The sequence below is a fragment of the Seonamhaeicola marinus genome (assembly GCF_008085455.1).
In genome coordinates this window covers 1,217,359-1,406,676 of record NZ_VSDQ01000679.1, presented here as the reverse complement: position 1 = coordinate 1,406,676, position 189,318 = coordinate 1,217,359, and the positions used below count along the sequence as shown (strand labels likewise).

Below are 189,318 nucleotides of genomic sequence, written 5' to 3'. Positions count from 1 at the left end.
TAAGATGCAATCCTTTAGAATAGCTACGCATTATATAGATTACCATGAATCTCAACACCAAAAAACACTTTTAAAAAGATTGAGTAGTGAAAGCCCGACCCGAAAGTATGAAGGGAAACGCCGAAATTTTATTTTTTACTACCTAACCAAGTTAGTTTATGCCAAATTTTCTCAAAAGGCCCTTGATTGAATTTACGTATCCAGATATTACAGAACACTATAAATAGGGTAACGAGTATTATACCAATTATTAGACTGAACGTTATACTTATCTTATTTGCAAGGTAAAATCCGAAAGGATAAAATAATATACTGCCTATTATAGATTGTAACAAATAGTTGCTTAAGCTCATCCTTCCATAAAATTGCAAGGGCTTGGTTATTTTCTTGAACTTTTCGCCATTGTACAATAAAAGAAATATTGATACTAGTAAAAATGTCTGGATTAAATTTTTAATTGGGCTTATATAAGCTAGAAAACTTTCTGCAAAATAAAAAGACTCATTAGTAACGTTTAACACTATTACCTGAACTATTACAAAAAGTATCACTGAAGCGAAAAGTATCTTTTTCCAGAATTTCTTTGAGGTTTCAGACTCTTCGAACAATGCTTTTTTACCTAAGTAATATCCTAAAGAAAATAGACCTATGGTCTGCGCAATTCTTCCAGCATCTAAAGACCACTTAAATGTTGGAATTATAGATTTATAGGAGTTTTTTACCATTTCTAAAAAAGATCCCGTATTTAAATAGTTGTTTATATGGTACCACCTGTCTAAACCTTTTAAATCTAATACTGGCAATTCCGCTTGAAAGGCTTGAGCTATCATTAAAAACAGTAACCATGGTTGTAAAAGCATTATGATTGAGAAGATGAGAATGCTTTTATCATTCCAGTTTCGAATTAAATAAAGAGAAGGTGCTAAAACTGCATACATTAGTAATATTTCTCCTGGAAAAAAAATACTATTTATCCAGCCAAAAGCAAACAAAAGAACCATTCGCCATAGAAATCGATTTCCAAAATCCACTCCTTTAGATTGCTGTCTTGAAAACTGAACAAAAAAAGTAAAACCAAAAAGTAAAGCAAATATGCTATATGTTTTTCCGGAAAAAAGAAAAAACACGGTATCCCAAACATTTCTGTCTAAAGTTACATAAAACGGATCTCTTCCTTCTGCATTTGGAAAAACATAAAAATTGAACCTTTCTATACAATGAATTAATAGTATTCCTGCGATTGCATAACCTCTAAGAACATCTACTGAATGAATTCTGAATTTGGACTGCATTACTTAGCTTAGTTTAATTGGTGCAGAAAGATAAAAAAAGTAGCTAAGAATGCTCTATTAATTAACTTAATAACAACTAAACATCGTCTATTTTTTTACACAAAAGATTTTAAAGGTGTTTTAAATTATAAACTCCGTATTTTATGAGGAGCAACAAAGCTGCGTCCTATAGTCTTTTACATAAAGAAATTCCAAGCTAAACCGAATCTAATGGTAAAGTCTCTATATGGATTGGCGGGAGCCGAAAAAAACGTATTTTCTCCGAACGAAGAATTAAAATGTTCTGCCTTAAGAAAAATTCGTGTCTGTCGAATCTTTGCATTTATAAAAAAATCTAATCGCGGAAAATCACCTATTTCTTCTGAATTTTGAACATAAAATTCTGCCAACAATGGATTATAAGAATTCATGTAATACTTAGTAAAGTAATTTAGAGTAACACCTGTTTGCAAAAACATTGCTTTTTTAAATAGTTGACTTGAAAAATACAATGTATTACGTGTTGTTATCTCCGGCACATTTAAGGAATTTGCATCGTCTTGCACGTTTTGATATAACACTGTATTGTTTAATGCAAACTTACCAACCTTTATTTCGTTTTCTAATTTAGCTCTTAAATAGGTAATTGTTCCACCATTTTGGTATGGACGAATAGCCTGAGTTATATCTGACACCGTTTCATCTTGCTTCCAATACACGTAATCTGTTATCGTATTCAAATCTACGGTAATATTTGCTAGCTGCTTATACCTTAAATTAAATGCTAGTTGCTGCGTTTCTGTATTATTAAAACTATTATTCCAATTATAGTTTTTATAATCACTTTGATACAATAATGTATTGTAGTTTGGTGCTTTGGAACTATGGTTTAACGTGGCTGATGCTGCGATATCGTCATTTAACTTAAAAGTAGCAGTTGCTTTTATAAAGTTACCACTAAAATCTCCCGAAATATTAAGACCAAATTCACCGTCTAGCTGAAACCCCTTATATTGCTTTTTATATCCTCCTCCTGCAGCAAATATATTCCCTTTTAGCCTATTAGTTATGGTATTTCCTCCTTCTAAAACAACAACCTTATCGTATCCATAGTTGTAGTTGTTATTACTTATGTTAAAGTGCAAATCTCCTAATATATCATTACTATAATTAACATACACTTTATTGTAGAAGTTTTCTAAAGTGGCTCTATCTTTGATATCTGATGCAACAAAGGACTCCCCAAAAAAGCTTGATACCGAAGAAGACTGCTCAAACTGAAAATACTTGTCTTCAAAAGAAATGATATGCCCTATTTTAATTTCATTCTTTGAAAGCGAATCTTTTTGAATTAGTTTGTAATCATGTTCTAAATGAAAACGTTTACCGAGTAGAATGTTTTCGGCATTTTCAAAATTAACTTCCAAAATAGACCTATCGTCAAACTCTTCATCTCCTCCAATAAAATTCTGAACACTTTCTGGATCCAACCCTCCATTTTCCTGATTCATCAAATCTTGAGTTAAAATATGACCTCTTGCATTATACCTTTTGTTTTTAGTTTGGTAATTGGAGGTAAAACTAAAATTACCGGTACTGGTTAATGCATTCTGATATTTACCAAGAGACCTTAAACCTTTATAACCAATAGAGAAATTAAATTGAGGCGAGGTATTAATAGTAATAAATGAATCCGCTAACTGTCCTTGCTCAAAAGCCGACCTATAAAATAGTTCGGTTAAGGGCGTAGGCACTCTATAATAGTATACATCTTCAATTTCCTTATAATTAAAATGCCTTGCTCTAGCACCAAAACTTGGCATTAAACCTGTTGTTTGAAAATCATAAGTAAGACTATTATAAGTTTGACCCAGGTTAGCAAATGGAATTAAGCCGAAGTTGTCTTTTCGTAGATAATTAAATTTATAGTCTTTTCTAATTGTTAATGTAGTATCTACATGAGTTGTATCATTTTTAACTGAAATAATTAGATAATCTTTAATATTGGCTTTTTCATCTTTTCCATCTGTTTTGCCACCCCTTCTTTCATTAAGCCTATTGTTCTTTACCGAATCATTTTCTCTAACTGGCAACGTACCACCAATACCTTTTAATCTGTTTTGACCATTAATTTGAATTACTAGGCAAACAAACACTGATACCAAAACTGATTTAAGGGTTAGTTGATTTTTTTTAATCTGAAATGTTTTAGACATGCTGCCTTATTAAATTAAACTAAAATAGGTTAAGATGATATTTTACTTTTTTTCAAGAAGCAAAAGTAATTATTTGAACGGAAAGTGTCTCTAATTATTTTAAATAAAGAAAGCCAGCTACAATTGCTGGCTTTCTTTTAAATATTAAACAAGAATATTTATTTTGAGTTAGTCAGGTGCAAACATCATAATATTATGTTGAAAAACCAAAAAAAAGGACAAAAAACATACATAAAACTGCCATAAACCATATTTAAGCTTTATAGATTTAACAAAAAAACATGATTATATTTAATTAACTTTAAATTTTAAAGCCAATATTTTAAACATATTCTAAAGCGAATCATAAAATTCCTAAAAACAAGCATAAATCTATTATGTATGCATAATAATACGGTAGTAAAATTATAGATTTGGCAAAACTTGATTATTAATGTTATTAAAAAGTCATTCTAAGGTTAATTTTGAATGTGGTACAGACGAAGCTGGTAGGGGCTGTCTTGCGGGTCCTGTTACAGCAGCTGCGGTTATTTTACCTAAAAGTTTTAAGAACGCTATTCTCAATGATTCAAAACAACTAAGTGAGAAAAAAAGAGAGTTACTAAAACCAGTCATTGAACTGGATGCTCTAACCTTTGGTGTGGCACATGTTTATCAAGAAGAAATTGACCAAATAAATATTTTAAATGCTTCTATTTTGGCCATGCATAGGAGTATTGACAAACTTAACCCTATCCCTGAATACATTATAGTTGATGGGAACAAATTTAAACCTTATAACAACATTCCGTTTGAAACCATAATAAAAGGCGATGGTAAATATTTAAGTATTGCTGCAGCTTCTGTTTTGGCTAAAACATATAGAGATGAATACATGAACCAAATTCATGAAGAATTCCCAATGTATAATTGGAAAAAAAATAAAGGTTACCCTACTAAGGAGCATCGAGAAGCTATAAAAAAGTATGGTATTACAAAATACCATCGTAAGTCCTTTAGATTATTACCCGAACAATTGAAATTAGACTTATAAGTATTTATCTTTACGCAAAATTAATCTGTTCATGAGAGCCCTATTCTTTTTCCTCTTTTTTTCTCTTTTAATTTTCAACTGCTCTAACCTAAATAGAAAACAAAAAGAACTTGCAGATTTTGTGCCTCAAAAAGCACATACTGTTATTAGAACAACAAACTTTGAAAGTCTTAAGAATAGCATTTCTAACAATGATTTTTTGCAAAAATTATCAAAGAGTAGCTCTTATAAAAATCTCGAAAGCCTACTAAAGAACAGCTCCTTAATTAAACCTGAGAACACAGTCTTTATTTGCTTTTCAAATGATGAAAATGACAGCTTACATTATTCTATTATTACCAAATATGATGAAGAATTGTTTAAAACAGATTCTTTAAAGAACTATACAGAAGAGGTTTTAACTTATAAAAACAAGCAAATAATAAAATCTACACTTAACAATCAGTCTTTATACAGTGCAGTTCAAGACAGTACCTTTTTTATGTCTTCGTTTAAACCTAATGTAGATTCTATTTTTGTTAAACGCCCTCCAAATCTAGAATTAAAGAAGATAATGAGCACTTTGAACCATGAGAAAACGTGCTCTGTTGTAATGAAAGAAGGTGCAGCCTTATTAAATTGGTTTACTTTTGGAAAAAAACCACAACTGCAAACTTATGGTGATTATTTGGCGTTCGATATTGAGGCTAGCCAAAATGAGATTTTCCTAAACGGCATTACCAAAGCCAAAGATTCATTAAATAGTACTATTAACATTTTTAAAAACACCATTCCGCAAGAAAACCTTACTCCCAAAATAGCTCCATCTAACTGTGATGGCTTTATAAGTTTTACTTTTAATGATTATAAGGAGATTGAAAAAAACTTAGTAGCTTATCGTAAAACAGATTCAGCGCGTATTAATACTAGCTTGTTTAATGAAGTTGTTGAAGTTGGTGTAATTTTTCAAGGACAGGAACAAGCTATTGTCTTAAACTCTATTGATAATATTGCCACCAAAGACGCACTATTAAACAATAAGACTTCAATAGATACCTACAGGCAAATTGACATTTTTGAGTTTAACAATCCTCATCTTTTTTCTGACGCCTTTTCCCCTTTTATTTCATTTAATAAAGCTTCCAAATATTGTGTAATAGAGAACTTTTTTGTTTTCGCAAACTCTAAGGAACTATTACAAAATGTAATTGCTAATTATCAAAATAAAACGACGTTTCATGAGAGGTTCTATTATAAAAACTTAAAAGAGCATTTAAGTGATGAATCTTCAATTCTAACTGTGTTATCGCCTACTTCTGTAAACGATTTTATCAATGATTACTTTGAAGAAGTTATTGACTATAAGCTTAAAGATTATCGTTCCTCGGCATTACAGTTAATTTACGACAATAATTTTGCGCATTTAAATGGTGTCATAAAAAAGAGTAAGACGAATACGATCTTAAATTCGGTTAGTGAAGAACTGAATATTAAGTTTGAATCTGACCTTCTTACCAATCCTCAGTTTGTTAAAAATCATGTTACCCATCAAAAAGAAATTGTTGTTCAAGACATAAAAAACAATCTATATTTGATTTCCAACAAAGGTAAAATTCTCTGGAAAAAACAACTTCGTGGTCCTATTCTTGGCGATGTTAGTCAAATTGATATTTACAAAAACGGAAGGCTTCAACTCTGTTTTGCCACACCTCATAGAGTATATGTTATTGATAGAAAAGGTAGAGATGTTGGCCCTTTCCCTTTAAAATTCAATGACAATATTACCCAACCGTTATCTGTTTTTGACTATGATAAAAAGAAAAATTATAGATTACTAGTTACTCAGGGTAAAAACGTATTGATGTACGATGTAAACGGAAGGATTGTAAACGGATTTACATTTAAATCTGCAAACAGCTCCATTATTTCGCAACCCAAACACTTTAGAATTGGAAGCAAAGACTATATTGTATTCAAAACAAAAAACATACTTTACATTCTCGATAGAACTGGAAAAACACGGGTAAAACCTAAGGCGAATTATAATTACTCTAACCAACCCATATTTTTATATAACAATCAATTTACAACGACTACAAAAGATGGTACGCTTGTATCCGTAAGAACTAACGGAAATGTATCTGCAACAAATTTAAGTTTAGACGAAACCCATTATTTAACTACCACAAGTAAAACTCTTGTAGCTTTAAACGACAATAAACTTACCATTAAAAGTAAAACCTCCGAGCTAGATTTTGGTAATTATTCAGAGCCAAAAATCTTTTATATAAATGACAAGATTTACGTGGCCATAACAGATTTACAATCTCATAAAATATATCTATTTGATAGTCTCTCTAAGCTAATAGCAAATTTTCCTGTTTATGGAAACTCGGCAATTTCATTAGATAATATTGATAAGGACAAAAATTTAGAGTTTGTAACAAAAGGAGATGATAATTCTATAATTCTATACCAAATTAATTAAACTGATTATTAAAGCATTACAGTTCAAAGTGTGTGAATTTTTTGCTGTTAAAAAAGTAATCTCTATCTTTATGGCAGCTATTAACCATTTTTACACCAATGAAATCACCTAATACTACTTTTAGGAGTTATCCTGTTATTCCCATACATTTTTATAAACCGAACAAAAGATTAGAATATTAATTAAAATATAAAAGCAAGGGCACGATTTGGTACATTTTGCCCAAAGTCCTCAAATCTTGAGCGCCAAAGTTTAATACTTTGGCGTTCTTTTTTTATATAATATTGCAAAACCAAAAAGCATAATATGATTTCCAGAAAAAACGCCTCAATTTCAAAATTTATCATTCATAAAGTAGGTAATAAGTTTAACGATACTAAAAACGCCTTTTCCGAAAAAACTGTGGAATTTGACGAAGCCAGTTATGACCTCATGCTACCTTTTCTTTTAAGACCTTTTGGCACCGCAGTACAGAGTTATAGATTTAATCACCACGCCAATGTTAACCTAAATGAGATAAATAGTTACAGTTCGCAGGTGTTTAATGATGAGGAAGCTTTTATCGAAGTTTCTAAACATATAGTTATGCATTTATACGAACAATCTACAAATGCTAATATTAAAACTGGCGATGTCTTAGTAGCGCTTTTTGAAGGCATTGAATACAATGAAATTACCACCAACGCTCTTGGTATTTTTAAAATTGAAAACAAAACTAATTTCTTTCAAACGTACTTAGAAAACAACAATTACGATGTTTTAGTTCAGAAGGGCATTAACTCGAAAAAAGTGGATAAAGGCTGCTTAATTTTAAACCAAACCGATACCGAAGGCAACATTATATTTAGTGCAGACAACAATAATTACGATGCGCAATACTGGATAAATCATTTCTTGAATATTAAATATGCCGATGATTCTAATAGCCATACACAACAATATATTGAGTTATGCAAAGATTTCTCTGAAGACATTATAAAAACAAGTTATGGCGCTCATGAGCAAAATACCTTTTTAGCTAAAACCATAGACTTCTTTAAAGAGAATGAAGTTGTTAATGTTGAACGTTTTAAAGACGAACTTTTTGAAGAGGACAAACATAAAACTCAATTTGACGATTATAAAAAGAGCTTTCAAGACGAGCAGAACCTTGTCATAAGAAATCAATTTGATGTTGCAGAACGTGTTGTAACCAAAGAAAAAAAGAAAATAAAAACAGATATTAAGCTAGATACAAACATTCAAATAAAGCTGGATATTGATGCTCCTGATGCTTCTACAGAATATCTTGAACGAGGCTACGATGATGAAAAAAAAATGCACTATTATAAAGTGTTTTTTAACGCAGAAAATTAGGCTATGAATAAAGTAACAATAAAATACTGCCCTAAATGCCGTTGGCTATTGCGCTCTACATGGATGGCACAAGAATTACTAATAACTTTTGAAGCTGAAATACAAGAACTTTCTCTTAAACCTTCAGGTGTTGGTGTTTTTGAAGTCATAGCAAATGACTCGTTAGTATGGTCTAGAAAAGAACAACAACGCTTCCCGGAAATGAAAGAATTAAAACAATTAATAAGAGACGTCATTGCCCCGGATAAAAGCTTAGGTCATTCAGATAAAAAAAACTAGCTATTTCGAGTTCCTTTTATGTTATCAATAGCATCTAGTTTTTCTTTTCTTTCTAATCTCAGTTTATTTCTGTACAAAAATCTGATATCAAGAAAAAGCCATACACTCACAAGAACAGGTACTAAAATCACAATAAAAAAACCTAATAACATGTCTTCTTCCATATTATAGGGTTGCCCTGCATACATTGTTGAAAATTGATAGATAAAAAATATAGCAAGAAGAACCAAAGTAATGATAAATGCTAAGTTTAGCCCCCAAAATACTTTGTGGTTATCAAAATTTAAATTCTGCAAACTTTGGGTTTTATAAAACCTTATAGTCTTTAAGTGAAATACAAAGCTCACTGAGCCAAAAACTGCTAATAGAATAGGGAAGATATTATTAAAATTCACCCCTCTACTCTCCTCTATAAACAAGAAGTAGCAGGCAAACAAAAATAGACCAGCTATCCCTAAGGTAATTATTGATAGTATTATTTTTTGAACAAAACCAAACATTATTTAAAAGAAGCCTCAAAAAGGTCAGAAAAATGCTTTAGTAGTTTTTCTTTTACTTCATTTGTATCGACCTCTTTTTTTCCTAATTCTACATTTAAACTTGTAACGGCCTTACCTCTAATACCACAGGGAATAATATTATCAAAATAGCCTAAATCTGCATTTACATTAAGAGCAAAACCATGCATTGTAACCCATCTAGATGCTCTTACGCCCAAAGCGCAAATTTTACGTGCAAAAGGAGTGCCTACATCTAACCAAACACCTGTTTCACCATCACTTCTTTCTGCTTTTAAGCCATATTCCGCTAGTGTTAGAATTATCATTTCTTCTAGCAGCCTAAGGTATTTGTGTATATCAGTAAAGAAATTCTCTAGATCCAAAATAGGATAACCTACTATTTGTCCAGGACCGTGATAGGTAATATCTCCACCTCTGTTTATCTTATAAAAGGAAGCACCTTTTTCAGTTAACTGTTCTTCATTAAGCAATAAATTCGAAAAGTCACCGCTTTTACCTAAAGTATACACATGAGGATGTTCAACAAACAAAAAATAGTTATTTGTTGTTAGATTAGCATCTTCACGTCTATTTTTAACCTTGGTTTCTACAATCCCCTTAAAGAGTTGTTCTTGGTAGTCCCAAGTTTCTTTGTAATCTTTATTGCCTAAGTCTTCTAACTTAATAGTTTTATTCATTAGCAAATGTTAAATTAACATCGAGTACTTTTGGATTTTTCACAAAGTCTAGCCAACTTACCTTATAGGTAATGGTTTTATCGCCATTTGATAATTCGGCATTATCAATAGAATAAGATTTTATCTTTTTTGGAAATGTATATTCTACAATATAAGAGGCGTTTTCAAAATACTCCATGAATTCCTTATCCTTATCCGACTCGCTATTTTCGTCTAGATCAAATTTACTAGAATCCCAGTCTGCTGGTAAGGTAGTTGTTCTAGAAAAACTTGTTTCTGAGTAATCATAACTAAAACCATTGTTCTCAGGGCTCATAAATTTTCCAAGAGGAGACCCCTTCATAGCATCAACTTGATCCTTTTGAGCATTCAAACTTTGAACTTTCTTAATTTTTTCTCCCATATCTTTTAAATCCGCAATAGACTTAAAATTCATACCAATTCCAAAATCAAAAACACCTGCTGCTTCATTCATATTCATCTTCATATACATATCCTTCACAGCTTCCATAGCCAAACGTTTTTCTTCTGGTAAAGCAGCTACGCTATCTTTAAACTTTTCCATAATATCTTTAAAGACAATTGTAGTATCCATAACTTTATCTCCCGATGAAGAACTTCCGCCTCCCATTTCGGACTTCATTTTACTCATAAACTCGGTCATATCATAATTTAGCAGGTAACTTCCACTACCATCTTCACTAAAAACAATACTTTCTTTAATTGTACAATTTGTAAAACAAACGGTTAATAAAATTAAGGTTAGGGCTTTGATAAATTTCATAGTATTAAAGGGTTTAAATTCAATATCAAATATACGCTTTTATCTGTTAGGATTATTAAGAATTACCAAAGCTGCAATAACGCCAGGAACCCAACCACAAAGCCACAATAAGAAGACAATAATAATAGATCCGCACCCTTTATCTAACACTGCCAATGGCGGACAAATAATTGACAGTAAAACTCTCCAAAAACTCATTTATAATTTGATTTAATATGCCAACAAAAATTGGCATTTGATTGATGTACATTATTTGACGTTAAGGTTTCATTTTTGTTACAGTTTTATTTTGTAAGTTATTCCCTGTTGGCAACGTAAACAAGGGGATATGTTTATCCTAAATTTACTTTGATGTAACAATCAAAAAAAATGGCAAACTGTAAACCAAATGATTATCTTTGTGCACTTAAATTTACACACAGTTTAAAATTATGTCGCAATTATCAGAGCAAGAGCTTGTTAGAAGAGAAAAATTAGGAAAATTAAGAGAATTAGGCATTAACCCGTATCCAGCAGATTTATATCCTGTAAACCATACTTCGAAACAAATAAAGGACAACTTTGAAGAAGGTAAGGACGTGATTATTGCAGGTAGATTAATGATGGTTAAAGTTCAAGGAAAAGCTAGTTTTGCTCAATTACAAGATGCTGAAGGAAAAATTCAAATATATTTTAACAGAGATGAAATTTGCCCTGATGAAGACAAAACTAAATACAATGAGTTGTTTAAAAAACTTCTAGATTTTGGTGATTTTATAGGTGTTGAAGGGGATCTTTTCACCACAAAAGTTGGAGAAAAAAGTGTGCGTGTTAAAGACTTTAAATTACTTAGTAAAGCCCTTAAACCTCTGCCTTTACCAAAAGAAAAAGACGGTGTAGTTTATGATGCATTTACCGATCCTGAACAACGCTACAGACAGCGTTATGCCGATTTGGTAGTAAATCCTAATGTAAAAGAGGTATTCGTTAAGCGCACAAAATTGTTTAACGCAATGCGTCAGTTTTTTAATGATGCTGGCTATTTTGAAGTTGAAACTCCTGTTTTGCAACCAATTCCTGGTGGTGCCGCGGCAAGGCCATTTATTACACATCACAATTCTTTAGATATTCCTTTATACATGAGAATTGCTAATGAGTTATACTTAAAGCGACTTATTGTTGGTGGTTTTGATGGTGTTTATGAGTTCTCTAAGAACTTTAGAAACGAGGGTATGGATCGCACGCACAATCCTGAGTTTACTGCTATGGAAATTTATGTTTCTTATAAGGATTATAACTGGATGATGGATTTCTGTGAACGTCTTTTAGAGCATTGTGCCATGGCAGTTAATGGAACTACTAAAGCTACTTTTGGGGAACATGAAGTAGATTTTAAAGCACCTTATGCACGTGTAACTATGGCGGATTCTATAAAGCATTTTACTGGTTTTGATATTACTGGTAAAACTGAAGATGAGATAAGAAAAGCTGCTGTAGATATGGGTATTGAGGTTGATGCCACTATGGGTAAAGGTAAACTGATTGATGAGATTTTTGGTGAAAAATGCGAAGGCAACTATATACAACCTACCTTTATTACAGACTATCCTAAAGAAATGAGTCCGCTATGTAAAGAACACAGAGATAACCCAGAATTAACAGAACGCTTTGAGTTAATGGTTTGTGGTAAGGAAATTGCGAATGCTTATTCTGAGTTAAATGACCCAATTGACCAACGTGAACGTTTTGAGCATCAATTAAAACTAGCTGAAAAAGGAGATGATGAGGCTACAGAGTTTATTGATTTTGACTTTTTACGCGCTTTAGAATACGGTATGCCGCCAACATCTGGAATGGGCATTGGTATGGATAGACTCATTATGTTCTTAACCAATAACCAGAGTATACAAGAGGTTTTATTCTTCCCTCAAATGAGACCAGAAAAGAAACAAGTGGCTCTAACTGATGAAGCTAAAAGTGTCTTTGAAATTTTGAAGAAATCGAAACAATTAGAATTGGCCGATTTAAAAACACAATCGGGCTTATCCAATAAAAAATGGGATAAATCTATTAAGGAACTAACCAAAAACAATCTTGCTAAAGTTGAAAAGACTGAAGCAGGCCTGTTTGTAGAAATGGTATAGCTTTAATAGCTCAACTTTAAAAAAAGGGAATTACCTAAAAGTAATTCCCTTTTTGTTTTCAAAATACTTTGATATAGAAAAAGTATAATTACAGCTGCCTTTATTCGGCACTATTTTTGAGGCATTTACATTCAATTTATCATTACCTTTAGTAACTTAAAAAATAATCAACCATTCAATCAAAAATGCACAAAAAAATTGCACTTGGCTTAGTTGTAAGTTTATGTTTATCATTTACAATCACCAATAGTTTTAGAGATACAATTCAAGAGAAATTATCTAATTATTTAGATAACTATCCAGAAAAAGTATATGTCCAAACAGACAAACCCTACTATACTTTAGGTGATGATGTTTGGTTTAGCACGTATTTAGTTAATGGTGTAAATCATAAAAAAAGCAACAAGAGTAAGGTAGTATATGTAGAGCTTATAAATGAAAAAGACAGCATTGTTTCTAAAAAACAGTTTTATGTCTTTAATACCAATGTAGCAGGAGATTTCAAAATTGATAAAAATTGGAAAGCTGGCAATTATGTTCTAAGAGCCTACACTAATTACATGAGAAATCAAAAAGCGGACTACTTTTTTCAAAAGCAAATTCCAATTTGGAATGTTGCAGAAACAGACAGTATTACTCATGTAACACCTCAACCTAACTCTGAAAACCTTACTGAAGTAAAAGAAATTGAACTAAAAGAAAAACCTGAGATAAAATTTTATCCAGAAGGAGGCTATTTAATAAACGGATTAGCTTCTAAAGTCGGAATAAAAATTAAAGATAAACTCAATAGAGATATTACTCTTAATGGTGTTATTAAAGATTCGGATGGAAATACAATAACTTCATTCAAAAGTTTTCAATATGGTCTTGGAATTATTACGCTTATTCCAAACGAAGGTCAAAGCTACCATGCTTCAGTAATGATTAACGATGTTGAATATACTTATCCTCTTCCAAAAGCACTCCCTAGTGGGTATAATCTTAACGTAGTTAACAACGGCAACCACTTAATTGTAAAAGTAACAACAAATGCTGCTACGGGTTTAAAAAATTCTTATCTCTTAGCGCACCAAAGAGGCGCAATGGTATATGAAAAATCAGAAACAGAAAACACAAATTCTTATCTAATTAAGCTAAACACTAACACTTTAAGTGATGGTGTTACGCATTTCACCTTGTTTAATAATGAAGGAAAGCCTGTTTGTGAGCGCTTAGTGTATATTGACAATCCTCAAGATGATATTGCTGTAAATCTAAATTTGAGCAAGTCTGCTCCTGGAGTTAGAGACCATGTAAGCTTAAAATTAGGTTTAGCAGATAAAGATGGTAACCCTGTTACCGGAAACTTGTCTATGTCTATAACCGATGTTGATGCTATTGGACAAAGCACAAAGTCTGGAAATATTAAAACGTATATGCTTTTAAATTCCGATTTAAGAGGCCAAATTAACAATCCAGGATACTTCTTTGAAAAAGATGGAGATCCCAAACGCAGATATCTCTTAGATCTCGTTATGCTTACTCATGGCTGGAGACGCTTTACATGGAGTGAAATTCTTAATACATCTCAAGAAACACCAAAATTTAAGCCAGAAATTGGTTTATATATAACAGGCCACACTACTTCAAAAAGAAAAAAATCCAATATATCTGCTTCCACGAGACTTACTTTTATGGGTACATTTCCATATCAAGAAAAAAAGCGCTCAGATTCAAATGGTGTTTTTAAATACGGTCCTTTTGTTTTTATGGATACTATGCCTACTATTTTGGAAGCTCGAATTAATGAATTCGAAAAAGAAGAGTATAAGAGCAACAGAATGGTGGACATTCACCTCCTTAAGAACTATAGTCCAAGTCCTAAACTAGACCGTAAACTAAGTTATGTGTCTAATTTTGATGACGGTGCTAAAATCTCCAATTTCCTAAAAAAGTCTAAAGACATATTTGAAATAAATGAAACATTTTTAGAAGAGGCTAGATTATTGGATGAAGTTGTTATTACAGCTACCAAAAAATCTTTGGAAGAACAACGTACCCAAGAACTTAATGAAAAGGCAGTTTATGGCTTTCCTACCAACCGTATTGACATGAAAGAATATGAAAGCATGGAAAACCTAACGTTCTTGGAATTGGTTAGCATGGTGCCAGGAGTAAATGTAGCTAACGACTCTATAAGTATTAGAGGTGGAGGAACACCTAGCTTATACATGAACAACGTACCAGTTCAGATTGATGATGTTATAACCATGACGGGTGCAGATATTGACTTTATTGATGTTTTAAAAGGTGTAGACGCGGTATACTTTCCTAATAGTGGTAATGGTGTAATTGTTATACACCAAAGAGAAGGTGCAGACTTTTTTGCGAAGAACGTAAAACGCAAACCTGGAATTATTGATTTTACATCAACAGGTTTTTATACAGCCAGAGAGTTCTATGCGCCTAATCATATAGATCCTTTTGGATCAACTAATAAACAAGATATTAGAACTACACTACACTGGGAACCTAAAATATCTTTAAATACTAAATCTATTAGTTCAAATATATCATTCTACACCAGTGATATTAGAAGTAACTACGCCATAAAAATTGAGGGTATCACAGACTCTGGAATTCCAGTATTCCACTTAGAAACTTTCTCGGTAGAATAGGTTACGTTAACTTTCAAAAAAATAAAACCCGGTAATGAGAATTACCGGGTTTTAAAAACTAACTAACAACTTAACTAAATATAATACTAAAATTTATTCTATTATATGAAAACTCTTTTGTGGTACAAATTTTCAACAAATATCTCATACTACAATGCTTGTTTAGAAAGGTTTAACAGCCTTGTTAAAAATTTATATTTATTTTAAGAAAAGGGATTTTTAGTGTTAAAATTTTAAGGGTTTTAGCAGCCTATTTTTCATGTTTTTCCACAAAATCTTTAATTGGTAATTCGTTAATAATAACATCTTTTAAAACCGACGCACCTTCTTTTACATAAACCAAAGCATAAACATTTTGTAATTGAGAATCGCTTTGATTTTCCCTTACAGCTACTTCAGCATCATATGCTTTTGTTTCTTCCATATAATACCTGTCAAAAGGAAATTCAATATTCAACTCTTTTGAATAGTTTGCATACCAGTCTACCTTAGCTTCAACATAATCTTGAGTTACGTCTGGTAATATTTCTCTACTTACCTTATTAACCTTTGCAAAGCCTAAACTGTCAACATCCAAATAGACATAAATCTTTTCATCTCTTTGCCACATCGTATCGTTAGTTTTATGTCTATCAATTTCAAAATTAAGCGTTATGTACTTTCCTCTGAAAGGATCGGCAGGATCAATAGGCACAGTTTTAAATTTATATAGTGTTCCCGAGGATAGGACTTCTTCCCTATTCAAAATCATTTTAGTGGGTACAAATATTTGCGCTAGGCATACTATTACAAATAGTACTAATACATGTATGGTCTTCATAATATTATTTTTTTAATTCAATTTTATTCTTTTTCTGCTTCTTTAATATCACATAATTGGTCAGGAAAAATCCTAAACCAATGCACACAAATAGAATACCTCTTACTACAAAAGACATATTAGTATCAAAGAACCTACAAGTGATAAGCAATGCTATTATTAACAGACCATAATTTAAAATTCCAAAGTGAAACTTATCAGCACCAATTTTTATATTTACTATAGCAATACACAATACCAATAGGTTAATTAACACCGATGGAATAACTTCACTACTCAAGCCTATAAAAAACACAGCACTAAAAATTGCAAATACATAATGTATGATATTAAATTTGAGAACTGTTCTCTTTATCACAAGATACCCAAAGAGCGCTGATGCCACTAAAAATAGCATTAAAGAGATATAAAACTCTTGAGTGTTATAAACCAATTTATCTCTTAAAAGCTCATCCCACATCCACTCGAAACTAGTTAACATAAGCATGTATACCGTACCTAAAGATGCCAGAACCAGAAAACCGTTTCTCCTTAATTTCTGATTACTAAAGACACCCAACTTTCCAATATTATATAAAACACCAAATAACAGCACATACATAAGCACCCCCAAAGTACCTACTCCCTGTACAAAAGCACCCAATACGATAATTAAACTTAAGGGAAGTAACCAGTTAAAAATTGATGCTATATTGCTGTTACTTTCACTTTTTATCAACTTTATATAATATGGTAACACCAAAACCAGAAGTAGAACGTAAAACCAGGGTGTATCTGCTCGTGATATAAAGTTATAACCATACTCAACAGCGTAATACGTCATAAATACTATGTGTAGGATGGCTAGCATATTGGATCGTAATAAGTACATTAAAGGCGCGCAAAGTAAAGTCCATGTTAATAGAAAACTACTTAAATTTCCTGGGATATTGTATATCTGACTCACCAAAGAGATACTGGAACCAACCGCAAAAAACAAAAAGGTTCCTGAGGCTTCTTTCCATGTTTTACTTTTATTTTTTAATATTGAATATCCCGAAATTATTTGCCCAATGACCAAGGGTAAAAAGGCTAGAATGGTCTTAGTAGTCTTTGAAAAATCATCCCAATTATGAGCTAGAATTAATATAATTCCTAACCCTACTAATACAGATCCCAACACCCCAAATACGGTAAATAGCCGATTAGGAGAATTTTCTTTTTTAGATTAATAATAGGCTTCAATCTTTAAAGCCGTCTCAGTTGATATGACTTGCGCTTCTACAAGCTTTTGTATATCATTTTGAATTTTAGAATTCATTGTAATTTAATTTATAATATTTAAAAAGATCTCTTGAAAAGGATCTTTGTTCACCACAGTATAATAGAATACAGCTCCCAACCAACCGTGAAATAATCCCATTGCAAAAACATTCTTTTCTTTTAGATACAAAATCCCATAAAAAAGAGCTAAAACAAATGTTCCTATCATTAACCAAACAGAGGGATAATGCACTACTGAAAACAAAACCGCAGTTATACATACTATTACAACTTTACTTAATTTTTTGCTTCTTAAATCTCTTAAATTCCCAGCAATTAAACTTATGGTTAAAAACTGTTGTACAGTGCCCCAAATAGGATAGGTTATTAAAAGCGGAAGGATATGCCATGTTAAATTAATAGTGTTTTGATAGCTTCCTATTAGTAAAAAAGATAAAATAGATACTATACCAAAAGGTAACATAATTTTACATACCCTTGTAAAATTATCTATTCTAAATCCCCAATGTTTTAAAATACCTTTTTCTTTTTTACTTCGATTATAAATGTAAAGTGACCACACTAAAATGGCGAACACAACATATGGCAATCTAAAGTTAAGAAAATCCATGAATACAAATTTTCCCAACGCGGTAATAACTACAGCAAGTATTTCACAGATGCGTCGTTTATCTGAAATGAGTTTTTCTTTGGAAAAAGTGGTTAAACCAGAGGTTAGTTTTTTTGGATTATTATCCATATGGATACAATATTAAATTCAAAAAAATCATTACACACATAAACGATAAATAAATTTTATTACCGTTCCTATTGTCCCGCTTAAAGTAAAAAACAACAGATAAAATAATGGACAAAATAACCAATAATGGAATTGTAAAGATCAAAACCATGGCTTCTCCAGCGCCTTTTACGGGAATTACTTCAGTTAAGGGAATTGTCATAAAACCAGATAAAAAAATCGAAAATGATTTAAATATAGCCTTCATAAATCCATTTTTTTAAAACCCCGTAACATCCAGCTACGGGGTTCCGTTAGCTAACCAATCATCAAAACAGACCTAGGGTGTTTTGTGTTGATCTAAATACATGATTTATTTTTCGACCTCTGTAGAGTGTCTTTCTATATACTTGGTATCTCTTGTATTCTTTTGAACAGCAATAGCAGCAAACAAGCTTAATAAAAATGCCATTCCGTAGAAACCTTTTTCACTTAAAAGTAAATCGGCATTCCATAGTCCTACAATTAATAATAAAATAGACGTGATTGTGGTAAACCAGCTTATACTATAATAAATTTCTGTTACTGGAATATTTTCCAACTTATCTCTAACTGCTTTTTGTACCGATATAACAGAAAATAATCCGAAAAGAAGGACCGTAAAATAATAGCCCTTTTCATTTAATAACATATCAGAATTCCATAATCCAATGCAATAAGATACCATCCCAACAAATAGTGCAAACCAAGAGGCACCTATAAAAGCTGATGTTGGTTTTTGATCGAAAACTTTAGTGTCTTTCTTTTTTTTTGACGCTTCAGATTTCTCTTTTACTGAAATTGATGTTTGATAATTCATAATTTTTGTTTTAATGATTACATGGCAAAATTGAAAAACAAATGGAACAAGTGAAAAATGAATTTCAATTAAAACTGACGATATATTTTGTAGTATATTAACAAAATATATTAATTTTAATAAGTTATATACAAAATTAATGACGACTAAATGAATGATTTAAATACCATTATATCCACATTTTCAATAGAAGACAAGCAACGTTTTTTAGGATATCTTGAAAAAAACAATAAACGTCATGATGTAAAAAACGTAAAGCTTTTTAAGCTGCTTTCTAGCAACAAACTAAGCTCTAAAGAAATTTGCCACACCTTGTATGGTAGCGCTAACAAGGATGCCTATCATGCCCTTCGCAAACGCTTGTATCAATCTATTCTTAATTTTACAGCTAATAGTAGTTTAGAAGAAGAAAGCTCTATAGAAAACCAAATCATAAAATATATTTTGGCATCGCGGTTTTTTCTTCAGCAAAAACAATATAATCCGGCATTTAAGATTCTATACAAAGCCGAAAATATTGCAAAAGAACATCACCTTTTTGTTCTATTAAATGAGATTTATAATTTACAAATTCAATATGCTAACCATAACAACGCCATAAACCTAGACGAACTCATAATTAAGTTTGAAACCAACAAGAAAAAACATGTAATTGAAGAAAAGTTTAACATTATTTATGCCAGGATAAAGGCAACTCTCAATGACATTACCTACGGCAAAAAGATAGTTGATATAGAACATTTACTGAACACTTTGTTTAAGGAGTATAATGTTGATATTAATGAAAGTATGTCTTTCAAATCCCTATATCAATTAATGAGTATGGTTAGCTTATCTGCACTTGCCACAAAAGATTACTTTACTATTGAGCCATTTTTGGTTAAGTCGTATAACTCCATTATCACCTATAAAAACAAAGAACGCCAGCCTTTTTACCACATACAAATATTGTACATTATTGCAAACACCTACTTTAGAAATAAAAAGTTTGGAGCTTCTTTGGAATACCTACATCTTATGCATTCCGAAATGCTTAAACAACAAAAAAAATATTACAATACTTTCCTTTTAAAGTATCATTTACTTTTATCGCTAAACTTAAACTTCTCTAACAAACAGGAAGAAGCTATTGAACTTTTAAAACCTTTACTCTCTAAAAAACATACCGATATAGAATCGCTTTTAGATATTCATCTTAGTCTTATAATGTTTTATTTTCAAAATAATGAGCTTAAAAAAGCGCTCAATATTTTCGCAAAATTTTATCACACAGATAAATGGTATGTTGAAAAAGTGGGAATTGATTGGGTTCTTAAAAAGAACCTAGCCGAGATTCTATTACATATAGAACTTGGAAATATTGATTTGGTAGAATCCAGATTATTAAGTTTCCAAAGAAATCACTACGTCTATTTAAAAGACACACAACAAGACCGTGCAATAACCTTTATTGAACTTGTGAAACGCATTTATAAAAAACCTGAGATAGCAACGTCCAACGCATTCAAAGAAACCATTATGAATTCATTTGAATGGGTAGATTCTACGAAGGAAGATATTTTCGTAATGAGCTTTTACGCCTGGTTAAAAAGCAAAGTTGAAAGAGAGCATATCTATAAGACAACAATGAGCATTATTAATGATTCTAAGCAATAATGCGATTTTATTCTATATTTGCACATGTTTAAAAAAAGAATGCTATTCTTAATTTTAACAATCCCCCTCTCAATTCTTGCTCAAGAAAGGGATAGTTTGTTTATAAAAAATGGTATTGACAACCCTTCTCTTTTAAGCACACATCACTTTGGTATATTTAGCTCTAGAATTAATACCAACTTTAAACATAGCCCCACTAATAAAAAAAAATTATCATTTAATTATACCAGCGGCAACACCTTTCATCCGTTCTTAGAAGTTTACTATCCTGAAAACTTAGAAATAAGAAATCAGTTTAGTCAGACTATCTGGTATGCTAGAAACTTTAACTTTGTAAACCAAGAAACTACACCTGCGGAGTACTTAAACATGGTTTTTGATGCTGTAATCAAGGAGTTTAGAGTTAATTTCAGCTTACCTCTTAACCAACAGCAAGAATTAACTTTTAGAATGAGATCCTACTTAATAACCAATGGAAAACATCCATTTTCTATTTTTACAAGTGATGAAACTATAGAATGGTTTCATAGCAATATTGCCGGAGGTGAAGATCCATTTGGAAGACGTTACTACGGCTTAAACGAGGTAAACTTTGAGTATTTAGATAGAAATGGCAACACCTTAAAATTAACTAATAATGATTTCTTTATCGGCGGCATTGAAGTTTCTCATCATTTCTATCCGAAACTAAAAATTAACGAGAACAGAAATGTGTTTTTAAATTTCGGAAGTCATTTAGGATTAAACACCTCAACATTTAACCCGTCTTTAGATTTTGGTGTTTCCGCTAATTTTATTAAAAACTACACCTTTAAAAATCAAAATCAATTAGATATTGGCATTGGTGCTAACGTACTACGAAAAAACCTTCTTACATTTAAAGATGATGCTATAGACCTAGGGAACAACTTGTTTCTGGCCACATTTGAAGGCAACATTGAGTACACTAAAGTTACAGCAAAAGGTAATTTCCATGCCTTAGGTATTAATTACCAAACACAAACACGATACAATAAAATTGCAGAAGCAGACTATTACCATCTACGCGGAAAATGGCAAGAAATAAATGGCGGGTGGCATAATAGCATAACCACACTATATAGCTCATTAAGCACTTGGTCTTTAATTTACTCCTATGGAAGACCAAATTATAAACTATCTCTTTTTGCCAAACAAGACTTTAAAGTAAATAATGCCCCTGATTTTCAAACAGGTATCAATCTAAAATTACCAATTCTCAACTAGGTCATTCTGTTAATATCTAGTTAAAATTCACTTTCTTTTTAAACCTTTTTGAAGTGTTTTGGTCAAAAGGACAAATAAACATTAAACATTAAGTAACATGAGAAAGTTAATAGTAATAGCCTTAGCCTTAATAACTGTTCAGGCTTTTGCACAACCAAACCAAGGACAAAATAAAAAACAACGCATGCACAAAAAGCATGATTTTACGCCTGAGCAAGCAGCTACTTTGCATGCTAAGAAAATGACTTTACATTTAGATTTAAACGAAAAGCAACAAGCCCAAGTTAAAGAAATCTTTTTAAAGAATGCCGAAGCTAGAAAAGCTAAAATGGAAGAATTTAAAGCTAAAAAAGAAAGTGGGGAGTTACAAAAGCCAACACAAGAGCAACGCTTTAAAATGGCTAATGCAAAGTTAGATCACCAAATAGCTATGAAGGCCAAAATGAAAAAGATTTTAAATGAAGAGCAATTTGCTAAATGGGAAAAAATTCAAGCAAAAATGGCGCATAGAGGAAAGCAAAAAAAGGAACAAGGTAAAGACAAAATGCGTCAAAGAAAAATGATGCAAAAAAGAACAGAATAAAATTTTAGTTTGTTGATTGATTATAGTTTGTTAATTAAAAGGGCAATTCAAGATATTAGAATTGCCCTTTTATATGTTATAATGTTTTCGCTACCTTATCAATGGCTGCAATAGTAAAGTCTAAATCTTCATATGTTAAGGCATCTGTAATGAACCAAGTTTCAAAAGCACTTGGCGCTATATATACACCTTCACCTAACAAACCGTGGAAAAACGTTTTAAAAGTTTCATTATTTCCGTTGGCTGCAGTATCAAAATCGGTTACTGCACCCTCATCAAAATGTACAGAAATCATAGATCCAACTCTATTTATAGTATGAACCACATTATTTTCAGCTAAAACTTTAGCAATACCTTCATGCAAATATTTTGTTTTTGCTTCTAATCTTGTAAATATTTCAGAATCGTTGTTAAGTTCACTTATCATAGCTAAACCAGCAGCCATGGCTAATGGGTTCCCACTTAAAGTCCCAGCTTGATAGACTGGACCAAGTGGCGCTAAGTGATTCATAATTTCGTTTCTTGCTGCAAAAGCGCCAACAGGTAAACCACCACCAATAACTTTTCCAAAGCAAACAATATCTGCTTTAATATTGAACAACTCTTGAGCACCGCCTTTTGACAATCTAAAACCAGTCATTACCTCATCAAAGATTAACAAAATATCATTTTCGCTACACAGGTCTCTAAGTGATTGTAGAAAACCATCTTTTGGAGGAATACACCCCATATTACCAGCTACAGGTTCTATAATAACACAGGCAATTTCATCTTTGTTAGCTTGAATAAGCGCCCTTACATTATCAATATCATTGTATTTTGCCAATAAAGTATCTTTAGCCGTTCCTTGGGTAACTCCAGGGCTATTTGGCGTACCAAATGTACTTGCACCACTACCAGCTTGGATTAAAAACGAATCACTGTGTCCATGATAGCACCCAGCAAATTTGATAAATTTATCTTTTCCTGTAAAACCTCTTGCCAATCTTACAGCACTCATACAGGCTTCTGTTCCTGAGTTTACAAATCTAATTTTATCAATATTTGGCACCATTGAAACCGCCAATTCAGCAATCTTAGTTTCAATTTCTGTAGGCATCCCAAAAGAGGTGCCTTTCTGAGCTTTTTCAACAACTGCATCTACTACTGGTTTATGCGCATGCCCTAAAATCATAGGTCCCCAAGAGTTAATATAATCTATTAACCTATTACCATCTTCATCATACAAATAGGCGCCTTTGGCCTCTTTAACAAAAATTGGTGTTCCTCCTACACCTTTAAACGCTCTAACTGGTGAATTTACACCTCCTGGAATTACTTTTTCCGCCTCAGCAAATAAAGCACTGCTTCTTTTATAAATCATAAATTAATCTAGGTTTACTTGAAGTTTCTGACCTATGTGTATTGTGTTATCTTTTAAATTGTTTAAGCGTTTTAAATCTTCAACACTTATATCATGCATTTTAGAAATGTAATATAACGTATCCCCTTTAACCACTAAATGAATTTTTTTCTTAGGCAACACCTTAACGTTTACCAATCTTTTTTCTTGAAGAATTTCATCATCATACTTATACAACTCATAACGTTCTATAAGACTAATTAACTTTTGAGGATATTTAGGATCGGTAGCATATCCTGCCGCTTTTAAACCTTTAGCCCATGCTTTATAATTGCCAGGTTTAATATTGAATAGTTTAGAATAACGATCTCTTTGACTTAGAAACAATGAATGATCTCTAAACGATGTCTTAGCCTCTTTATACTTTCTAAAGCACTCTCCTTTTTTATCATCATCATGAAAAATTCTTCTACCTGTCCATTCATGACATTTAATTCCAAAGTGATTATTACCCTCTACAGACAATCTTCCTTTACCCGAACCGGACTCTAAAATACCTTGAGCTAAAGTAATACTAGCGGGTATATTATAAAGTTTCATTTCGTTTTGGGCAATGGCTTTATAGGTATCTATATATCTTTCTGTATCACTAGCATAAACCTTTTCTACTTTTGGTTTTACAACTACCTGTTCTGTTTTTGTATTAACGGGTTTAGCAACCCCTTTTCTTGTTTTACAGCTAAAAACAAAGCTGCCTAAACATATAATAATTAGTATTTTTTTCATTTACTCAATAATGGGTAATTGTTTCTTTCTTAAAACCGAATTCATACCTTCTATTCCTTGCAGACCTCCAGTATGAATTGCTAATATTTTTGTTCCTTTTTTAAAAAAGCCTTTTTTTATTAAATCGAAAATCCCAAACATCATTTTACCAGTATAAACCGGATCTAATGGAATGTTATTTTCAGTATTAAATTCGTTTATAAAGGTTACCAATTCTTCATTGATTTTTGCATAACCCCCAAAGTGATAATCTGTTATTAAATCCCAATTAGAATTCTTTACAAATTTACTAATATCTTCTTTTAAAAAATCTCCTTTTAATGCTGGAAATCCTAAAACTTGTTGACTAGGTTTTGAACAATTTATTAGCCCAGATATTGTACCTCCAGTACCCACCGCTGAACAAACGTAATCAAAGTTTTTATCGTCTTCAGTTAAAATTTCCTCACATCCTTTTACCGCTAAATCATTGGTTCCTCCTTCCGGCACCAAATAAAAATCACCGAAAAATTCTTTTAATCGCTTTAGGAAGGATGTTTCATTTTTTTGACGGTACATTTCTCTCGAAACAAATTCAAACCGCATACCGTTAGATTTCGCAAAACTTAAGGTCTCATTTTCTTCCACTTTTGTTTTTAACTCCTCACCTCTAATTATACCAATAGTATTAAAACCGTACATCTTTCCTGCATAGGCAACAGCAGCTATATGATTAGAAAAGGCGCCTCCAAACGTTACAAGTGTTTGTTCACCTAAAGATTTTGCCTTTAGTAAATTGTATTTTAGTTTTCGGTATTTGTTCCCAGAAACAAAAGGATGGATTTCATCTTCCCTCTTAACAAACAGCTTTACCCCATATTCTTCTGGTAAAACTATAGGCTCATTTATACTTTTCTCTACCTCAAAATTCATTATGGCTAAGATACTTTAAAAATGCCCAAAACGGGCGACTATTTAGATATTCTAAATCAAATTCCTTAGAGTATGCCTCTCTTTCAAAAGAAATATTTCTGTAGGCTTTACTCCAGTTTCGATATTGCAGCAGTCGCACTAAAAATTCTAAAACATAAACCAAATAAAATGGAATAATTAAGAGTTCCAATTGCTGCCTTAAATGTATATTTTCATGATTTATTAAAACCCAGTTAGTCTTTAAACTGGCCGTTTTAACAAATACAAAAGGAAATACAGTCATACCTGTATAGCCTTTTGGCACTAAATACTTAGAAACTATAATCATTGTTTTTTATTCCTCAAAAACCAATCCAAATTACTTTATATTTGTCAGAATGAAAAAAATAATTCCTATAGAAGAGGGAGATTATTATTTAACTCCCGAAGGTTATCGTTGCTTTACGGAACAATACCATTTAAAAAGAGGGTATTGTTGCGAAAGTGGTTGCAGACATTGCCCCTATGGCTACGATAAAAAGACGAATTCTCAAAAAAAATAAGGCAACCCTTTAAAAATCATACTCTTGGTATGATTATTGATGCATTTTTATTACCGAAAAGGCATTTTTAGTTAAAAATGTTCAACGACTAACAAAGTTGATAATTGTTTATTAAATTTACTATAATCGTTTAAAAATTTGCACTATGAAAAAACTAATTAAACTGTTGCCACTTTTGGCTATTTTAGTAGTGGTGTCTTCTTGCTCTTCTGTGAGAGTAGCTGCAGACTACGACAAAAACGCACGCTTTCCCGAATATAAATCGTTTGCTTTCTTTAAGACAGGTATAGATAAAGCCGAAATAAGTGATTTAGATAAACGTAGAATTTTAAGAGCTATTGAAGCTGAACTTTTAGCAAAAGGTTACACTAAATCTAAAAACCCAGACTTATTAATTAGTCTATTCACAAAATCTCAACAACGTGTTGATGTTTACAACAACGCCTGGGGCATGGGAGCTTGGGGCTGGGGAGGCTGGGGACCTGGTTGGGGTGCCGGTTGGGGTCCTGGATGGGGCTGGGGCTGGAATCAGCCTAATGTTTCAACTAGCACACAAGGTACGTTATATATTGATTTAATTGATGCAAAGAAAAAGGAATTAGTTTGGCAAGGCATGGGTACAGGTTACTTAAGTAAAAACATGGAGAAAAAAGAAGAACGGATTAAGGAGTTTGTAGTCAAAATAATGGAAAAATATCCTCCGGGAGTTTTACAATAAAAATTATAAAAGCGACTGTTAAAGTCGCTTTTTTTTTACATCACAATATCATTTACCCAGTTATAGGGTTCTGGAATATCATAATCGTTTATAAGCTGACGTATATCTATTTCTATACCTCTACTCAAATCTGTAATAGGAACATCGTTTGGCCCACCTTCAAAGGGGTTTTCTGTATTTTCACCAATAGCTTCCATTGTATGAAATACCCAAGATAACATGGCGCTAAATGGTATAGAAAACCAAACAAAATGATTGGCTACAAATTCTTGGATTTTATGTCCTAAAAATGTGTTGGAAGCATGTGATCCCAAATCTTCGACTATACGATTACCTATAGCCTCAAATCCTTCCATAATCCCAAACGGTAACATTAAGATAAACATCCAAACAAATAAATAATTTAAAGTAGCAAATTGTCTCGGATAAGGGAAGTTTTTAATACGTTCGCTCTTTCCTTGAAGCGTATAAAACTCTACAAGCATCTTAGCCATTTCCATATGTCTAAAATCTTCTATCAACCCTTGAGATTTTAATTCTTTTAAACGTTCAGATTGAATTCCCAATATTTGAGAAGCTTGATTTCCTTTTGCAAATAATACTTTATATTCTTTATCTGAAATATAAGGCTTAATGGCCTCCTCTATAGGAACTTCTTCTTCATAAACCCGATATTGAGATGCTCTAAATTCTTTATTAGACTTTCTTGTTTTTAGGTGTGTTTCCCAAGGTTTATCTTTTCTAAGCTGATACCGAAGAGCCGTTAACCATGCCACATGCCTATGAACCAGCTCTCTCTTTAGCACCTGAAGATCTTTTTCACTTTTTGATTCTAAAGCATGATCATTAGTGATAAAATCTTTTACCATTATAGTCCAAGAACGTGATGAGTTTACTATGCCTCCCCAAATTTTTCTGGCTTCCCATAACCTGTCATAAGACGCATTGTTTTTAAAGCTAACCACAAAAGCCACTGCTGTACCTAAAACTCCTAAAGGCAACCATGGCACGTGTAACCATTTTAATCCGAAAATATCATATAATACCACCGGAACTAAAGCTAAAAAAATAAAAAGCAAAATCTGTCGGCGTGTCCACTTAACAATACCAACAACTGGAAATATTCTTCTTGTATACATGTTTATAAATATATAAAACTGCTAGAATCAAGTGACGCTTCAATATTTACATATTCATAGTTTTATTGATATATTTTGAAAAATAATCATTGTTTTTGTAATTTTATAATAAAATCCACAATTGCAATCAAAGAATGCATACACTTATTGAGTCTAACCCAATTTTAAATCGTTTACCCAAACATTTAAAACAATTTATGAAACCTCAGAACTATGAGGACTACTCTGCCATAGATCATGCGGTTTGGAGATATGTAATGCGGAAGAATGTTAGCTTTCTTAGCAAAGTAGCTCATAAGTCTTATTTAGAGGGTTTAAAACAGACGGGAATTTCCATTGATAATATACCTAACATGTATGGTATGAACAGAATCTTAAAAGACATTGGGTGGGCAGCTGTAGCCGTAGATGGGTTTATTCCTCCAAATGCTTTTATGGAATTTCAAGCCTATAACGTCCTAGTTATAGCCAGTGATATTAGACAGTTAGAGAATATTGAATATACACCTGCACCAGACATTATTCACGAAGGTGCTGGGCATGCACCAATAATTGCAAATCCAGAGTATTCCGAATATCTAAGACGTTTTGGTGAAATAGGCTCTAAGGCCATCTCTTCGGCAAAAGATTATGAACTGTACGAAGCGGTTAGACATTTATCAATAATAAAAGAAGCGCCAAATACGAAACAAAAAGACATAGATATAGCCGAAAAAAAGGTAGAAGAATTACAATTAAATATGGGGGAACCTAGTGAAATGGCTCTTATTAGAAATTTGCACTGGTGGACTGTTGAATATGGTTTAATAGGTTCAGTTGATGCTCCTAGAATATATGGCGCTGGGTTGCTATCTTCTATAGGTGAAAGTGCCTGGTGTATGACCAATGAAGTTGAAAAACTACCGTATACAATAGAGGCTACTTTTAAAAATTTTGATATCACAAAACCTCAACCTCAGCTCTTTGTAACTCCAAATTTTGCTCATTTAAGCTTAATTTTAGAGGAATTTGCCAATACCATGGCTGTTAGAAAAGGTGGATTATCAGGCATCACTAAGCTAATACAATCTAAAGCTTTAGGAACAATAGAACTAAGTACTGGTATTCAAATATCTGGGATATTTAGTAGTGTAATTGAAAGTGATGGCAAACCCATATACTTTCAGTCTTCAGGACATACTGCGCTTTCATATAGAGAAAAGGAATTGGTTGGACATGGTATTGAAACACACCTTAAAGGATTTGGGTCTCCAATTGGAAAATTAAAAGGCATTAACATTGCCATTGAAGATATGAGTCCGCGCGACCTCGCTGCTTACAATATTTTTGAAGAGCAAACCATTACTTTGGAATTTGAAGGAGGCATTAAAGTTTCTGGCGATATAATTACTGGTAAGCGTAACTTACAAGGCAAAATTATTTTAATAAGTTTTAAAAATTGCACGGTTTCCTATAATGAAAAGGTTCTTTTTAAACCAGAATGGGGTATTTATGATATGGCAGTTGGCAAAGAAATTGTTTCGGCTTTTTCTGGCCCTGCGGATTTAAACAGTTTTGACCTCATTACTCATGTACCTTCTGAAAAAACCATTCAGGTAAAAAAGACCAAGAAACGTTTAAAACTAGAAGCGCTATACCAACAAGTTAGAGATTATAGAGATGGTAAAAACAAAACAATATCCAGAACTAAAGTTTTGGAAGAACTAATTGAAAATCATGCAGAGGACTGGTTACTACCTGTAGAACTGTATGAGTTAGCATTTATTAGTAACGAGAAAGTCTTATGTAATAGCATAATAAACCACTTAGAAAGTATTAAACAAAATAAGCCAGACGTAGGTAAGTTAATTGATGATGGACTAAAGATGATAACTAAAGAAAAGGACTTAACTACAAACTAATTGCTCTTAATTACTTAGCTATAAAATAATAATGTGACCATTTAAGAATAGCAGTGTCTTAAAGTTGTTGAAAAAAACTTGGTTGCATTAGCTAATTACGATTAAAGCCCAATTTTAGAACAATTAGTAGCAACATTGGTTATGCTCAAGTAAAAGCTCTTGCTTTTCTTGAGCATTTTTTTTGTTACCTAAAGCGTTTTAAAGTTTTTTTTGTGAATTCACTTAATACGAGTTTACCACTAATAGCTGCTCTTTCCTGCAATAATGTTTCCCAATGGTCTGTACCTTCCCAAAATACTTTTTTCATTTCTTTCAAAGCTTCAGGGTTATAACTACTTAGTTTTTCAGCCAAATGATATACGGCCTCATCAAGTTCTTCTGCAGTTTCAAAAACCTCTGCGTACAAACCGTTATCCTTTACCCATTCGGCAGAATAAAATGTTTCAGCATCTATAGTCATTTGAGACATTGCCATTTTACCTATTTTTCTAGAAACAGCAGGCTCTATAACAAAAGGACCGATACCTATACTTAATTCACTCAATTTAACCGAGGCATACTGTGTTGCTAAGCAATAATCTGTAGCCGCGGCAAGTCCAACACCTCCTCCAACTGTTTTTCCTTGTACTCTACCAATAATTAACTTTGGGCATTTTCTCATGGCATTTATGACGTTGGCAAAACCAGAAAAGAAATTTTTACCGGTTTCAGCATCATCAATAGCTATTAATTCGTTAAAACTGGCACCAGCACAAAATGTCCTATCACCACCACTTTTTAGAACAATTACCTTAACATCTTCGTCCTTAGCCATTACATGTATTGCCTGTTCCAATTCTAGCAATACTTCACTGGGCATGGAATTTCTGTTGGGGTGAAAAAACTCTACAATTCCAACCCTTTCTTCTACTGTTAACTTAACATATGGTTTAATCATGAGCGCAATTTACTATATAATCTAATTAGATTTTTAATTAAAAAGGTAAATTACTAACATCTACATTACCACCCGAAATAATTACCCCAATCTTTTTGTTTTCAATAGTGTCTTTACTTTTTAAAAGTGCCGCAAACGCTACTGCACTAGAAGGCTCTATAACTATTTTCATACGTTCCCAAATAAGTTTCATAGCTTCAATAATTTCTTCTTCTTCAACCAAAACTATTTTTTCTATGTACTCCTTTATAATTGGAAAATTTCTGTCGCCTAAATGCATTCTTAAGCCATCTGCAATTGTATTTGTTTTAGAGTTAAATTCTATCTTTCCTGATTTTAAAGACCTAAAAGCATCATCAGTATGCTTAGGTTCTCCTCCAATAACCTTACATTTTTTTGCAAAAGCGTTTACAGCTAATAGAGATCCTGCAATTAAACCTCCTCCTCCAACTGGTATAAAAAGAAAATCCAAATCCGGATGTTCTTCTATAAGTTCCATAGCTGCTGTTCCTTGGCCATGAATAACATCATCATTATTTGAAGGGTGTAAGTAAACCGCTCCTGTTTCTTCTTGAATTTTTTGAGCAGCAGCTTCTCTTTCAGTAGCAGTAACACCACATTCGGTTATAATACCGCCGTATCCAGAAACAGCATCTTTTTTTACTTGGGGCGCATTTTCAGGCATTGCTATATAAGCTTTAACCCCAACACTTTTTGCGGCTAAAGCCAAGGCTTGGGCAAAATTACCTGAAGAATGTGTAACAACTCCTTTTTCCTTTTCTTCTTTAGATAAGTTAAGTATGGCATTAGTTGCTCCTCTCATTTTAAAAGCTCCCATCTTCTGAAAGTTTTCACATTTAAAGAACAAATCTGCATTGCACATCTTATTAATTAATTGCGATGTTAAAACAGGTGTATTATGAACATAAGGCTTTATTTGCTCATGTACTTTTAACAAATCTTCTTTAGTCATTACTTAAAATAAATTTAGTTGAAGATATTAAATTTTTACCGTAACCAATGTTACACTCTTTTATAAATTATCTTAGACATTTGTTTAAAATTAAAAGCATGAGCATCCTAGGATTTTTATTTAAAAAGAAGAAAAAATTAACTGAAGAATTTCTAAGAAGAAACGCCATAATAATTGATGTTAGAACGGCAGAAGAGTATGTTAATGGCGCTATTATAGGGTCCAGAAACTTTCCTCTGCAATCTTTAGGTAATTACATTAATGAGATAAAAGCCTTTAACAAACCAATTATTACCTGTTGCGCCAGCGGAGTACGTTCTGGAATTGCCAGTAAACTTCTAAGAAGACATAACATTGAAGTTATTAATGGCGGAAGCTGGCATAATTTAAATGCTAAATTATAACTGCAAATTTTGCAGCTGCTCTATAGATTGCATTGGCGTTTCATTATACGTTAACGTCCAGCCAAAGGAACTTGTTAAAATATAGAATTTAGACAATTCACTTAACAACCTATTTTTAGCATTACTTTTTAGTTCTGATGCTCCAATTTTTTGTGCCAACGATTTATTTACAACATCCTTGATTTCGTTATAATCTTTTGCTTCAAAAGGGTTCAAAAAATCTGCTTGAATATCATAATATTCTAAATCGGGTGAAATTTTAATTTCTTCTTCTGGAATACTTAAAATACGTAATGTCTTATTAGCTTCATCTACCTCAAATTCAATCTTACTTAAATCGTACTGAATAGAAACACTTGCATTAACTACAACGAGTGCCTTTTTTTCTGAAGTAAAATACGCTCCTAGAATTTCCTTTGAACTTGCGTAATTAAACACTTCACTAAAATGTCCTTCCGTAACAACTAATTTACCTACGTTATTTATTTGCTTTTGAATAAGTGCCGAACTTTCTTGTAACACCAGTTTGTCTTCCTGTTTTTCATTACAGTATTTAAAAGAGAAGAGAACAATTAAAGTGATTACAACACCAAATAGAATTTTTCGCATGTACTAATTTAGAAATAATTTAAAACCTGAGACCTTTGAACATTGAAAAATAAAAGTTAAACCACTAAAGATAAGATCTGGTTGTTCCTAAGGATTCGTTTAACTTACAATTTTGAATAAGCTTTTAATTAGGCTTCCCAAATTGAGTTTCGTCAAAAAAAAACATCAGTTTCCTTCGACGTATGAAGTCTAACTAATGTAATTTGGCAATGTAAATTAACATTACAAATATAAATTAGGTTTCCTGTTTTAGGATTACCAATAGGTTAAAGAAAAATTAAATTAAGTTATTTTTTTTTGCCTTTTGAACAGCTTCTAATTTATTATGTACTTGTAATTTTTTATAGATATTCTCAATATGTTTTCTAATGGTTCCAGCAGATACAATTAAGTTATCGGCTATTGCATTATAACTTAAACCTTTGCTTAAGTGTTCTAAAACCTCAACTTCACGTTTGGTAAGAATTATGTCTTGTTTCTCTTCTTCTTTATTTATTTCAATGGGATTACGAAGTAATTTAAGGGTTTTCATAGCTATTGAAGGTGTCATTGCTGCTCCTCCTTTTAACGTTTCCTTAATACCAATTTCTAAATCCTTGGGGTTTACCTCTTTTAACAAATAACCATCTGCCCCAGCCTTAATAGCTTTGAAGATGTTTTCATCATCGTCAAAAACTGTAAGCATTATTATTTTAATATGAGGGTATTTTTGTTTTACAATCTCGGTAGCTTCAATGCCATTTTTATTAGGCATTTCTATATCCATTAAAATGATATCTAAATTGTGATTAATTTGAAGTTTTTCTAATAAATCACTACCATCAAAAGCGGTAAAACTTACTTTAAAGTCTTCAAAAAAGGACAGTTTATCTTTAACCACCTTTATTAAAAAACTATTATCATCTGCAATGGCAATCTTTATTATCACGTATTTAGACTTAGACTAACAATGGTTCCTTCTCCAATAGTGCTAATATAAGATATATCTGCATTTATATCTGTAGCGCGTTTCGTCATATTATTTAGTCCGTTACCTTCTTCAACAGACTCTATATTAAAGCCTTTACCGTTGTCTGTTATGGTGAAATGTATTGTACTTTCTTTCTTTTTTATTACAACTTCAATACTGGAAGCTTCTGCATATTTTATGGCATTATTTACTGCTTCTTGAATTATTCTATAGATATTCATTCCCATTAATGATGAAAACACCGTAGCTCCTTTTGCATTATCGTTAATATCTATTTTAAAACGCATATTGCTAGAAGAAGCATTTGCTTTTTCTATAAAATTTGAAATTCTAGCTTTTAGGTCTTCTAAAGTTATTTCATCTTTATTCATAGCCCAAATGGTATCGCGGAGCTCATAAATAGTCTCTTTGGTGAAAGCGCTTATGCCCGTTAGCTTATCTTTTAGCTTAGCATTAGTTAATTTAAAACCATATTGGAGGTTTTCTATAGACGAAATAATAAATGTAAGTTGCGCGCCAATATTATCATGCAAATCTCTAGATATTCTTAGGCGTTGTTCCTGTAATTTATTGTGGGTTTCTATTTCTGCTAGTGCTTCCTTTAATTCATTTTCTTTTTGAAGTTGTCTGTTTTTTAATTTTTGTTGGTTGTATAGCAAATACCCCAAAATAGAAAGTGCTACAGCTAGGGTTATTAACCCTATTATCTGATTCCTATTTCTATCTAATTTCAACTCTTTTTCGGCAATTTCAGCTCGTTGTGATAGAATTTCTTTCTCTTTTTTCGCCGTTTGATACTTCGTTTCTAATTCAAAGATTGTTTTGGTTTTAGATTCCTCAAATAAACTATCCTTCCTAATTGTGTGTAATTCTAAATAGGCTGAATAGGCATGGTAATTCTTTCTTAGTTTTTCAACATCTGCTAAAATCCTATATGCCTTAACCTCCCATTCTTTAAACCCTTCGGACTTTGCAATTTCCAAAGCTTCTTTTCCATGGTTTAAGGCGGTAATAAACTTTTGTTGTTTTTTTAAGTTATTGGCCAACCCTATTTTGGTATGTACTAATTCATAGAGGTTTTTATCCTCGGTAAATAACTTAATGGCCTCTTCAAAATCTTCCTGAGACTGCTTATGTATTTTCAAACTGTCTTTTGCAAAAGCCATATTGCTCAACATGTATGGCACATATCTTTTATACCCGAGTTTCTCATAAAGATCTTTAGCCTCGGCACAAAACTTTATTGATTCTTTAAACTTTTTTAGATTTATTAAGACAGAACCGATGTTTCCTTTGGTAATAACAATACCGAAATCATAATTGTTATCGGTATATATTTTTAGAGCTTTATTATAATACTCTAAAACCTTTTCATATTCCTTTTGCTTTTTATAGACTATACCTATGTTGGTAAGAACCATTGGAACTTTATAAAAAGGTACCTTTTCATTTTCATATATGTTCAATGCATTAAAATAGTGCTCTAAAGACAAATCAAAATCGCCTTTTAGATCATATACAATTCCAAGATTATTATAGGAATCTGCAGCCCCTACTTTGTGCGCTATTTCTAGTTTTAAATCGAGACTTTTTTTATGGTATACCAGAGCACTGTCTAATTGCCCCATTCCATCAAAACTATTAGCCAAACTATTGTAAGACGCGGCAATAGCTTTCTTATTGTTTAATTCTAAAGCAACCTCAAGAGATTTCTTAGAATAGTACATTGAGCTATCTATGTCTACGTTTTTGTATTCCCAAGACAGTTCATTAAAAGCTTTTACTAAAACCGTATCATTTGATATTCTAGTTAATTGCAGTAAACTATCAATTACAGGTTTATTTGATTGAGAATGACTAATAAAAACAAAGGAAAAACAGATAACTAAGAAAAGCCTCATACCAATTTAGGGATTGTAATTATTTACTTTTATGTATTGAAATAAGCCAATCTAGTATGCTGAAAGACTTAGAGAATAATGACTGACTAAGGTCTTTAGACAGTAACTCTTTATTATATAATACCTTTTTACGTTTTTCTGCTGAGCTCAACTTTATTTTATAATTAGCATAGTTAGACTTAGCGCGTTTTTTTATGGATAATGTTTTTTTGAATATTAAAACAATAAAGAAAAGTGATATAACAATGAGTAAACCTAACACTATTTCAAAAGCAAATCTAGTAATCATAACCATATTTTTTTGCTTTGAAAACATATGGAATTAAGCGTAAAAAAAACACCAATTGCTTCTTTCTAAAAAAAGTTTTGGGCAATTGATGTTTTTGATACGAACTGATTAATAGCATTTTAAATCTACAATTTAAGTTAAATAAAAGGGCAAAATATCGACGAACAGTTATTAAAAAAGATTAAGCGCAATAATAAATTACCACGCCTAATCAAACAAATCTCAACAACAAGATTTATTTTACAAGATTGTAAGCAAACACGGTAGTACCATTAGCTAAGTAATACAAATACCCTCCAAAATCATCTACTTCGTAAACAGGTTTTTTATCTTTTAGTAAAATAGTCTTACCAACTTCGCCACTGTCTTTGTTTACTTTAACAAGACTTACACCATCATCTAATTTGGTTAAAATAAACTGATCGTTCTCTGTTGCTGAAGTTGCTTTAAATCGTTTTGCCATTTCATTAAATGAAGCTGTTCCTATTGCAGAGAACATATCTGCTGTACGCTTCATTTGTGCTCCGTATTGATTATACTGCCCTATATAATTTCTATTGGCTCCTGCTCTAAAACTGGCATCAGCAGCCATAGCTGTTGAGGCGACAGCTAAAGCTCCCAATGCTATTTTAGCAAACGTACTTTGTCCCGGTGATTTAAAATACTCATGAAACACTTCTTTTCCTTCAAAATCTAGCATCATTAAATTTTGACTAGAAGATAGAAGTAATCCGTTTTCTCTCACTTGAAACGCTGTAGGGTTCTCTTTTTCGTTGAATTTATAACTAGCCAAAGTGCTGATGTCCCCATTATTCTCATTTATAGCAATCAGCTCTTCTCCTGTACTTATTAGGTATCTTGCATGGCCTTCATCATACGTACTTGTAACAGATTTAGCCTTTTTATACTTAATTGGTTTGTTCCAAATAGATTCTCCTGTATCCAAGTTTACAATATTGGCATCTGTGTCTGTGATGTATATCATACCTTGTTTTGTAAGAGCCATGGTATGAATATTTGCACCAGTCTTTAATGGTTTTTTAAATAAAGGGGTTCCTTCATATGAGATTTTGTTAATACCTCCTTCTCCTATTCCAAACAAAATACCGTCTTCCATAATATAAAAGTGTTGTACATATCCCTTTGTTTTAGGTGCTTTCTCCCATAAGTCTTCACCTGTTGAATCTGATAAGAAAGAGATATTACTTTGTGCTTTAGCTGAAGCTAACTTTGCCAACCCAGATTTTCCGTTGTTAGCCACATTACTAACAATAGCCAATCCTTTATCGGTTACTTCAAAATTGGAAACTACACCTTTAAGCTTTTTTCCATCGCTCCATAATTGTTGCCCACTCCCACTTAATTTATGAATAACATGATTGCTACCCTTTCCTTGTACTGCGAACATAGATTCTCCATCTTTATCTGGAATTACGTATGCTACATTTTTTAAGTTTACTACCCAACTTTCAGCGCCAGTATTCATATCTATCCTATAAATCCCTTTAAATGTTGGCAGAATAACACCATTATTAATTATACTAGGTCTTCCCGTTAGAGAGTTAGAGCCTTTTAATTTAAAAAGCTTAATTTCATTTCCGTTAGCCATATCATAAATACCAACGGCTTGCGTATACTTTTCTTTAGCAGTTCTTTGCCCGGAAACTATAAGTCTATTTTCTGGCATTATTAGAGTTGGTCTACCAGCAGCCTTCCATCCATTAGCTTTTGTATCAAATAGTCTTTTTCCTGTAACAACATCTATTACACTTTGTTTCGCAGAAATTCCGCCAAATCCAGCTTGTCCAACCATAACATATGGTGTATTCGGCACAATAAACACTTCTTCTTCTTTAACTTTTCCGTAATCGTCAAAATTAAAAACTACGCCTTCTTGCCCTGGTTTTATTCCTGCTAGACCTTTGCCATGCATGATTAGCATTACCCCAGAACTTGTTAGCGTCATCTTTTCTACTTTTCCTCCTAAATCATATTTAAAATCTGGAGCTTCAGCTTTTTGCGCGTTAATCATTAGCGAACTAGCTAATAGAAAAACGAAAATTTTTAAATTCCTCATTGTTGAAATTGTTTAATGGTTAATAGCATTACAAAATTGTAATTTCAACAAGGGAATATCAATACGATGAATTACGTATATTCAAATATAGAAGTCTAGTAACATACTAATAAACGGCGCTAATACCCTCTTAACGCCTTAAGTTTAGCTTTCGTTTCTTTATATTTTTCTAAATCGTTAACAGAGAGATATAATTGTAATAGACCAGAGAGTATAGCTTTATCTTCACTTTTAATTTCTAAAGCCTTTTCTAGCGACTTTATGGCTTTAGCATTTAGGTTTTTTTCCTCCTTTTCAAAGGCATCATATTTGGAGTCGTTAAAATTTAATTCATTCATTTTCTTCTTTAACTCCACTGCTCTATTAACATAAATAGTGCCTTCTCCATAGAATGCCATAAAGCTTTTTTGATTTAATTTTTGGGCCTGTTTATAATTATGTAGCGCCTTTTCATAATCGTGTAAATCCGTATATAAATTACCTAAGTATGTATACAGTAAATCATTGTTAGGTTCAAGTTTCAACGCTTTTTCCACATAAACAAGCACATTGTTGTAATCGCGTTTTTTGGCATATAAATCTATGGCATATTTTAAGAATGTAGCATTATTAGGAAACTTTTTATGTGCGGTATTAACATATTTAATCCCATTATTTATACTATCTGTAATCATGTAAGTGGAGATTAGAAACTCATAATTTACCTCCTCTTTATATTTCTTGTTAATTAATTCTTTAAATACAGGAATTGCATAGTCATATGCTTTTCCATTTAACGAATCTAGTGCTTGCGTTAAACGTTGTAAGTTTTCATTTTGCCCATTTAGCAAGGTAACCGCCCCCAATAGTGCGCAACTTATAATTATATTTTTCATTTCATTTAGGTTTAAAACGATCTATCTAATTACAAATCAATTAAAAATTATATGGTGAAAAAATACGCAGATTTTCGTATTTGAGGAATATTAAAAATCGTAGTCAGCCTTAAAACTACCATTCTTTATTACCATAATTTGTTTGGTACCATGATAGTTGTAAACATGCAGGGTACTAAATTTTCCTTCGATTACTTTACCATCGTCATAAGTAATCTCAATACTTCCAGGTGTTATTCCAATTGAAGAAGAGGTTTTGTTTAAACTCCATAACGTTAGCAACACACCAGTATCATCCGATAATGCATAATTAACAATATTCTCATTTTCCGAACTATCACCAATTGCATAACTTCCAACGCCTTGGTAATTTTTTAAGTTAAAATTTATAGCGCTATTGTTTTCCGAATTTTCACTACTTACTTGGATACTTTCTCCTAAATGAACGGCTCTAATTTCACTAGCTTTATACGCGGTATTTTCAATGATAGCCTTAAAAAACTCCTTTTCGGTCTGATTATTATCACCTGAGCAAGAGATTAAAGCAAATACTATGGCAACATATATGTAATTGAATTTACGGTTCATTATCCCGACAGAATTTACAACCAAAATACTAAAAAATTTCTAAAATTTTATGGTCGGAAATCTGTTTTCCAAATCTTTCTTCCTGTTATACAGGTTTTTAACAAATTTTTGATGTGCTTCTGAATTGGGATTAAAGGGTCTATGAAGAAGTCCCTTTTGAATGATATCCACCTCTTCCATAACTTTTTGAGCTTCTTTAAAAACCCATACCTCCTTAAACTTTTCCCAAATATAATTTACGGCGGTTTGACTCGGATGAATCATGTCTTCTGCGTAAAATCGATAATCACGTAACTCATCCATCATTATTTCATAAGATGGGAAATAACTTAAATCAGTATCTTCTTTTGATTTATAGCTTTCAACTACCTGATGCATTGCTGCTAGTAAATGCGCCTTACTTCTCATATTTTCTATAAATCCATCCTTAAGATGCCTTATAGGCGAAACAGTAAATATAATTTGAACGTCTGCGTTAACTCTTTTTACTAAAGCAACTATTTTTTGAAGTGATTCTAAAATATCTGTTACCGACAATAACTTTTTACTAAACTGTCTTTGAGGCACTTTATGACAATTAGCAACAGACTTTTGTGTTTCTAAGTTGTGATACACCCAGGCAGTTCCTAATGTAATAACGATATGTGTTGCTTTTTTAAGTTGATGGTAGCTTGCGTCAATATGATTATTTAAGTCTTTAAGTAAATTATCTTTTGATGGATTACTTAACTTAGAGTGTACATCAAAACAGTGCCATTGTTCATTATGAAAAAAGACCTCTTTTTCAGAATAATATTCTAAGTTAAGCGATCTTTCAATTAGTTTTTCAATGGCTTTTGGGTGAAATAATACCCCAAATGGGTTAACCAAATTTTTAAACTTAAAATACCCCAACTTCTCACCAATATTTTCTACAAAACAAGAACCCAATAATAGAATGTTAGACTGGTAGTCTATAAGATTATTAGAGTGTTTAGATAGTGGTATGTTGGTTTGAAGATTCATTTTTTATCGCAATTAAAACACCACCAGTAAATATCCTCTGAGTCTTTTAATTCTATTTTCTTATTACCGTTAAGTTCTTTGGATTCATCTTCTGTTGCTTCATAATTACAATTGAAACAACGTCAAATTGTTCGTTCCGATATCTTTTCATCTATAATCCAAGAAAAAGAATCGTTACTACACTTTGGACATAACTGGGTTGCCATTTTAATTTAAGTAAGCCTTAGCTTCTCTTAAAGCCTCTTCAATACCTTCTGGCTTTTTACCTCCAGCCGTTGCAAAGAAAGGTTGACCTCCGCCACCTCCTTGGATGAATTTACCAAGCTCTCGAACTACTTGACCTGCATTTAAATCTTTATCGGTCACTAATGCTTTAGAAATATAACAGGATAATAATGCTTTTCCTTTTTGTTCGGCACCAAGTAATAAGAATAAGTTATCAAACTGGCTACCTAACTCAAAAGCAACATCTTTTATACCTGCTGCATCTAAATCTACTTTCTTAGCCAAAAACTGAACGCCGTTTACATCTATTAATTCTCCTTTTAACTCTCCCTTTATATGCTTTGCCTTATCTTTTAGTAGCGCCTCTATTTGTTTTCTTAAACTAGCATTTTCATCTTGCAAGCTTTGCAGTGCTTTTACAGGTTCTTTTGCATTATTAAGTAAGTCTTTCATTTCAAAATACGCACGGTTATTTTCATGATAGAAATCCTTAACAGCATCATTAGTAATGGCTTCAATTCTTCTTATACCAGCAGCTACAGCGCCTTCAGAAACAATTTTAAAGTGCCAAATATCTGAGGTATTTTTAACGTGGGTACCACCGCATAATTCTATAGACTGTCCAAAGCGAATAGCTCTTACCGTATCACCATATTTTTCTCCAAAAAGCGCCATTGCACCTTCAGCAACGGCCTCTTCCATAGGTATATTGCGTTTTTCTTCTAGAGGTAACTTTCCATCTATTCTAGCATTTACAAAGTTTTCCACATCACGCAATTCATCAACGGTTAACTTAGAAAAATGCGAAAAATCGAAACGTAAATATTTAGAGTGTACTGCACTCCCTTTTTGCTCAACATGAGTCCCTAAAATTTCGCGTAATGCCTGATGCAATAAGTGGGTTGCTGTATGATTACATTCTGTTCTGTAGCGTTGTTTAACATCAACTGCCGCTTTAAACGTCTGATTTAAATCTTTAGGTAAGTTTTTAGTGAAATGAATGATTACATTATTCTCTTTTTTAGTATCAAGAATGTAAACAACATCTCCTCTTGAGTTTTCTAAATACCCTTTGTCTCCTACTTGCCCACCTCCTTCAGCATAAAAAGGGGTTAAATTAAATACTAATTGATACATATCACCTTCTTTTTTAGAGGTAACTTTTCTGTATCTTGTTATTTTAACATTTGCCTCTAGAGCGTCATATCCTATGAACTCTTGTTCTGCATCATCCTCTAACACCGTCCAATCATCAGTGCTCATTTCACTTGCAGCTCTAGATCTATCTTTTTGTTTTTGAAGTTCTTTATTGAAACCTTCTTCATCAAGTTTAAGTCCTTTTTCTCCAAGAATTAAGGAGGTTAAATCTATAGGAAAACCGTAGGTATCATATAACTCAAAGGCCTTTTCACCAGAAACAGTATCACCCTTGGCCTCTTCTACAATTCTGTTTAAAAGAATTAAACCTTGCTCTAACGTTCTTAAAAATGATTGTTCTTCTTCCTTAATAACGTTTTCAATAAGTTGCTTTTGAGACTTTAATTCTGGAAACGCTTTTCCCATTTTTTTACTCAAAACATCAACTAATCTGTAAATAAAAGGTTCTTTTTTATCTAAGAAAGTAAAGCCATAACGTACAGCTCTTCTTAAAATTCTTCTAATGACATAACCTGCACCAGTATTGCTTGGTAGCTGCCCGTCTGCAATTGAAAAAGCTACTGCTCTTACGTGATCTGAAATAACACGAATAGCAATATCTACTTTTTCATTTTTATCATAATCCTTACCAGTTATAGTTTCAATCTCTCTGATTAGAGGTGTAAACACATCGGTATCATAGTTAGATTGTACACCTTGTAACACCATACACAAGCGTTCAAAGCCCATACCAGTATCAATATGTTTGTTAGGTAACGTTTCTAAAGAACCATTTGCTTTACGGTTGTATTGCATAAAAACAAGGTTCCATATCTCAACTACCTGAGGATGATCCATATTTACTAAATCTTTCCCATCTATTTTGGACTTTTCTTCAGCAGAGCGAATATCTACATGAATCTCACTACAAGGTCCACAAGGTCCTTGATCTCCCATTTCCCAGAAATTATCTTTCTTATTTCCTTTTAGAATACGGTCTTCCGAAATATGCTTTTTCCAATAATCATAAGCTTCTGTATCCATTTCAGTTCCATCACCTTCATCACCTTCAAAAACAGTAACGTATAGAATATCTTTATCTATACCGTAAACTTCCGTTAATAACTCCCAAGCCCAAGCAATTGCTTCTTCTTTGAAATAATCACCAAAACTCCAGTTTCCTAACATTTCAAAAAGCGTGTGATGATAAGTATCATAACCAACTTCTTCTAAGTCGTTATGTTTACCAGATACACGTAAACACTTTTGAGTATCTGCAATTCTATTACTCTTAGGTTCTGCATTCCCTAAAAAATACTCTTTAAAAGGCGCCATACCAGAATTTACAAACATTAACGTTGGGTCATCTTTTAACACCATTGGTGCAGATGGAACTATGGTATGTTTCTTACCCTCAAAAAAACTTAAAAACTTAGATCTTACCTCTTGTGATTTCATTCTTACAGATATCCTGTTGTTATTAAATTATATAAAATTGCAAAACAATTTATATATTTGGTCGTTAGCATAAAAACTCAAGTTATTCGCTTGAATTTATTCCATGCAAAAATAGTATAAATAACGTAATGAGTAAGGTAAAATATTACTACGATTCAGAATCACTTTCGTACCGTAAAATAGAGCGAAAAAAAAGAACAACTTTTAAGTACATTATGTTGTTCCTATTAACCTCTTTTATATGTGCTTTTGGAATAGTAACAATTGCTGGTAAGTTCATAGAATCTCCTAAAGAAAAAGCTCTGAAAAGAGAACTTCAAAACATGGAATTTCAATATCAGCTTTTAGACATTAAAATGTCTGAAGCAGAAGCTGTTTTAGCTAATGTTGCTGAAAGAGATAACAATTTATACCGTGTATATTTTGAAGCTAACCCAATACCAGATGCCCAACGTAAAGCAGGTTTTGGTGGTATTAACAGATATAAGCAATTTGAAGGGTACGATAATTCTAAACTAATTATTGAAAGTAATAAGCGTTTAGATGTCCTTCAAAAACAAATTGTGGTGCAGTCTAAATCCTTAGATGAAATTGCACTTCTTGCTGAAGAAAAAGAAAAACTATTAGCTTCTATTCCTGCTATTCAACCTGTAAGTAATGAAGATTTAACACGAATGGCCTCTGGTTACGGTATGCGCTCAGACCCTTTTACCAAAGTAAGAAAAATGCATAAGGGAATGGACTTTACAGCTCCTAGAGGCACTCCAGTTTATGCCAGTGGTGATGGCGTAGTTATTAGAGCCGATTCTCGTGCAAGTGGTTATGGTAAGCATATTAGAATTAACCACGGATTTGGCTATGTTAGTCTTTATGCACACTTATACAAATATAATGTTAGAAAGAACCAAAAAGTAAAACGTGGTGATATCATTGGTTTTGTTGGAAGTACTGGGCGTTCGCAAGCCCCACATTTACATTACGAAATAAAAAAAGACGGCGTACATATTAACCCTATAAACTTTTACTACGGAAGTTTAACAGCCGAGGAGTTTAGTAAACTTCTAGAACATGCGTCTATGGAAAACCAATCGTTAGACTAATGCATATAGATTTACCAGAGAGACGTTATTATTCTATTGGTGAAGTTGCCAAAGCCTTTGGAGTAAATACATCTTTAATTCGATTTTGGGAAAAAGAATTTGATATTCTAAAGCCTAAAAAAAATGCTAAAGGTAACCGTAAGTTTACTCCAGAAGACATAAAAAACCTTAAGTTTATTTACCATTTAGTAAAAGAACGAGGCTTTACTTTAGAAGGGGCTAAGATTCATTTAAAAGAAGAAAAAAAGGAAGCTTTAAGTAATTTTGAAATAGTTAGTAAATTGGAAGATATTAAAGAACAGCTATTAAAAATAAAAGAACACCTTTGAAAACGTATTATAAACCATTCCTATTCACCCTCATACTTTCCCTATGCTTGGGGTGCACACAATCCACTGAAGAGTGGCAAAATTTAGTAGACAAAGACCTTTCTCAATGGGATATCTTTTTAGGGATACCTCATAAATCCTCAGGTATTGAAGGCTATGAAACTGTTGAAGATGTTAGAGGAGGACACCCTCCCCTAGGATTAGGAAACAAGAAAAATGTCTTCTCAGTAATAGAAGAAAATGGCGAAGAGGTTATTAAGATTACCGGTGAAATTTTTGGTGCTTTGGTTACTAAAAAAGAATTTGAGAACTACCATTTAACATTTCAGGTAAAATGGGGCGAAAAGAAATGGCCTCCAAGACTAGAAGCCACTAGAAATAACGGTTTACTTTATCATAGCATTGGTGATTTTGGAGCAGGTTTATGGAATACATGGATGACTAGCTTAGAATTTGAAGTTGAAGAAACTAATTTTGGGGATTTTATTACCATTAATGATAAAAATGTAAGAGCTAAATGTCCTGCAACAAAAAGACCCTCAGGAAAACATCATTATGATGAGACGGCTCCACTACACCTTTTCAGTTGGGCTGAAGGTACTGGAAGATGTTTTAAAAGTGATGATTACGAAAAGCCCTTTGGTGAATGGAATACCGTAGAATTAATCGCTTATAAAAACACTAACATCCACATTGTAAATGGCAAAGTCGTTAATGTTGTTTACAACCCCGAGTTTTTTAATGGTGAAAAATGGATACCTATGACAAAGGGGAAACTACAATTTCAATCTGAAGCAGCCGAGACTTTTTATAAAAATGTAAAGCTTAAATCTATTAGTGATTTAAGTGACGGTTATAAAAAGTACTTGAAATAAGTAACATTTTTATAAAATTTGTGTCTCACAAATAAACATTAACATAATTAACTTAAACTAATATTATCATGAAAAAGTTCTTACCATTGATTATTATTGTAATAATTGGACTTTTATTATTCACAAAAGGAAAAGGTTTTTATAATACAGCTATTGAGCATGAAGCTAATGCTAAAACTGCTTGGTCTAATGTTGAAAGTGCCTACCAACGTAGAGCTGATTTAATCCCTAACCTTGTTAATACTGTAAAAGGCTATGCCGCTCATGAAAAAGAAACTTTAGAAGGAGTTATTAAAGCTCGTTCTGAAGCTACAAAAACTACAATTGATGCTAATAACTTAACCCCAGAAACTATGGCACAGTTTCAACAAGCGCAACAAGGTTTAAGTGGAGCTTTATCAAGATTATTATTAACTGTAGAACGTTACCCTGACCTTAAAGCAGACAAAAGCTTTTTAGAATTACAATCTCAATTAGAAGGTACGGAAAACAGAATTAACGTTGAACGAAATAGATATAACGAAAAGGTAAACACTTACGATATTCATATTAAAAAATTCCCTGGTAATTTATTCGCTGGGATGTTTGGACTTGAAGAAATGCCAAGATATAAAAGTGACCCTGGCAGTGAAAAAGCACCTAAAGTAGAGTTTTAATGTCTAAAATTGAGGACTTCTTAACTTCTGCAGAAGAACAAGAGATAGTGAAGGCTATTCAAGAAGCTGAACTTAACACTTCTGGAGAAATACGTGTACATATTGAAAAAACTTCTAATGGAAATGCCGAAAAGCGAGCATTAGAGGTTTTTTATCAACTCAAAATGGAAAACACCAAAGCGCAAAACGGTGTACTTATTTATGTAGCTGTAGAAGACCAAACCTTTGCCATTTACGGAGACAAAGGCATAAATGACTTAGTAGCAACGGACTTCTGGGACACCACCAAAGATGCCATTCAATTACATTTTAAGAAAGGAAATTTTAAGCAAGGATTAGTTGAAGGGGTTCTAAAAGCAGGTCAGGAATTAAAACACCACTTCCCTTATTCAAATGATGATATAGACGAACTTTCTAACGAAATTTCAAAAGGATAAATTCAATATGCAGTTTTCAATAGCAGTTTTCAACAGACGACATTTTAAAATAGAGACGTTAAGGCTCACTCTATTTTTAACTGTATTTTCCGTTTTTAGTTCGTTCGCGCAATTTGACATTCCGGAAAAACCGAAATTACAAACAAGTGTTTACGATTATATTTCTCTTTTACAACCTTCTCAAAAAAGCAATTTAGAGCGTAAACTTGTTCAATATTCAGACACCACTTCAACACAAATAGTAGTTGCAATAATTAGTTCTACTAAGGGGGAGAATATTAATTTTTTAGGTGCACAATGGGGAGAGAAATGGGGCATTGGTCAGGATGGAAAAGATAATGGTATTTTAATTTTGCTGGCCAAAGATGATAGGAAAATTGCTATTAATACAGGTTATGGTGTTGAGCACCTCTTAACGGATGCTATGTCTAAAAGAATTATTGAGCGAGATATAATTCCTTTTTTCAGACAAAACAATTACTACGGCGGGTTAAACAGAGGAGCAGACGCTATTTTTGAAGTTTTAAACGGTGAATACAAAGGCACCAGAAAACAGAAAAATGAATTTCCTATTGGTCTGGTAATTATGCTACTATTTATCTTTTTTATTATTCTAATCTCTATTTCCAAGAATAAACGCGGAGGAGGAGGAAGTGGTGGCAGACGTTCTAATGCTACAGATATACTAGATGCCATTATTTTAAGTAATATGGGACGCAGTAGTTCTTCAAGAAGCGGCTGGGGCAGCTCTGGTGGAGGATGGTCTTCAGGTGGAGGATTCGGAGGCGGCGGCTTCGGTGGTGGTTTTGGAGGTGGAAGCTTTGGAGGTGGTGGAGCCTCGGGAGGCTGGTAACATCTACTCTATGTTATGAATTGCATATAAAATACCTTCTTCTACAACTACTAAATCTGCTTGTATTTGTGTTAACTTAGTTAAAGATGCAACTAAAGGAAACCCCTTAAAATGATAGGATAGCCAATCATCTTGGTCTTGATTTCTATAAAACATATTGTTAAGGCTACCGTCTATATTATCAAAGTCTTTACTGAATAAGTGTTTAACCGTTGTTTCATAAGTTTCTATCTTAGTTATGAATTCTTGTCCAGTAGGTGTATAACCTGTTTCCTTAAAAAATAAACTATCCAAGGTATTGGCATCATCCATTGTTTCATAATCCTGGGGATCTGAAATACTTTCAACCAAAATGAGTTTTAAGGATTCTATGTAATTATCTAATTCAAAAGAAAGAACTCTTAAGCTATCTGTTTTAGACCCAAATTTAGTTTGCGAAGCTGCTATGTACAGAGAATCTAATTCATTATAAGATTGTGCATTGGCCATCTCCAGCCTTTCATTTATAACACTAAAAGTAGTAGTAACTTCATTATTTAAACGCTGCATTAAAGACCAAATGAAGTACGCTCCAACAAAAAATAAAACTACAATTAATATATAAATGTTCTTTTTAGACATCTTATTTTTTTCGCATGTATACGCTTATAGGCACCCCTGTAAAACCGAAATTATCTCTTAACTTATTCTCTAAAAATCGTTTATACGGATCCTTAATATATTGGGGTAAATTACAGAAAAATGCAAACTGAGGTTGTGGTGTTGGCAGTTGCATTATATACTTAATCTTTACAAACTTACCTTTATAAGCAGGTGGTGGATAATGCTCAATTATTGGCAATAACACCTCATTAAGCTCACTTGTTTTAATGCGCTTGCTTCGGTTTTTATACACCTCAACAGCTGTTTCAATGGCCTTATATATACGCTGTTTAGTTAATGCAGAAATAAATATAATTGGCACATCAGTAAACGGTTCTATTTGCTTTCTTATAGCTTTTTCATATTCCTTAACAGATTTGTGGTCTTTCTCAACTAAATCCCATTTATTTACAAGAATTACAATACCCTTTCTATTTCGTTCTGCCAACCAGAAAATATTTTGTACTTGCCCATCAAAACCTCTGTTAGCGTCTAAAACTAATAAACACACATCGGCATGTTCTATTGCTCTAACGCTTCTCATTACTGAATAAAACTCTAAGTCTTCTTTAACTTTAGATTTACGTCTTATTCCAGCCGTATCCACTAAATTAAACTCAAAACCAAATCTGTTATATTTAGTATCTATGGCATCTCGTGTAGTACCAGCAATATCGGTAACAATATATCTGTCTTCACCAATTAATGCATTTATAAAGGAAGATTTACCTGCATTAGGACGACCAACTACAGCAAAACGCGGTAACTCTTCTTCTATAACTTCTTCTTTTTCTGGTAATGCTTCAACTAAGGCATCTAAAAGTTCACCTGTACCACTACCATTTATACTTGCAATAGTGTAATACTCTCCTAAACCTAAGGCATAAAACTCTACAGCATCTTCGGCTCTTTTACCGTTATCTACTTTATTTACGACCAAAAACACCGGTTTGTTTACTTTTCGAAGTAGGTTAGCAACATCTTCATCCATTCCCGTTACACCCGTTTCAACATCTACCATAAAGATTATAGCATCGGCCTCATCAATAGCTAATTCTACTTGCTTATCTATTTCTGCTTCAAAAATATCATCGCTACCTACTACATAACCACCAGTGTCTATAAGAGAAAACTCCCTTCCATTCCAATCACTTTTACCATAATGACGGTCTCTGGTTACACCACTAACAGAATCAACAATAGCCTCTCGTCTTTGAATTAAGCGATTAAAAAAAGTTGATTTACCTACATTTGGTCTTCCTACTATTGCTACAATATTGCTCATAAACTTCTAAAGTGTTTTTAGTTCAAAATGAAACTATTACCGTCCATATTTTGAAACATTTTGCAAAAGTATAAAATTATACTGCTATTAGCTTATGTTTTGCGAACTATTAAAGTTCTAAATAAAAATAGTAATTTAAGGACGGATAAACACCAACTAAATGCCAAAGACCAACGATATAGTTTTAAGACCTCGCTTTAAAAAAGAACTAAATACAAATAATGAAACGCTTTTAAAGGCTTTTGAAAATGCTAAAAATGAGCAATCTGAGTTTATTGTAACGAGAATAGATAATCATGTGTTTATCAAATTCCCAAAAAAGGAGCAACAATTCTGGACTCCTCAATTGCATTTAGAAATTGACGAAATTGAAAAAGACAAGACCTTACTCTACGGTTTGTTTGGCCCTAACCCAACTGTCTGGACCATGTTTATGTTCCTTCACTTTATAGTCGTTTGTTTATTTATAGCTTTTGGTGCTTGGGCTTATTCTAATTGGAAATTGGACACAGACTATATTTTACAAATAAGTTTAATGATTTTAATGATTCTAATTTGGTTTGTATTGTATTTTGCCGGAAGCATTGGCAAAGCTTCTAATAAAAAAGAAATGCATAAGCTTAATGATTTTATGCAGAAAGTATTGAAAGAAAATGTAGGAGACCTTGATATTCATAAGGGTTAGTTCATCTTTTAGTTTTAAGTGCGTCTTGTAGGCTCCTCAAAACTTAGTATCATTAAAAAGAAAAAGTCTTAATTTAGGGCACAATTAAGACTTTCTATAACTAAACTAACTAACTCAAAAGTTTGACAAACTTTGAATGGTACAAATGTATTTTAGTTTTGTAAAGTAATAGTTATCTAAAAAATAAGATAGCGTTAGGTCTTACTTTTGATTGTAACCAAATCGTCTTAATTGATTTTGATTGCTACGCCAGTTCTTATTAACTTTTACATAAAGTTCTAAATGTATTTGCTTTCCAAAGAATTTTTCTAAATCTTTTCTAGCCTCTACACCTACTCGCTTTAAAGCACTTCCTTTGTGGCCTATTATTATGCCTTTCTGAGTATCTCGTTCTACCATAATTACTGAACGAATTCTTATAATCTTTTCATCTTCTAAAAACTCTTCAGTCTCAACCTCAACCGCATATGGAATCTCTTTTTTGTAATGAAGCAATATTTTTTCTCTAATACTTTCGTTTATGAAGAATCGTTCTGGCTTATCTGTTAACTGATCTTTTGGATAAAAGGGAGGTGAGTCTGGAAGTAACTCAACTATTCTGTTAAATACTTCTTTAACGTTGAAACCTTCTAAGGCCGAAATCGGATAAATCTCGGCATTGGGCACTTGTTCTGCCCATAATTGCACTTGTTCTTCTAATTGCTGCTGATCTGATGTATCAATCTTGTTAAGTAGCAATAATACAGGAATTTTAGAATTGGTTATTTTATTGAAAAAAGCTTCGTCCTTAAGGGCTTTTTCTCCTATTTCAACCATATAAACTAAGACATCTGCATCTTCAAATGCGGACTTTACAAAATCCATCATAGATTCTTGTAGTTCGTAAGCAGGCTTTATAATTCCAGGTGTATCACTAAATAATACCTGAAAATCATCGCCATTTACTATTCCTAAAATTCTATGTCTTGTGGTTTGTGCTTTGGAAGTAATAATTGATAGTTTCTCACCAACAAAGGCATTCATTAATGTAGATTTACCAACATTAGGATTCCCTATAATATTTACAAAGCCTGCTCTGTGCGCCATATTCTATACCAATTCAATTTTCAGCAAAGTTACAACCTTTGCGTGGTATTAAAGTCTATATATTAAGAAAACAAAAAAAGCAGGAAGAAAACTTCCTGCTTTTAAATATCGTTTTAAGAAACTCTGATTATTTCTTATCAGCTATCTCTAATAATTCTACTTCAAAAACAAGTGGTGTAAAAGGTTTAATTTTAGCACCAGAACCTCTATGACCATAAGCTAATTCTTGAGGAATAAAGAACTTGTATTTTGATCCTACAGGCATTAATTGTAATCCTTCAGTCCAACCTGGAATAACACCAGCTAAAGAAAAGCTAATTGGCTCACCTCTATCAACAGAGCTATCAAAAACAGTTCCATCGAATAACGTTCCGTGGTAATGCACCTTTACATTATCAGTAGCAGATGGTTTTGCTCCATCACCTTCTTTAAGTACAATATATTGTAAACCACTTTCTGTTGACTGTACACCTTCTTTAGAAATATTTTCAGCCATTAATTTTTCACCCGCAGCTTTATGATCAGCAAACTGTTCTTCAGCTTTTTTCTTAGCCTCCTCTTGTTGCTTTTCCATCATTGCTTGCTGTTGCTTTTGCATATAATTTCTAATGATACCCTGAACTAAAGCTTGGTCTATCTTTATATCTGCTGAATCGATTACATTTTTATAACCTTGGTAAAAAAGATCGTGATCAAATTCTTCTTTAAAAGAACCTTTTACGTTTTGAGCAACTGACATTCCAATTGCATAACTTAAAGAATCAACTTCTGTATTTAAAGGTTTGTTTTGCGCCCCATTTTTGTTACAAGACACTACTAATAAAGCAATTGCAAAAACGCTTAATATCTTTCCTATTTTCATGTTATTTAATTATTTATTTTTCTGTTTTGCGAATTAACGAATTTCTAATCAGAATAAAAAGAAAAGAGCCCCATTATATTGGAGCTCTTTTCTTGAATATTTCTAGATGTTTTATCTAACAGATTTTACTATGGCTAAAGCGTTTTTAACATCCTGCTCTAACTTGACATAATCTTTATTGGCAATAATTTCTTTTGAAATTAATTTAGATCCCATTCCTACACAAGTAACACCAGCATCAAACCATCCTTTAAGATTCTCTTCTGTTGGAGCAACCCCACCAGTTGGCATAATACTTGTCCAAGGTTGAGGACCTTTAATACCTTTTACGAATTGAGGTCCGTAAATGTCACCAGGGAAAAGCTTTACGATTTCACAACCTAGTTCTTCTGCTCTTGTTATTTCAGTTAAAGTTCCACAACCAGGAGACCATAATACCTTCTTACGGTTACAAGCTATTGCTATATCTTCTCTTAATACTGGAGTTACAACAAAGTTAGCTCCTAAAGACATATATAAAGACGCTTGTCCTGCATCTGTTACAGAACCAACACCCATTATCATACCTGGTAACTCTGCTACAGCGTATTTAGTTAACTCACCAAAAACTTCGTGAGCAAAATCACCACGGGCAGTAAACTCCATTAAACGAGCGCCACCATCGTAACATGCTTTTAATACTTTTTTACTTAATTCTATATCGTTGTTAAAAAACAAAGGAATCATCCCTGTTTCTTTCATTGCCTGAGCAACTTCTAATCTTGAAAATTGTGCCATTTTTTTAATGTTTATTCGTTTATTTGTTTAACCCTTGAATTGATTACACAAATCAACGATTAAACGTTTAAACATTTTATAATTATCTAGCAACACGCCCTGAAGCGTCTCCTCCCATTAATTTTTCAACTTCAGAAACAGTAACCAAGTTTGCATCACCTTTAATTGTGTGTTTTAAACAAGATGCAGCAACTGCAAAGTCTAATGCATTTTGGTCATCTTCTGGGTATTTTAATAATCCGTAGATTAAACCTCCCATGAATGAATCTCCTCCACCTACTCTATCAACGATATCAGTTATTTGGTATTGACGTGTTTCATACATTTTAGATCCATCGTATAATACTCCTGCCCAAGTATTGTGAGAAGCAGAAATAGAACCTCTTAATGTAGTAATTACTTTTTTAGCTCTTGGGAACTTTTCCATCATTTGCTTACAAACAGATAAGAAAGCCTCAGCTTTTACATCATGACCATGTTTGTGAACGTCTAATCCCTCTGGGTGAATTCCAAAATGCTTTTCTGCATCTTCTTCATTTCCAAGAACGATATCACAGTAAGACGTTAACTCAGTCATTACTTTTTCTCTATGAGCGTCATCACAATACTTCCAAAGTTTAGCTCTATAGTTTAAGTCTGTAGAAATAGTAACACCTTTAGCACTTGCAGCCTTAACAGCTTCTAAACAAACGTCTGCAGCACCTTGAGAAATTGCAGGCGTAATACCTGTCCAGTGGAACCACTCAACACCTTCAAAAACAGCATCCCAATCAATCATTCCAGATTCAATTTCGGCAATTGCAGAATGTGCTCTGTCATAAACAACTTTACTTCCTCTAGAAACAGCACCAGTTTCTAAAAAGTAAATACCTAAACGGTCTCCACCCCAAACAATCTTATCTACACCAACACCTCTTTTACGCATCTCCATCATAGCACATTCACCGATATCATTTTTTGGTAAACGCGTTACAAAATCAACATCTACTCCGTAGTTAGCTAATGAAACCGCTACGTTAGACTCTCCACCACCATAAATAACATCAAAATTATTTGCCTGTGAAAATCTTAAAAATCCTTGTGGAGCTAATCTTAACATGATTTCTCCAAACGTTACTACTTTACTCATTTTAAATTCTTATTTAAATATTTTTATAGTTTGCTTAAACGTTTAAGCAGTATTCTAAAAATAAATCAAAACCCATTTAAAAGAATTCTGCGCTTTGATTTCTTACACTAAAGCAATATATTTGCTTAAACGTTTAAGCAAATATATAATAAAATTGAGTAAATCAAAAAAAGCCACCATAAAAGATATTGCAAACGTCTTAAACATTTCTCCTGCAGCAGTTTCTAAAGCGCTTCACAACGACTCCAGAATTAGCGAAAAAACTAAAAAAGCGGTTAGGCAAGTTGCTAAAAATCTTAACTACCAACCCAATCATTTAGCCAGTGCTTTACGTATTGGTAAAAGCCATTTGGTTGGATTAATTGTTCCAAGAACAAATAGTAACTTTTTCTCCTCAGTTATTCAAAATATTGAAGAGGTACTAAATAAAGAGGGCTACAATATTATAATTACGCAATCTAATGAATCCTATAAAAAGGAATGTGACAATATAGATACACTTTTATTTACTCAAGTTGATGGTATTATAGCTTCTATGGCTAATGAAACTGTAGATTTAGATTATTACGAAAAAATTAAATCTAAAGGTATTCCATTAATATTATTTGATCGTGGTGAAAATGATTTGAACGTAGACTACATTGGTATTAATGACTACGATAGCAGTCATATGATTGTGGAACATCTTGTAAATCAAGGATGCAAACGTATTGCCCACATTGGCGGTTTTAAGCATACCCGTATTTATAACAACCGCATAAGAGGTTATATTGATGCTTTAAAAAAACACAATCTTCCTTTAGACGATGAACTACTTTTAGAAAGTAATTTAACGACTTTAGACGGTAGAGCAAAAATGCACCAATTACTTCATCTAGAAAATAGACCAGATGCTGTTTATGTTGCAGGTGATTATGCAGCTCTTGGAGCTCTGCAAGTTTTAAATGAACAGCAAATTAAAATGCCTGAGGATATAGCTTTGGTTGGTTTTGGAGATGAACCTTTTACTTCAATGGTTACGCCTTCAATTACCAGTATAAATCAACATAGTGCTGAAATTGGTAAACGTGCTGCTCTAACCTTTTTAGAGCACGCTAAAAAGGACACTATTACGCAAACTTTAAATAAGCAAATTTTAGATGCCGAATTGGTTGTTCGTGAATCTTCGGCGAGAAAAAAGTAAGTTCTTATTACTTTCTACCTAATTTATACCCCCAATAGGCATAGTAAAAAATTATCAAGTAACACGGCAATAAAATCCAATAACCATTATTTGCTGATTCAATCGCAGCAGTGGTTTCTTGAACTCCTGTTGCAATTAATTGCTCTTTTCTAACATCAACAATATTTCCATATAAATAAGGTAAGATAGCGCCTCCCGATATTGCCATTATTAATAATGCCGAAGCTGTCTTGGTAAACTTGCCCAGTCCATCTAAAGCTAAAGGCCAGACTGCTGGCCAAACCAAAGCATTGGCAAACCCTAAGGCAGCTACAAATAATACTGAAGTAAACCCACTAGTAAACACGATACATAAAGACAGTACTATTCCCAACACGGCACTAGCTTTTAAAGCAAATGCTTGCGAAATATATTTAGGAATTAAAAACACCCCTAAGGCATATGTTGCCACCATAGCCATTAATGTAAACAAGGTGAAAAATTTTGCTTTTTCGGCAGGAATGTCCAAGGCTATTCCATAGGCTATAATACTATCTCCTGCTATTACTTCTACACCAACATAAACGAACAGTGCCAAAACTCCTAACCATAAATGTGGAAACTGAAAAATACTCGTTTTAGTTGTTTTACCTTCTTCATTTTCTTTTACCGGAGATTCTTCAACAGCAGGTAACGGAGCCTTTAAAATTAAAGCTCCTAAAAGAAATAAGACAATAGCCATAACAACATAAGGTGTTATTACACTATCTGCCATTGTATTTAGTAGACTTTCTTTTTCAGTAGTACCTACTGTATTTAGTTTTTCTTTTATATCATCTATTCCGGACAATAAAATTGCTCCAAAAATAACAGATCCTAAAGCACCTGCAACTTTATTAGCAATACCCATAATAGCTATACGCTTTGCTCCACTTTCTATAGGCCCCAAAATAGTGATGTAAGGATTTGAAGCAGTTTGTAATAACGTCATACCAGCACCTTGAATAAAAATACCGGATAAAAACATCCAGTAGGTTCTTGCATTTGCCGCTGGAATAAACACCAAAGCCCCAAGCCCCATTATTATTAAACCTAAAGACATACTTTTTCTGTACCCTAATTTACCAATAATGTGAGATGCCGGTAAGGCCATAACTACAAATGAGATGTAAGACGCCGAAGCTACTAAATAGGATTGCGCATCAGTTAACTCATTAATAGTTTTCATAAAAGGTATTAACGCACCGTTTATCCAAGTTACAAACCCGAAAATAAAAAATAAACCTGCTATTATGATAATAGGAACTGTATAATTTGTTTTGGCAGACTCTGTACTTACATTACTCATATTTACACCGAAGCTTTTTGTGGTAGTGCTAAAAATACAGTTTTAGATTGACTATTGAAAAACCAAACCAATTAAAACAAAAAACTCCCACATATTTTTAGTTGGAGTTTCTTTTTAGTAGCGGGAAAAATCGAATTATCGAACTCAAAAACCTTTATAACGGACTTCTTAAAAATTATCGAATTTGCAAAATAGACCTTTAGTTAAATTATCTTTTGTGGTACTATTCAATTCGTGCTACAATAAATCATCTCAGTTAGTTTTCAATTTAATCGCCCCCTATTTAATTGATACCAGTTGCTTGTGATAGGCTTCCATTCTTGCGTGAGCAGTTCCATCAACTAATAAAATAACTATTAGCATGGCAATTGTTGTAATACTAATTGCTCTCCAGGTTGGTATATTAACAAACAAGATCAATAATGTTGCTATTATAATTAAAATTGGAATTACTCTAAATACAACTGAATATTCCTTTAAAGTGCTTTCTGAACGTTCTATTTCAGATTGGTAAAAAGCAGATGCATTATTATTAAAGTCCTTTTCAAATTGTTTAACTCTTTGAATATTTGTGTAGTTAAGGCCGCTACCAATTATTAAAAGCAATATACCCACCACTAACGTTGGAATGATATAAGCTTTTGCTAAATCCGTTTTTCCCAATTGCCAAAATCCAGCACTGGCAACTAAAAATAAAATTGCGAATAGAATAAAGAAACGTGTTGAGAAAACTTCAGCTTTTGCCCATTCTGTGGCTAATTTTAATAGTTCCATTTTAGTTTAGTTTATATTTTTTCTGTATTCAGTTGGACTTATTCCTTCTTTCCTTTTGAATAATCTTGAAAAATAGGGTGGATATTCGAACCCTAATTCATAAGCCACTTCTGAAACACTTTTATTTGGTTGTAATAGTATATTTTTTGCTTCATCTATAAGATGTAAGTGTATATGTTCGGTTGTTGTTTTTCCTGTCTCTTTTTTAAGCGTATCGCTTAAATAACGTTGTGAAACAGACAATTCGTTTGCTACCTGCTCTATCTTCGGAATGCCATTTTCTTGTAGTTTTCCAGATTCAAAATATTCTGTTAAATGCATATTAAACTGCTCTAACAAATCACTAGATATTTCTTTTCTATTTAAAAATTGCCTTTCATAGAAACGATTAGCATATTTTAGTAAAGTGTCCAATTGCGAAATGATTATTTCTTTGCTAAAAGCATCTTGGTTGTTTTGATACTCGATTTCAATATTTTCAACAATGGATTCTATCTGTTTTTCTTCTTTTGGTGAAAGGTGTAATGCTTCGTTGATAGAGTATGAAAAGTAACCGTATTTTTTTATTTGTTGAGACAATTCAGTTCCTTTCAAAAAATCTTCGTGGAAGTTTATTGAAAATCCTTTTTGTTCAAATACTATGCTTTTATCCCATTGTAATACCTGTCTTGGGGAAATAAAGATTAAAGCTCCATTAGTAAAATCGTATTTTGTCCGACCATAGTTTAAGTTACCCGCTATATATTTTTTAAAACTAATGGAATAGCAATCATTTGTAATTGGTGGCGAACTTTCTCTTGGACAAGGTAAATGTCCTTCACCTTTTGAGTTGAATACACTCAACATAGGATGCTCTGGTCTAGGCAACTCCAAATAATCTAAATATGACGATAATGTTTTAAAATGTTGCATATTACAAATTTAGATATTCCATTTTATACCTGTCTCTCTTTCCGAAAGCTCCCACAATCGTTTTGCAACTGCACTATCTTTAGCGTGTGGTTTTATTTCGTGTGCCCCAACTGGACCTACCCAATTGCTTCTTCCTGTTGGTCCGTAAAAACCACTTTGTTCTAAATTTGGTTCTGTTGCACACATTAATTGCGGATAAGCACCTTTTTCAGCTGACTGTGTTAATGGTGATAATTTCATTAGGTTAAAGATGAATTTCATCATAAAACTACCACTTGTGTTTATTAAATTGGTTCTTGAAGAACCAGGATGACACACATAGGCTTTAATATCTATTTTTCCTGCTTCTTTCAATTTATTTTGTAATTCGTACATAGACATTATCTGCGCGAGTTTACTTTGACTGTAAGCATTATTAGGCGTGTAGTCTTTGTCCCAATTCAGATCATCAAATTTTATGGTTTTGATGCCCATATCATACCCCATACTTCCTACTGTTACAATTCGTCCTTTGGATTTTTCAATAAGTGGAAACAATAAAGCTTGTAAAGTCCAATTTCCAAAGTAATTAGTTCCCATTTGACTTTCCCAACCGTCTATAGTTAGTGTTTGTTTAGTTACTTGGGCGATTACCGCATTACAAATAAGCGCATCGATGTGAGGAACTGTTTTTAATATTTCTTGAGCCGCTTTTTTAACTGATGTTTGCTTAGATAAGTCCATTTGAATGTTTGTAACATAAATATTGTTATCCAATTCTTGTTTCAGTTTATCAATGGTGTCTCCTGCTTTTTTAGGGTTTCTATTGAGCATTACCACCTTAGCCCCTTTTGAAAGTAAAATTTTTGTAGCTTCAAATCCTGTTCCGCTTGTAGTTCCAGTTACAACGAATACTTGATCATTCAGATTATCAATTCTATCAGGTGTCCAACCTTTTTTACCAAATTGATTCGCTTCCATTTTCGTCTATTTTTTTATTGAAAATTATAGGACAAAGGTCGGATAGAAGAGTGCTTGTTTCCTTATACGGATTTTCGAATATCGAATACTTTTTGGTAGATTACATATACCGTTTGGCATAAGCTAAAAAAAAAAGCTCCTTGATTTCTCAAGGAGCTTCTCTAGTAGCGGGAACTGGACTCGAACCAGTGACCTTCGGGTTATGAGCCTCACCATGTATGGTGAAAAATGGTTCAATATGAATAAATTTAATTGATTATCAGTATTTTAACCTTCGTAGTGATTTGAAATTATTCATAGTTATTCACTAAAACCTGTACCTATATCGTACCCATTGTCATTATTTTTCCGTATCTTTATGCCAGTAAATATAAGGGATTATGGCGACTATAAAGATTGTACTTCGGAAAAATAAGCAACGAAAAGACGGAAGAATACCGATTGCTTTACGCATTATTCAGGGTAATTCCACACGATATAAGTTTCTAGGGCAGTATATTTTAGAGAAAGATTGGGATGCGGATGCGCGAAAAGCTAAGAAATCTCACCCCAATTCAGGGCGTTTAAATAGCTTACTTCTCAAGGAACTCAAAGAGGCTAATGATGTGATTCTCGATGCAGAAACCACCAATAGAACCATGTCTACGGCACAAATAAAAAACAAGGTGAAGCGTAGCAATAAGCAAGTCTCATTCTTCCAGTTTGGAGCAGAACGACTCAAGCAAAAATATCTTTCCGAAGTTTACTCTGTAGCAAAAGCTGAAAAATCTATCCTGTATAATATTTGGGAGTTTGTGCATCTGGATGAATCACAACCTAAAGAAACCATTATCGAGGCAATTAAAAAACGTCGCAAGGAACGTGTCAGGAATGCCAGAAAATCGGGTCATTCTTTCATGGAGGAAATCAAGCTATTCAGCAAAGACAATAATCTCTATTTTGAAGATATTAATGACCGCTTCATCAATCGGTTTAAAACATTCTGCCGCGCTTATCTTGGTCAGGAGAAAACCCGCACCATCACCAATCAACTGATTTTTGTTCGTACCCTATTCAATAACGCCATGAAAGAAGGGATTGTTGATAGCAAATATTATCCCTTCGCAGGAGACAAAGAAAAAATACGCCTCAGCTCAGGTAATAAAATCGGCTTGGATAAAGAAGAGGTCGAAGCCATTGAAAACCTCAAACTCAGCAAAGGCAAATCGATATGGCACGCAAAAAATGTATGGCTCTTTGCTTATTATTTTGCAGGGATTCGGATATCCGATGTGTTAGAGATGAAATGGAGTGATTTTGTCGGAGATCGTCTATTCTATGAAATGAATAAAAATGAAAAGCCCGTCAGTCTTAAAATCCCTGACAAAGCAAAGAAGATTTTAGCCATGTATAAAAAGAACAAAACCACTGCTTCGGATTTTGTGTTTCCGTTTCTCAAAGATGCAGACACGAATAATCCGTATGATGTCTTTGTTAAAACACGCAATGGCACAAGCCTCCTTAATACGCAACTCAAAAAGATTGCTGAAAAATGCGACATTGAAAAGAACCTGTCGAACCATATTGCACGTCACACATTTGGTAACATTGCAGGGGATAAAATATCACCTATCATGCTGCAAAAGCTCTATCGACACTCAGATTTGAAAACCACGATTAACTATCAGACAAACTTTATCCATAAAGATGCGGATGATGCACTTGATGCAGTGTTAAACTCGTAAATATTAGGTAGCTATTCTATGCCTTTAAAAAATTCCTCTAGGGTTAACCCGTGAATTTCGGCAAGATGAGAGAGTGTTTCTAATTTGTAATTTCTGCCATTTTCCCAACGCCACACACTCTTACTTTCCAAATTATGCTCAATAGCAAATTTGGCATAGCTAGAGTAACCCGCATTAATACGGAGTTGCTTAATGCGTTGTCCAATCGCTTTTTTACGTTTTTCAAAGAGTGTTTCACTCATGAAAACAAAATTGACAGTTACGCATGAAAAAACATACGTCCTGTGCGACCTAAATTTGTAGGATTTTGTATATTGCGAATATTCTTATGAAAAAAAAGGATATAGATAAAAAATGTAGGATGAGTTTTATATTTTTGTTTAGCATAACAACATAAAGAACCCTTAAAAAACAAATTGTTATCGCATAAAATATGAGTTAGTCACCATGAATTGAGGGATTATTACGTGAATGAGATAAGGAACATCTCCCTTTCCTTTCTCTTTCTTGAAGCGATTGACTGAGAATTATTAATAGCTATTTGAAACAAATTAGTGGATTGAGCTAGTCTCTCACAGATATGTATTACTATCTGAACTGTTCAATTCACTACTTGTTTTGCCTATTATGTTTATTATTAAATCGGCACGAAACCTTACCAAAAGTACGGTTTTACCGTACTTTTATATCAGAAAATATCTTTAAATTGATGCCTGTATGAAAATACGTTTTTTCAATAAAACTATGCTTCTCGGATTCTTGTTTATCTGCTCAACAAGTAGTGCACAAACCATTGGGCATATAACACCGAATACCCCAAAACCATTCAAATTTAAGGTAGTGAGTACCAGGGCAAATCCTGTTGTGAATCAGAACTATCAAACCCCCACCTCTCCTTCCATTGCGACACTTAATGGCTCAAATAGACAGCAACAACAACTGAACCAATTTGAAAGGGATCGAAGACTGGTGGCATTACGAGAACAACAGTTAAAGGAGGTTTATAAAGAATTGAGGAGCAGCAATAGAGGTGTGCGATACACCTTCCCTTCCTATGACTCGGATAAGCGCACCACCCATTACTATCAAGCATTCAAACAACTTAATGCCATGAATCCTGATGATTTCTCTATCAAGGATGCCACTTTCATCATTGAAAATGCATTCTATGAAAATCAGAGCGACAAAGACGAATTTGATAAAACCATTTCTAGCATTGCCGGCTTCATAGAAGCCGCAATGAAAGAGCAACAGCTTGACCCCAAAAGCAATCTTTCCAAAAACCTGAGTATATACCAATATATAGCCGATACGCTAACTGTAGGCGATGTGACTCACAAGCCCTACAATTATGATTTCAACGATTATATGGGTAAAGAAAATTGGGATAATATGTTTGTTTCCAAACTGCTTTATCAAGGAAGTGGTCAATGTAATTCCATGCCACGACTCTACATGATATTAGCTGAAGAGATTGGGGCCGAAAGCCATTTGGCTTTTGCGCCCAATCATTCTTTTATCCGTTTCAAAGATCAGATTGGAGAATGGCATAATGCCGAGCTGACAAGCGGCGCAATTATGAGTGACTTTTTAATGTTAAGCTCTGGTTTTATGAAAGCCGAAACCGTACAGAATGGCAACTACATGACAGGGCTTTCCAAACGACAGATAATGGCACAACTACTCAATGATTTAGCATCAGGTTATATCAGCAAATTTGGGCGTGATGAATTTGTGCAAGAGGTCATTGATAAATCATTAGAGTTACATCCAGACGGTATCAACCCAAATATACATCAATTTAATATGAAGCTGGCGCGAATGAGTTTTGTAGCGCAGCAATTGCAAGCAAAGAACCCAGAGCAATTAAAGCCCTACCCTCAAGCAATGCAGCTACTTCAAGAACTGATTGAACAAGATAGAAAACTAAAGAATCTAGGATTTGAGGAAATGCCAAAAGAACGTTATGAGGCATGGCTCAATTCCTTAAAACAGGAAAAAGAAAAGCAGGACAATGAGAAATTCAGTGGACTGAAACGGCAAATAATCAAAGATTAATGAGGAAATATATACATATCGCCATTATCGCATTGGTGCTAATAAGCACTAAAACACATGCTCAGGATTTTCTTTATGATGAAGCCTATAAGAGCATTGATGCGATGCTTAAAGGTGAAAAGCCCTATAGCTTCAAAAATGCAGTATTTGAAGTAGAAAATGCCTATAAACAAGGATTGCTAGACACGACGTATTATTCCTTAGCAATAAAAACTATTGCTCACCTAACAAAATCAGTCATGCAATCTAGAACCTTGAAGGACTACGATTACTCTGACCGTAAAGAAGTAGAAAAATATGCGGCACTCTATACGGTTATGAAGGATAGTATCACCATAAATTTTAAGGATGGACAAAGTAAATGGACAGCTTTTACTTATGATTTTAATGATATTTGGGGTGATGATGACTGGTCGAATATGTTTGTCTCCAAACTGCTCGACACCCATAAAGGCAACTGTCATTCACTACCTTACCTATACAAGATTCTAGCTGAAGAAATTGGAGCAGAAGCACATTTGGCACTTGCACCCAATCATGTTTATATCAAGCATCGTAATCAAAAAGATGGCTGGTATAACACGGAACTAACAAGCGGTTACTTCCCTATTGATGCTTGGATCATGGCAAGTGGTTATGTGCATCTAGACGGTATCAGAAACGGGTTATATATGAAGGCTTTAAACAACAAAGAAAGCCTTGCACTATTACTAGTGGATCTCGCCCAAGGATTTGATAAACGTTTTCCTGAAAATGATGGTTCATTTACTCTGCGATGTGTTGATAAGGCACTCGAATATTACCCCAACTATATCAATGCGCTGTTGCTCCGACTGGAAACGAAAAAGAAACAGTTACAGGAATATGCCAAGAGCAAAGACAAAGAGATTAACGAAATCATGGATGACCAAGACGGAAAAGTGGCTTGGATAGATTTAAACCATCAAGTGAGAAATATCCATGAACTCGGCTACCGTCAAATGCCAAAAGAAATGTATCTAGATTGGCTGGTAACACTCAAAGAAGAACAAGAAAAATATACCAATAAAAAAATAACCACGTTTAATAAACAGAATTAATACCATGAAGCATCTATTAACCATCTTGTTTGTGTTTGCGATGATAGGAGTGCAAGCGCAAAATGACCAAAAGACTGAAACTAAAGAAGAAAGAAAGCAACGTTACATTGACGAAGTAAACCCCTTTAAAAAGTTAGGATATAAGCCTAAAATAGCGACGTTAAGTAAAGGAAAATATCGTGAGGCTTTCCCTGATACTATCGTAAAAATCGGTAGTTTCACATATAACGTGCTATCCAAGCAAGTGACAGGTGTTCAGGTATTTGAAAATCTAGGATTATCAGAAGCAGATTTAAAACCTGAAATCGTGAGTCGTTGGATGTCACCAGACCCGCTAAGTGATGAATTTCCTGATGTTTCACCCTATAATTTTGTAAACAACAACCCTATAAGATTTATAGACCCTCTTGGTTTAGCACCAGAAGATATTATAGGAAAGACAAAAAAGGATGCTGAAAAAGCTCATAATGATCTTAATACAATATTTGCAGGCAACCAATTTACAGACCTGAGAGGTTTACTTACTAGAGGAAAAAATAACAATAAAAAACAATTTGATAAAATTGATGCAAAAGCACTTGAAGGGGCATTATCAGGATTAAAGGGGGATGATTTAGCTCTCGCTGAGGCAGTTACCGACGCTATAAATTCAAACGATCAGCATATAGTCGAGTTTGTAAATGTATCTGATAATGTATCGAAAGAAGGTACAGCTGCATTCAAAAAGCATATTGATAGAACTCTAGGTGCTGGTAAAGGAGATAAATTTGTGCCAGCAGGTACTCAGATGAAAGGGACGTTATTAAATTCAATGTCTGGCGGTGGATTAAACATTCCAGAAAATGGTGGATCACATACGCTTATCGCCGAAGGCAAAGGTGTCTCTCATTCAGGTGGCAGAGCAGTAACAACAGGGCATGAAATTATAGGTCATGGTGTAGCAGGAGCAAATAATATTTTAAAAGTTCCAAACAATACAAGAGCCATTCGCGTTGATAATCTTATACGCCGTGTAATGGGTATTAAGACATTTAGAACGCAACACGGCGGAGCAACCATAGTTAAACCGCACCAGTTACCAAGAAGAATAAAATAAACACATATGAAAAGATATATTTTATTAATTATATTTTCTATCTCGCTTTATGGATGTGGGCAGTCTCAAAACTTGACTGATCTAGATAAGATGGCGAGAAAGAAAGCAGAAATTATCCTTAACGACACTAAAGTTTCAAAACAAATAGAAGGTAAGCCTTATATGCTATTTTCGATTAAAAATCACTGGTATATGATTGTTATTCAAAATGGTGAATTGATAAAAGAGCTTTACGTAACCTTAAAACCTTCAGATGAAGTTGTTTTAGCCATGAGTAAAGATTTAAAGAAACCAACAAAAGAGCTAATTGGAGGATTTGATAAAAATAAGTATCATAAAGATTTCATCACTCTGAACTCAGATTTCTATAAAGACGGATATGAGATTTCCAATGGCAATCCTACATATTTCTTTTTTGCTGACAAAGAGGGCAATAAATACGGTGAATCTAAATTAACGGCATTAATAAAGCCAAATCCTATTGATTCTGAACTATACACTTACCTATTAACCAGCACTTTAAAAAACATTAGTGATTAGCAATTTATAACGTTTTAGATAGACAAGTAGCCAATGGAGGTTTGAAAAAAAAACCTAGCAAAGCATTTTGTTGAAGTTCAAAATAAGATGAGATATAGAATTTTAACCATAGCGTTTCTTAGCCTTATCGTTTTTGGATGTAAATCAAAAGACGAAGAAAAAGGCAAGGTTGCTGACCACCCTAAAATCATCGTTGAGCAAGAAAAACCACCTCAAAAAACAATTGCTTTAGGCGATGGTTTAGAGGCAAAATTGCAAGCGTTGATTTTAGAATATGCAAAGGAATATCCTATCAAGAAAATAAGCGATAACGAAAAAGCCGTTCATCAATCCTACTATGTGAGTTTCTTCACAGTAAATGGCGAGTCTATGCTTGCCATTTGTAGGCAGTCATTTGTGTTTGAGCTATTTCCAGACTTCGCATTTTCAAATGAAAATATGCCAAACAAAAAGCCAACTCCAAAAGGTATTTTGAAAGGTTCAGACTTGCCCGTTATCATTTTTGATACGGATGAGAATATTGGTAGTCCGTTTTATGATGTCGCTCATTTAAACTCAGAAATACCAAACAAATATTACGCAGAAGAAGAGGTTTCACATGACAACTCAATACCGCCCATTTTCACCTATAAAATTGACGATAGCGAGTTTCAACTGGCGGGCAGATCCAAAAGTCAGCGCATAGATTAATAAAAGTAAACGGGCTATGATGATTTGGTGAGTTCCCCCAAATCTTACCAAACTAACCTTGCGCGTGGATTCTGTGGTATTTTTATAGCGTTCGGGAAGATAAGCGTTAAGTAAAAATACCATAGGGCGCATCTTATCTATGGTTAAATGGTGAACGGAGGTTAAAACTATCACTTTCACTGACTGAAGATCAGAACTACCACCCACACCATTCTATGATTACCGCAAATATCGAAACCCCTATCAAACTTCACAGAAAAATATCTTAGCAAAAAAGTCGTTTTTAAGGGGCACTGAGAGGCATAAATAATAATCATGTACCTTGGCATACATTTTACTTTTCACCTCACTCAGCAACTAGCTCTGTAAAGAATAGAAGCATTCCAAACTTCGCCACACTTTTGATCTATTCTTGCTAAGCCTTTGCGATGTTTCCGCAGATTCAATGATAGTAAATGATACTGGATAAAACCACAAACTATATTTAATATCTTGTGAGCGATAAGCGAACGCATTTTAGGCATTGCGAAGTATGAGCAATGGGCGTAGGTCGGTTAGTCGTGTGCGAAGTCACACCAGTTAATATCTTATGGCTATGCAAAGCATAGTCATTCCTTATTTACTTACCCGATGAATAAGAATTCACTCCAATGTATGAAAGTCTCCGTTCTTACTTTTCCACAGAGTAGATAATACACATACGGTTAAAGAAGGATAAACATAGGATAAAAGGATAGAGAAGGTATAATAGGTGTTAAGTTAAGATTGTGTGCGGTATGTAGCTTTTTGAACTGCGAGATTTAATCACCACTTTAAGTGTAAGTGCGGAGCTGAATCACCAACTTATTTCAAATCCGCGAAGCTAAATCACCATTTATTTGTTAAAACGCGGAGCTGAATCACCATTAGCGCGAAGCTGAATTACCACCTTATCTGTGGATAAACTGTTAAGTGCGAGGCTAAATCACCAACTTATTTCAAATCCGCGAAGCTAAATCACCATTTCCCGCGAGCTTTAGTCACCATTTTAGACTATAAACCGCGAAGCTAAATCACCATCTCATTTGAAATATCCGCTTTTAGCAGCTCGCTCAGTAATGATCGCTTTTCGTTTATTGGCCGCCTTCATTTCGCTTATAAAATCCGTTGACGGATGGAGATCATATTTTGCATCTATGATTCTATTTGTCCGTTCGGGGTCATACATGATTTTTGCATCATAATCACGGATTGAATTCTTTTTCCTTAGTTCTTTTAGAGCCGTTTCAATAGCTGATAGCGAATCCCTGAATCGCCCTTCTGTACTCACAAGACCACTGTCGCGTATGATTGTAGTGGCTTTAATATTATAAGAATTTGTCCAGTCGGCGTTAGTGTAGTAATGAGACAGTTTTTTATGTAACCACCTTGCTAATAAGCCTTTCAGTTTCATGTGCGTATCGTAATCAAACTGACGGTGAGTAATACGGTCAACACTTTGTGTTACTAAAGGGTGGAATTGAACATAACAATAGGCATCTGTAGGATTATCGAGCCAATCTTTTCTACTAGAAATAAGTAGTACAGGAAATACATTTGACTTTACTATAGCTTCACCATCCGATGTTTTTACCTCCATATTTACCTCATTGCATATGTTTAAGGCTTCTATAAGGCTGTCATGGTGAATATCATGCCCCCTACTTTTTAGCTCCGCTCGAAGTTGTCTAAGTGTAAAGCGCACACCAGCACGATCATCTAGATATATTCCTTGATTATCTGCCGCAATTTTCCTGAGAGCTTCTTCCACGAACTCTTCTCGCTCAGTAAGATAATAATCAATTTCAGTTCCATCTTTGCTCTCTATACGAGCTGGTTTCATAGTTGCAATGTATTCTTGTACTTTGTTAGTCTGCGGGGTCTTATAATGGAATTTACGTTTCAGAGAAGGTAAATAGCCATTTTTTGTTTTTTCATCCACAGTGCGCATTTTATTTACGCTTCTGGATGCCATATATTTCGGAATAGAATCATACAATTCTATCGTGTTAGAGTATTTACCACTATCTGGCAGGAAGGTTTGAAACAATGACATCTGGAAGTTTTCAGCTTTTTCCAGCTCCCTATTTTGTCCCTTAATATCCTTTCCTTTAACTTTCTCTCTTTTGGTTTTTACAATTGTACCCATAATCATTAACCATAGTATTATTCATATAAATTGCAATTATCCTCTGCAAAAAAGTCACAGGAATTTAGAAACCGCGAAGCTGAATCACCACATTTACGTTCAATTTAACACTTTCATTCCATATTTTTCCAAAAGCAATTCAATAGCTTCTTCATATAAATGTGTAGATCTTACTCCGTTCTTCTTTTGCTTACTAACTAATTCTTGAAGAGTAAACCAATGCTTATCCTGAATAGAAATTGGTCTTTGCTGTCTTGGAGGCTCTCTATATACTTTTACCATTACTGGAGCTTTACCATTTGGAACAACCCCTTCCTTGTTTAAATCATCAGCCTTATTTTCTTCTTCATTCATCCAATCTACTTCAGACATTTTCAAGCTCCTCTCTTTCTTTTTTTACTTCTTGTTGAATATTAGACTTTCCTTTTAAAACCAGCTTTAAAAGCTCACTCATTTCTTGCCTTCTATCATTTACCTTATAAGCAGTATCAAGTTTAGAGTCATAAATTGTTCTCAATTCTTCTGATGCCCTACTAAATACCCCGCTAGAATTTATTATAAATGCTCCTTTAGACCGCATACGTTCTGCTATTCTTCTCTCACTTGGGCGATTCCCCACCACATTTGTTACAATTGAAATCACTTCTTTACCTTGCTCTTTTGCCTTTTTATATGCTGTAATGTAAGCCATATACTGGTCTCTTTTGGGCTGAACAGGCATGACTATCAATTTCGACTTAGGGACTTCCCAATCACTTGCTTGATGGTCAACAAAAACTATTGTTTCTTCTGGTTTTTGCATTGGAGGTTGTTCAAAGACTTTAAAATTTAAGTTGCCCCCTCTATAGTAACTAATTGATGTTCCTTGTGGGTCTTGATCGATAACTATCGATTTCTTTCCATCTTCAATACATGCTGCTGCTAAATTAAGAGCGAGAAGTGATTTCCCCTGTCCTCCTTTTGGACACCATATACTTACTAATTTTGATTCTGACATTTAATACATCCTTATATCAATAATAACTGAGTTAATTTTATTCCTATTATTATTGATTATCCAGCAACATTATAATTATCACATACATATATGGCAAATAACTAAGTTGCAGTTACTTATTTGTTACTTGTTCATATAGCATATACCTATGTACCATATACTTAGCTAACATTTATTAATTTAACATATATCTAATTAGTAATTACCAACTACATATATCTCATATACACACTTGTTAATTACTTAATTAGCATCTTCTTATTTATAATTTATCTATTTCCTATATAAACATCTAGCATGTATTTATATTAAATATACTATATGAATACATACCATCTTATTCCTAATATTTAACAACATAAAAAAACCTCTCACTGTGAGGTGAGAGGCTGACTCTAGCGAGAGTAGGGAGTTTACATATCGAACTCCAAGATTTGCTTTTCAATCTCGTTCTTGCGGGTTGTCAGTTGTTCTTTTAATACATCTGTTACCAACTTAATGAGATTGTTGTTTGTCGTCTTGAACTCTTTACCGTTTTCATCCTTCAACTGAAAAATACAGCTATCAGAGTTTTGATACTTGAAGATGTTTAATTCATTGAGCGTGTCAGCTAATCTGGTTCGTTGTGATGCTAGACCTTTCATGCGCTCAAAATTACTCAATCTTTCTTCCAGAGACTTTGGTTTCTCTACTGGTGGTGCTGGCTGTTGTACTGTTGTAGCTACTTCTTTTTTCACTGGTACAGTTTCTTTTGCCTCCACCTTTTCTTTAAGGGCTTTACTGTTTGCAGTTGCTGTTCTTTTTGCTACTCCGTTTTTGTTTGCTTTTTCTTTTGTTACCATGATTTTAAAATTTAAAGATTAATATTTGTTTTAAGCGATCGGTCATCATCTGGTAGGGTGATTTCCGAACGGTGAAGGAATTGCCGAAGCTGTACGCAAGGACAAATTCGCAGCGGTTATTTTTTGGCACAAAAAATGTTCGGGCGGATTTGGCTCAAGGGCAAAGGCATGAGGCTACCTTTGCAACGGGCGGAAATTATCTTACCAGTTCGATTGCAGCTTAATTACTATTGATCTGTTGAATATCATGGGTATCAACACAAAACGGGGCCGAAAAGAACATGCATAAAAAAATCCCCTCAAGCCTAAAAAGGTGAGGGGACTCATTTGGTGAATGACAATCACTACATATCACAACCATCTGCCATTGAGTAGTAAGATTCACTGGTAAGTATCAGGTGATCTAGCAGGGCTATTCCAAGTAGCTTACCACCGTCCTTAATGTTCTTAGTCAGCTTTCTATCAGCTTCGCTCGGTTTAAGACTTCCACTCGGATGATTGTGAGCTAAAATGATCGAACTAGCACTTGCCAGTATTGCTGCACTAAATATACGTGCCGGATCTGCCAATGCTGCGGTTAATCCTCCTGTAGATATGGTGACAACTCCAATCACACGGTTAGCACGATTCAGGTAGATGCATTTAAAGGTTTCAACAAGTTCAATAGTGTCAACATCCCACGACTCTCTTAGGATTTCTTCTGCATCGTAAGAGCTTTTAACAGTAGGTAATTCACTGGCTTTTATCTTACGACTATAAGTGATTTTGAGTTCTGCGACATTCGATAACTGGTTTATCTGCGATGGATTCATAATGTATTGGGTTTTACGTTAAACATTTTTGAACCGCAGAGGGAAGGGGGCGAATTAAGCTTTTTCAGCGTTTTCGCGCACTTGCCTAATTTTGCAAAATGTCTGACGTGAAATACTCTATGAAACAGATCCACGCATAAAAAAAGGGAATCGCATATAAATATGGACTCCCTGTAGGTTACTGAATAGAATTAGCTCTATAACAACAGAATTTCGTTGGCTTCAACTTCTGTCACATAGCGTTCGTTTCCATCATCCGTTGTATAGCTTCGGGTCTTTAATTTTCCTTCCAAGGCAATTTCTTTACCCTTTTTTACAAATTTCTCAACAATGTCAGCCGTTTTACCCCAAGCAACAATGGTATGCCAGTTAGTATCCGTCTGTTTTTCGCCTTCTTTATCTTTATAATTCTCATTAGTGGCTAATGAAAATCTGGCTAGTTTTTTTCCACTATCAAGAGTTTTAATGGTTGGTTCTTTTCCGACATTTCCGATTAACTGTACATGGTTTTTAATAGTTCCCATAATGGTTTAATTTTTAATGATTATACATTCAATAATGTAATACTTGTAAGCTCCTAGGGGGAAGCTGCTATCATCCATTTTACACACATATAGTGCGTATAAAACAGGTTCTAAATGGGGAGTCATATCTGATATGACTATAGCAACATTCTACCACTGTAGAGCGAGTGCAAGTTTACAGGGGTCTATCTATCGGGGAAATGAAATAAAAGCAATAAGGAAAATGATAATACATAAAAAAGCCCCTAAGATTTTCATCTTAAGAGCTATGTGAGAGACTAATTCAAAGGGCTATTTCTTTATAAACTTCATGCGTAACTTATCTTTGAGTACCACCAAACCTGATGTGGTAATCTCTGAATCAAACAGGTTGGCTCTTGGCGCGAAATCGTCTTTTATGACTCCATTGATACTAATAACCGTTTCCGCCCAATTGCCATTAGCGTTATCATCAATGACGATAGGCTCTGCCTGATCACTGAAGGTGAGGGAGGTCGTGTGACGCTGGCGTAACGCATCGGGTGTATTCTCAGAAAGTGGTGGAGACATGGTAACTATCTTCAGTAGCTTAAAACCAAAAATATCATCATTAGCTACGATCGTCATAGATTCTATTTCTTCATCAAGTAGCACACGCTGCTCTGCCGTTTCAAAATCAATATGGGTAATATCCCCATTATCAAATAGAGCTTTTAAGACTTCAAGTGTGGTCAAATCACCTGTTTCATTACCTCCATCTCCATCATCGGAATTACTACTACAAGCAGTAAAAATGGAGCTGGTAATACAAAGGACAAAACATAAGCGAATAGCAATAGGTCGTTTCATACGTTTAAGAGTTTTAAGGATTAACAATATGATCCAAAGGTAAAATTCTTTTTCAAAAAACCACTATTTAGATGCCTATATTTCACATGCCCCATTTGTAGATGTTGTCTGAACGGATGCCCATGTCGTACTTTTGAGCTATGGCAAAGAGGAAAGAATATAGCGATGAACAGATTGCCGCTGCAATTGGTCAGGCACTAAAATCACTGCGTAAAGAAAAGGGATTATCGCAGAGTGATGTGTACTTGGCTGCTGGATTAGAAAGAAACACTCTACAAAAATATGATTCAGGTAGAGTGGCTAGACCGATGTTTTCTAACATCATTAAAATTGCAGAGGTAATGGAAATCACACCAGGAATCATTTTCGATAGAGCCTACGAAATTCTCAAAGAAAATAATGGATAAACTTCTCTCACTCTCCATTCTGGCGTGATGTTTGTGTTTACTATGGTAACAAATAGTAAACCGCATTGTCATGGCTTTAGAAAAACGTAAATCAGAACAAGAAGAAATCTCCAAAGAGAACAGGCTTAAACAAATTCAGAAAATGCGTGAGCGATTAGATAATCGTGTCGCCAATGAAAACCGTGACATACGCACCAAAAATATTTCTAATAATACCCACAAGCTTATACAAGAAAAGCGGGCTGAATTGCCCGCTCCAAGTAGAGAACCCGATAAAGGAAAATCGATGGAACGATAACCCTTAAGATGCGATTTTGCGCTGTTCAAACGCTACACGCATATAGGTCTCTCCATCATCAAATGTAGTACCAGCACAGATTAATATACATTCTACAATATATCCGTTTTTCTCACCTCCTGTTGCCAGTAATCGAAACTCTTTCTCTGGTATAATATCCCGATAATCTTCATGTGCATTGGAACTATTATTACCTGCACTCAGACTAGCGTTAAAGCCAACTCTGAACTCGTAATCTCGCCCCACGACACTTTTATAGAAGTCGATAGTGGAAGGATCTGTTGCACATAGCATAAATTTAAACCCCATATTAGACATCCACTGAGACACCAGAACCTTGCCATTCATACGGTTTAAACGCGCTTCTATACTGGCGAGAGATTGGGTCGCATATACCACGATACAGTTCTGGCTACGACAAATAGACGAGAAGTGAATCATGTAGTCATTTACGATTAATTGACATTCATCCACCACGCTAAAGACACATCGATTAGACACATTTAAATCCCTAGACATAACGTCTTTCATCCATAAATAGTAGAACATACCTAAGACTCTATTACCCTCGCTGTAATAGACGCTAGGCGGAAAATTGAGTACAATGATTTTGCCCTCAAAGGTCATACTGGTACTAAAGTTCGTTTCCACATCATCCAATATATTCGCAAATAACCCAATCGTAGCAGGAAATAATGCTGCGTGAATGGTTGCTATGATATTACTGAGTGTGCGCGATTCTATGCGTATTATGGTCTGTAGGAAATAGGTAAGGCTGATATCCAGATTCTCAGTGGTTTCAATGACATTCTGCTCGGTTTTATTGATAAGTTGGATGCAATAGGATTTCGCCAGAAAATCAGCATTATCCAAATCGGCATCACTATGGGGCATCGTATTTAAAATACGCAGCATATTCTTGAATGATACTTTTTCTCCTGCGCAAATGAGCAGAATGGAAGCAGCAATGATAAATTTTTCGATATTTGACTCCCAGAACGGGTCTTGATTCGCACTATTACCTCCATTGTTTAACTGCATAAATGTTTTTACGGCTTCTAAAATGCTCACCGCCTGACTCGACCCAACAGGTGTTAATTGCCGTGCCATTTCTAATGATGCTATCCGCTTATCTCCTGTAGCATCCACATAGATGACATCATCTTCTCTGCCCGCATATACAATGCGTTCTTTTATTTTATCGATGTCGTCCTGCTTGGCACATGTGATGACACCGCCCATACGAGGTTGCGCCATAAATAATCCAAGTGTAATGCTATCTAGGGGTCCGGAACTCTTTCCAGACCCCGTACTTCCTATAATCATGCTGCCATTACAAAATGTACGAGCATCAAATGTGGTATTGCCATATTGTTGAATCACCGCTTCCAGAGGCAGCTCAACTTTCTGTTTTCTATCCTTTACTGTATATGGTTTCATATGTGTATGATTTAAAAAGCCCTGCCTATGCAGGGCTTGAATGAGACTTTGTGTTTCAAGAACGGTGGTTCTTGTTGTTTTGTGGACGTACCACATGAGAGCGGCTTGTTTTACTCACAGAATGTTTCTTTCCAGACACTTTGGTATCTTTCATATTATGCTGTGTGACTTGACCCAGAACGATGGTATCGTTCTGATCCCACCTCAAATCGTCATGCTTCTGGATAACAAAGACTCCAATAACCATCATGGCTATCGAGACAATCTTTAAAAATAACCCCAGATTAGGAGCAAGGAATCGACCAATAATATCTGCGATTACAAATACGACTACTGGCTCCGCAAATGCATTTATCCTTAAGGAACTCTGCTTAAAGAAAGGCATGTCTAACTTGCTTATCACATCATACACAAATCCATCACCTAAATGTCTAGTATATAGGTGTGGGATAGCCCTAGCATTTAAGTAAGCCCTGATTGCATGATAAATAGCAAGGAATAGATAAATCCATGCAAATAACTTAAAACTGGCAAAATCCAGTGTGCCTAAAAATGGTAATCGGGTGATTAAATTTGCCAGACCTGCAATGAGCAACATGGCACTCCATGAGAATATAATATTCTCTAATTTTAAGGCTCTGGCTCCAAAATTCCTGCGCGTGAAAACATGTCCCACCTGCGCCAGCATGAACAATATTCCGATAAATCTATTATCGCTGAAATTAAGCGCAGTATCTGAAATATGTGTTTTTGTATCTGTTTTATGTGCTTCCATGATGTTTAGATGTTAAGATGAATGTTATAACTGAATATGACCGAGCCGACTTTCAGCCCGCCTTTGTTTTTCTCTCCATCGGGAATTATCGGCACGCCCGTAGTCTCAACAAGTAACTGCTTGTTACTGCGTATCTGTACCTTTCGGATAACTCCATTGCCCCTTGGAAAAAATACGCGCTCTTTGGAATCGGTAGCGGGGTTCAGAATCCATATATGACCAAATGCTTTGCGCTCCTGAAGCACAAGTAACTGGTCTGAATGACCGACCAGACGAAATGCCATTGAAACATCGTCATTACACATCTCGTCGCATAAGCTGTATTTCCTCCACGCTATCTCATCTATGGGTGATATATAGATATTATTATCGTAGTTAATCACCATATGATGGGTTAACAAGGCAAAGCCGGTTATGGGTAGCCTCGTAGTTTTAAAGGGCAAAGGAATACGTTTAAATCCAGCAGGAACCGACACAAATAACCCCTCTGTGGTTGCTACCCATAACCTGCTGTTATTATCGACATGTAGCTTGATAATCTCACCTTCTTCATTCGTAAATCTATGTTGTGTTGCATGATTATGCTTCCAGTCAGATTTCCATACCGTCCATCTATAGTGTGAATACGAAATTTCTAGCGAATCATCATAAGTACTTCCCAAAGGCTGCTGCATCTTGGTCTGGGTATTCTGCCACGATTTACCTTTATCGACGCTCTGCATCAATGTGTAGCCCGTAAATCGATCATCCCTTAGATTCTGAATCTGGGCATTTTTGAGATACCAATGACCACGATTCCCAATGGTAAATACTGTACTTACTATGCGCCTTTCAGACAGCTTTTTGCCTGTATCTACATTCCACATAAACTGGTCTTTCCTGCCATAGACAGAATCTCCATCCACTAATGGAGCGATGTACTTCGTGCCTGAGAATATTTCTGGCTTCTGATTGCCAGCAAGCAATCGACAGGCAGGTACAGCATGAAGTGATAGTTTGAGCAAGGGGGCTTTAAAATGTCGATCTCGCCCTGCCATATTACTCATCAACAGTTCAGTAGGGGGTTGTGCCGCTACATAGATCATATCATCATGTATGGTAAATGCTCCGTAAGCATAATATGTTGGTAAGTGGACCTGGACAAATGTTCCATTTTCCAAGTCCATGACGAAATAGTCACTATTCATTTTCACCATTAAACGAGATTTATTAAGGGTAAGAATCTGTCGCAGTGCCCATTGCCCTTTAGATGATGTAAATGGCTTCTGATTACTCAGTGTTTCCCAACTTTCGCCACCATCCCTCGATAAATATAGCTGGTAACCATCTACCTCAACCAGCATATAGGTATCATTAACATACAGTCTGTATGTATGACCATTAGCTTCCGGCACACCTAGCTTGTCATTAAGTGGAATAAAAGACTTACCAAAGTCTTTACTCAGATAGAGTTCTTTATGCGTACCAATCAGTAAATGGCTTGAGCTACTTTGCACTGCTATATCACAGATACGTTCCAGTCGTTTATCATCGTGCAGTTTCAGAGGTATATGTTCCACCGCAGAAAATAACGCCGACCTGTACCGAATATCTTTCGTTGCACGATACATAATCTTGTTCTGTTTATCGTAAGCAATTAATGGACGAATATGCGGTTTATAGCATGGCTCCCATGTGAGTCCGTCACGAGTCCTATACACCCACACATCCGCACGAAATTTACTTTTACTCTTATTGACAATCGCCCATGCATAACCACCCGATTCAAAGAGTTTTATGACCGAATGTGGAATCTGAAGCATTGGCTTCCATTCACCATTTTTTTGCTGAGTAAATACACCGTCCTTGCCACCAATTATCAGCTTGTCCGCAAATGATAATAAATTCGTCACAGGACTAAAACCAATCGGCAGATCCTTTACTAAAAGATAATCTGAAATCGAATCCTTCATGGGAGGGGAGGGAACTGAAGCCTGAGCTTCAGTTATCCCCATACTAATAAGCATCATGCTTAATATGATTACCTTTTTCATGGTGAAGTGGTGTTAGAGTGAGTAGGTGATGCACCCAATTTGCTTAAGACATTGCGGTAAAGTCTATTGGAAGCGGTGGGTGCGCATAAAGCAATGCTCCTTTCGTAAAATGTTTTACGAGATAATGGTTTATCAGGAGCCTTACCCACATGTCGCTTATCACGTGGTCTTACGATAGACTCATCTCCAGAAATTTTAGACCATACTGTGCGCCATGAGTAGGTTTCTTCTACCGTACTAGAGTAGATATTTTTTTGAGTTCTTTTCTCTACGACAGATATGTGAACTACCGATCTTGCGTCAAAACCAGAAGAAAATGTGATCACCGTAGCGGTCTTGGTAATCTCCTTACCATCATCTCCCTTGACCTTTTTTGTGTACTCCTGCTTATCACTACTTTTTCCAATAGCGGTAAGTTCCAAACCACTTGCTTTTAATACTATATGGTAATCGGCATTTTTACTTTCTGTGATTTCCACAAAACGTAATCGGCTTAACCCTAATTTATGCAAATCGGTTTTTATATCGTCCTTGAGTGTTCTAGCAAAACTGCTGCCACTATATGCATAATGACTGGAAATATACACCGTAGACGTTGCTAACTTCTTGGCGGCTTCATATTGCTGTTTAGCATCTTTAAAGTCTTTGACATATTGGTCAGCTATCAGAAATGACATAGCCGATTTTTTATAGTCTGATTTATCCCCTGACTTATTTCCAAGTGCTAAAAAATACTCACCCCCAGCATAATATTCTTCAGCCGCTCGCATTCTAAAGCTAGATAGCTTGGTTGCCAGTTTCCCTACCATATCAGCATCAAGCAATTTTACATCGAGCTTTACTTTGGGATGATCCAGTTGCTTAAGCATACTCATGACATAATTATACTTCTGGATCTGCCACATGCGATTGTAGAGATTCTTGGCACTACGGTAGTTAGCATAAGCACTATCAGGATATTTTTTGACTTCTTGCTCATACTCTTTCTGAGCAGCAATCACATGGTTCTGCTTTAACATTTCGAGAGCCTTCTTCTCCAATCTACGACTTGGATCATGTTGAAAAACTTCGGCTGCCATAGCAAGAGCATCCATGTATCTTTTATCTTTTAAGGCAGATTTGGACTTTCTAGCACACTCTCCAGCCTTTCGGCATGAAACGGCGTACATTCTTTGCCAACGGCTTGGATAATTAGTAAAACTTAATTCTGGGGCTACCTCTATGGGTTTAGGAGCAATGCTCGACTGAGCTTGGATATTTGTGTGGAATGGCATTATTACCAATGCCATGAACCACATGATAATTACAGTTCTCATGGATTAATGTTTAAGGGTTTCTGAAATAGTTTTGTGCAGCTCTTTGATCCGTTCAAGTGATGTACGCACCGATTCAATCACTCCAAGTTCAGGCGGATAAAGTGCCTCCTGAATGCTCTCTAAATGCAGCTGTAGTTTGACAGTGCTTTTACGGGCTTCACTGTCCTTGCTAGAGTTTTGTAATTCAATGCTAAGTCCTCTCCATTCTTCAGCACTGTGCTTAACGAATGTTTCTAATTTTCTCGACAAACGTTTCTGGATTTTTCCCTTCTTCTTCGGCTTGGCTGCAACTAAACGTTTAAGATCTGATTTCATGCTCTGAATGGCATTAACAAAATGATAGGCTTCTGAACAATAGGTGCAATTACTTGGTTTCTTGAACACGTCCTTGAGGTCTTTGAAACTCACTTTCATGGTTTCTTGGGAGCTTACTCCCATTGACAGTAACATCATTATAATGACTGCCATTTTAGGTGCTAAATACTTCATAGTTATTAAGGATTTAATTAAACATTGGACAAATGGATGTCCCGAATTTGCAAGTAAGCACCAAAGTGAAGTTCAAAGCGACACAGCTAACTTTTATCAAATGTTCAGCACATAAAATCACCCCAAACACCTATAAACACTAGATTTGTAGAACTAAAATAAAAACACTATCGTTTCGAGTTATGACTTAACTGTTCAAAAAAAGACGGTTAATTGTTCAGAAAAAGCTTATCTTTTAGGCTTAATTGTTCCATTTGAAACCCTCAAACGCGTGAATCAAGAAAGTGATCCCAAAAGACCGAGAAATAGAGGCACACAAAAACCCCCTAAATTGGCTTCAGATTTTAAAACAGAACTTGGTAGATATGCCAATGAGAAATCTAAAACAAAACAAGCCAAATTAATAAGCAAAATCGTCAATCAACGACTCAATTCTGGTGAAAAGAAATACTTGCTATATCGAGATGCTATACCAAGAAAAGAAGAAGTTCATATAATCAATGGAATAAAAACGTATGAAACATCCTTTTCACATACTTCTATGATACGACTTGAAAAAGATGACCATGAGCCAGACTATCGTACCTTATTGAAAATGGCTTGCTTTTGCGGTTATGATTACCAATATGCAGATGATCTTATTTATGGTCGTATTTCAAAAGAAATTAACTGGACTGAGCATCTAGAAGGTGCGTGGCATGTTTACTATCATGACGCAAAACAAAAATCGGTTAGGCGAACTGTACTTTGGATGGATAAGGACGGTCAAAAGCTTAAAACTTTCCTAAGAACACCTTTTAATGATAAAACGGAGAAAGTTGGTACAGCTGTTATATCTAAAAACAAAGTACTAACGATTAAAATGGACAGCGAACTCCCAGAAATATGTATCTCGGCTGAATTACCCAAAAAGAGTAATGAAAAATATGGAGAAAGATGGATTCTAAATGCTGTAGGTTTGGTTTACGGAGACACAGCACCCATTACTGTTAGTATGGTGCTACTAAAACACCTCAAAATACACTCTCATGAAATACTATTCTCCAAAGCCAACAAATCGGTCGTATATCAACATCTGAATGAAAGCGAAAACTCAACAACAAGTTTTCAGAGTCTAGTTAACGAGATTGTAATATATCTCACTCGACACCGAGATCGTATAATAAAACCATTCCTGGAAACCAGTAAAAACTCTATCCACGATAGAAACGCCGCTTATCTGGAAAAAAGACACCGAACACATTTTAAAGAGCTAAAGCAACAGTTTGAGAAAAATAATGCTCAGAATAAATCATGGTATTCCTTTTCTAGAATACGACCAGAACGAAATAAAATAGCCTTTTTTCGCTGGAATTTCACATATAATGGATCTAGACACGAAATTTTGGCATCTAGAAAAAGACATGGCAAAAGCAATTATGAAGGAGAGGTAACCTATCGACAAAATCACCTTCACATTAGCATGACCTCAGCCATTAAAGGAGATAATAAGAGTAAAAATTTCAAGGCTATATATTCTTTGCAAAAAGATAACTTTATCATTCAAGGTATTAGCTCAACAATAAATCCCGACACAGACTTTGATGAATCACCCCATATGGCAGTGAGGGAAATTCTTTTTTATGCAGATGACTCTTTATTTTCAGAATCAGAATTAAAAAAAGGCATTATTAGCTATGATAGATTTCTTGATTTCAAAGGAATAAGCGATCACAGCAAACTCTATCTCAGCATACGTGACTTCTCCACACTATCCTATCCACATCCAAAATCGGAACAAAAACATTTCTACAGAATGAGCAAAGCTCGCCAATATGCTGGAGAATATTTTGTTCTTCTCCGTTATTTATACCCAACGAAAGGGGGTATTATACCTGAATGGTTATTCTTGATTAGTCTCTCGATCGATAAACTCGCATATGCAACGTTAAAAGTAAAATACCCTAATAAAGATAAAATCACTTCCTATTATGGATCTGCTGAATATTACTCTAAGAATATCCATATACATTTGGAAAGTAACCTTGACGACGACGATGGCTATAAAATAGCAAATCTCGTCCTTAACGATATAGATATTAACGTAAGTGAGAAACCCGACTTTTTTACTGGGGTAGCCTTGAACACAAATAGAGAATATAAAGCCACTGGTTTCCCCTTTGTCATGATACCCAAACACCAATTTAAACAGTTTCCGTTTAAAATGGGCACTCTCAAAACATTACCTGAAGAATTAGAAACGTTAATCCAGAAAAATCTTGGTAAAACCTCGAATGAATACTTTTTCAGCTAGTCTTAATCTTCTTAGCCGCAACCATTAACCATTCGTTAATCTTTCTGGTTTAGAATGTAGGTTCAATTTTATTAACCTATCAGGTGAAATTTCTTCATAATTCACCTGTAAGGGGAATTATAGAATTTCACTCGATGTAAAATTCTTTACTATGAGTAATTATAAAAAGTTCCTTGAGGCATTCTCTAGTTGGCTAGATTCAGGAAGTATGATTCGTTTTTTTCTTTCTAACTCAAAAAAGTCAGGTAAGATTAACCGTAAAAGCATCGCATATTTAAGTGCTTATGATTGTCGAGAAAAAACAGTAATCGATGATGAACATATCCACTATTATATAACCTATGATGATGATAAAGATGATATTGCTGTTGAGTTTCATGTATATCTAGGGTTCGATGGCAATGTAGTTATTACTGGTTCATACGAAAACAAGGTAAAAAAAGCGGATCGTTTTACATTCCAATTAATAGTCCGTACAATGGATTTTGGTATGATCTGCGGCAGAGCCGAAGTCAAAGGTAGATCGGTTTTGTGCCATATGTCTTTGGATTAAAATTTCTATGAGGAGAAACCACTTAGGTTCCTCCTCTTTTTTTATGTTTGTAGGGAAGGGGGGTGTTAACCCCGCATCCCTACATTTTTAGTTCTACAGCACAAAATCGCTACTGGTGAAGTCGATACCGCCTGATTGAACGAAATTAATCTCCATATCTGTTACGCTATCACCATCCACATCAACAAACAACTTGCTTGAATTACCTAGATTACGGTAAGCAATTTCATTCCCTACACCTGTAAAGTCCAGATTGGCATTACCATTACTTAGGAAAGTAAATGTTCCTTCTGCCATACTAGAGAAGTCAATCTGGTCTCCATCAGCCTGACTAAATTGTTGAATCACGTCATGCTCATTGTTTGAATTTAGCCCTGAATCTGCGGCGGAAGTATATACAAATGTATCAGCCCCTTCTTCACCACGCATCAAGTCTTTGCCAGTACCCCCAATGATTCGATCATCCCCATAATCACCAATAATCGTATCATTACCGTTACCTCCCATGAGCGTGTCATTAGCATCTACTTGTAGCTCACCGAGGTCATCATTTCCCCATAGCCAATCATCACCTTCACCACCATCAATGAAGTCGGTTCCACCTTGTCCGAGCAAACGGTCATCACCTCCGCCACCCAGAATAACGTCACTGCCTTCATCTCCACGCAATGTATCTACACCATCATTGCCTATAATTGTGTCGTCGCCTTCACCGCCAAAGCTTCGATCGTCGCCATCGCCTCCAATAATACTGTCATCACCTCCGTGACCATAAAATACATCATCACCAGCATCACCAATCAGAATATCCGCATCTACCGTGCCGTCTATTTCATTATCTGTAACTTGGAAGTTCCAATTATCCTCATTGAGGAAATAATCATTAATAGTGATGCTGTTAGAAGGCGTTATGACTACACCTAAAGCATCTATCTCTGTCAATTTCAAATGATCTGTACCCGCCACTTGCTCAGACGCAAATAATCGACCATTTGCCTCTAGGACATCTGTTAAAGAACTGGAAAGCACTAACGTTTCATCATCAACAAGTACGATTCCGCCATCATCATTAATCGTATCCTCACCAAACGAGCCGTTAAGAACAAAAACATTGTCACCACTAACACCGAACAAAACATCATCACCATCACCGCCATCCAATGTATCGTTGCCCTCACCAGCAACAATAATATCCGCATCCTTACCACCATCGAGGAAATCATTGCCACTTCCTCCAAATAGCGTATCGTTACCATCACCTGCTTCAATAGTATCATTGCCTGCTTCTGCGCTTAATGAATTGCCATTGTGATTACCAATAATATAATGATCACCCGTACCTCCTAAAGCACTTCTATCAATATTGATTAATGTGGTCTGATCTCCATTAGCAATATCTCTATTTTCTGCAATACCTTGCTCTAAATCAACCAAGAGCGAAATGCCTATGCCATCAGCAGGGGTATAGTTAAATGAGTCAAAGCCCACCCCACCATCTACCGTATCATTACCACTACTATAAAAGATGATGTCATTCCCGCTTCCACCATTAATCCAGTCGTCTCCGTCCGCTCCATCGAGGAAATCAAAGAACCCATTTCCAAATATGGTATCGTTACCTGCTGTTCCAACAATATTGTCCAAAGACTCAGTGCCACTGAAAAATTGTCCCGCTATGGTTGTTGGAGCACTTGGATCAATCCATGAACTACCATCCCATATGAGTGTCTGGTCTGCAAACTCAATAATCTCGACATTAGATAGCTCATCTATACCATCTGAACCAACATTATCCGTAACTGTAATATCTTGAGAGGCAAGATTGCTAAACTGGTAATTTGCAGAAGTAGACGCATAAATCACCTTATCCTCAGAGCCTTCGCCCGCATCTACCGTATCATTACCACTACTGAGTTTAGTTATATCATTCCCGCCATAGGTCGTGATGTTGTCATCAAACGCACCATCACTAAACTCATTCACCTTATTATCACCTGTCAGAGTCAGTGACGTGTTCCCAAGACCAATAAAGTCAAAGCTGGTAAATGCAATATTACCAGCAAACAGAATCTCAAACCCAGAAGCGGCATGACCTAAAGTTGTTTGATCCGATTGACTATTATACGCATATTCCAAATCTTTTTCACCACCTACGCCTGCCGTAGCAATTCCAGAGAATCCAAGCGATGTTACATCGATTTTATCCTGCCCCGCAGTAAAGCCGCTAATAATATCTGTATTTACTAACGATAGATCAGCCTGACTGTCCTCAACAGAATAGTACACAAATGTGTCAATGCTACTAGCACCTGATTCAAAAAAATCTCCGTCACCACCGCCATATATTTTATTAGTACCCGTCGCATAAGTGAGGGTAACCGTATCAAGACCATCAGCTCCTTTTATGAACAAATTACTATCTGCGGATAGTACCGTTTCACCGTTATGCATCTCTACATTGAAAAACACGCCATAAAATGCACCAAACGGATGGTTTGGTTCTAACGACCAGAAAGAAGAAAGATACTCATTGGTAACTTTTATCGTGGCATCTGCCTGACCATCAATATGGAAGTTCCAATTCGCCTTGTTAGTGAAATAATCTTTGATGATTACCTGATCGCGTGTCAGAGTTCCTGCATCCACTTGATCATCTTTGAGAATGAGATCATTGGCTTCTTCACCTTCTCCAAAATGATTCACACGCTCCCACGTAAATTTACGCTCCACACCATCTTTTATGATACTGGCATATCCTTTATCCACACTCTCAACAAGCACTTCACCATCAATCAACAACACACCACCATCATCAATGATAATGTCATTCCCAAAATCCCCATTCAGGTGGTAGGTGTCTTCATCTGCACCGCCTTCCATATGGTCATCACCTTGACCTCCATCGATAGTATCTTCCCCTACTAAACCTTCCAACTTATTATCAGCATCATTCCCATATATTTCATCGGCTCCGCCAGCCCCAATGGCATTTTCAATTGTGCCAACACCATTAGGTAATGCATTAACGATTATTCTATCACCAACTGCTGAGTTATATGTACCAATTTCCCTATATGGATCATTTATATATTCTTCTTCTGAGGAAGTAGGAGAAGGTCTTTCTCCAAATCTTAAATCAATCCGAGAATCAACAGTTACGTTACTAGCTATTTTATACGTATCACTTCCGCCACCGTCCCAGATAGTTAAGATGTCTCCCGAAAGCACTGAATTTCCATCTTTACTATCTGATATACTAATACTGCTGGCTGAAATATTTTCTACACCTGCGTTTATTGTATAAACAGTATCACCATCATTATGATCAGTATTTATTCCATATAAAAACTGTAAAGCAGCTATATCATAAACCATGGGTGTACTTGATTGTACGTATGTGTCATTAATTATTCCATTGGCATTTATTGCTAGCTGGTCACGTCCAGACATAAGAGTTGTGAAAGTATTATAGGATGGATTATTTGGAAAAGAGTCTGGGTGAGAAAGCCCTAAGCTATGTAGCACTTCATGAATTAAAGTATAATATTCATGTTCATCTGGATCAAAGTCATTTCCATTATGTGAAGTATATACATTAACCTTATTAATGGTACTTCCAGAGACTTCTGGAGATATAATACCAGCAGCTATTCCAGACGATAAATTTGCATCCGCAAAAACCATTTTGTAATTAGATGTACTATGCTCAAATTTAATGTCTGCAACAGCGGATATCCTATCAAGGATAGGTTGAATTTCTGTATTTGTAAGCCCAATCGATGATGTAATACTTGGATTAAGAAGTAAAGGAAACTGTTTAGTATGATCAACAGTATAATTTATTGTATAAGAATCTCCTGCATTTCCAGTCCATGAGAACGGCTCATTAATGCCTGCTGGTGAGCTTGCGTCCCAATCAGTTAAGTCTTTAATGTATTTCGGTTGACCACTTGTATTAATCGCCATTACTTCTTTTCTCCTTCAATCATATCATTAAATTCATGTAATTTGTTTTCGATGTTTATAAAATCAAAATCAGAGCAAGTAACACCGTATCTTGTGATACTTTTGCGCTCTTTAGGATTTCCAATACGCTCAATATATTCAGAACCGACTAAGAGTACTTTTTCCGCCTTGTTAAAGGATAAATCACATCTAGATGTTCTAATTTCGCGTGTATCGCCAACCTTTATTTTGTTATTAGATTGTTTGACAACTTCATCTACTGAAAAAACAATACGTTTAATGGGAATTGTTTCTTTCTTGCGTTTTGTAGTATCGTTTTCTGTACTGATAACGCTTCCGGTAAACACAAATAAATTATCGTGAGAGGGCTTGTTGTTGCGATACTGCTTCAACAGCATTTTAGGAGTTAGAAAGGTATTACATTGGTTAACATGGATTAAACCACTATCATCATTTGAGAAACTGGCATAAACGACGTATTCTAATCCCTGCTCTCCAATGAAGCCACTCATCCCTTGCGTTCTTGCTCGTATAGTTCGTAATTGAGAGCCATTAATTTTACCAAGCTTGAACGTTTCCTTTACATCAAATAGGATATAACTTCGTCCATCTGAATTTTCATTTGCCTTAACCTTACCAATAAAAACGACATCAGCTGAATCAAATCTTTCTTTAATGCTCATTTTTTGGCAGGAGAAAGCTTGAGCACTTTCTAGCATTAAAAAATTAATCAGTAGAGCTGATAATAAAACAAGATTTTTCATACTCTCGCCTCGCAGAAAAAATTTATGTAAAACAGTTATAGCCTTACCATAATATTGGGTCAATCAAAGAAATGTGCAAATTTCGTGCAGATCGCAACCTATTGATGTATTTACTTATTTTACACCTATAAGACAGGTTGATTCAGTTATCAGACACTTCCTTTTTCTTATTGCTCCGTTAAGAGAATATATTCTCATTACGAGATTGTGTCAATGGCGTTATGTAATAATACATGACTAAGGAAGAATCTTTTGTAGCTGATATTGTAAAGCTGATGGCAGATGAGCGTAAGCGACAGGGATTGTCTTACGAAAAACTGGCAGGGAAGGCGGGTATACATCGCACCACCATTAGCTTGATTGAAAGAGGCAAACAAAACCCCACGTTATCTCTCTGCAAGAAACTAGCGGATAGCCTAGACCTGAAATTGTCCGACCTTATCAAAAAGTGCGAATAACGGGATCATAACATAAATTATGGGAAATGCCGTCACATTTAGTTGACCAGAAGGCAAAAGTTGATAACTTAGTTACGAGGCTTCTTTCAAAAAAAGATTTAATTACTGATATTTGTAGGAATTAAACGTAGATTATGTCCGAAACCATATTACAGACTTACCTAAACAATCAATTCATCAAAACGTCAGATTCAGGTAATATTGCTAGTCTAAAAAAAGCGATTACAGAAGTTGTTAAAAGGCTTGAAAAGAAAAAACAAAGAATCATCCCATTTACCTTAGTAGCAATTGACCCTTTAATTTCGGAAGAAGACCCCATTGTAATTGAGGTTGAGAAAATTATTATAGGGAAATGGTCTGCTTTTAAGAACAGCGTTACTGCCACAAATGATAAAAGCATAACTTATATACGTGCAGTTATTCTTCAAGCATTAAGCCAAATTGCAAAAAAAGATGAAAACTCTGCTGCCATAATATGGCTTTCAGCTCGCAATGCCATAAAATTCTACAAATTATCGAACCAAGAAAATAACGTCTTATCAGAATTTCTATTAGATTTTGGGAACAACCTAGAAATATCTGCGCAAAAAGCTTGGAGTAGTAATATTGATGTGAAATTACCTGAGTTTTCAGTACCTGAAATAGAAATAAAAACGACCACGATTAGTAAAAAATATATAACGGAGAGACTCAAAGCTGCTGCAGGACATTCTACTCTTGATGAAAATGAATCTGCAATAAAATACGAGAATGCCAATCGGTACTGGGCTAACAGTAATCAAAACTGGACTCATGATTTTGGCAAAATAGCTGGAGAGGCTCTTACACTCGCCATTAACAAAGCCTTAAGCACTCAAAATCAAGCTATCAAAGATAGTTCTGGTTTTGTGAACAAAAATATGGAATCACTAGTCCCATATATTGAAAGCATTGGCAATGAAATTTCTTCTGGAATAGATGCCTCCAACTTGAGAAGCAAACTGCTCTGGTGGAAAGAATCCCTTTTTTCAAATAGCCTTAAAGTATCATATAGAGAAATAGACCCCATTACATCAGCTGTTACTATGGCAATAGATTTAGCTGAAATGGTAAGCCCTATATACCCTCTTAGCCTTGATTATTTCTTAAAAGAAACCCTAAAGGGCTTATATCCTGATGAAGTCGATAAGGAAGTTGATTTAAGCAAATTTGTTGAAGGGTCTAAAAAAATATCAAATGATTGTGCGGAGTTATTGACCACTAAAAAAAGTGATATTGATGAACGAAAACTACTTTTTGTTGCCTTAGCAAATAATCTTTCAAATGATTCATATGATGTCTATTCCGAAACAGGATTAAGTAAAGATAACAAGGTAACTTTAGGCGATCTCTCTGTCTGGCTTTTACATGATTTACAAGCAATTAAAATTGCTAACGAGAAATAATGCCTTATGTTAAAAAAATGCTCAAACCCAGATTGCACTGCCCCTAAAGGTCTTTGTGCTACTCACGCATCCCCAGAATATGAAAACTGCTCTAATTGGAAACAAAAAAATACCAAATCAGCCATAGGTAGTACGAAGCAAAGAAGCTCAAAATCTAAGGAACTATCTTGGACTGGTGTTGAGCTTCAGCCCACTGATATTGGCATAGTGTCTCATAGAGGGAAGCCCTCTATTATTGGTATAATTGGAGCTGCTAATGCTGGAAAAACTTCATATCTAGGAATGCTCTACACTCTATTATACAATGGCAAAAGGTTTAAAAATTGGAGTTTTGTTGGAAGCTATACACTTGCAGGGTGGGAAAAGCTTGCTATGTATCTGAGGCTTGATCCAAATGGGAAAGTAGACTTTCCTGAACCAACTCCAAGTAATCCAGATTTTTATTGTTTGTTACACTTAGCATTAAGAAACGGGCATGATTTTTATGATTTGATTTTTGCGGACACGTCTGGTGAAGTTTTCACCCAATGGTCAAAAAACGTTGATGACATCAATGTAGAAAATGCAAGATGGGTATATAAAAATTCCTCCTCTTTTATATTTTTTGTGGATTGCGAAGCTCTGATTAAAAATATGGGTAGAGAAAAACAAAGAATAGTACAATTAGCAGCACAAGTAGCTAAAGATTTAGGAGGAAGACCAATAACAATAGTATGGTCTAAAGCAGATCTCATTAATGATATTCGAGAAAATATTAAGCTAGCTGTTGAAAGATCATTAGACAACTACTTCCCTGAAGCAGACGTTATAGAGATTAGTAATTATTCAAAAGACGACCCTGATAAACTCTGTCATGAAAACAATTTAAACGTAACAGAATTTTTACTAGATAAGTTAAACACACCGAAAAAGTCTAATCTAACTCCTGATATTGGAAACACCTCAGACTATTTCTTTAGATATAAAGGTAGCTATGGAAGCAAATAATTCTACTTTAATCATAGGGCCACCAAAGTCAGGTAAAACTACTTTTCAAGCGCAATTGTGGGCTAGGTTCCTTGAAAAATCAGGTAAGGTCAAATTACGTGAAATGCCTGATAATATTACAGGTATTGAAAAAGCATATGAAAGATTAGCATCTGGAGAAGAAACTTCTGCTACTCCAGCTGAAGAAAACCTGAACGTGGTAATCCCTGTGATTCTTGATGATAAGGAGTTTGATTTAGAGTTCAAGGATTATGGAGGCGAACAGGTTAGTAGAATAACTCAGTTAATGGAGTTCGATAAAAATTGGGAAAATCGAGCCAAGACCAACGATAGATGGGTATTATTCATTAGACCTGGGGAAATATATCCGATTTATGATTTAAGTCAGGCTGGTGGTGCACCTAGTATTAATCGGTTAAAAGATGAGGAAAGTAACCCTAGTCAAAAATTATCTGATCAATACCACTTCATAGAATTACTCCAAGCTTTATTATATGCAAGAAACACAGGTGTTAAATCACGAATTGATACACCTAAATTACTGATTGTGATGACGTGCTGGGATGAATTAAAGACTACTTCTTCTCCTCATGAGATACTTAGATCAAAAATGCCGCTATTCGATCATTTTGTGGAATCAATATGGGATAAAGAAAGCTATAAAATAATTGGCTTATCGGCTCAGGAATTTCCTTTAGACAATCCAGAAGCAAAGAATAGGTACTTAGAAGAAATGCCAGAATCATTCGGCTATATAGTTCTTGATGATAATCCGAAAGAAACCGATATTACTCGGTTAATTGAAATAGTATTGAATCTATGATTGAGATGCACCAGATAATATGTGGGGATGATAAAGGGTCGTTTTCATTATTAAGTTCATCTTATACTGACTCTACCATACCGCTTCGTCTCGCTAGTTCTAGTGATTTAATTGATCGCCCACCTGATGGTGTTTTGGAAAGTCCAGTAATTAGAGGGTTCTGGAAAGAGAACTATTTCATGCTAATAAAAACTTTCCCTGACACTAATGAGGGCATTAGAAAGGGGCGTGTTTTTTCTCATGCCATTATCTTGGAAGAAAAAGATCTATTAGAGATTAAGGACATAACTAAGCTTTTGGCTTTTCATGTTGATTCCATTGATAAATCTTTCAAACCTCAAGTAATACACTACAAAAACAAACCAAAAGATAAACTTACTATTGCTGAAGATAAACGCATATCTTTTGCGATAAACGGTTTAGTAAATCATCATGAAAACCAAAATACTGTAGTTTGGATTGGTGAAGATAACTATATGAATTGGGTAAGTCAAATTTGGAATACTATACCCATAGACGTTAAAAAAAGTCTTAAAATTGGAGTTGTTTTTGACCCTAATAAGATAGACAGAAACCTTCTTAACCTTGTCTACACTCCAGATTCTATCAAATCAAATTGGACGAATACAGAATTTAAGATTGTTGACCTCAATAGCTCTGGTAATTTAAAAAAACAAACTGCCTATTATCTTGCTGGTAATCAAGATAAATGCCAAAGCTTATTACGATTGCTCACAGATTTTTCAATTACTCCAAAAGATATTGACGATATACTACAGTTTGAGAAGTTGATAGGAACATATGAGGGCATAGATACCACTAGTAGCTTAAAGCAACTAATCATCTTTGCAGATTTGGTCTCTAAATACACTCGTAATACTCAATCATCTTTACCGTTTAAAAACAAACTTCTGAATGCAGTTATAGGCAAAATCGATGATGCTAGTATTGCAGAAATTAGCATGCTTACAAACCCAAATTGGTCAGGGTTTAAAAATGCTGAAAAAAAGATCTCAGACTCTTTAAATACATGTTTAGAGAAAATCCTTTTTGATGAGAACAACAATAAAGATACCCCTTTACTAATAAATAAAGCTTTCAAGGAAACAAAACATACTTGGTGGAGCATTCCAATAAAAAAACAAATTTCCTCAAGTTTAAAATCTTGGAAAAAAGCGTTTGCTAAACCGTTTTGGGATTGGGTTATAAATGAGCCAGACATGATGGATGAACTAGGTTTACTTCTACCCTCTAATGCGGAAAAAGACCTTGTCACATCTCTTCCCAAACTAAAAAAAACGACCGAGAAAAAGGTTCTAGAATTTGCATATAATAGTAAATGGATTGTTCTGCATGGTGTATTAGTCGTAAAAAATCATTCCATTAATGAAGCTCTATCAAAACAATTAAATATCGATAATAACCCTATTGATTTTGATGCTCTTAGAGCAATGGCTTCTAACTCTACTGCTGAAAAATTTGTAATCGAATCTATCAATTTTGAAGATGATCGATTACTTACAATATCGGCGGAAATCTGTAGTAAGAAACCTAAAATACTGGCAACAAATATAGTCCTAGATGATTCAAGATGGCTTCAGTTATGGAGTGAATGTATCGATCAAGGAAATGAGATTTGGGACGGTTTTTCTAATCCAACTAAAACATTACACAAAATACTAAATATAGTCATTGAGGAAGAAGTTTTCGATAATGACCTCTTACTAAAAATAAGCACATCAACCAACAATGATCTGACTGGTTACCCTAGAAGAAATGAAATTTGGTCTATCTTAAGAGGACAAACTAAATCAAACTTCCTAACTAGAACAGCTCTATCTTGCCTTGCCTTATTATCTAACGGAAAAATCTCTTTTGACGAATTAGAACCTCCTCTTAAGGAAGAGATCCAAAAAGACCAAATAATTTTACAGTTTTTACGAGCTTCCTCAATTGAGGTTTCATTGAAAACCCTTAGAATGTTGCCGCATGTTGATAAGAAACCTGTCACTTCATTTATTGACAATAATAGGTTCAACCAGTTAGAGGCTATCACGTTAGGAGAAATTGTTAAACTACATCACTGGAAACCAATAGCTTCTTATATATATAATAATATCGCATGGAGGCATGATTTAAAACTTACACTTCAACAGTGTGCTGAATTGCTAAGCTCATTCCAACGGTTAGGATTAACTCTATCTGGAATATTAACCAATAGCATAAGCAACGATGAATGGTGGGAGATTTTCACAAATCAAGCAATAAAATTGTATCCTAAAGGTGCTGATCAAAATGGAATATGGAGTAATGCTGGTGGACATGATAGTGACTTACCCCAAAAAACGACTGGTAAAGAAGTGTGGAATCACGCTATTACAATAATAAGAAATGGAGGAACCCCACAAGCATCAGTGCTAATAGACAAGATGCTAGAAGAATTTCCACATGATGAAATATTAAAGAAATTAAGACAAACCTTATGAAATACCCAATAGTAATACTCACTGCACTTGAAGTAGAACGTGAAGCTGTTTTATTGCATCTCAAAAATCAAACCATAGAAAATCATCCGGAAACAGGAACAGATTACGTTAAAGGCACGTTTTCTAAGAATAATATGGATCTAGATATTATTGTAGCAAGGACAGATCAAACCAATGTGAATGCTGCCTTAGAAACAGAAAGAGTTTTAGAATATTATAAACCTGAATATGTGTTTTATGTAGGAGTTGCTGGAGGTTTAAAAGATGTATCTGTAGGAGATATTGTTATTGGAACAGATGTTATTGGGTATGAAAGAGGTAAGGCGGAAGATTCCAATTTCAAACCTAGACCGCAATTTGGTGCATCATCTTACGGACTAGAAAGATTTGCAGCCAGTTACGCAAACTCTAATAGCTGGATTGAAAAGAAAAAAGAATTAACAGAAACTAAATTTGCTCCAGAAATAAAGACTTTCACTGGCACAATAGCTTCAGGTGAGAAAGTAGATGCATCATATCAATCAGACCTACACAAGCATATACTCCAAAATGCTAGCCATGCATTAGCAATAGAAATGGAAGGTCTTGGTTTTTTAAGAGTTTGTCAAACACGACCATCTGTAAAAAGTTTACTACTTCGTGGCATTTCAGATTTGGTTAACGACAAAGGAGAGATGGATGGCATCGGGTCACAACCTTATGCCTCTAAAAACGTATCTGCCTTTCTATTTGGTATGATTAGCCAACTAGAATTGAATAGCCCACAACAAACAGAAGAACAAAAAGAGAAAGACAAGTGGTTTGAAATTCTTTGTAAGCTTTATCCAAGAGGTATAGAGGATAAAGGAATTTGGTTAAGAGCTGATGGTGACTTATCATTAATCCCTAATGGTACAACAGGAAAGGGGCAGTGGATAGAGGCTACACGACTACTCAAATTAAATGGTGGTGGAGCAATCACCTTTGAGTCTCTGAAAAGATGTATGTTGGAAGACTTTCCAAACAATAAAGATTTGATAAAACTATAAAGCAGAAACATCTGTGAAAGAATTTAAAGATTATCTAAAAACGTTATTCGTACCATTTCTATTGATCTCATCAATCGGATTGTTGACAATAGTTTTAACGCACCTATTGCTTTACTTTTTATTCGATTACCATATTTTTCAACCAGAAAAGACTACAGATGAAAAGGTAGCTGAATTTTTGAATATTTTGACTCCAGCTATTTCAATAGTTGGTTTTTTATCTATCATTCTAACAATAGTATATACAAGAAAAAGTATCTTACGGGAGTTAAACAGCGGTACACAGGAATTATTCAGTCTTTTCCGCAGTGAAAAAAATGAAGCACTGCGTTATAGAGCATGGGAGGTTAAACAAAAATGGGAAAATGAACCTGGATATAAAAAGAAACTTATTGATTACAAGTACGGAGAAAGAGAAGAAACAAAAAACAAGAAACTCAACAAGGATATAAATTCGGTTTTTGAAATACTGGAGTTTTACCTAATGTTGAGTAATTATCATGATAACAAACAGCTTTTTAAATCCTATCGATATTTTTATTACGGTTGGTGGAGAAAATTTTTATATGACATTGGAGGAGAGATAGAAAAATCCAGAAAATGCAATGAGAATATACGCAAGAGTCATCCAGATTATTTTAAAGCCATATCATACACGGAAAGCCTCAAAAGACTTGATGAAATTTGCGGTTTTCATGATATTCCAATCGATGAGGAAATTCACTATGATGGCGGATAAGGGTATTTCAATCTGTAAATTGCATAATGTATCTTATGGGAAATGATTATTAATTTACCCCTTGGAAACTTTTTTTCGATACTAGTCAAGGCTTACTGTTACCAAAGTCACTTTATTCTTAAAACTCAATCTTAAATGTTAGAGCAAAGCAACTATTTCGTAAATTGGTTATAGTTAATTACTAAACCATGGAGCTGAAATTTAAGGCAGTTTATTTAGCAATATTACTAATAACTGTATTTGTGATTGCAATTTTTACCAAGAAAGCAATTATTAAGTTTTCATTAATAAAATCTATAGAGCCGAATAGAAGAAAAATTATTATTTGGTTGGCGTATTTGTTTTATTACTTTTTAGCTTTGCTCATTATTCTTTTGCTATTTGGGATTGATACCAAACAATTTGTTGTTTTTGCCTCTTCGGTTCTAGCAGTAATAGGCATTGGTTTTTTTGCCCAATGGTCAATTCTTTCTAACCTATCGGCAAGTGTTATTCTTTTCTTTTTTCACCCACTAAGAATTGGTAGTAAAATAAAGATTTTGGACAGCGAAATAAATGTTACTGGCAAGGTATTGGATATTACAGGATTTTATACTCTTTTAAAAACTGAAGATGATAAAACAGTTGCAATTCCAAACTCTATAATAATAAATAAAGGAATGGAGCTTTTATCTTAGTATAGCATGAAAAAGTCTAAAAGAAAAAATATAGGTTTGATTCCTGGCACACCTGTTTATCAGGGAACAAAAGAAAATGGAACTCTAGAATTGGAGATATTCAATTATAGCATCGATTCATTTTCGGAAACTAAAGCTAATAACATAAAAGAAATTTCAAATCTCCTAAACGATGATTGCACTACATGGATAAACATAAATGGACTTAGCAATATTGAAGCCATTAAGGGGTTAGGAGCTCAATTTGAATTTCACCCACTACTAATTGAAGATATTGTTAATACGTTGCAAAGACCAAAAATAGATGAGTATGACAATTATGCTTTATGTGTTTTGAAAATGCTCCATTTTGATAAAAACAATAAACTTGTTATTGAACATGTAAGTTTTGTTTTAGGCAAGAATTATATGCTTACTTTTCAAGAGGCCGAAGGTGATGTGTTTAACCCTATAAGGGAAAGGTTAAGGACTTCCAGAGGTTTAGTTAGAAAAATGGGAGCGGATTATCTCTTATATGCGTTAATAGATATTATAGTGGATAACTACTTCATTATGACGGATGATTTAAGTTCCAAAATTGAAACCTTAGAGGATGATATATTCAATGCCTCTAAAAAGAATGATGATTTAGTCTTTGAAATACAAAACTTAAAACGAGAAATTCTTAGAATTAGAAAAGCAGTATACCCTTTGCGAGAAGTTGTGAGTAGTTTGAATAAAATGGACGGTAGTCTTGTAAAGGAAAAGACAAATCTTTACCTGTCCGATTTGCATGACCATGTCATACAAGTATCTGAAAATGTAGATATCTATCGTGAAATGATTTGGGGATTAATGGATATACACCAAACTACATTGAGCAATAAAATGAACGAAATAATGAAAGTGCTCACCATTATTGCAACCATTTTCATTCCCTTGACATTTATAGCTGGAATTTATGGAATGAATTTTGAAAATATCCCAGAGTTAAAATATAAGTATGCTTACTTTATGTTATGGGGCTTTATGATTTTTATTTTTGTTGGAATGCTCTATTATTTTAAACGAAAAAAATGGCTATAGCTATATAAAACAAAAGGATAGAGTAAAATCTATCCTTTTTTAAATTATTCAACCAATTCTAGTTGAACAATTACCCAGACATAATATTCTTGACCTAGTTCGTCTTTTTCAGTTTCAATCCTGTAGGTTACATTGAATACTTTTCCAACAAATTTTTTATCCCTCAAGTTAAAAACCTTAAGAACCTTATCATCTATTCTTTCAAACTCATAGGGTTCCTGCTTTTCATTATTTTCTGTGAAATATAAAGTTCCATCTTCGTCAATATAATCAAAAGAGGCTTCAACGGTTGTATTTATTGGGCTTTTTACTAACGTAGCAAAGAGTAATAACATAACTAATGGTGTTTGCATTTTTTAATTTTTAAAAGTCAAAGGGTAGATAAAATCTACCCCTTAACCTTACTTAACCATGTCTAATTTAATAATAATCCAAACGTCATAGTCTTCATCAAAATCGTCCTTTTCAGTTTCAACTCTATAGGTAATATTAAATACTTTACCTTCATATTTTGAGTCTGTTAAATCATACGTTTTAAAGGCATTTTCATCTGCTTTTAAAAATGTGTAAGTTTCATTTTCGTCAGCTGAGTCGATAAAATAAAACGTTCCATCATCGTGAAAATCAAAAATTGCTTTTACGGTTTCAGTGTTTTGGTCAGCGTTATTATTTGAGACTATGCCAAAGAATAACACAATTAGATATAGTGCTTTCATAATTTAAAATTTTAATAATTGAATAATAAAAGAGGGCATTCGTTTTTAAGAATGCGAGAAACAGTAATTACTTGTCAGGTATCTAATACCCAAACAAATGATACTAAACCCTGACTGCAACCAATAATTTTGGGCGACGTATTAAATTAGAAAAAAATAAAACCAATAGATATTCCATATAGGAACAAACTATGTGAAGACTGGAAGTAAACTTAAAAGTCCAGTTTCTTAAACCATAAGAATATTTTGAATTTGACTTCCATAAATTCAAAACTCTGAACCCAATAACATGTTTCATTATGTTTTGTTTGTCACTTAAAATCTAGTAACAAAGCCTATAGTAAATATAGTTTATTTTTCAATTCAAAGTATTTTTTTAAACCTTTTTTTAAAAAATATTTTTCTTTTTTTCAGGTGATAATTTATATCAAACAAAATACTTTTTTCACTAACTTAGTTAGTATGATATTTAATTTTAATCGCAATGAAAAATGTTTTAATACCTATTGATTTTTCAGAAAATTCAATAAATGCCTTAAACTATGCAGAAGCATTTTTTAAGAACACGCCTATTAATTTTTATCTATTAGGCGTTTACATTAGTGCACCTTCAAAACTAATGAGTGATGATTACAATGAAGATTGGTTGGGAAAAATGGATGATACTATTTCTGAAGACCTTAAAAATCTTGCCGAAAGATATAATGACTCAAGTGATTTGAAACACAACTACAAAGCTGTAACCATAGCTGATTCTTTAACTAGTGCCATGAAGAAGGTGATAAATGATAAAGGTATTGAGTTGATTATTTCCGGTACTAAGGGTGCTTCTGGGCTAAAAGAAATTTTTATAGGTAGTAACACTCTTAAAATGATTAATCATATAGATAGTTGTCCTATACTTGTTGTACCTAATGGTTATAAATTTGATGGGCTACATCAAATTGTGTTTTCTACAAATTATAAAAGAGGTTTTGGATCTGATGAACTAAAGCCTTTAATACAAATAGCTGTAATGCACAATGCGTTAATTGAAGTAGTGCAATTAATCTCCGAAGATTTCTTAAGTGAAACTCAGAAAAAAAATAAAACAGACTTACAAGGTTTCTTGGAAGATTTTGAATTTGATTTTAATAAACTTGATTGGGAAGGTTCTGAAACTGAAACTATTCAAAACCATGTTGAAAATTGCAAGAGTGAATTATTAACGCTCATCAATCATAAATACAATTTCTTCAATAAATTAACTGAAGAAGATGTTATTAAAAAATCTAGTTTCCACAGTAAAATACCACTTTTGGTCTTACCAGAGTTATAGAAATTAGAATAATAAAAAGAGTATCAATAGAACCTCAATTCCAAAACTAAAACTTTAATTAGTATTGGTTTGAGGTTTTAGTCTTATTACTAAGGATACAACAAACATTGAAAAACCCATTGAAAAGTAAATGTACCCTTTGGCTATGGGTTCATCTATACTTTCTGCAATAAGGGATACGGCAATGAGTAACAGAAATGAAAGTGCTAAAACTTTTACACTAGGGTGCTTATTTACAAAGTTACTAATACCGTTAATTGAAAATACCATAACTATCATGGCAATTATTATTGCAATAATCATAACTTCAACATGTGTTGCCATACCAACAGCAGTAATGACAGAATCCAAACCAAAAACTATATCTAATAACCCTATTTGAATAATGGTTTGAACGAAAGATAGCTTTGAACCGACTTTTAGTTTACTTTCTCCCTCTAACATATTGTAGATTTCTACGATACTTTTATAAATTAAGAACAAGCCCCCTAAGAATAAAATCAAATCCCTACCTGAAATAGATAAACGTTCAGCCCAATTACCTGATAATCCAAACCAATCTGATATATTAAATAAAGGTTTAGTGAGTGTTAATACCCAGTTTATGGAGAGCAGTAGCAGTATTCTTGTTACTAAGGCAAACGCTAAACCTAAAAGACGGCCTTTCTTCTGTTGATGTTCGGGTAATTTATCTGTTTGAATAGATATGAATACAATATTGTCAATTCCTAAAACAATTTCCATTATTGTTAAGGTGAGTAGTGCTAATAGGGCTTCAGATGAAGTATACCATTCCATTAGAAAAATTGATTATAGTTGTTTGAGATATATCGAGAATAATTATTTTTTAAAATGCACATCCATTTGTGGAAATGGTATTGAAATGTTATTTAGCTTAAATAACCTATCTATTTCAAAGTGCAAATCACTCTTTGGTTGAACTGCTTGAAAACTATCGTTAACGCTAATAATTAATCGAAAATCTAGAGAACTATCACCAAACTTGTCAAAATAAACTGTTGGAGCAGGGTTTGATAAAATTGCTGGTATATTAGATGCCGCTTCGAGTAAAACCTTTTTTACTAATTGTGTGTCACTACCATAAGCTACTCCAATATTAATGGATTCTCTAGTAATAATGCCATTCTGTGTCCAATTATACAAAGTATTTGAGAGGTATAGATGATTTGGAATTATTAGGGTTTTGTTCTCAATAGTTTCTGCCTTTGTGGTTCTCAAGCTTATTTTAACAACTCTTCCAACTTTACCTTCAATTTCAATAATATCGTTAACATGTAAGCTCTGGTCAAATAAAATTAAAAGTCCGCCTACTATGTCTTGAAAAAACGTTTGTAACGCTAATCCAATCCCTAATAATAGGGCGGCAGTACTTGTAATTAATCCTGTAAGTTTAACACCATTATTCCCAAGAATTACCAACAAAATAATTAAGAACAAAAAGTATTTTAAATATGAAAAAACAGTACTGAATTTAGGTTTATCCTCTTTCGGCAGTTTTCTCGTTACAATTTTCTTAACGAGTCTAAGTATTAAGGTTGTAAGAAAAAAAGCAACAATTACTAATAATAAGGTCTTAACTGAAATTGAACCACTTTCACCTACTGAAACAGAATAGTTCAATATTTTTTTCAATTCATTCATAGTGAATTATATTTTATATAAGTTTAGGATAATAGTAGTCTAAGCTTTGTGAGCAATATTAGTTCTGACTTATTTTTTCTTAAAGAAGATGTGGCAATACCATCTGCAACCTCCATTATTTTTTTGGAAAGGTGGTTTGAAAAGCCATCAGATAAACTCAGAAAATAAGATTTAAAAACCTCGTATGCCTCTTCAGAGGTCATTTGTTTTTTAATCAATTCTCGCATGGTTTCATAAATAACTTCCTTGCCTTTAGCTTTATCAAACGAATGCGACCAATACTTTTCTACATAAGAAACTATTTGGCGTTTTTCTTCAACCACCATTTTTTTATCGGCCATTGCTACTGCATAAAAAAGATGGGCTAATTTAATGTAGAATGTGTTTGGATTCTTCTCCATAATACTTAACATTATAGTATTAAAATTAAGCTTTTTTTGGGGAATGTGTTCTAAACCCTATACTAAATCTGATACTCAAATGTATTATAAATCACTGAAATTATGATGCTTATATAAATTTCAAAACAAATAAGTCTATAACCTCAATAACAATTAAAATAATTATTATCAATTCTAATCTGCTACTCTCTCTATGGAACATGATTTCTTTGAACAAATCGAGATTTTCTTTAACAATATCTATTTGATGATGAATGATATGATGTCTATCAATTAAATCGAATTTTTTCTTAAGTTCCAGATTTAACCAATCTAACGCTTTATCATCATTTGCGACTTCATGTGATTCAAAAATATAGAGGTTTTCAGAAATCTTATTTTTAATATTCAAGACTTTGCCTATGTACCGTTTTAATTTTTTACCACTTATATTTAGTTTACCTTTTTCCTCAAGAATATTGGTATGTCTTCTAGTGTCTTCCAATATCTGTTCCGCAATGTTATAGTAAAAATCTAGAGCCACAGACTGGGATAAATTGAGCATGATGAGCCTAATTTTTTCTGGATTTTTGTCTCGTAATTTAATGCTATCAAAGTCAACACTAGTTTCTTTAGAGTTACATATAACATCAATACTTTCTGAAACAGGGTTTTTTATAGTTGTGCCTTTTAGAGCAGTTGTTATCTTTCTTTTTAATGCATCAATCTCTATTGAAGAAAAATTGAAAAAACAGATAATACCATACTTAAAAACATAAAAATATTTTTCGTCCTCTAGATTATAAAACAACTCATCATTATCTGAATATATAGGAGGTTGATTAAAAATGGTTTTTAGAGAGTTTATATGTATGCTTTCGGACACCTTGAAGGCAATCGCATTTATTTTAGTTGATTTCATTGTTAGGTTTCAAAAATCTCTTTTTTGCTTTTAAAACTTTTGAATTCAATCATGTAACCATTGGGGTCAGTTATAAAAAAAGAAAGGTGTTCACCAACCTTGTTCTCCATAAAGGTTACTTCGGTTGTTACTTCCTGATTGGATTGTAAAAGCTTTTTATATAATGTTCCCCAAGCCTCTATACTTACAATAACTCCAAAGTGGAACGAGGGTAAAATATTATCCTCTAATTTGTAGTTTTTGTATTTAAAGTCAAAAGAACCTGATTCAGTAAACGTTAGTTGATTATTGTATAAATTTACATCAACCCATTTATCTGTATGCCTTCCTAGAGGCATTCCTAAAATTTCTGAGTAAAACTTCTTTGTTTCGTTGATATTTTCACAAGGAAGTGCTAAATGAAATTGTGATTTCATCGTATTAAAATTTAATTTACCTTTTTATTAAACTGCCCAAAATACAGCTCTACAACAAAGCGGTCGTCTTTGTCCAAATAGTCAAGTGCATCATACCAGTATACCCATGATGCCGATTTGAATTTGTGGTCTTCTAAAATTTTTATTTCGTCTAGCTTAAGTGAGGTAACAAAATAGTGTTTGCTTACTTCAACTTTATCCTTGTTAACCCTCTTTCTAGTAATAAAATAGGTTAAATCTTCTTTGTTTAGATGTACATTAATCTCTTCGGAAGTTTCTCTTATCAGAGAATCTAAATCGCTCTCCTTCTTTTTCTTTATACCTCCTGCAAGCGAGTATTTCTTTTTATCACCAATTTTTTCTAGAACCAAAAGTTTATCTGTTTTAAAGGCCAGAAGACGAGATTTACTAATGGTATTTTTAACCTTCATTATTTTCATGTTTAGTAGACTGCTGTTAAATCTATAAGAGCTATCCTTATTAGATAGCTCTTATATTTAAATTTTTTGAACTATTCTTTATTCTTTTTTTTCTTAGCCTTTTCGGCCTGTTTAGCTTTGAATGCTTTAAACTCATCTAAGCTAATTTGCTCATCTTCGTCTGTGTCTATTTTTTTAAATTGTTTAGAAATTCCTTTTCCCTCCAACTCTTTCATAGTAAGATATCCATCTTTATTAGTATCTAATCTTTTAAACATCTTTTCTGGTGTTGGATTTCCTTGCTGAGCAAAAGTGTTTAGTGACACGAATAATCCTAAAGTTAAAGCTACTACTAATATTTTATTGTTTTTCATTTTTAATGTATTTAAATAGTTTTCAATTAATTTTTTGCAGATTTTACTCACCACAAGTCTGTACTTTTAGTAAAACAATTCTTAATTGATTTACACGTGAAACGAAATATTTTTTTCTCTCCTAGTATTGATATTTAATTATTATTATAACCTATTCTAATCCTCTTCTATGGCACTAGTATCTAAACCATCATCTATACCATCATTGTCATCATCTGAATCAAAATTTTCCATAGCTTGAATTAAACGTTTCCCTACCTTCACCAAATAAATAGTATCTTCGGTTTTTACTTCAACAGCTTCTACAATTTCATTTTTTAAATTTTTATATACGATTATATCATCATCGTCATAACCATCTGGAAATTTATTTATTAGAAGCGTTAAAATATCTTCGTTCAATTTTTGGTAATCTACAATTTTGCGTATCATTTTTTTAGGGTTTACATGTCTAACAAGTAGGCAAAAATTAATGGAGCAACAATGGTTGCGTCACTCTCTATAATGAATTTCGGAGTATCTATATCTAGCTTTCCCCAAGTTATCTTTTCATTAGGCACAGCACCAGAATATGAACCATAACTGGTTGTAGAGTCACTTATTTGACAAAAATAACTCCAAAACGGCGTGTCTTTGCGTTCCATATCCTGATATAGCATAGGTACTACGCATATAGGGAAATCTCCCGCTATACCACCACCAATTTGAAAAAAGCCTATACCTTTTTTTGAATTTTTGGTGTACCAATCTGCTAAAAACGTCATGTATTCAATTCCAGATTTCACAGTGCTTGACTTCAGTTCTCCTTTTAAAACATAACTGGCAAATATATTGCCCATAGTACTGTCTTCCCATCCTGGACAAACAATTGGTAAGTTCTTTTCTGCTGCGGCATACATCCATGAGTCTTTTAAATCTATTTCGTAATAAGATTCTAATACACCAGATAGGAGTAACTTATACATAAATTCATGTGGTAAGTAACGTTCTCCTTTATCATTAGCTTCCTTCCATAGTGCATAAATGTGAACTTGTAATCGTCTGAAAGCTTCTTCTTCTGGAATACACGTGTCCGTAACACGGTTTAGACCTTTCTCAAGTAAATCCCATTCGTCTTCTGGTGTTAAATCACGATAGTCTGGTATTCTTTTGTAATGAGAATGTGCCACTAAATTCATGATATCCTCTTCAAGATTAGCGCCTGTGCAGGAAATAATATGTACTTTATCTTGACGTATCATTTCTGCAAAGATTTTTCCCAATTCCGCAGTACTCATTGCTCCAGCTAAAGATACCAGCATTTTAGAACCATTGTTTAACTGCTGTTCATATGCTTTGGCTGCATCCACTAACGAAGCAGCATTAAAATGCAAAAAGTACTCTTCTATAAAATTGGTAATAGCTCCTTTAGTATTCATATTCATCATCATAGTTTTTTGTAACCTTATTAGGTTGATTAAACTCTTTTTCTTTATAAGTTTCTTCATATTCATTTTCATCATTTTGAAACTTATAACTTAACATCTTGTAATACAATTTAGCCGCTAGGAAGTCTGATGACTTTTCATTTTCATTGGGACATAGTTCTACGATATCAAAACCAACAACATTTTTTTCCTCAAATACTTGCTTTAAAAAATCAAGAGTTTCATACCACAATAAGCCACCTGGTTCTGGTGTACCAGTACTAGGTAATATTGATGGGTCTAAAGCATCTAAATCAAAGGTTATAAACACGTTATCCGTCATTTGGTCTATTGCCGATTCTATCCAAGAATCATCAATAGCCATATCATGAGCGAAATAGGTTTTATCAAAATCCATTACAGATTTTTCTTTGACATCCATTGAACGAATTCCAACCTGAATTAAATTGGTTTCTTGACTTCCTTCATACACCGCACAAGCGTGATTACAGGAACTGCCTTCGTAAGATTGTCTTAAATCTGCATGTGCATCAATATGCAATACTGTTAGGTTATTAAACGCCTCATTAAAAGCCCTTATAGTACCTATGGATATAGAATGTTCCCCACCAAAAATAGTTACAAACTTGTTTTTCTTTATATAGCCTTTAACAACTTGATGAACCGCCTCAACCATCGCTTCAGGTGAAGTACTTTCAGTTACAGCATCAGCTAAATAAACCCCTTGTTTATAGACTTCAGAATTAGTTTCTATATCATAAAGCTCCATGTTCTCTGAAGCTTCTAAAAATGCTTCAGGGCCTTTATCTGCTCCTTTTTGCCAAGTGCTTGTTCCATCATAAGGAACTGGAATTAAAACAATCTTAGCTTGTTCTAATTTTGCATACTTCTCTGGTATGCCAGCATATGTTTTTGTATTCATTTTATTTATCTGCTAATTGCAAATTGTTTTCTGTTTCTAAAATTTCAATATTTTCTTCTACCAATGGTTCTTTCTTGTAACCCAAGATTTCTAGTAAATCTTCACTTTTTTGTTGTTCTTTAAAAAGTGTGGTAATGATATTTCCTTGCTCATCTTTATCTATTAAAATATGTTTTGGGTTAGGTATTAAGCAATGTTGTAAACCTCCAAAACCTCCGATAGTTTCCTGATAAGCCCCTGTATTAAAAAAGCCAACATATAGCGGTTTGTCTTTATCATACTTTGGTAAGTAAATGGCATTGATATGTTGTTCACTATTATAGTAGTCGTCGCTATCACAGGTTAAACCACCTAATAACACACGCTCATAAGAACTATTCCATCTGTTTATGGGCAGCATTACAAAGCGTTTATTTATAGCCCATGTATCAGGAAGTGTGGTAATGAACGAAGAATTTATCATGTTCCACTTTTCTCTGTCGTTTTGTTGTTTTTGATACAATACTTCGTAAATAGCTCCGCCACTTTCACCTACAGTAAAGCTTCCAAATTCAGTGAATATATTTGGAACATCCACGCCTTCTTCTTCACAAGCTTGCTTGATTTGATTTACGATTTCATCGACCATATATTCATAATCAAAATCAAAAGCCAATGAGCTTTTTATTGGGAATCCGCCGCCAATGTTTAAACTATCCAGTGAAGGGCAAACCTTTTTTAAACTTGTATATACTTTTAAACATTTTAAAAGCTCATTCCAATAATAGGCATTGTCTCTAATCCCTGTATTGATAAAGAAATGAAGCATTTTAAGCTTAACTTGGGGATTGTCTTTTATCTGTCTGTTATAAAACGGTACAATGTTCTTGTAGCCAATGCCTAAACGAGAAGTGTAAAACTCGAATTTTGGTTCTTCTTCTGAAGCTATCCTAATACCAATATCAAAATTGCCATTTATCTCATTTGATAGGAGATTTATCTCTTCATAATTATCTATTACGGGAATGCAGTTTTGGTGACCGTTATTAATTAATCTGGCAATATTGGTTATATATTGCTCTCTTTTAAAGCCATTACAAATGATATAGGTTTCATTGTTTATTTTACCTGTCTTCTTAAGGTTTTCAACAATATCTATGTCAAAAGTTGATGATGTTTCTATATGAATATCATTTTTAAGAGCTTCATCCAAAATATGTTTGAAATGGGAACTTTTGGTACAATAACAATAATTGTAGTATCCTTTATAATTATGTTTTAAAAATGCCTTTTCAAACCACTTTTTCGCTCTATTTATGTTATTAGATATTTGTGGTAAATAGGTGAATTTTAATGGTGCTCCATAAACTTCAACTAATTTATTTAAGTCGATATCGTGGAAAAACAGTTTGTTGTTTTCCAAAGCAAACTCTGACTGTGGAAAATCAAAAGTTTGATTGATTAAATCAATGTATTTTGTATTCATTATAATAAAATTCTATTTTTAAAAAATAAGGTGTAAGAAGCCTGTTGAATCGACAAGCTCATCAAATAAAAAATTTCAAAAAAGAATTTCTATCAAATACGGATTTGATTTATAGTTGTAGGAACAAAACCAAATAAGAATTGGTTTATGTAAAGTAGTGCAACGGAAGTTAGCTTTAAATTTCGGATGCTTACACCATAAGCTGCTTTTGAATTTGACTTCCTAATTTTCAAAAGCCCGAACGTAAAAACAGTTTTCACTTTGTTCAGCTAAAAAGTTCCTATGATAAAAACTTTCTAATACAAATGAAGTAAAAAAATTTGAATAAAAAAATAAAATTTTAAAACAATCCTTAAACTGTATTGTTCTAACAATTAATCCATAAAATCAGCTAGTTATTGTTAAGTACAAACCTCTTAATGATTCCTTTGAACTCTCCTCCTCTGTTCTTTAAAGAATCATTCTGATTAGTGCGCAGCATAATATAACCACTTTGTTCCACAGTTATCTTAATTCCCTTATCTATACAAGCCATTGCTTGCACAGGCTTTCTTGTAAAGGAATCTAATATGAGAACTAACAAAGTTCCATAATTGTGATCCTTGACAGGTTTGAACTCAGCATAAGCCTCATCTGAAAGTCCTTGAGGATCAGAAAAGGCATAGCCAACACCTACATCTAAATATATTCCTCCCTCAGATTCAACCCAAAGAACATCGCCTTTGTTAACATTCATACCTATGCTGTTGGTTCTCTCTCTAGCTCCCATGCTCCATTTTTTTTCATGGACTAAATAATAGGTTTTATCACCATCAACTCCTTTCGGCTTAATAGTCCGCCATTCTGTGGTATAAAACTTATCCACTTCGGCAATAGACTTTTTTGCTTCCTCTGTCACCAAATCCAGAATGGCTGTCTTATTTTCGTCTGAGATTTTATAATACGCATCCGAAGCAACCTTCTTATGATTAACGATATAGGTACGAGGGTTTGCATTAAACTCTTCTCGTTCATAATCTCCATCATCTATAAAATAATAAGGGAAAGCATATCCGTAGGTATTAAACTCGGACTTCATGGTTTCAACAATAGCTGTGCTGGATTTAGGCTTGCTAATAAGGACAAAAATATCGACATCATCCCTTTTATGGAGATTGAGGTAGTCCAGATAGGTGAACATTTCAAAACAGGAAGTACAGTCTTCATTCATGGAAAATATGAGCTTTGTCCGTTCCTCATCCAATGCCAATAACTCATCCCAAATCGATGCTTCTACATCTCCTTGTGCGGAGAAACGAGAATGAAAACTGCTGCATAGAAATAAGATGAAAATGAATAACGAAATACGTCGTGTAGGTTGAGAGGTAAAATACATACTGTATGTTTTTTTAGATTAACAATTCACATACAAATATACACATTTTTAACTGCCCTCTATTTAGATGCCTTCTAAAAATTTCACATAATTTTCAAGTGGAAAGCCTGAGTTATTTCAATCCCTTGCGCCCCTTTTATTACCCTCAATAAGAGCCTGTTGCTTATTTACATAATATACAACTGGCACGCGATTTGTATAACACTTCTACATCCCTAAGCCACGCTTAGGGGAGATGTCTGTCCGTCGGAGACACCTTCTAAAGCGAAGCGTTCTTTATCGGGCAACAGGGGTAAAAAAAGAGGGTTATGCTCACAACAGGCAAAAAAGGAATGACCGCGCAAGCGACCATTGATTACTACACCAAGGACTTGGCAAATGCAGATTATTATCTGGATGATACCGTATTGAGTTATTGGAGTGGTAAGCTGGCTGACAAGCTTGGGCTTTCTGGTGAAGTAGAGAGAGATGATTTATTTGCTGTCGTAAAAAATCGTCATCCACAAACAGGTGAAAAGCTAAAACCCCGTGAACATAAAAACATGCGATCCTCACAAGATTTAACGGTGAGTCTAGGTAAAGATCTTTCCATATTGAGGGCTTTAACCAAAGACCCTGAAGTAAAGAAAGATATTACCGATTCTGTTATTGCAGCCAATGATGTAATGCTTAAAGAAATGGAGAAACTGGTACAGGTAAGAACACATAAAGGTTTAGCCACTAAAAACATCTATACAGGCAATATGCTAATCTCTAGCTATCTGCAATCAACTACTCGCCCTGTTAATGGCTTTGTGACACCACAAGATCATGTACATAATCTGATTAAGAATATTACAGAGATACCGAAAGGTGCACATTGGAATGGCAAAGGAACCCCTTACCGTTCTGCCGACCTTAGAAAAATCATGGATAACAGACCTTATTTACAGCAGGTTTTCCATAATGAACTTGCAAAACAGTTGATAGACAAAGGTTTTCCCATAACTCGAACCGAAAAAGGCTATCACATAACAGGCATTTCAAGGGAAGCCATCGAACGATTTTCTTTGCGCACCAAACAGATTGAAGATTTCGCTAAAGCGAATAATATCACCGACCCAAAGATAAAAGGTGGATTAGGTGCAAAGATTCGGGATGGAAAAAAGACTGCCTTACCTAAAGAACAACAAATCGCCTATTGGAATCATATTCTGCCAGACGATACACGCAAGGTCATTGATAATATCCGCAATGATGATAGCGGTACACCGCATATACCATCAGGCAAAGCACTAGCTCATGCACTGGAACATCATTTGCAAAATGATTCCAAAGTCGATGAAAAACGATTGCTAGCTACTGCAATGCGGTACGGTGTTGGTTCAGTAAGCGTAGACTCATTACGTGCTGAATATAACAATCATGATGTGCTGATTGATGTGCATAAGGGGCGCAGAATTGTTACCGTTAAATCTATTTGGGAAGAGGAAGAAACTAGCAAGCAAATAGTCCGTGATGGTCGCTGGAAATTTGCAGCATTTGCCAAACAGGATTTTAATATCCCTGATTTCTTCAATAAGAAGCAACGCAGTGCCGTAAAGCGGATATTAAAATCTACCGATTTATATACGCCCTTACGTGGAAAAGCTGGCACAGGAAAAACCACTGTCTTAAAAGCGGTTGCCGATGTGATAGAGCGCAAGCAAGAAGTGGTTGCTTTAGCACCTACCAATTCCGCTAAGGATAATCTCAAAGAAGACGGTTTAACCCATGCGCATACAGTTGATATGTTTCTGCATAGTCCAAAGCTTCAGGAGCAATTCAAAGGGCAAGTAATGATGCTCGATGAAGCAGGTATGGTCGGTTTTGAGAATTTTAATAAACTCATGAAAATCGTAGATGAAAATAACATGCGTATCATTGCGGTGGGTGATGAAAAACAACATAATTCTGTACCCCGTGGCGATGCGTTCAGGGTACTCAATAAATATGCAGGTGTTCGCCCTATTCTTCTCGATGAAAATATCCGTCAACAAACTGAAGATCATAAAAAAGCGGTAGATGCTTTAAGTCGCGGTAATGCCGAACAAGGCATGAAGTATTTAGAGAAAGGTAATTCCATAAAAAAAGTTCCTGCTGACAACTTACATAAGTCTTTAGCGAAGGAGTATATCGATTCAATCAATACAAGTCAGTCCACCATAGTTGTTTCACCTACTCATAAAGCAAAAGACAAGGTGACGGCTGAGGTTAGAAAATTACTCAAAGAGTCAGGTCAGATCAGTGAAGAGGAACGCATATACCAGATTCATAAAGTGATGCACCTGTCCGATGCAGAAAAGAAAGATGTACGCAATTATGAAGCAGGTCAAAATATCGAGGTAAACCAGAATATGCACGGCTTTACCAAAGGCGAGCGTTTGACCGTTTCACATGTGATCGATGATGAGGTACTTGTTACCAATAAAGACGGGACAGTCAAAAAGCTCGACATACAACATGCAAAACGCTTCAACCTTTATGAACATAAAGAAGAAGGTTTTGCCAAAAATGATATTATCCGTATCACCAAAGGAGGCACAAGCATTGTAGATGGCAAGAAAACCCGATTTAACAACAATAGCCGTTATACCATTACAGGCTATACTCCTGACGGAGATTTTAAATTAGAAGGTGGTCGCATACTCAGCAAAGAATTTGGCAATATTGACCACGGAATTGCTATCACCTCACATAGTTCCCAAGGATTAACTTATGACCAGGGGATTATTGATATGTCTGATGATACAAAAGGTAAAGCATCCAATATGGAACAATTTTATGTGTCGGTCAGTCGAAGCAGATATGGCGTATCGGTTTATACCAGTGATAAAAAAGAGCTATTGGAACAGGTCAAAAAATCCAATGAACGGAAATCTGCCACCGAAATTTTTAAAGAACGGCATAAATTTTGGTCAGATAAGCTACAGGAGGTCATTGACCAATATCGTAGAACACAAGCGTATTTGCAGCACATGAGTAGAAACGATAGAGGTATAGAGCCGTCAAGGTAGTGGATATTAAATATGAATGCAGTGATAGATAAAGTAACATTTTTGAGTGATAAAGTAGGTGCGAAGGAACGTAATTTTACTTCGCAGCCTACCTCTCAATGCTGTTACAAAACCACAAGAACAAATGATAAAGCAACATCTATACTGCTAGAATATCAAGATACCACCATTATAAAAAGTTTTGATTACCTCAATCTCTACAGCAAACATTATGACCGTAATATTGGCATCCTATTATTTTTCACCAATGCTACCGTCTCTATTTATGGTGAGCATCTGGACAAATTATTCTTAGAACTTAATGATTCAATGGTAACATCCATTCAAGAATATATCGGAAAGCCAGTTGCCAATGATGAAGTAATCAATGCGGACGTTGCTATCGTTAATAGTATCGAAGTGAAATACAAAGATACTGAACTACTCAACGATATTTCTGAGTTTGAAAGCAAAGGCTTTCAACAAGGCTATGACGAAACGGGCTAGTGCCAAAAAGGTGAAAGCTAATCAGCTTTCACCGAAATTTTTATCAGCTCACCATGAAGCAAAGGAGCAACGCCCCCTCACCTCATTAGTTTGTTAATCTAAAAAGCGTCGCATTTGTTGGACTTCCTCATGTTCATCTACATAATTCCAAAGCCCTGTATATTTACGTCTGAGAGTTAGCTTTTGTTCACTATCTGGCATGAGGTCTATCATTTGATACAGCACTAAAATGCAAATACAGATACTTGCAGCATCGGCACTCATTTCTCCATCAAAATAATTCATTTTATTTACCAATTTGATAGGCTCAACTTGTTTCAATGATAGGTAAAATGAGCCATTGGAAAGCACAAATAACTCTAGAAAATTATCTTTCATATTGGTTGCATAAGCATCAAATCCATTACGTACTGAGTCTTCAAATAACAAATAATCAATTTCAGCAAGTGCAGGGTTTTCTTGTCTAAATGCCACGTCATCATGTTTTGTTTTAGTAATAGTCATATTATGTTTTCCTTATATTTCAGTTGTTAAGAAGAGAGGCTGTCCCCTCTCCTCGATAAATAATGCAATTAGTCTTTCGGTTCACGTAACACGATCTCACCGTCAAAATTGATTGGCAATACATCTAACACAAGATTAAACCCTTTTTCGTCTTTATGATTCCATGCTACACCTACCTTTGTCCAAGTGGTTTCCTCTTTTTCTCCTTGTACATAAAATGCATGAAAGCTTGGTTTCTTATTAATGTTATTCGTAGTCATTATAGTTTCTCCGTTTGTTAAGTTAAAGTACGATTGCACGTGCGTGCAATCTTGCCCTTTGGCTGAAAACGGGGGAGGCAAACGGAAAGAAAAATTGATAAGATGGTGCGGCTCGCAGGGCTTTAGACCGAGAACACGGTCTTGTCTATTTTTCTTGAAGTGCGCTAGGGGAAGTCACCCCTTAGCATCAAATAAATAACTCTTTCTATATCTAGAAAACGTTCCTGAAGGCAATGAAATGAAGGAGCAAAGCCCCCTCACTTCATTACTTGTTATGATAGTATTAGCTAATTGATAAATGCTCTATCTCATCGAAAAACTCATTGATGTCATTAATGCCTGTAAGGTCAATCACATTGCTTGCATTCATGGAGTGGTTATTTTCCAGCACAATGATTTTTGTAAAGACTTGAGTCCCTGCTCTCTCAAATACGACAGACGGTAAAAGTATTTCATGTGCGATATGCACTCTGGTTTCTGAATCGCTTAGGTATTTATCAAGTCGTTTTTGCATGGCTGCACCATTTGGCAAAATCGCAATCACTTTTGATTCGGGGCTATAGGACAAATGCGAAACCGCTTTTTCGATATGTTCCATTGCTAGTTTGCCACTTGCTCCAAAAGGTGGATTCATGGCGATGCCGTCATACTTATTCCAAATGCTTAACTCTTCAAAATTCTGTACTTTCACATCACCTTTGACATTGATAGCAAGCTTGGATGAAAGGGTGTAACTCGGTTCAATGAAATGGTTGTCGGTATTTTCTGGAAAGAATCGTGCAATTGCTCCATGTCCGGCACTCGGTTCTAAGGCTTTTTGACCCGCTTCCAGATTGAGCCATTCAACCATTTTTAGCCCTAGTGGTTCTGGTGTTGCAAAGTAGTCGTTGCCTTCCCGTGATTTGTTCCTTGAGGTCTTTTTGCCTGTACCGAAATAATAGGTTTTCGCTTTCTCAAACTCCGAAATGGTCTCATAGGCATAATCGGCTTCTTTTCCACCTGTACCTTGCGTTAAATGGGGTCTACTATCATCTGCATTCTGATAACCTTCCTTAAACACAATTTCGAGATTACGGGCTTTTTCACCCATTGCGAGATTTTCCGCAGTTCGTGAACGGGTAGCGATTTTCTCAGCAAAGGCGTGTCGTTCAAAGTGGGTTTGTAGCGTGATATATTCATAGATAGCGTTGCTTTCTAAACCTATACGATAAATACGCCCTTCAATTTGTATTGCATCGGTGGGAGCTGTCGGCAGACCTAATGTGATTAACACACGCTGTTTATTGCCGATTTTATCATGTAGTGAAATGCCCTCTTTCCCTGCTTTGGTTTGCACCATCAATATATCCATATTGGAATGAGGATTATTGAAGGCTTCCACATAGTCGCTGCGCTTCTTCTTCGAAACTGTACCGTTAAACTCCTGCATATTCGGAAATGCTTTGCGGATGGTGTCTCTCGGATTTACCAAGTCGGATAAATCGAGATTCACCAGCTCACTATATTCATGCTCGAAACGCTGTATTTCTTCTTCTAGGCTATAAGTGTAACGGTCTTTTTCATCCTGCTTGGTGAGCAATTCCTTTACTTCAAATGCAAATGGGTGACTAGGTAGAGAGTGGTTATAATTGTGAAATATCACCACTTTACGATTCAACTCAAGATGCTGTTTAATACGGTTAATCACCGCTTTTGCTTTGATGCATTCAAGCAACTGGCTTGTATAATTATAGTTGAATTTGCGATGAACGAACTGGCTTAACGTCGGGTAGTTCTCTCTAAATTCTTCCGAGCTAAATAGTTCCTTGCCTTCATCGATGCGTTGACCAATTTCACTATCGACAATAACAAACTCTCTAGAGTAATCTTTCTCTACTTCAATTTGTCGCCCTGAAATAATCCCTTTTTCGCTATATCGCTCAAAGAAATTGCGCTCCATCAATCCAATATTTACGGCTGAATCTGGAACAGTCAGTTTATTGTAGCGCATTCTGTAGCCAAAATGCTCCATGAAAAATTGTTCATACGCATCAGGATCATTGTAACCATAGAACTTATCATTCGCATGTGCGTCTGACTTCTCGTAAATCTCCCATAAACAGCCATCACCTAGTAATATTGATTTGTGATACGCAAAGGGTGAAGCCGATAGAAACACGACCTTCGTTTGCTCGATATAGGCTTTTAATTGCTGCTCGTATTGCTTTTTATATTGCTCTTTGTTCAGTATATAGCAATCATCTTCCACATCATAATCACTACATGCTTTGCGTATCTGGCTGTCATATAGCTTGTGAAATGATGACGGTAACTTGGCAACCCGCTTGTGCTTTTCTAATGCTTTGGTTTCATTGCCATTCGCATTTTGTAGTAAGTAATGGCATTCGTCATATAGCACTAAATCAAAATGATGACGTTCTAAGCGTTCATTCTGATAGTAATTTGCATAGGTCGTTACCACGATCCCTGATTGTATATCGTTGATACCTTCTAACTGTCGTATGGATAGATTTAAATGTGTACCTTCTGCTATCCAGTCTTTAGCTTTCTTGTCGGTAGGTACTACAATGAGTATTTGCTTTTTGTTCTGGTTTACAAATCGTTTTGCAATACCTAATCCAACAAAGGTTTTGCCTGTACCTGTTCCATTGGTGAATAATATGCCTTTGCCCGTTTCAAAGCGTTTTTCTGCCTTTTCAACATCGCTTTGTTGAGCTGGATAAAGTTCTGGTAAAGCGCTTTCAATTGAATGGACATTGTTTGCAAACTCTGGAAAACATAGATTATAAAAATCAAATGCAAATTGTTCTTGTTGCATGGTTAAATCCTTTTTTAAAGTGTTCATGTGAATGTGTTTTTTCTTTGCATTCATGCATGTGGAAGGCTTCCAAAAAGCCATGACGGAGGAAATGGTGTTTGGAAGGTTTGCACTATTTTTGCTTCGGAAAAAACGCCTTTACGTGAAGGCTGTTAACGTGGGAGGGTATGCAGAATTAAGGTGTGATTTCTGCTTGTTTCATCTCTTTTAGGTGATAGAGAATAGTTTCTTCTACATTGGAAAAGACTTCATCATATATTGTATTTAAAAATTCCTGTGCTTCTCCATCATCCATATCTGGCATAATATCGACGGCAGCACTAAGAACATGTTGTTTAGTAATAATTATGTTGTCAGGCTCATAATGTACTTCAATGTCTAAATCATCAGGAGCGGGTATTTCGCTAATGAGATAGCCGATAAGGTCTGCATGATGATAACCACTGGAAATAATGGGTGTTGTATCACCATCTAATATTGTCCAGATATACTCCTGTGCATGATCTTTGACATAGGTTAATTCTTCTCCATACGTTTCAAACATGCAGCCGTCATAACTGGCGTTATCATCTATATGGTTCTTTTTGAGATTAAACACTTCAAAAAAGTTCTCAGAGGTGATTTTTAATGGTGTCTTAGTCATATCGCTAACTCCTTAATTGATTGATGTTTTATGAACTCACCCGCTAGGGTGGTTGCTCATGAAACTTCGAGTCAGCGCGGAGCGGAAAGCGTCGGAATGATTCAAAGAAAAATCGACACTTATTTTCCCGATAGGGAAACTCATTGTTCTATTTTTATTGAATCAGGGGATGCTAATCCCCCTATCCTCGGATGTTACCCGAATGGGACAAAACCATGGGTTCGGTGTACTGGGCCAATCCGATAAACGGATCCGCCCAGTACATACAGTGCGATAAGATTCGTGAAAGAAATGCAAGTAAGGTCTATGGATAATTATTCACTACGACTTATGTGAGGTCTCCGTTCATAAGTTACCCACAGCCCTAAAGCTCCCCTTTCTCATAGAGTTCCAAAATATGAAGACGTAAGCTGTTACGGTAGATTTGGCGGTTTAGTGGAGTATCTTTCACCGTTTCATGGTTTAGCACAAAATAGCCAAACATTTCATCAACACAGAAATGGTCTAAATCCCAATCCTGCATTTTGAAACGTTCAACTGCATCGGTAAAATCAAACGAATGAGGTGAGTCTTCTTCGTTATCTCCCATGATTTTCATTTAAAAAAAGCAGCCATATTATGTGAGAGAAACCACAATAATGGCTGCCTGTAACACGCTATAATTAATCCTCGTTGATATCTATTTTATGCCTGCAATGTAAGAAAATAAAGTCTACTAACACGGCATATATTCCGTAATTTTTGAAATAACGATTGAGGATTTTTGTATGTAATGAATAAGAAAAATCAGGAACATATTAAAATCATAGCTGAACGCATCAAGGAGCTTCGCTTTAAGGCTGGATATACTAGCCATGAAACCTTTGCACAAGACTTCAATTTTGACCGTAAGGGCTATTGGAGGCTAGAGAATGGACACAACTTCACTATGAAAACCCTGTTTCGTATTCTAGATGCTCATCAGCTCACCTTGAGTGAATTTTTCAAAGACATCGATAAAAAAGAATCTAAATAATCCATCACAGATTATCCAATTGCACCGCGCACCTATGGATAATTATTTCGCTCCGACTTATGTAAGGTCTCCGCTCATAACTTACCCACAGGATGCTAGATGTAGGTAACTAGCCATACACTTCTTTACGGTGTTTAATGGTATTGATTGTGACCAAATGTTGTTCATGGTCAATGGTGTAAATAATGCGATAATCACCTACCCGTAATCGGCGTTGCCCCGCCAATCCAAAACGTAAAGGTTTGCCATAAGCAACAGGGTCTCGCACTAGTCGTGTATCTATAGCTTTCTTAATCTGTTTTCTGACAGGGGGAGAAAGTTTAGGAATATCTTTTTTGACCACTTCTTCCATATACTCGATATGGAATGTCATTTATCACCCCAAGCATCGTCATGACTATATCGTTTACCATTATCGGATGCAATACGTTCATTGCTTATCTCTGAAAGTGCTCTATCTTCATACAGTTCCAGTGCTTCCCGTATCAAATCAGCAGCAGTCACCGATATAGAACGATTTTTTTCATCCGCCAATGTAGCTAGTAATCCATTGGTTTCTTTATCAAGTAACACCTCAATACTTGGTTTATCTGTAGGCATGAACTATATCTCCTTAAAACACCTATAGTTTATCATTTGCTACTCACTACCGCAACCCTATGGATAATTATTCACTTCGGCTCAATGGGATTGCCTACGTTCTTAAGTTACCCACAGGGCAACGTTTGAAAAAAAATGAACCCAAGTTAAACCAGTTTTCACCAGATGAAACCACGAGGCTAAAAACACCCAATTTTGGCACAAAAGATGGGGTATGTTTAGCAAAGCATTAGATTATGAAACGATTAATAACAAGAGAATGGTTCGGCATTGTAGCTCTGACCATTATCCTCATTCCGCAAGTGGCACACACCGTTTATGTATTTCAGGCAAATAGTCAATATAGCGACCCTTGGTTCGCATGGTGCTATGCTATTGGTGTGGATCTCGCTATTCTGATATTTACCGTCAAAGGCTGGAAGAAGACCGCCCTCATCTATTTACTTGGCACCATAGCGCATAATCTCGTCTATCAATTCTATCCAGAAAGTCTCTATGGGGCGATACTCGTCGGCATCATGTTATCAGGTACGATATTCTCATTCAGTCATTTATTCTATGCCACGAAATCCGATAAGACAAAAGACCAGGGGAAATCCATTAGTGAGTTATTCGATTATCTGCAGGTGCAGAATATCGATTACGAGCTGAAGCCACATAACTGCCCTGAATGTAACAAGTCATTTACCAGTGCAAAACAGCTAAATGGTCACATCAGTGGTCATAAACAAACCGATTCTTGGCACGAAGAACAATACAATGATTGGGAAGCTGAAAATGCAAAGCGTGGATATCTGCTTGAGCAGATCCTCACGCGTAAAAATGGAGTAGAAATACATTAACGTTCTGGACTCATCCCTTTATCTTTGGAATGATTCGGCGCGGATTGACTATGCTCTTTGAAGCGTTCTTTCATCTCATGCAGATATTGATCCCTACCCGCTCGCATCGCTTCTAAGTAAGCATCGTCCGATTTTACATTGCTTAGCATATTAGCAATCTCTGGCTCATGCTGTTGTAGTAAGTAACCATCATTAAAACCTTTCTGATATGTTCTATCCTCCTCCACTATGAAGCGTTTTGTGCATTGCGTTCTAAATAATCGTACAGAGAATCACGATCATATAAGACCTTCTTGGCTGTCGGTTGAGAAAACCGTATCTCATCCTTATCCCGCAAGTTTTGTAATGTAGTTTTGCTGGTAATACGAAGTATGTCCATAGCTTCTTTAGGAGAGAGCCATTTATCCTGAACCACCTCTTTTTTCTCTTTGATGCGTTCCACCACTTTATCAACCAGTTGATAAAGTGCTTCGGATTCTAGACATATTACTTGCATCGTACTCATGGCTTATGAACTACAAAAGATATGCCAAAACACAAAAACGCTCTGATTTGCAGAAATAATGCACTATCTGAAAAGAATGGAGAAAAAATCAAAAACCCGTACCTATATCGTACCCATTGCATAAAAAAAGGGTTTCAATCTCTTGAAACCCTTGTCATTGCTAGTAGCGGGAACTGGACTCGAACCAGTGACCTTCGGGTTATGAGCCCGACGAGCTACCTACTGCTCTATCCCGCGATATTGGACTGCAAATATACAACCCTTTTTAGATTTAGCAACTATTATTTAGAAAAATATTTCAAACTATTCGTTGTTATCTTAAAATCAATAAATTATTAATTCACAAAAGTGAAATAATAAAAAAAGCAACTCACATGAGTTGCTTTTTTTTAACTAACAAAGTATACAAAACTTTACAAAAATTTATTCTTTTTCTATATCTAAAACGGCTGTTGCGTTTGTATTAATCGTCATTAATCCAGGAGGATTTTTACCAGAAACACTAATGTATTCTTGGTTTAAGTTATTATCACTTACCATAATGGTATTTAACTTAGTTAAGTTTACAATTTCTATTGGTAAACTACCTGTTAAGTTATTAGTAGATAATAATAATTCCTCTAAGTTTTTTAACTGGCCAATTCCTGAAGGAATCTCTCCTTCTAATTTGTTATCCATTAAACTTAACTTCTTTAAGTTTGATAATTCCGCTATATCAACTGGAATTGTTCCTGTTAAAAAGTTACTTCCAATTAAAAGCTCTTCAAGGTTTGTTAGCTCCATAAGCTCTAATGGAATATCACCTGTTAACTTGTTACTATATAACTTAAGAGATTGTAAGTTCTTTAACTGTCCTAATTCTGAAGGAATATCTCCTTCAAAAGAATTCATGAACAGTTCTAAGGATTTTAACTCAGTTAAGTTACTTAACTCAGTAGGTATTGTTCCAGAAATTTTATTGAAACCTAAGTTTAAAACTTTTAAACTAGTTAGACTTCCTATTTCTTTAGGTAATTCTCCTTGTAAATTATTAAATGGTAAGTTTATTTCAACAACTCTATTGTTTTCAATTTTAACACCGTTCCAAGTACTTATTTCAGCACTCAAATCCCAACTAGAGTTCCAATGATCTCCGTTTGTTGCGTTATAAAAAGCTACCAAAGCATCTTTATCTGATGAAGATACATTAGCAAATGAGGATATTGTTGTTAGTAAGCAAACTGCTAATAGCTTAATGGTTTTCATGTTAGAATAGATTTGGGATTAATTCTGATACGAAATTAGCCCATAAGAAGATTAAAAACCATTAATATCGACGAAATGCAAAAAACTTTAACAAATATCAATCGATGAACTGCTCAATTTCCAGCTGAATTTCCTCCCATTTTTCCATTTCTGCCTCCAAATCGGATTTCTTTTTATGATAGTCATCAAAGAAATTCGGTTTAGATGTTACTTCCTCATAATTAATTTCAAGCTCTAGATCTATAGCTTTTATTTCCTTCTCAAGAGTACTTATTCTAGCTTCAGTATTACTTAATTTATTGTTTAAGGACTTTAATTTTTTTTGTTCTTCGTAAGAGTGATTCTTTTTCTTTTTAGGTGCTTCCTTAATTACCGTACGTTTTTCAACCTCACGTAAGTTTTCAACTTTCCTTTGCTCTAAATAGTAATCTATATCCCCTAAATACTCTTTAATTCTATAATCTTTAAACTCATAAACCTTATTGGTTAGACCTTGCAGAAAATCTCTATCATGAGAAACCAAAAGCAAAGTACCTTCATAGCGCTTTAAGGCTTCTTTCAAAACATTTTTAGATTTAATATCAAGATGGTTTGTGGGCTCATCCATTATTAAGACATTAAAGGGCTGTAGCATCAATTTGGCTAATGCTAAACGGTTACGCTCACCTCCAGAAAGTACACGTACATATTTTTCAACCTCATCACCTCTAAATAAAAACGATCCTAAGATATCTCTAACCTTACTTCTATTGGTTTCATTGGCAGCATCAATCATAGTATCTAGAACTGTCTTGTTGCCATCTAAGTATTCCGCTTGATTCTGTGCAAAATAACCTAGTTGTACGTTGTGTCCTAGTTTTAAACTGCCATCATACTTAATGTCGCCAACTATTATCTTAGCTAAAGTAGATTTTCCTTGTCCGTTTTGACCAACAAAAGCTGTTTTACTATCGCGCTCAACCAGTAAATCGATATTTTTAAGAACTTGTTTTTCTCCATAGTTCTTTGTGATATCCTCAGCTTCAACCACCACTTTTCCAGGTGTAATAGACACCGGGAAATTTAGTGTCATTACACTGTTATCATCTTCATCAACCTCAATTCTATCAATTTTATCAAGCTTTTTAATAAGAGACTGCGCCATGGAAGCTTTTGAGGCCTTAGCCCTAAACTTTTCAATTAACTTCTCTGTTTGTTCAATTTGCTTTTGCTGGTTCTTTTGTGAAGCCAATTGCTGTTCTCTTAACTCTTCCCTTAAAACTAAATATTTTGAATAAGGCTTTGGATAATCATAAATTCGACCTAAGGATATCTCTATGGTTCTATTCGTTACATTATCTAAAAACATTTTATCATGAGATACGATAACCACAGCTCCTGAATACCCTTTTAAAAAGCCTTCTAACCAAATAATAGACTCGATATCTAAATGGTTTGTTGGCTCATCGAGTAGTAAAATATCGTTATTTTGAAGCAGAAGTTTAGCTAATTCAATTCGCATACGCCAACCTCCAGAAAACGTATCGGTAAGCTTATTAAAATCTTCTCTTTTAAAACCTAGACCCTGAAGATTTTTTTCGGTATCTCCTTGATAGTTATACCCGCCTAATATTTCATATTGATGTTGTAAATCATTAATATCAATCATTAATTGATTATAGGCTTCACTTTCATAATCTGTTCTTTCAGCTAATTGGTTATTAATATTTTCCATCTTAGCTTCTAATGCTTTTATTTCGGTAAAAGCTTCGTATGCCTCTTCTAAGACAGTTCTTCCAAATACAAAATCTATATCCTGTCTTAAAAAACCAATTTTCAAAGCTTTATCTGTGGCAATCTGCCCCGAATCGGGTTCTAAATCCTTAGATAAGATTTTAAGCATAGTAGACTTACCTGCTCCATTTTTACCAATAAGACCTACTCTGTCTCCATTACCTAGCTTAAACGTAATATCCTCAAAGAGGTATTCTCCCTGAAACGAAATTGATAAATTATGAATATTTAACATAGTAATGTGACTTTAGTTACAGTAATAAATAGTTTTAAGCAGTATCTTTGCTCTCTAAAACGCGAACAAAAATACACTAAAATAAATGTTTACAAAAGGAAGCAAATTATATAGTATTCTAACTGGTAGCTGTCCAAAATGCCATCAAGAATCTATGTACAGTAATAAAAATGCCTATAATATCTCTGAAACCTTAAAATTAAATGAACGTTGTTCACATTGTCATACGAAATATCAAATAGAACCTTCTTTTTTCTATGGCGCCATGTATGTTAGCTATGCTGTTGGTATTGCATTTGCCGTTGCTGCTTTTGTAATTAGTAATTTGATTTTAGGAGCAAACTTAAAAGTTACCTTTATTTCTATTGTAGGTACTCTTGTTGTGTTTATGCCCATAATAATGAGGCTTTCAAGAAATATTTGGATTAACTTTTTTATGCACTACGATAAAGATTTGGCAAAAAAGTAATTAGAACGACCGTTCTTTTTTGTTAAAGCTATCTACATATCACTTGACCTGATAACGCAATGTTATTAAGTTTCAAAGCGTTTTATATCTATTTCGTTCTCTAGAGGTGTATCGTTTTCTATGAAATTATACAGTTGTTTGGCTACATAAGGACCAATCATAACTCCTCTTGTTCCTAACCCATTTAAAACATAAACGCCTTTATATTTAGAATGTCCTCCTACAAGAGGCCTTCTATCTTTAACAGTAGGTCGTATTCCTGCTACTTGGTTTACTATGTCAAATTCACATTTAACAAGCTTCTTAAGCTTTTCTAAAAGCTCTTCTTTCGCTTTAATAGATGTATTATTTGTTAAATCTTTCCACTCATAGGTTGCTCCAACAATATACCTGTCTTCTCCAAGTGGTATTAAAAATGCGGCCGATTTTAAAACAAAATCAATCTTTAACTTGGGGGCATGAATTATGAGTAATTCTCCTTTTGCTGGCACTAGAGGCAATTCTTTAAAAAAAGGATTCTTTGTTATTCCAAAACCTTCTGCGAATACAATATGCTTAGCAGTAATAGTACCATAACTCACACTCTGGGTTTCAGTCTTAAGTTTACTATAATCAAAAACTTCTTCATACAAGATCGCTTCTTTATCCAAATTGCGCTTGTACTCCTTGACCAATGTCTTAACATCTATTCTGCCCGTTTCTAAAACCTCTCCAAAACCAAAAGGAGCTTCAATACTTTTATTGGTGTTCTTTATAATTTTATCGGAAAGGTAACTGGATAAGGCGGGTTTATCTGATGCTGTAAACCAATTATTTTGCTCTTCGGTAGATGCAAATTTTCTGTAAACGGGAATTTTATAATCTAAAGTTACATTCAGCTTTTTCTCTAAACTGCTATACATTGGAAGTGCTAACTCTAGTTGTGCTTTATTTTTCCAGACACTCGTAAATCTTTTTAGGACAACAGGATTGTATAAACCTCCTGCTACTACAGATGATTTCTGCGAAGCATCGTCAAAAACTACAAAACTTTTATTATTAGTTTTTAGTTCTTCACAGAAACTAATTCCTGCTAAACCAATACCAACAACTATATAATCTACTTGCATTTGGCGAAGATAAAAAAAGCTAATGTATTCTCTCTTTAGATCTATTTATAGACAAAAAAAATGCCCGTTTACACGGGCATTTTAAATTTTATGATTAGTAGAATTAGTATGTCCACATATCTAATTCAAAATCTCTAATCTTATCTTTAACTCTTTCAGATTCTAATAACTGCATTAACGAGTTATCTGAAATGTACTCGCTAATTGCTCTATCTCCTTGTACATTTTCTTCTTTGTAAATGTAACCATGGAAACGTCTTGAATTTAATACATGGTCAAAAGAATATGGTATAGAACTGTTTTCACTATTAAACGACTTTGCTTCATGTAGTACCTCTCTAGCATCCGGGAAGAACACCCAAAATAATGGCACTAAATCTGGCTGATCTGAATCAATAAAATTCACATCCGGAGCTACTGGCGCAATACCAAGCAACCTATACTTCATTTCAGCCTGTCGTTTATCAAAATACCATAAACCTTTAACTCTGTACTCTACAATATCGGCAGCTCCAATTTCTCTAATATCAACATATTCTGGAGATAACTGTTCACCTGCGTTTAATTGCTCAAAACCTGCATCTAAAGTATCAACTTTCTTTAAAGCATCAGCAATATCTTTTAAAGTACGTTTTGAAGAAAAGTAAGAATCATCATAGATGTTTTTTATTTTTCCGTTTTTAATATTCCTCATTAGAACATCATATAAACAACGTCTGTCTTTCCCAATATTGTTAGTATCAATTGGGTAATACAGTGGGAAATTAGAACGCTCATCTAGCACAACACGTTCCCAAGTCATTTTAGCAAATAGAACATCTCTGTCGTCAACATAACCATATTCTAAAGGTTTATCGTTATCTACAGCCTTTTGCTCTTCTGTTCTTACCCCAATTTCATCAGGACTTTTTGCGTTTAAAATATTTGCTTGAGCAAACATTGTAGTAGCAGTACAAACAGTTGCTACGGTTAATAAAAAACTTCTTAAATTCATTTTCTTTTCTTTTTATTTATTAGGGTTTACCCTTAAATTCTAGTTTGTAAGCTCAATAAATACTGGTGATACTTTCTTAAGTCTCACACTAACTCCACTGGCTTTTGCTTCAATATCGAATATTTGAACTCCAGAACCTCTTTTTGCTTTACGTAAAGCTGCTTTAGCTCTACTATTAAGCTTGCTTCCGCTTACAGTAATAGTTGGCTGTCCTGGAACTTTAAATTTAAATCCTGTAACTCTTAATGGTAATTCGAAATCGAAATCATCAAACTTAGCTCCAATAGTAGAAATCTCTAAAGAGTTTTTAGCCATTTTTAATGAACCGTCTTCTCCTCTTACCGTACCAGTTGGTTTTGGTAAATCTTTAATTCTAAAAGTAGCATTATCTGACACTCTTTGTCCATCTGGCAAAGTACCAGTAACATTAATAGTAACTTCTCTACCTTTAATTCCAGTAGCGTTCATAATGTATTTACTACCTGACAATCTAGATAAACCAGGAGCACTTGCATTTACTTTGTTTCCAGAAACACCAGCAAAAGAAATAGTCATTGGGTTTTTAACACCTCTATAAACTACGTTCATTTTATCTGCAGAAATAGTTGCTGCATTTGGCTTTGGAACTGTAGCAAATTTTTGGTTTACTTCAACAGCAGTTTCTTCACCATCTTCTAAGAAAATTAAATTCCCTTTGATTACATGTTCTCCTGCTGCTCCAGCATTAACATTTAATTTCACCTTTCCATTTTCAATAGTGTACTGTTTTTCAGTTAAAGGTCTTCCATCTAAAGTTAATTCAACTCTTGCAGGTTTTGTCGAAGCATCCTTTCTCCCCAAAACAATTTCTCCATCAAATTTCTCACCATTAAAGTAAGCCGCTTTTGATGTTTCCATTAAGGTAGTATACTTGGTCATTGAAACCTCATCAGATAAAGTATTTCCAAGCATCGCTGATAGCACTTGAGACTCAGTAGTCTTAATATCAGCTTGCATTTGCGTCATTTTAGTTAAGGAAGCAACTAAAGGAAAACCTTTGTAGTTACGATCTAACCATGACTGATTTCCAACACCATCCGTATTTTCAGTACTAAAGTTCTTTTGTACGTCTTTGACGATAGTTTCCATTCCCTTTTCTCCTTGAAGAACTTCGGTAACGCCATCCCTAAATTTAGCTATCTCTGCTAAAAATCTCTGACCTTCTTCTTTAATCTTATCTCCTTTAAAGAAGTTTTGATCTAAATAATCGCCTTTATCCATAACTTCATAATCTGTTGCATTATCAACAGTAGAAATCATTTTTCCTTTCAAATCCTCCAAATAAGAATTAAAATTCTTAGCTAAATCGTCGATTTGATGTGCCTTAGCTTTTAAATGTTCGTATTTTTCAGGTTGATCTGAAGCTTTTTGATCTAAGCTTGCTACGAAAGCCTCATTACGAGATGTAGCTGCTTCATTAGCTTGAGTCAACTTTTCGTTCATGATTCCGAAGGCCGAAAGCACTTCTTTAGACATATTTAATGCTAACATCGCAATGAAGATTAAATACATCAGATTAATCATCTTCTGTCTTGGTGATAAATTATTTCCTGCCATTTCTAATTAAGGTTTAGGTTATTAAATTTAATTTGGGACCTTCCCTAATTAGTCTTTGTTCATTGCAGATAACATTCCACCATATACACCGTTTAAAGAAGATAAGTTAGACGCTAATGATTGCATTTGCTCTTTTAACTTAGCTGCATTTTCAACAGACTCTTCGTTAATAGTTGTTTGTTTATTAATACTATCTAATTGTACTTTGTATAAGCTATTTAAAGATTCCATTTGAGCTGCTGCTAAAGATAACTCTTCACCATACTTCTTAGTTGCTTCAATTGAATCTACTGTAGATGACATATTTTTAGCTGCACCTTCAAAATTCTTGATGCTTTCTCCTAAACTAGAGATTAACTCTCCATCTATTTTAGCTTCTTTTAATAAGTTATCTAATTTCTTAGATAATAAGCCTTGTGGATTTTCATCTGCAGCAGATTTTTCTTTTTTAGCTCCTCCAGCCAATTCTGGGTATACTAAAGACCAATCTAAATCGTTTTCTACTGGTTCAAACGCTGAAATAGCAAATATAACTGCTTCTGTTACAAGACCTATTGTTAACATAACATTACCTGTTAACGGGCCAATTTCAAAGTGTATGATTTTAAATAATGCTCCAATGATTACGATTGACGCTCCTAATCCGTAAGCTAAATTCATAAATCTTTTACTAGTTTTTGACTGTGCCATAATTTCTCGGTTTTTAAAAATTAAGTAGGTATTACTTAAGTAGGTTAATTATTAATGTATTTAAATTTGATTTGATTAAAGTTTTCTTATTTGATTCCACCGCCAGTAGTTTTAGTTCCCATGTAATCTTGTACAGTTCTAAAACCAATATAGCTTCGTGCAGAATCTGCGTATTCGTAATCTCTTGAACTTACTTGTAAGAAGTAAGCAACATCTTTCCAAGATCCACCTCTAATTACCTTACGTGTATTGTTATCATCATTAACACTTGGGTTAATAGTTGATGTATACTCATAAGATGATGGATCATAAGAAGCATTTACCCATTCGGCAACATTACCTGCCATATTATATAGGTTATAATCGTTAGGCTCGTAAGACTTAGCCTCTACTGTATATAAAGCTTGGTCTGCAGCATAATCTCCTCTTACAGGCTTAAAGTTTGCCATAAAACATCCTCTATCACTCTTGGTATAAGGACCTCCCCAAGGGTACGTTGCTGCTTGAAGACCTCCTCTAGCTGCATATTCCCATTCAGCTTCTGAAGGTAATCTGAATCTATTTACCATAGAAGCTCCTTTTTTAGACTTCTGGTAAGAATTCTTGTTTATTGTTCTCCACTCACAAAATGCTTTAGCTTGTTTCCAAGTTACACCAACAACTGGATAATCACTATAGGCATCATGCCAAAAGTAATCATTATGCATTGGCTCATTATATGAGTAAGCAAAATCTCTAATCCATACGGTTGTATCTGGATAGATTTCTACTTCTTCTTTTCTAATTACATCTTTACGAGCTACGCCTCTATTTTTTGCAGCTTCTTTAATATCCATGTAGTTGTACTGGAATTTAAATTTCTTTACATCCCATGTACGTTGTCCATTATAAGACTCTTCAATTGGTAAATACATAGTATCCATTACCTCAGCATAATATTCATCCATATATTCTGAAGTGTCATATATTAAATCTATGTCTTTGTTTATTTTTCTACCCTCGTAGCCTGTAGGTCCAAGGCCAGTGTAGTTTTCAAACATATATTTTTCATAGACCGTCATATCGGTTGTATCTGCATCTTTAAACGCAAACTCCCCAATAGTACCTTCATCTTCTTGAGTTAAACCAACCTCATCTGCTAAAACGGCTAACTTCATTCTAACAATAGAGTCCCTAACCCAATGAACAAATTGACGGTATTCACTATTTGTGATTTCGGTTTCATCCATATAAAAGGCTCTAACAGTAACCGTTTTTGCTGGAGCATCATTAACTCCTGCTAAATCGTCATCTGCTTTACCCATAATAAATGCACCTCCAGGGATAAGTTCCATCCCATAAGGTTTTTCAGGGTGCCATTTTTTACCTTGTACACCCACTAGTTCTCCTCTATCTTTAGAGCCACAACTAGCTAGTATTGTCATTACTGCGGTTAATAATAAAAACTTCTTCATATTTATAGTAAACTCGAGGTTAATTAATTTAAGCTTTAAAATTTTGAGGTGTAAACATATTTATATAATTTCTAAAAAACAACTTTTTATAGAAAAAAAATACATTTCGTCGTGAAAAGTATGCGTTTCAACGATAAAACAAACACCTTTATCCCATTTCCTATTTAAACACAATTCTTCCTAAATGCCTTATACCAGCGCTCTGGAACCTTATTATTACAGGCATCTAGGTAATCTTCATGCATGCAAGGTAATAACGTATGTCTTTTTAATTTATTATTTACTTCTGATAAAAAAGGAATCTCAATCCACCATCTTCCAGTCATATTACTCTTGTAAAAGATAAGCTCCTCATCTTCTACCAATGCAATGAATTTTTGATAGTTATTATCATTAGAAAAATCGTCATCATTTACCCTGTAATTAACGCCTTCAATAAAATACCATATCATTTGCGAAACTAACATTGCGGTTATTTCATCATCTTTTGATGGTTTATATTCATAAATCCCAAAAGAAGATACTTTATTACTAATACCCGCATATCTTGAGATGGCACAAATTTCTTTTCCATCTAAACCATTTGGAGAAAATTTCTGTTTTAAACTAACTTCTGAACTTCTTATGGAAGTTAAATCTACACTTACAATATTTGCATCTCTTAAAACAGGTTCTACAATAGATATGTTATGTGAAACCTCTCCAAGCCTGTAAGACTCAAAATAAAGCTGATTCATTAGGTCTATTTCTTCCTGAGAATTAAAATATGTCTGATATCCTATTGTTGCGTAATTGAAAAGATTATACGGTTGGTCTAAAATAATCTTACCAACAAAGCTATTATTCTTTATTGGTTTTGCAGAATCTCCTAAATCAAACTTACTATCTATATTAACGACATTAACCATAGGTATTAAGTTATCATAAGCCCTATAGTTTGCATAAGTTAAATCTTGAGTACCTCCTAAAATTACAGGAATGATATTCTTTTTAACTAATATATTGATAGCTGTTTTTAGGGCGAAGTAAGTATCCTCAACACTTTCGCCTTTGTCTATATCTCCTAAATCGGCAATAGTGAGATTCCAAGTTCCTGGAAAAAGGCTGTAAAACGATTTTCTTATTTCGTCTAACTTAAATTCCTCTCCTATATAGTTAACATCGTTTCTATTTTCAAGAACTCCAATAATGGCAATGTTAACATCTTCTAAATCTGGAATGCCGTTTTGTTCTGAATGAATTTTAATTTTTCTTCCTAAGGCTTGTGTTGATAGCAGCTCGTTATGAGCTAAAACTAAATCTGAAACTGGAGAGAGAAAATTAAAATTCATTTAGATTATTTCTTTTTTGTAGCGGCTTTTTTTCTGGTAGTTTTTTTCTTTGGTGCGTTGGCTTCTATTATGGCTTTTGCCTCTTCTAGTGTCATCTCAGAAACATCAACTGTTTTAGCTAATTCTACTTTAACTTTACCTTGAATTACATTATGTCTTCCCCAACGTGCTTTTTCAACTCTAACACCTTCTTCTTCCCAATTATGAATAACTTTTTCTATTTCTTTTTGAATTTTAGTTTCAATTAATTCAACTATATCTTCATCAGAAAGGTTATCCCAATCGTATTTCTTATTTACATTAATAAACATATTGTTCCATTTAATAAATGGACCAAAACGTCCTTTACCTTTTTGTACTGGTAAATCTTTGTAAACATATATAGGCGCATCTGCTTTTTGTTTTTCTTTAATTAAAACAATAGCATCGTCTAAATCTACACTTAGAGCATCAACACCTTTTGGTAAAGAAACAAACTGTTTCCCAAATTTAACATATGGTCCAAACCGTCCGTTGTTTACCTGAATTTCTTCACCTTCATACTCTCCTAAACTTTTTGGAAGTTGGAATAAATCCATTGCTTCTTCAAAAGTAATTGTTGTTAATTGTTGGTCCGGCCCTAAACTGGCAAATTGAGGCTTTTCTTCCTCTTCCGCAGTTCCAATTTGCACCATTGGTCCAAATCTTCCTAAACGCACACTTACTTGTCTTCCTGTTTTAGGATCTGTTCCTAAGATACGCTCTCCAGATTCTCTTTCGGCGTTTTCTTTTACATCTTCTACTTTTGGGTGAAAATCTTTCCAGAATGATTTCATCATTTTAGTCCAATCTTCCTCTCCATCTGCAATACTATCAAAGTCTTCTTCAACCTTAGCCGTGAAGTTATAATCTAAAATTTGATCAAAATGATTCACCAAAAAATCAGTTACAATCATTCCAATATCAGTGGGCACTAATTTACCTTTATCTGAACCTACTTTTTCAGTTAAGGTCTTATCTTCAACCTTTCCATTTTCTAAAGTAAGCTGACTATATTTTCTTTCTACACCTTCAACACTACCTTTTTCTACATAATTTCTATTCTGAATGGTTGAAATGGTAGGCGCATAAGTAGACGGACGACCAATACCTAATTCTTCTAACTTCTTAACCAAAGAAGCCTCTGTAAATCTAGATGGTGGACGTGTGTAACGCTCTGTTGCAGTAATAAAGTTATTAAGTAATACTTCATTCACTTTCATAGCAGGCAGCATACCTTCTTGTTCTGCATGCTCATCATCTGTTCCTTCTAGATAAACTTTTAAAAAGCCATCAAAAGTAATTACCTCTCCATTGGCTGTAAAAGTTTCATTATGTGTTGATGCTTCTATTTTAACATTGGTACGTTCTAATTGCGCATCACTCATTTGAGATGCTATGGCGCGTTTCCAGATTAATTCATATAGGCGCGCTTGATCTCTTTCTATTTCAACAGAATGTCTTGAGAAATCTGTAGGTCTTATAGCTTCGTGAGCTTCTTGTGCTCCTTTAGATTTTCCGGTGTAGTTTCTTGGGTTACTGTAGTTATTGCCATAAGCTTTTTCAATTTCTGCTTGAGCTCCTTGGCGTGCTTCGTCAGATAGGTTAACACTATCTGTTCTCATATAAGTAATTAAACCTGCTTCATAAAGGCGTTGTGCCATAGTCATGGTTTTACTTACCGAAAAATATAGTTTACGTGCAGCTTCTTGTTGTAATGTTGATGTTGTAAACGGTGCTGCTGGCGATTTTTTAGCAGGTTTCTTTTGTAAATCTGCTACTTTAAAATCTGCTCTAGCATTCTTTTCTAAAAAGGTTTGCGCATCTTCTTTTGTTGAAAAATTCTTAGGCAACTTAGCTTTAAAAGCTTGCCCGTTTTCATTAGCAAACTCTGCTACAATTCTATAGGAAGCAACAGGTTTAAAATCTGTTATTTCTCTTTCTTTCTCAACAATTAATCTAACAGAAACCGATTGTACTCTTCCGGCAGATAAGCCTCCTTTTACTTTTCTCCAAAGCACAGGAGATAACTCATAACCAACAATTCTATCTAAAACCCTACGTGCTTGTTGGGCATCTACTAAATCATAATCTATACCACGCGGATTTTCTATTGCTTTTTGAATAGCCGCTTTGGTAATTTCATGAAAAACAATACGTTTTGTTTTTTCTTTATCAAGTTTTAATGCTTCGGCTAAATGCCACGCAATAGCTTCTCCCTCGCGGTCTTCATCACTTGCCAACCAAACCATTTCGGCCTTTTTTGCAAGATCTTTAAGTTTTTTAACTACTGCTTTTTTATCTTTTGAAACTTCGTATTTGGGTTTAAAATCACCATCTACATCTACACCTAATTCTTTTGATGGAAGGTCTGATATATGTCCAAAGCTGGACTCTACTTTAAAATCCTTTCCTAAAAATTTCTCTATAGTTTTTGCCTTAGCTGGTGACTCAACAATCACTAAATTCTTCGCCATACTTCCTATTTTGGAGCTACAAATGTATATGAAAAAAAGTTTATCTGCTGCATTTTGCAGATTAACTGTATAATAATTTTAAAAAAAATCCTGTTTTTAATTAATTAAAAACAGGATTTTAATGCTTTTATTGAAATATCCTACTCTTCTATTAATCCTATTTGGTCTATAACATTAGTATCGTCAAAACCAATAACGTGTTTGTAAATTAAATAGATAGGATGATACATAAAAGGCGCTAAAAATAGCCCTCCTATACCACAGGTAACAAACGTTAATATTACACTTAACAGATAAGTTACGACTAATAATCCAAAAGTGATTAACCACTTTTTATTACCTAGTTTAAAACTAACACTTACTAATTGACCAACGCTTAACTCTGGGTTAAATGCAAATATCATTAAAAAGAAAGACATGGGTACCATTACATATATTAAAGGAATGTAACATAAAAGAGCAGAAGGTATTGCAATTAAGATAATTACAACCATCAGCACCAATAGCTTACCCAGATACTTCCCTTTTACAAAATAGAAGAATTCTTTTGTAGTCACCTCTTCATTATGATCTAACTTTTTCATTATCCTATAAAAGCCCGCATTTAAAGCATAAGAAACAGAACCTAAAACTATAGCGCCAACAAAAACAAATAAGATATACAACAAGGACATTCCTGCTAAGAAATTCTCCATAGCATCGTTATCAACATAACCGCCTTCTTGTTGAGCTATTACCGCACCAATAAAAGGAATAAAGTAAACAATTATTAAAGGCAACATTACGAGTATTGAAAAAATCTGTAGCAATAATCCATGCAACCAAGTTTTTTTGAATAGCTCTATGGATTCATTAAAAATAGTTCCAAAATCTAAATCCCTAGCCTTGTTAATTTTATCTGTTAAAGCACTTACAATATCCATTATATTTTTCTGATTAGTTAGTTATTATTATCGATTATTCAAGACCAATTAAATCAATTTCCGAAGTATTATCAAAACCTATCACCTGTTTATAAATCAAAAACACTGGCAAATACGCAATACTAATGGTAAACAAAATGCCAATAAAGCAACCTATGATACCTAAAAACCCTAAAATGAAACACACTAAAATGGTCCCAAAAGCAATAAACCACTTTTTATTTCCCAGGGCAAAACTCAGTTTAACTATCTCCATTTCTTTAAGGTCTGGATGATTGGAAAAGAATATAGCGAAGAAAGATAATGGCACCATAACATAAATATAAGGAAGCAGTAAAAGCATTTGCGCCACAGTAGATATGGCTGTATAGATAATACCCAGCATTAAAGCTTTAGAAAAATACCCATTCTTGAAATAATAAAAGTAATCATCATCCGATTTTTCTCCTTGAACTGTTTGTTTGCAAATTCTGTAAAAAGCTGCTAATAATGCAATAGTAATTGAACTCAACGCTATATTTTGAGGAATACTATAAATAGCGTTCTGACTGTAGTAACTCGCAAAACTCTCTATGTCTATTCCATTCATAAAAACATAAGGGTCTGGCGCCAATCCAATTGCTTGAAAAACCAAACTTAGACCAAATGCCATACCTGCTATTATTAAAACTACCAAAAAACCTTTTAGCCAAACAACTTTAAACAACTCTATTGCATCACTTATAATATCACCAAAATCTAACTTGGGTGCATTGTCTATTTTTTTGTTTAAAGCATCTAAAGAATTCATTGTATTGGCATTGGTTAGTTTTCATCAATAAAAGTAATTGTTTTTTACAATTTGTTACAGTTACAGCATAAAAAAAATCTGCCCTAAGGCAGATTTCACAAAGTAGCTATTAACACTAATTAAGCTTATAGGAACTTAAAAAGCTTATGTTATTTTCCAAATATTTATATTGATATAGTGTATTATCGCCAATCATTACTAGACTATTTGGCAATGGTATAACATCTGTTGCCTGAATATTTTCAATGGTTCTTACCAGGTTGAGATTTACTGGTGTTTCTCTATCAAACAATTTTAAACCAGCAGAACCATCGCAAACAAAAAGCATATCTCCTTTTATACCCAAACCATAAGGGTTTTCTAGCGTGTAGCGTTTTGCTAAAGTTGGCTGTGTTTTATCGCTTATATCAATTACCTCTAAAACACTTTCTAATTGCCCACAAAGATTACCTCCTCTTAAAGTTAAATAAGCATAATCTCCATCTACAACAACAGGATCGCAGCCTTCCCAATGGGTAAAGTCTGAGACATACTCTGGAGAAGCTGGGTTAACTAAGTCATAGATATACATACCATTTGTACTACCTAAATACAAATAGTCATTAGCTGCAAACATGGTTTCTATATTCCAACCAGCGTGCTGCGTTTTTTCTAGAACAGGATTAGACAAATTCTGAATATTAAACACAGTCATACTATAAGATCCTACTGTATACAAATAAGTACCAACTATTTGAAAGCGCGCCAAAGAACCTCCAACTCCGACGGCCGATTCTACAGAGGCCGCCATAACAGCATCATTAAACATACGGTCAACAAAAATTAATTCATCTACATTTTCCCGCTTTTCCTTTTTTAATTCCCAACCAATAATAATGTCGTTTTCCCAATCAAAATCACCATAATCTGTTGCAACCGCTTCTATAGGCACTCTATAATCATAAATATTAAACACATCTTCTAAGCGCTCTACAAGCTGAATATTGTTGATATTTGAAATATCGAATACCAACAAATCCGTTGCACTATCAGCATAGAGATAATTATTTTTTATTGAAATGTCTTCGTTAGCAGGTATTTTAATAAACTTAATGGCTTGTGGGTTACTTGGATTCTGATTATCTATAATGTGCACACCTCTATCTAAATCATTCACGAAAATGTAGTTTCCGTAGGCATAAATTTTGCCCGATTGTTTAATTGATTCTGGTGATTTAATGTCTACCATTTTCCTGAATTGGCTTTTACTTACAAACTCTGGTTTGGCAACTGTTACTAGGTCTAAATCTTCATCATCGTTATTGTTACAAGAAAAAAGACAGATTAGAAAAAAGGCAGATAATAATAAGTGTTTAGTTTTCATAGCATTTATTTAAGATTGATAGTTTATGTTAGTAGGAATATGTTAAAGCGTTTTCTAAGCCTTCTATATGAAGAATTATCTTGTTACTTCCTTGTACTTGGACAGGTGTTAAATCAAAAGAAAAAGTTCTTTCAAAATAAGCATCACATAATTCCTCGTTATCAAAGTCCAATTTTAAATACCGCTGTTCCGGTAATGACTCAGCTACGGCTCCAGAATCTATGAGCTCAAATTGCCAAGTGCTTCCATCACAACCAGAGGCTCCTATCTTAAGCGTTAAACAATCATCGTTAATTATTGCCTCAATGAAGCTTAAACCGTTATGAGAAGCTACAGCGTATTTAGAATCACTAACAATTGTTGTAAAATCGCATTCAGTATCAATTATAACGTCATCTTCACATTGTGTATTCATAAGACAACACAACACCGCAATACAAAATAAAAGTCTTTTAACCATAATATTTAATACTTTAAAACAGGATAACCATTAACACATTCAACACCTGAAGGCTGTTGAGGCAAATCGCAAGTTGACACAATGCTCCATTTAATATTATAGGCCTTTTCTAAATTAGTGTATTCTTCAATCTTTTCTAAAAAGGCCTCTGTATCTATATTGTTGGAATAGGCAATATAACCTTGTGGTCCCCCACAAGCTTTTGCCCCATAAGCCGTGTAAGTCCATTCATTTTCATCTAAACAATCCTCACTTAAAGACAATAAATAAATCTCATTATACAAATCCATTAAATCTCTATGATCCTTTTCTTGCTCTGTTATCTCCCTTTTAACCACCAACTCATCATGTGTAAGCGATACAATACGCCACCCTAAATGACTTGGATAATCTTCTTTTGTCAATTCTATTAGAGTGCCATCTAATTCCCATGAACCATTAATATTAAAAAACGTTAAAGGAGGGGTACCGCACCAACCAGATGATCTTTCAACTAAGCTACCATCTTCTTTAAATGATATTCCATAGGCCTCATTTGGCAAACTTGCAGCTCTCTTGTAAACGGTTTTTTCTTCACTGTAATTAGGTTCAACCCAATTACCAATAAGTAGATTATCCTCATTAATAGCAACAGAGCCATTATCTGAACATTGCACACTCATTATCCCTAATGTTAGTGCAAGTAGTAATATTCTTTTTTTCATAGTTTTTAATTGGTTTTCTTTTTCAGTAGATACTTTTCACTAAAAAAGGTTGCGCGAAAAAACATTCATTTTACAGAAACTTTAACTTAAAATAGAAGCTGACACTTTGTCACAAAACACAAATTAATTGTATCTTTGCACACTTATTGACCTTAGAGGATCAAGTTACATTATGGAAAAGATTATAGACGAAAATAAACAGGGGGAAGCTTTAAATTTAGAGCAAAAAGCAGGTAACAAACGTAAACTTTTTATAGAGAGTTACGGTTGTCAAATGAATTTTAGCGATAGTGAGATTGTTGCTTCTATTTTAAACAACCAAGGTTACAATACTACCCAAGTTTTAGAGGAAGCAGATTTAGTTTTGGTAAATACTTGTTCTATTAGAGATAAAGCAGAACAAACTGTTCGTAAGCGTTTAGAGAAATACAACGCTGTAAAACTAGAAAAAAATCCAACAATGAAAGTTGGCGTTTTGGGTTGTATGGCAGAACGTTTAAAAAGTAAGTTTCTTGAAGAAGAAAAAATAGTAGATCTTGTTGTTGGACCAGATGCTTATAAAGACCTTCCTAATCTTTTGGCTGAAGTTGATGAAGGAAGAGAAGCTATTAACGTTATCTTATCTAAAGAAGAAACTTATGGAGATATTTCTCCGGTTCGCTTAAACAGCAACGGCGTAACCGCTTTTGTGTCTATTACCCGTGGTTGTGATAACATGTGTACTTTCTGCGTTGTACCTTTTACTCGCGGACGTGAACGCAGTAGAGATCCTCAAAGTATATTAGAAGAGGTAAATGATCTATGGAACAGAGGTTATAAGGAGGTAACACTTCTTGGACAAAATGTTGACAGTTACCTGTGGTATGGCGGCGGACTTAAAAAAGATTTTGAAAAAGCAACAGATCTACAAAAAGCTACAGCCACAAACTTCTCTAAATTACTAGAACTTTGTGCAGAAGCTCAACCTAAAATGCGTTTCAGATTTTCTACATCTAATCCACAAGACATGACTTTAGATGTTATTGAGACCATGGCCAAATATAGAAACATCTGTAAATACATCCACTTACCAGTACAAAGTGGAAGTAACAGAATTCTTAAAGAAATGAATCGTCAGCATACACGTGAAGAATACTTTGAATTGATTGACAATATTAAACGTATCATTCCAGATTGTGCTATTAGCCAAGATATGATTGCTGGTTTCCCAACAGAAACCGAAGAAGATCATCAAGACACCTTAAGCCTTATGTCCTATGTAAAATACGACTTTGGTTTTATGTTTGCTTACTCCGAAAGACCAGGAACTTTAGCCGAGCGTAAAATGGAAGATGATATTCCTTTAGATATAAAAAAACGTAGACTTAATGAAATTATAGCGCTTCAGCAAGAACATGGTTTAATGCGCACCAAAGAACATGTTGGTAAAGTTGAAGAAGTTTTAATTGAAAAACCTTCTAAACGTTCAGACGAACACTGGTCTGGAAGGAATAGTCAAAACACAGTAGTTGTTTTTCCTAAAGGTGATTTTAAAGTGGGCGATTTTGTAGATGTTAAAATAACAGACTGTACAAGTGCTACTTTAATTGGTGAAGCCGTTGGTCTAAGCGACAATAATTAAGCTATTAATGAAAGAGATCAACTTCAACAATAAAACGTTTTCCTTAGTTACAAATTCTGAAAGCGGACAAGTTGATGACAAAACCATCTTCAAATACAAACAAGATGGAAACTTGGTTACTGCAGATTACTTTGGTGGCTCTGTTAAATATGGAAAAATAATAGCTCATTTGTGTAACGATGAACTCGATATGTTATACCAATGTATTACAACAGACAATGAGCTAAAAGCCGGAAAAGCAATTGCCAAAATTAGTATAAACAAAGACAACAAAATTAAGCTATCCCTTAACTGGCAATGGCTTAACAATACAAAAGAAACAGGCGTTTCGGAATATATTGAATTATAAAATGGAATCTATACAAGCAATAAAACAACGTTTTGGTATTATTGGTAATACACCATCGCTAAACCGCGCCATAGAAAAAGCTATTCAGGTAGCGCCTACTGACATATCAGTTTTGGTTACGGGAGAAAGTGGTGTTGGTAAAGAGAGTATTCCAAAGATCATTCACCAATTATCCCATAGAAAACACAATAAATACATAGCAGTAAACTGTGGCGCTATTCCAGAAGGCACCATAGACAGTGAATTGTTTGGACATGAAAAAGGTGCTTTTACAGGAGCAACTTCTACACGTAGCGGCTATTTCGAAGTAGCCGATGGAGGAACCATATTCTTAGATGAAGTTGGAGAACTACCATTAACAACTCAGGTACGCTTATTACGTGTTTTAGAAAACGGTGAATTTATTAAAGTTGGTTCTAGTAAAGTACAAAAAACCAACGTGCGAATTGTTGCAGCCACAAATGTTAACATGTTTGAGGCTATTGAAAAAGAGAAGTTTAGAGAAGATTTATATTATCGTTTAAGCACTGTTGAAATTCATCTACCACCACTACGTGAAAGACAAGAAGACATTCATTTATTATTCAGAAAATTTGCTAGTGATTTTGCTTTAAAATACAAAATGCCAACGGTTAAACTAACCGATAATGCTGTACAAATTCTAACTAAGTATCGTTGGAGTGGTAATGTTCGTCAATTAAGAAATATTGCCGAACAATTATCGGTTCTAGAACAAAATCGTACCATAAGCGCATCAACATTACAGAATTATTTACCTAACACCAGTAGCAATTTGCCTGCTGTTGTAAAAACCACAAAATCGGAAAGTGATTTTAGCAGTGAACGTGAAATTCTTTATAAAGTGTTATTCGACATGAAAAGCGATTTAAACGACTTAAAGAAACTCACCATGGAACTTATGAAAAGTGGTAATGTAAAAGACGTTGAAAAGGAAAACGAACATCTAATACAAAAGATTTATGGCAATGAGGATAATGATGCCAGTATCTACGAAGAACCTGTTCAACAAACCGAAGTACTATCTATACCAGAACACGTTGCTAGTAATGACATTATAGAAGACACGCAAGATAAATACCATTTTGCAGAAGAGATACAAGAGGAAGAAACACTGTCTTTGCAGGATAAGGAATTAGAATTAATTAAAAAATCTCTTGAACGTCACAATGGAAAACGTAAATTAGCTGCCGCTGAATTAGGTATTAGCGAACGCACACTTTATAGAAAGATTAAACAATATGATTTATAATTTTTAGTTCTTCTAATACTAAAGCTTTTTAAAAGAATGAAATACTTTAAATACATCGTTTTACTTTTAATTACTATTACAATTTACGGTTGTGGAATTTACAGTTTTACACCACCTACATCAATTAAGGCAGAAACCTATCAAGTAAATAGGTTTGAAAACACTGCTCTATTATTTGAACCTGGTTTAGATAGAGATTTTAAGCTAGCCCTTGAAGACCTAATACAAAATCAAACCAATTATAGGTTAGTGCCATCGGGAGGAGAATTAATATATGAAGGGGAAATTACGGGATATACCATTTCTCCAACTAATTCAACTGCTAATAATACAGCCGCTCAAAATAGATTAACAATTACGGTTAAAGTAAGTTTTATTAATACAAAAAATGAAGAAGATAATTTAGATCAATCTTTCTCATTTTTCTATGATTTTCCTGCAAGCCAGCAGCTGACAGGAGGCACTAAGACTACAGCTCACGAAGAAATCTTAGATCGTTTAACTCAAGATATTTTCAACGCCACACTAGCTAGATGGTAATTCAGTTGGCAGTCCCAGTCCGCAGTTGGTATTAAAGTAGAATACTGAATACTAAAATAATTATAAGTAAATTTGGCTAAGCCAATGAATTCATCAGATTTTATAAACATATTACAACAGCCTAATAATATTTCGCATCAACAAACTGATGCAATAAAATCTATTATTGATGAGTTTCCTTATTTTCAATCGGCGCGAGCTGTATATTTAAAAGGACTAAAAGACCAAAGCAGTTTTAAGTACAACCAAGAACTTAAAACTACAGCAGCTTACACAACCGACAGAAGTATTCTTTTTGACTTTATAACATCAGATGTATTTATTCAAAATGAAATCTCTCAGTTTATAATTAGAAATGGTGAGCATTTAAAACAAATTGATGTAGACACCGAAGAAGTTGTAATAGACAAAGGAATTGTTGCTGGTACTATTCTTCAGCACCAGATTGAAGAGACTGAAGATACCTTAGACCCGTCTCTATTTCAACCTAAAACGCCTATATCAAATAAAGAAGCATCTTCAGAAGTAGAAGACACCAAAAACCTTGAACCTCAAGAAAAAGAAGAGGAATCGCCGTCAAAAGTACTCAATATTGGGCAACCCCTTCAGTTTGAAAAAAGTGAAACCCATTCATTTAATGAGTGGCTAAAGCTAACGCGCTTTAAACCAATAGAAAGAGAAGAAAAGCAATCTAAAGCTTCAGCAGAACAAACAAATCAAGAACCTAAGGCCGTTGATTCAGAAATTGAAAAAGCTAAAAAATTTGAACTGATAGACAAGTTTATAAGTAAAAATCCAAAAATTGCTCCCGCCTCAGGCTCTAACAAAAAAGTAAACCTAGCAAAGGCTCAAATGATAAAACCTGAAGCCTTAATGACAGAGACTTTAGCTAGAATTTACGTTGAACAAAAGAACTTTAAAAAGGCAATTCAATCTTATAAAATTTTAAGTTTGAAATATCCAGAAAAAAGTAGTTTCTTTGCAAACCAAATTAAGGCAATAGAACAATTGCAGAAACAAAATAATAAAGAATAGACGATGAGTTTTACAATATTTTTAATTTTAATTGTTGTTGTAGCTTTTTTACTAATTGTAGTTATTATGGTGCAAAACCCTAAAGGTGGTGGATTATCTTCATCTTTCGGAGGTGGTGGTACACAGCAATTAGGAGGTGTAAAAAAGACAACAGACTTCTTAGATAAAAGTACGTGGTACCTTGCAACATTTTTGTTAATCTTAATATTAGCATCAAACGTTGCCATTAAAGGTGGCGATACAGCTGTAGAATCTAAAGCATTAGATGCTGAAGCAGCAGAACAATTTCAGTCTTTACCAGACGCGCAACCTTTACCTGGTAATGCTGATAATACAACGGCAACAGATTCAACTGCTAAGTAGTAATAAAAAAACTTAATAAAAATGCCAGCTTAAAAAGCTGGCATTTTTATTTTATACCCTTTTGTCTGATATGTCTGCAAGTTTGTCAGTCAGTAAGTGTTGGCACATTTTTAGCATAACGCTTAAGCGTTAAATATTATATTAAATAAAAACTACATAAAAAATGGGGTTAAACATTAAACCATTAGCAGACAGAGTTGTAATTGAACCTGCTGCAGCTGAAACCACTACAGCATCAGGAATTATAATTCCAGATAACGCAAAAGAAAAACCACAAAAAGGAACTGTTGTTGCAGCTGGTCCTGGCACTAAAGACGAGCCTATTACAGTTAAAGTTGGAGACACCGTTTTATATGGTAAATACGCAGGAACAGAATTAAAGTTAGAAGGAACAGATTATTTAATTATGCGCGAAAGCGACATATTAGCAATTGTTTAAATCTACCTGTCATTCCCGTGAAAGCGGGAATCCACAAAGAATCAACTATAATTAAAAATAGATTCCTGCCTTCGCGGGAATGACAAAACAAAACACTATTATGGCAAAAGATATAAAATTTGATATTGAAGCACGTGACGGATTAAAACGTGGTGTTGATGCATTAGCCAATGCAGTAAAAGTAACTTTAGGTCCTAAAGGAAGAAACGTAATTATTTCTAAAAGCTTTGGAGCACCATCTGTAACTAAAGATGGGGTTTCTGTGGCAAAAGAAATTGAATTAGAAGACGCTCACGAAAACATGGGGGCTCAAATGGTAAAAGAAGTTGCTTCTAAAACTAATGATTTAGCTGGTGATGGTACTACTACCGCAACAGTATTAGCTCAGGCAATTGTAAAAGAAGGCTTAAAAAATGTTGCTTCTGGTGCTAACCCAATGGATTTAAAACGTGGTATAGACAAAGCTGTAGAAGCAATTACTGCTGATTTATTAAGTCAATCTCAAGAAGTAGGTAACTCTTCTGAGAAAATCAAACAAGTTGCTGCTATTTCAGCTAACAATGACGACACTATTGGAGAATTAATTTCTCAGGCTTTTGAAAAAGTTGGTAAAGAGGGTGTTATTACTGTTGAAGAAGCAAAAGGAATGGACACTTATGTTGATGTTGTTGAAGGTATGCAGTTCGATAGAGGTTACCTTTCTCCTTACTTTGTAACAGATTCTGATAAAATGGTTGCCGATTTAGAAAATCCATACATTTTATTATTTGATAAGAAAATTTCTAACTTACAAGAAATTCTTCCAATATTAGAGCCAGTAGCGCAATCTGGTCGTCCTTTATTAATTATTGCTGAAGATGTAGACGGGCAAGCATTAGCTACTTTAGTAGTTAACAAACTGCGTGGTGGTTTAAAAATTGCTGCTGTTAAAGCTCCTGGATTTGGAGACAGACGTAAAGCTATGTTAGAGGACATTGCTATTTTAACTGGTGGAACTGTAATTTCTGAAGAAAGAGGATTTACTTTAGAAAACGCAGATCTTTCTATGTTAGGAACTGCTGAAACTGCTACAATTGACAAAGACAATACTACAATTGTAAATGGTTCGGGTGATACTGAAGCTATAAAAGCTAGAGTAAACCAAATTAAGTCTCAAATTGAGACCACTACATCTGATTACGATAAAGAAAAACTACAAGAGCGTTTAGCTAAATTAGCTGGCGGTGTTGCTGTACTTTATGTTGGTGCTGCTTCTGAAGTTGAAATGAAAGAAAAGAAAGATCGTGTTGATGATGCATTACATGCAACAAGAGCTGCTGTTGAAGAAGGTATCGTTGCTGGTGGTGGTGTTGCTTTGGTAAGAGCTAAATCTGTTTTAGAAAAAATTACTACTGAAAACTTAGACGAAACTACAGGTGTACAAATCGTAAACAAAGCTATTGAAGCACCTTTAAGAACTATTGTTGAAAATGCTGGTGGCGAAGGTTCTGTTGTTATCAATAAAGTTTTAGAAGGTAAAAAAGATTTTGGTTATGATGCAAAATCTGAGGCCTATGTAGATATGCTTAAAGCTGGTATTATTGATCCTAAGAAAGTTACTCGTATAGCTTTAGAAAATGCAGCATCTGTTGCTGGTATGATCTTAACTACAGAGTGTGCTTTAATTGACATTCCAGAAGAAGCTCCTGCTATGGGTCATGCTCATGGTGGTGGTATGCCTGGTATGATGTAATCTAAAACATCGACACACAAACAATTTCTCACTCTAGTTTTAAATTTTACAGTGAGAATAATAATCATAAAAAAACGCTTTTCTATTTAAGAAGAGCGTTTTTTTATTCCTCAATAATTTTCATAGATTTAGATAAATTTCTTAATTCATGAAAGATAAAGTAAGATATGCGCTTGGAGAGATTATCATTGTTATTATTGGAATTTCAATAGCCTTTAGCCTAAATAAATGTTCCGAAAACTCAAAAAACGAAAAGCTAAAACTTCAATATCTACAAAGCTTGAAAAACGATTTAGAGATTGATAAAACGAATTTGACCCAAAATGTTAAATCTCTGGAAACCAAAATAGAAACTTTAGAAAAGGTGCTACCTTTGTTTAATTTGAAAGATCTCAAAAAGAAAAGAGGCATTAACCAGATTTTTTCTATAATTGAATTATCAGAATTTCACCCAAAAGACATCACATATCAGTCCATGATAAACTCTGGCGATTTTAGCCTTATTGAGGATTTAAGCTTAAAAAATGCCATTGAAAATCATTATTCCGGTTATAAAACAATTTTAAAGGATTATGAAAGACAACTAATAATTCACAAAAAATATTTAGGCGATTATTTTATCTATAATATGGATTACGACGCTATGCAAAAAGGAGGATTTGGTTTTAAAGACGAAAACCTTTTAAAGAATATTTTACTAAGTATGAACGGTTCTTTTAAAATTAAAAAGAATGCTAGTAAGAGGGGAATTACAAGTTGCGATAGCCTATTAAAGGTTTTAAATAAAGCTCTATAACTATTCTTTTCTATTTCCTAAATGATTTAGCTAACGAATTGAGGCAGGGCGTAATTTCAAAATACATGCCTTCTATACCATGATCATTTTTGGCTACAGTTAAGTAATCATAATGTTCTATTAAACTTTGCCTGCCTCCAAATTGTAACCCTAAAATATTTAAAAGTTCATATTCATGACTGGTATATAAAACATAAAATGCCGTTTTCTTTTTTTCACCATCTCCTGTACTAATTATGGCGTCAATTATCACTTTCATTTGATTTAAACGAAATTTAAACTTATCCCTATTTTCTAGATTTTCATAAGCATATAATTGATAATTTAAAGTCCTTAAATCAAAAGGTTCCTCTTTTAAAATGGAGTCTCCTAACCTTATAATCTCCTTAAAATCATTTGTTTTTAGTTGCTCTTTTTTAAGAACTCCTCTTAAACTATCAGAATAGTCAGAACTTCCATAAGGTGAATAATTTTCATCAAACGAGTAACCATAATACAAGTGCCTTTTTTCTTTTAGGTTAAACGTTGAATCGGACTCCAAAAAGCGCTTCATTAATTTTGGGTAAAATAAATTTGATGCCTCATCCGCAATATTCTTTTCAATAGTGTTGTATTTAACACTTTCAAAATCGCGTTTTTGAGCATTTAACACTAAACAGAAACCAATAACATAAATAAAGAAAAACCCCCTTTTCATTTTATCAAAATTAAAATTACTCTTTCAAGTTAAAATATTCTTCTTACAAAAGAAAGTGATTTCACATAAACTTAGAAAAGTGTCTTTTGCTCATTTGATGTGTTATTGACACCCTCCAATCCAACTTTATAGGTTTCTAAGGCTCTTTTTCTTGCAAACTTGTGCTCTACCATGGGCAGGGGATAATCGGAAGTGCCGAATTCAGGAATCCATTGTTTCACATACTCTAGGTTCTTATCAAACTTTTTTAACTGTTCAATAGGGTTAAAAATCCTGAAATAAGGCGCCGCATCACAACCAGTTCCCGCAGCCCATTGCCAATTGCCATTGTTGGCAGACAAATCATAATCTAATAACTTTTTTGCAAAATAGGCTTCTCCCCACTTCCAGTCTATCAACAAATGCTTACATAAAAAACCCGCCGTTATCATTCGTACTCGGTTATGCATATAACCCGTTTCATTAAGCTGCCTCATACCTGCATCTACCATTGGGTAACCTGTTTTTCCTTCGCACCATTTCTTAAAATCCTCTTTGTTATTTAACCAAACAACACCATCGTACTTTTGTTTGAAATTATTTGTAACCACCTTTGGAAAATGGTAGAGAATTTGCATAAAGAATTCACGCCAAATCAATTCACTTAAAAAGGTTTCATCTTTTTCACCTAACTGCTCTATAATTTGACGAACGCTTATGGTACCAAAACGCAAATGCGGACTTAGATAACTTGTTATATCCGCATCTGGAAAATCTCTTTTTTCCTGATATTCATTTAATTTGGATAAATCGTAGGCTCTTACTTCAATTAAACTTCTCTTAAATCCAATAGATTCTAAAGTTGGAAAATCATGTACGTCACCCAAAAAATTACTTGAATCGGATAGACCTTCAGGTTGCACAGACTTATATAGCTCTAACCACTTTCTTTTATAAGGGGTAAAAACTGTATAGGGTGTTCCATCAGCTTTTAAAACATCATTTTCTTCATGAATGACTTGATCTTTAAAAGAAATAAAACTACTTCCGGCTTCTAAAAGAAGCTTCTCAATGTCTTTATCTCGCTTCCTTGCATATGGCTCATAATCTTTATTTACATATACCTGCTTTATCTTATATTGCTGCAGTAGAGTTTTCCAGACATCTATAGGCTTTCCTTTAAGCACCAATAATGAAGAACCAAAAATCTTAAGCTCCTTATCTATTGACCTTAACCTATCATGAATAAAACTAACCCTAGCGTCATCTTCGGGTAATTCATTAAGAATATCATTATCAAAAATAAACACACAAAGCACCTTCAATTTACTTGAAAGTGCTTTATTTAAAGCTTTGTTATCCTGAAGCCTTAAATCTCTTCTAAACCAAAAAACTGAAATCTCAGACATTCAATTAGTGAGCTGCTTTAACATCATTATCTCTATATCTACAACATGGATGCACGGAATTGTAAGCCTCATCAGTTGCTTTTTTATCTTTTACATCATGCCCTACAGCTAAAATACTACTTTCAATTTTTTCTAAGTTGGTCTTGCGCTCGTCATAAATAAGTCTTAATTCGTGCGTTTTCACATTCCATATCGCAGATTTAACACCTTTGGTGTTTAAACTTGCTTTTTCTATTCGGCTCTTACACATCATACAAACACCATCTACTTCCATGGATGCTTTGGCATTTTTATTTTGAGCAAATGTTACTGTTGCGATAAGCATTACCGCTATTGTTATTATTTTTTTCATATCGCTATTTCATTTTTTCATTTCCGCGAAGGCGGAAATTTATTTTAAACTATTTATTTCTTTGTAGATTCTCGCCTTACTGAAACAAGTTCAGCACAAGTTGCGGGAACTACAGATGTTACTCAATTTTAAACCTCAACCCCGCATAATACATACTTCCAAAAATGGGGCCATACACAAAGGTAGTATCAAAATTTGCTCCAAACGGGTCTTCAGCTCCTAAAATAGGTCTTGATTGCCTCACATTAGTTATGTTCTCCCCTCCTAAATATACTTCAAATTTGGGAGAAAACACCTTGGTTACTTGCGCATTTAAGGTGGCCAAAGTTGGTGTATACTGGGGTAATTGATATTGAACAGGATTAGTTATAGTTGATGAAAACCGTTGTTTACTTAACCAATTAAATGTAGCATCAAACTTCCATTGAGAACCGTTTTCTTTCTTAACTGTTTTATACCCTGCATTGGCAAAAACACGATGTTTTGGTACCAGTGGCTTATCTAACTTACCAGAGTTATACTGCGTTTTTACCTCATAGAATTTATATGCTAATCGTAAATCAAAATTTTTAAATGCATTATAATTCAATTCAGCTTGAAAACTATTAGCATAGCTTTCTCCGCTTAAATTGTAAAAACTAACTTCTAAAGGATTTTCATAGTCTACCACTATCTGATTTTTGAAATCGGTTTTATAATAATCTACTGTTATATCGCCTTTTTTGCCAAATAGGTTAAACCCTTGTAATAACGAAACCCCATAATTCCATGCAATCTCTGGATCCAAACCGTAAGCCCCTCCTAACCTCCCCGAAGGGGAGGAACCTTCAATACTTATCATTCTAGAAGTAGAAAATAGTTGTTGGTTTTCAGCAAAAATATTAGCATTGCGTTTACCTCTACCAAAAGAGAATCTAAATGCAGATTTATCCCAACCTGTATACCTTAAATGTAACCTAGGTGTAACAAAAGTTCCCAGTAGATTATGATGATCTACTCTAAGTCCTGCAGTGAGGTTTAGTTTTTCTAAATTATTGTAATTGTATTCAAAAAAAGCACCTACAGAATTCTCCGTTCTGTTGTACTTTAAATCATTTACAAGCTCTTCATACGTATCATGTGTAAAACTAACCCCTGTTTTTATTTTATGACGAGAATCACTAATAATTGAATTATAAATGGCATTAGTATACAAGCTATTGTGTTCTATATTGTATTTATTAAGTCCAAAATAAGAGTCTTGCTTGTGGCTACTAAATGCCGTTTGTACACCAATACTCTGCCATGGTATTTCTGGGTTTACATAACCTAATTTAGCAGAAACCTCATAGCGCTTGGTGTCAATTTCACTTCCCCAATTGTTAGTAGTTAACTTATCAGTTTCAGGATTAAAATCTAATTGGCCCGTTTGTTTTTCGTCATTTAAGAACTTGAAATTTAAAAAGCTCACCAATCCTTTTTCTGCATTCGTATATTGCCAACGATTCATTACATTAACCTGATTATACAAAGGCATATCTAAAAAGCCATCATCATTAACATCGTGCTTCTTTTGGTGCGTATTGCCATGAATATAGAATCCCGCGTGCAATTTTTCAGAAACTTTAGTATTTACATGTGTATTTAATTCTAAACGCTCATTACTAGCGCCATATAAATTCACAAACAACTTATCATCTGTTGATGGCTTTACTAATTCCGCGTTTATTTGACCTGCAATACTTTCATAACCATTAACCACACTTCCCGTTCCTTTGGTTACTTGAATACTTTCAACCCAAGTACCTGGAATAAAACTAAGTCCAAACGCCTGAGATGCGCCGCGAATAGAAGGTATGTTCTCCGTAGCAATTAAAATATATGGACTGGTTAAGCCCAACATTTTTATTTGCCTGGTCCCCGTAACAGCATCCGCAAAATTCACATCTATAGACGGATTGGTTTCAAAACTTTCAGACAGGTTACAGCAAGCGGCTTTTAACAATTCATCACTAGTTACTGTAAATGTATTCGTTGCCTTTAAATAAGATTTAGCAGTGGCCTGCTTTCTGCTTTTTACAGTAATAGCATTTAAATTATCTGTTGCTTGCAACCAATGCTTAATAAACTTAGGTTGTAAAACGGAAATAGTATCCGTCTTAAACCCCACATAACTAATAACCAATTGCGAATGATCCTTTGAATAGTCCAAAGAAAATTCCCCATCAATATTAGTAACGGTTCCAATGGTTGTATCTAACCAATATACATTTGCTCCAGCAAGAGGTATGTCTTCTTTTTGTGAATTGGCTTCTAAGACAACACCATTAATTTTATCTTGAGAAAACCCAGCTATGGAAAGCAAACAAAGTATATAAAATAACTTTCTCATTAGCCATAAATTTCCATCAACATAAAGATTGCCATAATGATCATAATGGTGTTTTCAATAAACGTAGCTTTGGTCATTGGCAATTTTAGAGCTGTTCCTAAACAAGCGCATTGAATAGACTTTTTATCTAATAGTGTTTTTGTAACACCAACAGTTGTTATACCTAAAACAATAAGGGTAATAACTAAAGCAATAGCAATTTTATAACGCATTAAAAACATTAAACCCAACCCTACTTCAATAAAAGGATATATCCAACCATAAACAGGAAGTGCCTTTGCTAAAGGGTCATACATCCTAAAAGAGTTAGGAAAACCTTTGTAATCTAACAATTTAAAAAAGCTAAAAACCACATAAAAGAGTCCCATAAAATCTAGCATAAAGCCATTAAGATTCCAAGGATTATAATTAAGTAATGCGCTACTAATAATTAGGCACGCAAATATTAAGAATAAAGGATATAATTGTTTAAGCTCGGAAGTTTTTTCCGGATGAACATGCTCCTCAGTTATAGTATACTTGTTCGAAAGTGCTTTTTGTAAGGAAGTTATCGAAATTGGTGCACTTATATCAATTTCAACTTTTGCAGTATTTAAATCTACAACAACTTCATTTATATTATCAAGGCCTTTTAGGGCTTCTTCAACAGATGCCTTGCAACCTCCACAGGTCATTCCTGCGACTATATATGTATGCTTCATTTTGATGTATTTGAATTAATAATCTTCTGTGCTCCCATAAAAACAGGAGTCATTAGGTCATAAATTCCTGCTAGTTGCTGGAATGACCAAAAAAATTATGTCATCAAATCAAGAAAACCTGATCTAGAACTTGTACGTCCTTAATCAAATTTGGAGGTGAGTAGTCCTTATGAGGCACAACCTGTTTAGGCTCTCCTTCAAAAAGGTTGATGTAAGTGTAAACAAACGAGATTAAAAATTCTTGTTGGTCTAAATCAAAATCGTCAAACGTCTTTAACAGTTCATCCTGACCTTCTAAAATCTGAATCTCATCTTTACAACATGACTTTTTTTCTACCTTTACATGATCCACTTTCTCCATACCACACTTATGTGTTTCGCTAAAAACGGCAACATCAATTAAAGTATCACCACAATAGTGTTTTTCAATAGTAAAAGATACTGTTGAAAACATCACTAGAACAGCAAGCAGTACTGAAAAAGTTTTATGTATAAACTGTTTAATCACAATGCAAAAATACAAAATATTCATTTTTGAACTTGTAAATTTATTAAATGATTAACACTTATTGCCTTTGCTTTAGTCTATTGTAATAAAATGCAGGTAGAAGTAAAAGGAGAATTACTGGTTGAATTAAAAACCTACGCACATTAAAAAACATATAATAATCTTCTTGTTTAGGATTAACAACAAAATACAGATAAATAGCTATGAGTACTATAAAAGCAATGCCATATACTAAACCAGAAAACTTAATTATACTTCGATCTCTAAAGAATACATATAAAATAGCTAAGGAAACTGCACCATTTAATACATACCTTAACGCTGTATTTGCAATTAGTTTTGCTATTTCTCTTCTTGGGCTGTCTATGTACAAATAATCATTTTGAAAGAAGACCAAATATGGATCATAGAACAACTGCTCCTCAAAAGCCCTTATTAAAATAAGCAACCCGAAAAGTACAACAAGTAATACATATTTAGTTAATCTAGTCACCCCTTACTTCTTTTTGAAAACTTGTTAACCCAAACAAACCATAACAAAAACACCATCCCATATATTATTGCAGGAAAAACAACGGTATGCAACACATGTTTATATTCAGGGTAATGATATAACCCCATAGACAATAGGACAATCCTTAATAAGTTTGCTACGTAAATTAAAACTATACCTAAGGCTACAAAGGTGATCGTTGATTTCATCTTTCCTGTAAACGCAATTATAAAAGACATAAACAAAATTATGACGCTCATAGAGTTGCAACCTTCAATAATTCTTGCCAAATACTTGTCATTTACCACAACTTTCATTGAGGGCTCATTAGGATGCGGTAACATTTCTACATTATACCCAAATAACTCCAATAACCAATCTGATTGAATAGAAACCAAGTTTGTAATAAAATCAGGATAGTATTTAGAACCATCAGACACGTCTAAATACCAACTATACAAAAGAGACAACCCTATATAAACCACCAAAAAAGTGAATATAAACTTTATAACAGCCTTATATTTTATAAATAGTCCCTTCAAATGATTTTTGTAATTTATGAATTTCGAATTTACATTTTTTTAAATACATTTTACGAATAACACCTACTATTTTAAAAAGAAAAAATTCATGTATTTTTGCTCAAAACTTGATAGTATTCACATGATTTTTGAAGCATTAAAACCACAGGTTGAAAATATAATATCCAACAACAATAACTCCATTGATGAACGCCTTCTTGCCATTTGCAAGGTGTTAGAAGAACATATAGACTATTATAACTGGGTAGGTTTTTATTTTAGAAATGGTGATAAAGAAGAACTTTTATTAGGGCCTTACGTTGGAGAGCCAACCGACCATACGGTTATTCCTTTTGGAAAAGGTATTTGTGGACAAGTAGCTGTAAGTAATGAAAATTTTGTGGTACCTGATGTTTCTGCCCAAGACAATTATATAGCCTGTAGCATTACCGTAAAAGCCGAAATTGTAATTCCAATTTTTGTTAATGGTAAGAACATTGGACAAATTGATATTGACTCCAATACACCAGATCCATTTACAGAAGCAGACGAACGTTTTTTAGAGTTTGTTTGTAGCCAAGTTTCTAATATTCTTGAATAATTTCTTAGCCTAAGAACAGATTCAAAACCTCAATTTAAACACAACTTTTTAGTATTCGCTTTTTATTGTTAACAACTCTGTTTTTTAGTTAAAAAAACATGCTTATTTTTTCATAAAGTAGCACTGATTTTCTGCTTTAAATAACTACTTTTGCACTTTATAAATAAAAACACAATTTTTTAACTAAAATATAACCTTAAATACTCATTATCATAACAATGAGTATTTCAAATTAAACAGGAATGAGCAACGAAAAGACTATTAAATCTGCCCTAATTTCAGTATTTAGTAAAGATGGTTTAGAACCAATTGTAAAAAAACTAAATGAACAAGGAGTAACCATATACTCTACTGGTGGAACTGAAAAATTTATTAACGATTTAGGTATCAATGTTGTTCCTGTTGAAGATGTAACGTCTTACCCTTCTATACTTGGAGGTCGTGTAAAAACATTACACCCAAAAGTATTTGGTGGTATCTTAAATAGACAAAACAACGATTCTGATGTTGCCGAATTAGCGGAATATGAAATTCCTCAGATTGATGTTGTTATTGTTGATTTATACCCTTTTGAAAAAACAGTAGCTTCTGGTGCAAGCAATCAAGATATTATTGAAAAAATTGACATTGGAGGTATTTCTCTAATTAGAGCTGCCGCTAAAAATTATGCAGATGTAATTTGCGTATCATCAGTTGAGGATTATTCAGAGTTCCTTGAGCTAATTACTGAGAAAAACGGAACACTTTCAGAAGAAGATAGAAAACGTTTTGCTGCCAAAGCTTTTAACGTGTCTTCTCATTATGACTCCGCTATTTTTAACTACTTTAATCAAGATCATGAAATTGCTGCTTTAAAAGTAAGCGAAACTAAAGGTAAAGTACTGCGTTATGGTGAAAACCCACACCAAAGAGGCTTTTTCTTTGGTAATTTTGATGAGCTTTTCACTAAACTTCACGGTAAAGAACTTAGCTACAATAATCTTTTAGATGTTGATGCTGCTGTAAACTTAATGCTAGAATTTAAAAATGAAGCGCCAACCTTTGCTATTTTAAAACACAACAATGCATGTGGTTTAGCTCAAAGAGATACCCTACATAAAGCTTATACTGATGCTTTGGCTGGGGATCCTGTTTCTGCCTTTGGTGGTGTTCTAATAAGTAATACTGAAATTGATTTAGCTACAGCAGAAGAAATTCATAAACTATTCTGTGAGGTTGTTATTGCGCCTTCTTTTAATGCTGAAGCTTTAGAATTATTGAAAGGAAAGAAAAATAGAATCTTACTTGAAATTCATGATATTGAAATGCCAAAAATGAATGTAAGAAGCTGTTTAAATGGGGTGTTATTACAAGATAGAAACAATGTTACTGATAAGGCAGAAGATCTAAAAAGTGTGACTAACATTGCTCCAACAGAATCAGAAGTTGAAGATTTATTATTCGCCTCTAAAATTTGTAAGCATACAAAATCCAATACCATTGTTCTTGTAAAAGGAAAACAGTTATGTGCAAGCGGTACTGGTCAAACAAGTCGTGTTGATGCCTTACAGCAAGCAATTCATAAAGCAAAACACTTTAATTTTGATTTAGTTGGTGCTTCAATGGCAAGTGATGCTTTTTTCCCATTTCCAGATTGCGTAGAAATTGCTAAAAATGCTGGTATCGGTGCCGTTATTCAACCAGGAGGATCTATTAAAGATCAATTGAGTATTGATTATTGTAATGAAAATGGTGTTGCTATGGTTATGACTGGCACACGTCATTTTAAACATTAATCACTAAAACCGAAATCTAAAAACGTATTACAATCGTATAAGATTGAAGTGCTTAAAATTAATAGTATTTTAGGCACTTCTTTAGACTATATTTTTATTTAGATTTATTACATTTACAAGATTTCATTTCAAAACCAATAAAACCACTCAAAATATATGGGCTTTTTTGACTTCTTAACCGAAGAAATTGCAATAGATTTAGGTACTGCAAACACACTTATTATCCATAACGACAAAGTAGTTGTTGATTCACCATCAATAGTTGCTAGAGATAGAGTTACAGGTAAAATTATAGCTGTGGGGCAAGAAGCCAATTTAATGCAAGGTAAAACCCATGAAAACATAAAAACTATTCGCCCTTTAAAAGATGGTGTAATAGCAGACTTTGATGCTTCCGAGCAAATGATTAGTATGTTTATAAAAAACATACCTGCATTAAAGAAAAAGTTCTTTACTCCTGCCCTTAGAATGGTTATTTGTATTCCTTCCGGAATTACAGAAGTTGAAATGCGAGCGGTAAAAGAAAGTGCAGAACGTGTTAATGGTAAAGAAGTGTACTTAATACACGAGCCTATGGCTGCTGCCATTGGTATTGGAGTTGATATTATGCAACCAAAAGGAAACATGGTTGTAGATATAGGTGGTGGTACAACTGAAATTGCGGTAATTGCTCTTGGTGGAATTGTTTGTGATAAATCTGTTAAAATTGCAGGTGATGTTTTCACAAATGATATCGTTTATTACATGCGTACGCAACACAACCTATATGTTGGAGAACGCACTGCGGAAAAAATTAAAATTCAAATAGGTGCTGCAACTGAAGATTTAGAATTACCACCAGAAGACATGAGCGTTCAAGGACGCGACTTGTTAACAGGTAAACCTAAACAAGTATCTATTTCGTATAGAGAAATTGCAAAAGCCTTAGATAAGTCAATTTTACGCATAGAAGATGCGGTTATGGAAACATTATCTCAAACACCTCCAGAATTAGCAGCCGATATTTACAATACTGGTATCTATTTAGCTGGTGGTGGTTCTATGTTACGCGGCTTAGACAAGCGTTTATCTCAAAAAACGGATTTACCAGTTTATATTGCTGAAGACCCTTTACGTGCTGTTGTACGTGGTACAGGTATAACGCTTAAAAACTTGCCTAAATACAAAAGTGTATTGATAAAATAGGAAGTACTAGAATATGCAACAGATTATAAATTTTATAATACGGAATAAAAACTTTCTGTTGTTCTTGTTATTGTTTTCTATTTCAATTGTATTTACCATACAATCACATTCTTATCATAAAAGCAAGTTTATTAATTCTGCTAACTTTCTAAGTGGTGGTGTTTATAATTCCGTAAATAATGTAAGCGAGTATTTAAATCTTAAATCCCAAAACCAACTTCTTACTGAGGAAAACAACAGACTTAGGGCTTTGCTTTTCAATAATAATATTAGTACAGATTCCACTTATATTGACAGTCTGTCTTTTGATGTTGCATATAAGTTTTACACTGCAAACGTTATAAAAAACAGTTACTCTAAAGTAGACAATATTTTAACTATTAACAGAGGAGAAAGTGATAACATAAAACAAGATTTTGGAGTAATAACATCTAAAGGTATTGTTGGAATAATTGATAAAACAAGTAATGGCTTTGCAACCGTTATTTCCATATTAAATACCACAAGTAGCATTAGTGCTGAACTTAAAAACACAGGTCATTTTGGTTCTTTAGAATGGGATGGAAATAATCCAGAAATTGTTCAACTTACTGATATTCCTATAAATGCATCTATTCATAAAGGCGACACCATTATTACCTCTGGAAAATCTTCAATATTTCCAAGAAACATTCCTATTGGAACTGTAGAGGACTTTCAAAAAGATGTAGCTGAAAACTTCTATGAAATAAATGTATTACTATTCAATGACATGACTAATCTGGAACATGTTTACATTATTGAAAATGTTAACAAAGAAGAAATTAATAGTTTAAATGAATAGTACCATAACTAGACATATTGTAAATTTTCTGGGGCTAGTTTTTGTGCAAGTCATCATTTTTAACAATGTTAACTTTCTGGGTTACATTAACCCTTATCCTTATGTACTTTTTATTCTTTTTTATCCCGTTAAAAACAACAGACTTCAAATTATAAGCCTAAGCTTTTTACTAGGGTTAATTATTGATATGTTTTTGGACACAGGGGGTATCCATGCTGCTGCAAGTGTTTTTATTGCGTATATGAGACCATTAATTTTAAAGTCTTCATTTGGAATGATGTATGAACATCAATCTGTTAAATTTAGTGTTGTAGATTTTGGTTCTAAACTCACCTATATCACCATATTGGTTTTAACGCATCATCTCATACTTTTTAGTTTAGAAATATTTAGCATTTCTAAAATACTTTTAATCCTTGAAAAGACGTTATTCTCTAGTATATTTACTATTTTATTAAGTGTTTTAATATCTATCATTTTTAGGAGAAAAAACTAAATGAGACAATTTTTACTTTTTGGATCTGTAATTCTTGTTGGACTATTATTTATTTCTAGACTTTTCTACCTGCAAATCTATTCTTTTGATGGTCAAGATTTGTTTGAAGACAATGCTATTAGAAAGGTATATGATTATCCTAAACGCGGTTTTGTTTATGATAGAAATGGGGAGCTTCTTGTTTCAAACCAACCGTCTTATGATGTTATGGTTATCCCTAGAGAGGTTAAGCCATTTAACGTTGAAGAATTTTGCAATCTATTAAAAGTTGACACCTCCTATTACAGCACAAAACTAAGACGCGCTAAAGTCTATTCACCAAGACTACCTTCTGTTTTCTTATCGCATTTATCAAAAGAAGATTATGCTGTTTTGCAAGAAAAAATGCGAAAGTTTGAAGGGTTTTATATCCAAAAACGCTCATTGCGTTTGTATCAGAGAGCCATTGGAGCAAATGTATTAGGCGATATTGGAGAAGTTAACAGACGTACTATCCAAAAGCAACCCTATTACAAAATGGGTGACCTTATTGGAAAACAAGGAGTTGAGGCTTCTTATGAAAAAACATTAAGAGGTGTAAAGGGTATTAAGTTTATTCAAAAAGATCGGTTTAATAGAGATATTGGCCCATATAAAGAAGGAAAATTCGATACAATACCCGAACAAGGTAAAGACATTCATATTACTATTGATGCAAAATTACAGGAATATGGTGAGTTACTAATGCAAAATAAAAGAGGAGGGGTTATTGCCATAGAGCCCTCTTCCGGAGAAATTTTAGCTATGGTAGCAGCGCCAACCTATGACCCAAATATTCTAGTGGGCAGAGACCGCTCTAAAAACTTTACAAAACTCTATTACGATTCTATTTCAAAGCCCCTATTCAATAGAAGTTTAAAAGGTGTTTATGAACCTGGTTCTCCCTTCAAACTTATGAATGCGCTTATAGGTCTGCAGGAAGGCGTATTAACTCCAGATGAAAGAGTTACTTGTTACGCAGGTTATAAATACGGTAATAGGTTTATGAAATGCCATTGCTACCGCGGAAGAAGAAATAATATGATTACTGGTATTCAGGAGTCGTGTAATGCTTATTTTGCTACTGCATACAGAAAGATTTTAGACAAAAACGGAAATGCCTCTGAGGGAATCGATAGATGGAGTGAACATGCCAAGAGTTTTGGGCTTGGAAATTTTTTAAATAATGACTTACATGTTGGAGCCAAAGGCAGAATACCTAATAGGGATTATTATAAAAATGTTTACAAAAAGACCTTTTATTCAACGTATACAATATCTAACGCCATAGGGCAAGGTGAAGTGGCTACGACACCTATTCAACTTGCTAATATGATAGCTGCCATTGCTAATAAAGGCTATTTTTTTACACCTCATATTATTAAATCTGTTGAAGGTGAAGAAATCCCAAAACGTTTTACAGAACGCAAATATACGACTATTGACAAAGAACATTTTGAGCCTGTAATTGAAGGCATGTATCAGGTATATAAAAGGGGAACCGCCAAATCGTTACAAATTAAAGATATTGATATTTGTGGAAAAACGGGTACCGTTGAGAATTTTGCTATAATAGATAGTGTGAAGACTCAGCTAACCGACCATTCCATTTTTGTAGCTTTTGCGCCAAAAGACAATCCCAAAATAGCCATTGCTGTTTTTGTTGAAAATGGTTATTGGGGAAACCGATTTGCTGGTAAAGTAGCTAGCTTAATGATTGAAAAGCATATTAAAGGATATACAACTCGTAAAGATTTAGAAGAGTGGTTATTGAAACACTCTCTAGAAGACGAATATGCTAAACCTTATTCTGGTGAACCTTTTGGAATAAATGGATATTCTAAATTTCAGTTAGTTGAAGATAACGAATACAGACGTTTAAAAAAACATTTAAGACAAATTGAAAAGGAGAATTAATGGTTAGAGAAACTAATAAACACTTTAAATTTGATTGGATAACCATAATCCTGTTTCTTCTTATAGTTGGCTTTGGCTATTTGAATATTTTATCGGCTTCTCATTCTACAGATGTAATAGATTATTTTGACCTTTCTGAGCCTTACGGAAAGCAACTTGTGTTTATCCTTTTAACCTTTGGTATAATTGTTATTCTATTAGGAATAGATGCTAAATTTTATGAACGCTTCTCTAGTGTTATCTACATTGTTGCAATGGCCTCTTTAGTTGGGCTATTTCTTTTTGGAAAAAATGTTAATGGGGCCACCTCATGGTACGCCATTGGTGGCATGACTTTACAACCTAGTGAGTTTGCTAAAGCAGCTACTGCCTTAGCGGTGGCTAAATATATTAGTGACTTAAACACTGATATAAACAGATTTAAAGATCAAATAAGAACATTTGCTATTATTCTTATTCCTGCATTATTGGTACTATTACAAAACGATACTGGAAGTACTATTGTATATGGCGCGTTTTTCTTTGTTCTATACAGGGAAGGATTGCCAAAATATTACTTGGTTATCGGAATATCCCAAATTGTACTTGCTATTTGTTCCTTAAAATTTGGTCCGATATTAACTTCCATAATTGCTGGTGTTTTAATCGGAGCTTATAAATATTTCAACAGAAAGAAAATTACATATTTACAATCTGCCGCAATACTAATTGCCGCTGTACTATTGTCTTTTCTAATTAAACACATTTACGATTATCGTCTCCCCGAACATCAAAAAAACCGAATTACCATCTGGTTAAGCTTAGAAAAAGACCCAGTAAAACTAGAGAAAATGAAACGAACAATTGCTTATAACCTTCACGAATCTGAAAAAGCAATAACTTCTGGTGGTTTCTCTGGTAAGGGCTTTATGGAAGGCACAAGAACTACAGGTAAATTTGTTCCAGAGCAACACACTGATTATATTTTTAGTACTGTTGGAGAAGAATGGGGGTTTTTAGGTTGTTCGTTGGTAGTCATTCTTTTTGTTCTTTTATTGCTACGGATTCTACACTTAGCTGAATTACAAAAATCTCAATTTAGTAGAATTTATGGGTACAGCGTAGCCTCAATAATCTTTATTCATTTCTTTATAAATATTGGTATGGTAATGGGATTAATTCCAACCATTGGTATTCCTCTCCCTATGTTTAGTTATGGAGGCTCTGGTCTATGGGCTTTTACTATTTTAATCTTTATATTTATTAAATTAGATTCCAATCGAATAAACGAATGGTAGTTTAATTTATATTTCCTTACCACTATATCATGAGAAAAACGCTCTTCATAGTTTTCGGATTAATTTTAGTCTTAGCATGTTCTACATCAAAAAGCGCCTTAAAACATGGTTTCTCTAAATCTGAATTTGAACTAATTAAGGCGGCAGATTCGCTAACTCCAATGAGAGTTTATAAAATTACCAACAAAAGTGATTCTATTTTGTTGAGGTCAAAAAGTACTTATATAAAACCCGACCCAAGAAACGCCACTCTACAAAAGTTTATAAACCGTCTTTTTGCCACTGTTAGAGACAGCATGTCTTTAGGGGTTGGTATTGCAGCTCCGCAAGTAGGTGTTTTAAAAAATATTATTTGGGTACAACGTTTTGATAAAGAAAATTTTCCTTTTGAAGTTTATTTAAATCCTAAAATAGTCGAATATTCAAAGGTTAAACAAACCGTTAGAGAGGGCTGCCTATCAATTCCTAACAGAACGGACACTTTGAGTAGCAGATCCAAAATTATCAAAATTGAGTACGATACCCGAAATGGGGAACACAAAACCGAATCGGTTGAAGGCTTTACATCGGTTATATTCCAACATGAAATAGATCATTTAAACGGCATACTATATCTAGATCATTTAGAAAAAGACCTTAAAGATGCTAACAATTAAAAACATTGAAGCGGTAGACACTTTGGATATTCGCCATAAAGTAATGTGGCCAAATAAACCCAAAAACTATGTACGACTAGCAAATGACGAAAATGCTATTCATTTTGGACTATACTTAGATATGTCATTAATCTCTATAGTATCTCTTTTTTCGAAAGACAATGAACTTCAATTTAGAAAATTTGCCACACTTCAAAGTTATCAAGGCAAAGGATATGGTTCTAAGCTACTAAGTTATTGCTTTGCATATGCAAAAAATGAGGGTTATAGAAAAATATGGTGCAATGCCAGAACAGATAAATCAGCTTTTTACAAAAAGTTCGGACTAAAAGAAACTGATACAACCTTTGAAAAGGGAGGGCTTCAATATGTTATTATGGAAAAGCCTCTTTAGTTATTTCTTTAACTCTAATTTCTCTGCAAAATAATCACAAAAATCTTTCATGGTTGCAGTCATTTTTTCGTCTTGCGTAGCCCTGTTAAATGTATCACTCATAGATACTAATGTTTGATGAAAAAAGACTTTCATTTCATCTACAGGCATATCTTTAGTCCACAAATCAATTCGCAAAGATTCTTGAGCTTTAGAATCCCAAACACTAAGCATCATAGCCTTAGCTTCTTCATTTTTAATGCCTCCATCTTGAGCAGACCATGTTAAATTTTCTGGTACACGATTTTCATCTAATTCTACATTTAATTCAATCTTCGAAGTATGTGTTTTTGCCATTATTTTTTTGGTTTATACTTAGTATTATTAAAAATTTCTTCGGGGCTTGTTATAAGCATCCTTTTTAGGGATACCTCATTCTGATCCATATAAGCGCGTACCATTTGCCAACCAATAAACTGCCCTAGCCTACCCGGGGAATCTGCATCAATGCCTTCTAAATAAAACTTAGTAAATGGTGCTGGATTTATAAATCTTCCTGGCAACTTAGAATCCGTACTGAAAAGCAACTCGTTTTCCACAAAATAGCGCCATATATCACTTTCATTACTTTTTGCCCAATCTAATTGCTCTTTGGAGTATCCTATTCGCTTTTCTTCACCTTTAAACGGCACTACAATATCCTTAAAATACAATTGCTTGCCAAAATAAATCATCTCGTCTAGCAAGGTCTTGTTTTGAGCCTGATGAATGTATTTCTTCGCATACTCCGATGCTAAATCAACAACAATTTGATTTCTTTCAAAATTAGACGTAACATAACGTGGTATATTGCTATAAAACTCATGATTAGGACCTAAATAATTATCTAAAGCAATTATAGCAATAGTATCTGTAACTATGGTTTTAAACCTATAATCTACGTCATTAGTTGCGGTAATAACTCTTGGTGGATTAAATTCAGGAAAATAAAATTTCAAATGATTAAACAGAGATTCTATGTCTTCTTCCGTATCCTCAAACGCATTAAAGGTTGTAACCACCTCCTTAAACAATAATTGCTGTAATGTATCAGAAACCTTTGCTATCCAGAAAGAATCCTTATACTTTTCTGAAAACATAAATGGATAAGCTTTCTTTAATTTAGGTAGTTCATTAATGTTTGTTTCAGAAAAGTATTTATCAAATCGTTCAACCTCAATATCGATATTAATTTTGGCTATTTCAGCTTCAGTTTTGTTGGTGTCTTCACAAGAGAACAACAAAACTGCAAATAATAAAACAGATAAAACGCTTTTCATAGGTAAGTTAAACGGCATAAATTTTTATTAATTGAGTGATTCCTTTATTTTTGTTCACAAAGGTACTATTCTTAGAATTAAATTCATTTAATATGCAAATAGAAAAAGTTGCTGACCATATTGTTAATTGGCTAAAAGATTATGCTAAAAACGCAGGTGTAAATGGTTTTGTTGTTGGTGTTTCTGGAGGTATAGACTCTGCGGTTACATCTACATTATGCGCTAAAACCGGAATGGAAGTTTTAGTTATTGAAATGCCGATACACCAAGCAGAAAGTCATGTTACAAGAGCTCAAGAGCATATTGCACAACTTAAGAAACGTTTTGCTAACGTAAATGACACCCGTACCGATTTAACTCCTGTTTTTGATGAGTTTAAAACTGAAGTTTCTCTAGAAGGCGAACAAGCTACTGTAGATATGGCTTTAGCCAATACGCGAGCAAGACTTAGAATGACCACTTTATACTACTACGCTGGTCTTAAAAAGCTACTTGTTGCTGGTACCGGAAATAAAGTTGAAGATTTTGGTGTTGGCTTCTTCACAAAATATGGTGATGGCGGTGTAGATTTAAGCCCAATTGCAGACCTAGTTAAGTCTGAGGTTTATGCTCTTGGTGAGTTTTTACAAGTTCCAGAATCTATTATGAAAGCAGCTCCAAGTGATGGTTTATTCGGAGATGCACGAAGTGATGAAGACCAAATTGGGGCCTCTTACCCTGAATTGGAATGGGCAATGAAAATGGACGATGAGGGCAAAACCGAAGCGGATTTTGAAGGTAGAAATCTTACCGTATTCAAAATTTACAAACGATTTAATTCTTCTAACAAACACAAAATGATTCCAATACCTGTGTGTAATATTCCTATAAATTTAAAGTAGTTTTTGCAAAATCTATAAGAAATCATTACTTTAGCCGTTGCATATTCTCTCAAACTATAATTATCTCTCAAAAAAATAATTATATAAAACAACCAAAATTATGATAAAATTATTAATAGCAGACAACCACCCTATTACTAGAAAGGGATTAGAAGTACTATTTTCAGCATCGCCAAACATTAAAGTTGTTGGTAGTGTGGATGATGGCGAAGCCGTTTTAGACTTTATTAAAAAGAATCCTGTTGACATTCTTTTAACTGAAGCGGATTTACCAAAGCTTAATGGGTTAACCATTTTACGCCACTTAAAAAACGACCAATCTGAAGTTAAAACTATCTTATTTAGTGGACAACCAGAAGAAGTTTATGCTATAAATGCTATAAAAGCAGGTGCTTGCGGCTATATTTCTAAAACGGTTAATGTAATTACAATTAATGAAGCCATTTTAAAAGTACATGATGGTGGCATTTATTTAAGCAATGAATTAACACAACAACTGGCATTTGGAAACCGTGTTGGTAAAAGTAGTGGTACGTTCTACAAAAAACTTTCTACTAGAGAAGCTGAAGTTCTTAAACTTTTAACTATAGGTAAAAAGAACAAAGAAATTTCTAAAGAATTAGATATTAACGAAAAAACAGTTAGTACTTATAAAGCGCGTTTAATGCGTAAATTAAAAGTTACTAACTTGGTTGATTTAGTAAATCAGGCAAAATTAGCAGACCAACTATAAAACTCTGTTAAGTTTTCTAGATAAGAGCATTTTTAAGCCTGAATAGTCTTTAACTTCCTCAAGAATATCTTTATTTACAGCATTTTTGTTTTGTAATGTTTCTTGTTGAAATTCTTTGACCTTCTGGTCTATCAAAAAACAACGCAGGCTTAAAATTGTTTCACTAGTTAACTGAGCTACACTATCTTTCTTTAGTTTAGGGAAAATTTCTACTCTATTCCAATCTGCTAAAGCATGTTTTTCATCTTCCATTAAAATGGTCGTAATGGCATTTGATGTATCAAGATCCACCGAATTAATAAACACTTTTAAATCAAAATCTTCATTTTGATTTAACCTGTCTATAATTGTGTAGTAGAGTGTTTTAAATTGCTCATTAGAAAATTGCATTTCATCATCTTGAAGATCTAAAAATATCTTTTCAAAAACACGGGCTTGTTGTATCACTGGTTCTAGTTCTAAATCTCCCTTATCGTTTTCTTTTAAAATTAAATCTTCAAAATCTTCGGTTTCATTGCCGTATAACAACAAAATTTCAATAATTTTTCTTTCCAGAAGGTATTGTACATCAACCTTTTTAACAGGTTCTTGTTGATGTTTTATAACTTCAAAAGCCTTTTGCTGTTGCTTAACTTGCTTATTTTCGTCTTGAGATTCTTTTTTATTAATCTGCGCCAGTGTACTAAAGAGCACCTCTTCGCTAATATCCATTATTCTGGCACATTCCTGAATGTAAATTTCTTTTTTAATTCTATCTGGAATCTTTGAAATACTATTTACAATATCTCTAACGGTGTCTGCCTTTTTTATTGGATCCCCTTTTGAGTCTTCATACAGTACAGAGGCCTTAAATTGAATAAAATCTTTAGCGTTTTCATTGAGATAATCTTGAAGCTCCTCTAAAGTGTTTTGTTTTGCAAAACTATCTGGGTCTTCCCCTTCGGGAAAACTACAGACCTTTACATTCATCCCTTGTTCTAGAATTAGGTCAATTCCGCGCAAAGAAGCTCTCATTCCTGCAGCATCTCCATCAAATAGTACTGTAATATTTTTTGTTAAGCGGTTTATTAACCTAATTTGTTCAGATGTTAATGCTGTTCCAGACGAAGACACCACATTCTTAATACCCGTTTGATGAAACTGAATAACATCTGTATAACCTTCAACTAAATAACAGTTATCCTCTTTAGCAATACTTTGTTTTGCGTTATATATACCATACAAGACTTTGCTTTTATAATAGATATCACTTTCTGGAGAGTTTAGGTATTTAGCAGCTTTTTTATCATTGATTAATATACGCCCACCAAATCCTAAAACACGACCACTCATACTTTTAATAGGGAACATTACGCGTCCCTTAAATCTATCAAAGCGTTTTTCTTCCTTTACGATAGTAAGTCCTGTCTTTTCCAAAAACTCCAACTGATATCCTTTCTTCAAAGCTTCACTTGTAAAGGCTTCCCATTCGTCTAAGGAATATCCTAAATCAAACTTTTTAATGGTTTCATCTGTAAAACCTCTTTCTTTAAAATAGCTTAATCCAATAGATTTTCCTTGATCTGTTTTATTTAAAATGCGCTGAAAGTAGTCTTTGGCAAATTCACTTACCAAATACAAACTTTCCCTTTCATTTGCAGCCTCCTTCTGCTCATTGGTTTGTTCGGTTTCTTCAATTTCTATATTATACTTTTTTGCAAGGTATTTTATGGCCTCTGGATAAGTAAAGTGTTCATGCTCCATTAAAAACGCCACAACATTGCCTCCTTTACCAGTACTGAAATCTTTCCAGATTTGTTTAACTGGTGATACCATAAAACTTGGTGTACGTTCATCACTAAAAGGACTTAAACCTTTAAAGTTACTACCGGCTTTTTTAAGATTAACAAAATCACCTATAACCTCCTCTACTCTGGCGGTCTCAAAAACTCTGTCTATGGATGAAGCGGATATCAATATGCTATAAAATTAAAGAGAATGTAAAAGTACTATTAAGAATTGATTTTTGAAATTATTATTAATTGCAAAACTTGACTTTAACCATATATTAGTATACTTTAGTTTAATCTTGGCTTTAACCGCTAAAAACCAACCCGTTATGAATAGTAAGTCATTTTCCAAAAACTGTTTATTTTCACTATTGTTTCTCCTCTTTTTAACCTCCAACCTTTCATTTTCTCAAAAAAGAGAAGTTTTAGAAAATTGGGTTAAAAAAGTAGAAATGGAATTCCCTGAAATTTCATGGAACTCAACTCAATCTAAGTTAAGGTCTGGCAGCTACAAATACAATTTAATTAGGCATCATTTACTATCTGATAAATTCTTTGTTCCAGTATTTGATAAACCTTTTGATGAAATGAGTCCGCAAAAAAGAAATAAGGCCGCTGCAAAAATTAACGGGTATAAACGAAAAGGCAAATATCCCTGGGCAAATAGATTAGACTGGTATTTATGGGGTGTTTTAAATCAACCAAGAGCATACAACAATGCTGTAAAAGAAGTACAACATCTTAGACAAAATAGAAAAGACATTGCGGAAACTATTAGTCTTATAAGGTCTGAAAATCTTGACTATGATAGGCTTTCAGCTATAAAATATGGCGTTAGTTCAAAGTATAGAAAACTTTTACCTTCTGAAACCAAATACCTTAACAATATCATAGATGAATATGAAATTATTATTGCTAATAAGTCATTAATCGCAAAATCTAAATCTTTAAATCACCTGAACGCAAGTTTTGAATCTGTTTATAAATTAGAGTCCTTTAGAAATCAAAATAGCAGAATGTTTAACAGTGCTTCATACCAAGTACAATCTGAGATAAATACATTAATTAAAGATAGGAAAGAGTTCATCATTTCAAGTTTAGCAAGAACAAGAAGAGAACGTTTAAACTCTGAAGATTTTAACACAAAAACAATTGCGCAAGTAAACTCAGTCTTAACCCAATTAAACTCCTCTTTCAAAAAATACAATTATTTACCTGATGTAAAATCTGTTTTCGACTTGTACACACAAAAGAAAACAACGTATACATCAAGCAAATCTGAGTTCATTACTAAAAAGGCGAAAACCATATATTCTCCCAAAGCGCTTTCAAGCCTATTAACGCAATATACCTCCAATACCAACCAAAATAGTGCAATAACATCACTTACCAACTACATAAATCTTCGAAAAAAAGCCATTGAAAAAATAATAAAGGAGCGCGAGGAGGAAAGGCTCAGAAAAAAAAGAGAAAATGATGCTTTAATTAAAACCAATAAAGCTTTGGTAAGTAAGTTACGTAGTGACCTCAGAATTAAAAATGAATCTAATTTACCAACATATGAAGAGTTGCATTATATTCTTCAGTCTTATTTAACTCTAATAAATTCTGGCAAAACCTACTATGTAAGCGACGCCGAAAAATTCATTAAACTAGTTGAAGATAAAAGGTTTATGCGCAAGAGAACTAATGCTATTTCTGGGGATAACGAAACTTTTGAAAACAGTAAAGGATTTCAAATTAAATGTTCTGGAATGACATCTGTTGATGGAGAAGACTTCACGTATACCAAACTAATTATTCCAAATGCTTCAAAAGATATTTACAAATTATATGCTCTTGAATTGACTTCAAATTACAGAAATATTATGGCCACCTCAATGACACCGGATAAAGAGCCAGAAAGTAAAGATTTTTATGCCCAAAGCGGTAGAACACTATATAGCTTAAAACTAGATGACAAAGGAAGCTTGGTTGCCCAAGCCCAAAGGAATTCATTTGCGAATTGGCCTTTAATGGCCGAAAGAATTGATTATAGAACATTAAAGGTAACATCTTTTAGTAATGTTACGGACATTAGTCTTAAACAAGGACAAACTATTAGTATTAAAGCTTCTAACAGGATAAAAGTTGGAGGGTTTGCAGGTTACAGTTCTCCAGACGGCATAAATGGTTTTACCAGTTATAATAAAACAAGTAGGTTTAGACATGGGGTTTTAATGGGAAAAATCGGAAAAAATGGTACTTGGTTTTTTGTAGGTAGTAAACAAACCATTACCGCTAATAAAACTGGTAGATTATATTTAGCCATTAATGATAAAGATGTAAACAATAATGAAGGGCATTTTACAGTACAATACGAAATAAAATAATCATATTATAAGTTTTTACTCCAATTGCTATAGACTAAAAAACGGAGTAATACATCCGTAATCACTAAGAACATAGCACTATCTCTATGTTTTCGCTTATTAGCTTTAAGTTCATTTCTAAATAAAAGCTGACTTTTCTCATTTTAGTAACAGCTTATGCGCCATAGTTTTGCTTAAAATCGATACAGATTAATAAAGAAAAATGGCAACAACCGATAATAACTCTTATAAAGAAAAGCGCAAAAAGTCCAGCGAATTTAAAAACAGAGAAGACTATTTAGAACACGAATTATCAATAATGAACTTTAAAAGATGGAAAGTTCATTTGCCTTTTAGAGATTTCCACATAGAATTAGAAGATTGGGTTCCTGCTTTAGCAGCAACCATAGGCAAAGTTGTTATGGTTACAGCAATGGTAGCAGCTTTTGCAGCACAATTTGGACTGTCTGCCGAGTTTGTTGCTAAAAATGTACGTTACGAGCTATTAATTGCAGGAGGAATTTTTGTAATCATCTTCTCAGCAATTCTAAATCCAAGAGCCAATTTAGCAGGTACTCATGGCCCTATGATTCCATTAATACCCATAATTGCAGCAGCAGGAGGTCACCCTCTAGCTTTAGGTATTTTAATTGGTGTTTTTGGATTAACCCTAAGCATTACCAAAGGAGGATCCAAACTCATGGCCTTAACTGGTGTTGGGGTGCGTGGTGGTTTATTAATATATCTCGGCGCCGTTGGTTTAATTGGTCAAATTTCAAAGCTGGAGTCTTGGGCTAGTAATGTAAATGCCAGCACAGTTTCTTTTGTAGTTATTGGTGTAACGATTATCATTTATGCTTACTTAGCCAGAATTAAAAAAAGATGGTTAGCAATTCCATTATGTTCTGCTATCGCAGGGTTAATTGCATTTTCTATGGGTGTAGACTTTCAATTTTCAACTAAACCAGGGCTACCCCATATGAATCCATTTTGGTGGTGGGGAGAAAATACGGGATGGCAACTTGGCTGGCCTGATTTTGGGCACTTTGTTGCAGTAATACCATTCGCAATTTTAGCCGTAGCTATGTGGTCTCCAGACTATTTGGGACACAGAGTTTTTCAAGAATTAAACTACCCTAAAAAAGCTAAAAAAGTTCTCATGGATGTAGATGATACTATGACGGTTGCATCTATTCGGCAAGTTGTGGGTACCTTTTTAGGCGGTGGAAACATTGCATCTTCTTGGGGAACATATATGATTCCGGCAGCAATTGCCAAAAGACCTATTCCAGGTGGTGCCATATTAACAGCTTTATTATGCGTCTTAGCTGCTATTTTTGGTTATCCAATGGACTTAGCCATGTGGGAACCTGTATTAAGAGTAGCACTTATTGTCGGGGTGTTTTTACCTCTACTTGAGGCTGGAATGCAAATGATTAAAGAACATAACGATTCTTTAAGCGCGGGCACGTGCATATTTGCTTGTGCATTTGTAAACCCTGTGTTTGGTTGGGCACTTACTATGTTGCTAGACAACCTTGGTTTAATTGGAGATAGAGATAGAGCCAAAGGATTATCTTTAAAAGAAAAACTTATTATTCCTGGAATAATGTTTATCGTTTGCGTAGTTTCCTTAGCCCTTGTTGGTCAACTACCTGGTATTCCTGGAATTTTTTAATATCGCCCAAAACATTATTTACAATAGAAAGAAATATCTTTCATTATAAAGAAAAACAACATACATTTACCTCGAAAAAAAAATCATATATACATGAAGAAACTACTTCCTTTTATAGTTGTCCTTGCAGTATTCCAGTGCGGATATTCTCAAATTAATTTTGAAAAAGGTTATTTTATTAGCAACGATAATATAAAAACCGAATGCCTTATTAAAAACATTGATTGGAAAAATAATCCAACAACATTTAAATATAGGCTTTCCTTAAAAGGAGATATAAAAATTGCTGATATAGAATCAGTAAAAGAGTTTGGAATATATGACTTCTCAAAATATATAAGAGCAGAAATAAATATAGATAGATCTTCTGATGAAATTGAATATTTAAGTAGGCAAAAGGCACCAAAATTTAACAAAGAACAACTATTTTTAAAAGCTTTAGTAACTGGTAAGGCTAGTTTATATACTTATGAAGAGAGTGGTTTAGTTAGGTTCTTCTTCAGCAAAACTGATTTACCCATTGAGCAATTAGTATATAAAAGCTATCTAACCTCAGAAGATAAAGTTAGCTACAATAACCATTTTAGAGTACAGATATGGAATACTTTAAAATGTAATTCGATAAAAATGAATGACCTAAAGTATTTGAGATACGATGAAGAAGCTCTCACCCAAATATTTTTAAAGTATAATAATTGTAATAGACCTGTTAAAACTACAAACAATCTGGTTAAAAGTAAGGCAAAGAGATTCTTTATAAATATTAAACCAAGAATTAGTAATACCTCACTTGAAGTCACTAATATTAACAATGGAAGGTTTTATGACTTTGGGAGCACTACAAATTTTGAATTAGGCGTAGAATTTGAATCTGTATTTGCTTTTAACAGAAATAAATGGGCATTTGTTGGAGAGCTAAATTTTGGAAATTCGTTTAAAGGTGATCTTATAGAACCCTCTCCTACTTCAAGCTTAGATAAAAAAAGTAGTATAGATTATTCATCAATAGAAGTGGGCTTAGGTGGAAGACATTACATGTTTTTAAATGATAAATCTAAACTTTTTATCAATGTCTTTTATGTTCTAGATTTAGCAGGAAACTCAAAACTTACAGAAGAGACCATTGGAACATCGGATACTATTTCAAGTAGTGAAGTAAAAATAGAAAACAACTCATATACTGCAATTGGCCTGGGTTACAAATACAATAACAAATACAGTGTGGAATTCCGACTAGATAACTCGCACTCAATTTTCAACCCTCCAAGAAACTCTGAGTATACAGGAATCTCATTAATTTTGGGATATACCATATTATAAAATAAAAAGCTTCCTTTACAGGAAGCTTTTATGACTAACTCAAGCTATTAACTTAATCCATATCAAAGCGTACACCTAGTGATATGTTATTCTGATCTACCAACTGGTCTTTGAATATTGGAGACAAGTCATATTTAACATACAATGCCATATCTCCAAAAGCAATATAGCTGCTAATACCATAAACAAAATTAGTTGTATTTAAACCTCTTTTTTGCTTATCCTTAATACGTTCACCATCTAATCTATATTTTAACTTTTGGCGCGTACCAATATTAAAGCCTGCATATCCCCCTACGCCAATTTTAAACTTATTATGTGTAGAATATCTAAAATAGGTATCTCTTTCAATCTTTTTTGAAGGTCCAAATTCTAAATGCATTGGAAACACAAGATTGGTAATAGATAATTTAGACTTATCTAGATTCTCTGGGAATTCTTGTAACGTAGTTTGATTTCCTTCCTTTACAAAATACATGTTATCATCTGGTTTTAAGCCATTAATTTGAAAGGAATACCCATATTTAAAACGTACAAAGTTAGATTCCTTAAAAATACGCGTTTTCCAAGCCCAACCTAGCTCTAAAAAACGTGACCCACCAATTTTATATGGTGTATCGTCTAATCCTTGCCCGTCTATAAGTGCATTATTTAAACCAAAAGCTAAAACGAAATCACTTGTGGTTCTTCTATCATATTTTTTAGGCTTGTTCTTTTTACTAGTTTTAAACCTAATTATTTCGCCGTCCTCGGTTTTTATAGTAATCCCCTCTTCGTAATGATCTGTTGTTTCTATATCATACCCTTCCTCGTTTCTTGCTAGTAAGGCTATTTTACTATTTACAATAGCTATTCTATTTTCAATATTCAAGGCTCTCTTTTTCGCAGCTTCTTTTTTTAGAGCTTCAGCTTTCTCATTAGAAATTTCCTCATTTTCTAACCTTAAATTAATGGCTTCAACCTCGGTTTTTAAGAAATCTCGTTCTTCCTGTTTAATCTTCTCAATAGCCTCTTTAAGAGCTTCTATTTTGTCCTTGTTATTAATTTTCGGAATAGTGTCTTGTGCATTGATTAGTTGCACACTTACACACAGCACTAGTAGTGCCAAATAATTAGTAATAGTTCGCATAACTGTTCGTGCCCATATGGGCATTAATTAATGATTAATGATTTTTTTTATTCGTTACGGGTAGCAACTGCAGTTTTAACCGTACCGTAACTTTTTTTAAGCGCTTCAAACACTCTATTTCTAAAAGACTGATCTAATTCCTCTTCAACGTCTTGAAGCAAAGCATTAGCATCTACAATTCCAGTACTTTCGTCATAAAGTTTCTTAAAAGCTATTTCTTGTTGCGCCTGTTTTAAAAGCGCTTCAATTTCGGCTTCTGTTACTTTTTTGTTTTGTTCTTTCAGGTTATTAACTTTTGCAACAACCTCTTGTATTTTTTCCTCTTCAAAAGTGAATATCTTCTCTCGCTCCTTTAAAGCATCAACAGGTTCCAAATGCTCTACCACTGGTGTATTTTCAACTTTAGTATTAGCTGCAAGTTCAATTGAAGTAGGATTTAAGTCTATTTCTTGATTTTCTTCCATAAGAATAGGTGCTTTAATCTTTTCTTTAGTGGTCTTCACAATTACATGTTTCTCCTCTGGAGTTACCTCTAACAATTCCTGCTGCACTTCAACATTTTCCGTTTTTATTGGGTTGTCAACTACTTCTGGAACAATCTCTTCAGAAGTTCCATTGAAATATTGAAAAGCAACCAATAGTATCCCTATTACACTAGCAGCAATTCCCAACCACCAGTAAGATATTGTTTTTCCCTTTTGTTCTTCTGCATCTAATCGTTCGGCCAATTTATTCCAGGCTGCACTAGATGGCTGAATGGTTCTTTTTTCAAGCTGTTCCTTTACCTTACTATCAAATTTAACTGGTGCCATAGCTTGTTCTTGTTTTATTGGATTCTTTTAATTTCTCTTGAAGCATCTTACGTGCTTTAAACAACTGTGATTTTGATGTACCTTCAGTAATACAAAGCATATTAGCAATCTCATGATGCTTGTACCCTTCAATAGCATACATATTAAATACCATTTTATAGCCTTCAGGAAGCGAGTCTATATACTGCTGAATTTGAGCAACTTCTATTTCGGAGTTAATATTATTAACGGTTTCATTAGTACCATGAAAATCCTCTACACTAAATTCAACTTTTTTTTGTTGTCTCAGATACGAAATGGATTCTCTAACCATAATACGTCTTATCCACCCTTCAAAACTTCCTTCAGATTTAAAACTATTTAAATTGGAAAACACTTTGAAAAATCCGTTAAGCATCACCTCTTCGGCTTGTTGCAAATCTTTAACATAATACCTGCAAACGCTTAACATTTTTGGAGCATGCAACTCAAACAAAACGTGTTGCGCTTCACGATTGTTTTTTAAGGCTTTTTTAATTAAAGCCCGTTCATTTTTATGAAGTTGTATAACTTTCAAAAGTTTCATTTTGCTTTCTATAAATACAGACGCAACTTTTATGCAAATGGTTGCCCGAGAGAAAAAATTATTTTAATTCCCCGAATAAATACTTTTCAATTTAATGAAAATCAAAAAGTTAAAAACAAAATAAATTTTAAAATTTTACATAATGGAAAAAAGCTCATCCATACTATTAAAGGTTTTGGTTGCCAGAGCTTCCAACTCATTTTTATAATCGTGTTCGGTATAGCCAAACACATCAAAACCTCCTGCTTTAGCCGCCTTTACTCCAGAAACACTGTCTTCTATTACCAAACATTCCTCTGGCTTAAAGCCCATAGTTTCTGCTGCCCATAAAAACACATCTGGTTCTGGCTTCCACTTTTGAATAGCATAACAACTAAAGATATTATCTCCGAAATAAGGCAGTAATTCGGTAACTTCTAAATTAAGCCTTATTTTATTCTCTGGTCCACTAGAAGCTACACAGAATGGCAATTTGATATGTGCTAAGACTTCTTTTATTCCCTTAATAGGTTGAATTTCCTTTTTAAATGTTTCGAAAGTATTGGCTCTATAATCCTTTTCAAAATCTTCTGGTAATGGCTTGCCAATTTCATTAGAAATCAGTTCCATACAAGAATTTAGAGATTTTCCTTTTAAGGCAATTAGCGATTCTTTGAAATCAAACGTAGCGCCTAATTCATTGGCCATACGTACTAAAACACCAATAGCTATAGATTCACTATCTATTAAGACGCCATCGCAATCGAAAATAACACACTTGTATTTACTCATAATTAAGGGGTAGAATTTGAAACTTGAAGCATCTTACCGTTGTAGTACTTATTTCCAGTTAACGAAAAATCAAAAATATATTCCGCCATTTCTAATGCTGTAATAGGCGCTTGATACCCAGGAAAAGCCTCTTCTAACATTTCAGTTTGTACAGCGCCTAAGGCTAAAACATTAAAGCTTGGACCGTTTACTTTATATTCCTCAGCAAGCAATTCGGTTAAAGTAACCACAGCCCCTTTACTTGAACTGTAAGCTGCTAACCCAGGAAACTTCATGCTGCCTTGTACACCGCCCATAGAACTTATTGTTACTACATGACTTTTATTATTCATAAATGGTAAACACTTTCTAATCATTTCAGAAACACCAAAAACATTGGTTTTATAAACTTGTTCAAAATCGGCAATAGTGGTTTCTTCAAAAGGTTTATTTAATAGCATCCCTGCATTATTAATTAAAATATCTACCTTTTTAAATTTTAAATCTAAGAAGGTTTCTACTCTTTTATAATCTAACGGATTACTTAAATCAAATGGAAAAGTTGTAACATTAGGCAAGCCTAGTTCAAAAATTGGTTGTTCATTTCTAGACAATGCTAAGACTCTATGTCCAGCTTTTGAAAATAGCTTTACTAGCTCAAAACCAATACCTCTGCTTGTACCAGTGATAATAATATTTTTACTCATCAGTTATTTTAATTTCTTTTGATGGTGAATTTACCATGCCTTCTAAAGCAGGAATCATAGTATTTATAAAGTTTGTCATATGTTGATAATCCATTTTATCTGCCTCATCATCAACATGATGGTAATAGTCATAATTTGTAAAGTCGAACGTTGAAATAGCATGGGCTGGGATACCGAACTGTTCATAAAAAGGATAATTATCCGATCTCTTAAACAATCCATACCTTTTTGCCTGCGGAAAAAAACCAACTACCTTAGATTCTGCATATGCATTCAACTTACCAGCCATGTTAGACATATTATACCCTGTTATATACGATAAAGTTTTTCCATTGGCTCTTGGCACACCTATCATTTCAAAATTAATCATTGTATAAAGATCAAGACCTTTATTTTTTAATGCTTTAGCCAAGTGTTCAGAACCTTTTAACCCCTTTTCTTCAGCATCGTACAACGTGAAAAGTATACTCCGTTTATTTGATTTAGAATTAGAAAAATATTTCGCCCATTCCATTACAGCAACTGTTCCCGAAGCGTCATCATTAGCCCCATTTGCGATAGAATCTCCGTCCATTTCTAAAGCTGAACCAATATGATCATAGTGCGCACCAAGAATTACAAATTCTTTTTTTAATTCAAGATCACTACCTTCAATAAAACCAACAACGTTGTACCCAACAATATCATTAAGGTAAAAGCTATCTCTATAAGTTTTAAAATAAGGTTTTACATTATATTTCTTAAAATAGTTCTCTATGAAGATTGCCGCTTTTTCAATGCCTTCGGACCCTGTTTCTCTTCCTTTTAATTCGTCTGAAGCAAGAAATTCTAAACTTGTACGTACTTGATCTAATTCGGCAAGTTTTTTAACTGAGACACTTGTGAGTTCTTCTCCTTCGGAAGATGAAATAGATTTTGATGATTTGCAAGTTGTAAACAAGGCTAAAACACCAATAAAATATAGTTTATACATAATTAGACACTTTGAAGACTAAAGATAAAAAAACCTGTTCCAATAAGAACAGGTTTCATATTATATATTATTACAAGGCTCTGAATAACATTCAGAACTATTTATACTAACATTGTAACTGGATTCTCTATATATCCTTTTAAAGTTTGAAGGAATTGAGCACCAGTTGCACCATCTACAGTTCTATGATCACAAGCTAATGTTAATTTCATTGTATTACCTACAACTATTTGTCCATCTTTAACAACTGGTTTTTGTACTATTGCTCCAACAGACAAAATTGCAGAGTTTGGTTGATTGATAATAGATGTAAAATAATCTATACCGAACATACCTAAGTTAGACACTGTAAATGTACTTCCAGACATTTCATCTGGTGTTAATTTTTTGTTTCTAGCTTTACCTGCTAATTCTTTAACCTCAGCTCCAATTTGTGGTAAAGATTGCTCATTAGCAAAACGTACAACAGGAACTACTAATCCGTCAGGAACGGCAACAGCAACACCAATATGAACATGATTATTTAAGCGCATTTTATCATCAAACCACTGAGAGTTTACCTGAGGATGCTCTTTTAATGCTAACGCACATGCCTTAACTACCATATCATTAAATGATATTTTAGTATCAGGAATAGAGTTAAATTGTTTACGGAATGCAATAGCGTTATCCATATCAAATTCAACTGCTAAATAATAGTGAGGTGCAGAGAATTTAGATTTAGTTAAAGATCTTGCGATAGCCTTACGCATTTGAGAGTTAGGTACATCTTCAAAATCTTCTTGTCCTGTTGGCACATATTTACCAACAGCACCTGCTCCAGAACCTGGAACAAAATTCTCTATATCAAACTTAACAATACGTCCGTTTTCTCCGGTACCTGTAATATGATTAAGGTTTATTCCTCTCTCTTCAGCCATTTTCTTAGCTAAAGGCGAAACAAACACGCGTTCACCAGATTTTACAGGCTTTTTAGGCTTAGATTCCTTTTTAGCCTCTACCTTAGGTGCTGGTGCTTTTGATGCTTCAACTTTTGGCGCCTCAGCTTTTGGTGCTTCAGCAGGTGCAGCCACTTTAAAATTAGCAGCTACTCCAGAAACATCAGTTCCTGCAGGACCAATTATTGCTAAAAGGTCATCTACTTTTGCAGATTCTCCTTCTTCTAATCCAATGTAAAGTAATGTTCCCGATTGAAAAGATTCAAACTCCATTGTAGCTTTATCTGTTTCAATTTCAGCTAAAATATCGCCTTCCTCAACAGCATCACCTATTTTCTTAATCCAAAGTGCCACAGTCCCTTCCTCCATGGTATCACTTAAACGTGGCATTGTAACCACAACCACACCTTCAGGTAGTTCTTGTGCAGGAGCAGCTTCTTGCTTTTCTTCTGCTGGTGCAGATGCTTCAACAGCTGGAGTTTCTTTAACCTCTTCTGCTGCTGCAGGGGCACCACCACTTAATAAAGCTGAAATATCTTCACCTTCTTCACCAATAATGGCTAATAGTTCATCAACCTTAGTGGTTTCTCCTTCTTGAACTCCAATGTGTAACAATGTACCTTCATTGAACGATTCAAATTCCATTGTAGCTTTATCTGTTTCAATTTCAGCTAAAATGTCACCTTCTTCAATCTTATCTCCAACTTTTTTTAACCAACTCGCAACGGTACCTTCTTCCATGGTATCGCTTAAACGCGGCATGTTTACTACTATTGCCATACTTTATATTTTGTGTTGAATAAATGGATAGTCCTCTTGCTCATAAACCATATCGTAAAGTTGTTGTGTTTCAGGATATGGAGATTCCTCTGCGAATTGCTCACATTCTGAAACCTTAGCTTTAACGCGTTTATCTATCTCTTTAATCTCATCCTCAGTTGCATATTTCTTTTCTAAGATTACATCTTTAACCTGAGTAATAGGATCTATTTTTTTGTATTCTTCTACTTCGTCTTTTGTTCTATAGTGCTGAGCATCACTCATAGAGTGTCCTCTATAACGGTACGTCTTTAACTCTAAGAATGTTGGTCCGCCACCTTTTCTAGCTCTTTGAATTGCTTCATCAAAAGCTTCGGCAACTTTAACAGGATTCATTCCATCTACTGGTGCAGATGGCATTTCATAACCTAATCCTAATTTCCAAATATCATCATGATTAGCAGTACGCTCAACAGAAGTACCCATGGCATAACCGTTGTTTTCACAAACAAAAACAACTGGTAAATTCCAAAGCATTGCTAGGTTAAATGTTTCATGTAAAGAACCTTGTCTTGCGGCACCATCACCAAAACAACAAAGCGTTACTGCATCACTTCCGTGGTATTTATCTCCAAATGCAATACCTGCACCTAAAGGAATTTGCCCTCCAACAATACCGTGTCCACCATAAAAACGGTGTTCTTTAGAGAAAATGTGCATTGAACCTCCCATACCTTTAGAGGTACCAGTAGCTTTACCATATAACTCTGCCATCACACGTCTTGGATCTTCACCCATACCAATTGGCTGTACGTGATTTCTATAGGCAGTTATCATTTTGTCTTTTGTTAGATCCATTGCATGCAACGCCCCAGCTAATATAGCTTCTTGACCGTTATATAAATGAAGGAATCCTCTAACTTTTTGCTGAATATAAACTGCTGCTAGCTTGTCTTCAAACTTTCTCCAGAACAGCATATTTTCATACCAATTTAGGTATGTTTCTTTAGTGATCTTTTGCATCGACTTATGTTACGTTTTAAATAAGCGGATTACAAAAGTAATACTTTGCGTTTTATTGCAAAAACGTAATTTCAGGAAAGTACTAAAAAATGTCAAAAATCAGGCTCAAAACCAACTATTTTGGTTATTTACTAATTTTTTAATACGTTTTATATAGTATTTAAAATTTAGGGCTTTTTTAAAGACTCATTTTTATGAATTTAACCTAATTACAAAAAAGATTTATCGAACATTAGTGGCAATAAATCTGCCAAAGAATTAGATTTCACTACTTTACCTTTTTCTCCCATAAAATAAATTTCAATTGGAGCTTCTTGCATAATTTCATATTCGGCAATAGCTTGCCTACAGGCTCCACATGGCGGAATAGGCTCTGTAGTTAATTTGGTTGCAGATCCAGCAGTTAGCGCCATTTTTAACATTTTTGCATCAGGATATTTAGCATTGGCATAATATATAGCGGTTCTTTCTGCACACATTCCAGAAGGGTACGCTGCATTTTCCTGATTACTTCCGGTAATTACTTCTCCATTATCTAGTAATAATGCGGCTCCTACTAAAAAATTAGAATATGGGGCATAGGCTTTTTTCCTTGCTTCTGCTGCTTTAAGCATTAAGGCAGAAACATCCTCTGGTAAATCAGTTATGTCGTCATAGACATATAGTGTCGATTCTATTTTAATTTCTTTCATAGCAATTACTTTAGACAAAAAAACTATTGCTTTTGGCAATAGTTTTTATAATAATTGAATCTATTTTATTCTAATACTCTTGATATGCTCCTTCTCCAATATTAAAGGTTAAAGAAAAGCGAAGCGTATTTTCTAAAGGACTCTGAATTTTTGAAGCAGAAAACAAATATGATAAGTCTATATTTACAATACTTGCTTTAAAACCAGCTCCCAGGGCTAAAAACTTTCTGGCACCTTTGTCTTCACTTTCATTGAAATAACCTGCTCTAAATGCAAATGAGTCTTGGTATAAATATTCTACTCCTAAAGCCCATGTAAATTCCTTCATTTCTTCACTAAAACCATCGGGTGCATCTCCAAATGACTGAAACATACCAGCTAAAAAGCCTACATCTGGATCCTTACCTTCAACAATTATTGTTGGCTCATAACCAGCAGAATCTGGATTATTATTTTGCTCACCGTTTCCATCTGTATCAACATAACCATAAATAGGTGGTGTTGGAACTAATAACTTTGCTACTTCTGCAGTAACAGAGACTTTGTTATAATCATCAAAAATAAAGTCAAATCCAGCTCCTAAACGTAAGTTTGTTGGTTGAAAGTTTTCTTGACCAGCATCATCATATTTAAATTTAGGACCTATATTCTGAATAGCAAAACCAGCTCTCCAACGCCCATTAAAATCGGCATAAGCTTCTTCTTCACTTTGATAATACCCCGAAATATCTACTCCAAAGGTACTAGCAGGAGAAGAATCTCCATCTACACCATCTAATCTTAAATCTGATCTTAAGTAACGCATGGCAACAGACATTGCAAACTGGTCTGTTAAACGTAAAGCGTATGATGCATCTATTGTTAATTCATTTGGTCTTTGAATTAAGGCTTCCGAAAACTCATCGGCTACAAATTCTATATCACCTAATGAAAAGTATTTTAAGCTAGCAGCAAAAGCACTACGCTCATCTATACGATTAAAATACGTTACATTTCCTAAGAAAATATCATTTACTAATTTGCTTAAATACGGTGTATAACTTACGCCAATTCCAGATTTTGTCTCCGAAAATGCATACTTAGAAGAATTCCATTGTTGCGAGAATGCATCTACAGATGTAGCAACTCCCATATCTCCCATAGAAGCGGCTCTAGCGTCTGGTGCAATTAATAAAAATGGAACCCCTGTAGTTATAACTCTATTATCTTGATTGGGCAAAATCACGGTTTCTTGAGCAGTCAATTTCAACACAAATGAAAATGCCACTAAAAGCAATATTCGATTCCTCATAAGTAAGTTTTTGTTTAACAAATATAATTCTTTATTAGAGTATTACAAGTTTCTCTATCTTTTCTACCTTTTTATTTAGTTGATTTGAGCGTACTGTTAACTTATATACATACACGCCTTTTCCTATTTTAGCACCAAAATCATCTCTTCCATCCCAAACCATATCTCTAGACAATGAACTTGTAGATTTTAGCCCTCCACTTGTTTGTCCATTAATTGTTCTTACCAACTTACCAGACACAGTGAAGATCTGTATTGAAACGTCTAAAGGTTCTGAACTATTGTGATTGAACCAAAATTCAGTGTAATTTACAAAAGGATTCGGATAGTTTAGCACATTATCTATTACCAACTCCTGATTTTCATCGAATACCACAAATTGCAATTCTGCGGTTGAAGAGTTGTTATAGACATCCCAAGCTTTAAGTGTTAATGTATGCAGACCTGGTTCCAAATCTCTAAACGGAAAACTTACCACTCCTTTTTGAAAGTCATCTATTTCTGTTTGATAATAATCATTTAAAACAAAAGGATTTGTTTCATCTCCATCAATTATTGCTACAATATCATGCCCAATACCGCTTGCTGTGTTAATACCATTTATATCCTCCAACTTTGCGAGTAAAGTAGGCGATTCGTTGGTTATACCTCCAGACACAAAATTTTCATCATTCATAAATAAACTTATCACTGGCCCAATATTGTCTTCTTCCGCATTTTCATTTATTCCTCCTATTCTTATTTGATTTATACTGGCTCCTGCTTGATCTTCCAACAACTCCTCATTGTTAGCATAAAAACTAATTCTACCAAACCCAACTGGTACACCTATATCTTTAGGAACAACAAAATCAAATTCAAACTGACCGTTTGTTATAGAAGCCTGCCCTCTAAAAATGGTTTCTCCTAATGTTGTAAAATCTAACCTTACCACTTGTCCATTATTTACGGTACCATCATTTGCTAAGGTCTGTCTATTAATGGGTTTGTCGTAAATTGTAGCAGACAATGTTCCACTATAATTGGTTAGCAAATTTCCAGAAGGATCAATAACCTCTCCTGCTAATTTAACTCTACCCAATGCTTGAAGCGTATCTGTAGGTTGACTAATTGGTACGTCATTAACACTAGTAAGCCTAATATTTGGTTTTGGAAAAGCTAATTTCATAGCAGGGTCTCCTATAAAGAAAATTAACCTCCTTTGACTATTACTAGAAATTGAATTATCATTTTTTGCCAATCTAAGGGCTTCTGCCATAGACGGATATTCGTTATCCGAAAAATTATCGCTATCACTATAAGAAAACAAATATTCGCTTAGTATGTTATTGAAATCTATAGCAAAATTCACAAAAATCTGTCTTGTTGTAGTAATTAAACCAATAGCTCCAGCATCTTTATTCCAATAGGTAAATTCGCCTGCGGTTTGAATAAATGGGTTATCGAATTTTGTATATTCACAAGTAACAGTAACAAAGCAACTTAACTTACAAAAGTTTCTTAAGGCCTCTATGTCGGTTTTTTGAAATATACGTTCCTCTGCCAATCCATTCTCTCCACCATGTCCAAAATAATTCACCACAAGAGCGCCATTATCAATTGCATTTACGAACTCACTCGTTACATCTGGATACCTTTCTCCTCCTGCAGACGTTTCTTGCTGAAAAGCATCACTATGAATTTTTAGGGAATTAATGAACGGTTTTTCTTGGGTAACCAAATCCCCTATATCATCGGTTGTTTCCTGTAAAACGCCTTCCCAATCTTGATCTACATCATCTGAAACTAGCACAAAGTTATTTCTCCAACTCCCAAAAGATTCTTTTACATAGTATGACGCAATTTTATCTACCATTTCCTTAGCTCTCTGAGGGGTATCGGCAATAATTCTACCAACAGCTATATCTAATCTTTCACTAGGAAACATAGAGCCTTCATTAGCATCCATCATTCCGTAAAAATCATCGGAAACGAAAGAACCCGTTAAATTAAAACTGCTATAAGAATGCCAAGAAGGTACTATATTGGTATTATTTTGAATACGGTCTTTATAGTCAAAAGAACTATCTCCAAACAAACAGAGATATTTTATTCTATTTTCAGGAGTGCTAGCGTTGTCATAAACATACTTCACCAAATTCCTTATGGCTGCAACATCTTGGTTTCCAGTGCTAAATTCATTGTAAATTTGATTAAGCTCTAATACTTTTACATTTAAACCATATTGTTTTCTGTTTATTTCTGCTAAACGATCAGCTTGTGTTAACATATTAGCAGGAGATATGATTAAGTAATCTATATCTTGAAAATTCCCATTAGCATTTTGAAAAATGGTGCCTTTTATGTTCTGGTTAGCTATTGTTGTTTCTGAGTCCAGTTTAGGATCAAAATAATCGTTAGGTGCAACAGCCACATATTGTTTCAGGCTACCTAAATCTGCAGTAAAACTTAAATTAGAATCAGACGTTTCATTTACAAAGTTAGACACATTATATATGTCTGTTACATCCCATATTTCGGAAATACCAGAGGCATCAGAAATCGTATATTGCCCAATTCCAGAAGAAACTACAACATTGTTGTTTTTGAATTGAAATTGTTTTCCATAAAATTTTAAAGCTCTTTCTGCTTCAATTGAAATATAATCTAGATATCCAACTGCACTAGGGTTTCCCAAATTATTATAATTCAGTCCTACTTCTATCTTATCCGAATTAACATTTACATTTCCAACAAAACTATTTTCCCGTGCTAAAAAGGAACCAGATGAAGCACCTAAATTTAATGATGCAACATTTACCGTATTAACATTTACCTCCATTGTAGTGGCAGTACTAGAAGTTGAAGCTACATATACCTTTAAAAAAATTGGCTGTGTGGTTACTAAGTCTGGAATATCAAAAACAAATATTTTATTTGCTTCAATATCAAACTTATCCCCAAACCATCGTCTTCCAAGAAATGCTATATTTTGTTCATCTTTTTCATAAAACTGATAATCGTGATACGTGTTAATAGCTAAGTCTACTGCCCCTTCTGGCTGGTTAAAATTTGAAATGCGTTTTCCAAATCCAGAACTTACGTTTAAATAGTAATACGTCTTATCTGTATAACAATTAATGTTAGTGTTACTTTCTTGACTAAATTCCCTTGGACCTTGAGCGTAAAACAAGATGTAATCTTCATTATTAAAAACACCGTCTTGCTCTCCAACAAATTTAATAGCGTTTTCCATCACATCAAAAGGGTAAGGTTCTGCATTTGCAAACGGTATCATTCTTCCACCATTACCATAGAGCTTAATGGTTCTTGGATCTACGTTATTTACATCTACACCTAATCTGTTTAAAAAGCTTTTTGATAATCTAAAAACCCCTGTGGTATCAACATAAAATTTATACCACTGCCCAGAACTGAGCACTGAGTTACTAATAACCTTAGATGTTTTAAACCCAGTTTTTGATGAAACCCTTGCTTGATTTCCTTTGGAATAAGAAATTGTAAAAGAGACTACCTTTTTTAGATTACCATTTGCATCTTTAATAATTGGAGATAATTGAAAAAACACAGATTGTTTTCCCCTTGCAGTTGAATTTCTAAGGCTAAATTTTAGCTCTTGAGAAACAAGATTTGTATCTAAATCCAGTAATTCATTTTGAGACATTGAGGAATAGCGAACATTTATAACTCTGAGGGAAGACTCATTAATAGTTCCGACCTCGTCCCATTGATCTGTAAATAGCAAGCCTTCATTAAAATTAAAGGCTAAATTCTTCTTATTGAATGAAGGAATTTTAAGTTTATAATTAGTACTAGATATCGTTTTTATGCCATTCCAAACTATATCATATGACTTTTGTTGAGCATAACCGATGGTAACAACAACTAAAAAAACTAGTAAAATTTTCTTTTTCATTAGCTAAATAACGCTTTTAAAAACGTGATAGTATTTAAAAATCTACAATTTTAGATATATAAACAAAAATACAATAATAAATTAGTTAACCACACGTTATTATAAGGCGAAACAATGGCTAAAACGGTGAAAAACATCGATAAAAAGCATCAAAAAAAGGGTGAAATACACATTTTTTTGGTTAAAATGCAAAAAACAGCTTGCGTTATTAGGTTTAATTCTTATATTGCAGCACCAAAATATTATTAGCTTACTTAAACTTATGTATATGAAAAAAGTAGTAGCATTCAAGATTCTATTAGTTCTTGCCTTAACGGTAGTTACAACTGGATGTAAAAAATCTTCGAGTTCAAAGAACACCTCAAGAGCTACTGGATGGCAAATTAATTCTAGAGAAGGTGGTTTTCAATACAACACCAACTTTAGAGAACAAGAAACTGCCCCAGGTTTAGTTTTTATTGAAGGAGGAACATTTACCAAAGGTCGTGTTCAGGATGACGTAATGCATGATTGGAATAACAGTCCAACACAACAACATGTTCAGTCATTCTACATGGATGAAACAGAGGTAACAAATGCCATGTATATGGAATACCTTGATTGGATTAAAAGAGTTTACCCACCTTCTGAAGAAAACTTTAGAGCTATATATCATGGCGCCTTACCAGATACTTTAGTTTGGAGAAACAGATTAGGATTTAACGAGGTTATGACTGAGAACTACTTACGTCACCCAGGTTATGGAGAATACCCTGTTGTTGGTGTAAGCTGGATTCAGGCTGTTGAGTTTGCTAACTGGAGATCTGACCGTGTAAATGAGTATAATTTAGAAAGAGCTGGATACTTAAAGCGTGATGCTAAGGTAACCGATGTAAATTCAGAATCTACATTTAATACAGACACTTATATTAACGCACCTACGTTGACTTACGGTGGAAACGAAGAAGTTATTAATGGAGATGGCAGAAGTAGAAGAAATGTTCAAACCGATGCAGACGGGAATGAAACTGGTATATACGCTACTAGAGAAACTGGTTTAATTTCTCCTAAATACAGACTTCCAACAGAAACTGAGTGGGAATATGCAGCTTTAGGTTTAAGCGAATTAAGAAGCTACAATCTATACAGAGGTAGAAAAAAATATCCTTGGGATGGTCAATATACACGTAATGGAAGTAGAAAATACCGTGGTGATCAATTGGCTAACTTTAAGCAAGGAAAAGGTGATTACGGTGGAATTGCTGGATGGTCTGATGATGGTGCAGATATTACAAATGCTGTAAAATCTTATGCTCCTAATGATTTTGGACTGTATGACATGGCAGGAAATGTTGCCGAGTGGGTAGCAGACGTTTATAGACCTATAGTTGATGATGAGTTTAATGACTTTAACTACTATCGTGGTAATGTTTATACTAAAAATGCTATTAATGAAGATGGAACAGTTAAAGTTGTAACTATAGATGATATTAAATATGATACACTTCCAAATGGTAAAGTTATTGCTAGAGACTTACCAGGTGAAATTGTACAGGTTCCAATTGACGAGAACGAAACTTATCTACGTACAAACTTTGACAGAAGTAATGAAATAAACTTTAGAGATGGAGACAAGCGTTCTTCTCGTTACTATGAGAGTTTTAATGATGAAGATGTTGATGGAGAAAAGAAAAATTCTGATACAAGAAAAATGTATAACTCTCCAAAGCATACTATCACCAGAGATGAAGATGGAAACATTGTTAGAGAATACGATAAGGACAACAACAGAACATCTTTAATAAACGATGAAGTAAGAGTTTACAAAGGTGGATCTTGGAAAGATAGAGAGTACTGGTTAGACCCTGCTCAAAGACGTTATTTCCCTCAAGATATGGCTACAGACTACATCGGTTTTAGATGTGCAATGTCTCGTGTTGGATCTAAATCTAAAGTAAAAAACAAAACCAAGAACTAGAGTTTATTAGTTTCATAAAGATTAAAAAAGTCCTAACTATTAATAGTTAGGACTTTTTTTTTACTTTTAATTTTTCATTATTTTAATTTCTAAATTTGAAGACAGAACAACTACACAAGCTTTTTCTAGAGTGTAAAAAAGCCAACACAGATACCAGAAAAATTGAAGAAAATGATATGTTTTTTGCCTTAAAAGGCGAAAACTTTAACGGTAATACATACGCAATACAAGCTATTGAAAAAGGCGCCAAATACGCAATTATTGATGAAGACATTGATACTGCAAACAGCTCCCAAATCATTAAAGTAGATAATGTCTTAGAAAGCCTTCAAGAGTTAGCTTCCTACCACAGATCATTCTTGAGTATTCCCGTAATTGCGCTAACTGGAAGTAATGGAAAAACCACTACCAAAGAACTTATAAACACCGTATTATCTCAAAAATACAGCACCACAGCAACCGTTGGCAACCTTAACAATCATATAGGAGTTCCATTAACATTATTATCAATGACTTCTAAAACAGAAATTGGAATTGTTGAAATGGGGGCTAACCACCAGAAAGAAATTGAATTTCTATGCAACATTGCGAAACCGGATTATGGGTACATAACTAATTTTGGAAAAGCACATTTAGAAGGCTTTGGCGGTGTTGAAGGGGTCATTAAAGGCAAGAGTGAAATGTATGATTACCTCATCTCCAATAATAAAACTGTATTTGTAAACGCTAATGACCCAATACAAATAGAGAAAACAAAGCATGCCAAAACGTATAGCTTTGGAAACGAAGACTCCGTAGTCCACACCTCTTTAATAAGTGCGCTTCCCAATGTAAAAGTTAACTATAACAATGTAACTATAGAAAGCCATCTTATTGGAGCGTACAACTACAATAACATAGCCGTTGCCATAACTGTTGGCACTTACTTTAAAGTTGATGATAAGGCTATAAAGAACGCCATTGCAACCTATATACCCACCAATAACAGGTCTCAAATAATAAAAAGGGATAGTAATAAGATAATTTTAGATGCTTACAATGCAAACCCAACAAGCATGAAAGCTGCTTTATTAAATTTAGAAAAACAATCCGGTTACAAAATTGCAATTATGGGAGACATGTTCGAATTAGGCAAAGAGGCTGAATACGAACATAATTACATTACAGATTTGGCTATTTCCCTTAATATTGATAAGCTCATAATAGTTGGAGAAAACTTCTTTAATACCACTCCAAACTCATCTAATTTATCGAAATATCAACTATTTGAAGATTTCAAAGCAAGCTTTGACTTATCTCAGATTAAGGATGCTACTATATTAATTAAAGGCTCCAGAGGAATGGCTTTAGAACGTACGTTAGAATAATAAAAAAGTGTTGCTCCAATTTTAAAATCAAATTGTCACAACACTTTTATTCGTTCTCCCTAAGAACTAAATTAATAGCAAAGTAAATTTCGTTAAATAGATTAAATAAAACAATACTCAATTTGAGTATTATAGGGTTAAATAAGTGTATTATTACTGCTTTTTAAAAGCGCTACAAGCTCTCCTGTTGAAGTTAACTTTAACTTTTTAAGAATATTACGTCTATGAGTATCTACCGTATGAGAGCTTATATTGAGTCTTTCCGCAATCTCTTTACTCGATTTTTTTAACAAGAGTAGCCTTATAATATCTCGCTCTCTATTACTTATGCCATCGGTTAAAAGTTTTTGAGAAAAATTATTGAAATACTTTGTTTCATATTCACTCTTATCATTTAACAATTTAGCCGTGGCGGTAATATCTAACTTAATTTGTGACTCTAAGACGGTATAATGTGCTAAACCTATAATTGGTTTTAAACTAGAATCTAGGGTTAGTGGTGTTGTATTTTGAATAATATTCACATAATTATTATCTGCATTTTTAAACCTATAGTTCCAGGTATAACTCATTTGCTTGCGCTCTTCTTTCGGTATAGCGTCTAAAGTAAACTTCATTAAATCATTAAGCGCATTTAGCCATGGTTCTACATCATCTGGGTGGATTCTTTCCCAAAACTGCTTCATTCCTCCTTTAAAAAAAGCAGCTCTGTCTAACCCTAAGCAAGAGCTCATATTTTTACTCACATATTCAAAAGACAAATCTTTTGTATTTGTAACACAAAAGAATGTAGAGTTATAAGGCCAAAAGGCGTCAAGTTCTATAATTTTTTGAATATGATCTTCTAGAGAAGGATTATCATAAGATTCAAAAATATCTTGATATGTATTTTTAATATCCCTAAGTAACATGTGCCAACAATTCTACCTAAAGTTAATGAAAAGAATGTTATAGGTATTTGACATGCCTTAATTCAAAACCATTCAAAATAGACAAAACCTTATGAATAAACAGGTTAACTAGGCAATTTCTCCTTAAGCTCTTGAAGTAAACCCTCTATTTTTTCAATAATTTGTTCGTTATTTAAAATAGCCTTATACTCCTCAGGATTCTCTTTAACCATAGCATCATCATCTCTTAAAAGCCAGTTAAGATCGGCTTCTGGGAATTCTTTAATAATTTTGGTTAAAAAGTCTATTGATATTTTTTTTCCATTTACATATTGAGAAAGTTGACTGTAGTTCATATCAAACTTCACCGCTAAATCTGACAATTTACTATACTTGGTTTTTATTAATTGCCTTAGTTTCTCCTCAAAAGTCATACAAAAAACATTTATAATACACAAATAAGTATATTTTTTAATTTTTATTTAATTATTTATATATTTGTGTGTAAATTCACTCGTGCTGTAAGTTTACTCAAATAACACAAATTTAAACAAGTTATGACAAATTTAAACAAATTGTATGCATTATATGATATAAGTCGTTCCTCTGCCCAAGAGGCTCTAAAAGATTTATTAATAAATCACCTACCCAAAGAATACACCAACAAAGTCATTAAAAAACTTGAGCAGGAAGGTGTTATTGTTGATTCTCAAACTATAAGAAACACTAAAGCTGGTCTTATAAAAAACATTCTAATTTTTAATTCAATTATAGAAATAGCAAAAGAGCACAAAACACTCTCAAATCGGTTAAAAAAAAACTTATTGAAAACGAAAAATGAAACGGAAAAATAAACATCGAAATAAAATAGAAAAGAATATAGCTAGCATTTTCAAA

Annotated in this window: 185 protein-coding genes, 1 tRNA gene and 1 pseudogene (1 of these 187 only partly in view); 74 read left to right on the top strand and 113 right to left on the bottom strand. The window is 34.0% G+C overall.

All coding sequences use genetic code 11. The features are described 5' to 3' along the window. Positions 1-128: 128 nt before the first annotated feature. Positions 129-1,292: a DUF418 domain-containing protein gene (locus tag FUA24_RS17090; protein WP_148544260.1), complete on the bottom strand. Its 1,164-nt coding sequence runs from the start codon at positions 1,290-1,292 to the stop codon at positions 129-131. 176 nt (positions 1,293-1,468) lie between these two features. After that, complete coding sequence (locus FUA24_RS17085; RefSeq protein WP_246147069.1) at positions 1,469-3,427, bottom strand: putative porin; 1,959 nt, start codon at positions 3,425-3,427, stop codon at positions 1,469-1,471. Between the two features lie 493 nt (positions 3,428-3,920). Between FUA24_RS17085 and FUA24_RS17080 the strand changes: the two genes are divergently transcribed. The 4 genes from FUA24_RS17080 to FUA24_RS17065 all read left to right on the top strand — a co-directional run bounded on the left by FUA24_RS17080 (position 3,921) and on the right by FUA24_RS17065 (position 8,622). Next, positions 3,921-4,520 carry a ribonuclease HII gene (locus tag FUA24_RS17080; RefSeq protein WP_148544258.1) on the top strand — a complete coding sequence of 200 codons (600 nt, stop codon included), beginning with the start codon at positions 3,921-3,923 and terminating at the stop codon, positions 4,518-4,520. 31 nt (positions 4,521-4,551) lie between these two features. Beyond that, positions 4,552-6,987 carry a ribonuclease HII gene (locus FUA24_RS17075; RefSeq protein ID WP_148544257.1) on the top strand — a complete coding sequence of 812 codons (2,436 nt, stop codon included), beginning with the start codon at positions 4,552-4,554 and terminating at the stop codon, positions 6,985-6,987. Positions 6,988-7,293: 306 nt separating this feature from the next. After that, on the top strand, positions 7,294-8,343 hold the full coding sequence (locus tag FUA24_RS17070) for a nucleoid-associated protein (protein ID WP_148544256.1): 1,050 nt from the start codon (positions 7,294-7,296) through the stop codon (positions 8,341-8,343). 3 nt (positions 8,344-8,346) lie between these two features. Then, entirely contained in the window at positions 8,347-8,622 is a 276-nt protein-coding gene (locus tag FUA24_RS17065; RefSeq protein ID WP_148544255.1) for a SelT/SelW/SelH family protein, read from the top strand. Here the strand turns inward: FUA24_RS17065 and FUA24_RS17060 are convergent. The 4 genes from FUA24_RS17060 to FUA24_RS17045 are packed head-to-tail and all read right to left on the bottom strand — an operon-like array spanning position 8,619 to position 10,802. Further along, positions 8,619-9,122 (bottom strand): hypothetical protein, encoded by a 504-nt coding sequence (locus tag FUA24_RS17060; protein WP_148544254.1) that lies wholly within the window; start codon positions 9,120-9,122, stop codon positions 8,619-8,621. The two genes, FUA24_RS17065 and FUA24_RS17060, sit on opposite strands and share 4 nt — an antisense overlap. Next, complete coding sequence (lipB, locus tag FUA24_RS17055; protein WP_148544253.1) at positions 9,122-9,820, bottom strand: lipoyl(octanoyl) transferase LipB; 699 nt, start codon at positions 9,818-9,820, stop codon at positions 9,122-9,124. Before lipB ends, FUA24_RS17060 begins: the two co-directional genes overlap by 1 nt. Further along, complete coding sequence (locus FUA24_RS17050; RefSeq protein WP_148544252.1) at positions 9,813-10,604, bottom strand: hypothetical protein; 792 nt, start codon at positions 10,602-10,604, stop codon at positions 9,813-9,815. The genes lipB and FUA24_RS17050 overlap by 8 nt, the downstream gene beginning before the upstream one ends. A 39-nt stretch (positions 10,605-10,643) precedes the next feature. Further along, positions 10,644-10,802: a YqaE/Pmp3 family membrane protein gene (locus FUA24_RS17045; protein WP_076699640.1), complete on the bottom strand. Its 159-nt coding sequence runs from the start codon at positions 10,800-10,802 to the stop codon at positions 10,644-10,646. Positions 10,803-11,035: 233 nt separating this feature from the next. Between FUA24_RS17045 and lysS the strand changes: the two genes are divergently transcribed. After that, on the top strand, positions 11,036-12,727 hold the full coding sequence (gene lysS / locus FUA24_RS17040) for a lysine--tRNA ligase (RefSeq protein WP_148544251.1): 1,692 nt from the start codon (positions 11,036-11,038) through the stop codon (positions 12,725-12,727). A 185-nt stretch (positions 12,728-12,912) separates the two neighbouring features. Next, positions 12,913-15,387, top strand: coding sequence for a TonB-dependent receptor (locus FUA24_RS17035; protein WP_148544250.1), 2,475 nt, complete (start codon positions 12,913-12,915; stop codon positions 15,385-15,387). 250 nt (positions 15,388-15,637) lie between these two features. Here FUA24_RS17035 and FUA24_RS17030 read toward each other — a convergent pair whose 3' ends face one another. From FUA24_RS17030 to FUA24_RS17020, 3 genes and pseudogenes are all read right to left on the bottom strand, one after another. Further along, a complete protein-coding gene (locus FUA24_RS17030) occupies positions 15,638-16,207 on the bottom strand; it encodes a GDYXXLXY domain-containing protein (protein WP_148544249.1) in 570 nt (189 codons plus the stop codon). A 4-nt stretch (positions 16,208-16,211) separates the two neighbouring features. Continuing rightward, positions 16,212-17,390: pseudogene (locus FUA24_RS17025) on the bottom strand (DUF2157 domain-containing protein); the annotation flags it as partial. Positions 17,391-17,513: 123 nt separating this feature from the next. After that, complete coding sequence (locus tag FUA24_RS17020; protein ID WP_148544247.1) at positions 17,514-18,209, bottom strand: CPBP family intramembrane glutamic endopeptidase; 696 nt, start codon at positions 18,207-18,209, stop codon at positions 17,514-17,516. Positions 18,210-18,316: 107 nt separating this feature from the next. Here FUA24_RS17020 and FUA24_RS25245 point away from each other — a divergent pair, with 107 nt between their 5' ends. After that, entirely contained in the window at positions 18,317-18,472 is a 156-nt protein-coding gene (locus FUA24_RS25245) for a hypothetical protein (protein WP_187388313.1), read from the top strand. Between the two features lie 89 nt (positions 18,473-18,561). Here the strand turns inward: FUA24_RS25245 and yiaA are convergent, their stop codons facing one another. Next, a complete protein-coding gene (gene yiaA / locus FUA24_RS17015; RefSeq protein WP_148544246.1) occupies positions 18,562-19,047 on the bottom strand; it encodes an inner membrane protein YiaA in 486 nt (161 codons plus the stop codon). 150 nt (positions 19,048-19,197) lie between these two features. On the opposite strand from yiaA, the gene FUA24_RS17010 reads away from it, so the two are divergent. The 3 genes from FUA24_RS17010 (at position 19,198) to FUA24_RS17000 (ending at position 22,531) form a co-directional block, all read left to right on the top strand. Continuing rightward, a complete protein-coding gene (locus FUA24_RS17010) occupies positions 19,198-20,703 on the top strand; it encodes a hypothetical protein (protein ID WP_148544245.1) in 1,506 nt (501 codons plus the stop codon). A 39-nt stretch (positions 20,704-20,742) separates the two neighbouring features. Further along, a complete protein-coding gene (locus FUA24_RS17005) occupies positions 20,743-21,948 on the top strand; it encodes a hypothetical protein (protein ID WP_187388312.1) in 1,206 nt (401 codons plus the stop codon). Between the two features lie 97 nt (positions 21,949-22,045). After that, positions 22,046-22,531: a hypothetical protein gene (locus FUA24_RS17000; protein WP_148544243.1), complete on the top strand. Its 486-nt coding sequence runs from the start codon at positions 22,046-22,048 to the stop codon at positions 22,529-22,531. A 76-nt stretch (positions 22,532-22,607) separates the two neighbouring features. Here the strand turns inward: FUA24_RS17000 and hemL are convergent, their stop codons facing one another. Genes hemL through FUA24_RS16980 form a run of 4 tightly spaced genes read right to left on the bottom strand, consistent with a single transcriptional unit; the run spans position 22,608 to position 25,899 of the window. Further along, positions 22,608-23,894 (bottom strand): glutamate-1-semialdehyde 2,1-aminomutase, encoded by a 1,287-nt coding sequence (gene hemL, locus FUA24_RS16995; RefSeq protein ID WP_148544242.1) that lies wholly within the window; start codon positions 23,892-23,894, stop codon positions 22,608-22,610. Between the two features lie 3 nt (positions 23,895-23,897). After that, complete coding sequence (locus FUA24_RS16990; RefSeq protein WP_148544241.1) at positions 23,898-24,659, bottom strand: glucosaminidase domain-containing protein; 762 nt, start codon at positions 24,657-24,659, stop codon at positions 23,898-23,900. After that, the gene (locus tag FUA24_RS16985; RefSeq protein WP_148544240.1) at positions 24,660-25,571 is read right to left on the bottom strand and encodes a 1-aminocyclopropane-1-carboxylate deaminase/D-cysteine desulfhydrase; all 912 of its coding nucleotides are present in this window, start codon (positions 25,569-25,571) and stop codon (positions 24,660-24,662) included. It lies immediately after the preceding gene. After that, on the bottom strand, positions 25,561-25,899 hold the full coding sequence (locus FUA24_RS16980) for a hypothetical protein (protein ID WP_148544239.1): 339 nt from the start codon (positions 25,897-25,899) through the stop codon (positions 25,561-25,563). Before FUA24_RS16980 ends, FUA24_RS16985 begins: the two co-directional genes overlap by 11 nt. A gap of 49 nt (positions 25,900-25,948) precedes the next feature. Here FUA24_RS16980 and FUA24_RS25240 point away from each other — a divergent pair, with 49 nt between their 5' ends. Both FUA24_RS25240 and FUA24_RS16975 read left to right on the top strand, forming a co-directional pair. After that, a complete protein-coding gene (locus FUA24_RS25240) occupies positions 25,949-26,113 on the top strand; it encodes a DUF5522 domain-containing protein (protein WP_187388311.1) in 165 nt (54 codons plus the stop codon). 145 nt (positions 26,114-26,258) lie between these two features. Next, complete coding sequence (locus FUA24_RS16975) at positions 26,259-26,831, top strand: DUF4136 domain-containing protein (protein WP_148544238.1); 573 nt, start codon at positions 26,259-26,261, stop codon at positions 26,829-26,831. Positions 26,832-26,866: 35 nt separating this feature from the next. Here FUA24_RS16975 and FUA24_RS16970 read toward each other — a convergent pair whose 3' ends face one another. Continuing rightward, positions 26,867-27,970, bottom strand: coding sequence for a bestrophin family protein (locus FUA24_RS16970; protein WP_148544237.1), 1,104 nt, complete (start codon positions 27,968-27,970; stop codon positions 26,867-26,869). A gap of 134 nt (positions 27,971-28,104) precedes the next feature. Here FUA24_RS16970 and FUA24_RS16965 point away from each other — a divergent pair, with 134 nt between their 5' ends. After that, positions 28,105-29,871 carry an aromatic amino acid hydroxylase gene (locus tag FUA24_RS16965; protein WP_148544236.1) on the top strand — a complete coding sequence of 589 codons (1,767 nt, stop codon included), beginning with the start codon at positions 28,105-28,107 and terminating at the stop codon, positions 29,869-29,871. Positions 29,872-30,055: 184 nt separating this feature from the next. On the opposite strand, the gene FUA24_RS16960 is transcribed toward FUA24_RS16965, so the two are convergent. Both FUA24_RS16960 and FUA24_RS16955 read right to left on the bottom strand, forming a co-directional pair. After that, positions 30,056-30,808, bottom strand: a complete 753-nt coding sequence (locus FUA24_RS16960) for an enoyl-CoA hydratase/isomerase family protein (RefSeq protein WP_148544235.1) — start codon at positions 30,806-30,808, stop codon at positions 30,056-30,058. Between the two features lie 37 nt (positions 30,809-30,845). Next, positions 30,846-31,781, bottom strand: coding sequence for a pyridoxal-phosphate dependent enzyme (locus FUA24_RS16955; protein WP_148544234.1), 936 nt, complete (start codon positions 31,779-31,781; stop codon positions 30,846-30,848). A gap of 98 nt (positions 31,782-31,879) precedes the next feature. Between FUA24_RS16955 and FUA24_RS16950 the strand changes: the two genes are divergently transcribed. After that, positions 31,880-32,185 (top strand): rhodanese-like domain-containing protein, encoded by a 306-nt coding sequence (locus tag FUA24_RS16950; protein WP_148544233.1) that lies wholly within the window; start codon positions 31,880-31,882, stop codon positions 32,183-32,185. Here FUA24_RS16950 and FUA24_RS16945 read toward each other — a convergent pair. The 9 genes from FUA24_RS16945 to alaS all read right to left on the bottom strand — a co-directional run bounded on the left by FUA24_RS16945 (position 32,180) and on the right by alaS (position 43,319). After that, on the bottom strand, positions 32,180-32,794 hold the full coding sequence (locus FUA24_RS16945) for a DUF4230 domain-containing protein (protein ID WP_148544232.1): 615 nt from the start codon (positions 32,792-32,794) through the stop codon (positions 32,180-32,182). The two genes, FUA24_RS16950 and FUA24_RS16945, sit on opposite strands and share 6 nt — an antisense overlap. Positions 32,795-33,071: 277 nt before the next feature. Further along, positions 33,072-33,722 carry a response regulator gene (locus FUA24_RS16940; RefSeq protein WP_148544231.1) on the bottom strand — a complete coding sequence of 217 codons (651 nt, stop codon included), beginning with the start codon at positions 33,720-33,722 and terminating at the stop codon, positions 33,072-33,074. Continuing rightward, the gene (locus FUA24_RS16935) at positions 33,719-35,665 is read right to left on the bottom strand and encodes a tetratricopeptide repeat-containing sensor histidine kinase (RefSeq protein WP_148544230.1); all 1,947 of its coding nucleotides are present in this window, start codon (positions 35,663-35,665) and stop codon (positions 33,719-33,721) included. The genes FUA24_RS16940 and FUA24_RS16935 overlap by 4 nt, the downstream gene beginning before the upstream one ends. Before the next feature lie 19 nt (positions 35,666-35,684). Then, positions 35,685-35,954 (bottom strand): hypothetical protein, encoded by a 270-nt coding sequence (locus tag FUA24_RS16930; RefSeq protein WP_148544229.1) that lies wholly within the window; start codon positions 35,952-35,954, stop codon positions 35,685-35,687. Positions 35,955-36,189: 235 nt separating this feature from the next. Beyond that, positions 36,190-38,031: an outer membrane protein assembly factor BamB family protein gene (locus FUA24_RS16925; RefSeq protein WP_148544228.1), complete on the bottom strand. Its 1,842-nt coding sequence runs from the start codon at positions 38,029-38,031 to the stop codon at positions 36,190-36,192. A gap of 119 nt (positions 38,032-38,150) precedes the next feature. Continuing rightward, positions 38,151-38,906, bottom strand: a complete 756-nt coding sequence (locus tag FUA24_RS16920) for a tetratricopeptide repeat protein (RefSeq protein ID WP_148544227.1) — start codon at positions 38,904-38,906, stop codon at positions 38,151-38,153. A 90-nt stretch (positions 38,907-38,996) separates the two neighbouring features. Further along, entirely contained in the window at positions 38,997-39,494 is a 498-nt protein-coding gene (locus FUA24_RS16915; RefSeq protein ID WP_148544226.1) for a DUF6252 family protein, read from the bottom strand. Between the two features lie 39 nt (positions 39,495-39,533). Further along, positions 39,534-40,499, bottom strand: coding sequence for a GSCFA domain-containing protein (locus FUA24_RS16910; protein ID WP_148544225.1), 966 nt, complete (start codon positions 40,497-40,499; stop codon positions 39,534-39,536). Between the two features lie 207 nt (positions 40,500-40,706). Next, positions 40,707-43,319 carry an alanine--tRNA ligase gene (alaS, locus tag FUA24_RS16905; protein ID WP_148544224.1) on the bottom strand — a complete coding sequence of 871 codons (2,613 nt, stop codon included), beginning with the start codon at positions 43,317-43,319 and terminating at the stop codon, positions 40,707-40,709. A 128-nt stretch (positions 43,320-43,447) separates the two neighbouring features. On the opposite strand from alaS, the gene FUA24_RS16900 reads away from it, so the two are divergent. The 6 genes from FUA24_RS16900 to FUA24_RS16875 all read left to right on the top strand — a co-directional run bounded on the left by FUA24_RS16900 (position 43,448) and on the right by FUA24_RS16875 (position 47,569). Continuing rightward, the gene (locus FUA24_RS16900; protein WP_148544223.1) at positions 43,448-44,419 is read left to right on the top strand and encodes a M23 family metallopeptidase; all 972 of its coding nucleotides are present in this window, start codon (positions 43,448-43,450) and stop codon (positions 44,417-44,419) included. Beyond that, positions 44,419-44,748 carry a MerR family transcriptional regulator gene (locus FUA24_RS16895; RefSeq protein ID WP_148544222.1) on the top strand — a complete coding sequence of 110 codons (330 nt, stop codon included), beginning with the start codon at positions 44,419-44,421 and terminating at the stop codon, positions 44,746-44,748. The genes FUA24_RS16900 and FUA24_RS16895 overlap by 1 nt, the downstream gene beginning before the upstream one ends. Further along, positions 44,745-45,623: a 3-keto-disaccharide hydrolase gene (locus FUA24_RS16890; protein WP_187388310.1), complete on the top strand. Its 879-nt coding sequence runs from the start codon at positions 44,745-44,747 to the stop codon at positions 45,621-45,623. The genes FUA24_RS16895 and FUA24_RS16890 overlap by 4 nt, the downstream gene beginning before the upstream one ends. Positions 45,624-45,691: 68 nt before the next feature. Further along, the gene (locus FUA24_RS16885; protein ID WP_148544220.1) at positions 45,692-46,279 is read left to right on the top strand and encodes a LemA family protein; all 588 of its coding nucleotides are present in this window, start codon (positions 45,692-45,694) and stop codon (positions 46,277-46,279) included. Further along, positions 46,279-46,716 (top strand): TPM domain-containing protein, encoded by a 438-nt coding sequence (locus FUA24_RS16880; protein ID WP_148544219.1) that lies wholly within the window; start codon positions 46,279-46,281, stop codon positions 46,714-46,716. Before FUA24_RS16885 ends, FUA24_RS16880 begins: the two co-directional genes overlap by 1 nt. A 7-nt stretch (positions 46,717-46,723) precedes the next feature. Beyond that, the gene (locus tag FUA24_RS16875) at positions 46,724-47,569 is read left to right on the top strand and encodes a TPM domain-containing protein (RefSeq protein ID WP_148544218.1); all 846 of its coding nucleotides are present in this window, start codon (positions 46,724-46,726) and stop codon (positions 47,567-47,569) included. A gap of 3 nt (positions 47,570-47,572) precedes the next feature. On the opposite strand, the gene FUA24_RS16870 is transcribed toward FUA24_RS16875, so the two are convergent. Both FUA24_RS16870 and der read right to left on the bottom strand, forming a co-directional pair. Beyond that, entirely contained in the window at positions 47,573-48,190 is a 618-nt protein-coding gene (locus FUA24_RS16870) for a hypothetical protein (protein WP_148544217.1), read from the bottom strand. A gap of 1 nt (position 48,191) precedes the next feature. Then, positions 48,192-49,496: a ribosome biogenesis GTPase Der gene (gene der / locus FUA24_RS16865; RefSeq protein WP_148544216.1), complete on the bottom strand. Its 1,305-nt coding sequence runs from the start codon at positions 49,494-49,496 to the stop codon at positions 48,192-48,194. Positions 49,497-49,656: 160 nt separating this feature from the next. Between der and FUA24_RS16860 the strand changes: the two genes are divergently transcribed. Then, the gene (locus FUA24_RS16860) at positions 49,657-50,181 is read left to right on the top strand and encodes a GTP-binding protein (protein WP_148544215.1); all 525 of its coding nucleotides are present in this window, start codon (positions 49,657-49,659) and stop codon (positions 50,179-50,181) included. Positions 50,182-50,382: 201 nt separating this feature from the next. Here the strand turns inward: FUA24_RS16860 and era are convergent, their stop codons facing one another. The 4 genes from era to FUA24_RS16840 form a co-directional block, all read right to left on the bottom strand. Further along, positions 50,383-51,267, bottom strand: a complete 885-nt coding sequence (gene era / locus FUA24_RS16855; protein WP_148544214.1) for a GTPase Era — start codon at positions 51,265-51,267, stop codon at positions 50,383-50,385. A gap of 127 nt (positions 51,268-51,394) precedes the next feature. Then, complete coding sequence (locus FUA24_RS26045; protein WP_148544213.1) at positions 51,395-52,129, bottom strand: FKBP-type peptidyl-prolyl cis-trans isomerase; 735 nt, start codon at positions 52,127-52,129, stop codon at positions 51,395-51,397. 111 nt (positions 52,130-52,240) lie between these two features. Then, the gene (locus FUA24_RS16845) at positions 52,241-52,906 is read right to left on the bottom strand and encodes a bifunctional 4-hydroxy-2-oxoglutarate aldolase/2-dehydro-3-deoxy-phosphogluconate aldolase (protein ID WP_148544212.1); all 666 of its coding nucleotides are present in this window, start codon (positions 52,904-52,906) and stop codon (positions 52,241-52,243) included. 82 nt (positions 52,907-52,988) lie between these two features. After that, positions 52,989-54,035 (bottom strand): sugar kinase, encoded by a 1,047-nt coding sequence (locus tag FUA24_RS16840; RefSeq protein WP_148544211.1) that lies wholly within the window; start codon positions 54,033-54,035, stop codon positions 52,989-52,991. 154 nt (positions 54,036-54,189) lie between these two features. Between FUA24_RS16840 and FUA24_RS16835 the strand changes: the two genes are divergently transcribed. Continuing rightward, positions 54,190-55,218: a LacI family DNA-binding transcriptional regulator gene (locus FUA24_RS16835; RefSeq protein WP_148544210.1), complete on the top strand. Its 1,029-nt coding sequence runs from the start codon at positions 54,190-54,192 to the stop codon at positions 55,216-55,218. Positions 55,219-55,225: 7 nt separating this feature from the next. Here the strand turns inward: FUA24_RS16835 and FUA24_RS16830 are convergent, their stop codons facing one another. The 4 genes from FUA24_RS16830 to FUA24_RS16815 form a co-directional block, all read right to left on the bottom strand. Next, positions 55,226-56,545 (bottom strand): sugar MFS transporter, encoded by a 1,320-nt coding sequence (locus FUA24_RS16830; RefSeq protein WP_148544209.1) that lies wholly within the window; start codon positions 56,543-56,545, stop codon positions 55,226-55,228. Positions 56,546-56,824: 279 nt separating this feature from the next. Continuing rightward, entirely contained in the window at positions 56,825-57,319 is a 495-nt protein-coding gene (locus tag FUA24_RS16825) for a hypothetical protein (RefSeq protein ID WP_148544208.1), read from the bottom strand. A gap of 6 nt (positions 57,320-57,325) precedes the next feature. Continuing rightward, positions 57,326-58,231: a helix-turn-helix domain-containing protein gene (locus tag FUA24_RS16820; RefSeq protein ID WP_148544207.1), complete on the bottom strand. Its 906-nt coding sequence runs from the start codon at positions 58,229-58,231 to the stop codon at positions 57,326-57,328. A 9-nt stretch (positions 58,232-58,240) separates the two neighbouring features. After that, positions 58,241-59,191: an SDR family NAD(P)-dependent oxidoreductase gene (locus FUA24_RS16815; protein ID WP_148544206.1), complete on the bottom strand. Its 951-nt coding sequence runs from the start codon at positions 59,189-59,191 to the stop codon at positions 58,241-58,243. A 380-nt stretch (positions 59,192-59,571) separates the two neighbouring features. Here FUA24_RS16815 and FUA24_RS16810 point away from each other — a divergent pair, with 380 nt between their 5' ends. Beyond that, on the top strand, positions 59,572-60,915 hold the full coding sequence (locus tag FUA24_RS16810; protein ID WP_148544205.1) for a tyrosine-type recombinase/integrase: 1,344 nt from the start codon (positions 59,572-59,574) through the stop codon (positions 60,913-60,915). An 11-nt stretch (positions 60,916-60,926) separates the two neighbouring features. On the opposite strand, the gene FUA24_RS16805 is transcribed toward FUA24_RS16810, so the two are convergent. Continuing rightward, entirely contained in the window at positions 60,927-61,157 is a 231-nt protein-coding gene (locus tag FUA24_RS16805; RefSeq protein WP_148544204.1) for a helix-turn-helix domain-containing protein, read from the bottom strand. A 475-nt stretch (positions 61,158-61,632) separates the two neighbouring features. Here FUA24_RS16805 and FUA24_RS16800 point away from each other — a divergent pair, with 475 nt between their 5' ends. The 5 genes from FUA24_RS16800 (at position 61,633) to FUA24_RS16780 (ending at position 66,378) form a co-directional block, all read left to right on the top strand. Continuing rightward, the gene (locus FUA24_RS16800) at positions 61,633-62,973 is read left to right on the top strand and encodes a hypothetical protein (RefSeq protein ID WP_148544203.1); all 1,341 of its coding nucleotides are present in this window, start codon (positions 61,633-61,635) and stop codon (positions 62,971-62,973) included. Continuing rightward, positions 62,973-64,052: a hypothetical protein gene (locus FUA24_RS16795; protein WP_148544202.1), complete on the top strand. Its 1,080-nt coding sequence runs from the start codon at positions 62,973-62,975 to the stop codon at positions 64,050-64,052. Before FUA24_RS16800 ends, FUA24_RS16795 begins: the two co-directional genes overlap by 1 nt. A 40-nt stretch (positions 64,053-64,092) precedes the next feature. After that, positions 64,093-65,148, top strand: a complete 1,056-nt coding sequence (locus FUA24_RS16790; protein WP_148544201.1) for an RHS repeat domain-containing protein — start codon at positions 64,093-64,095, stop codon at positions 65,146-65,148. A 72-nt stretch (positions 65,149-65,220) separates the two neighbouring features. After that, complete coding sequence (locus FUA24_RS16785; RefSeq protein ID WP_187388309.1) at positions 65,221-65,688, top strand: hypothetical protein; 468 nt, start codon at positions 65,221-65,223, stop codon at positions 65,686-65,688. Positions 65,689-65,775: 87 nt separating this feature from the next. Continuing rightward, positions 65,776-66,378 carry a hypothetical protein gene (locus FUA24_RS16780; protein ID WP_148544199.1) on the top strand — a complete coding sequence of 201 codons (603 nt, stop codon included), beginning with the start codon at positions 65,776-65,778 and terminating at the stop codon, positions 66,376-66,378. Between the two features lie 1,060 nt (positions 66,379-67,438). Here FUA24_RS16780 and FUA24_RS16775 read toward each other — a convergent pair. From FUA24_RS16775 to FUA24_RS16745, 7 genes are all read right to left on the bottom strand, one after another. Next, on the bottom strand, positions 67,439-68,545 hold the full coding sequence (locus FUA24_RS16775) for a hypothetical protein (RefSeq protein ID WP_148544198.1): 1,107 nt from the start codon (positions 68,543-68,545) through the stop codon (positions 67,439-67,441). 99 nt (positions 68,546-68,644) lie between these two features. After that, positions 68,645-68,917 (bottom strand): hypothetical protein, encoded by a 273-nt coding sequence (locus tag FUA24_RS16770; protein WP_148544197.1) that lies wholly within the window; start codon positions 68,915-68,917, stop codon positions 68,645-68,647. Beyond that, on the bottom strand, positions 68,910-69,542 hold the full coding sequence (locus tag FUA24_RS16765; protein ID WP_148544196.1) for a nucleotide-binding protein: 633 nt from the start codon (positions 69,540-69,542) through the stop codon (positions 68,910-68,912). Before FUA24_RS16765 ends, FUA24_RS16770 begins: the two co-directional genes overlap by 8 nt. A 413-nt stretch (positions 69,543-69,955) precedes the next feature. Further along, complete coding sequence (locus FUA24_RS16760) at positions 69,956-70,384, bottom strand: hypothetical protein (RefSeq protein WP_148544195.1); 429 nt, start codon at positions 70,382-70,384, stop codon at positions 69,956-69,958. Between the two features lie 344 nt (positions 70,385-70,728). Then, entirely contained in the window at positions 70,729-71,196 is a 468-nt protein-coding gene (locus tag FUA24_RS16755) for a JAB domain-containing protein (RefSeq protein ID WP_148544194.1), read from the bottom strand. 197 nt (positions 71,197-71,393) lie between these two features. Next, complete coding sequence (locus FUA24_RS16750; RefSeq protein WP_148544193.1) at positions 71,394-71,720, bottom strand: single-stranded DNA-binding protein; 327 nt, start codon at positions 71,718-71,720, stop codon at positions 71,394-71,396. 291 nt (positions 71,721-72,011) lie between these two features. Then, on the bottom strand, positions 72,012-72,548 hold the full coding sequence (locus tag FUA24_RS16745; protein ID WP_148544192.1) for a hypothetical protein: 537 nt from the start codon (positions 72,546-72,548) through the stop codon (positions 72,012-72,014). Positions 72,549-72,688: 140 nt separating this feature from the next. Between FUA24_RS16745 and FUA24_RS16740 the strand changes: the two genes are divergently transcribed. Beyond that, positions 72,689-72,955, top strand: a complete 267-nt coding sequence (locus FUA24_RS16740; protein ID WP_148544191.1) for a helix-turn-helix domain-containing protein — start codon at positions 72,689-72,691, stop codon at positions 72,953-72,955. 70 nt (positions 72,956-73,025) lie between these two features. Then, positions 73,026-73,253 (top strand): hypothetical protein, encoded by a 228-nt coding sequence (locus tag FUA24_RS16735; RefSeq protein WP_148544190.1) that lies wholly within the window; start codon positions 73,026-73,028, stop codon positions 73,251-73,253. Between the two features lie 3 nt (positions 73,254-73,256). On the opposite strand, the gene FUA24_RS16730 is transcribed toward FUA24_RS16735, so the two are convergent. From FUA24_RS16730 to FUA24_RS16710, 5 genes are read right to left on the bottom strand one after another with little or no spacing between them, the layout of a single operon-like run. Further along, complete coding sequence (locus FUA24_RS16730; protein WP_187388308.1) at positions 73,257-74,693, bottom strand: TraM recognition domain-containing protein; 1,437 nt, start codon at positions 74,691-74,693, stop codon at positions 73,257-73,259. Between the two features lie 55 nt (positions 74,694-74,748). Further along, complete coding sequence (locus FUA24_RS16725) at positions 74,749-75,468, bottom strand: hypothetical protein (protein ID WP_148544188.1); 720 nt, start codon at positions 75,466-75,468, stop codon at positions 74,749-74,751. Positions 75,469-75,473: 5 nt separating this feature from the next. Continuing rightward, entirely contained in the window at positions 75,474-77,501 is a 2,028-nt protein-coding gene (locus FUA24_RS16720) for a beta propeller repeat protein (RefSeq protein WP_148544187.1), read from the bottom strand. Continuing rightward, complete coding sequence (locus FUA24_RS16715; protein ID WP_148544186.1) at positions 77,498-78,817, bottom strand: hypothetical protein; 1,320 nt, start codon at positions 78,815-78,817, stop codon at positions 77,498-77,500. Before FUA24_RS16715 ends, FUA24_RS16720 begins: the two co-directional genes overlap by 4 nt. Positions 78,818-78,820: 3 nt before the next feature. Then, complete coding sequence (locus FUA24_RS16710) at positions 78,821-79,306, bottom strand: hypothetical protein (protein WP_148544185.1); 486 nt, start codon at positions 79,304-79,306, stop codon at positions 78,821-78,823. 271 nt (positions 79,307-79,577) lie between these two features. Here FUA24_RS16710 and FUA24_RS16705 point away from each other — a divergent pair, with 271 nt between their 5' ends. Together FUA24_RS16705 and FUA24_RS16700 are read left to right on the top strand one after the other, a co-directional pair. After that, positions 79,578-81,599 (top strand): hypothetical protein, encoded by a 2,022-nt coding sequence (locus tag FUA24_RS16705; RefSeq protein ID WP_148544184.1) that lies wholly within the window; start codon positions 79,578-79,580, stop codon positions 81,597-81,599. Between the two features lie 151 nt (positions 81,600-81,750). Continuing rightward, the gene (locus FUA24_RS16700) at positions 81,751-82,152 is read left to right on the top strand and encodes a hypothetical protein (protein ID WP_148544183.1); all 402 of its coding nucleotides are present in this window, start codon (positions 81,751-81,753) and stop codon (positions 82,150-82,152) included. Between the two features lie 93 nt (positions 82,153-82,245). Here the strand turns inward: FUA24_RS16700 and FUA24_RS16695 are convergent, their stop codons facing one another. Continuing rightward, positions 82,246-86,118, bottom strand: coding sequence for a M10 family metallopeptidase C-terminal domain-containing protein (locus FUA24_RS16695; protein ID WP_148544182.1), 3,873 nt, complete (start codon positions 86,116-86,118; stop codon positions 82,246-82,248). Continuing rightward, a complete protein-coding gene (locus FUA24_RS16690) occupies positions 86,118-86,882 on the bottom strand; it encodes a hypothetical protein (RefSeq protein WP_148544181.1) in 765 nt (254 codons plus the stop codon). Before FUA24_RS16690 ends, FUA24_RS16695 begins: the two co-directional genes overlap by 1 nt. A 233-nt stretch (positions 86,883-87,115) precedes the next feature. On the opposite strand from FUA24_RS16690, the gene FUA24_RS16685 reads away from it, so the two are divergent. The 9 genes from FUA24_RS16685 to corA all read left to right on the top strand — a co-directional run bounded on the left by FUA24_RS16685 (position 87,116) and on the right by corA (position 96,569). Continuing rightward, entirely contained in the window at positions 87,116-87,340 is a 225-nt protein-coding gene (locus FUA24_RS16685) for a helix-turn-helix transcriptional regulator (protein ID WP_246147068.1), read from the top strand. A 134-nt stretch (positions 87,341-87,474) separates the two neighbouring features. Continuing rightward, positions 87,475-88,764, top strand: a complete 1,290-nt coding sequence (locus FUA24_RS16680) for a GTPase-associated system all-helical protein GASH (RefSeq protein WP_148544180.1) — start codon at positions 87,475-87,477, stop codon at positions 88,762-88,764. A gap of 6 nt (positions 88,765-88,770) precedes the next feature. Next, the gene (locus tag FUA24_RS16675) at positions 88,771-89,751 is read left to right on the top strand and encodes a TRAFAC clade GTPase domain-containing protein (RefSeq protein ID WP_148544179.1); all 981 of its coding nucleotides are present in this window, start codon (positions 88,771-88,773) and stop codon (positions 89,749-89,751) included. Beyond that, positions 89,738-90,574, top strand: a complete 837-nt coding sequence (locus FUA24_RS16670; RefSeq protein WP_222861367.1) for a TRAFAC clade GTPase domain-containing protein — start codon at positions 89,738-89,740, stop codon at positions 90,572-90,574. The genes FUA24_RS16675 and FUA24_RS16670 overlap by 14 nt, the downstream gene beginning before the upstream one ends. Before the next feature lie 5 nt (positions 90,575-90,579). Then, the gene (locus FUA24_RS16665; protein ID WP_187388307.1) at positions 90,580-93,060 is read left to right on the top strand and encodes a GAP1-N1 domain-containing protein; all 2,481 of its coding nucleotides are present in this window, start codon (positions 90,580-90,582) and stop codon (positions 93,058-93,060) included. Continuing rightward, a complete protein-coding gene (locus FUA24_RS16660; protein ID WP_148544176.1) occupies positions 93,057-94,088 on the top strand; it encodes a 5'-methylthioadenosine/S-adenosylhomocysteine nucleosidase family protein in 1,032 nt (343 codons plus the stop codon). The genes FUA24_RS16665 and FUA24_RS16660 overlap by 4 nt, the downstream gene beginning before the upstream one ends. A gap of 13 nt (positions 94,089-94,101) precedes the next feature. Next, entirely contained in the window at positions 94,102-94,827 is a 726-nt protein-coding gene (locus FUA24_RS16655; protein WP_148544175.1) for a hypothetical protein, read from the top strand. Between the two features lie 188 nt (positions 94,828-95,015). Then, on the top strand, positions 95,016-95,504 hold the full coding sequence (locus FUA24_RS16650; RefSeq protein ID WP_148544174.1) for a mechanosensitive ion channel domain-containing protein: 489 nt from the start codon (positions 95,016-95,018) through the stop codon (positions 95,502-95,504). 6 nt (positions 95,505-95,510) lie between these two features. After that, positions 95,511-96,569 (top strand): magnesium/cobalt transporter CorA, encoded by a 1,059-nt coding sequence (corA, locus tag FUA24_RS16645; protein ID WP_148544173.1) that lies wholly within the window; start codon positions 95,511-95,513, stop codon positions 96,567-96,569. 44 nt (positions 96,570-96,613) lie between these two features. On the opposite strand, the gene FUA24_RS16640 is transcribed toward corA, so the two are convergent. Together FUA24_RS16640 and FUA24_RS16635 are read right to left on the bottom strand one after the other, a co-directional pair. Further along, a complete protein-coding gene (locus FUA24_RS16640) occupies positions 96,614-96,922 on the bottom strand; it encodes a hypothetical protein (protein WP_148544172.1) in 309 nt (102 codons plus the stop codon). Positions 96,923-96,970: 48 nt separating this feature from the next. Next, complete coding sequence (locus FUA24_RS16635; protein ID WP_148544171.1) at positions 96,971-97,285, bottom strand: hypothetical protein; 315 nt, start codon at positions 97,283-97,285, stop codon at positions 96,971-96,973. A gap of 484 nt (positions 97,286-97,769) precedes the next feature. Here FUA24_RS16635 and FUA24_RS16630 point away from each other — a divergent pair, with 484 nt between their 5' ends. Beyond that, positions 97,770-98,603: a universal stress protein gene (locus tag FUA24_RS16630; RefSeq protein WP_148544170.1), complete on the top strand. Its 834-nt coding sequence runs from the start codon at positions 97,770-97,772 to the stop codon at positions 98,601-98,603. A 54-nt stretch (positions 98,604-98,657) separates the two neighbouring features. On the opposite strand, the gene FUA24_RS16625 is transcribed toward FUA24_RS16630, so the two are convergent. The 12 genes from FUA24_RS16625 to FUA24_RS16570 form a co-directional block, all read right to left on the bottom strand. Further along, the gene (locus tag FUA24_RS16625; protein WP_148544169.1) at positions 98,658-99,401 is read right to left on the bottom strand and encodes a TerC family protein; all 744 of its coding nucleotides are present in this window, start codon (positions 99,399-99,401) and stop codon (positions 98,658-98,660) included. A gap of 42 nt (positions 99,402-99,443) precedes the next feature. Then, complete coding sequence (locus FUA24_RS16620) at positions 99,444-100,265, bottom strand: mechanosensitive ion channel family protein (protein ID WP_148544168.1); 822 nt, start codon at positions 100,263-100,265, stop codon at positions 99,444-99,446. A gap of 23 nt (positions 100,266-100,288) precedes the next feature. After that, on the bottom strand, positions 100,289-100,666 hold the full coding sequence (locus tag FUA24_RS16615; RefSeq protein WP_148544167.1) for a hypothetical protein: 378 nt from the start codon (positions 100,664-100,666) through the stop codon (positions 100,289-100,291). A gap of 109 nt (positions 100,667-100,775) precedes the next feature. Then, positions 100,776-101,567, bottom strand: coding sequence for an RMD1 family protein (locus tag FUA24_RS16610; protein ID WP_148544166.1), 792 nt, complete (start codon positions 101,565-101,567; stop codon positions 100,776-100,778). Between the two features lie 2 nt (positions 101,568-101,569). Then, positions 101,570-101,983, bottom strand: coding sequence for a VOC family protein (locus FUA24_RS16605; protein WP_148544165.1), 414 nt, complete (start codon positions 101,981-101,983; stop codon positions 101,570-101,572). Between the two features lie 11 nt (positions 101,984-101,994). Continuing rightward, entirely contained in the window at positions 101,995-102,414 is a 420-nt protein-coding gene (locus FUA24_RS16600; protein WP_148544164.1) for an NUDIX domain-containing protein, read from the bottom strand. Positions 102,415-102,494: 80 nt separating this feature from the next. After that, positions 102,495-102,776, bottom strand: a complete 282-nt coding sequence (locus FUA24_RS16595) for an EF-hand domain-containing protein (RefSeq protein WP_148544163.1) — start codon at positions 102,774-102,776, stop codon at positions 102,495-102,497. A 156-nt stretch (positions 102,777-102,932) separates the two neighbouring features. Next, the gene (locus FUA24_RS16590; protein ID WP_148544162.1) at positions 102,933-103,208 is read right to left on the bottom strand and encodes a hypothetical protein; all 276 of its coding nucleotides are present in this window, start codon (positions 103,206-103,208) and stop codon (positions 102,933-102,935) included. A gap of 11 nt (positions 103,209-103,219) precedes the next feature. Next, the gene (locus FUA24_RS16585; RefSeq protein ID WP_148544309.1) at positions 103,220-104,194 is read right to left on the bottom strand and encodes a deoxyhypusine synthase family protein; all 975 of its coding nucleotides are present in this window, start codon (positions 104,192-104,194) and stop codon (positions 103,220-103,222) included. Next, positions 104,184-105,125 carry an agmatinase gene (gene speB, locus FUA24_RS16580; RefSeq protein WP_148544161.1) on the bottom strand — a complete coding sequence of 314 codons (942 nt, stop codon included), beginning with the start codon at positions 105,123-105,125 and terminating at the stop codon, positions 104,184-104,186. Before speB ends, FUA24_RS16585 begins: the two co-directional genes overlap by 11 nt. Position 105,126: 1 nt before the next feature. Further along, positions 105,127-106,590: an arginine decarboxylase gene (locus FUA24_RS16575; RefSeq protein ID WP_148544160.1), complete on the bottom strand. Its 1,464-nt coding sequence runs from the start codon at positions 106,588-106,590 to the stop codon at positions 105,127-105,129. Positions 106,591-106,981: 391 nt separating this feature from the next. After that, positions 106,982-107,668, bottom strand: coding sequence for a hypothetical protein (locus tag FUA24_RS16570; protein ID WP_148544159.1), 687 nt, complete (start codon positions 107,666-107,668; stop codon positions 106,982-106,984). A 605-nt stretch (positions 107,669-108,273) separates the two neighbouring features. On the opposite strand from FUA24_RS16570, the gene mobF reads away from it, so the two are divergent. Further along, positions 108,274-111,000, top strand: coding sequence for a MobF family relaxase (gene mobF / locus FUA24_RS16565; protein ID WP_148544158.1), 2,727 nt, complete (start codon positions 108,274-108,276; stop codon positions 110,998-111,000). 42 nt (positions 111,001-111,042) lie between these two features. Next, positions 111,043-111,486: a hypothetical protein gene (locus FUA24_RS16560; protein ID WP_222861366.1), complete on the top strand. Its 444-nt coding sequence runs from the start codon at positions 111,043-111,045 to the stop codon at positions 111,484-111,486. Positions 111,487-111,579: 93 nt separating this feature from the next. On the opposite strand, the gene FUA24_RS16555 is transcribed toward FUA24_RS16560, so the two are convergent. The 5 genes from FUA24_RS16555 to FUA24_RS16535 form a co-directional block, all read right to left on the bottom strand. After that, a complete protein-coding gene (locus tag FUA24_RS16555) occupies positions 111,580-111,990 on the bottom strand; it encodes an antirestriction protein (RefSeq protein WP_148544156.1) in 411 nt (136 codons plus the stop codon). 68 nt (positions 111,991-112,058) lie between these two features. Continuing rightward, positions 112,059-112,289 carry a hypothetical protein gene (locus FUA24_RS16550; protein WP_222861365.1) on the bottom strand — a complete coding sequence of 77 codons (231 nt, stop codon included), beginning with the start codon at positions 112,287-112,289 and terminating at the stop codon, positions 112,059-112,061. 244 nt (positions 112,290-112,533) lie between these two features. Beyond that, a complete protein-coding gene (locus FUA24_RS16545; RefSeq protein ID WP_187388306.1) occupies positions 112,534-115,095 on the bottom strand; it encodes a DEAD/DEAH box helicase family protein in 2,562 nt (853 codons plus the stop codon). A gap of 148 nt (positions 115,096-115,243) precedes the next feature. Beyond that, the gene (locus FUA24_RS16540; protein WP_148544153.1) at positions 115,244-115,711 is read right to left on the bottom strand and encodes a hypothetical protein; all 468 of its coding nucleotides are present in this window, start codon (positions 115,709-115,711) and stop codon (positions 115,244-115,246) included. Positions 115,712-116,075: 364 nt separating this feature from the next. Then, a complete protein-coding gene (locus FUA24_RS16535; RefSeq protein ID WP_148544152.1) occupies positions 116,076-116,300 on the bottom strand; it encodes a hypothetical protein in 225 nt (74 codons plus the stop codon). A 183-nt stretch (positions 116,301-116,483) separates the two neighbouring features. On the opposite strand from FUA24_RS16535, the gene FUA24_RS16530 reads away from it, so the two are divergent. After that, the gene (locus FUA24_RS16530; RefSeq protein WP_148544151.1) at positions 116,484-116,726 is read left to right on the top strand and encodes a helix-turn-helix domain-containing protein; all 243 of its coding nucleotides are present in this window, start codon (positions 116,484-116,486) and stop codon (positions 116,724-116,726) included. Positions 116,727-116,835: 109 nt separating this feature from the next. Here FUA24_RS16530 and FUA24_RS16525 read toward each other — a convergent pair whose 3' ends face one another. Together FUA24_RS16525 and FUA24_RS16520 are read right to left on the bottom strand one after the other, a co-directional pair. Beyond that, positions 116,836-117,078 carry a type II toxin-antitoxin system RelE family toxin gene (locus FUA24_RS16525; protein WP_222861364.1) on the bottom strand — a complete coding sequence of 81 codons (243 nt, stop codon included), beginning with the start codon at positions 117,076-117,078 and terminating at the stop codon, positions 116,836-116,838. Positions 117,079-117,095: 17 nt separating this feature from the next. Further along, complete coding sequence (locus tag FUA24_RS16520) at positions 117,096-117,326, bottom strand: ribbon-helix-helix domain-containing protein (protein WP_148544149.1); 231 nt, start codon at positions 117,324-117,326, stop codon at positions 117,096-117,098. 236 nt (positions 117,327-117,562) lie between these two features. Between FUA24_RS16520 and FUA24_RS16515 the strand changes: the two genes are divergently transcribed. Continuing rightward, positions 117,563-118,168: a C2H2-type zinc finger protein gene (locus FUA24_RS16515; protein ID WP_148544148.1), complete on the top strand. Its 606-nt coding sequence runs from the start codon at positions 117,563-117,565 to the stop codon at positions 118,166-118,168. Here FUA24_RS16515 and FUA24_RS16510 read toward each other — a convergent pair. The 5 genes from FUA24_RS16510 to FUA24_RS16490 all read right to left on the bottom strand — a co-directional run bounded on the left by FUA24_RS16510 (position 118,165) and on the right by FUA24_RS16490 (position 121,926). Next, positions 118,165-118,395: a hypothetical protein gene (locus tag FUA24_RS16510; protein ID WP_148544147.1), complete on the bottom strand. Its 231-nt coding sequence runs from the start codon at positions 118,393-118,395 to the stop codon at positions 118,165-118,167. The genes FUA24_RS16515 and FUA24_RS16510 overlap by 4 nt on opposite strands. Beyond that, a complete protein-coding gene (locus FUA24_RS16505; RefSeq protein WP_222861363.1) occupies positions 118,395-118,673 on the bottom strand; it encodes a helix-turn-helix domain-containing protein in 279 nt (92 codons plus the stop codon). Before FUA24_RS16505 ends, FUA24_RS16510 begins: the two co-directional genes overlap by 1 nt. A 164-nt stretch (positions 118,674-118,837) precedes the next feature. Beyond that, positions 118,838-118,910, bottom strand: a tRNA-Met gene (locus FUA24_RS16500). Positions 118,911-119,096: 186 nt separating this feature from the next. Beyond that, positions 119,097-119,918, bottom strand: a complete 822-nt coding sequence (locus FUA24_RS16495; RefSeq protein ID WP_148544146.1) for a Two component regulator three Y domain protein — start codon at positions 119,916-119,918, stop codon at positions 119,097-119,099. Positions 119,919-120,015: 97 nt separating this feature from the next. After that, positions 120,016-121,926, bottom strand: coding sequence for an ABC-F family ATP-binding cassette domain-containing protein (locus tag FUA24_RS16490; RefSeq protein ID WP_148544145.1), 1,911 nt, complete (start codon positions 121,924-121,926; stop codon positions 120,016-120,018). 85 nt (positions 121,927-122,011) lie between these two features. Here FUA24_RS16490 and FUA24_RS16485 point away from each other — a divergent pair, with 85 nt between their 5' ends. Next, positions 122,012-122,395, top strand: a complete 384-nt coding sequence (locus FUA24_RS16485) for a DUF983 domain-containing protein (protein ID WP_148544144.1) — start codon at positions 122,012-122,014, stop codon at positions 122,393-122,395. A gap of 65 nt (positions 122,396-122,460) precedes the next feature. Here FUA24_RS16485 and FUA24_RS16480 read toward each other — a convergent pair whose 3' ends face one another. The 12 genes from FUA24_RS16480 to FUA24_RS16425 form a co-directional block, all read right to left on the bottom strand. Then, positions 122,461-123,504, bottom strand: a complete 1,044-nt coding sequence (locus FUA24_RS16480; RefSeq protein ID WP_148544143.1) for an NAD(P)/FAD-dependent oxidoreductase — start codon at positions 123,502-123,504, stop codon at positions 122,461-122,463. A gap of 103 nt (positions 123,505-123,607) precedes the next feature. Continuing rightward, positions 123,608-124,498, bottom strand: coding sequence for a type IX secretion system ring subunit PorN/GldN (gene porN / locus FUA24_RS16475; protein ID WP_148544142.1), 891 nt, complete (start codon positions 124,496-124,498; stop codon positions 123,608-123,610). Between the two features lie 39 nt (positions 124,499-124,537). After that, on the bottom strand, positions 124,538-126,094 hold the full coding sequence (gene porM, locus FUA24_RS16470; RefSeq protein WP_148544141.1) for a type IX secretion system motor protein PorM/GldM: 1,557 nt from the start codon (positions 126,092-126,094) through the stop codon (positions 124,538-124,540). 48 nt (positions 126,095-126,142) lie between these two features. Continuing rightward, positions 126,143-126,784, bottom strand: coding sequence for a type IX secretion system motor protein PorL/GldL (gene porL, locus FUA24_RS16465; RefSeq protein ID WP_148544140.1), 642 nt, complete (start codon positions 126,782-126,784; stop codon positions 126,143-126,145). Between the two features lie 86 nt (positions 126,785-126,870). Then, the gene (gene porK, locus FUA24_RS16460; protein ID WP_148544139.1) at positions 126,871-128,238 is read right to left on the bottom strand and encodes a T9SS ring complex lipoprotein PorK/GldK; all 1,368 of its coding nucleotides are present in this window, start codon (positions 128,236-128,238) and stop codon (positions 126,871-126,873) included. Positions 128,239-128,402: 164 nt separating this feature from the next. After that, positions 128,403-129,569 (bottom strand): formimidoylglutamase, encoded by a 1,167-nt coding sequence (locus tag FUA24_RS16455; RefSeq protein ID WP_148544138.1) that lies wholly within the window; start codon positions 129,567-129,569, stop codon positions 128,403-128,405. 5 nt (positions 129,570-129,574) lie between these two features. After that, positions 129,575-132,064, bottom strand: a complete 2,490-nt coding sequence (gene topA / locus FUA24_RS16450) for a type I DNA topoisomerase (protein WP_148544137.1) — start codon at positions 132,062-132,064, stop codon at positions 129,575-129,577. Positions 132,065-132,204: 140 nt separating this feature from the next. Continuing rightward, positions 132,205-132,987: a hypothetical protein gene (locus tag FUA24_RS16445; protein ID WP_148544136.1), complete on the bottom strand. Its 783-nt coding sequence runs from the start codon at positions 132,985-132,987 to the stop codon at positions 132,205-132,207. A 34-nt stretch (positions 132,988-133,021) separates the two neighbouring features. Continuing rightward, the gene (locus FUA24_RS16440) at positions 133,022-133,777 is read right to left on the bottom strand and encodes a hypothetical protein (protein WP_148544135.1); all 756 of its coding nucleotides are present in this window, start codon (positions 133,775-133,777) and stop codon (positions 133,022-133,024) included. Between the two features lie 115 nt (positions 133,778-133,892). Beyond that, positions 133,893-135,140, bottom strand: coding sequence for an LVIVD repeat-containing protein (locus FUA24_RS16435; protein WP_148544134.1), 1,248 nt, complete (start codon positions 135,138-135,140; stop codon positions 133,893-133,895). A gap of 28 nt (positions 135,141-135,168) precedes the next feature. Beyond that, positions 135,169-135,600, bottom strand: coding sequence for a hypothetical protein (locus FUA24_RS16430; RefSeq protein WP_222861362.1), 432 nt, complete (start codon positions 135,598-135,600; stop codon positions 135,169-135,171). Between the two features lie 5 nt (positions 135,601-135,605). Continuing rightward, positions 135,606-136,304 carry a hypothetical protein gene (locus tag FUA24_RS16425; protein WP_148544132.1) on the bottom strand — a complete coding sequence of 233 codons (699 nt, stop codon included), beginning with the start codon at positions 136,302-136,304 and terminating at the stop codon, positions 135,606-135,608. A gap of 172 nt (positions 136,305-136,476) precedes the next feature. Here FUA24_RS16425 and miaB point away from each other — a divergent pair, with 172 nt between their 5' ends. The 9 genes from miaB to FUA24_RS16380 all read left to right on the top strand — a co-directional run bounded on the left by miaB (position 136,477) and on the right by FUA24_RS16380 (position 144,449). Continuing rightward, positions 136,477-137,925, top strand: coding sequence for a tRNA (N6-isopentenyl adenosine(37)-C2)-methylthiotransferase MiaB (miaB, locus tag FUA24_RS16420; RefSeq protein ID WP_148544131.1), 1,449 nt, complete (start codon positions 136,477-136,479; stop codon positions 137,923-137,925). A gap of 7 nt (positions 137,926-137,932) precedes the next feature. Beyond that, complete coding sequence (locus FUA24_RS16415) at positions 137,933-138,274, top strand: hypothetical protein (protein ID WP_148544130.1); 342 nt, start codon at positions 137,933-137,935, stop codon at positions 138,272-138,274. Between the two features lies 1 nt (position 138,275). Beyond that, positions 138,276-139,544, top strand: coding sequence for a sigma-54 interaction domain-containing protein (locus FUA24_RS16410; protein ID WP_148544129.1), 1,269 nt, complete (start codon positions 138,276-138,278; stop codon positions 139,542-139,544). Positions 139,545-139,580: 36 nt separating this feature from the next. Beyond that, on the top strand, positions 139,581-140,084 hold the full coding sequence (locus FUA24_RS16405) for an LptE family protein (RefSeq protein ID WP_148544128.1): 504 nt from the start codon (positions 139,581-139,583) through the stop codon (positions 140,082-140,084). Positions 140,085-140,168: 84 nt separating this feature from the next. Next, the gene (locus FUA24_RS16400) at positions 140,169-141,119 is read left to right on the top strand and encodes a hypothetical protein (RefSeq protein ID WP_148544127.1); all 951 of its coding nucleotides are present in this window, start codon (positions 140,169-140,171) and stop codon (positions 141,117-141,119) included. 3 nt (positions 141,120-141,122) lie between these two features. Continuing rightward, positions 141,123-141,482: a preprotein translocase subunit SecG gene (gene secG / locus FUA24_RS16395; protein ID WP_148544126.1), complete on the top strand. Its 360-nt coding sequence runs from the start codon at positions 141,123-141,125 to the stop codon at positions 141,480-141,482. A 163-nt stretch (positions 141,483-141,645) separates the two neighbouring features. Then, complete coding sequence (locus FUA24_RS16390; protein ID WP_148544125.1) at positions 141,646-141,921, top strand: co-chaperone GroES; 276 nt, start codon at positions 141,646-141,648, stop codon at positions 141,919-141,921. Between the two features lie 100 nt (positions 141,922-142,021). Further along, on the top strand, positions 142,022-143,653 hold the full coding sequence (groL, locus tag FUA24_RS16385) for a chaperonin GroEL (protein ID WP_148544124.1): 1,632 nt from the start codon (positions 142,022-142,024) through the stop codon (positions 143,651-143,653). A 148-nt stretch (positions 143,654-143,801) separates the two neighbouring features. Next, a complete protein-coding gene (locus FUA24_RS16380; protein WP_148544123.1) occupies positions 143,802-144,449 on the top strand; it encodes a DUF6090 family protein in 648 nt (215 codons plus the stop codon). A 10-nt stretch (positions 144,450-144,459) separates the two neighbouring features. Here the strand turns inward: FUA24_RS16380 and FUA24_RS16375 are convergent, their stop codons facing one another. From FUA24_RS16375 to xrtF, 8 genes are all read right to left on the bottom strand, one after another. Next, on the bottom strand, positions 144,460-145,146 hold the full coding sequence (locus tag FUA24_RS16375; RefSeq protein ID WP_148544122.1) for a DUF4919 domain-containing protein: 687 nt from the start codon (positions 145,144-145,146) through the stop codon (positions 144,460-144,462). Between the two features lie 71 nt (positions 145,147-145,217). After that, positions 145,218-146,534 (bottom strand): cryptochrome/photolyase family protein, encoded by a 1,317-nt coding sequence (locus FUA24_RS16370; protein WP_148544121.1) that lies wholly within the window; start codon positions 146,532-146,534, stop codon positions 145,218-145,220. 4 nt (positions 146,535-146,538) lie between these two features. Then, positions 146,539-146,886, bottom strand: coding sequence for a heavy-metal-associated domain-containing protein (locus FUA24_RS16365; RefSeq protein ID WP_148544120.1), 348 nt, complete (start codon positions 146,884-146,886; stop codon positions 146,539-146,541). Between the two features lie 118 nt (positions 146,887-147,004). After that, the gene (locus FUA24_RS16360) at positions 147,005-149,257 is read right to left on the bottom strand and encodes a TonB-dependent receptor (RefSeq protein ID WP_148544119.1); all 2,253 of its coding nucleotides are present in this window, start codon (positions 149,255-149,257) and stop codon (positions 147,005-147,007) included. Then, positions 149,257-149,958, bottom strand: a complete 702-nt coding sequence (locus tag FUA24_RS16355) for a heavy-metal-associated domain-containing protein (protein WP_148544118.1) — start codon at positions 149,956-149,958, stop codon at positions 149,257-149,259. The genes FUA24_RS16360 and FUA24_RS16355 overlap by 1 nt, the downstream gene beginning before the upstream one ends. A 103-nt stretch (positions 149,959-150,061) precedes the next feature. Next, positions 150,062-150,490 (bottom strand): HYC_CC_PP family protein, encoded by a 429-nt coding sequence (locus FUA24_RS16350; protein ID WP_449441432.1) that lies wholly within the window; start codon positions 150,488-150,490, stop codon positions 150,062-150,064. A gap of 34 nt (positions 150,491-150,524) precedes the next feature. Further along, complete coding sequence (locus FUA24_RS16345; RefSeq protein WP_148544116.1) at positions 150,525-150,959, bottom strand: exosortase F system-associated membrane protein; 435 nt, start codon at positions 150,957-150,959, stop codon at positions 150,525-150,527. Further along, positions 150,956-151,501 carry an exosortase family protein XrtF gene (gene xrtF / locus FUA24_RS16340; protein ID WP_148544115.1) on the bottom strand — a complete coding sequence of 182 codons (546 nt, stop codon included), beginning with the start codon at positions 151,499-151,501 and terminating at the stop codon, positions 150,956-150,958. The genes FUA24_RS16345 and xrtF overlap by 4 nt, the downstream gene beginning before the upstream one ends. Before the next feature lie 121 nt (positions 151,502-151,622). Here xrtF and FUA24_RS16335 point away from each other — a divergent pair, with 121 nt between their 5' ends. The 9 genes from FUA24_RS16335 to FUA24_RS16295 all read left to right on the top strand — a co-directional run bounded on the left by FUA24_RS16335 (position 151,623) and on the right by FUA24_RS16295 (position 160,622). Further along, positions 151,623-152,081: a GAF domain-containing protein gene (locus tag FUA24_RS16335; RefSeq protein WP_148544307.1), complete on the top strand. Its 459-nt coding sequence runs from the start codon at positions 151,623-151,625 to the stop codon at positions 152,079-152,081. 242 nt (positions 152,082-152,323) lie between these two features. Continuing rightward, entirely contained in the window at positions 152,324-153,856 is a 1,533-nt protein-coding gene (purH, locus tag FUA24_RS16330; protein ID WP_148544114.1) for a bifunctional phosphoribosylaminoimidazolecarboxamide formyltransferase/IMP cyclohydrolase, read from the top strand. A gap of 156 nt (positions 153,857-154,012) precedes the next feature. Further along, positions 154,013-155,041 carry a rod shape-determining protein gene (locus tag FUA24_RS16325; RefSeq protein WP_148544113.1) on the top strand — a complete coding sequence of 343 codons (1,029 nt, stop codon included), beginning with the start codon at positions 154,013-154,015 and terminating at the stop codon, positions 155,039-155,041. A 13-nt stretch (positions 155,042-155,054) separates the two neighbouring features. Beyond that, complete coding sequence (gene mreC / locus FUA24_RS16320; RefSeq protein WP_148544112.1) at positions 155,055-155,864, top strand: rod shape-determining protein MreC; 810 nt, start codon at positions 155,055-155,057, stop codon at positions 155,862-155,864. After that, positions 155,857-156,360: a rod shape-determining protein MreD gene (gene mreD, locus FUA24_RS16315; RefSeq protein WP_148544111.1), complete on the top strand. Its 504-nt coding sequence runs from the start codon at positions 155,857-155,859 to the stop codon at positions 156,358-156,360. Before mreC ends, mreD begins: the two co-directional genes overlap by 8 nt. Then, complete coding sequence (mrdA, locus tag FUA24_RS16310) at positions 156,361-158,295, top strand: penicillin-binding protein 2 (protein WP_148544110.1); 1,935 nt, start codon at positions 156,361-156,363, stop codon at positions 158,293-158,295. Beyond that, complete coding sequence (gene rodA, locus FUA24_RS16305) at positions 158,295-159,572, top strand: rod shape-determining protein RodA (protein WP_148544109.1); 1,278 nt, start codon at positions 158,295-158,297, stop codon at positions 159,570-159,572. Before mrdA ends, rodA begins: the two co-directional genes overlap by 1 nt. 29 nt (positions 159,573-159,601) lie before the next feature. After that, on the top strand, positions 159,602-160,228 hold the full coding sequence (def, locus tag FUA24_RS16300) for a peptide deformylase (protein WP_148544108.1): 627 nt from the start codon (positions 159,602-159,604) through the stop codon (positions 160,226-160,228). Continuing rightward, the gene (locus FUA24_RS16295) at positions 160,215-160,622 is read left to right on the top strand and encodes a GNAT family N-acetyltransferase (protein WP_246147066.1); all 408 of its coding nucleotides are present in this window, start codon (positions 160,215-160,217) and stop codon (positions 160,620-160,622) included. The genes def and FUA24_RS16295 overlap by 14 nt, the downstream gene beginning before the upstream one ends. Here FUA24_RS16295 and gldC read toward each other — a convergent pair whose 3' ends face one another. Together gldC and gldB are read right to left on the bottom strand one after the other, a co-directional pair. After that, the gene (gene gldC / locus FUA24_RS16290; protein WP_148544107.1) at positions 160,623-160,958 is read right to left on the bottom strand and encodes a gliding motility protein GldC; all 336 of its coding nucleotides are present in this window, start codon (positions 160,956-160,958) and stop codon (positions 160,623-160,625) included. Continuing rightward, positions 160,958-161,920, bottom strand: a complete 963-nt coding sequence (gene gldB, locus FUA24_RS16285) for a gliding motility lipoprotein GldB (RefSeq protein WP_148544106.1) — start codon at positions 161,918-161,920, stop codon at positions 160,958-160,960. Before gldB ends, gldC begins: the two co-directional genes overlap by 1 nt. A gap of 92 nt (positions 161,921-162,012) precedes the next feature. On the opposite strand from gldB, the gene nadE reads away from it, so the two are divergent. Next, the gene (nadE, locus tag FUA24_RS16280; protein ID WP_148544105.1) at positions 162,013-162,801 is read left to right on the top strand and encodes an NAD(+) synthase; all 789 of its coding nucleotides are present in this window, start codon (positions 162,013-162,015) and stop codon (positions 162,799-162,801) included. A 100-nt stretch (positions 162,802-162,901) separates the two neighbouring features. Then, a complete protein-coding gene (locus tag FUA24_RS16275) occupies positions 162,902-163,534 on the top strand; it encodes a response regulator transcription factor (protein WP_148544104.1) in 633 nt (210 codons plus the stop codon). Here the strand turns inward: FUA24_RS16275 and dnaG are convergent. Continuing rightward, positions 163,529-165,490, bottom strand: coding sequence for a DNA primase (dnaG, locus tag FUA24_RS16270; protein ID WP_148544103.1), 1,962 nt, complete (start codon positions 165,488-165,490; stop codon positions 163,529-163,531). The genes FUA24_RS16275 and dnaG overlap by 6 nt on opposite strands. Positions 165,491-165,632: 142 nt before the next feature. On the opposite strand from dnaG, the gene FUA24_RS16265 reads away from it, so the two are divergent. The 3 genes from FUA24_RS16265 to FUA24_RS16255 all read left to right on the top strand — a co-directional run bounded on the left by FUA24_RS16265 (position 165,633) and on the right by FUA24_RS16255 (position 170,652). Further along, positions 165,633-167,675, top strand: coding sequence for a hypothetical protein (locus FUA24_RS16265; RefSeq protein WP_187388305.1), 2,043 nt, complete (start codon positions 165,633-165,635; stop codon positions 167,673-167,675). A gap of 202 nt (positions 167,676-167,877) precedes the next feature. After that, a complete protein-coding gene (locus FUA24_RS16260; protein ID WP_148544101.1) occupies positions 167,878-169,332 on the top strand; it encodes a DUF3360 family protein in 1,455 nt (484 codons plus the stop codon). Positions 169,333-169,425: 93 nt separating this feature from the next. Further along, positions 169,426-170,652: a porin family protein gene (locus FUA24_RS16255; protein WP_148544100.1), complete on the top strand. Its 1,227-nt coding sequence runs from the start codon at positions 169,426-169,428 to the stop codon at positions 170,650-170,652. Between the two features lie 52 nt (positions 170,653-170,704). On the opposite strand, the gene FUA24_RS16250 is transcribed toward FUA24_RS16255, so the two are convergent. The 11 genes from FUA24_RS16250 to porU all read right to left on the bottom strand — a co-directional run bounded on the left by FUA24_RS16250 (position 170,705) and on the right by porU (position 184,207). Next, positions 170,705-171,781: a hypothetical protein gene (locus FUA24_RS16250; protein ID WP_148544099.1), complete on the bottom strand. Its 1,077-nt coding sequence runs from the start codon at positions 171,779-171,781 to the stop codon at positions 170,705-170,707. 47 nt (positions 171,782-171,828) lie between these two features. Beyond that, positions 171,829-172,593 (bottom strand): hypothetical protein, encoded by a 765-nt coding sequence (locus tag FUA24_RS16245; protein WP_148544098.1) that lies wholly within the window; start codon positions 172,591-172,593, stop codon positions 171,829-171,831. Continuing rightward, complete coding sequence (locus FUA24_RS16240) at positions 172,580-173,149, bottom strand: RNA polymerase sigma factor (RefSeq protein ID WP_246147065.1); 570 nt, start codon at positions 173,147-173,149, stop codon at positions 172,580-172,582. The genes FUA24_RS16245 and FUA24_RS16240 overlap by 14 nt, the downstream gene beginning before the upstream one ends. Before the next feature lie 144 nt (positions 173,150-173,293). Then, on the bottom strand, positions 173,294-173,929 hold the full coding sequence (locus tag FUA24_RS16235) for an HAD family hydrolase (protein ID WP_148544096.1): 636 nt from the start codon (positions 173,927-173,929) through the stop codon (positions 173,294-173,296). 2 nt (positions 173,930-173,931) lie between these two features. Then, positions 173,932-174,615: an SDR family NAD(P)-dependent oxidoreductase gene (locus FUA24_RS16230; protein WP_148544095.1), complete on the bottom strand. Its 684-nt coding sequence runs from the start codon at positions 174,613-174,615 to the stop codon at positions 173,932-173,934. Further along, positions 174,608-175,588 carry a M28 family peptidase gene (locus FUA24_RS16225; RefSeq protein WP_148544094.1) on the bottom strand — a complete coding sequence of 327 codons (981 nt, stop codon included), beginning with the start codon at positions 175,586-175,588 and terminating at the stop codon, positions 174,608-174,610. The genes FUA24_RS16230 and FUA24_RS16225 overlap by 8 nt, the downstream gene beginning before the upstream one ends. Positions 175,589-175,689: 101 nt before the next feature. Beyond that, positions 175,690-177,306: a pyruvate dehydrogenase complex dihydrolipoamide acetyltransferase gene (locus tag FUA24_RS16220; RefSeq protein WP_148544093.1), complete on the bottom strand. Its 1,617-nt coding sequence runs from the start codon at positions 177,304-177,306 to the stop codon at positions 175,690-175,692. A 3-nt stretch (positions 177,307-177,309) separates the two neighbouring features. Then, the gene (pdhA, locus tag FUA24_RS16215) at positions 177,310-178,308 is read right to left on the bottom strand and encodes a pyruvate dehydrogenase (acetyl-transferring) E1 component subunit alpha (RefSeq protein ID WP_148544092.1); all 999 of its coding nucleotides are present in this window, start codon (positions 178,306-178,308) and stop codon (positions 177,310-177,312) included. Between the two features lie 209 nt (positions 178,309-178,517). Beyond that, on the bottom strand, positions 178,518-179,000 hold the full coding sequence (cdd, locus tag FUA24_RS16210) for a cytidine deaminase (RefSeq protein ID WP_148544091.1): 483 nt from the start codon (positions 178,998-179,000) through the stop codon (positions 178,518-178,520). Positions 179,001-179,070: 70 nt separating this feature from the next. Beyond that, a complete protein-coding gene (gene porV / locus FUA24_RS16205; protein ID WP_148544090.1) occupies positions 179,071-180,291 on the bottom strand; it encodes a type IX secretion system outer membrane channel protein PorV in 1,221 nt (406 codons plus the stop codon). Positions 180,292-180,325: 34 nt separating this feature from the next. Next, a complete protein-coding gene (gene porU, locus FUA24_RS16200; RefSeq protein WP_148544089.1) occupies positions 180,326-184,207 on the bottom strand; it encodes a type IX secretion system sortase PorU in 3,882 nt (1,293 codons plus the stop codon). Positions 184,208-184,469: 262 nt separating this feature from the next. On the opposite strand from porU, the gene gldJ reads away from it, so the two are divergent. Together gldJ and FUA24_RS16190 are read left to right on the top strand one after the other, a co-directional pair. Next, positions 184,470-186,164, top strand: coding sequence for a gliding motility lipoprotein GldJ (gene gldJ, locus FUA24_RS16195; protein WP_187388304.1), 1,695 nt, complete (start codon positions 184,470-184,472; stop codon positions 186,162-186,164). Between the two features lie 95 nt (positions 186,165-186,259). Next, positions 186,260-187,531 (top strand): UDP-N-acetylmuramoyl-tripeptide--D-alanyl-D-alanine ligase, encoded by a 1,272-nt coding sequence (locus FUA24_RS16190; RefSeq protein WP_148544087.1) that lies wholly within the window; start codon positions 186,260-186,262, stop codon positions 187,529-187,531. Between the two features lie 137 nt (positions 187,532-187,668). Here FUA24_RS16190 and FUA24_RS16185 read toward each other — a convergent pair whose 3' ends face one another. Together FUA24_RS16185 and FUA24_RS16180 are read right to left on the bottom strand one after the other, a co-directional pair. Beyond that, positions 187,669-188,442 carry a LuxR C-terminal-related transcriptional regulator gene (locus FUA24_RS16185; RefSeq protein ID WP_148544086.1) on the bottom strand — a complete coding sequence of 258 codons (774 nt, stop codon included), beginning with the start codon at positions 188,440-188,442 and terminating at the stop codon, positions 187,669-187,671. Between the two features lie 104 nt (positions 188,443-188,546). Further along, a complete protein-coding gene (locus FUA24_RS16180) occupies positions 188,547-188,855 on the bottom strand; it encodes a helix-turn-helix domain-containing protein (protein ID WP_148544085.1) in 309 nt (102 codons plus the stop codon). Positions 188,856-188,978: 123 nt separating this feature from the next. Between FUA24_RS16180 and FUA24_RS16175 the strand changes: the two genes are divergently transcribed. After that, positions 188,979-189,275 (top strand): hypothetical protein, encoded by a 297-nt coding sequence (locus FUA24_RS16175; RefSeq protein ID WP_148544084.1) that lies wholly within the window; start codon positions 188,979-188,981, stop codon positions 189,273-189,275. Then, positions 189,259-189,318, top strand: partial view of a hypothetical protein gene (locus tag FUA24_RS16170; protein WP_148544083.1) — the 5' portion only. Its footprint extends 156 nt past the window's final position; 60 of the gene's 216 nt are visible here — the first part of the coding sequence; it begins with the start codon at positions 189,259-189,261; the stop codon falls past the right edge of the window. Before FUA24_RS16175 ends, FUA24_RS16170 begins: the two co-directional genes overlap by 17 nt.

Coding starts and splice junctions, on each gene's coding strand:
- FUA24_RS17080 (WP_148544258.1), top strand. CDS start 3,921: ATGTTATTAAAAAGTCATTCTAAGGTTAATTTTGAATGTGGTACAGAC.
- porM (WP_148544141.1), bottom strand. CDS start 126,094: ATGGCAGGAAATAATTTATCACCAAGACAGAAGATGATTAATCTGATG.
- FUA24_RS16440 (WP_148544135.1), bottom strand. CDS start 133,777: ATGAATTCTTTAGATGCTTTAAACAAAAAAATAGACAATGCACCCAAG.
- porN (WP_148544142.1), bottom strand. CDS start 124,498: ATGAATTTAAGAAGTTTTTTATTAACCGTAGCAACTGTTTGTACTGCT.
- FUA24_RS16370 (WP_148544121.1), bottom strand. CDS start 146,534: ATGTCTGAGATTTCAGTTTTTTGGTTTAGAAGAGATTTAAGGCTTCAG.
- porV (WP_148544090.1), bottom strand. CDS start 180,291: ATGAGGAATCGAATATTGCTTTTAGTGGCATTTTCATTTGTGTTGAAA.
- porU (WP_148544089.1), bottom strand. CDS start 184,207: ATGAAAAAGAAAATTTTACTAGTTTTTTTAGTTGTTGTTACCATCGGT.
- hemL (WP_148544242.1), bottom strand. CDS start 23,894: ATGATTTATAAAAGAAGCAGTGCTTTATTTGCTGAGGCGGAAAAAGTA.
- FUA24_RS16405 (WP_148544128.1), top strand. CDS start 139,581: ATGAAATACTTTAAATACATCGTTTTACTTTTAATTACTATTACAATT.
- FUA24_RS16360 (WP_148544119.1), bottom strand. CDS start 149,257: ATGAGAAAGTTATTTTATATACTTTGTTTGCTTTCCATAGCTGGGTTT.
- FUA24_RS16225 (WP_148544094.1), bottom strand. CDS start 175,588: ATGTATAAACTATATTTTATTGGTGTTTTAGCCTTGTTTACAACTTGC.
- FUA24_RS16725 (WP_148544188.1), bottom strand. CDS start 75,468: ATGGAAGCACATAAAACAGATACAAAAACACATATTTCAGATACTGCG.
- FUA24_RS16665 (WP_187388307.1), top strand. CDS start 90,580: ATGCACCAGATAATATGTGGGGATGATAAAGGGTCGTTTTCATTATTA.
- FUA24_RS16775 (WP_148544198.1), bottom strand. CDS start 68,545: ATGGGTACAATTGTAAAAACCAAAAGAGAGAAAGTTAAAGGAAAGGAT.
- mobF (WP_148544158.1), top strand. CDS start 108,274: ATGCTCACAACAGGCAAAAAAGGAATGACCGCGCAAGCGACCATTGAT.
- nadE (WP_148544105.1), top strand. CDS start 162,013: ATGCAAATAGAAAAAGTTGCTGACCATATTGTTAATTGGCTAAAAGAT.
- FUA24_RS16960 (WP_148544235.1), bottom strand. CDS start 30,808: ATGATTAAACCATATGTTAAGTTAACAGTAGAAGAAAGGGTTGGAATT.
- FUA24_RS16715 (WP_148544186.1), bottom strand. CDS start 78,817: ATGAGAACTGTAATTATCATGTGGTTCATGGCATTGGTAATAATGCCA.
- FUA24_RS16730 (WP_187388308.1), bottom strand. CDS start 74,693: ATGAAACCATATACAGTAAAGGATAGAAAACAGAAAGTTGAGCTGCCT.
- FUA24_RS16530 (WP_148544151.1), top strand. CDS start 116,484: ATGAATAAGAAAAATCAGGAACATATTAAAATCATAGCTGAACGCATC.
- FUA24_RS16220 (WP_148544093.1), bottom strand. CDS start 177,306: ATGGCAATAGTAGTAAACATGCCGCGTTTAAGCGATACCATGGAAGAA.
- FUA24_RS16650 (WP_148544174.1), top strand. CDS start 95,016: ATGGAGCTGAAATTTAAGGCAGTTTATTTAGCAATATTACTAATAACT.
- FUA24_RS16810 (WP_148544205.1), top strand. CDS start 59,572: ATGGCGACTATAAAGATTGTACTTCGGAAAAATAAGCAACGAAAAGAC.
- FUA24_RS16925 (WP_148544228.1), bottom strand. CDS start 38,031: ATGAGGAATTTAAAAATTTTCGTTTTTCTATTAGCTAGTTCGCTAATG.
- cdd (WP_148544091.1), bottom strand. CDS start 179,000: ATGAAAGAAATTAAAATAGAATCGACACTATATGTCTATGACGACATA.
- FUA24_RS17090 (WP_148544260.1), bottom strand. CDS start 1,292: ATGCAGTCCAAATTCAGAATTCATTCAGTAGATGTTCTTAGAGGTTAT.
- porK (WP_148544139.1), bottom strand. CDS start 128,238: ATGAAGAAGTTTTTATTATTAACCGCAGTAATGACAATACTAGCTAGT.
- FUA24_RS17030 (WP_148544249.1), bottom strand. CDS start 16,207: ATGAAGACCATACATGTATTAGTACTATTTGTAATAGTATGCCTAGCG.
- lipB (WP_148544253.1), bottom strand. CDS start 9,820: ATGAATAAAACTATTAAGTTAGAAGACTTAGGCAATAAAGATTACAAA.
- FUA24_RS17035 (WP_148544250.1), top strand. CDS start 12,913: ATGCACAAAAAAATTGCACTTGGCTTAGTTGTAAGTTTATGTTTATCA.
- FUA24_RS16830 (WP_148544209.1), bottom strand. CDS start 56,545: ATGAGTAATGTAAGTACAGAGTCTGCCAAAACAAATTATACAGTTCCT.
- FUA24_RS16415 (WP_148544130.1), top strand. CDS start 137,933: ATGAAAGAGATCAACTTCAACAATAAAACGTTTTCCTTAGTTACAAAT.
- FUA24_RS16515 (WP_148544148.1), top strand. CDS start 117,563: ATGAAACGATTAATAACAAGAGAATGGTTCGGCATTGTAGCTCTGACC.
- FUA24_RS16770 (WP_148544197.1), bottom strand. CDS start 68,917: ATGTCTGAAGTAGATTGGATGAATGAAGAAGAAAATAAGGCTGATGAT.
- FUA24_RS16875 (WP_148544218.1), top strand. CDS start 46,724: ATGCAGTTTTCAATAGCAGTTTTCAACAGACGACATTTTAAAATAGAG.
- FUA24_RS16935 (WP_148544230.1), bottom strand. CDS start 35,665: ATGAGGCTTTTCTTAGTTATCTGTTTTTCCTTTGTTTTTATTAGTCAT.
- FUA24_RS16505 (WP_222861363.1), bottom strand. CDS start 118,673: ATGAGTACGATGCAAGTAATATGTCTAGAATCCGAAGCACTTTATCAA.
- FUA24_RS16265 (WP_187388305.1), top strand. CDS start 165,633: ATGAATAGTAAGTCATTTTCCAAAAACTGTTTATTTTCACTATTGTTT.
- era (WP_148544214.1), bottom strand. CDS start 51,267: ATGGCGCACAGAGCAGGCTTTGTAAATATTATAGGGAATCCTAATGTT.
- FUA24_RS16700 (WP_148544183.1), top strand. CDS start 81,751: ATGAGTAATTATAAAAAGTTCCTTGAGGCATTCTCTAGTTGGCTAGAT.
- FUA24_RS16800 (WP_148544203.1), top strand. CDS start 61,633: ATGAAAATACGTTTTTTCAATAAAACTATGCTTCTCGGATTCTTGTTT.
- FUA24_RS16495 (WP_148544146.1), bottom strand. CDS start 119,918: ATGAAAACCATTAAGCTATTAGCAGTTTGCTTACTAACAACAATATCC.
- secG (WP_148544126.1), top strand. CDS start 141,123: ATGAGTTTTACAATATTTTTAATTTTAATTGTTGTTGTAGCTTTTTTA.
- FUA24_RS16795 (WP_148544202.1), top strand. CDS start 62,973: ATGAGGAAATATATACATATCGCCATTATCGCATTGGTGCTAATAAGC.
- gldJ (WP_187388304.1), top strand. CDS start 184,470: ATGTATATGAAAAAAGTAGTAGCATTCAAGATTCTATTAGTTCTTGCC.
- FUA24_RS16970 (WP_148544237.1), bottom strand. CDS start 27,970: ATGTATACAAGAAGAATATTTCCAGTTGTTGGTATTGTTAAGTGGACA.
- FUA24_RS16410 (WP_148544129.1), top strand. CDS start 138,276: ATGGAATCTATACAAGCAATAAAACAACGTTTTGGTATTATTGGTAAT.
- FUA24_RS16380 (WP_148544123.1), top strand. CDS start 143,802: ATGAAAGATAAAGTAAGATATGCGCTTGGAGAGATTATCATTGTTATT.
- FUA24_RS17005 (WP_187388312.1), top strand. CDS start 20,743: ATGCTATTCTTAATTTTAACAATCCCCCTCTCAATTCTTGCTCAAGAA.
- speB (WP_148544161.1), bottom strand. CDS start 105,125: ATGAATACAAAAACATATGCTGGCATACCAGAGAAGTATGCAAAATTA.
- FUA24_RS16765 (WP_148544196.1), bottom strand. CDS start 69,542: ATGTCAGAATCAAAATTAGTAAGTATATGGTGTCCAAAAGGAGGACAG.
- FUA24_RS25245 (WP_187388313.1), top strand. CDS start 18,317: ATGGACAAAATAACCAATAATGGAATTGTAAAGATCAAAACCATGGCT.
- FUA24_RS16535 (WP_148544152.1), bottom strand. CDS start 116,300: ATGGGAGATAACGAAGAAGACTCACCTCATTCGTTTGATTTTACCGAT.
- topA (WP_148544137.1), bottom strand. CDS start 132,064: ATGGCGAAGAATTTAGTGATTGTTGAGTCACCAGCTAAGGCAAAAACT.
- rodA (WP_148544109.1), top strand. CDS start 158,295: ATGGTTAGAGAAACTAATAAACACTTTAAATTTGATTGGATAACCATA.
- FUA24_RS16780 (WP_148544199.1), top strand. CDS start 65,776: ATGAGATATAGAATTTTAACCATAGCGTTTCTTAGCCTTATCGTTTTT.
- FUA24_RS16235 (WP_148544096.1), bottom strand. CDS start 173,929: ATGAGTAAATACAAGTGTGTTATTTTCGATTGCGATGGCGTCTTAATA.
- FUA24_RS16870 (WP_148544217.1), bottom strand. CDS start 48,190: ATGTCTAAAAAGAACATTTATATATTAATTGTAGTTTTATTTTTTGTT.
- FUA24_RS17065 (WP_148544255.1), top strand. CDS start 8,347: ATGAATAAAGTAACAATAAAATACTGCCCTAAATGCCGTTGGCTATTG.
- FUA24_RS16365 (WP_148544120.1), bottom strand. CDS start 146,886: ATGAAAAAAATAATAACAATAGCGGTAATGCTTATCGCAACAGTAACA.
- FUA24_RS16990 (WP_148544241.1), bottom strand. CDS start 24,659: ATGAAAAAAATACTAATTATTATATGTTTAGGCAGCTTTGTTTTTAGC.
- FUA24_RS16490 (WP_148544145.1), bottom strand. CDS start 121,926: ATGTTAAATATTCATAATTTATCAATTTCGTTTCAGGGAGAATACCTC.
- FUA24_RS16600 (WP_148544164.1), bottom strand. CDS start 102,414: ATGAAGGTTAAAAATACCATTAGTAAATCTCGTCTTCTGGCCTTTAAA.
- FUA24_RS16570 (WP_148544159.1), bottom strand. CDS start 107,668: ATGAAGTCCGAGTTTAATACCTACGGATATGCTTTCCCTTATTATTTT.
- FUA24_RS16540 (WP_148544153.1), bottom strand. CDS start 115,711: ATGACTAAGACACCATTAAAAATCACCTCTGAGAACTTTTTTGAAGTG.
- FUA24_RS16175 (WP_148544084.1), top strand. CDS start 188,979: ATGACAAATTTAAACAAATTGTATGCATTATATGATATAAGTCGTTCC.
- FUA24_RS16965 (WP_148544236.1), top strand. CDS start 28,105: ATGCATACACTTATTGAGTCTAACCCAATTTTAAATCGTTTACCCAAA.
- porL (WP_148544140.1), bottom strand. CDS start 126,784: ATGGCACAGTCAAAAACTAGTAAAAGATTTATGAATTTAGCTTACGGA.
- FUA24_RS16760 (WP_148544195.1), bottom strand. CDS start 70,384: ATGGTAACAAAAGAAAAAGCAAACAAAAACGGAGTAGCAAAAAGAACA.
- FUA24_RS16375 (WP_148544122.1), bottom strand. CDS start 145,146: ATGAAAAGGGGGTTTTTCTTTATTTATGTTATTGGTTTCTGTTTAGTG.
- FUA24_RS16605 (WP_148544165.1), bottom strand. CDS start 101,983: ATGAAATCACAATTTCATTTAGCACTTCCTTGTGAAAATATCAACGAA.
- FUA24_RS16820 (WP_148544207.1), bottom strand. CDS start 58,231: ATGCAACATTTTAAAACATTATCGTCATATTTAGATTATTTGGAGTTG.
- FUA24_RS16950 (WP_148544233.1), top strand. CDS start 31,880: ATGAGCATCCTAGGATTTTTATTTAAAAAGAAGAAAAAATTAACTGAA.
- FUA24_RS16900 (WP_148544223.1), top strand. CDS start 43,448: ATGAGTAAGGTAAAATATTACTACGATTCAGAATCACTTTCGTACCGT.
- FUA24_RS16675 (WP_148544179.1), top strand. CDS start 88,771: ATGTTAAAAAAATGCTCAAACCCAGATTGCACTGCCCCTAAAGGTCTT.
- FUA24_RS16685 (WP_246147068.1), top strand. CDS start 87,116: ATGACTAAGGAAGAATCTTTTGTAGCTGATATTGTAAAGCTGATGGCA.
- FUA24_RS16625 (WP_148544169.1), bottom strand. CDS start 99,401: ATGGAATGGTATACTTCATCTGAAGCCCTATTAGCACTACTCACCTTA.
- FUA24_RS16180 (WP_148544085.1), bottom strand. CDS start 188,855: ATGACTTTTGAGGAGAAACTAAGGCAATTAATAAAAACCAAGTATAGT.
- FUA24_RS17050 (WP_148544252.1), bottom strand. CDS start 10,604: ATGAAATTTATCAAAGCCCTAACCTTAATTTTATTAACCGTTTGTTTT.
- FUA24_RS17060 (WP_148544254.1), bottom strand. CDS start 9,122: ATGTTTGGTTTTGTTCAAAAAATAATACTATCAATAATTACCTTAGGG.
- FUA24_RS16260 (WP_148544101.1), top strand. CDS start 167,878: ATGGCAACAACCGATAATAACTCTTATAAAGAAAAGCGCAAAAAGTCC.
- FUA24_RS16720 (WP_148544187.1), bottom strand. CDS start 77,501: ATGAAAAAGGTAATCATATTAAGCATGATGCTTATTAGTATGGGGATA.
- FUA24_RS17045 (WP_076699640.1), bottom strand. CDS start 10,802: ATGAGTTTTTGGAGAGTTTTACTGTCAATTATTTGTCCGCCATTGGCA.
- FUA24_RS16595 (WP_148544163.1), bottom strand. CDS start 102,776: ATGAAAAACAATAAAATATTAGTAGTAGCTTTAACTTTAGGATTATTC.
- FUA24_RS16480 (WP_148544143.1), bottom strand. CDS start 123,504: ATGCAAGTAGATTATATAGTTGTTGGTATTGGTTTAGCAGGAATTAGT.
- FUA24_RS16250 (WP_148544099.1), bottom strand. CDS start 171,781: ATGCGAACTATTACTAATTATTTGGCACTACTAGTGCTGTGTGTAAGT.
- def (WP_148544108.1), top strand. CDS start 159,602: ATGAGAAAAACGCTCTTCATAGTTTTCGGATTAATTTTAGTCTTAGCA.
- FUA24_RS16590 (WP_148544162.1), bottom strand. CDS start 103,208: ATGATACGCAAAATTGTAGATTACCAAAAATTGAACGAAGATATTTTA.
- FUA24_RS16400 (WP_148544127.1), top strand. CDS start 140,169: ATGAATTCATCAGATTTTATAAACATATTACAACAGCCTAATAATATT.
- FUA24_RS17075 (WP_148544257.1), top strand. CDS start 4,552: ATGAGAGCCCTATTCTTTTTCCTCTTTTTTTCTCTTTTAATTTTCAAC.
- mreD (WP_148544111.1), top strand. CDS start 155,857: ATGAATAGTACCATAACTAGACATATTGTAAATTTTCTGGGGCTAGTT.
- FUA24_RS17020 (WP_148544247.1), bottom strand. CDS start 18,209: ATGGATAATAATCCAAAAAAACTAACCTCTGGTTTAACCACTTTTTCC.
- FUA24_RS16660 (WP_148544176.1), top strand. CDS start 93,057: ATGAAATACCCAATAGTAATACTCACTGCACTTGAAGTAGAACGTGAA.
- FUA24_RS16680 (WP_148544180.1), top strand. CDS start 87,475: ATGTCCGAAACCATATTACAGACTTACCTAAACAATCAATTCATCAAA.
- FUA24_RS16585 (WP_148544309.1), bottom strand. CDS start 104,194: ATGAATACTAAAGGAGCTATTACCAATTTTATAGAAGAGTACTTTTTG.
- FUA24_RS16430 (WP_222861362.1), bottom strand. CDS start 135,600: ATGGTTAAAAGACTTTTATTTTGTATTGCGGTGTTGTGTTGTCTTATG.
- FUA24_RS16610 (WP_148544166.1), bottom strand. CDS start 101,567: ATGAAATCAACTAAAATAAATGCGATTGCCTTCAAGGTGTCCGAAAGC.
- FUA24_RS25240 (WP_187388311.1), top strand. CDS start 25,949: ATGAAAAAAATAATTCCTATAGAAGAGGGAGATTATTATTTAACTCCC.
- FUA24_RS16980 (WP_148544239.1), bottom strand. CDS start 25,899: ATGATTATAGTTTCTAAGTATTTAGTGCCAAAAGGCTATACAGGTATG.
- purH (WP_148544114.1), top strand. CDS start 152,324: ATGAGCAACGAAAAGACTATTAAATCTGCCCTAATTTCAGTATTTAGT.
- FUA24_RS16435 (WP_148544134.1), bottom strand. CDS start 135,140: ATGAAAACTAAACACTTATTATTATCTGCCTTTTTTCTAATCTGTCTT.
- FUA24_RS16885 (WP_148544220.1), top strand. CDS start 45,692: ATGAAAAAGTTCTTACCATTGATTATTATTGTAATAATTGGACTTTTA.
- FUA24_RS16640 (WP_148544172.1), bottom strand. CDS start 96,922: ATGCAAACACCATTAGTTATGTTATTACTCTTTGCTACGTTAGTAAAA.
- FUA24_RS26045 (WP_148544213.1), bottom strand. CDS start 52,129: ATGAAAATAGGAAAGATATTAAGCGTTTTTGCAATTGCTTTATTAGTA.
- FUA24_RS16920 (WP_148544227.1), bottom strand. CDS start 38,906: ATGAAAAATATAATTATAAGTTGCGCACTATTGGGGGCGGTTACCTTG.
- FUA24_RS16275 (WP_148544104.1), top strand. CDS start 162,902: ATGATAAAATTATTAATAGCAGACAACCACCCTATTACTAGAAAGGGA.
- FUA24_RS16750 (WP_148544193.1), bottom strand. CDS start 71,720: ATGGGAACTATTAAAAACCATGTACAGTTAATCGGAAATGTCGGAAAA.
- der (WP_148544216.1), bottom strand. CDS start 49,496: ATGAGCAATATTGTAGCAATAGTAGGAAGACCAAATGTAGGTAAATCA.
- FUA24_RS16425 (WP_148544132.1), bottom strand. CDS start 136,304: ATGAAAAAAAGAATATTACTACTTGCACTAACATTAGGGATAATGAGT.
- FUA24_RS16975 (WP_148544238.1), top strand. CDS start 26,259: ATGAAAAAACTAATTAAACTGTTGCCACTTTTGGCTATTTTAGTAGTG.
- FUA24_RS16735 (WP_148544190.1), top strand. CDS start 73,026: ATGGCTTTAGAAAAACGTAAATCAGAACAAGAAGAAATCTCCAAAGAG.
- FUA24_RS16845 (WP_148544212.1), bottom strand. CDS start 52,906: ATGGCACAATTTTCAAGATTAGAAGTTGCTCAGGCAATGAAAGAAACA.
- FUA24_RS16520 (WP_148544149.1), bottom strand. CDS start 117,326: ATGCCTACAGATAAACCAAGTATTGAGGTGTTACTTGATAAAGAAACC.
- FUA24_RS16710 (WP_148544185.1), bottom strand. CDS start 79,306: ATGAAGTATTTAGCACCTAAAATGGCAGTCATTATAATGATGTTACTG.
- groL (WP_148544124.1), top strand. CDS start 142,022: ATGGCAAAAGATATAAAATTTGATATTGAAGCACGTGACGGATTAAAA.
- FUA24_RS16910 (WP_148544225.1), bottom strand. CDS start 40,499: ATGAATCTTCAAACCAACATACCACTATCTAAACACTCTAATAATCTT.
- FUA24_RS16915 (WP_148544226.1), bottom strand. CDS start 39,494: ATGAACCGTAAATTCAATTACATATATGTTGCCATAGTATTTGCTTTA.
- FUA24_RS16805 (WP_148544204.1), bottom strand. CDS start 61,157: ATGAGTGAAACACTCTTTGAAAAACGTAAAAAAGCGATTGGACAACGC.
- FUA24_RS16745 (WP_148544192.1), bottom strand. CDS start 72,548: ATGAAACGACCTATTGCTATTCGCTTATGTTTTGTCCTTTGTATTACC.
- FUA24_RS16525 (WP_222861364.1), bottom strand. CDS start 117,078: ATGGAAGAAGTGGTCAAAAAAGATATTCCTAAACTTTCTCCCCCTGTC.
- FUA24_RS16185 (WP_148544086.1), bottom strand. CDS start 188,442: ATGTTACTTAGGGATATTAAAAATACATATCAAGATATTTTTGAATCT.
- FUA24_RS16740 (WP_148544191.1), top strand. CDS start 72,689: ATGGCAAAGAGGAAAGAATATAGCGATGAACAGATTGCCGCTGCAATT.
- gldC (WP_148544107.1), bottom strand. CDS start 160,958: ATGGCAAAAACACATACTTCGAAGATTGAATTAAATGTAGAATTAGAT.
- FUA24_RS16790 (WP_148544201.1), top strand. CDS start 64,093: ATGATAGGAGTGCAAGCGCAAAATGACCAAAAGACTGAAACTAAAGAA.
- FUA24_RS16690 (WP_148544181.1), bottom strand. CDS start 86,882: ATGAAAAATCTTGTTTTATTATCAGCTCTACTGATTAATTTTTTAATG.
- FUA24_RS17000 (WP_148544243.1), top strand. CDS start 22,046: ATGAGAAAGTTAATAGTAATAGCCTTAGCCTTAATAACTGTTCAGGCT.
- FUA24_RS16755 (WP_148544194.1), bottom strand. CDS start 71,196: ATGAATCCATCGCAGATAAACCAGTTATCGAATGTCGCAGAACTCAAA.
- gldB (WP_148544106.1), bottom strand. CDS start 161,920: ATGAAAAGCGTTTTATCTGTTTTATTATTTGCAGTTTTGTTGTTCTCT.
- FUA24_RS16930 (WP_148544229.1), bottom strand. CDS start 35,954: ATGATTACTAGATTTGCTTTTGAAATAGTGTTAGGTTTACTCATTGTT.
- FUA24_RS16255 (WP_148544100.1), top strand. CDS start 169,426: ATGAAGAAACTACTTCCTTTTATAGTTGTCCTTGCAGTATTCCAGTGC.
- FUA24_RS16350 (WP_449441432.1), bottom strand. CDS start 150,490: ATGAATATTTTGTATTTTTGCATTGTGATTAAACAGTTTATACATAAA.
- FUA24_RS16955 (WP_148544234.1), bottom strand. CDS start 31,781: ATGACTAAAGAAGATTTGTTAAAAGTACATGAGCAAATAAAGCCTTAT.
- FUA24_RS16945 (WP_148544232.1), bottom strand. CDS start 32,794: ATGCGAAAAATTCTATTTGGTGTTGTAATCACTTTAATTGTTCTCTTC.
- FUA24_RS16455 (WP_148544138.1), bottom strand. CDS start 129,569: ATGAATTTTAATTTTCTCTCTCCAGTTTCAGATTTAGTTTTAGCTCAT.
- FUA24_RS16545 (WP_187388306.1), bottom strand. CDS start 115,095: ATGAACACTTTAAAAAAGGATTTAACCATGCAACAAGAACAATTTGCA.
- miaB (WP_148544131.1), top strand. CDS start 136,477: ATGGAAAAGATTATAGACGAAAATAAACAGGGGGAAGCTTTAAATTTA.
- corA (WP_148544173.1), top strand. CDS start 95,511: ATGAAAAAGTCTAAAAGAAAAAATATAGGTTTGATTCCTGGCACACCT.
- FUA24_RS16335 (WP_148544307.1), top strand. CDS start 151,623: ATGATTTTTGAAGCATTAAAACCACAGGTTGAAAATATAATATCCAAC.
- FUA24_RS16860 (WP_148544215.1), top strand. CDS start 49,657: ATGCCAAAGACCAACGATATAGTTTTAAGACCTCGCTTTAAAAAAGAA.
- FUA24_RS16485 (WP_148544144.1), top strand. CDS start 122,012: ATGTTTACAAAAGGAAGCAAATTATATAGTATTCTAACTGGTAGCTGT.
- FUA24_RS17010 (WP_148544245.1), top strand. CDS start 19,198: ATGAATGATTTAAATACCATTATATCCACATTTTCAATAGAAGACAAG.
- FUA24_RS16445 (WP_148544136.1), bottom strand. CDS start 132,987: ATGGATATTGTAAGTGCTTTAACAGATAAAATTAACAAGGCTAGGGAT.
- FUA24_RS16245 (WP_148544098.1), bottom strand. CDS start 172,593: ATGGCACCAGTTAAATTTGATAGTAAGGTAAAGGAACAGCTTGAAAAA.
- pdhA (WP_148544092.1), bottom strand. CDS start 178,308: ATGCAAAAGATCACTAAAGAAACATACCTAAATTGGTATGAAAATATG.
- FUA24_RS16575 (WP_148544160.1), bottom strand. CDS start 106,590: ATGAATACAAAATACATTGATTTAATCAATCAAACTTTTGATTTTCCA.
- yiaA (WP_148544246.1), bottom strand. CDS start 19,047: ATGAATTATCAAACATCAATTTCAGTAAAAGAGAAATCTGAAGCGTCA.
- FUA24_RS16840 (WP_148544211.1), bottom strand. CDS start 54,035: ATGAGTAAAGTAGTAACGTTTGGAGAAATCATGTTAAGATTAGCTCCA.
- FUA24_RS16895 (WP_148544222.1), top strand. CDS start 44,419: ATGCATATAGATTTACCAGAGAGACGTTATTATTCTATTGGTGAAGTT.
- FUA24_RS16880 (WP_148544219.1), top strand. CDS start 46,279: ATGTCTAAAATTGAGGACTTCTTAACTTCTGCAGAAGAACAAGAGATA.
- FUA24_RS16635 (WP_148544171.1), bottom strand. CDS start 97,285: ATGAAAGCACTATATCTAATTGTGTTATTCTTTGGCATAGTCTCAAAT.
- FUA24_RS16620 (WP_148544168.1), bottom strand. CDS start 100,265: ATGAATGAATTGAAAAAAATATTGAACTATTCTGTTTCAGTAGGTGAA.
- FUA24_RS17070 (WP_148544256.1), top strand. CDS start 7,294: ATGATTTCCAGAAAAAACGCCTCAATTTCAAAATTTATCATTCATAAA.
- FUA24_RS16815 (WP_148544206.1), bottom strand. CDS start 59,191: ATGGAAGCGAATCAATTTGGTAAAAAAGGTTGGACACCTGATAGAATT.
- FUA24_RS16985 (WP_148544240.1), bottom strand. CDS start 25,571: ATGAATTTTGAGGTAGAGAAAAGTATAAATGAGCCTATAGTTTTACCA.
- FUA24_RS16825 (WP_148544208.1), bottom strand. CDS start 57,319: ATGGAACTATTAAAATTAGCCACAGAATGGGCAAAAGCTGAAGTTTTC.
- FUA24_RS16615 (WP_148544167.1), bottom strand. CDS start 100,666: ATGGAGAAGAATCCAAACACATTCTACATTAAATTAGCCCATCTTTTT.
- alaS (WP_148544224.1), bottom strand. CDS start 43,319: ATGAAATCACAAGAGGTAAGATCTAAGTTTTTAAGTTTTTTTGAGGGT.
- FUA24_RS16670 (WP_222861367.1), top strand. CDS start 89,738: ATGGAAGCAAATAATTCTACTTTAATCATAGGGCCACCAAAGTCAGGT.
- FUA24_RS16295 (WP_246147066.1), top strand. CDS start 160,215: ATGCTAACAATTAAAAACATTGAAGCGGTAGACACTTTGGATATTCGC.
- FUA24_RS16630 (WP_148544170.1), top strand. CDS start 97,770: ATGAAAAATGTTTTAATACCTATTGATTTTTCAGAAAATTCAATAAAT.
- FUA24_RS16325 (WP_148544113.1), top strand. CDS start 154,013: ATGGGCTTTTTTGACTTCTTAACCGAAGAAATTGCAATAGATTTAGGT.
- mrdA (WP_148544110.1), top strand. CDS start 156,361: ATGAGACAATTTTTACTTTTTGGATCTGTAATTCTTGTTGGACTATTA.
- FUA24_RS16355 (WP_148544118.1), bottom strand. CDS start 149,958: ATGAAGCATACATATATAGTCGCAGGAATGACCTGTGGAGGTTGCAAG.
- FUA24_RS16555 (WP_148544156.1), bottom strand. CDS start 111,990: ATGACTATTACTAAAACAAAACATGATGACGTGGCATTTAGACAAGAA.
- lysS (WP_148544251.1), top strand. CDS start 11,036: ATGTCGCAATTATCAGAGCAAGAGCTTGTTAGAAGAGAAAAATTAGGA.
- FUA24_RS16390 (WP_148544125.1), top strand. CDS start 141,646: ATGGGGTTAAACATTAAACCATTAGCAGACAGAGTTGTAATTGAACCT.
- FUA24_RS16695 (WP_148544182.1), bottom strand. CDS start 86,118: ATGGCGATTAATACAAGTGGTCAACCGAAATACATTAAAGACTTAACT.
- FUA24_RS16230 (WP_148544095.1), bottom strand. CDS start 174,615: ATGAGTAAAAATATTATTATCACTGGTACAAGCAGAGGTATTGGTTTT.
- mreC (WP_148544112.1), top strand. CDS start 155,055: ATGCAACAGATTATAAATTTTATAATACGGAATAAAAACTTTCTGTTG.